General features: G+C 62.3%; 218 protein-coding genes, 7 tRNA genes, 3 rRNA genes, 1 other RNA gene, 1 pseudogene and 1 riboswitch (1 of these 231 only partly in view). Of the genes and pseudogenes, 73 read left to right on the top strand and 157 right to left on the bottom strand.

Annotated features, from left to right (window positions below):
• The 3 genes from dnaJ to grpE all read right to left on the bottom strand — a co-directional run bounded on the left by dnaJ (position 1) and on the right by grpE (position 3,897).
• Positions 1-1,125, bottom strand: coding sequence for a molecular chaperone DnaJ (gene dnaJ, locus ACXHGZ_RS01940; RefSeq protein WP_224457877.1), 1,125 nt, complete (start codon positions 1,123-1,125; stop codon positions 1-3).
• A 190-nt stretch (positions 1,126-1,315) separates the two neighbouring features.
• Positions 1,316-3,241, bottom strand: a complete 1,926-nt coding sequence (gene dnaK, locus ACXHGZ_RS01935; protein ID WP_084855489.1) for a molecular chaperone DnaK — start codon at positions 3,239-3,241, stop codon at positions 1,316-1,318.
• Positions 3,242-3,342: 101 nt separating this feature from the next.
• Entirely contained in the window at positions 3,343-3,897 is a 555-nt protein-coding gene (gene grpE, locus ACXHGZ_RS01930) for a nucleotide exchange factor GrpE (RefSeq protein WP_084855490.1), read from the bottom strand.
• Positions 3,898-4,088: 191 nt separating this feature from the next.
• Here grpE and recN point away from each other — a divergent pair, with 191 nt between their 5' ends.
• Positions 4,089-5,756: a DNA repair protein RecN gene (gene recN, locus ACXHGZ_RS01925; RefSeq protein ID WP_480462117.1), complete on the top strand. Its 1,668-nt coding sequence runs from the start codon at positions 4,089-4,091 to the stop codon at positions 5,754-5,756.
• A gap of 197 nt (positions 5,757-5,953) precedes the next feature.
• On the opposite strand, the gene fur is transcribed toward recN, so the two are convergent.
• Entirely contained in the window at positions 5,954-6,358 is a 405-nt protein-coding gene (gene fur, locus ACXHGZ_RS01920) for a ferric iron uptake transcriptional regulator (RefSeq protein ID WP_084855492.1), read from the bottom strand.
• 97 nt (positions 6,359-6,455) lie between these two features.
• Between fur and ACXHGZ_RS01915 the strand changes: the two genes are divergently transcribed.
• Positions 6,456-6,977 (top strand): outer membrane protein assembly factor BamE, encoded by a 522-nt coding sequence (locus ACXHGZ_RS01915; RefSeq protein WP_084855493.1) that lies wholly within the window; start codon positions 6,456-6,458, stop codon positions 6,975-6,977.
• Between the two features lie 88 nt (positions 6,978-7,065).
• On the opposite strand, the gene ACXHGZ_RS01910 is transcribed toward ACXHGZ_RS01915, so the two are convergent.
• Together ACXHGZ_RS01910 and ACXHGZ_RS01905 are read right to left on the bottom strand one after the other, a co-directional pair.
• Positions 7,066-7,374, bottom strand: coding sequence for an RnfH family protein (locus tag ACXHGZ_RS01910; RefSeq protein WP_368829977.1), 309 nt, complete (start codon positions 7,372-7,374; stop codon positions 7,066-7,068).
• Positions 7,367-7,801: a type II toxin-antitoxin system RatA family toxin gene (locus ACXHGZ_RS01905; protein ID WP_084855495.1), complete on the bottom strand. Its 435-nt coding sequence runs from the start codon at positions 7,799-7,801 to the stop codon at positions 7,367-7,369. The genes ACXHGZ_RS01910 and ACXHGZ_RS01905 overlap by 8 nt, the downstream gene beginning before the upstream one ends.
• A gap of 162 nt (positions 7,802-7,963) precedes the next feature.
• Here ACXHGZ_RS01905 and smpB point away from each other — a divergent pair, with 162 nt between their 5' ends.
• Entirely contained in the window at positions 7,964-8,446 is a 483-nt protein-coding gene (gene smpB, locus ACXHGZ_RS01900) for an SsrA-binding protein SmpB (RefSeq protein WP_084855496.1), read from the top strand.
• A 218-nt stretch (positions 8,447-8,664) separates the two neighbouring features.
• Here the strand turns inward: smpB and ACXHGZ_RS01895 are convergent, their stop codons facing one another.
• Entirely contained in the window at positions 8,665-9,432 is a 768-nt protein-coding gene (locus ACXHGZ_RS01895; protein ID WP_480462115.1) for an FCD domain-containing protein, read from the bottom strand.
• A 253-nt stretch (positions 9,433-9,685) separates the two neighbouring features.
• Here ACXHGZ_RS01895 and ACXHGZ_RS01890 point away from each other — a divergent pair, with 253 nt between their 5' ends.
• The 5 genes from ACXHGZ_RS01890 (at position 9,686) to ssrA (ending at position 16,454) form a co-directional block, all read left to right on the top strand.
• A complete protein-coding gene (locus tag ACXHGZ_RS01890; protein WP_465001706.1) occupies positions 9,686-11,356 on the top strand; it encodes a lactate permease LctP family transporter in 1,671 nt (556 codons plus the stop codon).
• Positions 11,357-11,419: 63 nt separating this feature from the next.
• Complete coding sequence (lldD, locus tag ACXHGZ_RS01885; protein ID WP_084855499.1) at positions 11,420-12,565, top strand: FMN-dependent L-lactate dehydrogenase LldD; 1,146 nt, start codon at positions 11,420-11,422, stop codon at positions 12,563-12,565.
• 74 nt (positions 12,566-12,639) lie between these two features.
• Positions 12,640-15,450 carry an FAD-binding and (Fe-S)-binding domain-containing protein gene (locus ACXHGZ_RS01880; protein ID WP_480462113.1) on the top strand — a complete coding sequence of 937 codons (2,811 nt, stop codon included), beginning with the start codon at positions 12,640-12,642 and terminating at the stop codon, positions 15,448-15,450.
• A gap of 223 nt (positions 15,451-15,673) precedes the next feature.
• The gene (locus tag ACXHGZ_RS01875; protein ID WP_480462111.1) at positions 15,674-15,973 is read left to right on the top strand and encodes a PA2433 domain-containing protein; all 300 of its coding nucleotides are present in this window, start codon (positions 15,674-15,676) and stop codon (positions 15,971-15,973) included.
• Positions 15,974-16,062: 89 nt separating this feature from the next.
• Positions 16,063-16,454: a transfer-messenger RNA gene (gene ssrA, locus ACXHGZ_RS01870) on the top strand.
• Between the two features lie 79 nt (positions 16,455-16,533).
• Here the strand turns inward: ssrA and ACXHGZ_RS01865 are convergent.
• A complete protein-coding gene (locus tag ACXHGZ_RS01865) occupies positions 16,534-16,758 on the bottom strand; it encodes a hypothetical protein (RefSeq protein WP_368830161.1) in 225 nt (74 codons plus the stop codon).
• Between the two features lie 490 nt (positions 16,759-17,248).
• Here ACXHGZ_RS01865 and ACXHGZ_RS01860 point away from each other — a divergent pair.
• Together ACXHGZ_RS01860 and ACXHGZ_RS01855 are read left to right on the top strand one after the other, a co-directional pair.
• Positions 17,249-17,784: pseudogene (locus ACXHGZ_RS01860) on the top strand (IS5 family transposase); the annotation flags it as partial.
• A 410-nt stretch (positions 17,785-18,194) separates the two neighbouring features.
• On the top strand, positions 18,195-19,856 hold the full coding sequence (locus ACXHGZ_RS01855; protein WP_480462109.1) for a DUF6119 family protein: 1,662 nt from the start codon (positions 18,195-18,197) through the stop codon (positions 19,854-19,856).
• A 183-nt stretch (positions 19,857-20,039) separates the two neighbouring features.
• Here the strand turns inward: ACXHGZ_RS01855 and ACXHGZ_RS01850 are convergent, their stop codons facing one another.
• The 14 genes from ACXHGZ_RS01850 to ACXHGZ_RS01785 form a co-directional block, all read right to left on the bottom strand.
• Positions 20,040-21,443: an N-6 DNA methylase gene (locus ACXHGZ_RS01850; protein WP_480462108.1), complete on the bottom strand. Its 1,404-nt coding sequence runs from the start codon at positions 21,441-21,443 to the stop codon at positions 20,040-20,042.
• 5 nt (positions 21,444-21,448) lie between these two features.
• The gene (locus ACXHGZ_RS01845) at positions 21,449-22,036 is read right to left on the bottom strand and encodes a restriction endonuclease subunit S (protein WP_480462107.1); all 588 of its coding nucleotides are present in this window, start codon (positions 22,034-22,036) and stop codon (positions 21,449-21,451) included.
• Entirely contained in the window at positions 22,002-22,214 is a 213-nt protein-coding gene (locus tag ACXHGZ_RS01840; protein WP_480462105.1) for a hypothetical protein, read from the bottom strand. Before ACXHGZ_RS01840 ends, ACXHGZ_RS01845 begins: the two co-directional genes overlap by 35 nt.
• A 282-nt stretch (positions 22,215-22,496) precedes the next feature.
• Positions 22,497-25,682, bottom strand: a complete 3,186-nt coding sequence (locus ACXHGZ_RS01835) for a type I restriction endonuclease subunit R (RefSeq protein ID WP_480462104.1) — start codon at positions 25,680-25,682, stop codon at positions 22,497-22,499.
• 172 nt (positions 25,683-25,854) lie between these two features.
• Positions 25,855-26,805 (bottom strand): GIY-YIG nuclease family protein, encoded by a 951-nt coding sequence (locus tag ACXHGZ_RS01830; RefSeq protein ID WP_480462103.1) that lies wholly within the window; start codon positions 26,803-26,805, stop codon positions 25,855-25,857.
• Positions 26,802-28,100 carry a restriction endonuclease subunit S gene (locus ACXHGZ_RS01825; RefSeq protein WP_480462102.1) on the bottom strand — a complete coding sequence of 433 codons (1,299 nt, stop codon included), beginning with the start codon at positions 28,098-28,100 and terminating at the stop codon, positions 26,802-26,804. The genes ACXHGZ_RS01830 and ACXHGZ_RS01825 overlap by 4 nt, the downstream gene beginning before the upstream one ends.
• A complete protein-coding gene (locus ACXHGZ_RS01820; protein ID WP_480462100.1) occupies positions 28,097-30,016 on the bottom strand; it encodes a type I restriction-modification system subunit M in 1,920 nt (639 codons plus the stop codon). The genes ACXHGZ_RS01825 and ACXHGZ_RS01820 overlap by 4 nt, the downstream gene beginning before the upstream one ends.
• 544 nt (positions 30,017-30,560) lie before the next feature.
• Complete coding sequence (locus ACXHGZ_RS01815) at positions 30,561-31,490, bottom strand: malate dehydrogenase (protein WP_480462099.1); 930 nt, start codon at positions 31,488-31,490, stop codon at positions 30,561-30,563.
• Positions 31,491-31,620: 130 nt separating this feature from the next.
• Positions 31,621-32,064, bottom strand: a complete 444-nt coding sequence (locus ACXHGZ_RS01810; RefSeq protein ID WP_480462098.1) for a GFA family protein — start codon at positions 32,062-32,064, stop codon at positions 31,621-31,623.
• Between the two features lie 269 nt (positions 32,065-32,333).
• Positions 32,334-33,728 carry a GABA permease gene (gene gabP / locus ACXHGZ_RS01805; RefSeq protein WP_224457849.1) on the bottom strand — a complete coding sequence of 465 codons (1,395 nt, stop codon included), beginning with the start codon at positions 33,726-33,728 and terminating at the stop codon, positions 32,334-32,336.
• A 453-nt stretch (positions 33,729-34,181) separates the two neighbouring features.
• Complete coding sequence (locus tag ACXHGZ_RS01800) at positions 34,182-35,192, bottom strand: zinc-dependent alcohol dehydrogenase family protein (protein WP_480462097.1); 1,011 nt, start codon at positions 35,190-35,192, stop codon at positions 34,182-34,184.
• Between the two features lie 61 nt (positions 35,193-35,253).
• Positions 35,254-35,844: an HAD family hydrolase gene (locus tag ACXHGZ_RS01795; RefSeq protein WP_480462095.1), complete on the bottom strand. Its 591-nt coding sequence runs from the start codon at positions 35,842-35,844 to the stop codon at positions 35,254-35,256.
• Positions 35,841-36,710, bottom strand: a complete 870-nt coding sequence (gene tesB / locus ACXHGZ_RS01790; protein WP_224457846.1) for an acyl-CoA thioesterase II — start codon at positions 36,708-36,710, stop codon at positions 35,841-35,843. Before tesB ends, ACXHGZ_RS01795 begins: the two co-directional genes overlap by 4 nt.
• A gap of 92 nt (positions 36,711-36,802) precedes the next feature.
• The gene (locus ACXHGZ_RS01785) at positions 36,803-37,372 is read right to left on the bottom strand and encodes a GNAT family N-acetyltransferase (RefSeq protein ID WP_480462094.1); all 570 of its coding nucleotides are present in this window, start codon (positions 37,370-37,372) and stop codon (positions 36,803-36,805) included.
• Between the two features lie 228 nt (positions 37,373-37,600).
• On the opposite strand from ACXHGZ_RS01785, the gene ACXHGZ_RS01780 reads away from it, so the two are divergent.
• Both ACXHGZ_RS01780 and ACXHGZ_RS01775 read left to right on the top strand, forming a co-directional pair.
• Positions 37,601-38,515 (top strand): histone deacetylase family protein, encoded by a 915-nt coding sequence (locus ACXHGZ_RS01780; RefSeq protein ID WP_480463977.1) that lies wholly within the window; start codon positions 37,601-37,603, stop codon positions 38,513-38,515.
• A 149-nt stretch (positions 38,516-38,664) separates the two neighbouring features.
• On the top strand, positions 38,665-39,906 hold the full coding sequence (locus ACXHGZ_RS01775; protein ID WP_480462092.1) for a TIGR03862 family flavoprotein: 1,242 nt from the start codon (positions 38,665-38,667) through the stop codon (positions 39,904-39,906).
• A 105-nt stretch (positions 39,907-40,011) separates the two neighbouring features.
• On the opposite strand, the gene rhlE1 is transcribed toward ACXHGZ_RS01775, so the two are convergent.
• Together rhlE1 and yedA are read right to left on the bottom strand one after the other, a co-directional pair.
• Complete coding sequence (rhlE1, locus tag ACXHGZ_RS01770; RefSeq protein WP_084855516.1) at positions 40,012-41,343, bottom strand: RNA helicase RhlE1; 1,332 nt, start codon at positions 41,341-41,343, stop codon at positions 40,012-40,014.
• Positions 41,344-41,397: 54 nt separating this feature from the next.
• Positions 41,398-42,318 (bottom strand): drug/metabolite exporter YedA, encoded by a 921-nt coding sequence (gene yedA / locus ACXHGZ_RS01765; RefSeq protein ID WP_084855517.1) that lies wholly within the window; start codon positions 42,316-42,318, stop codon positions 41,398-41,400.
• Positions 42,319-42,472: 154 nt separating this feature from the next.
• Between yedA and ACXHGZ_RS01760 the strand changes: the two genes are divergently transcribed.
• Positions 42,473-42,931, top strand: coding sequence for an Lrp/AsnC family transcriptional regulator (locus ACXHGZ_RS01760; protein WP_480462090.1), 459 nt, complete (start codon positions 42,473-42,475; stop codon positions 42,929-42,931).
• A 37-nt stretch (positions 42,932-42,968) separates the two neighbouring features.
• Here ACXHGZ_RS01760 and ACXHGZ_RS01755 read toward each other — a convergent pair whose 3' ends face one another.
• Both ACXHGZ_RS01755 and ACXHGZ_RS01750 read right to left on the bottom strand, forming a co-directional pair.
• The gene (locus tag ACXHGZ_RS01755; protein WP_084855519.1) at positions 42,969-43,448 is read right to left on the bottom strand and encodes an NYN domain-containing protein; all 480 of its coding nucleotides are present in this window, start codon (positions 43,446-43,448) and stop codon (positions 42,969-42,971) included.
• Between the two features lie 71 nt (positions 43,449-43,519).
• Positions 43,520-44,251 carry a DUF2076 domain-containing protein gene (locus ACXHGZ_RS01750; protein WP_480462088.1) on the bottom strand — a complete coding sequence of 244 codons (732 nt, stop codon included), beginning with the start codon at positions 44,249-44,251 and terminating at the stop codon, positions 43,520-43,522.
• A gap of 154 nt (positions 44,252-44,405) precedes the next feature.
• Here ACXHGZ_RS01750 and ACXHGZ_RS01745 point away from each other — a divergent pair, with 154 nt between their 5' ends.
• The gene (locus ACXHGZ_RS01745) at positions 44,406-45,062 is read left to right on the top strand and encodes a YciC family protein (RefSeq protein ID WP_480462086.1); all 657 of its coding nucleotides are present in this window, start codon (positions 44,406-44,408) and stop codon (positions 45,060-45,062) included.
• A 7-nt stretch (positions 45,063-45,069) separates the two neighbouring features.
• Here ACXHGZ_RS01745 and hrpB read toward each other — a convergent pair whose 3' ends face one another.
• Positions 45,070-47,598 carry an ATP-dependent helicase HrpB gene (hrpB, locus tag ACXHGZ_RS01740; RefSeq protein ID WP_480462085.1) on the bottom strand — a complete coding sequence of 843 codons (2,529 nt, stop codon included), beginning with the start codon at positions 47,596-47,598 and terminating at the stop codon, positions 45,070-45,072.
• Between the two features lie 117 nt (positions 47,599-47,715).
• Here hrpB and pmcY point away from each other — a divergent pair, with 117 nt between their 5' ends.
• Together pmcY and ACXHGZ_RS01730 are read left to right on the top strand one after the other, a co-directional pair.
• Complete coding sequence (pmcY, locus tag ACXHGZ_RS01735; RefSeq protein WP_196145607.1) at positions 47,716-48,135, top strand: periplasmic Zn2+ metallochaperone PmcY; 420 nt, start codon at positions 47,716-47,718, stop codon at positions 48,133-48,135.
• A gap of 22 nt (positions 48,136-48,157) precedes the next feature.
• The gene (locus ACXHGZ_RS01730; protein ID WP_480462082.1) at positions 48,158-49,027 is read left to right on the top strand and encodes a cation diffusion facilitator family transporter; all 870 of its coding nucleotides are present in this window, start codon (positions 48,158-48,160) and stop codon (positions 49,025-49,027) included.
• A gap of 8 nt (positions 49,028-49,035) precedes the next feature.
• Here ACXHGZ_RS01730 and ACXHGZ_RS01725 read toward each other — a convergent pair whose 3' ends face one another.
• Both ACXHGZ_RS01725 and ltrA read right to left on the bottom strand, forming a co-directional pair.
• Positions 49,036-49,839, bottom strand: coding sequence for a DUF6515 family protein (locus ACXHGZ_RS01725; protein ID WP_084855526.1), 804 nt, complete (start codon positions 49,837-49,839; stop codon positions 49,036-49,038).
• Positions 49,840-49,982: 143 nt separating this feature from the next.
• Complete coding sequence (gene ltrA / locus ACXHGZ_RS01720) at positions 49,983-51,404, bottom strand: group II intron reverse transcriptase/maturase (protein ID WP_480460536.1); 1,422 nt, start codon at positions 51,402-51,404, stop codon at positions 49,983-49,985.
• 741 nt (positions 51,405-52,145) lie between these two features.
• On the opposite strand from ltrA, the gene ACXHGZ_RS01715 reads away from it, so the two are divergent.
• Both ACXHGZ_RS01715 and ACXHGZ_RS01710 read left to right on the top strand, forming a co-directional pair.
• The gene (locus ACXHGZ_RS01715) at positions 52,146-52,622 is read left to right on the top strand and encodes an Lrp/AsnC family transcriptional regulator (protein ID WP_011535815.1); all 477 of its coding nucleotides are present in this window, start codon (positions 52,146-52,148) and stop codon (positions 52,620-52,622) included.
• A gap of 45 nt (positions 52,623-52,667) precedes the next feature.
• A complete protein-coding gene (locus tag ACXHGZ_RS01710; RefSeq protein ID WP_013974331.1) occupies positions 52,668-52,871 on the top strand; it encodes a DUF2788 domain-containing protein in 204 nt (67 codons plus the stop codon).
• 108 nt (positions 52,872-52,979) lie between these two features.
• On the opposite strand, the gene ACXHGZ_RS01705 is transcribed toward ACXHGZ_RS01710, so the two are convergent.
• The 4 genes from ACXHGZ_RS01705 to ACXHGZ_RS01690 form a co-directional block, all read right to left on the bottom strand.
• The gene (locus tag ACXHGZ_RS01705) at positions 52,980-53,609 is read right to left on the bottom strand and encodes a pseudouridine synthase (RefSeq protein ID WP_084855527.1); all 630 of its coding nucleotides are present in this window, start codon (positions 53,607-53,609) and stop codon (positions 52,980-52,982) included.
• Positions 53,610-53,615: 6 nt separating this feature from the next.
• Positions 53,616-55,103, bottom strand: a complete 1,488-nt coding sequence (gene amn, locus ACXHGZ_RS01700) for an AMP nucleosidase (RefSeq protein ID WP_172402964.1) — start codon at positions 55,101-55,103, stop codon at positions 53,616-53,618.
• 70 nt (positions 55,104-55,173) lie between these two features.
• Positions 55,174-56,826, bottom strand: coding sequence for an acyl-CoA dehydrogenase family protein (locus ACXHGZ_RS01695; RefSeq protein WP_480462080.1), 1,653 nt, complete (start codon positions 56,824-56,826; stop codon positions 55,174-55,176).
• Positions 56,827-56,930: 104 nt separating this feature from the next.
• The gene (locus tag ACXHGZ_RS01690; RefSeq protein WP_480462079.1) at positions 56,931-58,910 is read right to left on the bottom strand and encodes a sensor histidine kinase; all 1,980 of its coding nucleotides are present in this window, start codon (positions 58,908-58,910) and stop codon (positions 56,931-56,933) included.
• A 265-nt stretch (positions 58,911-59,175) separates the two neighbouring features.
• Here ACXHGZ_RS01690 and ACXHGZ_RS01685 point away from each other — a divergent pair, with 265 nt between their 5' ends.
• The 4 genes from ACXHGZ_RS01685 (at position 59,176) to ACXHGZ_RS01670 (ending at position 62,717) form a co-directional block, all read left to right on the top strand.
• Complete coding sequence (locus ACXHGZ_RS01685) at positions 59,176-59,973, top strand: hydroxymethylpyrimidine/phosphomethylpyrimidine kinase (protein WP_084855531.1); 798 nt, start codon at positions 59,176-59,178, stop codon at positions 59,971-59,973.
• 16 nt (positions 59,974-59,989) lie between these two features.
• Complete coding sequence (gene thiE, locus ACXHGZ_RS01680; RefSeq protein WP_324817534.1) at positions 59,990-60,613, top strand: thiamine phosphate synthase; 624 nt, start codon at positions 59,990-59,992, stop codon at positions 60,611-60,613.
• 15 nt (positions 60,614-60,628) lie between these two features.
• Positions 60,629-61,912: a glutamate-1-semialdehyde 2,1-aminomutase gene (gene hemL / locus ACXHGZ_RS01675; protein WP_368830152.1), complete on the top strand. Its 1,284-nt coding sequence runs from the start codon at positions 60,629-60,631 to the stop codon at positions 61,910-61,912.
• A gap of 253 nt (positions 61,913-62,165) precedes the next feature.
• Positions 62,166-62,717: a tetratricopeptide repeat protein gene (locus tag ACXHGZ_RS01670; RefSeq protein ID WP_084855534.1), complete on the top strand. Its 552-nt coding sequence runs from the start codon at positions 62,166-62,168 to the stop codon at positions 62,715-62,717.
• Positions 62,718-62,725: 8 nt separating this feature from the next.
• On the opposite strand, the gene ACXHGZ_RS01665 is transcribed toward ACXHGZ_RS01670, so the two are convergent.
• Entirely contained in the window at positions 62,726-63,052 is a 327-nt protein-coding gene (locus ACXHGZ_RS01665; protein ID WP_480462077.1) for a DUF1820 family protein, read from the bottom strand.
• 125 nt (positions 63,053-63,177) lie between these two features.
• On the opposite strand from ACXHGZ_RS01665, the gene miaB reads away from it, so the two are divergent.
• The 5 genes from miaB (at position 63,178) to lnt (ending at position 68,545) form a co-directional block, all read left to right on the top strand.
• Positions 63,178-64,506, top strand: coding sequence for a tRNA (N6-isopentenyl adenosine(37)-C2)-methylthiotransferase MiaB (miaB, locus tag ACXHGZ_RS01660; RefSeq protein ID WP_480462075.1), 1,329 nt, complete (start codon positions 63,178-63,180; stop codon positions 64,504-64,506).
• 191 nt (positions 64,507-64,697) lie between these two features.
• Positions 64,698-65,696, top strand: a complete 999-nt coding sequence (locus ACXHGZ_RS01655; protein ID WP_084855536.1) for a PhoH family protein — start codon at positions 64,698-64,700, stop codon at positions 65,694-65,696.
• Positions 65,689-66,174, top strand: coding sequence for an rRNA maturation RNase YbeY (gene ybeY / locus ACXHGZ_RS01650; RefSeq protein WP_480462073.1), 486 nt, complete (start codon positions 65,689-65,691; stop codon positions 66,172-66,174). The genes ACXHGZ_RS01655 and ybeY overlap by 8 nt, the downstream gene beginning before the upstream one ends.
• Before the next feature lie 5 nt (positions 66,175-66,179).
• The gene (locus ACXHGZ_RS01645; RefSeq protein WP_196146216.1) at positions 66,180-67,019 is read left to right on the top strand and encodes a CorC family transporter; all 840 of its coding nucleotides are present in this window, start codon (positions 66,180-66,182) and stop codon (positions 67,017-67,019) included.
• Positions 67,020-67,027: 8 nt separating this feature from the next.
• Positions 67,028-68,545: an apolipoprotein N-acyltransferase gene (lnt, locus tag ACXHGZ_RS01640; RefSeq protein ID WP_480462071.1), complete on the top strand. Its 1,518-nt coding sequence runs from the start codon at positions 67,028-67,030 to the stop codon at positions 68,543-68,545.
• Positions 68,546-68,672: 127 nt separating this feature from the next.
• Here lnt and ACXHGZ_RS01635 read toward each other — a convergent pair whose 3' ends face one another.
• Positions 68,673-69,434, bottom strand: a complete 762-nt coding sequence (locus ACXHGZ_RS01635) for a YdcF family protein (protein ID WP_480462069.1) — start codon at positions 69,432-69,434, stop codon at positions 68,673-68,675.
• 132 nt (positions 69,435-69,566) lie between these two features.
• A complete protein-coding gene (locus ACXHGZ_RS01630) occupies positions 69,567-69,878 on the bottom strand; it encodes a hypothetical protein (RefSeq protein WP_084855541.1) in 312 nt (103 codons plus the stop codon).
• A 230-nt stretch (positions 69,879-70,108) separates the two neighbouring features.
• On the opposite strand from ACXHGZ_RS01630, the gene leuS reads away from it, so the two are divergent.
• The 5 genes from leuS (at position 70,109) to ACXHGZ_RS01605 (ending at position 76,196) form a co-directional block, all read left to right on the top strand.
• Positions 70,109-72,715, top strand: a complete 2,607-nt coding sequence (leuS, locus tag ACXHGZ_RS01625; protein ID WP_480462067.1) for a leucine--tRNA ligase — start codon at positions 70,109-70,111, stop codon at positions 72,713-72,715.
• A 61-nt stretch (positions 72,716-72,776) separates the two neighbouring features.
• A complete protein-coding gene (locus tag ACXHGZ_RS01620) occupies positions 72,777-73,382 on the top strand; it encodes an LPS-assembly lipoprotein LptE (protein WP_084855543.1) in 606 nt (201 codons plus the stop codon).
• Between the two features lie 40 nt (positions 73,383-73,422).
• Entirely contained in the window at positions 73,423-74,460 is a 1,038-nt protein-coding gene (gene holA / locus ACXHGZ_RS01615; RefSeq protein ID WP_480462065.1) for a DNA polymerase III subunit delta, read from the top strand.
• 194 nt (positions 74,461-74,654) lie between these two features.
• Complete coding sequence (arfA, locus tag ACXHGZ_RS01610; RefSeq protein ID WP_084855545.1) at positions 74,655-74,819, top strand: alternative ribosome rescue factor ArfA; 165 nt, start codon at positions 74,655-74,657, stop codon at positions 74,817-74,819.
• A 60-nt stretch (positions 74,820-74,879) separates the two neighbouring features.
• Complete coding sequence (locus tag ACXHGZ_RS01605; protein WP_480462063.1) at positions 74,880-76,196, top strand: lytic murein transglycosylase; 1,317 nt, start codon at positions 74,880-74,882, stop codon at positions 76,194-76,196.
• A gap of 109 nt (positions 76,197-76,305) precedes the next feature.
• Here the strand turns inward: ACXHGZ_RS01605 and ACXHGZ_RS01600 are convergent, their stop codons facing one another.
• From ACXHGZ_RS01600 to ACXHGZ_RS01540, 13 genes are all read right to left on the bottom strand, one after another.
• Positions 76,306-77,244 carry a S66 peptidase family protein gene (locus ACXHGZ_RS01600; RefSeq protein WP_480462062.1) on the bottom strand — a complete coding sequence of 313 codons (939 nt, stop codon included), beginning with the start codon at positions 77,242-77,244 and terminating at the stop codon, positions 76,306-76,308.
• A 135-nt stretch (positions 77,245-77,379) separates the two neighbouring features.
• Positions 77,380-78,387 carry a lipoyl synthase gene (gene lipA, locus ACXHGZ_RS01595; protein ID WP_480462060.1) on the bottom strand — a complete coding sequence of 336 codons (1,008 nt, stop codon included), beginning with the start codon at positions 78,385-78,387 and terminating at the stop codon, positions 77,380-77,382.
• Between the two features lie 2 nt (positions 78,388-78,389).
• Entirely contained in the window at positions 78,390-79,037 is a 648-nt protein-coding gene (gene lipB / locus ACXHGZ_RS01590) for a lipoyl(octanoyl) transferase LipB (RefSeq protein WP_324817267.1), read from the bottom strand.
• Complete coding sequence (locus ACXHGZ_RS01585; RefSeq protein WP_043211184.1) at positions 79,037-79,312, bottom strand: DUF493 domain-containing protein; 276 nt, start codon at positions 79,310-79,312, stop codon at positions 79,037-79,039. Before ACXHGZ_RS01585 ends, lipB begins: the two co-directional genes overlap by 1 nt.
• Before the next feature lie 73 nt (positions 79,313-79,385).
• A complete protein-coding gene (locus tag ACXHGZ_RS01580) occupies positions 79,386-80,546 on the bottom strand; it encodes a D-alanyl-D-alanine carboxypeptidase family protein (RefSeq protein WP_084855550.1) in 1,161 nt (386 codons plus the stop codon).
• Positions 80,547-80,884: 338 nt separating this feature from the next.
• On the bottom strand, positions 80,885-81,889 hold the full coding sequence (locus ACXHGZ_RS01575; RefSeq protein ID WP_465001688.1) for a septal ring lytic transglycosylase RlpA family protein: 1,005 nt from the start codon (positions 81,887-81,889) through the stop codon (positions 80,885-80,887).
• Entirely contained in the window at positions 81,889-82,899 is a 1,011-nt protein-coding gene (gene mltB, locus ACXHGZ_RS01570; RefSeq protein ID WP_480462058.1) for a lytic murein transglycosylase B, read from the bottom strand. Before mltB ends, ACXHGZ_RS01575 begins: the two co-directional genes overlap by 1 nt.
• A 17-nt stretch (positions 82,900-82,916) precedes the next feature.
• A complete protein-coding gene (gene rodA, locus ACXHGZ_RS01565; protein ID WP_172402970.1) occupies positions 82,917-84,020 on the bottom strand; it encodes a rod shape-determining protein RodA in 1,104 nt (367 codons plus the stop codon).
• A 38-nt stretch (positions 84,021-84,058) separates the two neighbouring features.
• A complete protein-coding gene (mrdA, locus tag ACXHGZ_RS01560) occupies positions 84,059-85,948 on the bottom strand; it encodes a penicillin-binding protein 2 (protein ID WP_480462056.1) in 1,890 nt (629 codons plus the stop codon).
• 17 nt (positions 85,949-85,965) lie between these two features.
• Entirely contained in the window at positions 85,966-86,433 is a 468-nt protein-coding gene (rlmH, locus tag ACXHGZ_RS01555; protein WP_084855554.1) for a 23S rRNA (pseudouridine(1915)-N(3))-methyltransferase RlmH, read from the bottom strand.
• A gap of 9 nt (positions 86,434-86,442) precedes the next feature.
• Positions 86,443-86,862, bottom strand: a complete 420-nt coding sequence (gene rsfS / locus ACXHGZ_RS01550) for a ribosome silencing factor (RefSeq protein ID WP_084855555.1) — start codon at positions 86,860-86,862, stop codon at positions 86,443-86,445.
• Between the two features lie 43 nt (positions 86,863-86,905).
• Complete coding sequence (nadD, locus tag ACXHGZ_RS01545; RefSeq protein ID WP_084855556.1) at positions 86,906-87,565, bottom strand: nicotinate-nucleotide adenylyltransferase; 660 nt, start codon at positions 87,563-87,565, stop codon at positions 86,906-86,908.
• A gap of 1 nt (position 87,566) precedes the next feature.
• Complete coding sequence (locus ACXHGZ_RS01540; RefSeq protein ID WP_480462053.1) at positions 87,567-88,838, bottom strand: glutamate-5-semialdehyde dehydrogenase; 1,272 nt, start codon at positions 88,836-88,838, stop codon at positions 87,567-87,569.
• A gap of 265 nt (positions 88,839-89,103) precedes the next feature.
• On the opposite strand from ACXHGZ_RS01540, the gene ACXHGZ_RS01535 reads away from it, so the two are divergent.
• A complete protein-coding gene (locus ACXHGZ_RS01535; protein WP_480462052.1) occupies positions 89,104-89,796 on the top strand; it encodes a DNA-3-methyladenine glycosylase in 693 nt (230 codons plus the stop codon).
• A 3-nt stretch (positions 89,797-89,799) separates the two neighbouring features.
• Positions 89,800-91,116: a bifunctional DedA family/phosphatase PAP2 family protein gene (locus tag ACXHGZ_RS01530; RefSeq protein ID WP_480462050.1), complete on the top strand. Its 1,317-nt coding sequence runs from the start codon at positions 89,800-89,802 to the stop codon at positions 91,114-91,116.
• A 112-nt stretch (positions 91,117-91,228) separates the two neighbouring features.
• On the opposite strand, the gene ACXHGZ_RS01525 is transcribed toward ACXHGZ_RS01530, so the two are convergent.
• From ACXHGZ_RS01525 to ACXHGZ_RS01515, 3 genes are read right to left on the bottom strand one after another with little or no spacing between them, the layout of a single operon-like run.
• A complete protein-coding gene (locus ACXHGZ_RS01525; RefSeq protein WP_480462049.1) occupies positions 91,229-91,819 on the bottom strand; it encodes an LON peptidase substrate-binding domain-containing protein in 591 nt (196 codons plus the stop codon).
• Between the two features lie 9 nt (positions 91,820-91,828).
• Complete coding sequence (locus ACXHGZ_RS01520; protein WP_084855561.1) at positions 91,829-92,545, bottom strand: LrgB family protein; 717 nt, start codon at positions 92,543-92,545, stop codon at positions 91,829-91,831.
• Positions 92,542-92,904, bottom strand: a complete 363-nt coding sequence (locus ACXHGZ_RS01515) for a CidA/LrgA family protein (protein WP_084855562.1) — start codon at positions 92,902-92,904, stop codon at positions 92,542-92,544. The genes ACXHGZ_RS01520 and ACXHGZ_RS01515 overlap by 4 nt, the downstream gene beginning before the upstream one ends.
• Before the next feature lie 168 nt (positions 92,905-93,072).
• Here ACXHGZ_RS01515 and ACXHGZ_RS01510 point away from each other — a divergent pair, with 168 nt between their 5' ends.
• The 3 genes from ACXHGZ_RS01510 (at position 93,073) to ACXHGZ_RS01500 (ending at position 96,009) form a co-directional block, all read left to right on the top strand.
• Positions 93,073-93,528: a MaoC family dehydratase gene (locus ACXHGZ_RS01510; protein WP_480462047.1), complete on the top strand. Its 456-nt coding sequence runs from the start codon at positions 93,073-93,075 to the stop codon at positions 93,526-93,528.
• Between the two features lie 76 nt (positions 93,529-93,604).
• Entirely contained in the window at positions 93,605-95,338 is a 1,734-nt protein-coding gene (locus tag ACXHGZ_RS01505) for a C13 family peptidase (RefSeq protein WP_480462046.1), read from the top strand.
• A gap of 26 nt (positions 95,339-95,364) precedes the next feature.
• A complete protein-coding gene (locus tag ACXHGZ_RS01500) occupies positions 95,365-96,009 on the top strand; it encodes an oxidoreductase (RefSeq protein WP_480462045.1) in 645 nt (214 codons plus the stop codon).
• A gap of 180 nt (positions 96,010-96,189) precedes the next feature.
• Here the strand turns inward: ACXHGZ_RS01500 and ACXHGZ_RS01495 are convergent, their stop codons facing one another.
• The 4 genes from ACXHGZ_RS01495 to ACXHGZ_RS01480 all read right to left on the bottom strand — a co-directional run bounded on the left by ACXHGZ_RS01495 (position 96,190) and on the right by ACXHGZ_RS01480 (position 100,483).
• Positions 96,190-96,477 (bottom strand): YceK/YidQ family lipoprotein, encoded by a 288-nt coding sequence (locus tag ACXHGZ_RS01495; RefSeq protein WP_480462043.1) that lies wholly within the window; start codon positions 96,475-96,477, stop codon positions 96,190-96,192.
• Positions 96,474-97,103 (bottom strand): flavin prenyltransferase UbiX, encoded by a 630-nt coding sequence (gene ubiX / locus ACXHGZ_RS01490; RefSeq protein ID WP_480462041.1) that lies wholly within the window; start codon positions 97,101-97,103, stop codon positions 96,474-96,476. The genes ACXHGZ_RS01495 and ubiX overlap by 4 nt, the downstream gene beginning before the upstream one ends.
• Positions 97,100-98,449, bottom strand: a complete 1,350-nt coding sequence (mpl, locus tag ACXHGZ_RS01485; protein ID WP_480462039.1) for a UDP-N-acetylmuramate:L-alanyl-gamma-D-glutamyl-meso-diaminopimelate ligase — start codon at positions 98,447-98,449, stop codon at positions 97,100-97,102. The genes ubiX and mpl overlap by 4 nt, the downstream gene beginning before the upstream one ends.
• Positions 98,450-98,515: 66 nt before the next feature.
• Positions 98,516-100,483, bottom strand: a complete 1,968-nt coding sequence (locus ACXHGZ_RS01480) for a sigma-54-dependent Fis family transcriptional regulator (RefSeq protein WP_480462038.1) — start codon at positions 100,481-100,483, stop codon at positions 98,516-98,518.
• Positions 100,484-100,749: 266 nt separating this feature from the next.
• Here ACXHGZ_RS01480 and exaC point away from each other — a divergent pair, with 266 nt between their 5' ends.
• From exaC to ACXHGZ_RS01435, 9 genes are all read left to right on the top strand, one after another.
• Positions 100,750-102,270, top strand: coding sequence for an acetaldehyde dehydrogenase ExaC (gene exaC / locus ACXHGZ_RS01475; RefSeq protein ID WP_224457799.1), 1,521 nt, complete (start codon positions 100,750-100,752; stop codon positions 102,268-102,270).
• A 171-nt stretch (positions 102,271-102,441) separates the two neighbouring features.
• Entirely contained in the window at positions 102,442-103,890 is a 1,449-nt protein-coding gene (gene eat, locus ACXHGZ_RS01470) for an ethanolamine permease (protein WP_480462036.1), read from the top strand.
• Positions 103,891-103,938: 48 nt separating this feature from the next.
• Positions 103,939-105,333 (top strand): ethanolamine ammonia-lyase subunit EutB, encoded by a 1,395-nt coding sequence (locus ACXHGZ_RS01465; RefSeq protein WP_324815772.1) that lies wholly within the window; start codon positions 103,939-103,941, stop codon positions 105,331-105,333.
• 8 nt (positions 105,334-105,341) lie between these two features.
• The gene (eutC, locus tag ACXHGZ_RS01460; RefSeq protein WP_480462033.1) at positions 105,342-106,163 is read left to right on the top strand and encodes an ethanolamine ammonia-lyase subunit EutC; all 822 of its coding nucleotides are present in this window, start codon (positions 105,342-105,344) and stop codon (positions 106,161-106,163) included.
• A gap of 106 nt (positions 106,164-106,269) precedes the next feature.
• The gene (locus ACXHGZ_RS01455; protein WP_084857421.1) at positions 106,270-106,728 is read left to right on the top strand and encodes a GNAT family N-acetyltransferase; all 459 of its coding nucleotides are present in this window, start codon (positions 106,270-106,272) and stop codon (positions 106,726-106,728) included.
• Positions 106,729-107,053: 325 nt separating this feature from the next.
• Positions 107,054-107,701: a DedA family protein gene (locus ACXHGZ_RS01450; RefSeq protein WP_084857419.1), complete on the top strand. Its 648-nt coding sequence runs from the start codon at positions 107,054-107,056 to the stop codon at positions 107,699-107,701.
• Positions 107,702-107,706: 5 nt separating this feature from the next.
• The gene (locus ACXHGZ_RS01445) at positions 107,707-108,522 is read left to right on the top strand and encodes a M90 family metallopeptidase (RefSeq protein ID WP_480462031.1); all 816 of its coding nucleotides are present in this window, start codon (positions 107,707-107,709) and stop codon (positions 108,520-108,522) included.
• Positions 108,523-108,614: 92 nt separating this feature from the next.
• Entirely contained in the window at positions 108,615-109,142 is a 528-nt protein-coding gene (gene ppa / locus ACXHGZ_RS01440) for an inorganic diphosphatase (RefSeq protein WP_084857414.1), read from the top strand.
• A gap of 259 nt (positions 109,143-109,401) precedes the next feature.
• Positions 109,402-110,079: an XRE family transcriptional regulator gene (locus tag ACXHGZ_RS01435; protein ID WP_480462029.1), complete on the top strand. Its 678-nt coding sequence runs from the start codon at positions 109,402-109,404 to the stop codon at positions 110,077-110,079.
• 244 nt (positions 110,080-110,323) lie between these two features.
• Here ACXHGZ_RS01435 and ACXHGZ_RS01430 read toward each other — a convergent pair whose 3' ends face one another.
• On the bottom strand, positions 110,324-111,223 hold the full coding sequence (locus ACXHGZ_RS01430; protein ID WP_480462028.1) for a LysR family transcriptional regulator: 900 nt from the start codon (positions 111,221-111,223) through the stop codon (positions 110,324-110,326).
• Between the two features lie 113 nt (positions 111,224-111,336).
• Between ACXHGZ_RS01430 and ACXHGZ_RS01425 the strand changes: the two genes are divergently transcribed.
• Both ACXHGZ_RS01425 and ACXHGZ_RS01420 read left to right on the top strand, forming a co-directional pair.
• A complete protein-coding gene (locus ACXHGZ_RS01425; protein ID WP_480462026.1) occupies positions 111,337-111,762 on the top strand; it encodes a VOC family protein in 426 nt (141 codons plus the stop codon).
• A 12-nt stretch (positions 111,763-111,774) separates the two neighbouring features.
• On the top strand, positions 111,775-112,368 hold the full coding sequence (locus ACXHGZ_RS01420) for a glutathione S-transferase family protein (protein ID WP_480462024.1): 594 nt from the start codon (positions 111,775-111,777) through the stop codon (positions 112,366-112,368).
• 191 nt (positions 112,369-112,559) lie between these two features.
• On the opposite strand, the gene ACXHGZ_RS01415 is transcribed toward ACXHGZ_RS01420, so the two are convergent.
• Entirely contained in the window at positions 112,560-113,765 is a 1,206-nt protein-coding gene (locus ACXHGZ_RS01415) for an RtcB family protein (protein ID WP_480462022.1), read from the bottom strand.
• A 95-nt stretch (positions 113,766-113,860) separates the two neighbouring features.
• Positions 113,861-114,002: riboswitch (FMN riboswitch) on the top strand.
• Positions 114,003-114,081: 79 nt separating this feature from the next.
• Here ACXHGZ_RS01415 and ribB point away from each other — a divergent pair.
• The 5 genes from ribB (at position 114,082) to ACXHGZ_RS01390 (ending at position 120,015) form a co-directional block, all read left to right on the top strand.
• Positions 114,082-114,729 (top strand): 3,4-dihydroxy-2-butanone-4-phosphate synthase, encoded by a 648-nt coding sequence (ribB, locus tag ACXHGZ_RS01410; protein ID WP_480462021.1) that lies wholly within the window; start codon positions 114,082-114,084, stop codon positions 114,727-114,729.
• Between the two features lie 168 nt (positions 114,730-114,897).
• A complete protein-coding gene (locus tag ACXHGZ_RS01405; protein WP_028690287.1) occupies positions 114,898-115,140 on the top strand; it encodes an exodeoxyribonuclease VII small subunit in 243 nt (80 codons plus the stop codon).
• Positions 115,137-116,024: a (2E,6E)-farnesyl diphosphate synthase gene (ispA, locus tag ACXHGZ_RS01400; RefSeq protein ID WP_368829824.1), complete on the top strand. Its 888-nt coding sequence runs from the start codon at positions 115,137-115,139 to the stop codon at positions 116,022-116,024. The genes ACXHGZ_RS01405 and ispA overlap by 4 nt, the downstream gene beginning before the upstream one ends.
• A 130-nt stretch (positions 116,025-116,154) precedes the next feature.
• Positions 116,155-118,050, top strand: coding sequence for a 1-deoxy-D-xylulose-5-phosphate synthase (gene dxs, locus ACXHGZ_RS01395; protein ID WP_480462020.1), 1,896 nt, complete (start codon positions 116,155-116,157; stop codon positions 118,048-118,050).
• 117 nt (positions 118,051-118,167) lie between these two features.
• Positions 118,168-120,015, top strand: coding sequence for a TonB-dependent receptor plug domain-containing protein (locus ACXHGZ_RS01390; protein ID WP_480462019.1), 1,848 nt, complete (start codon positions 118,168-118,170; stop codon positions 120,013-120,015).
• Here the strand turns inward: ACXHGZ_RS01390 and ACXHGZ_RS01385 are convergent.
• The 11 genes from ACXHGZ_RS01385 to nrdR form a co-directional block, all read right to left on the bottom strand.
• Positions 119,993-120,805: a cobalamin-binding protein gene (locus tag ACXHGZ_RS01385; protein ID WP_480462018.1), complete on the bottom strand. Its 813-nt coding sequence runs from the start codon at positions 120,803-120,805 to the stop codon at positions 119,993-119,995. The two genes, ACXHGZ_RS01390 and ACXHGZ_RS01385, sit on opposite strands and share 23 nt — an antisense overlap.
• Entirely contained in the window at positions 120,805-121,224 is a 420-nt protein-coding gene (locus ACXHGZ_RS01380; RefSeq protein WP_480462016.1) for an MFS transporter, read from the bottom strand. Before ACXHGZ_RS01380 ends, ACXHGZ_RS01385 begins: the two co-directional genes overlap by 1 nt.
• Positions 121,221-121,835 (bottom strand): GTP cyclohydrolase II, encoded by a 615-nt coding sequence (gene ribA, locus ACXHGZ_RS01375; RefSeq protein WP_084857392.1) that lies wholly within the window; start codon positions 121,833-121,835, stop codon positions 121,221-121,223. Before ribA ends, ACXHGZ_RS01380 begins: the two co-directional genes overlap by 4 nt.
• Positions 121,836-122,073: 238 nt before the next feature.
• Entirely contained in the window at positions 122,074-122,577 is a 504-nt protein-coding gene (locus ACXHGZ_RS01370) for a phosphatidylglycerophosphatase A family protein (protein ID WP_023382587.1), read from the bottom strand.
• Positions 122,574-123,536 carry a thiamine-phosphate kinase gene (gene thiL, locus ACXHGZ_RS01365; RefSeq protein WP_480462015.1) on the bottom strand — a complete coding sequence of 321 codons (963 nt, stop codon included), beginning with the start codon at positions 123,534-123,536 and terminating at the stop codon, positions 122,574-122,576. The genes ACXHGZ_RS01370 and thiL overlap by 4 nt, the downstream gene beginning before the upstream one ends.
• Positions 123,537-123,554: 18 nt before the next feature.
• Positions 123,555-124,055: a transcription antitermination factor NusB gene (gene nusB, locus ACXHGZ_RS01360; protein ID WP_084857386.1), complete on the bottom strand. Its 501-nt coding sequence runs from the start codon at positions 124,053-124,055 to the stop codon at positions 123,555-123,557.
• Positions 124,052-124,528 carry a 6,7-dimethyl-8-ribityllumazine synthase gene (ribH, locus tag ACXHGZ_RS01355; RefSeq protein WP_043210219.1) on the bottom strand — a complete coding sequence of 159 codons (477 nt, stop codon included), beginning with the start codon at positions 124,526-124,528 and terminating at the stop codon, positions 124,052-124,054. Before ribH ends, nusB begins: the two co-directional genes overlap by 4 nt.
• A 91-nt stretch (positions 124,529-124,619) precedes the next feature.
• Positions 124,620-125,711 (bottom strand): bifunctional 3,4-dihydroxy-2-butanone-4-phosphate synthase/GTP cyclohydrolase II, encoded by a 1,092-nt coding sequence (gene ribBA / locus ACXHGZ_RS01350; protein WP_480462013.1) that lies wholly within the window; start codon positions 125,709-125,711, stop codon positions 124,620-124,622.
• A gap of 18 nt (positions 125,712-125,729) precedes the next feature.
• Positions 125,730-126,395, bottom strand: a complete 666-nt coding sequence (locus tag ACXHGZ_RS01345; protein ID WP_070093931.1) for a riboflavin synthase — start codon at positions 126,393-126,395, stop codon at positions 125,730-125,732.
• Positions 126,396-126,438: 43 nt separating this feature from the next.
• Positions 126,439-127,569 carry a bifunctional diaminohydroxyphosphoribosylaminopyrimidine deaminase/5-amino-6-(5-phosphoribosylamino)uracil reductase RibD gene (gene ribD, locus ACXHGZ_RS01340; protein ID WP_480462012.1) on the bottom strand — a complete coding sequence of 377 codons (1,131 nt, stop codon included), beginning with the start codon at positions 127,567-127,569 and terminating at the stop codon, positions 126,439-126,441.
• 2 nt (positions 127,570-127,571) lie between these two features.
• Entirely contained in the window at positions 127,572-128,036 is a 465-nt protein-coding gene (gene nrdR, locus ACXHGZ_RS01335; RefSeq protein ID WP_043210325.1) for a transcriptional regulator NrdR, read from the bottom strand.
• Positions 128,037-128,141: 105 nt separating this feature from the next.
• On the opposite strand from nrdR, the gene ACXHGZ_RS01330 reads away from it, so the two are divergent.
• Genes ACXHGZ_RS01330 through trxA form a run of 3 tightly spaced genes read left to right on the top strand, consistent with a single transcriptional unit; the run spans position 128,142 to position 130,170 of the window.
• Positions 128,142-128,594 carry a YbaY family lipoprotein gene (locus ACXHGZ_RS01330; protein WP_324813711.1) on the top strand — a complete coding sequence of 151 codons (453 nt, stop codon included), beginning with the start codon at positions 128,142-128,144 and terminating at the stop codon, positions 128,592-128,594.
• Entirely contained in the window at positions 128,595-129,254 is a 660-nt protein-coding gene (locus ACXHGZ_RS01325; RefSeq protein ID WP_480462010.1) for a class I SAM-dependent methyltransferase, read from the top strand.
• 31 nt (positions 129,255-129,285) lie between these two features.
• Positions 129,286-130,170, top strand: a complete 885-nt coding sequence (gene trxA, locus ACXHGZ_RS01320) for a thioredoxin (protein ID WP_480462008.1) — start codon at positions 129,286-129,288, stop codon at positions 130,168-130,170.
• A 210-nt stretch (positions 130,171-130,380) separates the two neighbouring features.
• On the opposite strand, the gene ACXHGZ_RS01315 is transcribed toward trxA, so the two are convergent.
• Complete coding sequence (locus tag ACXHGZ_RS01315; RefSeq protein WP_480462007.1) at positions 130,381-130,725, bottom strand: hypothetical protein; 345 nt, start codon at positions 130,723-130,725, stop codon at positions 130,381-130,383.
• Positions 130,726-130,913: 188 nt separating this feature from the next.
• On the opposite strand from ACXHGZ_RS01315, the gene ACXHGZ_RS01310 reads away from it, so the two are divergent.
• From ACXHGZ_RS01310 to ACXHGZ_RS01290, 5 genes are all read left to right on the top strand, one after another.
• Entirely contained in the window at positions 130,914-131,495 is a 582-nt protein-coding gene (locus ACXHGZ_RS01310; RefSeq protein ID WP_480462005.1) for a DUF2796 domain-containing protein, read from the top strand.
• Positions 131,496-132,206 carry an ABC transporter ATP-binding protein gene (locus ACXHGZ_RS01305; protein ID WP_480462003.1) on the top strand — a complete coding sequence of 237 codons (711 nt, stop codon included), beginning with the start codon at positions 131,496-131,498 and terminating at the stop codon, positions 132,204-132,206. It begins immediately after the preceding gene.
• Positions 132,206-133,471 (top strand): ABC transporter permease, encoded by a 1,266-nt coding sequence (locus ACXHGZ_RS01300; RefSeq protein ID WP_480462002.1) that lies wholly within the window; start codon positions 132,206-132,208, stop codon positions 133,469-133,471. Before ACXHGZ_RS01305 ends, ACXHGZ_RS01300 begins: the two co-directional genes overlap by 1 nt.
• 84 nt (positions 133,472-133,555) lie before the next feature.
• The gene (locus tag ACXHGZ_RS01295) at positions 133,556-134,077 is read left to right on the top strand and encodes a DUF3299 domain-containing protein (protein WP_465001678.1); all 522 of its coding nucleotides are present in this window, start codon (positions 133,556-133,558) and stop codon (positions 134,075-134,077) included.
• Between the two features lie 109 nt (positions 134,078-134,186).
• Positions 134,187-134,870 carry an OmpW/AlkL family protein gene (locus tag ACXHGZ_RS01290; protein ID WP_196145418.1) on the top strand — a complete coding sequence of 228 codons (684 nt, stop codon included), beginning with the start codon at positions 134,187-134,189 and terminating at the stop codon, positions 134,868-134,870.
• 72 nt (positions 134,871-134,942) lie between these two features.
• Here the strand turns inward: ACXHGZ_RS01290 and ACXHGZ_RS01285 are convergent, their stop codons facing one another.
• From ACXHGZ_RS01285 to ACXHGZ_RS01260, 6 genes are all read right to left on the bottom strand, one after another.
• Entirely contained in the window at positions 134,943-135,875 is a 933-nt protein-coding gene (locus tag ACXHGZ_RS01285; protein ID WP_480461999.1) for an NAD-dependent epimerase/dehydratase family protein, read from the bottom strand.
• Positions 135,868-136,752 (bottom strand): sugar nucleotide-binding protein, encoded by an 885-nt coding sequence (locus tag ACXHGZ_RS01280; RefSeq protein ID WP_084857362.1) that lies wholly within the window; start codon positions 136,750-136,752, stop codon positions 135,868-135,870. The genes ACXHGZ_RS01285 and ACXHGZ_RS01280 overlap by 8 nt, the downstream gene beginning before the upstream one ends.
• 93 nt (positions 136,753-136,845) lie before the next feature.
• Positions 136,846-137,313 (bottom strand): HIT family protein, encoded by a 468-nt coding sequence (locus tag ACXHGZ_RS01275; protein WP_480461998.1) that lies wholly within the window; start codon positions 137,311-137,313, stop codon positions 136,846-136,848.
• Positions 137,292-138,263 (bottom strand): ThiF family adenylyltransferase, encoded by a 972-nt coding sequence (locus tag ACXHGZ_RS01270; protein WP_480461996.1) that lies wholly within the window; start codon positions 138,261-138,263, stop codon positions 137,292-137,294. The genes ACXHGZ_RS01275 and ACXHGZ_RS01270 overlap by 22 nt, the downstream gene beginning before the upstream one ends.
• Positions 138,264-138,307: 44 nt before the next feature.
• Entirely contained in the window at positions 138,308-138,502 is a 195-nt protein-coding gene (locus ACXHGZ_RS01265) for a hypothetical protein (RefSeq protein ID WP_480461994.1), read from the bottom strand.
• A 431-nt stretch (positions 138,503-138,933) separates the two neighbouring features.
• Positions 138,934-139,746, bottom strand: coding sequence for a helix-turn-helix domain-containing protein (locus ACXHGZ_RS01260; protein ID WP_480461993.1), 813 nt, complete (start codon positions 139,744-139,746; stop codon positions 138,934-138,936).
• Between the two features lie 179 nt (positions 139,747-139,925).
• On the opposite strand from ACXHGZ_RS01260, the gene ACXHGZ_RS01255 reads away from it, so the two are divergent.
• Both ACXHGZ_RS01255 and ACXHGZ_RS01250 read left to right on the top strand, forming a co-directional pair.
• Entirely contained in the window at positions 139,926-141,368 is a 1,443-nt protein-coding gene (locus ACXHGZ_RS01255; RefSeq protein ID WP_084857358.1) for an alanine/glycine:cation symporter family protein, read from the top strand.
• 69 nt (positions 141,369-141,437) lie between these two features.
• Complete coding sequence (locus ACXHGZ_RS01250) at positions 141,438-142,427, top strand: asparaginase (RefSeq protein ID WP_480461991.1); 990 nt, start codon at positions 141,438-141,440, stop codon at positions 142,425-142,427.
• 93 nt (positions 142,428-142,520) lie between these two features.
• On the opposite strand, the gene ACXHGZ_RS01245 is transcribed toward ACXHGZ_RS01250, so the two are convergent.
• The 11 genes from ACXHGZ_RS01245 to ACXHGZ_RS01195 form a co-directional block, all read right to left on the bottom strand.
• Positions 142,521-143,228, bottom strand: coding sequence for a hypothetical protein (locus tag ACXHGZ_RS01245; RefSeq protein ID WP_480461989.1), 708 nt, complete (start codon positions 143,226-143,228; stop codon positions 142,521-142,523).
• Positions 143,229-143,230: 2 nt separating this feature from the next.
• Positions 143,231-144,250: a hypothetical protein gene (locus ACXHGZ_RS01240; RefSeq protein WP_480461987.1), complete on the bottom strand. Its 1,020-nt coding sequence runs from the start codon at positions 144,248-144,250 to the stop codon at positions 143,231-143,233.
• A 372-nt stretch (positions 144,251-144,622) separates the two neighbouring features.
• Positions 144,623-144,718, bottom strand: a tRNA-Sec gene (locus ACXHGZ_RS01235).
• 6 nt (positions 144,719-144,724) lie between these two features.
• On the bottom strand, positions 144,725-146,647 hold the full coding sequence (gene selB / locus ACXHGZ_RS01230; RefSeq protein ID WP_480461985.1) for a selenocysteine-specific translation elongation factor: 1,923 nt from the start codon (positions 146,645-146,647) through the stop codon (positions 144,725-144,727).
• Positions 146,644-148,071 (bottom strand): L-seryl-tRNA(Sec) selenium transferase, encoded by a 1,428-nt coding sequence (gene selA, locus ACXHGZ_RS01225; protein ID WP_480461984.1) that lies wholly within the window; start codon positions 148,069-148,071, stop codon positions 146,644-146,646. Before selA ends, selB begins: the two co-directional genes overlap by 4 nt.
• Before the next feature lie 159 nt (positions 148,072-148,230).
• On the bottom strand, positions 148,231-149,151 hold the full coding sequence (fdhE, locus tag ACXHGZ_RS01220; protein WP_480461983.1) for a formate dehydrogenase accessory protein FdhE: 921 nt from the start codon (positions 149,149-149,151) through the stop codon (positions 148,231-148,233).
• Positions 149,152-149,155: 4 nt separating this feature from the next.
• Positions 149,156-149,812, bottom strand: coding sequence for a formate dehydrogenase subunit gamma (locus ACXHGZ_RS01215; protein WP_480461982.1), 657 nt, complete (start codon positions 149,810-149,812; stop codon positions 149,156-149,158).
• A complete protein-coding gene (gene fdxH, locus ACXHGZ_RS01210; RefSeq protein ID WP_084857342.1) occupies positions 149,809-150,759 on the bottom strand; it encodes a formate dehydrogenase subunit beta in 951 nt (316 codons plus the stop codon). The genes ACXHGZ_RS01215 and fdxH overlap by 4 nt, the downstream gene beginning before the upstream one ends.
• The gene (gene fdnG, locus ACXHGZ_RS01205) at positions 150,760-153,828 is read right to left on the bottom strand and encodes a formate dehydrogenase-N subunit alpha (protein ID WP_143515215.1); all 3,069 of its coding nucleotides are present in this window, start codon (positions 153,826-153,828) and stop codon (positions 150,760-150,762) included. It abuts the gene before it with no gap.
• A gap of 273 nt (positions 153,829-154,101) precedes the next feature.
• Complete coding sequence (locus tag ACXHGZ_RS01200) at positions 154,102-154,641, bottom strand: single-stranded DNA-binding protein (protein WP_196145403.1); 540 nt, start codon at positions 154,639-154,641, stop codon at positions 154,102-154,104.
• A gap of 9 nt (positions 154,642-154,650) precedes the next feature.
• On the bottom strand, positions 154,651-156,045 hold the full coding sequence (locus ACXHGZ_RS01195) for an MFS transporter (RefSeq protein WP_224457762.1): 1,395 nt from the start codon (positions 156,043-156,045) through the stop codon (positions 154,651-154,653).
• 129 nt (positions 156,046-156,174) lie between these two features.
• Between ACXHGZ_RS01195 and uvrA the strand changes: the two genes are divergently transcribed.
• Complete coding sequence (gene uvrA / locus ACXHGZ_RS01190; RefSeq protein WP_084857332.1) at positions 156,175-159,009, top strand: excinuclease ABC subunit UvrA; 2,835 nt, start codon at positions 156,175-156,177, stop codon at positions 159,007-159,009.
• 122 nt (positions 159,010-159,131) lie between these two features.
• Here uvrA and bfr read toward each other — a convergent pair whose 3' ends face one another.
• The 56 genes from bfr to tyrS form a co-directional block, all read right to left on the bottom strand.
• The gene (gene bfr, locus ACXHGZ_RS01185) at positions 159,132-159,596 is read right to left on the bottom strand and encodes a bacterioferritin (protein WP_084857331.1); all 465 of its coding nucleotides are present in this window, start codon (positions 159,594-159,596) and stop codon (positions 159,132-159,134) included.
• 162 nt (positions 159,597-159,758) lie between these two features.
• Complete coding sequence (locus tag ACXHGZ_RS01180; protein WP_480461980.1) at positions 159,759-161,198, bottom strand: catalase; 1,440 nt, start codon at positions 161,196-161,198, stop codon at positions 159,759-159,761.
• A gap of 171 nt (positions 161,199-161,369) precedes the next feature.
• Positions 161,370-161,756: a 50S ribosomal protein L17 gene (gene rplQ, locus ACXHGZ_RS01175; RefSeq protein WP_043210290.1), complete on the bottom strand. Its 387-nt coding sequence runs from the start codon at positions 161,754-161,756 to the stop codon at positions 161,370-161,372.
• 42 nt (positions 161,757-161,798) lie between these two features.
• A complete protein-coding gene (locus ACXHGZ_RS01170; RefSeq protein WP_003255452.1) occupies positions 161,799-162,800 on the bottom strand; it encodes a DNA-directed RNA polymerase subunit alpha in 1,002 nt (333 codons plus the stop codon).
• A gap of 22 nt (positions 162,801-162,822) precedes the next feature.
• Positions 162,823-163,443, bottom strand: a complete 621-nt coding sequence (gene rpsD / locus ACXHGZ_RS01165; RefSeq protein ID WP_084857327.1) for a 30S ribosomal protein S4 — start codon at positions 163,441-163,443, stop codon at positions 162,823-162,825.
• Between the two features lie 15 nt (positions 163,444-163,458).
• A complete protein-coding gene (rpsK, locus tag ACXHGZ_RS01160) occupies positions 163,459-163,848 on the bottom strand; it encodes a 30S ribosomal protein S11 (RefSeq protein WP_003255454.1) in 390 nt (129 codons plus the stop codon).
• Positions 163,849-163,866: 18 nt separating this feature from the next.
• Complete coding sequence (gene rpsM / locus ACXHGZ_RS01155) at positions 163,867-164,223, bottom strand: 30S ribosomal protein S13 (protein WP_084857325.1); 357 nt, start codon at positions 164,221-164,223, stop codon at positions 163,867-163,869.
• Positions 164,224-164,354: 131 nt separating this feature from the next.
• A complete protein-coding gene (rpmJ, locus tag ACXHGZ_RS01150) occupies positions 164,355-164,471 on the bottom strand; it encodes a 50S ribosomal protein L36 (protein WP_011531897.1) in 117 nt (38 codons plus the stop codon).
• A 29-nt stretch (positions 164,472-164,500) separates the two neighbouring features.
• Positions 164,501-165,832, bottom strand: a complete 1,332-nt coding sequence (gene secY / locus ACXHGZ_RS01145; RefSeq protein ID WP_084857323.1) for a preprotein translocase subunit SecY — start codon at positions 165,830-165,832, stop codon at positions 164,501-164,503.
• Positions 165,833-166,267, bottom strand: a complete 435-nt coding sequence (gene rplO / locus ACXHGZ_RS01140) for a 50S ribosomal protein L15 (protein ID WP_084857322.1) — start codon at positions 166,265-166,267, stop codon at positions 165,833-165,835.
• Between the two features lie 3 nt (positions 166,268-166,270).
• Positions 166,271-166,447 carry a 50S ribosomal protein L30 gene (gene rpmD / locus ACXHGZ_RS01135; RefSeq protein WP_028690238.1) on the bottom strand — a complete coding sequence of 59 codons (177 nt, stop codon included), beginning with the start codon at positions 166,445-166,447 and terminating at the stop codon, positions 166,271-166,273.
• 2 nt (positions 166,448-166,449) lie between these two features.
• Positions 166,450-166,950 carry a 30S ribosomal protein S5 gene (gene rpsE, locus ACXHGZ_RS01130; RefSeq protein WP_023382626.1) on the bottom strand — a complete coding sequence of 167 codons (501 nt, stop codon included), beginning with the start codon at positions 166,948-166,950 and terminating at the stop codon, positions 166,450-166,452.
• A gap of 3 nt (positions 166,951-166,953) precedes the next feature.
• Complete coding sequence (rplR, locus tag ACXHGZ_RS01125; RefSeq protein WP_009397496.1) at positions 166,954-167,304, bottom strand: 50S ribosomal protein L18; 351 nt, start codon at positions 167,302-167,304, stop codon at positions 166,954-166,956.
• 10 nt (positions 167,305-167,314) lie between these two features.
• Positions 167,315-167,848 carry a 50S ribosomal protein L6 gene (rplF, locus tag ACXHGZ_RS01120; protein ID WP_084857320.1) on the bottom strand — a complete coding sequence of 178 codons (534 nt, stop codon included), beginning with the start codon at positions 167,846-167,848 and terminating at the stop codon, positions 167,315-167,317.
• Between the two features lie 12 nt (positions 167,849-167,860).
• Entirely contained in the window at positions 167,861-168,253 is a 393-nt protein-coding gene (gene rpsH / locus ACXHGZ_RS01115) for a 30S ribosomal protein S8 (protein WP_084857318.1), read from the bottom strand.
• A 205-nt stretch (positions 168,254-168,458) separates the two neighbouring features.
• Entirely contained in the window at positions 168,459-168,764 is a 306-nt protein-coding gene (gene rpsN / locus ACXHGZ_RS01110) for a 30S ribosomal protein S14 (RefSeq protein ID WP_013970638.1), read from the bottom strand.
• 13 nt (positions 168,765-168,777) lie between these two features.
• Positions 168,778-169,317, bottom strand: a complete 540-nt coding sequence (rplE, locus tag ACXHGZ_RS01105) for a 50S ribosomal protein L5 (RefSeq protein ID WP_084857317.1) — start codon at positions 169,315-169,317, stop codon at positions 168,778-168,780.
• Between the two features lie 20 nt (positions 169,318-169,337).
• The gene (rplX, locus tag ACXHGZ_RS01100; protein WP_013970637.1) at positions 169,338-169,652 is read right to left on the bottom strand and encodes a 50S ribosomal protein L24; all 315 of its coding nucleotides are present in this window, start codon (positions 169,650-169,652) and stop codon (positions 169,338-169,340) included.
• An 11-nt stretch (positions 169,653-169,663) separates the two neighbouring features.
• Positions 169,664-170,032 (bottom strand): 50S ribosomal protein L14, encoded by a 369-nt coding sequence (gene rplN, locus ACXHGZ_RS01095; RefSeq protein ID WP_008089810.1) that lies wholly within the window; start codon positions 170,030-170,032, stop codon positions 169,664-169,666.
• Between the two features lie 23 nt (positions 170,033-170,055).
• Positions 170,056-170,322, bottom strand: a complete 267-nt coding sequence (gene rpsQ, locus ACXHGZ_RS01090) for a 30S ribosomal protein S17 (RefSeq protein ID WP_084857315.1) — start codon at positions 170,320-170,322, stop codon at positions 170,056-170,058.
• 2 nt (positions 170,323-170,324) lie between these two features.
• Positions 170,325-170,516, bottom strand: a complete 192-nt coding sequence (rpmC, locus tag ACXHGZ_RS01085) for a 50S ribosomal protein L29 (RefSeq protein ID WP_002555481.1) — start codon at positions 170,514-170,516, stop codon at positions 170,325-170,327.
• The gene (gene rplP / locus ACXHGZ_RS01080) at positions 170,516-170,929 is read right to left on the bottom strand and encodes a 50S ribosomal protein L16 (RefSeq protein ID WP_009397508.1); all 414 of its coding nucleotides are present in this window, start codon (positions 170,927-170,929) and stop codon (positions 170,516-170,518) included. The genes rpmC and rplP overlap by 1 nt, the downstream gene beginning before the upstream one ends.
• Before the next feature lie 12 nt (positions 170,930-170,941).
• Complete coding sequence (gene rpsC, locus ACXHGZ_RS01075) at positions 170,942-171,628, bottom strand: 30S ribosomal protein S3 (protein ID WP_003255481.1); 687 nt, start codon at positions 171,626-171,628, stop codon at positions 170,942-170,944.
• A gap of 13 nt (positions 171,629-171,641) precedes the next feature.
• Positions 171,642-171,974 (bottom strand): 50S ribosomal protein L22, encoded by a 333-nt coding sequence (rplV, locus tag ACXHGZ_RS01070; RefSeq protein ID WP_003103908.1) that lies wholly within the window; start codon positions 171,972-171,974, stop codon positions 171,642-171,644.
• Between the two features lie 11 nt (positions 171,975-171,985).
• Positions 171,986-172,261: a 30S ribosomal protein S19 gene (gene rpsS, locus ACXHGZ_RS01065; RefSeq protein WP_010486981.1), complete on the bottom strand. Its 276-nt coding sequence runs from the start codon at positions 172,259-172,261 to the stop codon at positions 171,986-171,988.
• Positions 172,262-172,277: 16 nt separating this feature from the next.
• Positions 172,278-173,102: a 50S ribosomal protein L2 gene (gene rplB, locus ACXHGZ_RS01060; RefSeq protein ID WP_084857313.1), complete on the bottom strand. Its 825-nt coding sequence runs from the start codon at positions 173,100-173,102 to the stop codon at positions 172,278-172,280.
• Between the two features lie 14 nt (positions 173,103-173,116).
• Positions 173,117-173,416, bottom strand: coding sequence for a 50S ribosomal protein L23 (gene rplW / locus ACXHGZ_RS01055; protein ID WP_003255484.1), 300 nt, complete (start codon positions 173,414-173,416; stop codon positions 173,117-173,119).
• Positions 173,413-174,015 carry a 50S ribosomal protein L4 gene (gene rplD, locus ACXHGZ_RS01050; RefSeq protein WP_043210315.1) on the bottom strand — a complete coding sequence of 201 codons (603 nt, stop codon included), beginning with the start codon at positions 174,013-174,015 and terminating at the stop codon, positions 173,413-173,415. Before rplD ends, rplW begins: the two co-directional genes overlap by 4 nt.
• A gap of 12 nt (positions 174,016-174,027) precedes the next feature.
• Entirely contained in the window at positions 174,028-174,663 is a 636-nt protein-coding gene (gene rplC / locus ACXHGZ_RS01045; protein WP_043210317.1) for a 50S ribosomal protein L3, read from the bottom strand.
• An 80-nt stretch (positions 174,664-174,743) separates the two neighbouring features.
• The gene (gene rpsJ / locus ACXHGZ_RS01040) at positions 174,744-175,055 is read right to left on the bottom strand and encodes a 30S ribosomal protein S10 (protein ID WP_003186070.1); all 312 of its coding nucleotides are present in this window, start codon (positions 175,053-175,055) and stop codon (positions 174,744-174,746) included.
• 141 nt (positions 175,056-175,196) lie between these two features.
• Positions 175,197-176,390, bottom strand: coding sequence for an elongation factor Tu (gene tuf / locus ACXHGZ_RS01035; protein WP_023382632.1), 1,194 nt, complete (start codon positions 176,388-176,390; stop codon positions 175,197-175,199).
• Between the two features lie 30 nt (positions 176,391-176,420).
• Entirely contained in the window at positions 176,421-178,565 is a 2,145-nt protein-coding gene (gene fusA, locus ACXHGZ_RS01030; protein WP_480461975.1) for an elongation factor G, read from the bottom strand.
• A gap of 30 nt (positions 178,566-178,595) precedes the next feature.
• Positions 178,596-179,066 carry a 30S ribosomal protein S7 gene (gene rpsG / locus ACXHGZ_RS01025; protein ID WP_003246741.1) on the bottom strand — a complete coding sequence of 157 codons (471 nt, stop codon included), beginning with the start codon at positions 179,064-179,066 and terminating at the stop codon, positions 178,596-178,598.
• Between the two features lie 106 nt (positions 179,067-179,172).
• Complete coding sequence (gene rpsL / locus ACXHGZ_RS01020) at positions 179,173-179,544, bottom strand: 30S ribosomal protein S12 (RefSeq protein ID WP_003257088.1); 372 nt, start codon at positions 179,542-179,544, stop codon at positions 179,173-179,175.
• A gap of 210 nt (positions 179,545-179,754) precedes the next feature.
• Positions 179,755-183,954 (bottom strand): DNA-directed RNA polymerase subunit beta', encoded by a 4,200-nt coding sequence (rpoC, locus tag ACXHGZ_RS01015; protein ID WP_224457757.1) that lies wholly within the window; start codon positions 183,952-183,954, stop codon positions 179,755-179,757.
• Positions 183,955-184,018: 64 nt separating this feature from the next.
• Positions 184,019-188,092 (bottom strand): DNA-directed RNA polymerase subunit beta, encoded by a 4,074-nt coding sequence (gene rpoB, locus ACXHGZ_RS01010; RefSeq protein WP_084859375.1) that lies wholly within the window; start codon positions 188,090-188,092, stop codon positions 184,019-184,021.
• 220 nt (positions 188,093-188,312) lie between these two features.
• Positions 188,313-188,684: a 50S ribosomal protein L7/L12 gene (gene rplL / locus ACXHGZ_RS01005; protein ID WP_043215349.1), complete on the bottom strand. Its 372-nt coding sequence runs from the start codon at positions 188,682-188,684 to the stop codon at positions 188,313-188,315.
• An 80-nt stretch (positions 188,685-188,764) separates the two neighbouring features.
• A complete protein-coding gene (gene rplJ, locus ACXHGZ_RS01000) occupies positions 188,765-189,265 on the bottom strand; it encodes a 50S ribosomal protein L10 (RefSeq protein WP_084859376.1) in 501 nt (166 codons plus the stop codon).
• Positions 189,266-189,465: 200 nt separating this feature from the next.
• Positions 189,466-190,161, bottom strand: a complete 696-nt coding sequence (rplA, locus tag ACXHGZ_RS00995) for a 50S ribosomal protein L1 (RefSeq protein WP_084859378.1) — start codon at positions 190,159-190,161, stop codon at positions 189,466-189,468.
• Positions 190,161-190,592 (bottom strand): 50S ribosomal protein L11, encoded by a 432-nt coding sequence (gene rplK / locus ACXHGZ_RS00990; RefSeq protein ID WP_084859380.1) that lies wholly within the window; start codon positions 190,590-190,592, stop codon positions 190,161-190,163. Before rplK ends, rplA begins: the two co-directional genes overlap by 1 nt.
• Before the next feature lie 119 nt (positions 190,593-190,711).
• On the bottom strand, positions 190,712-191,245 hold the full coding sequence (nusG, locus tag ACXHGZ_RS00985; RefSeq protein ID WP_011531880.1) for a transcription termination/antitermination protein NusG: 534 nt from the start codon (positions 191,243-191,245) through the stop codon (positions 190,712-190,714).
• 9 nt (positions 191,246-191,254) lie between these two features.
• Positions 191,255-191,623, bottom strand: coding sequence for a preprotein translocase subunit SecE (gene secE, locus ACXHGZ_RS00980; RefSeq protein WP_084859382.1), 369 nt, complete (start codon positions 191,621-191,623; stop codon positions 191,255-191,257).
• 43 nt (positions 191,624-191,666) lie between these two features.
• Positions 191,667-191,742, bottom strand: a tRNA-Trp gene (locus ACXHGZ_RS00975).
• Positions 191,743-191,797: 55 nt separating this feature from the next.
• Positions 191,798-192,991: an elongation factor Tu gene (gene tuf / locus ACXHGZ_RS00970; protein ID WP_023382632.1), complete on the bottom strand. Its 1,194-nt coding sequence runs from the start codon at positions 192,989-192,991 to the stop codon at positions 191,798-191,800.
• A gap of 80 nt (positions 192,992-193,071) precedes the next feature.
• Positions 193,072-193,147 (bottom strand) — tRNA-Thr (locus ACXHGZ_RS00965).
• 28 nt (positions 193,148-193,175) lie between these two features.
• Positions 193,176-193,249, bottom strand: a tRNA-Gly gene (locus ACXHGZ_RS00960).
• 23 nt (positions 193,250-193,272) lie between these two features.
• Positions 193,273-193,357: transfer RNA gene (locus ACXHGZ_RS00955), tRNA-Tyr, on the bottom strand.
• A gap of 144 nt (positions 193,358-193,501) precedes the next feature.
• A complete protein-coding gene (locus ACXHGZ_RS00950; protein WP_084859031.1) occupies positions 193,502-193,927 on the bottom strand; it encodes a hypothetical protein in 426 nt (141 codons plus the stop codon).
• Positions 193,928-193,934: 7 nt separating this feature from the next.
• Positions 193,935-194,684 carry a pantothenate kinase gene (locus ACXHGZ_RS00945; RefSeq protein WP_224457752.1) on the bottom strand — a complete coding sequence of 250 codons (750 nt, stop codon included), beginning with the start codon at positions 194,682-194,684 and terminating at the stop codon, positions 193,935-193,937.
• Positions 194,674-195,633, bottom strand: coding sequence for a bifunctional biotin--[acetyl-CoA-carboxylase] ligase/biotin operon repressor BirA (birA, locus tag ACXHGZ_RS00940; RefSeq protein ID WP_480461972.1), 960 nt, complete (start codon positions 195,631-195,633; stop codon positions 194,674-194,676). The genes ACXHGZ_RS00945 and birA overlap by 11 nt, the downstream gene beginning before the upstream one ends.
• Positions 195,634-195,839: 206 nt before the next feature.
• A 5S ribosomal RNA gene (gene rrf / locus ACXHGZ_RS00935) occupies positions 195,840-195,955 on the bottom strand.
• 127 nt (positions 195,956-196,082) lie between these two features.
• Positions 196,083-198,975, bottom strand: a 23S ribosomal RNA gene (locus ACXHGZ_RS00930).
• A 242-nt stretch (positions 198,976-199,217) separates the two neighbouring features.
• Positions 199,218-199,293 (bottom strand) — tRNA-Ala (locus ACXHGZ_RS00925).
• Between the two features lie 21 nt (positions 199,294-199,314).
• Positions 199,315-199,391 (bottom strand) — tRNA-Ile (locus ACXHGZ_RS00920).
• Positions 199,392-199,476: 85 nt separating this feature from the next.
• Positions 199,477-201,013, bottom strand: a 16S ribosomal RNA gene (locus ACXHGZ_RS00915).
• The 16S, 23S and 5S rRNA genes sit together here with 2 tRNA genes alongside, the layout of an rRNA operon.
• Before the next feature lie 564 nt (positions 201,014-201,577).
• Positions 201,578-202,777: a tyrosine--tRNA ligase gene (gene tyrS, locus ACXHGZ_RS00910; RefSeq protein ID WP_480461970.1), complete on the bottom strand. Its 1,200-nt coding sequence runs from the start codon at positions 202,775-202,777 to the stop codon at positions 201,578-201,580.
• Between the two features lie 213 nt (positions 202,778-202,990).
• Between tyrS and ACXHGZ_RS00905 the strand changes: the two genes are divergently transcribed.
• Both ACXHGZ_RS00905 and ACXHGZ_RS00900 read left to right on the top strand, forming a co-directional pair.
• A complete protein-coding gene (locus tag ACXHGZ_RS00905) occupies positions 202,991-204,421 on the top strand; it encodes a peptidoglycan DD-metalloendopeptidase family protein (protein WP_480461969.1) in 1,431 nt (476 codons plus the stop codon).
• 3 nt (positions 204,422-204,424) lie between these two features.
• Positions 204,425-205,516, top strand: a complete 1,092-nt coding sequence (locus tag ACXHGZ_RS00900) for an anhydro-N-acetylmuramic acid kinase (protein ID WP_480461968.1) — start codon at positions 204,425-204,427, stop codon at positions 205,514-205,516.
• Positions 205,517-205,575: 59 nt separating this feature from the next.
• On the opposite strand, the gene erpA is transcribed toward ACXHGZ_RS00900, so the two are convergent.
• Together erpA and argC are read right to left on the bottom strand one after the other, a co-directional pair.
• Complete coding sequence (gene erpA / locus ACXHGZ_RS00895) at positions 205,576-205,926, bottom strand: iron-sulfur cluster insertion protein ErpA (protein ID WP_084856129.1); 351 nt, start codon at positions 205,924-205,926, stop codon at positions 205,576-205,578.
• Between the two features lie 150 nt (positions 205,927-206,076).
• The gene (gene argC, locus ACXHGZ_RS00890; RefSeq protein ID WP_480461966.1) at positions 206,077-207,111 is read right to left on the bottom strand and encodes an N-acetyl-gamma-glutamyl-phosphate reductase; all 1,035 of its coding nucleotides are present in this window, start codon (positions 207,109-207,111) and stop codon (positions 206,077-206,079) included.
• Between the two features lie 140 nt (positions 207,112-207,251).
• Between argC and hemJ the strand changes: the two genes are divergently transcribed.
• The 5 genes from hemJ (at position 207,252) to ACXHGZ_RS00865 (ending at position 210,734) form a co-directional block, all read left to right on the top strand.
• Positions 207,252-207,677, top strand: a complete 426-nt coding sequence (gene hemJ / locus ACXHGZ_RS00885; RefSeq protein WP_480461964.1) for a protoporphyrinogen oxidase HemJ — start codon at positions 207,252-207,254, stop codon at positions 207,675-207,677.
• Between the two features lie 108 nt (positions 207,678-207,785).
• Positions 207,786-208,568 carry an SDR family NAD(P)-dependent oxidoreductase gene (locus tag ACXHGZ_RS00880; protein WP_480461963.1) on the top strand — a complete coding sequence of 261 codons (783 nt, stop codon included), beginning with the start codon at positions 207,786-207,788 and terminating at the stop codon, positions 208,566-208,568.
• Between the two features lie 63 nt (positions 208,569-208,631).
• Positions 208,632-208,970: a histidine triad nucleotide-binding protein gene (locus tag ACXHGZ_RS00875; protein WP_084856137.1), complete on the top strand. Its 339-nt coding sequence runs from the start codon at positions 208,632-208,634 to the stop codon at positions 208,968-208,970.
• Positions 208,971-209,035: 65 nt separating this feature from the next.
• On the top strand, positions 209,036-209,683 hold the full coding sequence (gene coq7, locus ACXHGZ_RS00870) for a 2-polyprenyl-3-methyl-6-methoxy-1,4-benzoquinone monooxygenase (RefSeq protein WP_084856139.1): 648 nt from the start codon (positions 209,036-209,038) through the stop codon (positions 209,681-209,683).
• Between the two features lie 10 nt (positions 209,684-209,693).
• On the top strand, positions 209,694-210,734 hold the full coding sequence (locus ACXHGZ_RS00865) for a DUF2157 domain-containing protein (protein ID WP_480461962.1): 1,041 nt from the start codon (positions 209,694-209,696) through the stop codon (positions 210,732-210,734).
• A gap of 58 nt (positions 210,735-210,792) precedes the next feature.
• On the opposite strand, the gene ACXHGZ_RS00860 is transcribed toward ACXHGZ_RS00865, so the two are convergent.
• Positions 210,793-211,215, bottom strand: coding sequence for an OsmC family protein (locus tag ACXHGZ_RS00860; protein ID WP_028689009.1), 423 nt, complete (start codon positions 211,213-211,215; stop codon positions 210,793-210,795).
• A gap of 189 nt (positions 211,216-211,404) precedes the next feature.
• On the opposite strand from ACXHGZ_RS00860, the gene crp reads away from it, so the two are divergent.
• Positions 211,405-212,049: a cAMP-activated global transcriptional regulator CRP gene (gene crp, locus ACXHGZ_RS00855; protein ID WP_224457741.1), complete on the top strand. Its 645-nt coding sequence runs from the start codon at positions 211,405-211,407 to the stop codon at positions 212,047-212,049.
• On the opposite strand, the gene ACXHGZ_RS00850 is transcribed toward crp, so the two are convergent.
• The 4 genes from ACXHGZ_RS00850 to ACXHGZ_RS00835 all read right to left on the bottom strand — a co-directional run bounded on the left by ACXHGZ_RS00850 (position 212,046) and on the right by ACXHGZ_RS00835 (position 215,489).
• The gene (locus ACXHGZ_RS00850) at positions 212,046-212,750 is read right to left on the bottom strand and encodes a lipoate--protein ligase family protein (RefSeq protein ID WP_480461961.1); all 705 of its coding nucleotides are present in this window, start codon (positions 212,748-212,750) and stop codon (positions 212,046-212,048) included. The two genes, crp and ACXHGZ_RS00850, sit on opposite strands and share 4 nt — an antisense overlap.
• A 253-nt stretch (positions 212,751-213,003) precedes the next feature.
• Positions 213,004-213,840, bottom strand: coding sequence for an indole-3-glycerol phosphate synthase TrpC (gene trpC, locus ACXHGZ_RS00845; protein WP_084856144.1), 837 nt, complete (start codon positions 213,838-213,840; stop codon positions 213,004-213,006).
• Complete coding sequence (gene trpD / locus ACXHGZ_RS00840) at positions 213,837-214,886, bottom strand: anthranilate phosphoribosyltransferase (protein ID WP_084856145.1); 1,050 nt, start codon at positions 214,884-214,886, stop codon at positions 213,837-213,839. Before trpD ends, trpC begins: the two co-directional genes overlap by 4 nt.
• Positions 214,887-214,895: 9 nt before the next feature.
• Positions 214,896-215,489 (bottom strand): aminodeoxychorismate/anthranilate synthase component II, encoded by a 594-nt coding sequence (locus ACXHGZ_RS00835; protein ID WP_480461959.1) that lies wholly within the window; start codon positions 215,487-215,489, stop codon positions 214,896-214,898.
• 376 nt (positions 215,490-215,865) lie between these two features.
• On the opposite strand from ACXHGZ_RS00835, the gene estP reads away from it, so the two are divergent.
• Positions 215,866-217,731, top strand: coding sequence for an esterase EstP (estP, locus tag ACXHGZ_RS00830; RefSeq protein WP_480461958.1), 1,866 nt, complete (start codon positions 215,866-215,868; stop codon positions 217,729-217,731).
• Between the two features lie 117 nt (positions 217,732-217,848).
• On the opposite strand, the gene trpE is transcribed toward estP, so the two are convergent.
• The 7 genes from trpE to ACXHGZ_RS00795 form a co-directional block, all read right to left on the bottom strand.
• A complete protein-coding gene (gene trpE / locus ACXHGZ_RS00825) occupies positions 217,849-219,330 on the bottom strand; it encodes an anthranilate synthase component I (protein WP_480461957.1) in 1,482 nt (493 codons plus the stop codon).
• Between the two features lie 70 nt (positions 219,331-219,400).
• The gene (locus tag ACXHGZ_RS00820; protein WP_084856153.1) at positions 219,401-220,219 is read right to left on the bottom strand and encodes a phosphoglycolate phosphatase; all 819 of its coding nucleotides are present in this window, start codon (positions 220,217-220,219) and stop codon (positions 219,401-219,403) included.
• Complete coding sequence (gene rpe / locus ACXHGZ_RS00815) at positions 220,216-220,890, bottom strand: ribulose-phosphate 3-epimerase (RefSeq protein WP_133327269.1); 675 nt, start codon at positions 220,888-220,890, stop codon at positions 220,216-220,218. The genes ACXHGZ_RS00820 and rpe overlap by 4 nt, the downstream gene beginning before the upstream one ends.
• A 196-nt stretch (positions 220,891-221,086) precedes the next feature.
• Positions 221,087-221,914: an ABC transporter permease gene (locus ACXHGZ_RS00810; protein WP_480461954.1), complete on the bottom strand. Its 828-nt coding sequence runs from the start codon at positions 221,912-221,914 to the stop codon at positions 221,087-221,089.
• 12 nt (positions 221,915-221,926) lie between these two features.
• Complete coding sequence (locus ACXHGZ_RS00805) at positions 221,927-223,174, bottom strand: ABC transporter permease (protein WP_480461952.1); 1,248 nt, start codon at positions 223,172-223,174, stop codon at positions 221,927-221,929.
• 219 nt (positions 223,175-223,393) lie between these two features.
• A complete protein-coding gene (locus ACXHGZ_RS00800; protein WP_480461951.1) occupies positions 223,394-224,428 on the bottom strand; it encodes an ABC transporter substrate-binding protein in 1,035 nt (344 codons plus the stop codon).
• 40 nt (positions 224,429-224,468) lie between these two features.
• Positions 224,469-225,342, bottom strand: partial view of an ABC transporter ATP-binding protein gene (locus ACXHGZ_RS00795; RefSeq protein ID WP_084856160.1) — the 3' portion only. The gene runs 245 nt beyond the window's last position; only the last 874 of its 1,119 coding nucleotides appear in the window; its start codon lies beyond the right edge, outside the window; it ends in the stop codon at positions 224,469-224,471.

Below are 225,342 nucleotides of genomic sequence, written 5' to 3'. Positions count from 1 at the left end.
TCAGAGATCGCCGAAGAAGCGCTTCACACCCTCGAACCAGCCACTGGCCTTGGGCGAATGGGAGCTGTCGCCCTGCAGTGAGTCACGCAGCTCCTCGAGCAGCTCGCGCTGGCGACGGCTCAGGTTGACCGGCGTTTCCACCGCCACACGGCACAGCAGGTCGCCCGCCGCACCACCACGCACCGGGGCCACACCCTTGCCGCGCAGGCGGAACTGCTTGCCGGTCTGGGTACCCTCCGGGATCTTCAGCTTGACCCGACCATCGAGGGTCGGCACTTCCAGCTCACCGCCCAGGGCGGCATCGGTGTAGCTGATCGGCACTTCGCAGTACAGGTGCTTGCCGTCACGCTGGAAGATCGGGTGCTCACGCACATTGATGACCACGTACAGGTCACCGGTCGGACCACCATGGGTACCCGCCTCGCCCTCGCCGGAGAGACGGATGCGATCGCCGGTGTCGACACCGGCCGGCACCTTGACCGACAGGGTCTTGTATTCCTCGACACGGCCTTCGCCATGGCAGGACGAGCATGGGTCGGTGATGATCTTGCCCTGGCCATGGCAGCGCGGGCAGGTCTGCTGCACGGAGAAGAAGCCCTGCTGCATGCGCACCTGGCCGATACCGCCGCAGGTCGGGCAGGTCGCCGGAGCCGAGCCCTTCTTCGCACCGGAGCCATCGCATGGTTTGCAATTGACCAGCGTCGGCACGCGAATGCTGACCGTGGTGCCACGCACCGCCTCCTCGAGGTTCAGCTCCAGGGTGTAACGCAGGTCGCTGCCGCGCTGGGCCCCGCCACGTCCACCACCCCGGCCACCGCCGAAGAAGTCACTGAACACATCACCGAAGATGTCGGAGAAGTTGGCACCACCGAAACCTGCACCACCGCCACCCATGCTCGGATCGACGCCCGCATGGCCATACTGGTCGAACGCTGCACGCTTGCTCGCGTCAGACAGTACCTCGTAGGCCTCGTTGGCCTCCTTGAACTTGTCTTCCGACTCTTTATCGCCCGGGTTGCGGTCCGGGTGGTACTTCATCGCCAGCCGGCGATAGGCTTTTTTGAGGTCTGCTTCGCTGGCGCCGCGCTCGACACCCAGTACCTCATAATAATCACGCTTGGACATAGGTCATTTGCACCTTGTTGGGCGTCTGGCATCTGCGCCACGCCATCAACACCTGCCGCCGCTCGGCGCTGACAGATGCTGTAAAAATTCTCGAATTCCAGATACGCCAACGCGGGAGCAAGCCCCCGCGCGGCGACATCCTACCAGCTCACCGACAAACGACGGTGAGCCGGCCGACAACATGCAGGGATTACTGCTTGTTGTTGTCTTTCACTTCTTCGAACTCGGCATCGACCACGTCGTCGTGCTTGGCTTCCGGCTCGGCCTGCTGGGCGCCGCCCTGAGGCTGCTCGGCCTGCTGCTCGGCGTACATCTTCTGGGCAACCGGCGCGGAGACTTTGGACAGCTCCTCGACCTTGGCGTCGATCGCAGCCTTGTCGTCGCCTTTGACAGCGGCTTCCAGAGCAACGACAGCAGCCTCGATGGCAGCCTTCTCTTCGGCGGTTACCTTGTCACCGGCGTCGGCGACCATCTTGCGGGTCGAGTGAACCAGCGCGTCACCCTGGTTACGGGCAGCGGCCAGCTCTTCGAACTTGCGGTCTTCCTCGGCGTTGGCCTCGGCATCACGCACCATGCGCTCGATTTCTTCGTCCGACAGGCCGGAGTTGGCCTTGATCACGATCGACTGGGTTTTGCCAGTGGCCTTGTCCTTCGCGCCGACGTGCAGGATGCCGTTGGCGTCGATGTCGAAGGTGACTTCGATCTGCGGCACGCCACGCGGAGCCGGCGGAATGTCAGCCAGGTCGAACTTGCCCAGCGACTTGTTCTGTGCAGCCTGCTTGCGCTCACCCTGCAGTACATGGATGGTCACGGCGCTCTGGTTGTCGTCGGCGGTCGAGAACACCTGCGACTTCTTGGTCGGGATGGTGGTGTTCTTCTCGATCAGCGCGGTCATCACGCCACCCATGGTTTCGATACCCAGGGTCAGCGGGCTGACGTCCAGCAGCAGCACGTCCTTCACGTCACCGGCCAGTACCGCACCCTGGATGGCTGCACCCATGGCCACGGCTTCGTCCGGGTTGACGTCCTTGCGCGCTTCCTTGCCGAAGAAGTCGGCAACGGCTTTCTGTACCAGCGGCATACGGGTCTGACCGCCGACCAGGATCACGTCGTCGATCTTGCTGACGTCGATACCGGCGTCCTTCAGGGCGATGCGGCAAGGCTCGATGGTGCGCTTGACCAGGTCTTCGACCAGCGACTCCAGCTTGGCACGGGAGATCTTCACGTTCAGGTGCTTAGGACCGGTCGCGTCTGCAGTGATGTACGGCAGGTTGACGTCGGTCGACTGCGAGGACGACAGCTCGATCTTGGCCTTTTCAGCAGCCTCCTTCAGGCGCTGCAGGGCCAGCGGGTCGTTCTTCAGGTCCATGCCGGACTCTTTCTTGAACTCGTCGACGAGGTAGTCGATCAGGCGCATGTCGAAGTCTTCGCCACCCAGGAAGGTGTCGCCGTTGGTGGCCAATACTTCGAACTGGTGCTCACCGTCGACTTCGGCGATTTCGATGACCGAGACGTCAAAGGTACCACCACCGAGGTCATAGACGATGACGGTGTGGTCGCCCTTGGCCTTGTCCATGCCGTAGGCCAGCGCAGCAGCGGTCGGCTCGTTGATGATGCGCTTGACGTCCAGGCCGGCGATGCGACCTGCGTCCTTGGTGGCCTGGCGCTGGCTGTCGTTGAAGTAGGCCGGAACGGTGATGACCGCTTCGGTGACTGGCTCGCCGAGGTAGTCTTCGGCGGTTTTCTTCATTTTCTTCAGGACTTCGGCGCTGATCTGCGGCGGCGCCATTTCCTTGCCACCGGCTTCGACCCAGGCGTCACCATTGTTAGCCTTGACGATCTTGTACGGCACCAGCTTGATGTCTTTCTGCACGACGTCTTCTTCGAAGCGACGGCCGATCAGGCGCTTCACTGCGAACAGGGTGTTGTGCGGGTTGGTGACGGCCTGGCGCTTGGCCGACTGGCCGACCAGGATCTCGCCATCGTTGGCGTAGGCCACGATCGAAGGGGTGGTACGCGCGCCTTCGGCGTTCTCGATGACCTTGACGTTACCGTTTTCCAGGATGGAGACGCACGAGTTGGTGGTCCCCAGGTCGATACCGATGATTTTGCCCATGTTTACTCTCCCGAAACTTGAATTAGGTAGCAGCGACTACTTTGGCCAACTGCGGTAATACTTGAATGCTTGACACCTAGATGGGGATGCCCGGAAGGATTTCAAGCCTTTTCGTCGATCGATGGCTGGGGCGCCGCCGGTGCCTTGCTGACCACCACCATGGCGGGACGCAGCAGGCGACCATTGAGCAGGTAGCCCTTCTGGAACACCTTGAGCACGCTGTTGGGCTCGACCTCGGCGCTTTCCTGCATGGCCATGGCCTGGTGGTGCTCGGCGTTGAAGGGTTCGCCGTGCGGGTCGACCGCCTCGAGGTTGTAGCGCTTGAGGGTGTCGTGGAACATCTTCAGGGTCAGCTCGATGCCTTCGCGCATCGGCTTGATGGTCTCGTCGTCGGCGCTGGACAGCTCCAGGCCACGCTCCAGGCTGTCGACCACCGGCAGCAGGTCGCCGGCGAACTTCTCAAGGGCGAACTTGTGGGCCTTCTCGACATCCTGTTCGGCGCGACGGCGGATGTTCTGCAGCTCGGCGGCAGTACGCAGGGACTGGTCCTTGGCGGCGGCCAGCTGCTCCTCGAGCACTTGGACGCGGGCACCGAGATCCTCTGCACCAGCCTCTTCGGCGTTAAGGTTCTTCTCATCCAGCTGTTCGTCAGCCATTAGGTTTCTCCTCCGCAATTTCTGGTGGGCGAGCCGAGCTCGTCTTGTCTTGCCGGCTATATGGGGTCGGAAAAACCGGGTTCAAGGGGCAAGCCGCTTTTCATGACTCACCCTGTTCGTCCTGCGGGGATTGGCAGGTCTGAAAAAAGTACTGTATAAATAACCAGACAAAAGCCTTCGGGAGCCGCCCCATGCTGGTGCACCTGTCCATTCACAACTACGCCATCGTCGAACACCTGGATCTCGAGCTTGCCCGCGGCATGAGCGTGATCACTGGCGAGACCGGCGCGGGCAAGTCGATCATGCTCGACGCCCTCGGCCTGGCCCTGGGCGATCGCGCCGACAGCGGCGTGGTGCGCCCGGGTGCGGACAAGGCGGACATCCTCGCCACCTTCGACCTGGACGAAATCCCGGAGGCCCGCAACTGGCTCGCCGAACGCGACTTGGACCACGCCGGCCCGTGCATCCTGCGCAGGGTGATCACCGGCGAGGGCCGCAGCCGTGGCTATATAAATGGCACGCCCTGCCCGCTGGGCGACCTCAAGGCACTCGGTGAACTGCTGATCGACATCCACAGCCAGCACGAGCACCAGTCCCTGCTCAAGACCGACACCCATCGCCGCCTGGTGGACGAATACGCCGGCGCCATCGACCTGGCCCGCCAGGTACAGCTGGCGGCCCAGCGCTGGCGCCAGACCCGCCTGGAGCTGGAGCGCCTGTCCAACTCCGGCGACGAGCAACGCGCCCGCCATCAACTGCTCAGCTACCAGCTGGAGGAGCTGGACAACCTGGGCCTGGGCGAGAACGAACTGGAGCAACTGGAACAGGAACACAAGAGCCTGACCAACGCCGAGGCCTTGTTCGGCATCTGCCGCCAGGTCATCGACCAATGCAGCGAAAGCGATTCGGGCAACGTGCTCAGCGCCCTGACAGCCAGCCTCAACCGCCTGAGCGCCGTGGCCAATGCACCCAAGGCACTCGGTGAAGCGGCCAACCTGATCGCCAGCGCACAGATCCAGGTCGAAGAGGCCGTGGGCGAGCTCAACCGCTTCCTCGACCATTTCGACGCCGACCCCATGCGCCTGCAAGCCCTGGAGGAGCGGCTCGACACCATCTATACCCTGGCACGTAAACACCGCGTGCACCCCACCGAGCTTCCGCACCTGCAGCAGCGCCTGATGGAGGAGCTCGAAGGGCTCAACGCCAGCGATGAGTCGATCGAGCGCCTGGGCGAGGAGCTCGCGGCCTATGCCCAGCACTACCGCGAGAAGGCCACCGAGCTCAGCGGCTTGCGTCAGCAGGCTGCCAAACAGCTTGCGACCGCCGTTGAGCAGGAAATCCAGCGTCTGGGCATGCCTGGCGGGCGTTTCTGCATCGAACTGACCCCCTATGCAGGCGATGAGCTGTCGCCCCACGGCCTGGAAGGGGTCGAGCTGCTGGTCAGTGCCAACCCCGGGCAACCACTCAAGGGCCTGGCCAAGGTAGCGTCGGGTGGCGAACTGTCACGCATCAGCCTGGCGATCCAGGTCATCACCGCGCAGACTTCGCGCATTCCCACCCTGGTGTTCGACGAAGTGGACGTCGGCATCGGCGGCCCTACCGCCGAGATCGTTGGCCAACTGCTGCGCCGCCTGGGCGAGCGTGGCCAGGTACTGACAGTCACCCACCTGCCCCAGGTCGCCGCGCAAGGGCACCATCACCTGTTCGTGCACAAGGTGCGCAACAGCGACACCACCCATACTGCAGTCGCCAGCCTGGGCAAGCGCGAGCGGGTGGAGGAAGTGGCGCGAATGCTGGGGGGCATCGACCTGACCAAGGAATCGTTGGCCCATGCACGCAAGATGGTGGTGAAGTCCTGACATCAATGCTGTAGGGGCGGTCTTGTGCCGCGAAAGGGCCGCAAAGCGGCCCTGCAATCTCTGCTGCGAAGCTGAAATTAGGGAGCGCTACGCACTCCTTTCGCGGCACGAGGCCGCTCCTACAGGGGTGGGCATCACCTGCTGAAAGCACAAAGGCGACCCGAAGGTCGCCTTTGCTTTTGGTAACGAGAAAATCGTTACTTTTTCTTGCGTACGTACAGGACCAGATTGTGATCCACCAGCTCGTAGCCGTGCTGGGCAACGATCTCTTTCTGGCGCCTCTCGATCTCGGCATCCATGAATTCGATGACCTCGCCGGAGTCCACGTTGACCATGTGGTCGTGGTGGCCGCCGTCAGCCAGCTCGAATACTGCATGACCGCCGTCGAAGTTGTGGCGAACCACCAGACCCGCCGCTTCGAACTGGGTCAGTACGCGATACACGGTCGCCAGGCCAACATCCTCGCCAGCCTCCATCAGCGCCTTGTAGACATCCTCGGCGCTCATGTGACGCTGCTCGGTGGAGTCGAGCATCTGTAGGATCTTGACTCGAGGCAGGGTCACCTTGAGACCGGCTTTGCGCAATTCGCTATTTTCAACCATGGTCAGCTTTCTCGCCGATGCTGCTTCGCAGCTTCTCTTAATACGGGTATGATCGGGGTTTACGTTGTCCAGCCAAGATAGTGGAAGTCGCCCACCGATGCAAAACACCAAGCTCTTGCTAACCAGCCTCACCCTCGTGGGACTGCTCGCACTCGCCGGTTGCTCGTTTCCCGGGGTTTACAAAATCGACATCCAGCAGGGCAATGTCGTTACGCAGGACATGATAGACCAATTGCGCCCCGGAATGACCCGCCGGCAAGTAAGGTTTATCATGGGCAACCCACTGATTCAGGACACCTTCAACACCAACCGCTGGGACTACCTCTACAGCCTCCAGCCTGGTGGTGGCCAGCGGCAGCAAGAGCGCATGAGCATCTTCTTCAACGACAGCGACCAACTGGTCAGCCTGTCCGGCGACTTCATGCCAGGCGTGAGCCGCGACCAGGAAATCCTCGGTGGCAGCGGCGACACCACCGTCAGTCCAGCTGCCGAACAGGGCCAGCCGGAAGAAAAACCAGCCAAGCCAGGCTCGCTGGAAGAGTCGATCCAGAAAGAGATCGACACCATCGAGACCACGCCGGTCCCGACGCCAGCACCGCTGGAAACCTCCCCGCAGTAAACGCGGCGGACACGAAAAAGCCCGGGCAGTGCCCGGGCTTTTTGTTACAAGGCTGTCGAGCCCACGCCTACAGAAGCCCGCATGACCCTCAGCCTTGCCGCGCCGCCCGCGCCTTGGCTGCCCGCTGCTTGCGCACTTCCTTGGGGTCGGCCAGCAGTGGCCGGTAGACCTCCAGGCGATCGCCCTCTTCCACCCTGCGCTGCGCAGGGTCCGCTACCACCTTGCCAAAGATCCCTACCGGGCACGCTTCCAGATCCAGGCCAGGCACCTGCTCGGCGAGCCGGGACAGGCGCAGCGCCTCACGCACGCACGTCCCTTCAGGCACTACGCACGCCAACAACCACTGGCGCTCGGCCGTGGCATACACCACCTCTATATTCAGGCCCGCGTCAGCCATTGAGCTGCTTGGCCCGCTGGCAGAAGGCATCGACCAAGGTGTTGGCTGCCTGGTTGAACAGCGGCCCCAGGGTGGCGCGCACCAGTGGCCCGGCGTAGTCGAAGGACAAGTCCAGGCTGATCTTGCAGGCCTTTTCGCCCAACGGTTTGAACACCCACAGCCCATGCAGCTGGGTGAACGGCCCCTCTTCGAGGTTCATCTCGATCGATTGCCCCGGCACCAGCACATTGCGCGTGACGAACTGCTGGCTCATGCCGCCCTTGGCCACCTCCAGCTTCGCCCGCATATGCGTCTCGCTGGCCTCGATCACAGTCGCGGCCGAGCACCACGGCAGGAACTTCGGATAGCTGGCCACATCGTTAACCAGATCGTAGAGCGCCTGGGCAGGGTATGGCAGCAGGGCAGAGCGTTGAATATGGGTAGTCATCCAGGCGTCACTTCCAAGACAGGGCGGCAGCGCTTCTCAGCGCTTCGAAAACAGTGCTGTTCACAGAAACAGGCCCTGCATTGTCCGGGATTCATCCTACAGGCTCAAGCACACCTAAACCCCGTAGCCGACAACGCGGCGACTCCCTATAATGCGGCCCCTATGGCTAAGCAAAAGAAACATCCGACCGGGACCATCGCGCAGAACAAGAAAGCGCGACACGATTACTTCATCGAGCATAAGTTCGAGGCCGGGCTGGTCCTGTCCGGCTGGGAAGTAAAGAGCCTGCGGGCCGGCAAGGCGCACCTGACCGACAGCTACGTGCTGCTCAAGGACGGCGAAGCCTGGCTGTTCGGCAGCCACATCACCCCGCTGACCACCGCCAGCACCCACGTCATCGCCGACCCCACGCGCACCCGCAAGCTGCTGCTGAACAAGCGCGAGCTCGAGCGCCTGGAAGCGTCTGTGGCACAGAAGGGCTACACCTGCGTGGCCCTGTCGCTGTACTGGAGCAAGCACCTGATCAAGTGCGAGATCGCGCTCGGCAAGGGCAAGAAGGAATACGACAAGCGCGACACCATGCGCGAACGCGATTCCAACCGCGAGCTGCAGCGGGCTGTGCGTAACAAGGGCAAGGACGAGTAACGCTCTTCCAGCCTGCGAAGGGCTCATCGCCGGCAAGCCGGCTCCCACCTGTCCTGCGCTATCCTCAAAGATACCGCCATACATGTGGAAGGCTTGCCAGCGATAGAGCCGGGGTAAGCAACTCAAGCAGTTGCTCCCACCTGCCCTGCGCTGTTTTCAGAGATACCGCCATACATGTGGGAGCCGGCTTGCCGGCGATGGGACCTGCAGCAACACAATCAACGCCCGCTGCGCCGCTCCGCCCGCGCCACCCGCTGGGCTTCTTCCTGCGCTTCCTCGAGCACTTCCTGCACATACAGGATATGCCGGCTCGACACCTCCCGCGCATCCTCCGCCCTACCCTCGACAATCGCCTGGTACAGCTCCCGGTGCTGGCTGATCAGCATGTCCCGGGTCTCAGCGCGCTGCTGGTACATGCCGCCGATGTTGGTCACCACGTTGCGCTTGAGCAGGTCGAACAGGCCGCGGATGGTATGCAGCAGCACTGCGTTATGGCTGGCCTCGGCAATCGCCAGGTGGAAACGCGCATCGGCCGCGCCCTCCTCCGCCCGGCTGACCTCACTGGCCCGGGAATAGCAGTCCTGCAACGCATCGAATGCCGCCTTGAGCCGCTCGCGGTCAGGCTCGGTGGCGCGCTGGGCTGCGTAGAAGGCGCATGAAGCCTCAAGGGTGTGACGAAACTCCAGCAGGTCGCGCTGCGCGTCGGGGTTGCGCTCGAACAGCTGCATCAGCGGGTCGCTGAAGGTCGAACCCAGCGTCTCGGCGACGTAGTTGCCACCACCCTGGCGGCTGACCAACAGGCCCTTGGCCACCAACTTCTGGATCGCCTCGCGCAGGGATGGCCGGGATACGCCGAACTGCTCGGCCAGGACACGCTCGGCCGGCAGGCGCTGCCCCGAGGTCAGCGTGCCCTCGAGAATCATCCCTTCCAACCGGTCGACGATATCGTCGGACAGGCGCCGTTGGCGGACCTGATCAAAAACCATCACATGTTCTCCACAAACCCCACGAACACCGGGGCCGCCTATTCTCGCCGATACCGGCCACGACGACACCCATCAGATGACGATTTTCCCTACCCGGCAGATGCCCATTCATCGACATCCGACCAAAGTTTTCCCCGAGACAAATTGACACGGCCTCAACGAGGCTTTTAACCTAGCGACCAGCCATTGTAAATTGGTCTTACCAATTATCCAATGCCAGTGCCTGACCAACAACAATTAGGGGCCACCCCATATGCAAACCTGGCAACAGCTCTATAGTCCGCTTGGTAGTCTTGGCCTGTCCGCGCTGGCGGCAGTCATTCCCATCGTGTTCTTCTTCCTTGCCCTGGCCGTGTTCCGCCTCAAAGGCCACGTCGCCGGCAGCATCACCCTTGCCCTGTCGATCCTGGTGGCGATCTTCGCCTTCCAGATGCCCGTCGACATGGCCCTGGCCGCCGCAGGCTATGGTTTCCTCTACGGCCTATGGCCCATCGCCTGGATCATCGTCGCCGCGGTGTTCCTGTACAAACTCACGGTCAAGAGCGGCCAGTTCGAAGTGATCCGTAGCTCGGTCCTGTCGATCACCGACGATCAGCGCCTGCAAGTGCTGCTGATCGGCTTCTGCTTTGGCGCCTTCCTGGAAGGTGCGGCCGGCTTCGGCGCGCCGGTGGCCATCACCGCCGCGCTGCTGGTGGGCCTTGGCTTCAACCCGCTGTACGCCGCGGGCCTGTGCCTGATCGCCAACACCGCGCCCGTGGCCTTCGGCGCCCTGGGCATCCCGATCATCGTCGCCGGCCAGGTGACCGGCATCGACGCGTTCCACATCGGTGCCATGACCGGTCGCCAGCTGCCCTTGCTGTCGCTGTTCGTGCCGTTCTGGCTGGTGTTCATGATGGATGGCCTGCGCGGCGTGAAGGAAACCTGGCCTGCCGCCTTGGTCGCTGGCCTGAGCTTCGCCGTCACCCAGTACTTCACCTCGAACTTCATCGGCCCGGAACTGCCGGACATCACCTCGGCCCTGGCCAGCCTGATCGCCCTGACCCTGTTCCTGAAAGTCTGGCAGCCCAAGCGCGCCTTCGCCGAAGCCAAGGGCAGCGTCGGCGCGGCCGTGGTCAGCCGCGGTGGCAGCCAGCCTTCCCCGTACAGCCTGGGCGAGATCTTCAAGGCCTGGTCGCCGTTCCTGATCCTCACCGTACTGGTGACCATCTGGACGCTGAAGCCGTTCAAGGCCGCGTTCGCCGCGGGTGGCTCGATGTACGACTTCGTGTTCAACTTCGCCATCCCGCATCTGGACCAACTGGTGATCAAGGGCGCACCGATCGCCGCCACGCCAACCGCCATGCCGGCGATCTTCAAGCTCGACCCGATCTCCGCCACCGGCACTGCGATCTTCCTCTCGGCGCTGCTGTCGATGATGGTGCTGAAGATCAACGTCAAAACCGGTCTGACCACTTTGAAGGAAACCTTCTGGGAGCTGCGCTGGCCGATCCTGTCGATCGGCATGGTCCTGGCCTTCGCCTTCGTCACCAACTATTCGGGCATGTCCTCGACCATGGCCCTGGTGCTGGCCGGTACGGGTGCCGCCTTCCCGTTCTTCTCGCCGTTCCTGGGCTGGCTAGGCGTGTTCCTGACAGGCTCCGATACATCGTCCAACGCCCTGTTCAGCTCGCTGCAGGCCACTACCGCACATCAGATCGGGGTCAACGACACCCTGCTGGTAGCGGCCAACACCAGCGGCGGCGTGACCGGCAAGATGATCTCGCCGCAATCGATCGCCGTGGCCTGCGCCGCTACCGGCCTGGTCGGCAAGGAATCCGACCTGTTCCGCTTCACCGTCAAGCACAGCCTGTTCTTCGCCACCCTCGTCGGCCTGATCACCTTGGTCCAGGCCTACTGGCTCACCGGCATGCTGGTTCATCACTAAAGTGAAAGGGGCCGGGCGCCCTGGCGCGCCCGGCAACCACACCCACCCACGCTGCGAGAATCCATGATCATTTCCGCCTCCACCGACTATCGCGCCGCGGCCCAACGCAAGCTGCCTCCTTTCCTCTTCCATTACGCCGACGGCGGCGCCTACGCCGAGTACACCCTGCGCCACAACGTCGAGGACCTGGCGAGCATCGCCTTGCGTCAGCGGGTGCTGAAGAACATGTCCGAGCTAAGCCTGCAGACGACGCTGTTCGGCGAAACCCTGAGCATGCCCGTGGCCCTGGCCCCGGTGGGCCTGACCGGCATGTACGCACGCCGAGGCGAAGTGCAGGCGGCACGCGCGGCGGCGGCCAAGGGCATTCCCTTCACAATGTCGACCGTCTCGGTCTGCCCCATCGAAGAGGTCGCCCCGGCCATCGACCGGCCGATGTGGTTCCAGCTCTATGTGCTCAAGGACCGCGGCTTCATGCGCAACGCCCTGGAACGTGCCAAGGCCGCTGGCGTGAAGACCCTGGTGTTCACCGTCGACATGCCGGTCCCCGGCGCCCGCTACCGCGACGCCCATTCCGGCATGAGCGGCCCGAACGCACCGCTGCGGCGTATCTGGCAAGCCATGACCCACCCACAATGGGCCCTGGATGTCGGCTTGCTGGGCCGCCCCCATGACCTGGGCAACATCTCCAAGTACCGTGGCAACCCTACCGGCCTGGCCGACTACATCGGCTGGCTGGGCGCCAACTTCGACCCGTCCATTTCCTGGAAGGACCTGGAGTGGATCCGCGAATTCTGGGACGGCCCGATGATCATCAAGGGTATCCTCGACCCCGACGACGCCCGGGACGCGGTGAAATTCGGCGCCGACGGCATCGTGGTGTCCAACCACGGCGGGCGCCAGCTCGACGGTGTGCTGTCCAGCGCCCGCGCCCTGCCGGCGATCGCCGATGCGGTCAAGGGCGACCTGAAGATCCTCGCCGACTCCGGCATCCGCAATGGCCTGGACGTGGTGCGCATGGTCGCCCTGGGCGCCGATACCGTGCTGATCGGCCGCGCCTTCCTCTACGCCCTGGCCACCCACGGCGAAGCCGGGGTGAAGAACCTGCTCGAGCTGTTCGAGAAGGAAATGCGCGTGGCCATGGTGCTGACCGGCGCCAAGTCCATCAGCGAGATCAGCCGCGACTCGCTGGTCCGCGAACTGGGCGCCTGAGCGCCCGTCCGAACACTGCCTGATTGCCCGGGGCACGCCGCGCGCCAGACGCCGCGGCCCCGCGAGGAGACTGCATGAGCTTGCCCGCCGCGTTCCTGCGAGATACCGAGCATTTGATTCCCGCCGAGCGCCGATTCGACGACCCGACCTCGACCCTGGCCTTCGGTACCGATGCCAGCTTCTACCGGTTGGTTCCCAAGCTGGTGGTGCGGGTCGAATCCGAGGACGAAGTGGTGGGCCTGCTGCACCTGGCCCAGCGCGACCGCGTGCCGGTGACCTTCCGCGCCGCCGGCACCAGCCTCTCGGGCCAGGCCATCAGCGACTCGGTGCTGATCGTGCTGGGTGACAACTGGAACGGCCGCCAGATCCGCGGCCAGGGCGAGCAGATCCGCCTGCAGCCCGGCGTCATCGGCGCCCAGGCCAACGCCTGGCTGGCGCCCTTCGGACGCAAGATCGGCCCGGACCCAGCCTCGATCAACGCCTGCAAGATCGGCGGCATCGTCGCCAACAATGCCAGCGGCATGTGCTGCGGCACGGCGCAGAACACCTACCACACCCTGGCCGGCATGCGCCTGGTGCTGGCCGACGGCACCCGCCTGGACACCGAAGACCCGGCCAGCGTCGCCGCCTTCGAGCAGAGCCATGCCACGCTGCTGGACGAGCTGGCCCGCCTGGGCCGGGAAACCCGCGCCAACACGGCCCTGGCCGACAAGATCCGACACAAGTACCGCCTGAAGAACACCACCGGGCTGTCCCTCAACTCGCTCATCGACTACGACCAGCCGCTGGACATCCTCCAGCACCTGTTGGTCGGCTCCGAAGGCACCCTCGGCTTCATCAGTGCGGTCACCTACGACACCGTGCCCGACCACCCGCACAAGGCCAGCGCGCTGCTGGTCTTCCCCAGCGTGGAAAGCTGCTGCCGCGCCGTGACCGTACTCAAGCCGCAGCCGGTGTCCGCCGTGGAACTGCTCGACCGCCGCAGCCTGCGCTCGGTGCAGGACATGCCTGGCATGCCGAGCTGGGTCAAAGGCCTGTCGGCCAATGCCTGCGCCCTGCTGATCGAGTCCCGCGCCGCCAGCCAGGGCCTGCTACACGAGCAGCTCGGTCAGGTGATGGCCGCCATCGCCGAATTCCCGCTGGAACAGCGAGTCGACTTCAGCGAAGACCCGGCGGTGTACAACCAGCTGTGGAAGATCCGCAAGGACACCTTCCCCGCCGTCGGAGCCGTGCGCCAGACCGGCACCACGGTGATCATCGAAGACGTGACCTTCCCCATCGAACAGTTGGCCGAAGGCGTCAACCGCCTGATCCAGCTGTTCGACAAGCATCACTACGACGAAGCGATCATCTTCGGCCATGCCCTGGAGGGCAACCTGCACTTCGTGTTCACCCAAGGCTTCAACAATGCCGAGGAAGTGGCGCGCTACCAGGCTTTCATGGACGACGTAGCGCAACTGGTGGCCGTGGAGTTCGGCGGCTCGCTCAAGGCCGAGCACGGCACCGGGCGCAACATGGCCCCCTTCGTCGAGCTCGAATGGGGCCATGAGGCCTACCAATTGATGTGGACGCTCAAGCGCCTGCTCGACCCCAACGGCATCCTCAACCCTGACGTGGTGCTCAGCGACGACCGAGACATCCACCTCAAGCACCTCAAGCCCCTGCCGGCCGCCGATGACATCGTCGACAAGTGCATCGAATGCGGCTTCTGCGAGCCAGTGTGCCCGTCCAAAGGGCTGACCCTGAGCCCACGCCAACGGATCGTCATGTGGCGCGACATCCAGGCCAAGAAACGCGCCGGCGTCGATACCCGCGAACTGATGCGGACCTACCAGTACCAGGGCATCGACACCTGTGCCGCCACCGGCCTGTGCGCCCAGCGCTGCCCGGTGGGCATCAATACCGGCGAGCTGGTGAAGAAGCTGCGCAGCCAGGCGGCCGAACACGGCAAGACTGCCGACTGGCTGGCGGAGCACTTCCACACTGCCTTGCGCGGCGCACGCCTGACGCTGGCCGCCGCCAACGGCGCGCGCAAACTGCTCGGCGCCCCACGCCTGGAGCGCCTGAGCGCCTCGCTGAGCAAGGCCAGCAACGGCCGCCTGCCGCAATGGACCCCAGCCATGCCGCAGCCGCTGCGCACCTTCGCCCCGGCCCTGCCGATCAATGACGCCCGCCCACGGGTGGTCTACCTGGCTGCCTGCGTGTCCCGGGTCATGGGCCCGGCCGCTGGCGACAAGGAACAAAGCTCACTGCTGGACAAGACCCGCGCCCTGCTGGAAAAAGCCGGCTACCAAGTGATATTCCCGGAAAACGCCGACAGCCTATGCTGCGGCCAGCCGTTCGCCTCCAAGGGCTACCCCGAGCAGGCCGAACACAAGCGCCAGGAACTGATCAACGCCCTGCTGCACGCCAGCCGCGGCGGCCTCGACCCCATCTACTGCGACACCAGCCCCTGCACCCTGCGCCTGGTCCAGGACCTGGGCGACACCCGCCTGGACCTCTACGACCCGGTGCGCTTCATCCGCACCCACCTGGTCGACAAGCTGGAGTTCACGCCGCAGCGCGAGCCAGTGGCCGTACACGTCACCTGCAGCACCCAGCACCTGGGCGAAAGCCAGGCGCTGATCGACCTAGCCCGGCTGTGCAGCCAACAGGTGGTGATCCCGGAAGGCATCCATTGCTGCGGCTTCGCCGGCGACAAAGGCTTCACCACACCCGAGCTCAACGCCCATTCCCTACGCACCCTCGAGGATGCGGTGCAACATTGCAGCGAAGGCATTTCCACCAGCCGCACCTGCGAAATCGGCCTGTCCAGCCACAGTGGCATCGACTATCACGGGCTGGTGTACTTGGTGGATCGCGTTACCCGACCGCGTCCTCTGTAATCCCTCCCGGCGGCCCTGCCCGGACTTTTTCCATACCGGGCCCGGCCCAATCGCCGGCAAACCGGCCCCCACAGCCTCTGAAAACAACGCAGGACAGGTGGGAGCCGGCTCGCCGGCGATTCGAGGGCGCAGCCCTCGCCTGCACCTCGATTGAACCCTCGCCAAATCCTGGGAGTCCACCCTTACAGGCCCACCTACCAGAGGCCATCACGAGGAGACACCCATGAAAGGTACTGCGCTTTCCGCCCTGTTCGCGGCCGCAACCCTGCTGGCCTCGCCGGTGTTCGCCGCCGAGGACCTCTGCGCCATCAACCTGCAGAAGATCGATGACAACATGGCCACCGTCGGCACCACCTCCGAAGGCCTGGACAAAGCCATCACCGAGCAGGTCGACAAAGCCAAGGCAGCCCAAGCCGCCGGCGATACCAAGGAATGCATCGCCGTCACCTCCAAAGTGCTCGAACGCATGGAGAAAACCGAGAAAGGCAGCGGCCCCTCCGGCGGCTCCGGCAGCGGCTCTTGAGGCACGCCGGCCGCAGCAGTCGACGCAGCCCATGCAAAGGCGTATACTGCGCTCACGTGTCGAAGGGCACGTCAGCTAGAGCTGAGTGTGGGGCCGATCAGGATTCGACGCCGGTAGCGAAACTCTAGGTGCATGCCGAGTTGGTAACAGAACTCGTAAATCCACTGTTGCAACTTTCTATAGTTGCCAATGACGAAAACTACGAGGGCTACGCTCTCGCTGCGTAAGCAGCTGAGCCCGCTCTCCTGGTAGCTTCGGCTCCAGCAATCACCAGGGGATGCCTGTAAACCCGAAGTGATTGTCATACAGAACAGGATCGTCGCGTAGCACGTTGTGGGCAAAGCGACTAAAACTTACACAACTCGTCCAAAGCACCCTGCCCGTCGGGCGGCTGCGGATTAACTCAGTAGACACGGCTAAGCATGTAGTACCGACAGCGGAGTACTGGCGGACGGGGGTTCAAATCCCCCCGGCTCCACCAAATCCTAAGAAGAAGACGCCCTAGGGCGTCTTTTTTTATGCCTGGAATTCAGTGTCTTAGCGGCATCGACACCATGCCATCATCTTCCCTCCTCCTCCTTCATCGCCTCCAGCTTGCTGAACTGCTCGCTGGCCAGCCGGCTAATGATCCGGATCGCCTGATGAATACCCGCCGTGTTGCGGAAGCTCAGCTGTGGGTTGTGCTCGCACTCCAGCACTTCGTCATGCTGGACCAACACCTCACCGAGCAACTCGAGCGTCCAGACGTAGCTCTGGATGGAAGACAGGCATTCATGGTCAGACATGGGGCACCTCCCGGTTAGCACGGGTGGCGCGGGATTGGCTGTCGATCGGATAGAAGGTTGGGGCTGGGGTGGCTGCGGTGGTTGGGCGGCGGAGAGCGGATGCGAGGATCCTGCTCAGAATGCGAATAAGCATGCATGAGACTCCAAGTTTGAGATTGGAGCTACCACGATCCTTCCTACGGGATTGGGTGGCAGCTGTGCATGGGGTAGGAATACCGGGAAACTTGGAACCCGGCCAGGCCGAAGCCTGCCCACACACAGCCGCCATGACATCGCAGCGGGCGCAAAAAAGGCGCCAGCCGTTGTGATGGGGCGCCTAGTGCGTGCGCCAAGTTTACCAGCAGGTTCCTACACCTGGTCGCAGATTTTGCTGCGACTTGGGGAATGTAGCCTTAGATGGGATCAATTCGCAACAGCTAAGGTGATGGGAAATTTCCTTATAACTTGGAGGAAAAAACCGCGAACAGTAAATCGCCCAGTCGCGGTAGGGACGGCAGTCAAATCGACCCGGCCCTCATCTGGAGCAGGCAAAAAAAGGGGCGGAAGAACCAACGGACCACACACTCGGAAGAAGCTGGGGTGGGCTGACAACAAAAATTCACATGGTCTGTGGCACCCGAGGTGTGCCATTGCATTTCATCCTCTCCGGTGGCCAAGCCAGCGATATTTCCCACGCTCAACCCTTGCTGGACGGTGTTCACATTTCCACCGAAAGAAGCAGGCCCCGTAAGCGATGCCGCAAGCTGACAGCGGATAAAGGCTATGACGCAGAATCGCTGCGGCAGTACTGCAACCGTATCGCATGCAGCCCGTGACTCCCTACATGAAGCGCAAAACCGAAGCCTGGATTGCCGCGACTGTTCGTCAAACCCAAGTGCGGAGAACGCAACGTTATCGAGCGACTGTCCGGCTGGTTGAAGGAGCATCGCCGCTTGGCGACCCATTACTGCAAGCTTGCGAAAAAGCTATGCCGCCATGGTCATGTTAGCCTGCTGGCGGCGGTGTCTACGCCCGTGCTTTTCGTACAGTGTGTCCCGCATGGTTAATTCGTTTATCTACTTAAATAGCTTAGCCCAATTATTTCGGAGCTTTTAGATTACCGAACTACCCGAGCGGGACACTAGCTTTAACCTCGCTAGTGTCCTGTCTCGCAATACGCTCTCTTTTGGCGAGTGGTTTGGGTGTTCGGCCAAGGCACCGCGACGAGTCATAGCAGGGCTATGGCGAGGAGTGGCAACGCTGGCCGGGCGCCTAAGACGCCGCCAAAAATGAACAGCTTATTCCTGAGACAGGACACTAGGGAGGCCAATCCAATACTGACTGAATGGATATTCGAAAAGGAATTGAACAATCACGACGTAGAATGGACAGCTTGATGGCCTATTGCTACGCTAAATTGATTCTGTGACATTAGCTGACACACAAGGAGTAGTGCTTTGCCTAACGTAGAAAAAGTTAGGACGTTATCAATTCGACTCCTACGCGAGGAGTTGGACATTGCGGAGGCGTTCAAGGAAGACTATTCGCCCGGTACTGGAAGGGTCCAGCTCAGGCGTAGCGACTGGCCGTTAGTGGAAGGTGGCGAGCTGTTTGTTGGCCAACTATTCACGAGCCGTCCAAGCTGGCTCGGGTTCTTGGAAGAGCAAGCAGGGCCTCAGCCTGAGAACCTAATTGCTAGCGGTGCCGGAGGCGTCCTGTTTTTGCCTACAGATGACCGCATTTTCGCCATCTGCTTCGGGCATATTCATTTGGCTCTCAATGACGAAGCATTCGAACGCCAGTTTGGCCTTAAGGTCACGCTTAACTCAGTGCCGCGTGATGGACTGCGGACGCTAGACCTGGCGACACCAGATGCCGTCACATTCCAGAAGCGAGTGCAGGCTAGCAGAGACAGTGATGTGCAGGACTTTGGCGTAGATGTTCTCAGAGACCTCGCGCGTGTAGCGGGCGGTACTCCGAGTGATGCGTCCTTTGCAAGATTTGCAGCCGGCCGTGACACTCTTTCGATTACGTGCAGACTAACGTCAGAAACTCTGGCGGATAAGTGCGAGCAGGTACTGGCTGTCTATCGAAGCGATACGTACAAACAACGATTCCCATGGATCGACAACATGCAAGTTGTGCGGATAAAGGAGACTCTCGCTACCCTCGACGGCCACTTGTTTGAGGCGATCAACTCATTGCGAGCAGGGGATGAGAGTGAGCTCCATATGGCCCCCCCAGAGATTGTTGACTATGAGGAAGGCTGTCTCCTTCATTACAACGGCTTCGGCAGCAGTGGTACAGATTTTCACAGCCTGTCGATCGAAGACTATGTGGCGGAACTAAATCGCTGTGAGTTCGATGGTACGATTGATGACATCCGCGAGCGCCATTACATCAAAGCCAAGGCCCCCGATGCTGAGGTATTCAAGGAGCAGTGGCGGGTATACCACTGCTTTACCTTCGAAACCAACCTCAGAGCGGATGACGAAGATCGCAGCTACGTGCTTTTCGCTGGGCACTGGTACAGCGTAGACCGCAATTTCAAACGACAGGTCGAAGCTCGTTTCCAGGCTATCCCTCGGGTAGATATCATTGGGCCGACCGAGTGTCGGAACGAGCGAGAGCTCATTGCAAATCTCGTTGAGCATCGTGAAGACCTACTATGCCTGGACCAGGTAAAAATCAATCCGCAGGGGGTACGCTATGCCAACATCGAACCGTGCGATTTTCTGTCCAGCGATAAACAGTTTATCCATCTGAAGGACGGCCACTCTTCGGGGCCAATAAGCCACCTTTGGTCACAAGGTGTGGTGAGCGCGGAGGCGCTTGTGAGCGATGCAGATTTTCGCAAGAAGCTGCGCCGCGTAGTGCGAGGGCTTCGTAGCGAGGCAGTACGCCTCTTGCCTGCAATCAATGGTCGTGTCGTCCGAGCCGACTATACCGTCGTCTATGGCGTAATGCGCAAACCCTACAAGAATGGTGAACTCGATCTGCCTTTTTTCAGCAAGGTGAGTCTTCAGGCGGCCGTAGACCGCATTGGTCAGCTCGATATTCCCGTCGCGCTGGAGATCATCGCCAAACCTGCCAACGAGCAAGACGAAGGAGAAGAGTAGGGATAGGGTAAAGCAACAGGTCTGCAGGGCAAGCACACCGCGACAGATCCGCAATTACTCTCTCCAGATTACTACTGAAATCAAAGTTTGAAGTTGCCACTTCAAACCCACGGCAAACGTCGGGTTTGTAAAATATTCCCCGGTTCAACCACCGCGCTGCAAGCAAGAAACCCACGCGTTAAACTAATCAATATTGTCTCGACTCAGCAACAATCTCATCTCCTGCTGTAATACGCTTAGCTCGAACTGCAATTTTTCTTGTCGCTCCAATAGTGTAGCCATAGACTCCACTCCCACTACGGCAGGAGGGGCAACATATCTAGAAACCGTCAAATTCCAGTCGTTCTCCTCCAAATCCTTAACAGGAACACAACAAGCAAGACCATCAACAGATTTTCGCTCTGCATACAAGCTTACAACTCTATCTATCGCGTCTTTCCCCAAACGATTCAGGCGTTGACTTCTCGAAAAGTAACTTGAGCCATCAATAAAAAGCACATCTCTAGAGACCGAAGACTTCCTCATTATCAAGATATTCGCCGGTACGGCAGTACCATAAAATGACATTGGAGGAATTGAAATAATGGCATCCACATTATTCTCTAACAGCATCTTCTTTCTGATTTCCCTCTCTACTCCCCCTCTGAACAATACCCCCATAGGCACAACCATTGCTGCTCGACCATTCTCATTCAAACTGAAAAGGACATTCTGGATAAATGCAAAATCCGCATTAGCTTGAGGAGGCAACCCATAGCGCAGAAAGTCAACGGATCTTTCGCCATCCCAATGACGAAGTGAAAAAGGCGGATTTGCAAGAGCCAAATCAAACTTTCCGTAAACCTTCTCTTCATAATCCATACGGGCTAGCGCATCACAAATTTCTATACTATCCACACTAATTCCGTGGACATAAGCATTTGCCATCGCTATAAAAGCTGTCTCAGCAGACCTTTCCCGACCTAAAACATACAGCCAATTCCTTTCCGATGACTCCTTAACTTTATTGATAGCTCCTATCAAAAACTCTCCGGAACCGCATACCGGGTCATATAGCTTTTCTCCACTTTTAGGATTGAGAAGCTGGACCATCAAACTAACTATTCCATCAGGAGTAAAGAAATATCCTCCCTTATTAGAATTTCGCTCAGCCAACTCTATCAAGAACCACTCAAAAAGTGAGGCCAACCCACCTTCGCAATTACACTCATCAAAAGAAAAACACCTAAACTCATCCCAGAGCCTAACCAACTCACTCCTCTCCGACATATCAGAATTGAAGACAGGCTGTACTTCACTCCAAATACTTAGAATGGAATCTGAGAAAAACGAACTTGAATTTCTTTCAACTACATGCGCGACAACCGATGCCAACGATTCCATATTGCACAACTCATCAAGATCTGAGTCTTTAATCAAGCCCTCTCTCGCCTGAATGCTCCGCTCCTCCTTGAGTAGATCAAGTGTTTTTTTGCAGACCATAAAGAGCAACAAAACCTTTACCGCATCCAGATCCGTTCCTCTCAGGCGCATACGCTCAATACTTTCCAGCACAAACGTTTTCAAACCAGCAAACGAAGTACCCATATATATCAATCTCCACCTAATATTTCGTGCGCAGCACTTGCCACCATATTCTCTCCATTAACAATCAACTCACGCAACGCAGTCCTCTGCGCACACCAATTATGATAAATGTCAACTATTTGCTTTTGTTTTTTCATGTTTGGAACTGGCACCGATATTTCAAGCAAATTCTTAACACTTATATTTGGTATGCTTGCGGAAGTTCGTATGGATTCAAGTAAAACACTCCCCTCAGCTGAATTAAAAAACCAATGGAGGTACTCCAAACTTACCCCTCCATCCTGCCTAGGGCGAATTATCGCGACTTGGTTTGTTGTGGTGACATTACCGCTCTCCCCTCTAAACACCATGGCTTCAGTTCGCGTACCTCTTAGCGGCAACAGCAAATCTCCGGCCAGGAGTTTAACCTTCAATTTAGATGGCTCGATATCAGCATAAGGGAGGGAAGTTATATCATTCAGCTCCCCCTCCCGGACGTCCTTTATCTGAATCAACCTAACGCCGCTTTCGGGGCTGTCTGTCTCCGCTCGCTCCCGAAAAGTCTGGCCTAATGAGACATCAGCGATATGAGAGAGTATTTTTTTCGCCACCATTGATTAATTTCCCATGCTCAAATTTTTTTATATCTACTTGCAGGCTTCTAGTTTCACTGCCATCAGTATTTACCTGCCACGAACGATTGAAGCCGACCTCGATATTGGGGCTGAGAGCAAGGTAGACCACAAGGGAAAGATACGTCGGGGGTGCTAATTTCAATCGTTTTCGTTTCATTCAATCTCCTTGCGTGTCTGCCGATATTCAATTCAATCCGTCGCGAGCGCAGAATGCAATCATACTGCAGCAGGCTTGGAGACCATGCTAAGGGAATGGAAGTGAAACGTCAATGCAGTATTGATGCATTCTGCATTTTTTACGCGAAAAGGTCAGCTTAAAGAGACAAGCCTTCCGAGATGAAATGCACCCTACCTAATCCAGAGGGGCGTCCAGCGATTCGACAGCAAATAGCTTTCAAGGCCGCTTGCCCCCTCAGGGTTGAGGACTAGCCGATCTCTACTAATTCGGCCTCGCTAGGTCAAAGAGCTCTGCCCCAGGATCTTTCTTCAACAGCTCGTATACCACCGTCAGAAACACCTCGCGCGTCGACTCATCGCTGAGCAGCTTGGTCGCCATACTAGTGTGGCTGCTCATGGCGGCAGCGATGGCAGAGATGGCTTTTGAAGGCAGGTCCGCCTTCATGGTCTGTTCCATCGTGTTGTTCTGCACTTGGGCCATTACCACGCTGTCAGCGCGCAGCTTCTCGGAAACGTGCACCGCGAAGGCCACCTGGTCAGTGTCGGTAATGTCCTTGCCGAAGGAGTTGTTGAGCTTCTCAATCAGCTCGGCGAGGTATTTTTTCTCGCGGTCGCGGGCGTCGCGCAGGCCGTTATCGGTCATACCATAGAGGCCAGGTGTTTCACCCAGGACGGCGACGCCACTGAGGTTGCTGCCCTTTTTTATCTTGTAGTGGCTGAGTTTGAGGTCACCCAGATCCACCTGTTCGGCGGTGATGCCTTTGAGCCGCTTACGCAGTAGGCGAGCATAGCTGGCGAAGGCCTCCAGGCTCGGGTCGCCGAAGTCGATCAACTGTGCGATATACTCGTAGCTGCGCACGAACTTGGTCAGGCTCTCGCTGAAGATCATCAGCTCGTCGCGTGCCTTGCAATACTCCGAACGCTGTACATCGGCGTACTCCATGTCCTTGTCGTTGCCCTCGTCATGGGCCTTCTCCCAGGCTTTTTCCCACTGGTCGATAGCATCGTTGAGCGTCTTCAACTTTCCGTTGAAGCGGTCAGTGGCTGACTGTGTAAGCGAGAACAGCTTCTGGTGCGTCACCTTCGAGTCGACGATGACATCACCAAAAGCCTCCACCTCGGCCTGCTCATAGATGAACATGCCATCCAGGCGCTGCTTGATATCGTAGACGATGTTCGGATCCTGGATGTCCGCCACTTGGGCATCACGATAGAAGGTCTTGAACGACGCCAGTATCTCGTCGGCCTTGTTAGCGAAGTCGATGACGAACGTCTTGTCCTTGCCGGGGAAGGTGCGGTTCAGGCGCGAGAGGGTCTGCACGGCCTCCACGCCGGATATTTTCTTGTCCAAGTACATGGCCACCAGCTTCGGCTGGTCGAAGCCAGTCTGGTACTTGTTAGCGACAATCATCACTCGGTAGTCCGGGGTGTCGAACACCTTGCGCATATCGCGGCCATGCAGGCCGGGGTTCAGGTTGGTTTCACTGAACTGGTGATCCTTGGGCAGACTGGGCTCTTCCACATCCGTGTTGGGCACCTCACCTGAGAAGGCCACCATCGCCTGCACATTCTCGTAGCCCTTACGCTTGCAGTAGTCCTCCAGCGCCAGGTGGTACTTCACCGCCGCCGCACGAGAGCTAGTCACCACCATGGCCTTGGCCTGGCCACCGAGCAAGTGCGCGACATTCTTGCGGAAGTGCTCGACGATCAGCTCGACCTTCTGTCCCACATTCACCGGGTTGAGCGACAGCCACTTGGCCAGTTTGCGCCCGGCGCTCTTCTCGTCCACGCGCTTGTCATCGACCATCTCGCTGCCAATTTTGAACGCCACTTCGTAGCTGGTGTAGTTCTTCAGCACATCGAGGATGAAGCCTTCGTCGATCGCCTGCTGCATGGTGTAGAGGTGGAACGGTGCCGGCGGGTTGTCGGTGCTGACGGGCTGCGCCGGATTGCGCGGGCGACCGAACAGGCTCAGCGTCGAATGCTTGGGCGTGGCGGTGAAGGCGAAGTAGCTGGCATTGCCTGGGCGCGAGCGCGAGCTCTGCCACACGGACAACCGCTCCGCCTTGGAGAGTTTCTCCCACTCCGCCTCGCTCTGCCCGGTCAGTGCATAGCGCAGGTCATCCGCCGTGCTGCCCCCAGTGGAGCTGTGCGCCTCGTCGATGATGATGGCGAAACGGCGATTGCGCAGGCTCTGCTCGCCGAGGATGGCCTTCTGCGCATAGGGGAACGTCTGTAGGGTACAGACGATAATCGGCACACCATCGAGCATGGCCTTGGCCAACTGCTGACTCTTGGGCAGGCTCGATTGTTGGCGGTCGATAGCGCAGACCACGCCAGCCTGGTGCTCGATCTGCTGGATGGCATCCTGCAACTGCTGGTCCAGCACCTGGCGGTCGGTCACCACTATCACGCTGTGGAAATACGGCTCACCATCCGGACGGCGCACACGAATCAGCGAATGCGTAGTCCAGGCGATGGTATTGGTCTTGCCCGAGCCGGCGCTGTGCTGGATCAGATACGGTTGCCCTGCCCCTTCTACCCGCACCGCGTCGATCAACCTCGTCACACCTTCCCACTGATGGAAGCGCGGGAAGATCAGGCCCTCTTTGAAGTAGGTTTTGCCGTTGACGTCCTGGGCTTCCTTACGCTCCTGCAGCACGAAGCGGTGGAAGATGTGCAGCCAGTTGTCCTTTTGCAGCACCCGCTCCCAAAAGTAGCTCACCGGATAACTACCGTTGTCACCCGGTGGGTTGCCGGCGGCGCCATCGTTGCCCCGGTTGAATGGCAGGAAGAAGGTCGAGTCGCCGGCCAGCTTGGTGGTCATGCGTATGTCGCTATCGCTCATGGCGAAATGCACCACCGCGCCACGCTTGAAGGTGAGCAGCGGCTCCAGGCCACCGCTCTTGCGCTCAGGGCGACGGTCTATGCAGTACTGCTGCATGGCGGCCTGGACTGACTGGGTGAAGTCGGTCTTCAACTCCACCGTGGCAACCGGAATGCCGTTGACGAAGAAGGCCAGATCGATCTCGTCGGCTTTGTCCAACGAGTAACGCAGCTGCGGAACTACACGCAGACGGTTCGTCGCATAGCGGGCGATCACCGTGTCGTTGCGTTCATCTTCGGGCAGAGCCTGGCTCATAGACAGGGTGCCGCCACCGGCCACAGCAAAGCCGTATCGCAACACATTCACCGTGCCGCCATCGACCTTGTTCTCCAGCTGCTTGACCAGTCGCTCCAGCACCACATCACGCGCGCCAACACCATTGAGGGCAACGATCTTGGCCATGGCCACTGGCTGACTGTCCTCCAGCCAGCCCACCACGTCCTCAGGGATTAGCGCCCGCCCTTTGTCGTAGTCAGCCGACTTACCCACCAGCCAGCCGGCACCTTCAAGCTGCTCGACGATATAGCGTTCCAGTTCGCATTCGTGGTGGATCTGACTCATCGTTTCGTCCTTCAACTTCGCGGCCATCCTTGGGAACAGCCCATCTAATAATGTCTATCGGGCGTATCTACAGATACAGGCGAGGCACATCCACTCACCGTCGTCGTAGGGGCAGCCAGTCAAGTTGTAAGTTGGTGGCGCCACCCAGATCAACCGCTGCGGCTGCTTGATCTTATTCATCGAGCGACTCGTTTTCTGGCTTCACACCAACACCGTTCAGTTGGCTGTCCTGCCAGGCGGCATAAGTTTCGCCACTGTCCTCGACCAGCCAAGCGGTTCGACCGCTAGCTGCACGCCCACACACAACCGCTGCTGCGGCACTCGGGCTACTGAAGGCATAGTCGTCCTTGAACACCAGATACTCACTTCCGTCACTGACCATCACACCATCACTCACCAACTGCTGATACAGATTCCGGTAGTTGTGATCCGCAGTTCCTACCCATTGAGCGCGAGCCCGTGCCCCTTTTAGGACGAAGAACTCACCATCGACCTCTTGAGCCTGCGCGCGCTCTTTGCTCTTTGGAAGCTGTAATGCAAAACGCGGCGACTGGCTAACCGGTTGCTCGACAGGGACCATAACAAGCTTGGAGGGTTTGATCAGCTCGCGCAGGAAGTCGAAGCCCAGCACTGGTAGCACGATGCGGATCTGCTCGAGGAAAAACGCCATGTCAGCTCGGTCCGACTCAGGCAAGTTGGTGTAGCTATGTGCTGTGCCATTACCTACTACACAGCGACCGGCTTGAGTGGCGATCTTGATTAGTTGGCTCTCCAAATACTTGGCATGGGCCTTGGTCAGGTTCTGGTCCTTGCTGGTGATCAGACACACACGTTCCCAGAAGTCCTTGCCACCCTGCTCTTGCGGACGGTTATGTTGCTTTAGGCGCTGGGCCACATCATCAGACTCTCCGATATACACCCGGGTACGCAGGCTGTCGTCCGGGTCGGGGCCGACAAGAAAGTACACTCCGGTACGCGCACATTCGGGGCGCTGCACCAGTTCGGCCAGCTTGGAACGCGGGCCGGTCAGCACATGGCCGGTCCAGTTCATGATTTCGGCGGTGAGCAGGCCGTTGGGTGTGCCGTCCACCAGAAACAGACGCAGGCTGCGGCCCTGGCTCATACGTCCCCCCTCAGGTCGATCTGGCCTGTGACAGCGGCGGTGATTAGGGCATAGCGGCGCTCTTTCAGCAGTTCGATGCTACGCTCGGTTTTTTCACGCAAATGTTCTATGCGCGTCGTAGCTGCCGAAACCCGGCTGATAATTTCGACCTGTTCATTCGCGCCGGGGACTGCGACAAGCAAGTCCAGAATGACCGACTGGGCAATATTGACCATGGATGAGCTAGCACCAGTGGCCTCTATCTCCACAGCTCTGCGCCCATATACAGTTACTAACGCGGCAAGAAAGTCAGGCGTTACACGTTCACCGCATCCAACCCGGTAGAGCTTGTCGCACAGCAATAGGTACGGGTAGTCATGAGGGACCACAGCACAACTGCCTACTAGCTCCCGTGTGTTAGCGCGTGAGATCAAAACATCTCCTGCCTTCAGGCTGAGCTCTGGCCGTGGCTCCATTTCGGTAGGTAGCGCTTTGCTTTCTTCGGGGCGGAATACGCCGCCATTCACACAACCGACCTTCACAACCCCCCATTCACCCTGCTCTGGAATACGAGCTTCGCACTCAGGACTCCACCCTTGGCCAATGCTGCTTATCAGCCGTTTGAGGGGGAGCATTTTCCAATGCTCCGGCACCTCTCCCAGCCACTCAACGCCGGAGTCTTTCATCCTAACGTTGGGGGCGAGGCCCTTGGTTACAGCATGGGAGATTAGTGCCTGGCGCTTTTCACGCAGCAGCTCGATAAAGCGTGCTTTCTTTTCAATCAGCGCGTCGATGCGGGCGGTTTCGCGGTCAAGAATTTCTGCGACTACTGCTTGCTCAGACTCTGTTGGAATTACTACTTGGCAGTTTCCAACATCTTCAAAAGTAATAGTTTGCCGCACACCAGCACCCAAGGTTTTCATGTGCGCCACATCGAACAAATACAAAAGCCACCGAAGAAACCGCTGATTCATCTCCTTTATCGGACACAGAACTATATATGCTGGACTTACTCGGACCTCTATCTTGCACAGAGCAACACGAAGGCTCTTTAAGTCGTAATTGAGATTTATTGGATTTATGAGGAATTCGCCAGGAAGAACCTCTTGATAGGTTTCCAAGGTTTCCTCGTTGAGCATAACTTTCTCAACAACTTCGCCAAAACTAATGGCACCCGCTGGAATTGACCTCCCTTTTACGGGACGCTTTTCTGAAAGGATGTACCGGATTCTGCAGACGCCCCAACCCTCTGGCACCCGCCCTAACCAATCTACCCCAGAGTCTTTATAGGCTGGATAAGGCTTGTAATGGCTCATGCCGTCACCTCGCCCAATAACGCAGCAATCTCGGCCTCCACGGCCTTGAGGTTGGCATCGATCTCAGCCAGTGGGCGCGGCGGCTGATAGACGTAGAAGTAGCGGTTGAAGTTGATCTCGTAGCCGACGATGCCGACCTGACCGTCCTTCGCATCCGTCTTGCCGGTATCGATCCAGGCATCCGGCACATGGGGCAGTACTTCGCGGGCGAAGTAGTCGCAGACACTCTGGTTGAGTGGCACGTTCTCGAACTCGCGCAGGTCGGAATCGGACTGCGGGTTCCCCTTGTCGTCCGGCACTGGCTGGGCATTGGCGTCGCGCTCGCCAAAGCAGGCCAGCGCGGCTTTCTGCGCGCCCTTGCCGAGCTTCTTGATGCCGGCGGCCTTGAGGAAGGCCGGCAGGTTGTCGAACTCGTCCTGTACGCCAGCGAAAGCCTCAATCTGATCGGCGCCCTTGGTGTCCCGGTAGGCGGCGAGTTTTTCCGGGGTGACCGAGAAGCGAAGGCGCAGCGGGCGCTCGACGGTGATGCGGCGGTAGCCGAAGTCGGCGGTGGCGAAAATCTTCGAGCTCGGGCCTTCCTCGAAATCCTCGTGCAGCTTGGCGATCTCGGCGATCTGCTCGTCCGACAGGTACTTGCGCTTGCTGCCCAGGCTCTTACGCATGGGGGCATGCATGGCGCTGGCATCAATCAACTGCACCCTGCCCTTGCGCAGCGCGTCTTTGTGGTTGGACAGCACCCATATATAGGTACCGATGCCGGTGTTGTAGAACAGGTCGTTTGGCAGGGCAATGATTACCTCCAACCAGTCGTTTTCCAGAATCCAGCGGCGAATCTCCGACTCTCCGGAGCCGGCGCCGCCGTTGAACAGTGGCGAGCCAGACAGCACGATGCCGAGGCGGCTGCCGCCCAACTTAAGCGGTTTGCGCTTGGACAGCAGGTGCATGAGGAATAGCAGCGAACCATCGCCCACGCGCGGCAGGCCGGCGCCGAAGCGGCCGGCGAAGCCTTGCTGGCTGTGCTCGGTCTGCACCTGCTTCTGGACGTTCTCCCACTTCACGCCGAACGGCGGGTTGGCCAGGCAGTAGTCGAACTGCTCATGTGGCAGGTGATCGTCGGACAGGGTGTTGCCGAGTTTGATGTTACGGGTGTCGTAGCCCTGGATCAGCTTGTCCGCCACGGAGATGGCGTAGGTTTCCGGGTTCAGCTCCTGAGCGTAGGGCACCAGCCGGGCATTGGGGTTCCACTCGTAGACCTGCTCGATGGCCGAAGACAGAAAACCGCCCGTGCCGGCGGCGCAGTCGTACACGGTACGCACTACACCATCGCCGTTGAGTGCCTGATGATCCGGCGCAAATACCAGGGTGGTGGCCAGGCGCACCACATCGCGCGGGGTAAAGTACTGCCCGGCATCATCGTTGGATGACTCGGCAAACTTGCGGATCAGGTGCTCGAAGATAAGCCCCATTTCGTGGTTGCTGATCTTGTCTGGGTGCAAATCGACTGCTGCAAACTTCTGCGCGACCAGATACAGCAGGTTAGCTTTCTCCAGCTTCTCCAGCCACCTGTCAAAGGCGAAGTGCTCGAACACCTGGCGGGCGTTGGCGGAGAACTTGGCGATGTAGTCTTCCAGGTTGGCGCGGGTGCTGGTGGAGCCCACGCTGTCCAGGGAAAACTGCGAGAAGTTGTAGAAGGTTGCGCCGGCCGTCGTCGGCAAGATCAGGTCCATGTCCACGCCACTGGCCTTCATCGCCTCATACTGGCTGCGTACCTTGCCGCGGGTGGGTTCCAATACACATTCCAGACGACGCAGCACGGTGAACGGAAGGATGATGCGGCCGTACTCGGAGGGCTTGAAGGCTCCCAGAAGCAGATCTGCGATATTCCAGATGAAGGGGGCCAGGGTCTGCTGGTTCACGCGCACGTTCCTTACACAGAAGCAGGGAGGGCGTGCTCGCCGCATCCCTGTGAGGTATATGTGATCAATGCCACACCTTAACCGGTTGGATAGCTTCGAGCCAGTATCGACATACGGCTAAGGTGCTGATTTCATTCATCTCGGCCAGGAAACGCCCACGGCAGGTTTGCTTGTGCTTACAGGCGTACTCCAGATCGGAAAGCTTGTCCGACTCATTGGGTGGTGCCTATTGAGGGTTGATGGAGGGCAACATCTAACCAGTGCGTTATTCCAAACGGTATTCCAAATACATCTTCAAACAAAAAAATAACCTTTGAAATTAATTTATTGGGGAAACGATTCAGATTACCCCGGCCCACCAAATACCTTACAAAGCCCCATTTTTTTTGGGGCTTTGCGCTATCTGGACCTTAGCATTTTTACCGGTATGCCACTGACAAGTGACATTCCTGTAGGTCAAGCAGCACCCCGGCTGTTACATTGACTCACTCCCCGTACCCATTCTGCCCGGATCTTATTCGTCAACGCCCAACCCCTACCCTGCTCACAACGCTTTCATCTCAGCAATATCCCGCGCCACCTGATCTGCAGAGTGGTCAAACATCGCCTGCTCCTGCACATCCAGCGGCAACTCGATCACCCGCGCCAGTCCCTGCTCTGCCAGTACACAAGGCACGCCCATGGCGATGTCGTGACGCCCGTACTCGCCCTGCAAAATGGCCACCGCCGGCAAAATACGGTTTCGTCCATTGGCGATCGCATCGACCATCTGGGCAATGGCCACACCCGGCGCATCGCAGGCGCTGCCCAGTTTCTTCAGGCCGAGGATCTCACCACCACCTTTTCGCGTACGCTCGACAATTTGCTCGATCTGCTCATTGCTCAAGAAGTGCGACAACGGCACCGAGCCGATCTGGCAGTAGCGCATCAGCGGCACCATGCTGTCACCATGCCCGCCCAACACCAGCGCCGTGATGTCCCGGGCAGAAAACCCGGTTTGCTCGGCGATGAAACACTTCATGCGGGCAGTGTCCAACACGCCGGCCTGCCCGAACACCTTGTCGCGACCCAGGCCACTGATACTCCAGGCGCGGTAGGTGAGCACGTCGACTGGGTTGGACACCACCAACACCGTTGCCGTAGGTGCATGCTGTTTGATATCGGCCATGATGCTGTCGAGGATGGGCAAGTTGGTACTCAGAACATCCTGACGCGACTGGCCCGGCTTGCGCGGAACGCCTGCAGTGATGACCACCAGCTCGGAGCCATCCAGCATCTCGGCTTTGGCCCCGCCGTAGACGCGGGTATCAGACCCGGACTCTACAGCAGCCTGCCACACATCCAGCGCCTTACCCTGCGCCAGCTCACCCTGAACGTCCATCAACACCAGCTCACGGCATAACTCATCCCGAGCGATGATTTGCGCTGCCGCCTCACCGACCAGCCCGGCACCCACGATTGTCAGTTTGTCCATCGGACACCTCCTAGCCGCGTGCGCCACCAGGAACACGCCTGCGTATAGAGAAGTATCGTCCGCTGGGGCGAAAACACATCCGAAAACTCGCGCCGTCGCAGGCCTGTTGTGAATGACCTTTTGGGGACAGTCACTCAGGATGGCGCGCGTAACGCAGCCACCCGGCAATGCCTGAGCTGCCCTCTACGCGGTCTTTGGGATGACTCCGGCCCTCATTGACGGGCACTTCCGGGAAGTCGAACGGGCTCATTCCCTCGATACACGCCACGTTGACGCCGTATTGGTCCGGCGCAGAACGGCGTTGGTGGAACGTGTAGATGCCGCACTTTGAGCAGAAGTAATGCTTTGCTTCACGTGTGTTGAACTGATAGAGGGTGAGCGCCTCTTCCCCCTGGGTGACCGTGAGGTCGTTCAGGTTGGCCGATACCGCTACGGCACCACGCATACGGCAGAGCGAGCAGTTACATCTGCGTGCGGTACGCAAACCATCGGTCAGGCGCACAGAAAAGCGGACAGTCCCGCAATGGCAGGCCGCTTGGTAGAGTGGACGGTTATCGTTGCTGTCATCGGTCATAACTGGCCTCCAATCGGTTCCTGGAAGGCAAAGCGTGGTCTTGCCACAGGTGCAATTCCTCAGGGCTGCGTGATCTCCTTCAAAGCATACAATCACCCCTTTCGCAAGGAGCCACTCTGTAGACCGCCGCCGCACCAGTGCCCACTACCAGGTCGTTGCCACAGTTGCGACAGATACCCCCGAGTGCCTCACACCGAAACACCTCGCCCATAACGAAAAAAGGCACCTGTCACCAGATGCCTTTTCCTTTACCCAGAATCGACCGACCGTCAACCCACCGAGCGAGCCATCGCCGCCGCCCGCGCCTGCCCACGGCTGGTGATGATCCCCAGGAAGGAAATCACCAACGCCAAGCCCAGGGTCGAAGTCACCTCCGCGCGATGTTCCTCGGTGAACATCATCACCCCCAAGGCGCCAGCGATGAAGATGATCACCGCCCAGGTCAGGTACGGGAACAACCACATACGGAACTTCAGCTCAGTGCTTTCGCGCTCCAGGCGGCGGCGCATGCGCAGCTGGGAAATGGCGATGGCCATGTACACCAGCAAGGCAATGGCACCGGAGCTTGCCAGCAGGAACTCGAACACGCCCTTGGGTGCGAAGTAGTTGAGGATGGCGATGCCCGCTCCGATCAGGGTGCTGCCGAACACGGCTGCGTAGGGTACGCCGGCTTTGTTGGTGTGGTTCAGGACGGCCGGGGCGTCGCCGCGCTTGGCCAGGGAGTACATCATCCGCGAGGCGATGTAGATCGACGAGTTCATGCAGCTGGTCACGGCCACCAGCACCACCAGGTCGACCATGAACGCGGCGTTGGGGATGTTCATGATTTCCAGGGCGCGCTGGTAGGAGCCGACCACTGCCAGTTGCGGGTCGTTCCACGGCACGATGGAGATGATCACGAAGATCGACAGGATATAGAACGTGCTGATACGCCAGATCACCGAACGGGTGGCCTTGGCGATGTTGCGCGACGGGTCGCTGGACTCGGCTGCAGCGATGGTCACTGCCTCGGTGCCGATGAAGCTGAACATCACCGTGATGAACGCGCCGACCACGGCAGACCAGCCCTTGGGCGTGAAGCCGCCATGCTCGGCCATCAGGGTGCTCAGGCCGCTGACTTCGCGGTTTGGCAGCCAACCCATCAGGGCCGCGAAGCCCAGGCCGATGAAGCCAAGGATCGCCGTGACCTTGAGGATCGCGAACCAGAATTCGAATTCGCCGTACTTGGCCACGCTGAACAGGTTGGTGCCCGCGAGCAGCACGACCGACAGCAAGGCGAAGATCCAGCTGTCCACCTGGGGGAACCAGGCGTTGAGCACATGACCTGCGGCCAACGCTTCGATAGGGATCACCAATACCCAGAACCACCAGTACAACCATCCGATGGTGTAGCCGGCCCAGCGGCCGATGGCTTGTTCAGCGTAGGTGGAGAAGGAGCCGGTGTCTGGATGGGCGACGGCCATCTCACCGAGCATGCGCATGACCAGTACCACCAGGGTGCCGGCCACGAAGTAAGAAAGAATGGTAGCTGGCCCGGCCGCCGCGATGGCGTGCCCGGAACCTACGAAAAGTCCGGCGCCGATGATGCCCGCGATGGACAACATCGTTACATGACGTGGCTTGAAACCTTGTGCAAGGTTGCCATCAGATCCCACGGTGTTCATTGGTCTTGTTCTCTTTTTGCTGACACAAGGAAAGACGGGCAGACGTAGGCGAAAAGCTTCTCCTTTGAAAGAACGGTAACCAGGTACACCACTCACGCTCTGTTGTTGACGTTTTCACGCTCAGGGCGATGCACCGACAAAATGCGGGGTCCACTTTAAGCCGGGGCGGGCGACGGCAAAATACTCGAAAACGTCCCGCAACTGTTCGATCACGACACGGCTTTGCCGGGCGGGTCACATTTATCAAATGGCCACTAGGGGTGCTCTGGGACGGGCGTTCCAGCGGAATGGAACCGAGCGCGCTACGCGCCCTTTTCGCGGCACAAGGCCGCTCCTACAGGACGCGCGCCCCCCTGTAGGAGCGGCCTTGTGCCGCGAAAGGGCTGCGCAGCACCCCCCTATAGGGGCGGCCTTGTGCCGCGAGAGGCTGCACAGCAGCCCCCATTGGCAGCCTCAATAGGTCAGGCAGATCTTGCCGAAATGGCGATTGCTTTCCTGGTAGCGGAAGGCCTCGACGATCTGCTCGAGCTCGAAATGCTTGTCCACCACCGGCCGCAGGCCATTGGCATCGATCGCGCGGATCATCGCCTGTTGCTGGGCGCGGCTGCCTACCAGCACACCCTGCAGGCGAATCTGCCGGACCAGCGCCTGGACCAGCGGCAGTTGCCCGGCAACACCGGTAAGGATGCCGATCAGCGAGACATGCCCGCCGATACGCGCGGCGATCATCGATTGCTCCAGGGTCGCCGGGCCACCCACTTCGATCACGTGGTCCACGCCACGGTTGCCCGTGAGCTCGCGCACTTTTTCGCCCCACGCCGGGGTGCTGCGGTAGTTGATCAAGTGATCGGCGCCCAGCGCCTTGAGGCGCTCGAGCTTGGCATCGCTGGAGGACGTAGCGATAACCGTGGCACCGGCCAGCTTGGCGAACTGCAGGGCGAAGATCGACACCCCGCCGGTACCCTGCACCAGGACCGTATCGCCTGGTTTGAGGTGGTCATCGCTCATCAGCGCGCGCCAGGCGGTCAGGCCGGCGGTGGTCAGGGTCGCCGCCTCGGCATGGCTGTAGCCCTGGGGCGCCAGGGTGAAGGCGGTAGCGCGGGCGGTGACCTGCTCGCGGGCATAGCCGTCGATACCGTCCCCGGGCACGCTGGCGAAACCTTCCACGTTCGCCTGGCCGTCGAGCCAGCCCGGGAAGAAGGTGCTCACCACCGAATCCCCGACCTTGAATTCGCTGACGCCCGGGCCCACGGCAACCACCTCGCCCGCGCCGTCGGCCATGGGGATGCGCCGCTCGCTCGGGCCCCACATGCCACTGACCACCGCGAAGTCATGGTAGTTGAGGGAGCTTGCGTGCAGGCGCACGGTGATCTCGCCAGCCTGGGGCGCAGGCGCCTCGCAGGTGCCGACCTGGACCTTGTCATAACCGCCGCCGGGTTGGACGTAGATCGCTTTGCTGCTCATGGCTGGGTCTCCTTGGTAAGTCGAAAATTGCAGTGCAGCTTAGCCTGTGCCTGCATGCCGGTCAGCTCAACAACCCTCGCAGCGCATGGCAATCTGCGGCATGCCAGTCCACAAGCTCCGGCCAGGGGTTGTCCGGCAGGTTGACCAATACCGTGCGCGCGCCAGCGGCACGCCCGCAATCCAGGTCGAAACGGTAGTCGCCGACCATCACCAGCTCGCTCGGTGACACGCCCCAGGCGCCGGCGATCTTCAGCAGGCCGTCGGGGTTGGGCTTGGGCGCGGCCTCGTCGCGGCCAAGAATATGCTCGACCGGGAAGTAGTCCGCCAAGCCGATGGCCTCCAGCGTCACATGGGCCAGCTCCCGGGCGTTACGGGTGAGGATCCCCAACTGGCAGCCGCGCCCGGCCAATTCACGCACCAACTCGACGGCACCAGCCGCCGGGCGCGAGGCGATCGCCAGGTCCCGCTCGTGCTCCAGCAGCCAGGCGTGCTTGGCGGCCGCCTCCTCCACCGGCAAGGCCGTCAGGTGGGTAAGGATGTCGTGCTCCGGCGGAATGCCCAAGGCCTCGCGGATGGCGGCGAAATCATGCACGGCCACCGTCAGGGTGCCGTCCATGTCGAACACCCAATGACGAACGGCGCCAAGGCTCATGCCCAGTCCTCGCGATGGCGGATCAGGCCTTCCTGGCACGACGATGCCACCAGCTGGCCGGCGCGGTTGAAGATGCTGCCACGGTTGAACCCACGAGCGTTGCCGGCCCAGGGGCTGTCGGTGGCATACAGCAGCCACTCATCGGCGCGCAGGTCGCGGTGGAACCACAACGCGTGGTCGAGGCTGGCGATCTGCATGTCCTTCTGCCACACCGACTTGCCGTGGGGCAGCAGCGAGGTGGTCAACAGGCCGAAGTCCGAGGCGTAGGCCAGCAGGTACTTGTGCAGGGCCGGCATGTCCGGCAGCTTGCCGTCGGCGCGGAACCAGGCGTACTTGATTGGTTCGCCCGGCTTGGGGTTGAACGGGTCGCGCTCGGTGACCGGGCGGATCTCGATCGGCTTGGCGCACAGCACCTTGTCGCGAATGCGCTCGGGCAACTGCTCGGCCATGGCGCTGGCCAGCTCGACCTCGGTGGGCAGATTTTCCGGGCCGACCACGTCAGGCATCTGCACCTGGTGCTCGAAGCCGCCCTCGTCGTACTGGAACGACGCGCTGCAGGTGAAGATGGCATGACCCTTCTGGATCGCCGTCACCCGCCGGGTGCTGAAGCTGCCGCCGTCACGCACGCGGTCCACCGAGTACACCACCGGCATGCTGGCATCGCCTGGGCGCAGGAAGTAGCCGTGCAGCGAGTGCACATGGCGCGCCTCCTCGACCGTCTGGCTCGCGGCCGACAGCGACTGGCCCAGCACCTGGCCGCCGTACAGTTGGCGGAAACCCAGGTCCTGGCTGCGCCCACGGAACAGGTTTTCTTCGATGGATTCAAGGCTCAACAGGTCGACCAGGTCGTCCAATACATGGCTCATGGGGTTCTCCTAGCAAGGCATCACGGCTCTACGGCGCAGTTATGCAGCAAATGATACAGGGTTTGTCATTGACGCCCTGCATAAGCTGCCATTCAGCCACGCAGGGTGTCTTGCCAGCGTGCCCGGTCGATGCGGTACAGCACATGCGGGCGCAAGGGGTGGCCGACGGCCAGGCGGGGGTGTTCGAAACTGCCGGCGGGGTCCTGGACCATGCCGATGGCTTGCATGACCTTCTGCGACGGCAGGTTGCCCTCGGCAGTGAACGACACCACCTCGTCCAGGCGCAATTGGGCGAACGCACAACGCAGGCAGGTCCAGGCCGCCTCGCTGGCGAAGCCAAGCCCCCAATGGCGTCGGGCCAACCGCCAGCCGATCTCCACGGCCGGGGCGAAGGGGGCATCGAAATTGACATTGAGCAGGCCGGTCATGCCGATGAACGCACCACTGTCCTTGCGCTCCAATGCCCACAGCCCGAAGCCGTACTCATTGAAGTGGCCACGGATGCGCCCGATCAGCGCTGCCGTCTCCAGGCGCGTCATCGGCGCGGGAAAATAGCGCATCACCTGGGGGTCGGCGCAGAGCGCGGCGAACTCGCGCAGGTCGTCGTCCTGCCACTGGCGCAGGATCAGGCGCGCGCTCTCCAGTTCGAAGATCGGGGTCATCAGGGCCGCTCCGCATTCACCGTCGTGCAGTCTATAGCGTAGGCGCAGGCCTGGCCTTCACCCAGCCCCCAAGACCGTGAATGTATTTTCCACACCTACTTCTTCACCGGCCACCGGGGTAGCGCATGCAGCCGAGCAATGCCCTGGAAAACCACCTCCACCGTCCTCGGTGGCATCGCCTCGTCACTGCTGGCAAGATCAGCGCCTGCCCCTCGACGCGATACCACCATGCCGTTGCCGCTGATCTACCACGACGACTACAGCCCGGAGTTCCCACCCGAGCACCGTTTCCCCATGGACAAATTCCGCCTGCTGCGCGACCACCTGGTCGACAGCGGCCTGACCCTGGACACCGAGCTTCTGCGTCCGCAGATCTGCCCCAACGACATCCTCGCCCTGGCCCATGACCGCGGCTACATCGAGCGCTACATGCAGGGCGAGTTGTCTCGTGAGGATCAGCGCCGCCTCGGCCTGCCGTGGAGCGAGGCGTTGGCGCGGCGTACCGTACGTGCCGTGGGCGGCTCGTTGCTGACCGCCGAAATGGCCCTGGAAAAGGGCATCGCCTGCCATCTGGCCGGCGGCACCCACCATGCGCACTACGACCACCCGGCTGGGTTCTGCATCTTCAACGACCTGGCGGTGATCAGCCGCTACCTGCTGGAAGCCGGTCGCGTGCACCGGGTGCTGATCTTCGACTGCGATGTCCATCAGGGCGACGGCACCGCACGGATCCTTCACGACACCCCCGACGCCATCACCGTGTCGCTGCATTGCGAACAGAATTTTCCCGCACGCAAGGCCCAGAGCGACTGGGACATCCCCCTGCCCCGGGGCATGGGCGACAACGCCTACCTGAAGGTGGTGGACGACGCCCTGAACTACCTGCTGCCGCTGTACCAACCTGACCTGGTGTTGTACGACGCCGGCGTGGACGTGCACAAGGACGACGCCCTGGGGTACCTGCAGCTGACCGACGCTGGCCTGGCCGCCCGTGACGAGCAGGTCATGCGCCATTGCCTTGGCCGCGACATCCCCGTGGCCGGGGTGATCGGCGGTGGCTACAGCAAGGATCGCCAAGCCTTGGCCAAACGTCATGGCATCCTTCACCACAGCGCGGCGCGGGTGCTCGGTTGTGCACAATGACTGTGGAACCGCCTGTGGATAACCTGAGCGAAAGACGCTGCAGGCCTTTAACTGCCTGATCTGCAAAGCACTGGTCATTTTTTGTGCAGTGTTTCCCCGGGCCCGCCTGGGGTAGAATGCCGGCTCTTTTCCACAGCCTGAAATCGCCCATGCCCAGCCAACGCTCCGCCTCCCCTCCCCTGGTCGCCGTCATTGGCGGCGGCCCCGCCGGCCTGATGGCCGCCGAGGCACTGGCAGGCGCAGGCATGGCCGTGCAGGTGTTCGATGCCATGCCGTCGGTGGGCCGCAAGTTCTTGCTGGCCGGCGTGGGCGGCATGAACATCACCCATTCCGAACCATACCCGGCCTTCGTTTCGCGCTACGCCGAGCGTCGCGACGAAATCGATGCCTTGCTTCGCGACCTGGATGCCGACGCCTTGCGCCAGTGGATCCATGGCCTGGGCATCGAGACCTTCGTCGGCACGTCCGGGCGGGTGTTCCCCCGCGACATGAAAGCCGCGCCGCTGCTGCGCGCCTGGCTCAAGCGCCTGCGCGACAGCGGTGTGGTTATCCACACCCGCCACCGCTGGCTGGGCTGGAACGATGACGGCACCTTGCGGATCGCTTATCCACAGGGCGAGTTGAGCCAGCACGCCGATGCCGTGGTACTGGCGCTCGGGGGCGGCAGCTGGGCACGCCTGGGTTCCGATGGTAGCTGGCAGCCGCTGCTGGCCGAACGGGGTGTGGATATCTCGCCGCTGCGGCCAAGCAACTGCGGCTTCGAAGTGGAAGGATGGAGCGCGCTGCTCAAGGAGAAATTCGCGGGCGCGCCGCTGAAGAACATTGCCCTGAGCGTGCCGGGCAGTACGCCGCGCAAGGGTGAATTCATCCTTACCGCCCAGGGCGTCGAAGGCAGCCTCGTCTATGCATGGTCCGCAGCAGTGCGCGGGGCCATCGATCGCGACGGCCGGGCCACGTTGCTGCTCGACCTGCTGCCGGACCGGCCTGTGGATAAAGTCGCCCAGGCCCTGGCCAAGCCACGCGGGTCCCGTTCCATGGCCAAGCACCTGCAGGGTCAATTGGGGATCGACGGAGTCAAGGCGGCATTGCTGCGTGAGCTGACCGACCAGGCGACCTTCGCCAACCCCACCTCGCTGGCCAAGGCGATCAAGGCCCTGCCGATCGAACTGGTGCGCACGCGGCCCTTGGACGAGGCGATCAGCAGCGCCGGTGGCGTGCGTTTCGAAGGGGTGGATGAAGGGTTGATGCTCAAGCAGGTGCCTGGCGTATTTTGCGCGGGGGAAATGCTGGATTGGGAGGCGCCGACCGGGGGCTACCTGCTGACCGCCTGCTTTGCCAGCGGGTTGCGGGCGGGCAAGGCGGCCGTGGCGTGGCTGGAGCGGCGTCGCTGATAGTGGGGCTGCCTTGCAGCCCATCGCGGGACAAGCCCGCTCCCACAAAGACCGTGTAGGAGCGGGCTTGTCCCGCGATTGGGCCGCACAGCGGCCCCCAAGATCTCAAGGCTTACGCTTACGCGGCCCGCTGTTGAAGCTCGGCACCTTGCGCACCGGCTTGACCGCAGGCTCCGAAAAACTCGCCTCGGCACTGTCCATCCAGCGCCCCAACCCACGCTTGGCGCTGCTCTCCTTCGGTTTCTTGGGTTTCTTCGGCTTCTTCAGCACCTGGCCATTGGCATCGGTCAGCGGCACCCGGTGATCGGGAATGAAGTCCGGCTCTTCATGGCGCGGCAGCGTCTGACGAATCAGCGTCTCGATCGCCGCCAGCAGCTGCACTTCATCCGCACACACCAGCGAGATCGCCTCGCCCTTGTTGCCCGCCCGGCCCGTGCGGCCGATACGGTGCACATAGTCTTCGGCCACGATCGGCAGGTCGAGGTTGACCACCAATGGCAAGTCGTCGATATCCAGGCCCCGAGCGGCGACATCGGTGGCCACCAGCACCTGGATCTCGCGCGCCTTGAAGCTGTCCAGGGCACGCTGGCGGGTAGCCTGCGGGCGATCGCCATGGATACCGTCGGCGTTGACGCCCTCGCCCAGCAGCCGCTCCACCAACTGGTCGACGCCGTTGCGCGTCTTGGCGAACACCAGCACCTGCTTCCAGCGCTGCTTGCGCAGCAAATGGCAGAACAGGTCGGCCTTGCGCTTCTTGTCCACCGGCACCAGCCACTGCTTCACGGTGCTGGCGGTGGTGTTGCGCGGGCTGACTTCGATGCTCAGCGGGTCGTTCAAAGCCAAACCCGCGAGCATGCGGATCTGGTCGGAGAAGGTCGCGGAGAACAGCAGTGTCTGGCGCTTGCGCGGCAAGGCGGCATACACCGCTTGCAGCTCTTCGGCGAAGCCCAGGTCGAGCATGCGGTCGGCCTCGTCGAGCACCAGCACCTGCACCTGGCCGAACTTGACGGCGTTCTGGCGGAACAGATCGAGCAGGCGGCCAGGGGTGGCCACCAGCAGGTCGACGCCTCGACGCAGGCGCATCATCTGCGGGTTGAGGCTGACCCCGCCGTACACCGCATAGGTGCTCACCGGCAGATTTTCGGCGTACTCACGAACATTGGCATGAACCTGCTCGGCCAGTTCGCGGGTCGGCACCAGCACCAGGGCACGAATCGAATTGCTCTGCACCTTTTCCCCTTCCAGGGCCAGGCGCTGCAGGACCGGCAAGGCGAAGCCGGCGGTCTTGCCGGTGCCGGTCTGGGCTGCGGCCATCAGGTCGCGGCCGGCCAGCACGGCGGGGATGGCCTGGGCCTGGACCGGAGTCGGAGTGGTGTAGTCCAGCTGCTGCAGGGTGCGCAACAGCGGTTCGATCAGGCCGAGTTTGGCGAAATTCATGGAGATACCATCAGGGGGTTCAGCGAAGGCGGCAGTTTACCGCAACACCCCGTCCTACTTGCACATTTCGCCTTTCAACGGCGCCGGCTGCTCAGGCGCCTTGCGCCACTGCGGCAGGCCGATCAGTACCACCGCCCCGATGATCACCGCCATCGCCACGCATTCCTCGGCACCGATCCGTTCGCCCGCGAAGACGATACCCAACAACACCGCCACCGCCGGGTTGACATACGCATAGCTGGTGGCCGCCGCCGGGCGCACATGCTTGAGCAGGTACATGTAGGAGCTGAACGCCAGGATCGAACCGAAGAACACCAGGTACGCCAGCGCGCCCCAGCCCGCGGCAGTCGGCATCTGCACCAGGCGCTCGCCGCTGACCGCGCTGCCGATCAACAGCGCGGCCCCACCGACCAGCATTTCGGCAGCGCTGGCCATGGCTCCCTGGGGTAATGGCAGGCTCTTGCTCCATACCGAGCCAAAGGCCCAGGCCGCCGCAGCGAACAGGATCAGGGCCGCCCCCATGGGGCTGGCCTGCAGGTTGGAGCCCAGGTTGAGCAAGCCGATACCCACCAGGCCAAGCGCGATGCCCGCCCACTCCAGGCGCGAGTTGCGATGCCCGAACAGCAAGCCGAACACCAGGGTGAACAGCGGCACCGTCGCCACCGCCAACGCGGCGACACCCGACGCCACCCCGGCATGCTCGGCCAGGGTCACGCCGCCATTGCCGCAACTGAGCAACAGGAAGCCGATCGCCCCCGCCGCACGCCATTGCGGCCAAGTCGGCGCGGGTACGCCCCGCCAGCGCAGGAAGCCATACAGCAGGCTGCCGGCGATGACGAAACGCACCCCGGCCATGAGCATTGGCGGCCAGGACTCGACCCCGATACGGATGAACAGGTAGGTGGAACCCCAGACCAAATAGAGGGCCAGGAAGGCGCCGATGAGCAGCAACGGGGCAGGACGGGACGCAGGCATGGGAAAACACTCGAAATCCGTTTACGGGTGACTTAGTTTAGAAAGGGCCTCGCGCAAACTTAAGTTACAGAACAGCTTTAAATGACCGAAACACTTTGCAATGAACGGTTATGCGCGGATTTGGCCGTGGATTGCAAGGCAGCCAGGAACCACCATGGATAAGTACGACCGCATGCTACTCGCCGCCCTGCTGGAAAACGGCCGGGCCACCTACGCGCAACTGGCTCGCCAAGTGAATCTGTCCGCACCGGCGGTGGCCGAGCGGGTGGCCAAGCTCGAGGCCAGCGGCGTGATCACCGGCTACACCGCCAAGGTGGATCTGGCGAAGATCGGCCTGCCGATCCAGTGTGTGATCGAACTGCGCCTGGCCAGCCACGGCAACCAGCAGGCCTACGACGCGCTGACGCGGATCCCGCAGCTCACCGAATGCCATCGAGTGACGGGCGACCCCTGCGTGATCATGCAGGCGGCCGTGGGGTCGATGAATGAGCTGGAGGCATTGATCAACCAAGTGTCGCAGCTGGGTTTCAGCAAGACCTCGATCATTCTTTCCAGCGCCGTGGAGCGGCGGGTGCCGCTTGGGCAGCTAGAGGGCAACGGGAGGAAGGGCTGAGGCGCACATCTCCCCTGTGGGAGCGCCCACCGGCCTGTCAATGACGCAGTAACAGCTGCCCCTCGATCGGCACGTACCGGCTGGCCGCGCGAATCAACGACAGCGCGGTAAGCCCAGGCACCCCATAGACCACCGTCTCGACGCCATGACGCTGGTTGGCCCGCTCCATCAGTAGATCAAAGTCACCATCGCCAGAGGCCAGCACCACCTGGTCGACCCGGCTGGCGGCATCGATCACATCCAGGGTGATACCCACATCCCAGTCCCCCTTGGCCGAGCCATCGCTGCGCTGGATGAACGGTTTGAGCCGCACCTCGAAGCCCAGGTTACGCAGGATCTGCTGGAACTGTTGTTGCTTGCTGTCACCGCGGTCGATGGCATAGGCCACCGCCTCGACGATCTGCCCCTGGCGACTGACATCGGCCCAGAGCGCGGCGTAGTCGAAGTGGCAGCCATGCACCTGGCGCACGGTGTAGTAGAGGTTCTGCACATCGGCGAACAACGCGATCTTCTTCACCCTGACCTCTCTGCCTGCGTGAACGGGGCCGCACGGCAGCAGCCCCAATGCGCGCCAGTATGCCAGAGGCGTCAGACGAAGGTGTCGTCGTCGGAGAAGAAGCCACCGCCATCGCTGCCGTAGTCGCTGTCCGCAAAGCCCTGGTCGTAGCCGTAGTCGCCGTTGTCGGCCACCTGGGGTTGGCTGCCCTGGTCGGTCCAGCCGCCGTTGTCGCTGGCCGGCGCCGGTTCTTCCTTGATCACCTCGACCACTTCCTCGGGCTGGGAGCCATGGTTGAACAAGCTGCTGATGCCTTGTGCCAGCAGCACGCCACCGGCCACACCGGCAGCGGTCTGCATGGCACCGCCCAAGAAGCTGCTGGCGCCACTGCGCGCCGGCGCGGCATTGAAGGCAGGCTGCTGGCGTTGGCCGAAGCCTGGCGCCGACGGCTCGCGCCAGCCGCCACCGGAGGCCACGGGCGCGGCCGGGCGCTGGGGTTGGGGCGCCGGCGCGGCCTCGCGCGCCCCGCCACCGAACAGCCCCGACAGGAAGCCCCCGCCACCACTACCGCTGCGGCTCGCCTCCGCTTGCGCCCGGGCCTGCTTGAGTTCGGCCTCGAGCTGCTTGTTCTGCTCGTCCAGACGCTTGATCGCGGCCTCCTGGACCAGGATTGCCTGGGCCATGTAATAGGGCGCTGCCGGCTGCTGGCGCAGGTGCTCCTCGATGCGCGACTGCGCCTGGGCATCGCGGGCCTGGCCTGCGTCCTCGGCTTGCTTGATGCGGCCGAACAGGCCATCGATCAGGGTTTGCTCTTCAGTATTCATTGGCTACCTCGTGCACAGGGCGAACATCGGATAGCGTCAAAGATGGGGGTCGTGGGCGATGGAATCAATCAGCCAAAGGGTGAAACTTTTTTCAGCGAGCGACGGACTGGGCTAAAGTTACGCCCTGCTTTTTCTGCCATGCGATATAGACCCGATGAATCCGCTGAGCGTCCTGCGCGACTCCCTGTACTTCTTCCGCCGCCACCTGCTGAACATCATTCAGCTCTGCCTACCCTTGGTCGCGGCCGAGGCCCTGTGCACCCAATTGCTGTACCGCCAGTTGGGCGACGAGGCCTCCACGGCCTACGGCATGTTGGTCAGCCTGCTGTTCTACCCGCTGTACAGCGCCGCCCTCATTCTTTACATGGACACCCGCAGCAACGGCCAGGACATTGCCAAGCGCAACCTGTTCGCCCGTGCCGTGCAGCTGTGGCCGGCCCTGGCCCTGCTGATCCTCATCAGCTCGCTGCTGATCATGGCGGGCCTGGCGCTGTTCATCTTCCCGGGCGTGTGGATCATGATCAACCTGGTGTTCGCCGAGTACCTGCTGGTGCTGCGTGGCCTGCCGGTGGTACAGGCCATGCGCGAGAGCGCCCGGATGACCACCGGGCACTTCATGCGCATCCTGATCTGCATGCTCGCCGTACTGGCTCCGCTGTGGCTGCTCGACGGCCTGCTGCTGATGGCCTTCCCCGAGCCGCAGCCGGGTGTGCAACTGGCGCTGGACAGCCTCAGCGGCTTCCTGCAGCTATTCAGCAGCGTGGTGCTGTACCGCCTGTTCATGCTGCTGGAAGGCGAACCTAACGCCTGAAGGCACTTCATGTACCCCGCGGCTTGGCCCGCGCGGTGGCTTCGGCCACCAGCGGGTCGTCGGGCCAGTAATGTTTCGGGTAGCGCCCTTTGAGATCCTTTTTCACATCCGAATAGGTCGTGCGCCAGAAGTTGGCCAGGTCCTGGGTAACCTGCACCGGTCGCCGTGCCGGTGACAACAGGTGCAATTTCACCTGCTGGCGGCCCTGGGCGATGCATGGGGTATCGGCCAGGCCGAACAGCTCCTGCAGGCGCACGGCGAGGATCGGCGGGGTTTCGCTGTAGTCCAGGCGGATGTTCGAGCCGGAGGGCACGGTCAGGTGCGCCGGCGCCCATTCGTCCAGGCGCTGCGGCAATGGCCAGGGCAGCAGGTTGCGCAGCATCGATGCCAGGTCCAGCTGGGCGAAGTGGCTCAGGCGCGAGACCTTGCCCAGGTAGGGCTGCAACCAGTCTTCCAGGCTGGCGAGCAGTGCTTCGTCGGACAGGTCCGGCCATTGGCTTTCACCGCTCGTCTCCAGGTCCAGTTGCCGCAGCAGCGCCACCCGCGCCTGCCACTGGCGCAGCTCAGGCGTCCAGGTCAGCAGGTTGAGGCCCTTGCGCCGCACCAGCCCGAGCAACGCCTTGGCCCGCGCCTCATCGTCCAGGCCGGGCAACGGCTCACGGCTTAGCACCAACTCGCCGACCTTGGCCTGGCGCTCGGCACGCAAGGCCTGTTCACGCTCGTCCCACTCCAGGACATCGACCCGCTCGACCTGCTCGGCAAGCACATCCTCGAACAACCTCGGGTCGAACTCGGCCGCCAGGTAGATCCGCTCTTCGCGCTGGCCCTGACGGCTGCCCAGGTCGGCGATGACCAGCCAGGGGCATTTCATCAGCGCATCGACCTCGGCGAACAACGCGGCGCGGCCGTTGGCCAGGCGATATTCGGCCCCGCCTTCGCGACGCTGCTGGGCGATGCGGTCCGGGTAGGCCAAGGCCAGCAATGCACCCAACCAGCGTGGGTGGTCCGGGTTGGCAACCGAGGCCCCAGCCTTGCCGCGGAGCAAGCCTCGGTACTGCCTGGCCAACTGTCGCGCACGCTGCACACCGCCCTGCCCGCCCCGGGCCGCCTTGCTTTCGCCGCTGACCAAGGCCAGGCGGCTGTGCAAGTCGGCGCCGCCGCCACGCTGGATATCCCGCTCTCCCAGCAGCGCCGCTACGTCACAGGCCATCTGCGCCAGGCCCAGGTCCTGGCCGCGCAGCAACAAATGGGCGATACGCGGATGGGCCGGCAGCTCGGCCATGGCCAGGCCATGTTCGCTGAGGCTTTCCCGGCTGCCGGGCTTGTAGGCTTTCAGGCGTGCCAACAGGTCCTGGGCCTGAGCCAGGGCGGCAGCGGGTGGCGGGTCGAGCCACTGCAGCTGGTCCGCCGTCACGCCCCAGCGCGCCAGCTGCAGGGCCAGCCCGGCCAGGTCGGCCTGCAGGATCTCGGCGCTGCCGTGGGCCGCCAGCTGGTCGTGCTGAGCCTCGGACCACAGCCGATAGCACACGCCCGGCTCCAGGCGCCCGGCACGGCCGGCGCGCTGAGTGGCGCTGGCGCGGGAGATGCGCTGGGTGTCCAGGCGGGTCATACCGCTGCCCGGGTCGAAACGCGGCACCCGCGCCAGCCCCGCGTCGATCACCACGCGCACGCCATCGATGGTCAGGCTGGTTTCGGCGATGTTGGTGGCCAGCACTACCTTGCGCAGCCCCTGGGGAGCGGGATCGATGGCCGCGCGCTGGGCGTTGAGGTCCAGCTCGCCATGCAACGGGCAAAGCAGGATGTCGGGGCGTTCGCCCAACGCTTCCTGCAACGCCTGGTGTACGCGGCGGATCTCGGCCTGGCCAGGCAGGAACACCAGCAAGCTGCCGGGCTGCTCCGCCAAGGCCTGAAGCACGCAGTCGACCACCCGTGGCTCGACGAACTCGCCCGGCTGGAACGGGCGGCTCCAGCGGATGTCCACCGGATGCATGCGCCCTTCGCTGCTGACGATCGGCGCATCGTCGAGCAAGCGCGAAAGGCGTTCACCCTCCAGGGTCGCGGACATCAGCAGGATCTTCAACGGCGGCTCGTCACGCAGCAGCTCCCGGCCGTTGAGACTCAGGGCCAGGGCAAGGTCGGCGTCGAGACTGCGTTCATGGAACTCGTCGAAGATCACCAGCCCTACGCCCTCCAGCGCAGGGTCGGCCTGCAGGCGGCGGGTGAGGATGCCTTCGGTGACCACTTCGATACGTGTCGTGGGGCCGACCTTGCTGTCCAGGCGAATGCGGTAGCCCACGGTTTCGCCGACCTTCTCCCCCAGCTCACTGGCCAGGCGCTCGGCGGCCGCGCGGGCGGCCAGCCGACGGGGCTCGAGCATCAGGATGGTCTGCCCGGCCAACCACGGCTCGTCGAGCAGGGCCAGGGGTACGCGGGTGGTCTTGCCGGCGCCGGGCGGTGCTTCGAGCACGGCTTCGTCGCGCTCGGCCAGGGCCTGGCGCAAGGCGGGCAATACGGCATCGATTGGTAATGAAATCATGGTGGTCCTCGAACAGAGGTCCGAGTATAACGGCGAACCACGCCTGGCTTATCATGGTCTGAACAACAGGAGCTGGCGTTTGGCCTGCTCCTTCGGGTTACCGTTTCGGAGATTCACATGCGCATCCACTCCCGCATCATTGGTGGCGCCCTCATCGCCACGTTGCTGGCCCAACTCACCGCCTGCGGCACCATTTTCTACCCGGACCGCCGCGGCCAGATCGAAGGCAAGATCGACCCGGTGGTCGCTGCCCTGGACGCCATCGGTATCCTCTTCTACGTCATCCCGGGGCTGATCGCCTTCGGCGTCGACTTCGCCACCGGTGCCATCTATTACCCGGGCGGCACCACCGCACATGTCGACCCGGCCAAGCTCAAGCCCGCCATCAAGGCCGATGGCCAGGTCGACAACGCCAAGCTGCAGGCTATCCTCGAAAGCGAACTGGGCCAGCGCCTGCCACTGAACGACCCACGGCTGATCCAGCACCGTGGCAGCGTCGAACAACTGGCCGCCTACGGCCTGGCCCCAGCCGCCTGATCGAAGGGAACACCTGCCCGGCATGACCTCCAGCGCCGAACACCAACGCCTGCTGCGCCTGGCCACCCGCGCCTCCCTGGCCGTGGCCAGCCTGCTGGTACTGAGCAAGGCCGTGGCCTGGTGGCTGAGCGGCTCGGTCAGCTTACTGGCCGGCCTGACCGACTCGGCGCTCGATGCGGTCGCTTCCTTCCTCAACCTGCTCGCGGTGCATTACGCCTTGCGCCCGGCCGATGACGACCACCGTTTCGGCCATGGTAAGGCCGAAGCACTGGCCGGTATGGCCCAGGCGCTGTTCATCGGCGTCAGCGCGGTGTTGATCGGCGTGCAGGCGGTCGAGCGGCTGAAAACGCCACAGCCCTTGGGCGACACCGCCGCCGGTATCGCCGTGATGGTGTTGTCGCTGGTGCTGACCCTGGCCCTGCTGGCCTTCCAGCGCAAGGTGATCCGCGCCACCGGCTCCACGGCGGTGCGCGCCGACTCGCTGCACTATCGCTCCGACCTGCTGCTCAACGGCAGCATCCTGCTGGCCCTGGTGCTGGCCCGCTTCGGCTGGCCACAGCTCGATGCCTTGTTCGGCCTGGGCATCGCCGTCTACATCTTGTGGAGTGCGGTGCAAATTGCGCGCGAAAGCACGGCGATCCTGATGGACAAGGAACTGCCCGCCGACATCGGCGAGCGCATGCTCGAGCTGGTGTGCGCCATACCTGGGGTAAGGGGCGCACACGACTTGCGTACGCGGGTCTCGGGTAACCGCTGGTTCGTCCAGTTGCACCTGGAGCTGCCAGGCGAGCTGGCTCTGCATGACGCCCACGCGCTGTGCGTGAAGGCCTCCGAGGCGATCCGCCAGCGTTATCCACAGGCGGATGTGATGGTGCACGCCGACCCGGTATAGCTGGCGCGTCAATTCACGCTGTAGCCCCGGTCGCTCAGACACGCCCCCAGGGCCCGGTGGTAGGCATCCGCCACATGCACCGGCGGGGCAGAAGATGCCGATGCCGGGTCGAACCCCGATTGCTGCACGGCCCAGCGATGGCACTGGTAACGGTCTTGGTCCTGTTGCGCGGGTGTCTGCCCGGACAAGGGGTGGGCGACCACATCGTAGCCGGTGCCCAATGCCGGCCCCGGTGGCGGCAGGATGTTGGGTGGGTTGACCACTACGTAGCCCTGGTCGCCGCCCAGGTATTGGTAATAGCTGTCGGCCACCAGGAAGAACAGCGAATCCCCGACCCAGACCTCCCGTGCATAACTGGGCAGGTAACCCACCCGCACACCGTAGGGTGGCGTCACCACGATATAGCCGCCACCGTTGGGCCTGTACCAATACCCGCCGGAATAGAAATAATCCTGCCCCTGGTAGGGCACCTTCCAGTAGCGGTCTGCGAATCGGTCGACCCTGTGCCCCGGCCGATACTGCGGCCCCGGCCCCCAGCCATCACCATGGCCATCAGGGCGTCCGGCCCAGTCGCCGCCTGGGCGCTGCCCGTGCCCGCCCGCGTCCCAGTGCCCACCACGCCGAGGAATATCCTGGTAGTAGCCCTGGCGAGGTGGCTGGGTCTGGCGCACTTCGTCCCGCGAATTCAGTGGCGAAGTGCCCATGGCGCCGCCATTGGGGTCCTGCGGGCCGGGCTCCTGGGCCAACGTGCCCAGGCTGATACCCAACCCCAGCAAACCAATACCGGCCAATTGCCGAATGCGCGACGTCATGATGCCCTCTCGAAAACCGCTGGATCTGCCAGCAGTCTACCGTGCCCGCAGGCTGGCGGATGAAAATCCAGGATCGAGTAGGAGGCGGGCCCTGACCCGCCGTCCTCTCACACCACCGTGCGTACGGTTCCGTACACGGCGGTTCAGGTTATGCGGCTAAGCCTGTTGATCGTATCCAGTATCGAGACCAGTCCGAGTTGATTCCATAGCTTCTTCGGCAGCGCCTGATTCATATGTGGCGCTCCGGAGTTCCACCATGGGCCTCGGCCATTGAAGGCTGATTTGCAGGCCCGTTCCTCGCTTAACCCCAGACGCATCAGGTTGCGCGCCCTCGTAGAGGGCCGCTTCCATTGTCGCCAGATGGCACAGCGAAGTTTGTGCCTGACCCAGCTATCCAACTCTTCAAGCGGCCGCTTGCTCTGGCTGAGCTGGAAGTAACTCGCCCAGCCTCGCAGCACAGGGTTTATCCACTCGATGACGTTTGCCACCTTGCGACCCCGCGCACCGCGTAGCAATTCTCTCAGCCGGTCACGTATGCGGCCTAGGCTCATCATCGCCACACGCAGTCTCGGCTGTATGTGCCGGCTCATTCCATAGCCCAGGTATTCACACTTCCAAGCCCTTGAGACACGGCTCTTCTTTCGATTCACCGTCAGTTTCAGGCGCTGGCTCAAGAAGCGCTCCACACCGTCCATCACTCGCTCGCCAGCACGAGGACTGCGCACATAAATGTTCGCGTCATCGGCATATCGTACGAAGCGATGGCCCCGTCGCTCCAACTCTCGGTCGAGTTCATCGAGCAGGATGTTCGACAGCAGAGGCGAAAGCGGGCCACCTTGCGGCGTCCCTTCCCGCCGTTGGCTAACGACGCCGCCCGACATGACCCCGGCTTCGAGGTAGCGGCGGATGAGCCTGAGCACGCGCTTGTCTTCGATCCGGCGCTCGATACAGGCCATGAGTATGTCGTGGTTGACCCGATCGAAGAACTTCTCCAGATCAAGTTCCACACACCAGCGATGACCTGCCGCCACGTGGGTTCGAGCCATTTCTACAGCCTGATGGGCGCTTCTGCCTGGACGAAAGCCGTAGCTGTAGTCCGAAAACAGCGGATCGAAGATAGGCGTGAGCTGTTGCAGTAGTGCTTGTTGGATCAGGCGATCCACGACGCTGGGAATTCCCAGTTGCCGGGTGCCGCCCTGCGGCTTGGGAATTTCAACCGCTCGCACTGTCTGGGGATGATATTCGCCGGCCAACAACCTGGCCTTGAGGATTGACCAATACTGTCTCACATAGCCCGCCAAGTCAGCGACCTTCATGCCATCGGCACCCGGCGCTCCCTTGTTGCTGACCACGCGTTGATACGCACGCTTGAGGTTCGTCGGTGCAAGCACCCGCTCCATCAGCGTGTCCGGCTCCGCGTTCGTCCACGCCACTGACGCCGTCGATACCTTTGCACTGTCATGCATCATCCTCGACTTCTGGCCAGGACTCGGAATAACAGTTTCCGCTGTGGGAAATTTCTGCATTGCGGCTACCAACGAGACAGTGACGCCTACTGGCGGCATAACCTGTTCGGCCCTTGGTGACGTGGTTAGCCGTCACTTACTACGGCCTCGGCTGACTTCTGCACATTCATCCCGTCGCCTCTCGACGCTCGGTAGCACAAAGGCAAACATGCAGATCTCCCAGGGTAATTCGCGTGACCTTCCTGCTTATGCCTGTCGGATCTACGTCGCAGCGTTCCGTGCAAGTATTGGGCTTTGACGATCATAGCCGTCTTACCCCGCTGCGCCGCCTAATCCGCTTCCTGTACGTCAGGCCAGCATTTTGCCTCGGGCTTCCTTCAGATTCGCAGTCACCCGCGACACCCTTGCCTCTGGCTAACACTTCCCCTTGCCGGGTGTGTAGAGGACTTTCACCTCCAAGTCACCCACTCGACCACCACAGCCAAGCGGGTTGCGCTTGCGCGCAACGCGCCATGCCTGGCGCACCATGAAAAAAGGGAGGCCATCGGCCTCCCTTTGGGAATTGTCGTCCGTGCTCGGCGCTTGTGACACCGGCTCACCTCACGCCGTCTTCTGGACGGTGTGTAGCCCGGGGGCCTGGCGGATCCTGTTGGATGGCTGGCCGCGACGGCCTTCCTGAGGCCGGCGCCGTGGACTGTTGTCCGGGCAGTGATTCTGTTGATAAAGATACGGATTCGGCGCAGCAGAGGATTGCGAAGATTGCTCTGATAAATAGTACTTGCGCAATTTTTAACCCAGGATCGATAATTCGCAGCAATCCAGACAGAAAAGGCCCTATCCATGAGCAAGCTTGACCGCTACGACCTGAGCATCCTCGCCGAATTGCAGCGTGACGCCCGCATTTCCAACCAGGAACTGGCCGAACGCATCGGCCTGTCCCCCTCCCCTTGCTCGCGGCGGGTCAAGCAGTTGGAAGACGACGGCTACATCTCGCGTCAGGTGGCCTTGCTGGACCGCAAGAAGCTCGGCCTGAGCCTGACCGCCTATGTGCTGATCGGCATGGATCGCCATACCCCCGAACGCTTCGAGACCTTCGAGGCGGCCATCCGCAGCCTGCCCCAAGTACTCGAATGCAGCCTGGTCACCGGGATGGACGCTGACTACCAGCTCAAGGTCGTGGTGCCGGACATGGACCACTACCAGAAACTGCTGCTCGGCAGCCTGACCCGCATCGAGGGCGTCACCAGCGTGCGCTCGAGCTTCGTGCTCAACCAAGTGCTGGCCAGTACCGAGCTGCCGCTGACCCACCTTCGCTGATCACTCCGCGTATACTCGAACGCTCAGCCTGCCTGGAGAATATTGATGGATCCCGCCGTATTCGAAGAATGGATGATGATCATCCTCGTCACCGTGTTGATCGGTTTCATGGGCTTCATCGTCTGGGACCTGGCGAAGAAATCCAAGGCAGGCCGCTTCGGCACGCTGATCCTGTTCTTCGTGCTGGGCCTGGGCGTGCTCGCGTTCATCATCAAGAGCGTGGTGGTGGGGTTTCTCGAAGGGGTGTAGCGCCTCAGACCCTATCGCCGGCAAGCCGGCTCCCACAGGTATGACGGTGTCTCTGAAAACGGCACAGAGCAGGTAGGGGCCGGCTTGCCGGCGATGGGGCCCTACCCCTCAAAGCCTGGGTGGCACTTCCCGCCAGCACCCTTGCTCCAGCCCATCCAACGCCCAGTCGCCAATGCGCACCCGCACCAGGCGCAAGGTCGGCAACCCCACTGCTGCCGTCATGCGCCGTACCTGGCGATTGCGCCCCTCGCGTATCACCAGCTCCAGCCAATGGGTCGGCACGCTCTTGCGAAAGCGCACCGGCGGATTGCGCGGCCACAGGGCAGGCTCGTCGAGCAAGCGCGCCTCGGCTGGCAATGTCGGCCCGTCATTGAGCTCCACGCCCTCGCGCAAACGCTGCAACTGCGCCTCGCTTGGCTCACCCTCCACTTGCACCCAATAGGTCTTGGGCAGTTTGTGCTTGGGGTCGGCGATGCGCGCTTGCAACCGGCCATCGTTGGTCAGCAGCAACAACCCTTCGCTGTCGCGGTCCAGACGGCCGGCCGGGTAGATGCCAGGGATATCGATGTAGTCCTTGAGCGTCGCACGCCCCTCGCCATCGCTGAACTGGGTCAGCACGTCGAACGGCTTGTTGAACAGGATCAGGCGGGGCTCGGCCGGCGGCGCCTTGGGCTGGCGACGCGGGCCGGCTGGCCGCGCCGAAGGGCGGCGCGGCTTGGAACGGGGAGGCAGGGGCATGGATCCTCAGCGGAACGGCGGCTCATCGAAGCTGCGTAGTTTACGCGAGTGCAACGAGTTGAGCTCGGTGCGCAGCAGGTCGAGGGCGGCGATGCCGATCTTCAGGTGCTGGCTGACCGCGCGGTTATAGAACGCATTGGCCGAGCCCGGCAGCTTGATCTCGCTGTGCAGCGGTTTGTCCGATACGCACAGCAAGGTGCCGTACGGTACCCGCAGGCGATAGCCCTGGGCGGCGATGGTGCCGCTTTCCATGTCCACCGCCACGGCACGCGACAGGTTGATCAGCGGACGCTCCTGGGCCCAGCGCAGCTCCCAGTTACGGTCGTCGTAGGTCAACACGGTGCCGGTGCGCAGGCGCTTCTTGAGCTGCTCGCCACGCTCGCCGGTCACCTGCGCCGCCGCCTCCTGCAGGGCCAGCTGCACTTCGGCCAGGGCCGGGATCGGGATGTTCGGCGGCACTACCCGGTCGAGGATGCCATCGCGGCGCATGTAGGCATGGGCCAGCACATAGTCGCCGATGGTCTGCGACTGGCGCAGGCCGCCACAGTGGCCGATCATCAGCCAGCAGTGCGGTCGTAGCACGGCCAGGTGGTCGGTGATGTTCTTGGCGTTGGACGGGCCGACACCGATGTTGACCAGGGTGATGCCGTCGCCATCATCGGCGATCAGGTGGTAGGCCGGCATCTGGTAGCGGTGCCAGACCACGCCGGCCACCAAGGCCTGGGCGACACCTTCGTCCATGCCTTTTTCGATGATCACGTTGCCGGGCAGGACCATGCGCACGAAGCGCGGGTCCTGCTGCAACTGCTCCAGGCCGTGGGCGATGAACTGATCGACATAGCGGTGGTAGTTGGTGAGCAGGATCCATGGCTGTACGTGATGCCAGTCGCTACCGGTGTAGTGCACCAGGCGCCGCAGCGAGAAATCCACCCGGGCGGCATCGAACAGGGCCAGGGGCAGCGTTTCGGCGTTGCCCCAGTCGTACAGGCCATCGGCGATGTTGTCGGTGGCCGCCGACAGGTCGGTACTGGGGAACACACGGGCCAGCTCTGCGGCGGTGATACCGCTACCGGCCAGTTCGTCGCCCTGGTCGACCACATAGGGGTACGGGATGTTCTGCTCGCTGACGCCGACCTCCAATGTCACGGTGTAGTCATGCATCAGGGGCCGCAACTGTTCGAGCAGGTAACCGCGAAATGCCGCTGGCTGGGTGATGGTGACGCTGTAGGTGCCGGCCACCTGCACCTTGGCGTACGCGCGGGTGGTCGCGGCGACTTCGCCATGGCTGTAGTAGGTCAGGCGCAGGGCCGGGTAGCGGAACAGCGCGCGCTGGTCGTCATCCGGCTCGGTGCGGTCCTTGAGGTAGCGCTTGAGGGCCTGGCTGAGGGCGCCGGTGGCCTGCTCATGCAAGGCCGCCAGACGATCGACGGCCTGTTCGGGGGTATCAACGACTACAAACGCTTGGCTCACGCTGGGCTTCCTGTCTTCTGGCATGCATGGCGTTTATCTTGCCTGCCTTCCATGGCAATTACATCCCCGGCTGTCTATTACGGCCCTATCGCATTCAGCCTTGCCAGGCGGGCGTCGCCCGGGCCACCAGTGCCGCAACGTCAATGCCCCGGGGCAAGGCGCCGTATACGCGCCCTCCCGCCCCCAGGCGGCTGTCGATGAAGGCATCGCTGACCGTCGCATTCCCAGCCTCCAGCAACAGCTTGGCCTGCAGCGCCACGGCGATGTCCTCGGTCAACTGCCGGGCGCGGTACTGGATGTCGCTGGTGTCGCTGAACGCCCCCTTGAGGTTGCCGATATGCGCCGCCAGGCGCGGGTCGCCGTGGCCGTCGCCGAGCTCGGCGAACAGCGCATCGATTACGCCTGGCTCCTTGGACAGCGCACGCAGCACATCCAGGCATTGCACGTTGCCCGATCCCTCCCAGGTGGAGTTCACCGGCGCCTCGCGGTACAGCCGCGGCAGGATGCTGTCCTCCACATAACCCGCGCCGCCCATGCACTCGGCAGCCTCGTTGATCATGGCCGGCGCACGCTTGCAGATCCAGTACTTGCCCACGGCGGTGACCAGGCGGGCGAAATGCGCCTGCTGCGGGTCGTCCAGTTGGTCCAGGGCCTGGCCCATGCGCAGGCTCAGGGCCAACGCCGCCTCGCTTTCCAGGGCCAGGTCGGCCAGCACGTTCTGCATTAAGGGCTGTTCGCTCAGCACCCGGCCGCCGACCTTGCGATGGGCACAGTGATGCGCCGCCTGGGTCAGCGCCTGGCGCATCAGGGCACTGGAGCCGACCATGCAATCGAAACGGGTCATGGCCACCATCTCGATGATGGTCGGCACGCCCCGCCCTTCCTCGCCGACCATCCATGCCAGGGCGCCACGGAACTCCACTTCGCTGGACGCGTTCGAGCAGTTGCCAAGTTTGTTCTTCAGACGCTGGATATAGAACTGGTTGCGGCTGTCGTCCGGGCGGTGGCGCGGCAGCAGGAAACAACTCAACCCCTTGTCGGTCTGGGCCAGGGTGAGAAACGCGTCGCACATCGGCGCCGAGCAGAACCACTTGTGACCGACCAGCTCGTAGGCCTGGCCAGGCCCGGGGGTACCGACCGGGTAGGCACGGGTGGTATTGGCGCGCACATCGGTGCCTCCCTGTTTCTCGGTCATGGCCATGCCGAGGGTCACGCCAGCCTTGTGCCGGTCACCGATGTTGCGCGGGTCGTATTCACGGGCAAGCACCTTGGGCAACCAGTACTCGGCCAACTCCGGTTGCAGACGCAGGGCTGGCACCGCGGCAAAGGTCATAGTCAACGGGCAGCCGGTGCCAGCCTCCGCCTGGCTGTGCAGGTAGGTCATCGACGCCCGTGCCACATGGGCGCCCGGGCGGGGCTCGGCCCAGGGCAAGGATGGCAGGCCATGCTCGACTGCCGTACGCATCAGCTCGTGATACGCCGGGTGGAATTCCACCAGATCGATGCGATGGCCATAACGGTCATGGCTGCTGAATTCGGGCTTGTGGGCATTGGCCAGGAACCCCGCCGCCATCAGGGGGCCACCGGCCAGGGCACCATAGGCATCGATCCGCGACTCGGCCCAGCCGGCCCCGAAGTACCGGGACCATTCCTGCAGCGGCAGGTCGAGGCGGTACAGGTTGGCGCCATCGAGCGACGGCGGCTGGTTGGTGACTTCGTGGGTTTCAGCGAACTGGTGCAGGTTCATCGGGGGCTCCCTGGATCCGGTCATGCCTGAAAGCCCCAGTGAAGCACTCCTTCCCTGTGAGTCAAAGTGGCAAAAACGCCTGACTCGACGCCCGGAGGGACACCCTAACCCCTTGCCGCCTGGTTGGAAGGCCGTTGCGCCTGGGCCACGGCCAGGTTCAGCGTCAGTTCGAAGCGGCTACCCAGGCCCCGGCTCGACTCGTGCACCAGGCGAGCGCCGATCAGCTCGCCCAGTTGTCGACAGATCGACAAACCGATGCCCAGGCCGCCATAACGACGGGTCATGGAACCATCGACCTGGAAGAAGCGCTGGTAGAGGATGGCTTGGTCCAGGTCATCGAAGCCGATGCCGCTGTCAATCACCGTGAAGCTCAACGCCAGGCTGTCCGGTGCCAGCCAACGGCCTCGCACCTGGATCATCACGCCGCCCTGGTGGGTGAACTTCAGGCCGTTGTCCACCAGGCAGGCAAGGCAACGCTGCAGCTTGGCCGCATCCCCTACCAGGTCGTCGGGCAGGTCGGCCGGGATGTCCAGGCTCAGGTACAGCCCCTTGCCCAATGCTCGCCCGGCAAAACCGGCACGCAACTCCTGAAGCTGCCGGCGCAGGCTGAACGGTGCAGCCTGGGCGCGCAGGCGGCCGGCCTGCAACTCGGTGAGCACGAGGATATCGTCGACCATGGCCATCATGTCCTGCGCGGACCCGGTGGCCGTGCGGTGGTACTGGGCATGCTCGGCGCCCATGGGCAGGGTGTGCATCAGTTCCAACGAGCCGATCACACCGTTCATCGGTGTGCGCAGCTCGTGGGTTACGGTGGCGAGGAATTCATCCTTCAGCTGATTGCTGCGGGCCAGCTGCTGGTTCAGCTGCTCCAGGGCACGCCCCGTTTCGCGCAAGGCCTGGGCCTGCTGTTCACGCAGGCTGTTGATGCGATCGGCCAGGGCCAGCGACAGCAGCGCCACCTCCAGCGCCGAACCCAGTTGGCTGGCATACATGGTCAGGAACATGTTCGGCAGGTAGCCCAGCACCATCAGGGTGTTGACCAACCCACCCACAAGAAAGGCCGTCCAGGCGATGATGAACCAGCGCGCGACCCGCACCCCTCGCCACCAGGCGTACAGCCCGGCGGCAAAGATGCTCACGGTGAACAGCAGCGCCAGCAACGTGGCCATGCGCAGGGCAATGCCGTAAGGGGTGGTCACCGCCAGCGCCATGACCAATGCACCGCCTGCCATCAGCGCCAGCAGCAGCCGGTCCAGGCCACGGCTGAGCCGCCCAAGCTGCAGGAAATGCCGCGCGAACTGGCAACCGAACAACCCAGCGGCCCCGATGAACAAGGGGGTGGCGGCATTGGCCCACCAGGGGCTGTCCGGCCAGAAATAGGCCACACCCGCGCCATTGACCGACACCTGGTACAGCCCGAACGAGGCGATATAGCAGATGTAGTACAGGTAGCTGACGTCACGCACGCCCAGGTAGATGAACAGGTTGTACACCAACATCACCAGCAGCACGCCGTAGATCATGCCCAACACATAAAGGCGCGTAGGCTGGTCTTCCAGGTAGGCCTCGAGTGACCACAACGCGACCGGTGCCTGCACCGAGCCCTGGCTCTGCAGACGCAGGTAGGCCGTGATCGCCCGGCCTGGTCGCAGCGGGAGTTCGAACAGGTAGTTGTTCTGCCGGATCTGCCGGCTGGCATAGGGCCAGGCATCGCCGGTTCGCCGCACCAGACGATAGCCGCCCTGGTCATCGGGCAGGTAGAGGTCCAGGTGGTCCAGCGGAGGGTACGCCAATTCCAGCAGCCATTGGCGGGGCGTGGCGGACTCAGGGCTGGTGTTGCGCAGATCGATCTTCAGCCAGAACACCGAGGTGGAATAACCGGCATTGAGCACCGCCTCATGATGCTGGCGGAAACGGTGGGCGAAGGCCGGCGAGCTGACCTGGACGATGCTGGCGCTGCCATCACGGTCCTCGAAAACCTGCATGGCCTTGCCCAAGGGAAGATGGCGGGTGGAATTGTCGAAATCGACCGCTCCGGCGAACAGGGGCACGCAGCCCAGCAGCATTATCAGCAAATAGCGCATACAGCCCCAGCATGGCGTGTCCGGTCGCGTCGTGGTGGCCTCCCTTCCCTTTGAGACGACGGTTTCCGGCAGCGCCCGTTTATCGAGTTATCCGAGCACTCTAGCATAGCCTTCCGCGCACTCCACCAGCCACTTCACGATATGAAGAAAAGGCTCTATCTCAATACTTTCAGACAATAGCCACGATATTTTCTGACCATTTGATCAACAAAAGCCCCGCGCAGGGCGCTTCGCCCCAACAGGTTTGGTGGTAAGCTCGCCGACCATGAATACCTACAGCTCCCGCCCCGTTGTCCTCTGTCTCTCCGGCCACGACCCCAGTGGCGGTGCCGGCCTGCAGGCAGATATCGAAGCCCTGATCGCCCAGGGCTGTCACGCCGCACCTGCCGTGACCGCCCTGACCGTGCAGGATACCGTCAACGTTTCCGACTTCCGTGTGCTCGACCGCGAGTGGGTCCTGGCCCAGGCCAATGCCGTGCTGGCCGACTCCACGGTGGCAGCGGTCAAGCTCGGCATGCTCGGCTCGATCGAAATGGTCGATACCGTTGCCGAACTGCTCGCCGCCCACCCGCACCTGCCGCTGGTCTGCGACCCGGTCCTGCGGGCCGGCGGCGGTGGTCGACTGGGCAAGGACGAAGTCGGCTACGCGCTGCGTGAGCGCCTGCTGCCGCTGGCCCTGATCGCCACGCCGAACCTGCCTGAAGCCCGCATCCTCGCCGAGCTGCCCGAAGGCACCGCGGACGAATGCGCCGAGAAACTTTTGCCGTTCTGTAGACATCTGCTGATTACCGGTGGTCACGGCGACGAAGCGCAAATCCACAACCGGCTCTATAGCCGCGATGGCCAGCAGCACACCTGGACCTGCGAGCGCCTGCCAGGCAGCTACCATGGCTCGGGCTGCACGCTGGCCAGCGCCCTGGCCGGTCGCCTGGCCCTTGGCGAACAGCTGGAAAGTGCCGTGCGCAGCGCGCTGGACTATACCTGGCGCACCCTGCGCGATGCCGAGCAGCTGGGCAAGGGGCAGTTCGTCCCACGCCGGCTGCCCTTGGATTTCTGCTCCTGATCCACGAGGTCTTGCGATGAAGTTACGCGGTCTGTACGCGATCACCGACAGCCAGCTGCTCGCCGGTCGCTTCCTGTCCCATGTCGAGGCGGCCTTGGACGGCGGCGTGTGCCTGCTGCAGTACCGCGACAAGAGCGATGACGCAGCCCGCCGCCTGCGCGAAGCCGAAGCGTTGGCGAAGCTCTGCGAGCGCTACGGTACCCAGTTGGTCATCAATGACGACGCCGAGCTGGCCGCACGCCTGGGCGTCGGCGTACACCTGGGCCAGACCGATGGCCCCCTGACCCCGGCCCGCGCCCTGCTCGGCCGTGACGCCATCATCGGCTCCACCTGCCACGCCCAGCTCGAACTGGCCGAGCAGGCCGCCGCCGAAGGCGCCAGCTACGTGGCCTTCGGCCGATTCTTCAACTCCGTGACCAAACCCGGTGCACCGGCCGCCGACCTCGCCCTGCTGGGCCAAGCCCGCGCCCGCGTGCAACTGCCGATCGCCGTGATCGGCGGCATCACCCTCGACAACGCCGCCCCGCTGGTCGCCCAAGGCGCCGACCTGCTGGCGGTGATCCATGGCCTGTTCGGTGCCGACAGCGCGCAGGAAGTCACCCGCCGCGCCCGCGCCTTCAACGCCTTGTTCGCTTCCTGATTCGAGAGAAATCCCATGTCCCGTTCCGAATCCCTGTTCGCCCAAGCCCAGAAGCACATCCCCGGCGGCGTGAACTCGCCCGTGCGTGCCTTCCGCAGCGTCGGCGGCACCCCGCTGTTCTTCAAGCATGCCGAAGGCGCCTATGTCATCGATGAAGACGACAAGCGCTACGTCGACTACGTCGGCTCCTGGGGCCCGATGATCCTCGGCCATAGCCACCCGGACGTCCTTGCGTCGGTGCGCAAGCAGCTGGAGCACGGGCTGTCCTACGGCGCCCCGACCGCCATGGAAACCGAGATGGCCGACCTGGTCTGCTCGATCGTGCCGTCCATGGAAATGGTGCGCATGGTCAGCTCCGGTACCGAGGCGACCATGAGCGCCATCCGCCTGGCCCGTGGCTATACCGGCCGCGATGCGATCATCAAGTTCGAAGGCTGCTACCACGGCCACTCCGACAGCCTGCTGGTCAAGGCCGGTTCCGGCCTGCTGACCCAGGGCGTGCCGAGCTCCGCCGGCGTGCCGGCGGACTTCGCCAAGCACACCCTGACCCTGCCGTTCAACGACATCGCGGCGGTGGAGAAAACCCTGTCGGAGGTCGGCCAGACGGTAGCCTGCATCATCGTCGAGCCGGTGGCCGGAAACATGAACTGCGTACCGCCGGCGCCAGGCTTCCTCGAGGGCCTGCGCGAACAATGCGACAAGCACGGCGTGGTGCTGATCTTCGATGAAGTGATGACCGGTTTCCGCGTGTCCCTCGGTGGCGCCCAGGGCCATTACGGCATCAAGCCGGACCTGTCGACCTTCGGCAAGATCGTCGGTGGCGGCATGCCGGTCGGCTGCTTCGGCGGCAAGCGCGAGATCATGGAGTGCATCGCCCCGCTTGGCCCGGTCTACCAGGCCGGTACCCTGTCGGGTAACCCGCTGGCCATGGCCGCGGGCCTGACCACGCTCAAGCTGATCAGCCGCCCGGGCTTCCACGATGAAGTGACCGCCTACACCAGCCGCATGCTCGACGGCCTGCAGCAGCGCGCCGATGCCGCTGGCGTTCCGTTCGTCACCACCCAGGCGGGCGCCATGTTCGGCCTGTATTTCAGCGGCGCCGACGACATCGTCACCTTCGACGACGTGATGGCCAGCGATGTCGAACGCTTCAAGCGCTTCTTCCATCTGATGCTCGAGGGCGGCGTGTACCTGGCGCCGAGCGCGTTCGAGGCCGGCTTCACCTCCATCGCCCATGGCGATGCCGAGCTGAAGATCACCCTGGATGCAGCCGAACGCGCCTTCGCAGCCCTGAAATAAAGATTGCCTGCACGGGCGCATTCGCGGTCAACCACGCTCCCACAAGCCCATCATCAACGCTGTGGGAGCGGGTTCACCCGCGAAGGGGCCGGTTCACACCGGCTTTGTGACGCCTGTCACACCCCCAACCTCTGGATGACCAAGCTTCACCTATACAGAAAATCGAGTAAAACTTTGTAAGGTAGGCGCTGCTTATCCCATAATGTGCCACCAGAGACATTGGCCGCAGCTTTGCAGAGGTAAGTCGATCCCCATGAACCGCACCGGCCGAGCCCTTACCCTGGGCTGCCTGCTGCTTCTTCAGCCCCTGCTGGCCCTGGCGGAGGGCGGCAACTCGTTGCTCATTCCAGCGACGGGACGCTGCACCCTCAATACCCAGCCAGAGGACCTGGAGAATGCCCTGAAGGCGTGCGAGCGGACGGCAGAATCGGGGGATGCCCAGGCACAGTACGAACTGGGCGAGTTCTACTACAGTGGCAACCAAGCCCCCAAGGACCTGAAAAAAGCCGTCAACTGGTTCGAGAAGGCCTCGCTGCAAGGCCAAGCCCAGGCCCAATACCGCCTGGGCGCCATGTTCTTCCATGGCGAGGGGGTCCCGGCCAACAATGTGCAGGCCTATATCCTGCTGAAGATGGCTGCGGTCAATGGCGATGAAGACGCCCTGGACATGGCCGACGAAGTCACCGAGCAGATGCCCCGCGACGAACTCGAACATGCCACCCAGGTGCTTGGCCAGATCTTCCGCAAATACCTGCTGGAACTGCAGAACGCCGAAGGGCGTACGCCGTTCTCCCCCCTGCCCTGACGGGCCGCCTACTTCTCCGGCATCGGCATCGGGAACGGCATCACGTTGCCGCCCCCCTTGGCCTCGCTGATCTTCGCGGTACCCAGGCGCTCCACCTCGTCGATACGCACGATCGAATGCATCGGCACGAAGCTGCGCACCACGCCTTCGAACTGCGTCTTGAGCTTCTCTTCGCTGGGGTCGACCACCACCTGGGAGCGCTCGCCGAAGACGAATTCCTCGATCTCCAGGAACCCCCACAGGTCGCTCTGGTAGATCTGCTTGGCGTACATCTCGAAAACCTGGCCCTGGTTCAGGAAGATCACTTTGTAGATAGCGGGTTCGCGTTTGCTCATGATCGAAAGAAACGGCACAAAGATAGGAAAAGGCCGGCATCATAGCAGACCGCCTGGCCTGTTAAGCACCCGCCCCGGTCTCTATAATGTGCGGCCCTTTCAGCACCCGCAGCAGATGATTCGCCATGGCCAAGAAGCTCTACATTGAAACCCACGGTTGCCAGATGAACGAGTACGACAGCTCGCGCATGGTCGACCTGCTGGGCGAATACCAGGCCCTGGAAGTGACCGAGCACCCCGATGATGCCGACGTCATCCTGCTCAACACCTGCTCGATCCGCGAAAAGGCCCAGGACCAGGTGTACTCCAAGCTCGGCCGCTGGCGCGCCCTGAAAGACCGCAACCCGGACATGGTCATCGCCGTCGGTGGCTGCGTCGCCAGCCAGGAAGGCGAGGCGCTGCGCAAGCGGGCGCCCTATGTCGACGTGGTGTTCGGCCCGCAGACCCTACACCGCCTGCCCGAGATGATCGACGCCGCCCGCAGCACCCGCCTGCCGCAGGTCGACGTGTCGTTCCCGGAGATCGAGAAGTTCGACCACCTCCCCGAGCCCCGCATCGACGGGCCGACCGCGTTCGTCTCGGTCATGGAAGGCTGCAGCAAGTACTGCACTTTCTGCGTGGTGCCCTACACCCGCGGCACCGAAGTCAGCCGGCCGTTCGACGACGTGCTGGCCGAGGTGATCCACCTGGCCGAGAACGGCGTGCGCGAGATCACCTTGCTCGGCCAGAACGTCAACGGCTACCGCGGCCTGACCCATGACGGGCGCCTGGCCGACCTGGCCGAGCTGATCCGCGTCGTGGCAGCGGTGGACGGTATCGAACGGATCCGCTACACCACCTCGCACCCGCTGGAATTCTCCGACAGCCTGATCCAGGCCCATGCCGAGGTCCCGCAACTGGTCAAGCACCTGCACCTGCCGGTACAGGCCGGCTCCGACCGCGTGCTGGCGGCCATGAAGCGCAACCACACGATCCTCGAATACAAGTCCAAGCTGCGCAAGCTCAAGGCCGCGGTACCGGACATTTGCATCAGTTCGGACTTCATCGTCGGCTTCCCCGGCGAGACCGAAAAAGACTTCGAACAGACCATGAAGCTGGTGGCGGAGGTCGGCTTCGACTTCTCTTTCTCGTTCGTCTACAGCGCCCGCCCGGGCACTCCGGCGGCGGAGCTGGTGGACGACACGCCCGAAGACGTGAAGAAGCAGCGCCTGCAACGGCTGCAGCACCGCATCGACCAGCAGGGGTTCGAGATCAGCCGACGCATGGTCGGCAGCGTCCAGCGCATCCTGGTCACCGACTTCTCCAAGCGCGACCCGGGCAAGCTGCAGGGGCGCACCGAGAATAATCGAATCGTCAACTTCCACTGCGACAATCCTGCGCTGATCGGCCAGTTGGTGGATGTACGGATCGAAGAGGCCAAGCCGCATTCGTTGGTCGGCTCATTGGTTCAATGATGATCGGTGGCGGGCCTTTTCGCGGGTGAACCCGCTCCCACCGAATGGCGGTGAACCTCGTGGGAGCGGGTTTACCCGCGAATGCGCCACCACAGATACCTGTCCCTTGATCGTTTCAGTGCTTTCACCACCGCCCTTCAAGGGTTATTCTTGAGTTCACATCCATTGCCGTCGAGCGGCTAAAAACGACCTTGAACGCACCCATACAACCCCATCGCTTCATCCTCGAGCCCTTCGAGGCCCACCGCTTCGCCAACCTGTGCGGCCAGTTCGACGAGCACCTGCGCCTGATCGAACAGCGCCTGGCCATCGAAATCCGCAACCGTGGCAATCAGTTCGAACTGATCGGCGAGCCCAAGACCACCTCGGCTGCCGAACAGCTGCTGCGCCGCCTCTATCGCGAAGCCAAGGCCTCCGAGCTGTCACCGGAAACCGTCCACCTGTACCTGCAGGAGTCGACCGTCGAGACCCTCGACAACCCGGCCGTCAACGAAGTCAGCGTCTCGCTGCGCACGCGCAAGGGCAATATCCGCCCGCGCGGTGTCAACCAGCAGCGCTACGTGAAGGAAATCCTGGCCAACGACATCAACTTCGGCATCGGCCCCGCCGGTACCGGCAAGACGTACCTGGCCGTGGCCTGCGCCGTGGATGCCCTGGAGCGCGAACAGGTGCGCCGCATCCTGCTGGTACGCCCGGCCGTCGAGGCCGGCGAGAAGCTCGGCTTCCTGCCTGGCGACCTGGCGCAGAAGATCGACCCGTACCTGCGCCCGCTGTACGACGCCCTCTACGAGATGCTCGGCTTCGAACATGTGGCCAAGCTGATCGAACGCCAGGTGATCGAGATCGCTCCGCTGGCCTACATGCGTGGCCGCACCCTGAACAACAGCTTCATCATCCTCGACGAAAGCCAGAACACCACCCTCGAGCAGATGAAGATGTTCCTCACCCGCATCGGCTTTGGCTCGACTGCGGTGATCACCGGCGACATCACCCAGGTCGACCTGCCACGTGGCACCAAGTCGGGCCTGGCCCATGTGATCGAGGTGCTCAAGGACGTGCCGGGCATCAGCTTCACCCACTTCCAGCCCAAGGACGTGGTTCGCCACCCCTTGGTGCAACGCATCGTCGAAGCCTATGACCGCTTCGACGCCCGCCAGGCCAAGCCCGAGGCACCCGCCCAAGATGCTTGAACTCGACCTGCAACGGGCCACGGATGCCGCTGCCCCTGATGACGCCGCCTTCCGCCGCTGGTGCGAGCTGGCCCTGCGCCAGCGCAGTGCCGACTCGGAAATGACCATTCGCCTGGTCGATGAGACCGAAGGCCGCGAGCTCAACAACACCTACCGGCACAAGGACTACGCGACCAACGTGCTGTCGTTCCCGGCCGATGTCCCCGACGAGCTGCTCGACATCCCGCTGCTGGGCGACCTGGTCATCTGCGTGCCGGTGGTCGAGCGCGAAGCCGCCGAACAGGGCAAGGCCCTCGAGGCGCACTGGGCGCACCTGGTCATCCATGGCTGCCTGCACCTGCTCGGCTACGACCACATCGACGATGACGAAGCCGAGGAAATGGAAGCCCTGGAACGAACCTTGCTGGCGGAACTGGGTCATCCCGACCCGTACGCCGATGACGAAATCACGCCTCCCGCGACAAAGGATCACGAGTAACCGCCATGAGCGAAGACCGATCGAGCAATGGGCAAAAGTCCTGGCTGGGTAAGCTGACCCAGGCTTTTGCCCATGAGCCGAAAAACCGCCAGGAGCTCCTCGAGCTGCTGCGCGAAGCCCATCAGAACAAGCTGCTCGACAGCGAAGCGCTGACCATCGTCGAAGGCGCCATCCAGGTCGCCGACCTGCAGGTGCGCGACATCATGGTGCCGCGCTCGCAGATGATCAGCATCAAGGCCAGCCAGTCGCCACGCGAATTCCTGCCGGCAGTGATCGACGCCGCGCACTCGCGCTACCCGGTGATCGGCGAGAGCCATGACGATGTGCTCGGGATCCTCCTGGCCAAGGACCTGCTGCCGTTGATCCTCAAGGAGAACGGTGACAGCTTCAACATCAAGGACCTGCTGCGCCCCGCCACCTTCGTGCCGGAGTCCAAGCGCCTGAACGTGCTGCTGCGCGAGTTCCGCGCCAACCACAACCACATGGCCGTGGTCATCGACGAATACGGCGGCGTAGCCGGCCTGGTGACCATCGAGGACGTGCTGGAGCAGATCGTCGGCGACATCGAGGACGAACACGACGTCGAGGAAGACAGCTACATCAAGCCACTGCCCAGCGGTGACTTCCTGATCAAGGCCCTGACGCCGATCGAAAACTTCAACGAGTTCTTCGACTGCGAGTTCTCCGACGACGAATTCGACACCGTCGGCGGCCTGGTGATGAGTGCCTTCGGCCACCTGCCCAAGCGCAACGAGACCACCGAGATCGGCGCCTACAAGTTCCGTATTCTCAATGCCGACAGCCGGCGGATACACTTGCTGCGCCTGACCCCGATCACCCGTTAAGGACAAACATGCGTTGGATCACCCGCCCCGGCTGGCCCGGTAACCTGCTGGCCCTGGCGGCTGGCGCATCGACCCTCCTGGCCCTGGCGCCGTTCGACATCTGGCCGCTGGCGCTGCTGTCCATCGCCCTGCTCTACCTGGGCCTGCGTGAGCTCAGCCCACGCCAGGCCATGTGGCGTGGCTGGTGGTTCGGCTTCGGCCTGTACGGCGCCGGCACCTGGTGGATCTACGTCAGCATGAACACCTACGGCGGCGCCTCGCCGCTGCTGGCGGTGGGGCTGCTGCTGGCGTTCTTCGCTGCCCTGGCCTGGTTCTTCGCCCTGCCCACTTGGCTGTGGGCACGCTGGCTGCGGCGCAACGAGGCGCCGTTGGCCGACGCCCTGTGCTTCGCGGCCCTGTGGCTGCTGCAAGAGGCCTTCCGCGGCTGGTTCCTGACCGGTTTTCCCTGGTTGTACGCTGGCTACAGCCAGCTCGATGGCCCACTCGCAGGCCTGGCGCCGCTTGGGGGCGTATGGCTGGTTTCCTTTGTCCTGGCATTGAGCGCGGCGCTGCTGTGCAACCTGCCCCGCTTGCGCGCACGCCCATCGTTCCTGGCAGCGGGCGTGGTACTGCTGGTGGCGCCCTGGGGCGTCGGCCTGGCCCTCAAAAACCACGCCTGGACCATACCCTCCGGCGACCCACTGAAGGTCGCCGCCTTGCAGGGTAACGTCGAGCAGGACCTGAAATGGGACCCTGCGCACATCGACGCACAACTGACGCTGTACCGCGACATGAGTTTCACCTCCAAGCCCGTGGACCTGCTGGTGTGGCCGGAAACCGCCGTGCCAGTGCTCAAGGATCAGGCCCAGGGCTACATCGATGTGATGGGGCGCTTTGCCGCCGACCGCCATTCGGCGCTGATCACCGGCGTGCCAGTGCGTGAAGTGGTGCATCATCAGCGCCGCTATTACAACGGCATCACCGTGACCGGCGAAGGCGACGGCACCTACCTCAAGCAGAAACTAGTGCCGTTCGGCGAGTACGTACCGCTGCAGGACATGCTCCGTGGGCTGATCGAATTCTTCAACCTGCCCATGTCGGACTTCGCCCGCGGCCCGTCGGACCAGCCGCTGTTGCAGGCCAAGGGCTACCAGGTTGCGCCGTTCATCTGCTACGAGGTGGTATACCCCGAGTTCGCCGCAGGCCTGGCAGCGCGTAGCGATCTGTTGCTGACCATCAGCAACGACACCTGGTTCGGCACCTCGATCGGCCCGCTGCAACACCTGCAGATGGCCCAGATGCGAGCCCTGGAAGCAGGCCGCTGGATGATCCGCGCCACCAACAACGGCGTGACCGCGCTGATCGACCCGTTCGGCAGGATCACCGCGCAGATTCCGCAATTCCAGCAGGCGGTTCTCTATGGGGAAGTGGTGCCGATGCAACAGCTGACCCCCTACCTGCAATGGCGCTCGTGGCCACTGGCTATCATCTGCGCCCTGTTGCTGGGCTGGTCGCTGCTGGCAAGCCGGATCGCCAAGACAGTCTAAGTTTTCCTGCCCCGGCCTCATCGCGGGACAAGCCCGCTCCCACAGGATCTCCACAGCCCTTGAGGTTTGTGCGTACCTGTAGGAGCGGGCTCGTCCCGCGATGAGGCCGGTCCAGCAGCAGAAAGCATCAATAGAACAACCGATACCCCACCAACCCCACCGCCTCGTTAAGCAACTGCCCACTGCGCCAAACCGCCCGGCTATCGGGCAGCAAGCCGGCGAACGGCTGGGCATGGTCGCCACCGAGGAACCCCACCGGCGCCGTCACCACCTCGAACCCCGCCCGCTCAAAGCTCCACCGCGCACGCGGCATGTGCCAGGCCTGGGTCACCAGCACCACCCGGCGGACGCCCTGGGGCTGCAGCAGCCGCGCACTGAACTGGGCATTCTCCCAGGTGGTGCGGCTGGCCTCCTCCTTCCAGCGCACGGCAACGCCGAAGTCCGCCTGCAATCGGTCAGCCATCAATTGCGCCTCGCTCGGCGGCGTCCCGTAGTGCAGCCCGCCACTGATCGCCAGCGGCAACCCCGAGGCCTTGGCCAGCTGCGCGGCATAGCGCATGCGCTCCAGGGCCGTGCCGGTCGGTTGGTCCTGGCCACCCCAGGCCGGGTCGCCACGCTCACGGCCGGCGCCCAGCACGACGATGGCATCGACACGCTCGGCCAGGGCCGGCCATTGCGCCGGCAGCAGCGGCGCTTCGGTTTCCAGTTGCCGGGCAGCCTGCTCCACCACCAGGGGCAGACTCATCAGCCACAGGCCGCCCAGGCCCAGGGCGAAGCAGGCCGCCGCCAGGCGCGGGCGTCGCGTGCGCAGCCACCAGGCGGCCAGCAGCAGCAGGAACAGCACGCCAGGCGGCAGCAACCATTGTTTGATGAAGTAGCGAAGCGGCATGCACAGACCTCCCATGAAGGCGTGCAGCCTAAGAGGATCGACGCCGGGCAACAAGTGTGTGTCCGACGCCGATCATGAGCAGTTGTAAGAAAGAACCGGCGCACGACGGTCTGCGCCTGGAACCCAGAACGGCTAGCGGGGCAGCGTCCGGGATCTTGCCGTGATGGCAGGGCGTTTCTTGTCCTTGAGCCAGACGATCTTCGCCGAAGTCGGCTCCGGTGGCGGGTAGGCCCCGGTACTGGCAAAGCGACCTTCCGGGAGGGTTTCCAGGTAGGCCTTGATCACTTCGAACTCGGCATGGCTCAGGCCACGCAGTTCCAGTTCGGCTGGCATCTCGTCGCGTAATCGTACGGAGGTCCTGGCCACTTCCAGAGCCAGGCCCAGGCGGTCGATCAAGCGTTCGTATAGCTCCGGTTTGATTGCGGGTAGCTGCGACTCTCCCATCCGTTCACCTCATTGAAGATAAGAATATCTCCCCCACAAATGAGCTTAGCGTCACTGCAAAAAGCAGCCGGATGCCGCGACCAACGGCCCGTGCGCCGCATTCAGGGTTTCCCACGATACGCGACGCTCATGTATGCTACGGCGTTCACTCTACCGACACCGGAGTGCCGGACGCAGCGAGGTTCCGCTGCGGAAAACAGGGTCCCTACCTCTCTCAGCACAAAGTAGCCATGCACGAACAATACACGCCCCGTGAAATAGAAGCCGCCGCCCAGACCTTCTGGGACGAGCAACAATCGTTCGCTGTCACCGAACAGCCAGGCAAGGACACCTACTACTGCCTGTCGATGTTCCCGTACCCGAGCGGCAAGCTACACATGGGTCACGTGCGCAACTACACCATCGGCGATGTGATCGCCCGCTACCAGCGCATGCAGGGCAAGAACGTGCTCCAGCCGATGGGTTGGGACGCCTTCGGCATGCCGGCGGAAAACGCCGCGATGAAGAACAACGTCGCCCCGGCCAAGTGGACGTACGAGAACATCGACTACATGAAGTCCCAGCTCAAGAGCCTGGGCCTGGCGATCGACTGGTCCCGTGAAGTCACCACCTGCAAGCCGGACTACTACCGCTGGGAGCAGTGGCTGTTCACCCGCCTGTTCGAGAAGGGTGTCATCTACCGCAAGAACGGCACCGTCAACTGGGACCCGGTCGACCAGACTGTCCTGGCCAACGAACAGGTCATCGACGGCCGTGGCTGGCGTTCGGGCGCGCTGATCGAGAAGCGCGAAATCCCGATGTACTACTTCCGCATCACCGACTACGCCGACGAGCTGCTGGAAAGCCTCGACGAGCTGCCGGGCTGGCCTGAGCAGGTCAAGACCATGCAGCGCAACTGGATCGGCAAGTCGCGCGGCATGGAAGTGCAGTTCCCCTACGACCAGGCGAGCATCGGCCATGAAGGCGCCCTGAAGGTCTTCACCACCCGCCCGGACACCCTGATGGGTGCCACCTACGTCGCGGTCGCCGCCGAGCACCCGCTGGCCACCCAGGCTGCCCAGGGCAACCCGGCGCTGCAGGCGTTCATCGACGAATGCAAGAGCGGCAGCGTCGCCGAGGCCGACATGGCCACCCAGGAGAAGAAGGGCATGCCCACTTCCCTGTTCGTCCAGCACCCACTGACCGGCGAAAAGCTGCCGGTCTGGGTCGCCAACTACGTGTTGATGCACTACGGCGATGGCGCCGTGATGGCAGTCCCGGCCCATGACGAGCGCGACTTCGAGTTCGCCCACAAGTACAACCTGCCGGTCAAGGCAGTGGTACGCACCAGCGCGGGCGACGAGGTCGGCAGCGAATGGCAGGCCGCCTACGGCGAGCATGGCCAACTGATCAACTCCGGCGAATTCGACGGCCTGGACTTCCAGGGCGCGTTCGACGCCATCGAAGCCGCACTGATCCGCAAGGAACTCGGCAAGTCGCGCACCCAGTTCCGCCTGCGCGACTGGGGCATCAGCCGCCAGCGCTACTGGGGCTGCCCGATCCCGATCATCCACTGCCCGTCCTGCGGCGACGTGCCGGTGCCGGAAGACCAACTGCCGGTCAAATTGCCCGAGGATGTGGTGCCGGACGGCGCCGGCTCGCCCCTGGCGCGCATGCCCGAATTCTACGAATGCACCTGCCCGAAATGCGGCGCTGCGGCCAAGCGCGAAACCGACACCATGGACACCTTCGTCGAGTCGTCCTGGTACTTCGCCCGCTATGCTTCGCCAAACTACGAAGGTGGCATGGTCGACCCGAAGGCGGCCAACCACTGGCTGCCTGTGGACCAGTACATCGGCGGTATCGAGCACGCCATCCTGCACCTGCTGTATGCGCGCTTCTTCCACAAGCTGATGCGCGACGAAGGCCTGGTCACCTCCAACGAGCCGTTCAAGAACCTGCTCACCCAGGGCATGGTCGTCGCCGAGACCTACTACCGCACCGCCAGCAACGGTGGCAAGGACTGGTTCAACCCAGCCGACGTCGAGGTCGAGCGTGACGCCAAGGCCAAGATCATCGGCGCCCGCCTGAAAACCGACGGCCTGCCGGTGGAAATCGGTGGCACCGAGAAGATGTCCAAGTCCAAGAACAACGGCGTTGACCCGCAGGCCATGATCGACGCCTACGGCGCCGACACCTGCCGCCTGTTCATGATGTTCGCCTCGCCGCCCGACATGAGCCTGGAATGGTCCGACTCCGGCGTCGAGGGTGCCAGCCGCTTCCTGCGCCGTGTCTGGCGCCTGGCCCAGGCCCATGTTGCCCAGGGCCTGCCGGGCAAGCTGGATGTCGCTTCGCTGGACGACGCGCAGAAGACCATCCGCCGCGCCATCCATGCCGCGATCAAGCAGGCCAGCACCGACGTGGGTCAGTTCCACAAGTTCAACACCGCCATCGCCCAGGTGATGACCGTGATGAACGTGCTGGAAAAAGCCCCGCAAGCCACCGAACAGGACCGTGCCCTGCTGCAGGAAGGCCTGGAGGCCGTCACCCTGCTGCTGGCTCCGATCACCCCGCACATCAGCCATGCGCTGTGGCAGCACCTGGGCCACGACCAGGCGGTGATCGATGCCACCTGGCCGAGCGTCGACGAAAGCGCTCTGGTACAGGACAGCATCACCCTGGTGGTCCAGGTCAACGGCAAGCTGCGCGGCCAGGTTGAAATGCCCGCCGCCGCCAGCCGTGAAGAGATCGAAGCCGCCGCTCGCAGCAACGAAAACGTCCTGCGCTTCATCGATGGCCTGACCATCCGCAAGGTCATCGTCGTGCCGGGCAAGCTGGTCAACATCGTCGCCAACTGATGGCAACGCCCACCCGCACACGGCGCGGGTGGGCGGAACAGGCCCACAAGGGAGCTACAACATGATCAAACGCAATCTGCTGGTAATGGGCCTGGCCGTCGTGCTCAGTGCCTGTGGTTTCCAGCTGCGCGGCACCGGCACCACCGAGCTGACCATCAAGGAAATGGACCTGCGCGCGCGCAACGCCTACGGCGAGACCGTGACCGAGCTGCGCGAGACCCTGGACCGCAACGGCGTCAACGTCCACGCCGGCGCGCCCTATCGCCTGGTGCTGACCGACGAGAAGCAGACCCAGCGCGCGGCCACCTACAGCGGCGGCAACCGCTCGGTCGAGTACGAACTCACCACCGTGCTCAGCTACAGCATGCTGGGGCTGAACGACATTCCGCTGCTCAGCGACAAGGTCGAGGTCCGCAAGATCTACGTACATGACGGTGACAACATCACCGGCTCCGACCAGGAAGCCACCCAGGCCCGCGAAGAAATGCGCCGCGATCTGGTCCAGGCCATGATGGTGCGCCTGCAGATGCTGACCCCGTCCCACCTGGACGAACTGCAACGTGAAGCCGAAGCCCGCGCCAAGGCCGAAGCCGACGCCCTGGAAGCGGCCCGTCGCCAGCAGGACGAAACGCCGCAGCAGTCCCCGATGGAAGTACCGGCCAACTAAGACGAGGCCGAAGGGGCACCTCTGGGTGCCCCCATACCCCATGAAGCTCGCCCCCGCCCAACTCAACAAACACCTGCAAGGTGGCCTGGCCCCGGTCTACGTGGTCAGCGGCGATGACCCGCTGCTGTGCCAGGAAGCGGCCGACGCCATTCGCACCGCCGCACGCCAGCAAGGCTTCGATGAACGCCAGGTGTTCAGTGCCGACGCCAACTTCGACTGGGGCACCCTGCTCCAGGCCGGCGCCAGCCTTTCATTGTTCGCCCAACGTCGCCTGCTGGAACTGCGCCTGCCGTCCGGCAAGCCAGGCGACAAAGGCGCCGCCGCGCTCATGGAATATTGCGCCAACCCCGCCGAGGACACCTTGCTGCTGATCAGCCTGCCCAAGCTCGACGGCAGTGCGCAGAAGACCAAATGGGGCAAGGCCCTGATTGAAGGCCAACACTGCCAGTTCATCCAGATCTGGCCGGTGGACGCCCAGCAACTGCCGCAGTGGATCAACCAGCGCCTGGCCCAGGCTGGGCTGTCCGCCCAGCGCGATGCGGTGGACCTGATCGCCGCACGGGTCGAGGGCAACCTGCTGGCCGCCGCCCAGGAGATCGAGAAGCTCAAGCTGCTGGCCGAAAGCAACCAGATCACGGTCGAAACCGTCCAGGCGGCCGTCGCCGACAGCGCACGCTTCGATGTCTTCGGCCTGGTCGATGCAATCCTCAACGGTGAGGCCAGCCACGCCCTGCGCATGCTCGAAGGCCTGCGTGGCGAGGGGGTCGAGCCACCGGTGATACTCTGGGCCCTGGCCCGGGAGCTGCGCCTGCTGGCAGGGCTCGCCCAGCAGTTCAGCCAGGGCGTGCCGCTGGACAAAGCCTTCAGCCAGGCACGACCGCCGGTGTGGGACAAGCGCCGGCCCTTGGTCAGCAAGGCTCTGCAGCGGCTCTCGGCGCAGCGCTGGGCTCAGTTGCTGCAGGATGCGCAGCGCATCGATGCGCAGATCAAGGGTCAAGCCGAAGGCTCGCCCTGGACCAGCCTGGCGCGCCTGTCGCTGCTGATGGCGGGCCAGCGCCTGGCGCTTCCTCCTGAATAGAGGGGGCCACTTCGCGGCCCTTTCGCGGCACAAGGCCGCTCCTACAAAGGCGCGCATGCCTGTAGGAGCGGCCTTGTGCCGCGAAAGGGGCGCAAAGCGCCCCAAGGCTTGCGACCATAAACACAATCAATTGGCCCTTCTACCACCCCAGCCTTACAGTGCGCCCCGACATCCACCCAACCGGGGTAATCGCCATGAGCAAGAAACCGAAAAAGCACGGCCCGAACAAGGCCAAGTCCATCGTCGCCCAACCACTGTTCCGCTGCCGCCAGGAACGACCGAGCAAGGGCAAAGGCAGCTACCGCCGCGAAGCCTTCCAATCGAGAGATTGGGAGGCTTCTTGCTTTTTGGCCGCATGAAGGCAGGAAGGGCCCAGTCATGATATGGTCGGCACCTGAACCGCAATTCTGGATCTGTGCATGCCCTTTCGTCTGTCCCTGCGCTGGCACCCACGCCAGCTGATCGCAGCCTCCAGCTTCATCCTGCTCGTTGCCTGCGCGGAAAAACCCACCGCCGCCGACGCCCTGCCGCTGGCACCTGCCCAGCCCACTGCAAACGTGACACTGCCAGGCACCACACCGGATACCAGCAACGAAATCCAGCCCCTGCAGACCTTCGCCCAATGGCAGGCAGGCTTCCGTCAGCAGGCCCTGCAGGCCGGTATCAGCCCCAGCACGTTCGACCGCGCCTTCCTCGGCGTCACGCCCGACATGGATGTGATCAAAGCCGACCGCAGCCAACCTGAATTCGCCCGCCCGGTGTGGGAGTACCTCGACGGCGCCCTGTCGCCATTGCGCGTGCGCAACGGCAAGAAGCTGCTGGCACAACACGCCGAGCTGCTGTCGCAGATCGAGCAGCGCTATGGTGTGGATCGCCAGGTCCTGGTGTCGGTCTGGGGCATGGAAAGCAATTTCGGCCAGTTCCAAGGCAGCAAGTCGGTGATTCGTTCCCTGGCCACCCTGGCCTATGAAGGCCGTCGCCCGACCTTCGCCCAGGACCAGCTGATCGCCGCCCTGCAGATCCTGCAGAACGGCGACATCCAGCCTGAGGCCATGCGTGGCTCCTGGGCCGGTGCCATGGGCCAGACCCAGTTCATCCCCACCACCTACAACACCCACGCCGTGGACTTCGACGGCGACGGTCGCCGGGACATCTGGAACAGCACTGCCGATGCCCTGGCCTCCACCGCCCACTACCTGCAGAGCTCGGGCTGGCAGAAGGGCCAACCCTGGGGCTTCGAAGTACAGGTGCCCGCCGGCTTCGACTACTGGTTGGCCGATGGCGCCCAGCGCAAGACCGTCAGCGAATGGCTGCAGCTGGGTGTGACGCTGCCGACCGGTACCCAGTTGCCTGCGGGCAGCAACCAGCTCTCGGCCGCCCTGCTGCTGCCTGCGGGCGCCCGCGGCCCGGCGTTCCTGGTGCTGGACAACTTCCGGGCGATCCTGAAGTACAACAATTCGTCGTCCTACGCCCTGGCGGTCAGCCTGCTGGGGGATCGTTTCTCCGGCTGGGGCTTCATCGCCGGCAGCTGGCCCAAGGACGACCTGCCGCTGAGCCGCAGCGAGCGCATCGAGCTGCAAGACCTGCTCAACGCCCGCGGCCACGAGGCAGGCAATGCCGACGGCATCATCGGCGCCAATACCCGCAAGGCCATACGCAATGCCCAGCAAGGGCTCGGATGGCCGGCCGATGGGTACCCGACGCACAAGCTGCTCGACAGCCTGCGCCGGCAGTGATGCCCCGGGGGCCGCTTCGCGGCCCTTTCGCGGCACGAGGCCGCTCCTACAGGGCCTCTGTTGGGGCGGCCTTGTGCCGCGAAAGGGCTGCGAAGCAGCCCCAACCACCTCAAGCCTTGAACAACCCCTGCTCCAGTACCAGTACCTGCTTCTCACTGTCCAACCGCACCCTGGCCCCCAGCGGCAGGCACAGGTTCGGGTCGCAATGCCCACTGCGCCACCCCGCCAATACCGGTACGCCCAACGGCCCGAAGATATCCTTGAGCAACGGCACCATCGACGGCACGGTGATCCCGGCGAAATCGCCCACCAACACGCCTCGCACCCCGTCCAGCTTGCCTGCCAGGCGCAACTGGGTCAGCAACCGGTCGACCCGGTACAACGGCTCGTTGACGTCTTCGATGAACAGGATGCAGCCCTGGCTGTCGATCTCGGCAGGCGTCCCCAGGGTGGCGCAGAGCAGCGACAGGTTGCCACCCAGCAAGCGCCCGCTCGCCACGCCAGGCTGCACACAGGTCAGCGGATAGGCATCAGGATGGCGTAACACGTCACCTTCGCCCAACTCACCCCTGAGCTGGCCGAGCAATGACGGCACAGTCGGCTCCCGCTTCTCGCCCAACAGGTCGGCATTGAGCATCGCGCCGTGGAAGGTGATGAGCCCGGCGTGGCGGTTGAGCGCAGTGTGCAAGGCGGTGATGTCGCTGTAGCCGATCAACGGTTTGGGATGGCGGCGGATCAGGTCGAAGTCGAGCCGGTCGAGCAGGCGCATGCTGCCGTAACCTCCGCGCATGCACAGGATGGCGTCGATGTCCGGGTCGGCGAACGCTGCATGCAGGTCATCGAGGCGCTGCTGGTCGCTGCCGGCCAGGTAGCCCTGCGCCTGGCTGACCCCGGGATACAGCCGGCATTGCATGCCCCGGCTGGTGAACCAGCGGTGGGCTTTCTCCCCATCCAGCCGGGCCGGGCCGGCCGGGGCGATGATGGCGAAGCAGGCATTGGCCGGTATGGCAGTTGCCAAGTGCATGTCGAGGGATTCGGGGCAATTCATCGAGCAACTCCTAGCAGGTACGAGGCCGGCACGATCACGCATGCCCTGGGCCCAGTGCAGGGGGAACACCTCCCTGCAAACAAAAATGCCGATGGCGCCTTCCGGCGCGCATCGGCATGGGTCACACAGCCAGGCTCAGAGCTTGATCTTGGCTTCGTGGGCTTGCTGGTCGGCGTGGTACGAGGAGCGTACCAGCGGGCCGGAAGCGACGTTCTTGAAGCCCATCTTGTAGCCTTCCTCGGCGAACCAGGCGAAGGTGTCCGGGTGCACGAAACGCTGCACCGGCAGGTGGTTACGCGAAGGCTGCAGGTACTGGCCCAGGGTCAGCATGTCGATGTCGTGCTCGCGCATGCGCTGCATCACCTCGATGACCTCCTCGTCCGTTTCGCCAAGGCCCAGCATCAGGCCGGACTTGGTCGGCACATGCGGCACCATCTGCTTGAACTTCTGCAGCAGGTCCAGCGACCAGTCGTAGTCCGAACCGGGGCGCGCGGCCTTGTACAGGCGCGGTACAGTCTCCAGGTTGTGGTTGAACACATCCGGCGGGGTCTGCGCGGTGATTTCCAGCGCGACGTCCATCCGCCCGCGGTAGTCCGGAACCAGGGTTTCCAGTTGCACGCCAGGCGACAGCGCACGAATCTCGCGGATGCAGTCGGCGAAGTGCTGGGCACCGCCGTCGCGCAGGTCGTCGCGGTCCACCGAAGTGATCACCACATACTTCAGGCGCAGGTCGGCAATCGCGATGGCCAGGTTCTTCGGCTCATCGACGTCCAGCGGCTTGGGCCGGCCATGGCCGACGTCGCAGAACGGGCAGCGACGGGTGCAGATGTCGCCCATGATCATGAAGGTTGCGGTACCGCCGGAGAAGCACTCGCCCAGGTTCGGGCAGGAGGCTTCCTCGCAGACGCTGTGCAGCTTGTGCTTGCGCAGCAATTGCTTGATCCGGTCGACTTCCGGGGAAACCGGGATGCGCACGCGGATCCAGTCGGGTTTCTTCGGCAGCTCTTCGGTGGGGATGATCTTGACCGGGATACGCGCGACCTTGTCGGCGCCGCGCAGCTTGACGCCCGCCTCGACCTTCTTCGGCGCGGGGCGCACGGTAGCTTCCGGGGTTGGCACGGTTTCTTGCACAGTTGTTGTCATATTCAGTCGATTCCGCCCGTGAGGGTCGTCTGCTCAGCATAGTCGAGGTGCTTGACCAGCTGTCCGCGCAGCCTTGTCCTGACCTCGGAGAGTTCGATCGGGCCTGCCAGGTCTCGCAGCTGGGTCATGGCCAGCCCCGCATACCCACAGGGGTTGATTCGGCGGAATGGCGCAAGGTCCATGTCCACGTTCAGAGCAAGGCCGTGGAAGGAACGACCGTTGCGGATTCGAAGGCCGAGGGACGCGATCTTCGCCCCCTCGACATAGACACCCGGCGCATCGGGCTTGGCCATGGCCTGGACACCGTAGCTGGCCAGCAGGTCGATCAACGTCTGTTCGATACGGCTGACCAGCTCGCGCACGCCAAAGCCGAGGCGACGAACGTCCAGCAGCAGGTAGGCCACCAACTGCCCAGGGCCATGGTAGGTCACCTGACCGCCCCGGTCGGTCTGCACCACCGGGATATCGCCCGGCACCAGCAGGTGCTCGGCCTTGCCGGCCTGACCCTGGGTGAAGACCGCTGGATGCTCGACCAGCCAGACTTCGTCCTGGCTGTCCGGGCTACGCTGCTCGGTGAAGCGACGCATGGCTTCCAGCACCGGTTCATAGGGCTGCAGGCCGAGATCGCGAAAACCGAGGCAGGACGGCATCAAAGCACCATTTTCACGATGCCGGTCGCGCGCAGGGCGCTGTTGATATCGTGCAGCTGGTTCTCGCTTTCGGCAACGATGTGCAGCTGTACCGTGGTGTACTTGCCTTCCTTGCTCTGGCGCTCGGCCAGGGTGGACAGGTCGACCTTGGCATATTTGCTCAGGATCTCGATCACGGTGTCCTTGAAACCGACCACGGTATCGCCGATTACCTTGATCGGGTAATCGTCGCAGGGGAATTCGATCTTGTGCGACTTGACGTCAGGTTCGCTCATGGCGGAAACGGCCTCGTAAGCCGTGGCAACAACAATGCCCCCGCAGGATACGCGGGGGCATGCAGGTCACGTATCAGTTGAACAACCCGTAGAAGAACAGACGGATGCTATCCCACATACGGCGGAAGAAACCACCTTCCTCGACGCCGTCGAGGGCGATGAGGTCGGCGCTGTGAACCACTTTCTCGTCCAGTTTGACTTCCACTTTGCCGATCACGTCACCTTTGGCGATCGGTGCGGTGAGCTGCGGGTTCATGGTCATCGAAGCCTGGAGGCGCTTCAATTGGCCTTTAGGCATAGTCAGGGTCAGGTCGTTGGCAAGGCCCGCCTTCACCTGGCTGGTGGCGCCCTTCCAGACCGGAGCCTGGGTCAGCTCGGTGCCCTTCTGGTAGAAGGTTTGGGTTTCGAAGAAGCGGAAACCGTAGGTCAGCAGCTTCTGGGTCTCGGCAGCGCGGGACTGCTCGCTGTTGGTGCCGAACACCACGGCGATCAGGCGCTGGCCGTCACGAACGGCCGACGCCACCATGCAGTAGCCGGCTTCGTCGGTGTGGCCGGTCTTCAGGCCATCGACGGTCTTGTCACGCCACAGCAGCAGGTTGCGGTTAGGCTGCTTGATGTTGTTCCAGAAGAATTCCTTCTGCGAATAGATGGCGTAGTGGGCCGGGTCTTCGTCGATGATCGCGCGTGCCAGCACGGCCATGTCGTGGGCCGAGGAGTAGTGCTCCGGATGCGGCAGGCCGGTTGGGTTCATGAAGTGGCTGTTGGACATGCCCAGGTCAGCGGCAGTCTTGTTCATCATGTCGGCGAAGGCGTCTTCGCTGCCAGCGATGTGTTCGGCCAGGGCCACCGAGGCGTCGTTGCCCGACTGGATGATGATGCCGTGCAGCAGGTCGCTGACGCTGACCTGGGAGCCGACCTTGATGAACATGCGCGAACCACCGGTGCGCCAGGCGTTTTCGCTGACGGTGACCGGGTCGTTCTCGCCGATCTGGCCACGGCGGATGTCCAGGGTGGCGATGTAGGCGGTCATCAGCTTGGTCAGGCTGGCCGGCGGCAGGCGCTCGTCACCGTTGTTCTCGACCAGCACGTTGCCGCTGGACGCATCCATGAGTACATAGGACTTGGCAGCCAGCTGCGGTGGCGATGGCATCATCTGCTCCGCCGCGAAGGCAGCGGGCGTGATCATCAGCAGAACGGGCAGGCAAAGTCGTTTGGCAAGGTTGGTGATGTTCATCCGTCTCTCGAAAATCGCTAATGGTCTGATGTTTCGCGGGCCACATCGTGTGCCCGGCGCCAGTCAGGCTAGTTTTTGAGGCCGTCGGCCGGGCCCGCAAAATGCGGCGTTATGTCGCTGCGGGCAAAAGCCGACATTGTACATGGCCAGAGCCGGCAATTCATGACAAAACCGACAGTTTGGCTGTACGCCTGTTGCCGGTGCACAACCGGTAGGAGCGGCCTTGTGCCGCGAAAGGGCTGCGCAGCGGCCCTGCCATAGTGCGGTGACGCCGAAATCAGGGGCCGCGTTGCGGCCCTTTCGCGGCACAAGGCCGCTCCTACAGAAAAAGTCGTGGATCAGTCGGCCGTGACCAGCTTGGCCTGCCCCAGGTTGGCCAGGCGAATGCTGTCCTGGGCCTGCTGGATCTCGCCCTGGCTGTTGATCGGCCCCAGGCGCACGCGATGCAGGGTCTGCTGGTTACGCACGATGGAGCTGATGAACACCGGCGCACTGACCATGGTGCTGAGCTTGGCGCGCAGCAACTCGGCGGCATCCGGGTTGGCGAAGGCCCCGACCTGCAGGAAGCTGCCGCCGTTGTTGGCCGGTACATTGTTGCCGCCCACCTGCACCGGCACCACCGGCGCCGCATGCTGCTGGGGCGGCGGCGTCCACTGCTCGACCTTGCCGGTGTTGGCCGGAATCGCCTGGGTCTGGGCCACTTGGGGCTGCTTGAGCACCATGGGCGCCGGCTGGCCACGCTCGGCCCACCACTGCTGCGGGTCGATCCCCTCGACGCGCACGCGGGCGGTGCCGATTTCGGCATAGCCGAGCTTCTTCGCCGCCGCGTAGGACAGGTCGATGATACGGTCGGAGTAGAACGGGCCACGGTCGTTGACCCGCAGGATCACGCTGCGACCATTGGCCAGGTTGGTCACCCGCACGTAGGCCGGCAACGGCAGGGTCTTGTGTGCCGCGCTCATGCCATAGAGGTCGTAGAGCTCGCCGTTGGCGGTGTTCTGGCCATGGAACTTGGTGCCATACCACGACGCGGTACCTTCGGCACGGTAGTTGCGCGAGTCCTGCATCGGGTAGTAGGTCTTGCCCAGCACCGTGTAGGGGTTGGCCTTGTAGGCGCCGGTGTGCACGGTCGGCGTGGCGTCGGGGATCTTGTTCACATCCACGTCCCACCAGGGGGCGCCGTCCTTGTGCGCCCGGTTGATGTCCAGCCCGGGCTGGGTACGCACGACATTGCCGCTTTGTTTGGGCGCTGTGGCGCGATTGGAGGAGCAGCTGGCCAGGGCCAGGCCGACCGCGACACAGCCCAGCAGCTTGAGGGAATGGGTGGAGAAAATTACGCGCATTACTTGACGCCCCGTGCTTGAACCAGCTGTTCCGAAAGCTGATGCACCGCCATGGCGTACATCACGCTGCGGTTGTAACGCGTGATCGCGTAGAAGTTTTTCAGGCCCATCCAGTATTCCGGGCCCTGCTCGCCTTCGAGCCGGAAGGCCGTGACCGGCAGATCATCGCGCAGCGCATCATGACTCGACCAGCCCAGGGCTCGCAACTCTCCGACAGTCTTGGCCGGCTCGATACCGGTGGTCAGGCCCTCGTCGGCGCGCTCGCCGACCACCAGCGCGCGGCTGACCACAGGCTCGCCGGCCACCCAGCCGTGGCGCTTGAAATAGTTGGCGACGCTGCCGATGGCATCATCCGGGTTGTTCCAGATATTGATGTGGCCGTCGCCGTCGAAATCCACGGCGTAGCTGCGAAAGCTGCTCGGCATGAACTGCGGCAGGCCCATGGCACCGGCGTACGACCCCTTGAGGGTCAGTGGATCGAGCTGCTCTTCACGGGCCAGCAGGAGGAATTCACGCAATTCCTTGCGGAAGAACTCGGCGCGCGGCGGGTAGTCGAAACCCAGGGTGGACAAGGCGTCGATCACGCGGAAGTTGCCGGTATTGCGACCGAAGAAGGTCTCCACGCCGATGATCGAGACGATGACCTGCGCTGGCACGCCATACTCCTGCTCGGCGCGGGCCAGGGTCGCCTCGTGCTGGCGCCAGAAGTCCACGCCACGGGCGATGCGGGCATCGGTGATGAACATCGGCCGGTAGTCCTTCCAGGGCTTGACCCGCTCGGCCGGACGCGAGATAGCGTCGAGGATCGACTGCTTGCGCTTCACCTCGCCGAACACGCCCATCAGTTGCTCCCGGGCGAAGCCGTAGTCGCGGGTCATCTCGCCGACGAACTCGGCCACCTGGGGCGAGCGCTCGTAATCGCCGGCATTGGCCTGCTGGACTGCGCCGAACAAGCCCATCGCGCCAATCCAGGGCGCACAACGGGCAGCCCAGCCACGCACTGCTTGCATGAAATTCTTCACCTTATTCAAACCTGTGCAATCCATTTGCGGTGCGTATGGATCGACATCAGAACGCCAAACGCTGACAGCAGCGTCACCAACGAAGTTCCGCCATAGCTGATGAAGGGCAGCGGCACGCCCACCACGGGCAGAAGGCCGCTGACCATACCGATATTGACGAATACATATACAAAGAACGTCATGGTCAGGCTGCCTGCCAGCAGCTTGCCGAACAGGGTCTGGGCCTGGGCTGTGATCACCAGGCCGCGCCCGATCAGCAGCAGGTAGATCAGCAGCAGCAGACAGATGCCGACCAGGCCGAATTCCTCGCCGAGCACGGCGATGATGAAGTCGGTATGGCTCTCTGGCAGGAAGTCCAGGTGCGACTGGGTGCCTAGCAGCCAGCCCTTGCCGAACACCCCACCCGAACCGATCGCCGCCTTGGACTGGATGATGTTCCAGCCAGTGCCCAGCGGGTCGCTCTCCGGGTCCAGGAAGGTCAGCACCCGCTGCTTCTGGTAGTCGTGCATCACGAAGAACCACATGGCCACCGCCACCGGCACGGCGGCGGCGATCACGCTAATGATCCAGCGCCAGCGCAGGCCGCCCATGAACAGCACGAACGCGCCCGAAGCCAGGATCAGCAATGCCGTGCCCAGGTCGGGCTGGCGCACGATCAGGATGAACGGCACGCCGATCAGCACCAGGCTGATCGCCACGTGCTTGAGGTCCGGCGGCAAGGTGCGCTTGGACAGGTACCAGGCGATGGTCGCCGGCATGATGATCTTGAGGAATTCCGAGGGTTGGAAGCGAATCACCCCGGGGATGTTGATCCAGCGCGTGGCGCCCATGGCGTTGTGGCCCATGACGTCCACCACCACCAGCAGCAGCACCCCGACCACGTACGCCAGGGGCACCCAGCGCGCCATGAAGCGAGGCTCGAGCTGGGCGATGACGAACATCGACACCAGACCCAGGCCGAACGAGCTGGCCTGCTTCATCAACAGGTCCCAGTTCTTGCCGCTGGCCGAATAGAGGACGAACAGGCTGCCGGCCGCCAGGGTCAGCAGGATGACCAGCAGAGGGCCGTCGATGTGGATGCGCTGCAGGAAGCTCGCGCGTCGCCGCATCACGTCCTCGCTGGAGAGCATGCGATCGAAATTGTTCTTCACGGGGCCGATTCCTGGACGACGGTGGCAGGAGCGAATTCGGGTTTGAGGCGGCCGTTCTCGTCGAGCAGCCAGGCGTCCATCACCTGACGGACCACCGGTGCCGCGACGCCGGAGCCGGACTCGCCGTTCTCGACCATCACCGAGACCACGATCTTCGGGTCTTCGGCCGGGGCGAAGGCAACGAACAAGGCATGGTCGCGGTGACGTTCCTGGAGCTTGTTGCGGTCATATTTCTCGCCTTGCTTGATCGCCACCACCTGGGCGGTACCGCTCTTGCCGGCAATGCGGTACTGGGCACCGAGGGCGGCCTTGCGCGCGGTACCGCGGGCGCCGTGCATCACCTGCTCCATGCCGTGGGTGACCTTGGCCCAGTCGGATTTGTCGCGCAGGACAATGTCCGCCATGGGGTTTTCGTCCACGGGCGGCTTGCCTTCGATGGTCTTGGCCAGGTGCGGGCGGTTCCACTTGCCCTTGTTGGCGATCAGCGCGGTGGCCTGGGCCAGCTGCAGGGGGGTGGCCTGCATGTAGCCCTGGCCGATGCCGAGGATCAGGGTCTCGCCGGGGAACCAGGCCTGGCGGCGGGTGGCGCGCTTCCATTCACGCGACGGCATCAGGCCGGCCGACTCCTCGAACATGTCGAGGGAAACCTTCTGGCCGATGCCGAACTTGTTCATGTAGGCGGACAACCGATCGATGCCCATCTTGTGGGCAAGGTCATAGAAGTAGGTGTCGTTGGACCGCATGATCGCGGTGTCCAGGTCGACCCAGCCGTCGCCGCTGCGGTTCCAGTTGCGGTACTTGTGGTCATAGTTGGGCAACTGGTAGTAGCCCGGGTCGAATACACGGCTGCTGGCAGTCACCACACCACTGTCCAGGCCTGCGATGGCCACTGCTGGCTTGATGGTCGAACCCGGCGGGTACAGGCCGCGCAGCACACGGTTGAACAGCGGCCGGTCGATCGAGTCGCGCAGCTCGGCGTAGGCCTTGAAGCTGATGCCGGTGACGAACAGGTTGGGGTCGAAGCTCGGCTGGCTGACCATGGCCAGCACCTCGCCGGTACGTGGGTCGAGCGCGACCAGCGCACCACGACGACCGCCCAGGGCCTTCTCGGCCGCCTCCTGCAGCTTGATGTCCAGGCTCAGGACGATGTCCTTGCCCGGGATCGGGTCCGTGCGCTTGAGTACCCGCAACACCCGGCCCCGAGCGTTGGTCTCGACTTCCTCGTAACCAACCTGGCCATGCAGTTCGGCTTCGTAGAAGCGCTCGATGCCGGTCTTGCCGATATGGTGGGTGCCGCTGTAGTTGACCGGATCGAGGGTCTTGAGCTCTTTTTCGTTGATCCGCCCGACATACCCCACCGAGTGGGCAAAATGCGCCCCCTGCGGGTAATGGCGCACCAGTTGCGCCGCCACGTCCACGCCAGGCAGGCGGAACTGGTTGACGGCAATACGGGCGATCTGCTCCTCGCTCAGCTCGAACAGGATCGGCACCGGCTCGAACGGCCGGCGCCCCTGCTTCATGCGTTTTTCGAACAAGGCACGGTCGTCCGGGGTCAGCCCCAGCACCTCGACGATGGTGTCGAGCACCTGGCGCCACTCGCCGGCGCGTTCGCGGGTCATGGTCAGGCTGAAACTTGGGCGGTTGTCGGCGACGATCACGCCATTGCGGTCGAAGATCAGCCCGCGGGTCGGCGGGATCGGCTGCACATGTACCCGATTGTTCTCCGACAGCGTGGAGTGATAGTCGTACTGGATGACCTGCAGGTAGTACAGCCGGGCGATCAGCACGCACACCAGCAGCACGACCGCCACTGCGCCGACCACGACGCGGTTGCGCACCAGGCGGGCGTCTTTCTCGTGGTCCTTGAGACGAATCGGCTGCGACATCGGGCGGGCTTACAGGCTCATTTGTGGTAAGGGTGCCCGGACAGCACGGTCCAGGCGCGGTAGATCTGCTCGCCGATCAGTATCCTTACCAACGGGTGCGGCAAGGTCAACGGCGACAGTGACCAGCGCTGTTCACTGCGGGCGCAGACTTCCGGCGCCAGCCCTTCCGGGCCACCTACCATCAGGTTGACCGTCCGCGCATCCAGGCGCCAGCGGTCCAGCTCGGTCGCCAGCTGCTCGGTGCTCCAGGGCTTGCCATGGACCTCGAGGGTGACGATGCGTTCACCCGGCTGCACCTTGGCCAGCATGGCTTCGCCCTCCTGGCGGATCAGGCGGGCGACGTCGGCATTCTTGCCACGGGTGTTCAGCGGGATTTCCACCAGCTCGAGCGACAGCTCCGGGGGCAGGCGCTTGGCATATTCATGCCAACCTTCCTCGACCCAGCGGGGCATGCGCGAGCCGACCGCGATCAGACGCAGGCGCACAGCGTGCCCTCAGCCCCGGTCCTTGAGGTTTTCGGAGTAGCTGTGGGCGTTCTCCGGGCTGTGGTGCTTGCCATCGGCGGAGCGGCTCTGCTCGGCACCCAGCCACAGGCGCTCGAGGTCGTAGAACTGGCGCGCGGCGGCAGTCATCATGTGCACGATGACGTCGTTGAGGTCCAGCAACACCCAATCGCTGTCGCCCTTGCCTTCCTCGCCCAGGGGCTGCACGCCCTGCTGCTTGACGATCTCACGGACCTTCTCGGCCATGGCGTTGATCTGCCGGTTGGAGGTACCGGTGGCAATGATCATGTAGTCGGTCAGGCTGTGCTTTTCACGTACATCGATGACCTGGATGTCCTGGGCCTTGACGTCTTCCAGGGCCGATTTGGCCAGGTTGACCAATTCTTCGCCGTTGATTTTCTGCTTGCTCATAAGAAACTCGTTCAATTCATGAATGAGGCGCCTGCGGGCGCCATCAGTGCGACGCACGGTAAAGGTCGTGCGCCTCGATATAGGCCAGTACTGCGTCCGGCACCAGGAACCGTACCGACTTGCCGCTGGCCAGCAGCTGTCGGATCTGCGTGGCGGACACCGCGAGCGGTGTCTGCCAGACGAACGAAATGTGCCCCGCCGGGCCGGACATGGCGGTGGGATCGCTCTCCGAACGCGCCGCCAGCAGGTTGCGCAGCTCGTCAGTGGGTTCGACATCGGCATCCGGGCGTTGCAGCACCAGGATGTGACAGTGTTGCAGCAGCTCCTCCCAGCGATGCCAGCCGGGCAGGCCGCAGAATGCGTCCCAACCCAGCACCAGGAACAACTGGTCGTCAGCGCCCAGTTCGGCGCGGATCGACTCGAGGGTATCGATGGTATACGACGGCTTGTCACGCGCCAGTTCGCGCGCATCCACGCTCAGGCGTTCGACGCCCTCCACGGCGCTACGCACCATGGCCAGACGGTCTTCAGCCGCCACCTGCGGGGTGTCGCGGTGTGGCGGCCGGGCGTTGGGCAACAGGCGCAGCTCGTCGAGCCCCATGAACTCGGCCACTTCCAGCGCGCTGCGCAGGTGGCCGATGTGCACGGGGTCGAAGGTGCCGCCTAGAATGCCGACGCGCCGGACTGCCTGGGCCTTGCTCAACTCAGCAGGACTCCTGGCCGCGCAGCTGGCCGTCGCCGATCACCACGTACTTCTCGCAGGTCAGGCCTTCCAGACCCACCGGGCCGCGGGCGTGCAGCTTGTCGGTGGAAATACCGATTTCCGCGCCCAGGCCATATTCGAAGCCATCGGCGAAGCAGGTCGGGGTGTTGAGCATGACCGATGCCGAGTCGACCTCGGCCATGAAGCGCCGGGCCCGGCCCTGGTGCTCGGTGATGATCGAGTCGGTGTGGTGCGAGCCGTAGTGGTTGATGTGCTCGATGGCCTGTTCCAGGCCATCGACGACGCGGATCGACAGGATCGCGTCGAGGTATTCGGTGTGCCAGTCGTCCTCACTGGCCGCCTTGGCCTCGATGACCGCCCGGGTGCGCTCGCAACCGCGCAGCTCGACGCCCTTTTCCTGGAAGCGGCGGGCCATTTCCGGCAGGAAGGCTTCGGCGACGCTGGCGTCCACCAGCAGGGTCTCCATGGCGCCACAGATACCGTAGCGGTAGGTCTTGGCGTTGAAGGCAACGCGCCAGGCCTTGTCCAGCTCGGCGTGCTGGTCGACGAATACATGGCAGATACCGTCCAGGTGCTTGATCACCGGGACGCGGGCATCACGGCTGATGCGTTCGATCAGGCCACGGCCACCGCGCGGAACGATGACGTCGACGAATTCCGGCATGCTGATCAGCGCACCCACGGCTGCGCGGTCGGTGGTCTCGACCACCTGCACCACCGCCGCCGGAAGGCCGGCCTCGGCCAGGCCACGCTGGATACAGGCGGCAATGGCGCGATTGGAGTGGATGGCCTCGGAGCCGCCGCGCAGGATGGTGGCGTTGCCGGACTTCAGGCACAGGCTGGCGGCATCGATGGTCACGTTCGGGCGCGACTCGTAGATGATCCCGATCACCCCGAGCGGCACACGCATCTTGCCGACCTGGATGCCCGACGGACGGTAGCTCATGTCGCGGATCGCGCCCACCGGGTCCGGCAGGCCGGCCACCTGGCGCAGGCCGGTGATCATGCCGTCGATGCGCGCCGGGGTCAGGGCCAGACGGTCGAGCAAGGCCGGCTCCAGGCCGTTGGCACGGCCGGCGGCCAGGTCCTGTTCGTTGGCTGCGGTCAGCTCAGCGCGGGCGGCGTCCAGAGCGTCTGCGGCGGCCTGCAGGGCGCGGTTCTTCTGCGCGGTGCTGGCACGGCCGATCACCCGCGAGGCCTCACGGGCGGCGCGACCCAGGCGGGTCATGTAGTCAAGAACGGACTCAGTCATGGGCTCGGTGTCTTGGCGAAGGGGAAATCGGCTGATTATAACTGGCACGCTCCGGTACGCCCAGCGGCGGGTGGCGGATGGTCGAAAATCTCTTGGTTAGCTGGGAGATTGCGGTGTCTGTGGGATCGAGCGCCGCGCGGGCGGCGCTCGATCCCACAGGCGCTAAACCTCCCAAGCCAACCACCTCCAAGCCCCACCCTACGTTCAGCCTCGATTAAGCCATTAATTGCTATCATTCGCGCTTCACAGACCGCGAACCGCCAGCATGCAAGCACCCGCCCCCTGCCCGGCCCGAGCCCTGCCCGACAGTTTCTTCGACCGCGACGCCCAGACCGTAGCCCGCGAACTGCTGGGCAAGGTGATCCGCCATCGCCATGGCGATCTCTGGCTTGCGGCCCGGATCATCGAGACCGAGGCCTACTACCTCACCGACAAAGGCAGCCATGCCTCTCTCGGTTATACGGAAAAACGCAAGGCGCTGTTCCTCGATGGCGGCCACATCTACATGTATTACGCCCGCGGTGGCGACTCGCTGAACTTCAGCGCCCATGGCCCGGGCAATGCCGTGCTGATCAAGTCCGCCTACCCCTGGGTGGATGCCATCTCCGATGCCAACAGCCTGGCACAGATGCAACTGAACAACCCCGATGCCAGCGGCAACCTGCGCCCGGCCGAGCGCCTGTGCGCCGGCCAGACCCTGCTGTGCCGGGCCCTGGGCCTGAAGGTACCGAACTGGGACGCCAAGCGCTTCGACCCCGAGCGCCTGTATGTCGAAGACTGCGCAATTACCGTACCGCGGGTGATCCAGACCACCCGCCTGGGCATCCCCCACGGCCGTGACGAACATTTGCCGTACCGCTTCGTCGATGCCGAATTCGCCCGCTTTTGCACGAGGAACCCGCTGCGCCGGGGCCAAGTCGAAGGGCGTGATTTCTTTATCCTGGAACAAGGAAGCTGACTCATGGGCCAATGGCTCGACAGCCTGACCGGCTGGCTCAGCGCCAACCCGCAGTGGCTTGGCCTGGCAATTTTCCTGGTGGCCTGCGTGGAATGCCTGGCCATCGCCGGCATCGTCGTGCCGGGCACCGTCCTGTTGTTCGCCGTGGCCGTGCTGGCCGGCAGCGGTGCCTTCAGCCTCGGCGAGACCTTGCTGCTGGGCTTTGCCGGAGGCCTGCTGGGCGATGCCATCTCCTACGGCCTGGGCAAGAAGTTCCACCAGAACATCCGGCGCCTGCCCCTGCTGCGCCATCACCCGGAATGGATCGCCAGCGCCGAGGCCTATTTCCACCGCTACGGCATCGCCAGCCTGCTGGTGGGCCGCTTCATCGGCCCGCTGCGGCCGATGCTGCCCATGGTGGCGGGTATGTTCGACATGCCATTGCCGCGCTTCATCGCGGTGAGCCTGGTGGCCGGTGCCGGCTGGTCGGTGGCCTACCTTTTGCCCGGCTGGGCCACGGGCGCAGCCATGCGCCTGCCGCTGCCGGAAGGTTTCTGGCTCGATGCCGGCATCATCGCGGGCACCCTGGCCGTGTTGATCGGCTTGAGCCTGCACAGCAGCATTCGCGACCAACGCCACGGTACCCGCCTGATCGCGAGCCTGAGCTTCCTGGCCCTGGCGGCGGTGTTCATCGGCTGGCCCTACCTGCATGAATTCGACCAGGGCGTGATGACGCTGGTCCAGGAGCATCGCAGCGAAGCCATCGATGGCCTGGTGGTGGTCATCACCCGCTTGGGCGACTTCCGCACCCAACTATGCCTGGGCGCCCTGCTCACGGGCCTTCTGCTGCTGGCCAGGCAATGGCGCCATGCGCTGTTCGCCGGCGGTGCCCTGGTGGGCACGGCGCTCGCCAACGGCACCTTGAAATGGCTGTTCGCCCGCGCCCGCCCCGAGGTGCTGACCGACCCGCTGACCAGCTATAGCATGCCCAGCGGCCACAGCTCGGCATCTTTCGCGTTCTTCTTGGTGCTGGCCGTGCTGGCCGGGCGAGGCCAGCCGCCACGCATGCGCCTGACCTGGGTAATGCTGGGGTGCTTGCCGGCCCTGGCGATCGCGCTGTCGCGGGTGTACCTCGGGGCCCACTGGCCGACGGACATCATGGCCGGCGCCCTGCTGGCCTGCTGCGTGTGTGCCGTCAGCCTGACGCTGGCGCAATATCGCACGCCGCTCGATGCCCTGCCGTTGCGGGTGTGGTGGCTGGTGCTGCCAGCGTGCGTGGCGCTGCTGGCGTTCTTTGCCTTGTATGCTCTGCCCCAGGCGCTGCTGCGCTATCAGTACTGATGAATGCTGCACCGGCCCTATCGCCGGCAAGCCGGCTCCCACGGATACGCAGATGCTTCACGTGTAGGAGCCGGCTTGCCGGCGATAGGGCCGGTGCACAGTACGAGAGACGTCAGGCGAACAACTCGCCCTGGATCCGCTCCAGCAGGTCCTGGATCGCCTCGAGCCGCAGCTGCGGCGAGTCGATTGCCAGCAGGTCGAGCTTGTCCTCTTCCATGAACGGCAAGAGATAGCCCAGCTGGTTGGCCAGGGACTGGCAGCCATCCACCGCGCGTGGCATGTCCAGTGCTGCCACCATGGGGTGCTCGCCAAGGGCCTGGAGCAAGGCCAGCAGGTCATCGTCCCGCTCGGACAGGGCGCTGTCCGCCAGCTCCGGCAGCCACTGCACCTCACCAACCATCAGCTGGTCCTTCTGTACCTCGGTCTGTTCCAGGCGAAAACGCCGCACGCCCTCGACACGGATACCGAGCAGGCCGTTGTCCTGCTGCACGAAGTCACGGATCATCGCCTCGCAGCCGACCGAGGCGACCACCGGCGGCGCCTTGCCGACCTGCTCGCCTTCGAGGATGCACACCACGCCGAACCCGCAGCCCTGCTTCATGCAGCGGCTGATCATGTCCAGGTAGCGCGCCTCGAAGATCTGCAGGTCGAGCAGGCAACCGGGAAACAGCACGGTATCGAGGGGAAACAGCGGTAGCGTCATCGTCCGTCCTCAAGCCACCAGGCTGATCGCCAGCGGCAGGAACACCGCCGTGGCCACCCCCATCAGGCTCATTGCCAGCGCGGCGAAGGCGCCGCATTCGTCACTTTCCTGCAAGGCCACCGAAGTGCCCACCGCATGAGCGGTCACGCCCAGGGACATGCCACGGGCCTCGGGGCTGTGCACACCAAAGCGGGTCAGCAACGCCGGGCCGAAGATCGCGCCGATCACCCCGGTGATCAACACGAACACCGCCGCCAGCGCCGCCACGCCGCCGATCTGCTCGGCCACCAGCATGGCAATGGGCGATGTCACCGACTTCGGCGCCATGGTCATCAGGATCATGTGCTCGGCACCGAACCACCAGCCCAGCAACAAACAGGCCACGGTGGCGAACAGGCCTCCGATTACCAGCGTAGTAAATGTGGGCCAGAACAGCTGGCGGATACGCCGCAGGTTCAGGTACAGCGGCACTGCCAGGGCCACGGTGGCGGGGCCCAGGAGGGTGGCCATGATTTCCGTGCTCCTGCGGTACTCGACATAATCGATGCCGCAGGTCACCAGCACACCGATGACCAGCAACATCGACACCAGCACCGGCTGCAGGAAGATCCAGCGGGTTTTCTCGTAGGCGGCCAGCACCAGTTGGTAGGCACCCAGGGTAATGCCGATGCCGAACAGGGGGTGGTGGATGACGGCGTCGAGCGCGCCTTGCCAGTCGAACATCATGCCTGCTCCTTGCGCTTGCCCTGACGGTGGATGAGCTTTTGCATCAGCACACCGACGAAGACCAGGGTCACCAGGCACGAGATCAGCAGCGCGCCCGCGATAGCCCAGAAATCGGCGGCGATATCCTTGGCGTAGACCATCACCCCCACCGCCGGCGGCACCAGCAACAGCGGCAGGTAGCGCAGCAGGCTGCTGGACGCCTCGTTCAAGGGCTTGCCGACCTCGCCCCGGATCATCAGGGTCACCAGCAGCAAGAGCAGGCCGATGATCGGCCCGGGCAGGATGGGCAGGAACAGGTGATTGATCGCCGTACCCAGCAGCTGAAACAGCACCAGCCAGGTCAAACCACGCAACAGCATAAGGATCTCCTCCGGGCAGTGCGGCCATTATAAGCACGGCTCCGGGGCGTCTATAAGGCGATTTGCGGCGAAAAGATGACAACTTGACTGTATTGCCACAGCGTGCTGATCTTGCACACTCGTACCAGGTCAAGCCTACCGACGCGCAACACTACTTGGAGAGTCACGATGCCCTATGTACCTGTGAGCGCGTTATCGCACTATGTCGGCAAGCCTTTGGGGCGTTCCGAGTGGCTGAAGATCGACCAACTACGCATCAACCAATTCGCCGAGGCCACCGGGGACTTCCAATTCATCCATGTGGACCCCGAGAAGGCCGCAAAGACGCCGTTCGGCAGCACCATTGCCCATGGCTTCCTCACGCTATCGCTGATTCCCAAGCTGATGGAGGACATCCTCGTATTGCCCGAAGGCCTGAAGATGGCGCTCAACTACGGGCTGGACAGCGTGCGCTTCATCCAGCCGGTGAAGGTCGACAGCCGGGTGCGGCTGAGCGTCGAGCTGGCCGCAGCCACCGAGAAGAAGCCGGGGCAATGGCTGCTCAAGGTCACCGCCACCCTGGAGATCGAAGGCGAGGAGAAACCCGCCTACATCGCCGAACCCCTTTCGCTGTGTTTCGTCTGAACCACCGCAGCCTCCCCGGCTGTCTCCGCTTCTGCTTCTGCGGCATACTCGACGCATCGTTTGCCCGGAACCTGCCATGCGTGCCCTGCTGCCCCTGACCCTGACCCTGTTGCTCGCTGCCTGCGGCGAGGGCGAACCCTTGTCACCACCGGACGCCCGCCTGCCTGACGGCGGACGCTACCGGGGCCAGGTGGTAGATGGCCTGCTGCAGGGCGAGGGGCGCATCGACTACCCCAACGGCAGCTGGTATGCCGGCACCTTCCAGAACGGTCAATGGCATGGCCAGGGCGAATGGCATGGCAGCAATGGCGAAGTCTATCGTGGCCAGTTCGCCGAAGGCCTGTTCCACGGTCTGGGCGACCTGACCACCCCAGGCAGCCACTATGCCGGCACCTTCAAGCATGGCCGACGCGACGGCGAAGGGACCCTCAAGCAGAACGACCAGACCTACCGTGGCCAGTTCAAGGACGACCTGTATGAAGGTGCTGGCGAGCTCGAACTGGCCGACGGCAGCCGCTACCAGGGCCTGTTCGCCAAGGGCAAGCCCAACGGCGCCGGTGTGCGCAGCGATGCCAGCGGCAACCAGTTCAGCGGCCGTTTCATCGATGGCCTGCTGCAAGGCAGCGGCACCTACGACAGCGTCGACGGCGAGCAGTACATCGGCGAGTTCAAGGACAATCGCCTGGAGGGTCGCGGCCGCTACGAGAACGCAGAAGGCGATGTGTGGATCGGCGATTTCAAGGATGGCTCCCTGGACGGCCAAGGCGAAATGCTCGGCAGCGACGGCAGCCGCTACCGAGGCAGCTTCCGTGAGTGGCGCTTCCATGGCCAGGGCCGCCTGCAACTGGCCGACGGCAGCCAGTACATCGGCGGCTTCGAGAACGATGCCTACCACGGCGAAGGCCGGCTGATACAGGCCAACGGCAAGGTGAGCAAGGGCTATTGGATCAACGGCGTACGCGTGCGTGATGCCAAGGGCCAGCTACTCCCCGACCCGCTTGACCTGGCCCTGCTCAACCAGGGCCGGCTGCTGGACAAGGCATTGGCCGCAGTGCCGCCCAGCCAGGCGCCCATCGAACTGTACAGCCTGGTGGTGGCAGGTGATGGCCAGCAAAGCGTATTCCTGCGCGAGGCCGATTATGTCAGCAACATGCTCAAGGTCCGCTTCGGCGCCCATGGCCAGGTAGCCCTGGTCAACCACCGTGACCATATGGCCGATCGCCCCATGGCCACCCGCGAGAACCTCACCCGCGCTGCCCGCACCCTGGCCGAGCGCAGCGGCCCCGAGGACCTGGTGTTCATCTACCTCACCAGCCATGGCAGCCAGGACCACCAACTGGTGCTCGACCAGCCGCGCCTGCAACTGGCGGACCTTGCCGCCGACGAACTGGCCAGCGCCCTGGCTCCGCTCAAGGACCGTGACAAGGTCATTGTCATTTCGGCCTGCTATTCCGGTGGCTACATCGTACCGCTCAAGGACGAACGCACCCTGGTCATGACCGCCGCCCGCCCGGACCGGGTGTCCTTCGGCTGCTCGGAAGAAGCCGACTTCACCTACTTCGGCGACGCCCTGTTCGCCGAGGCCCTGAACCAGACCGACGATCTGAAACAAGCGTTCGAACTGGCCCGCGCCAGTGTTGCCGAACGAGAAAGGAGAGAAGGCTTCGAAGCCTCCGAGCCGCAGCTCTGGGCGCCACCGCCGGTGCTCGCACATTGGCAGCGCCTACGCCGGCAGCAGGCCGAGGAAGCCTTGCGCAATGAAGCCCAGCCAGCGGTGGGTCAACAGGAAAAATCGCCTGCCACCCGCTAAGCTGTGTGTAACAAGGGAGAGACATCATGTACTTGACGCCTCAGCATGTATTACTTGCCGGAGCAACAGGCCTGACGGGTGAACACCTGCTCGACCGGCTGCTCAACGAACCCACCATCAGCCGGGTGCTGGCCCCTACCCGTCGGCCACTGGCCGAGCATCCGCACCTGGAAAACCCCGTGGGCGACCCGGCCGTGTTTCTCCCGCAACTGGCCGGCCGTGTGGATATCGCCTTCTGCTGCCTGGGCACCACCCTCAAGCAGGCAGGTTCGGAAACCGCCTTCCGCGCCGTCGACCTGGACATGGTCGTGGCGTTCAGCAAACGCGCCCGGGAAATGGGCGCCCGCCACCTGCTGGTGGTCAGCGCCCTGGGGGCCGATCCCAAGTCGTCGATCTTCTACAACCGGGTCAAGGGCGAAATGGAAGAAGCGCTCAAGGCCCAGGACTGGCCGCAGCTGACCATCGTCCGTCCTTCGCTGCTGCTCGGCGAACGCCTGGAGCCGCGGATAGGTGAGCGTCTGGCCGCCCCGTTCTCACGGCTGATACCTGGCAAGTACCGGGGGATCGAGGCGTGCACCTTGGCCCGGGCGCTGTGGCGCCTGGCGCTGGAAGAAGAGGATGGAGTGCGGATCGTCGAATCCGACGAGTTGCGCAAGCTGGGCAAGAAATAACCCCTGGTCGCTTCCAGCCAAATCGCCGGCAAGCCGGCTCCCACCTGTCCTGTGCTGCTTTCAGAGACACTGCCCTATCTGTGGGAGCCGGCTTGCCAGCGATAGGGCCAGGGCAAGCCACTCAAGACAGTTGCGTCCACACGGATCCAAGTGGGAGCCGGCTTGCCGGCGATCAGCGCATCACAGACCGCCGGTTGCCTGGAAACCAACCCCCAATGCCGTCAACAGCGACAACGGCAGCAACAGGGTATCGAGCAGCGCGCTGCCCGGCAGGTCGAGCCCAGGATACGCCGGCGCCTTGGCCCCGAAACGGTCCTCGGGGCAGCATCCTCCGTTCATCATATACAGGTCCAGCCGCGTTCCGGCGTACACCACCGGTGCGCCCGGTTTGTTGGCGTCCAGCGTCCGCACGGTCGCGCAGCCACCGAGCAGGGCCAGCACCAATAGCCCCGCCAGTGCACGCCTCAATCGTCGACCCCGAAGTGATGTTCACCCCAGCGCGGCAACATGTCCTGCGGGATGTTCATCAGGTTGAGGATACGCGCCACCACGAAATCGACGAGGTCGTCGATGGTCTGCGGCTGGTGATAGAAGCCCGGCGCCGCCGGCAGGATCACAGCGCCCATCTGCGACAGCTTGAGCATGTTCTCCAGGTGAATGGTCGAGAACGGTGCCTCGCGCGGCACCAGGATCAGCTGGCGCCGTTCCTTCAAGGTCACGTCCGCGGCACGTTCGATCAGGTTGTTGCAAGCGCCTGTGGCAATGGCCGACAAGGTGCCGGTGGAACAAGGCACCACCACCATGGCCGCAGGCGCGCCGGAGCCCGAGGCTACCGGCGCCATCCAGTCTTCCTTGCCGTACACACGGATCTGCCCGTCGGCGGCGCCGGTGTACTCGGTCAGGAATGCCTGCATCGCCTGGGGCTTGGCCGGTAGCACCACGTCGGTCTCGGTGGCCATCACCAACTGCGCCGCCTTGGAGATGAGGAAATGCACTTCGCGATCCTCACGCACCAGGCAGTCGAGCAGGCGCAGGCCATACTGCGCCCCCGAAGCACCGGTCATGGCCAGCGTGATGCGCTCCGGCCCGCTCATTTGAGGGCCTCGGCGAGCTTGCCGTGCAGGCCGCCGAAGCCGCCATTGCTCATGATCACCACATGAGTGCCTGGGCGGGCCTGGCCCTTGACCCGCTCGATGATCGCCTCGAGGCTGCCGGCCACCACGGCTGGCACCTTGCATTGCGCCGCCGTGGTCGCCAGGTCCCAGCCCAGGTTGGGCGGTGCGTACCAGATCACCTGGTCGGCATTGTCGACGCTGTCGGGCAGGCCATCGCGGTGGGCGCCAAGCTTCATGGAGTTGGAGCGCGGTTCGATGACGGCAATCACCGGCGCCTCGCCGACACGCTTGCGCAGGCCGTCGAGGGTGGTGGCAATGGCCGTCGGGTGATGGGCGAAGTCGTCATAGATGGTGACGCCCTGAACTTCAGCGACTTTCTCCATGCGCCGCTTGACGCTCTTGAACGCGCTCAAGCCTTCGATGGCCATGGCCGGAGCCACGCCTACATGGCGGGCCGCCGCCAGGGTCGCCAGGGCATTGGCGACGTTGTGCTGGCCGGTCAGTTCCCACTCGACCACCCCCTGCACCGCGCCCTCGAACAGCACTTCGAAGTGCGAACCATCGGCACTGAGCAACCGGGCCTGCCATTGACCACCTTCGCCGGTGGTCTGCACCGGCGTCCAGCAACCCATGCCGATCACGCGCTCCAGGGCTTGCTCGGTGGTGGGGTGGATGACCAGGCCTTCGCTGGGAATGGTTCGCACCAAATGGTGGAACTGCCGCTCGATGGATGCAAGATCCGGGAAGATATCCGCATGATCGAACTCAAGATTGTTGAGGATCGCCGTGCGTGGGTGGTAGTGGACGAACTTGGAGCGTTTGTCGAAGAAGGCGCTGTCGTATTCGTCGGCCTCGACCACGAAGAACGGGGTGCCGCCCAGGCGGGCTGATACGGAGAAATTCTGTGGCACGCCGCCGATCAGGAAGCCCGGGCTCATGCCGGCATGTTCCAGGACCCAGGCCAGCATGCTGCTGGTGGTGGTCTTGCCGTGGGTACCGGCGACGGCCAGTACCCAACGCCCCTGCAGCACATGGTCGGCCAGCCACTGTGGGCCGGAGACGTAGGGCAGGCCCTTGTTCAGCACGTACTCCACCGCGGGGTTGCCCCGGGACATGGCGTTACCGATCACCACCAGGTCGGGTGCCGGCTCCAGCTGGGCCGGATCGTAGCCCTGGGTCAGTTGGATGCCCTGGGCTTCGAGCTGGGTGCTCATCGGGGGGTAGACGTTGGCGTCCGAGCCGGTGACCCGGTGGCCCAGCTCCTTGGCCAGCACCGCCAGCGAACCCATGAAAGTGCCGCAAATACCGAGAATGTGAATGTGCATGGTCGACCTCGCAAAACGTCGAGGCAGGGTAGCCCAGGGCGAGGGAAATCGCACTCGCTGTTTCGCTCAGCCGACCTTCGAAATGCCGTGCTTGCGCAGTTTTCGATACAAGGTATTGCGGCTGATGCCCAGATGCTCGGCGGTATGGGTCATGTGCCAGCGCTTTTCTTCGAGCACTGCCAGCAACGCGGCCCGTTCGGCGCCTTCGAGCGTCGCACGGTCCTTGTAGGAGCGGGCTTGCCCCGCGATGGCGCCAGCAGGGTCGTCCTGGGAGCGGGCTTGTCCCGCGATGGCGCCAGCAGGCCCCGTGGACGTCCTGACGATTGCAGGCAGGTCGGCATAGGCAATGCGGTTATCTTCGCACAGCGCCACCAGCGTCTTGAGCACATTGCGCATCTGCCGCACGTTGCCTGGCCAGGCGAACGCCAACAGTGCCTGGCGCGCCGCAGGCTCGATGTCAACCGGCTGCCCGCCAGCCTCCTGCGCCAGCAGGAAGTCCAGCAACTGCGCCTTGTCGCTGCGCTCGCGCAAGGCCGGCAAGGCCACTTCCAGGCCATTGAGGCGGTAGTACAGGTCTTCGCGGAAGCTGCCCTCTTGTACCCGCTCCAGCAGGTCGCGGTGGGTCGCACTGATGATGCGCACATCCACGGGCTGGGGCTCGCCACCGATCGGCACCACCTGGCGCTCCTCCAGCACCCGCAACAGGCGTGTCTGCAAGGCCAGCGGCATGTCGCCGATCTCATCGAGCAACAAGGTGCCGCCATCGGCCTGCAGCAGTTTGCCACGCATACCTTCCTTGCGCGCCCCGGTGAAGGTGCCGCCGCGATAGCCGAACAGCTCGCTCTCGATCAGGCTCTCGGGGATCGATGCACAGTTGATGGCCACGAACGGTTTGTGCCGGCGCTGGCTGGCCCGGTGCACGGCCTGGGCGAACGCCTCCTTGCCGCACCCTGTCTCGCCCTGCAGCAGCAACGGCACGTCACGTTCGAACACACGCACGGCGCGCTTCAGGTCGAGCGCCAGCGCGGGGTCGACCAGGCAGATGCCCTCAGGCGCCTCGCGCCGGGCCTCGGCCAGGCTGGCCGGCACCGACCAGGCCGAGGTACGCCCCTGCCCGCGCAGGCTGGCGTATACCTGGCGCCCGTCGCGGGTATGCAACGGCCAGGCGGCGCTGCCCTGAGGCGTGGCGCGGCTGAACAGTTCGTCATGACTGCAGGCGAAGAACATCTCCACTGGTTTGCCAAGCATCCCACCGCGAATGGTGCCCAGCAGGTTCAGTGCGCTCTGGTTGACCGCGCAGATCCGCCCATTGCCATCGAACGCCACCAGCCCCTCGCTGAACAGCCCGACCGACTCGGCCTGCAGGTGGAAGCGCAGCAGCCATTGGCCTTCGAAATGACGTAGGAAATAACAGCTCTCGATCATCTTCGCCGAGAGGTTGACCAGTGCCATGGTGTGGAACTGGCTCTGGCGCGAGACGTCCGGACGCGCCGACGACACATCGAGCACCGCCAGCAGCTCGCCGTGCGGGTCGAACACCGGGCTCGCCGAACAGGTCAGGCCGGTATGCCGGCCACGAAAATGCTCGCCCTGATGAATGGTCAGGGCCTGGCGCTCGACCAGGCAAGTGCCGATGCCGTTGGTACCTTCGCTGGCCTCGCTCCAATCCGCGCCCAGCCACAACCCGGCACGCTCGAAGATACGCCGCTCGGTAGGGGCAGTGACGCAATTGAGGATTATTCCGCGCGCATCGGTCAGCAACACCGCATGACCGGCGCCGGAAAGCTGCTGATGCAGGCTGTTCATTTCGGTATCGGCGATCTGCAATACCTGGCGCAGACGCTCACGGCTTTCCAGCAGGCGGCCATGCTCCAGCACGACGGGCGCCTGGGCCAGCGCCGGGTCCAGGTGGTAGTCCTCCAGGCAGCGCAGCCAGGAGCGGGCGATCGACGGGTCGCTGCCCGGCCCGCTGGCCTGGCCACGGGCGACCGTGAGGACCTGGTGGGCGTGGCGGCTGAAGGCGTTGCTCTGCATCGTTCTTGTTCTCCGCAGATAGAGCGTCCCGCCAGCATCCTCCACCCATCGAGGCTTTGCAATGGCACGCTGACCGACGAGTCATGGGCTGCGCCGGGAACGGTACAAACTGTCACGCAACGCGTGCCACAGTTGTCACACAGGCCATCGCGCCGCTCATCATCAACCGGCCAAGGCCTTGATTATCAAGGGCTCGACAGCACTGGCCCAACCTTTGCTCTACGCTTTTGAACTCCGCAACAAACACAATAGCCAGGAGACACACCATGCGTTATGCACATCCGGGTACCGAAGGCGCGAAAATCACCTTCAAGAGCCGCTATGGCAACTACATCGGCGGTGAGTTCGTTCCTCCGGTCAAGGGTGAATACTTCACCAACACCTCGCCGGTGAACGGCCAGCCGATCGCCGAATTCCCCCGCTCCACCGCCGAGGACATCGACAAGGCCCTCGACGCCGCCCACGCCGCCGCCGATGCCTGGGGCCGCACCTCGGTGCAGGACCGCTCGAATGTGCTGCTACGTATCGCCGACCGCATCGAACAGAACCTGGAAATCCTGGCCATCACCGAGACCTGGGACAACGGCAAGCCGATCCGCGAAACCCTCAACGCCGACATCCCCCTGGCCGTGGACCACTTCCGCTACTTCGCCGGTTGCATCCGCGCCCAGGAAGGCGGCGCCGCCGAGATCAACGAAAGCACCGTGGCCTACCACATCCACGAGCCGCTGGGCGTGGTCGGGCAGATCATCCCGTGGAACTTCCCGCTGCTGATGGCCGCCTGGAAGCTGGCCCCGGCCCTGGCTGCCGGCAACTGCGTGGTGCTCAAGCCTGCCGAGCAGACCCCGCTGGGCATCACCGTGCTGCTCGAGCTGATCGGCGACCTGCTGCCTAAGGGCGTGCTCAACGTGGTGCAAGGCTTCGGCCGCGAGGCCGGCGAGGCCCTGGCCACCAGCAAGCGCATCGCCAAGATCGCCTTCACCGGCTCCACGCCGGTGGGCTCGCACATCATGAAATGCGCCGCCGAGAACATCATCCCGTCCACCGTGGAGCTGGGCGGCAAGTCGCCGAACGTGTACTTCGAGGACATCATGCAGGCCGAGCCGGCCTTCATCGACAAGGCCGCCGAAGGCATGGTGCTGGCGTTCTTCAACCAGGGCGAGGTGTGCACCTGCCCATCGCGTGCGCTGGTGCAGGAGTCGATCTACGACGAATTCATGCAGGTGGTGATGAAGAAGGTCCTGCAGATCAAGCGCGGCGACCCGCTGGACACCGACACCATGGTCGGCGCCCAGGCCTCGCAGCAACAGTTCGAGAAGATCCTCTCCTACCTGGAGATCGCCCAGAAGGAAGGCGCCGAGCTGCTGACCGGCGGCAAGGTGGAGAAACTCGAAGGCAGCCTGGCCACCGGCTATTACATCCAGCCGACCCTGCTCAAGGGCAACAACCGCATGCGCGTGTTCCAGGAGGAGATCTTCGGCCCGGTGGTCAGCGTCACCACCTTCAAGGACGAGGCCGAGGCCCTGGCCATCGCCAACGACACCGAGTTCGGCCTCGGCGCAGGCGTCTGGACCCGTGACATCAACCGCGCCTACCGCATGGGCCGCGGCATCAAGGCCGGCCGCGTATGGACCAATTGCTACCACCTGTACCCGGCCCATGCCGCGTTCGGGGGCTACAAGAAATCCGGCGTGGGGCGCGAGACGCACAAGATGATGCTCGACCACTACCAGCAGACCAAGAACCTGCTGGTGAGCTACGACATCAACCCGTTGGGCTTCTTCTAAACGGGCATCGCGGGGCAAGCCCGTTCCTACAGGTGGCAGCACGTTCCCGGTAGGAACGGCCTTGTGCCGCGATGGGCCGCACAGCGGCCCCGCTCCATCTGGCCCACTTCATGCAAAACCGATCACCACAGACCGCCCCGCCGGTCATCAAGAAGAAAAAAGGTGAACACCATGCCAAGCGATCATTCCGGCAGCGCGCCGGCAAGCGCCTCCGTTGACTTCGAAAAAGTCGACGCGGACTATTTCCAACACCGACAACTGAAGAAAGGCGCCGCCGGCTGGGTCCTGCTGGTGGGCCTGGGGGTGGCCTATGTCATCTCCGGTGACTATGCCGGCTGGAACTTCGGCCTGGCCCAGGGCGGCTGGGGCGGTATGTTCCTGGCCACCCTGCTGATGGCCACCATGTACCTGTGCATGTGCTTCTCCCTGGCCGAACTGTCGTCGATGATCCCGACCGCCGGTGGTGGCTACGGCTTCGCCCGCAGCGCCTTCGGGCCCTGGGGTGGGTTTCTCACCGGCACGGCGATCCTCATCGAGTACGCCATCGCGCCCGCGGCCATCGCCACCTTCATCGGCGCCTACTGCCAGTCGTTGTTCGGCATCGGCGGCTGGATGGTCTACCTGGCGTTCTACATCGTGTTCATCGGCATCCACATCTTCGGCGTCGGTGAAGCGCTCAAGCTGATGTTCATCATCACCGCCGTCGCCGCGATCGCCCTGGCGGTGTTCCTGGTGGCGATGGTGCCCCATTTCGATGCAGCCAACCTGTTCGACATCGCCCAGACCGACGCTGCCGGTGCCAGCAGCTTCCTGCCGTTCGGCTATGTCGGTATCTGGGCGGCGATCCCCTACGCCATCTGGTTCTTCCTGGCCGTCGAAGGTGTGCCCCTGGCCGCCGAGGAAACCAAGAACCCGCGTCGCGACCTGCCGCGCGGCCTAATCGGCGCCATGCTGGTGCTGGTGGCCTTCGCCCTGCTGATCCTGGTGGTCGGCCCTGGCGGTGCGGGCTCCGAAGCCCTGAAGGCCTCGGGCAACCCGCTGGTCGAGGCGCTGGCCAAGGCCTACGGCGGCTCCACCTGGATGGGCAGCTTCGTCAACCTGGTGGGCCTGGCGGGCCTGATCGCCAGCTTCTTCTCGATCATCTATGCCTATTCGCGGCAGATCTTCGCGCTGTCCCGTGCCGGCTACCTGCCACGCAAGCTCTCGGAAACCAACAAGAGCAAAGCCCCGGTGCTGGCCCTGGTGATCCCCGGGATCATCGGCTTCGCCCTGTCGCTGACCGGCCAGGGTGACCTGTTGATCCTGGTCGCCGTGTTCGGTGCCACCCTCTCCTATGTGCTGATGATGGCTGCGCACATCACCCTGCGCATCCGTCGCCCCAAGATGGAGCGCCCCTACCGTACGCCGGGCGGTATCTTCACCTCGGGCCTGGCCCTGGTGCTGGCCTGCGTGGCCGTGGTCGCCGGCTTCCTGGTCGACCCACGGGTGGTGATTGGCGCCGCAGTGATCTATGGGGTATTAATTGCCTACTTTGCTTTCTACAGCCGTCATCACCTGGTGGCGGGGACGCCGGAAGAGGAATTCGCCGCGATCCAGAAGGCCGAAGAGGCCCTGCACTGATCGCCGACTTACGCCGCGGGCACGCCCGCGGCGCTCTGGAGATTCTGTATGGCAAGTTTCGTACACACGGTAGGCAACCAGGTCTACCGCTTCGACAGCCTCAAGGACGTCATGGCCAAGGCCAGCCCGGCACGTTCGGGCGACTTCCTGGCCGGTGTCGCGGCCAGCAACGATGGTGAACGGGTCGCCGCGCAGATGGCGCTGGCCGACATTCCGCTCAAGCATTTCCTGAGCGAGGCCCTGATCCCCTACGAAAGCGATGAAGTCACCCGGCTGATCATCGACACCCACGACGCCCAGGCCTTCGCCCCGGTCAGCCACCTCACCGTCGGAGGGCTGCGCGACTGGTTGCTGAGCGAACAGGCCAACGAAGACAGCTTGCGCGCCCTGGCCAAGGGCCTGACACCGGAAATGGCCGCGGCGGTGTCGAAGATCATGCGCGTCCAGGACCTGGTGCTGGCAGCGCAGAAGATCCGCGTGGTCACCCGGTTCCGCGGCACCATGGGCTTGCGCGGGCGCCTGTCGACCCGCCTGCAGCCCAACCATCCCACCGATGAGCCAGCCGGCATCGCCGCCAGCATCCTCGACGGCCTGCTCTACGGCAATGGCGATGCCATGATCGGCATCAACCCGGCCACCGACAGCATCGCCTCGATCTGTGCCCTGCTGGAAATGCTCGACGCCATCATCCAGCGCTACCAGATCCCGACCCAGGCCTGCGTACTCACCCACGTCACCACCTCGATCGAAGCGATCAACCGCGGCGTGCCGCTGGACCTGGTGTTCCAGTCCATCGCCGGCACCGAGGCGGCCAATGCCGGCTTCGGCATCAACCTCAACGTGCTTCAGGAAGGCTACGAGGCCGGCCTCTCGCTCAAGCGCGGCACCGTCGGCCAGAACCTCATGTACTTCGAGACCGGCCAGGGCAGCGCGCTGTCGGCCAACGCCCACCACGGCGTCGACCAACAGACCTGCGAAACCCGCGCCTATGCCGTGGCCCGGCATTTCAACCCGTTCCTGGTCAATACCGTGGTCGGTTTCATCGGCCCCGAGTACCTGTACAACGGCAAGCAGATCATTCGCGCGGGCCTGGAGGATCACTTCTGCGGCAAGCTGCTGGGCGTGCCCATGGGCTGCGACATCTGCTACACCAACCATGCCGAGGCCGACCAGGACGACATGGACACCCTGCTGACCTTGCTGGGCGTGGCCGGGATCAACTTCATCATGGGCATCCCAGGCTCGGACGACATCATGCTCAACTACCAGACCACCTCGTTCCATGACGCGCTCTATGCGCGCCAGACCCTGGGCCTCAAGCCCGGGCCGGAATTCGAGGCCTGGCTCGAGCGCACCGGCATCTTCACCCAGGCCGATGGCCGGGTGCGCTTCGGCGACAACTTGCCGCCAGCCTTCCGCCAGGCCCTGGCGCAGCTTGCATAGGGATGACCATGGACCGACCGACCACCACACCTGAAAACCCCTGGCTGGCCCTGCGCAACCTGACACCGGCGCGCATCGCCCTGGGTCGCACCGGCATCAGCCTGCCGACCGGCGCACAGCTGGACTTCCAGTTCGCCCACGCCCAGGCCCGCGATGCCGTGCACTTGCCATTCGACCATGCCGGCCTGCGCCAGCAACTGGCCGACCGTGGCCGCGAAAGCCTGTTGTTGCACAGCGCGGCCAGCGACCGTGACCAGTACCTGCAACGCCCCGACTTGGGCCGGCGCCTGGACGATGCATCGGCCCAGCGCCTGCGCGAGCATGCCCAGGCCAACCCGGGCGGCGTCGATGTGGCGATCGTGGTCGCCGACGGCCTGTCGGCCTTGGCCGTGCACCGCCACACCCTGCCCTTCCTGGCCCGCTTCGAAGAGCAGGCCGCTGCCGACGGCTGGACCAGCGCACCGGTGGTGTTGGTGGAACAAGGCCGAGTGGCGGTGGGCGACGAGGTGGGCGAACTGCTCGGCGCGCGCATGACAGTGATGTTGATTGGCGAGCGCCCGGGCCTGAGTTCGCCCGACAGCCTGGGCCTGTATTTCACCTACGGCCCCAAGGTCGGCCTGACCGACGCCTACCGCAACTGCATCTCCAACGTGCGCCTGGAGGGCCTGAGCTACGGCATGGCCGCCCACCGCCTGCTGTACCTGATGCGCGAGGCCTGCCGTCGGCAGCTTTCCGGGGTGAACCTCAAGGACGAAGCCGAGGTGCACAGCATCGAGACGGACGGCGCACCCGGCAAAAAAAGCGGCAACTTCCTGCTCGGGGACGGGTAAGAAACCTGTAACACCAGGCGGATTGCGCTTCACGCCGGCTTTGTGCAGCATGCAGTCAAAGCCGTGGCAATCCGCTGTTTCCCCAAATGGACTCTGAGGGCCGCACATGCGCATCATCAAGGCAACCCTGGAACACCTCGATCTGCTGACCCCTTTGTTCGTGAAATACCGCGAGTTCTATGGGCAGCTGCCCTACCCGGACAGCTCGCGCAGCTTCCTGGAAAAGCGCCTCAAGCGCGATGAGTCGGTGATCTACCTGGCCCTGCCGGACGACGATGACGGCCGCATCCTCGGCTTCTGCCAGCTCTACCCGAGCTTCTCCTCGCTGTCGCTCAAGCGCGTGTGGATCCTCAACGACATCTATGTGGCCGAAGACTCCAGGCGCATGTTAGTGGCCGACCACCTGATGCGCGAAGCCAAGAAGATGGCCAAGGACACCAACGCCGTACGCATGCGTGTCTCCACCAGCAGCGACAACGACGTGGCACGCAAGACCTACGAGTCGATCGGTTTTCGCAAGGACACCGAGTTCGAGAACTACATATTGCCGATCACCCAGGACTGACACCCGTGTAGGAGCGGCCTTGCGCCGCGATCGGGCGCGAAGCGGCCGTAGATTCTGCCACCCCGTTGTGCCAGGTAGCCCGCGATTACCAATTTTACGGCCGCTTCGCGCCCGATCGCGGCGCAAGGCCGCTCCTACACGAGCAGGGAGTGCCACGCGGAAACCCGCCGCTACAAACTCTCCGGGCACATTCCTGACATCGCCGTATAATGCCCCCTCCTGTCATGTGTGAAAATTTACCCACCCGCAGGTAACCAAACCTACGCCCTTGGCACAGTCCGTCATCGTGCGCCCGTAGTCGCGGGTCAGAACACAGGTGTTGTACATGGAATTCAACCCGCTGGACCTTATCCTGCATCTCGATGCCTACCTCGATCTGCTGGTCACCAACTACGGCCCCTGGATCTACGCGATCCTCTTCGCGGTGATCTTCTGCGAGACCGGCCTGGTGGTCATGCCCTTCCTGCCCGGCGATTCGCTGTTGTTCATTGCCGGCGCGGTGGCCGCTGGCGGCGGCATGGACCCGGTTCTGCTGGCTGGCCTGTTGATGGCCGCGGCGATCATGGGTGACAGCACCAACTACGTCATCGGCCGCACCACCGGCGAGCGCCTGTTCCGCAACCCGAACTCGAAGATCTTCCGCCGCGACTACCTGCAGCGTACCCACGACTTCTACGAACGCCATGGCGGCAAGACCGTGACCATGGCGCGCTTCCTGCCGATCCTGCGTACCTTCGCGCCGTTCGTCGCCGGCATCGCGCACATGCACTACCCGCGCTTCCTGGCGTTCAGCGTGGCCGGCTCGCTGTTGTGGGTGGGTGGCCTGGTGACCCTGGGCTACTTCTTCGGCAATGTGCCATTCATCAAGCAGCACCTGTCGTTGATGGTGGTCGGGATCATCATCCTGTCGCTGGTGCCGATGATCCTCGGCCTGCTGCGTGGCCGCCTGGGCCGCGCAGCCAAGGCCCACTAAACAGCATGTGGTCGCTGCGCGCCTGGCGACGCCGGCGCACCCTGGCCCGCTACCCGGTTGCCCCACAGCTGTGGCAGGCCGTGCGCGAGCGCCTGCCGCTGCTCGACGGCATCAGTGACGAGGAAGACCGCAGGCTGCGCGAAGCCTGCGTATTGTTCCTGCACGACAAGCACCTGACGGCCCTGCACGGCGTCGAGTTGGACGACGAGCAGCGCCTGTTCCTCGCCGCCCAGGCCCAGCTGCCGCTGCTGCACCTGGGCGATCTGGACTGGTACCAGGGCTTTCATGAGATTATCCTCTACCCCGACGACTTCCTCAGCCCCCAGCGCCATCGCGACGCCAGCGGCGTGGAGCACACCTGGGATGCCGAGCACAGCGGCGAGGCCTGGCAACAGGGCCCGGTGATCCTGGCCTGGCCCGGCGTGCTGGCCAGCGGTGGCTGGGAGGCCTACAACCTGGTGATCCATGAGCTGGCCCACAAGCTCGACATGCTCAACGGCGACGCCAACGGCCTACCGCCGCTACACAAAGGCATGCCTGTGCAAGAGTGGGCCGACGCCATGCAGCAAGCCTTCGATGACATGAACCGGCAACTGGATGCCAATCCCGACGCCGAGACTGCCATCGACCCCTACGCCGCGGAAAACCCGGCGGAATTCTTCGCCGTCACCAGCGAGTACTTCTTCAGCGCCCCCGACCTGCTGCAACAGGCTTATCCCAAGGTCTATCGACAACTGTCGCTGTTCTACCGCCAAGACCCGCTGGCGCGCCTGGAACAGTTGCAGGCCGAGCACCCGCTGTACCGCGAAACCCACGCCTGACGGGCCCGCACATCCGGCCGGGCGTGGCATGCCCGGTAGGAATGTGCCTATAATCGCCGCCACTTTTTGGTCAAACACGGGGGCACTGCCCAATGAGCTACAGCAAGATTCCGGCGGGCAAGGACCTGCCGAACGACATCTACGTCGCCATCGAGATCCCGGCCAACCACGCGCCGATCAAGTACGAGATCGACAAGGACAGCGACGCCCTGTTCGTCGACCGTTTCATGGCCACCCCAATGTTCTACCCAGCCAACTACGGCTACATCCCGAACACCCTGGCCGACGACGGTGACCCACTGGACGTGCTGGTCGTGACCCCTTACCCGGTCGCCCCAGGCTCGGTCATCCGTGCTCGTCCGGTCGGTATCCTGAATATGACCGACGACGGCGGCGGCGACGCCAAGGTTGTCGCTGTGCCTCACGACAAGCTGTCGCAGCTGTATGTCGACGTGAAGGAATACACCGACCTGCCGGCCCTGCTGATCCAGCAGATCGAACACTTCTTCGAGAACTACAAGGATCTGGAGAAGGGCAAGTGGGTCAAGATCGAAGGCTGGGAAGGCGCCGACGCCGCCCGCGCCGCGATCACCAAGTCGGTTGCCGCCTACAAAGGCTGATACCGGACTGAAGAAAGCCCTGCTCCGGCAGGGTTTTTTTTTGGCTGGAATTTGGTCGATGGGCATTGGCGCCCCATCGCAGGCAAGCCGGCTCCTCGGCGCAATCTCGGTGGGAGCCGGCTTGCCGGCGATAGCACGCTCAACCTTACCCACTCTTACAGCCCCCTAAGAAAGATCCTTCTTTACACCCACTTTCCTACAAAACCCATAAACAACGCGTTCATTCCAAGGCATGAACCACCCCGCTAGACTCGGCCACATGACTACCTCTGGTGACCGCCTAAGAGCCCTCCTCCAGGAGTGCCACCTGACCCCCTCGGACTTCGCCGCCCAGCGTGGCGTAACGCCCCAGCATGTGAACAACTGGTTCAGTCGCGGCATCCCTCTGGCCCGCCTGGACGAAATCGCCGCCCTGTTCTGCGTACAGCGGCGCTGGCTGCTAAGCGGCGAAGGGCCGAAACATGCCAACCCTCTTCCGCGCCAGTGCGCTTCACGTGATGACGTGACACGCCCATCCATTCGCGAAGGGCATCTGCTGCGCATTCCCTTCCATGTACTGCAGGACGGACGACTCCAGCCCGACGGGAACCAGTACTTGCCGTTTTCCGAACAGGCACTGCAAGCCCTGGGCGTCAACCTGGAACATGCCGCCTGCGTTTCCATGCCGCCATCGGCTGCTCCTTCGACCATCCCCAGGGATACCATCCTGGTCATCGACCGCAGCCTGACCTGGGTCATCGAAGACGAGACCTACGTGCTGCTCCACAACGGCCGCCTACGGGTCGACCGCCTGACCCAGGATCGTCAGGGCAACCTCTACCTGCACGGCCAAGGGCCTGCCGAGCGCTACACTCCCAAGCAACGCCAAGCCCAGGGTATGCAGATTCTCGGCTGGGTGTTCCATTGGTCGTCCGTCAGCCTGCACCGTCCAGGCTGACATACCCTGTGCCATTTTTTGCTGGGCAACCCGCGCCGGCCCTAGTATGCTACGCGGCACATTTCGCCCCGACCGGCTCAGGCCGCGCTCCAGAGGGCCTGGCGACGCCTCACACAGCCGTCCGCCATCTTTATCAGGCCCCTAGTGGTCATCCCGTTTAAGGCGGTTGCGGCTTACCAAAAATTAGCCAAGACCGTCCCCGAGAAGCCGGCCACAAGCCGGCTTTTTAATGCCCGCTCATTTCTCACTCGGCCGGATCGGGAATCACCGCCCCCAGCCGCGGCGAGGCCCAGTCGATGAATTGCCGTACCCGCGCCGACAACAGCCGCGCGTGCGGGTAGACCATCTGGATCGGCAGGTCGGCCAGTTCGTACGCCTGCAGCACCCGCACCAGCCGACCGTCGGCCAGTTCTCTGGCCACTTGGTAGTGCAGCAGCTGGCCGATACCGACACCTTGCTGGCAGGCGAGGCTGGCCACCTGAATCTGGTTGGTCGTCATGCGCACAGAAACGGACCGAGTCACGACAGCGCCCTGCTCCTGGAATTGCCATTGCCTGCCTTGGGGCGCGAAGCCGATGCAGGCATGTGCCAGCAAATCCGACGGCTGCTCGGGCACGCCGCTACGCTGCAGATACTCGGGGCTTGCACAGCGCACCAGGCGGGTGTGGCCCAGGGGTGTTGCGATCAACGAGGAGTCCGGCAGTTGCCCGATGCGGATGGCCAGTTCCACGCCTTCGTCGAGCAGGTCGACGAGGCGGTCGAGCAAAGTCAGCTCCACCTGGATGGCCGGATGCAGGGCCAGAAATTCGTTGACCAAAGGCGCGACGTAGCGGCGCCCGAACTCCACCGGCGCGGTGATGCGCAGCAGCCCGCCAGGGCTTTTGCGCCGCGCATCGAAGCCGTGCTCGACCTCGTCGAACTCGGCGAGTATGCGCCGGCTCCAGGCCAGGAATTCGGCGCCCTCGTCGGTCAATGCCAGGTGCCGGGTATTGCGATTGAGCAGGCGCGTGCCCAGGTGTTTTTCCAGCGCTGCCAGGGTGCGCACCACCGAGGCGGTGGATTGGCCCGAGGCATTCGCTGCGGCACTGAGGCTGCCGCTGTCGACAATACGCACCAGGGTGGCCATGGCTTTCAATCGGTCCATCGTCGGCTCTCGTCTGTGCAACAAGTGCAATAGTGTTGTCAGCTTACAGGCATTGGTGAAACGCCCGCCAATGGCCACACTGGGCCTCTTTGAAAACGTGTGTGGTTTCCATCATGAGCGCCAACGCCGCAACAAGCCCCTCGCCGATCCTCGCCTATGATCACATCGGCATCCGCGTCAGCGATCGCAGCCGTGCCCTGGCGTTCTACGAGGCGCTGGGTTTCGTCGAAAGCGCGCGGTTCAGCGATTTCGAGGCCAACGAGATGCTCACGCCCAGCGGCGTGCGCATCAACCTGATCTTCAATGGTGCGCGCCAGCCCCACGCCCATAACGTATTGCTGGATGCACCGATCAAGCTGCCCGGCATGACCCACCCGGCCTTCATCGTGGAAGACCTGGAGGCCCTGCAGGGCTGGTTGCACCAACAAGGCATCACCATCACCGAAGGGCCGCACCGCATCGGGCCGCGACGCGTTGCATTGTTCATTCGCGACCCCGACGGCAACGTCCTGGAATTCAACCAGCTATTGGCCCAATAACAAGGAAACGTCATGAAGCTCTATGACCTGGAACTGTCCGGCAACTGCTACAAGGTCCGCCTGTTCGCCCATCTGGCGAACCTGGACCTGGAGATCATTCCCGTGGACTTTCTCGGCGGCGAACACAAGCGCGCCCCGCTGATCGATCTCAACCCCTGGGGCGAGGTGCCGATCCTGGTGGATGGGCAGCGGGTACTGCGCGACTCCCAGGCGATCCTGGTGTACCTGGCCGGCACTTATGGCGGAGCAGCCTGGTGGCCGGTGGAGCCGCACCTGCAGGCCGAAATCATGCAGTGGCTGTCCACCGCGGCCAATGAGATCCAGAACGGCCCCGCTGCCGCTCGCCTTGTGGATAAGTTCGGCTATGCCATCGACAAGGCCGACACCCTGAAGAGAGCGGCGCGCATCCTGCCCTTGCTGGACGCGCACCTGGCCACGTACGACTGGCTGGCCCTGTCGCGCCCGACCATCGCCGATTGCGCGGTGTTCCCCTATGTCGCATTGGCACCTGAAGGGGGTGTCGACCTGTCGCCGTATACCCATATCACCCGCTGGATGGACAGGATCAAGCAATTGCCTGGCTTCGTGCCGATGCCAGGCCTCTGACCACACGCCCCTCTCCCTGGGGGAGAACACCCTGCCCTTTGGACTGCGCTGTCGTGCAGAGAACAAGTGGCTAGTGCTACCCCTGTGGGAGCGGGCTTGCCCCGCGATGGCGTCGGCATTGCCAACGCGGTGGCATGGCAAGGGCTTTGCCCTTGATCGCGGGGCAAGCCCGCAGTGTCGGCCTTGCTTGTTCAGCCCTTGACGCACACCACCTGGCGCAAGGTGTGCACCACTTCCACCAGCTCACGCTGGGCCTGCATCACCGCATCGATGTCCTTGTAGGCCATGGGGATCTCGTCGATCACGTCCTTGTCCTTGCGGCACTCCACATGGGCGGTGGCGCGCCGCTGATCTTCGAGGGTGAAGCGGCTCTTGGCCTTGGTCCGGCTCATCACCCTGCCGGCGCCATGGCTGCACGAACAGAACGATTCTTCGTTCCCCAGCCCACGCACGATGAAGCTCCTGGCACCCATTGAGCCCGGAATGATGCCCAGTTGTCCCTTCTGCGCCGATACCGCGCCCTTGCGGGTCACCAGCACCTCGCGACCGAAGTGCCGCTCGCGCTGTACATAGTTGTGGTGGCAGTTGACCGCTTCGAGGCTGGCGTCGAAAGGCCTGCCCAGCACCTTGCGCACGGCACCGACCACCGCCTGCATCATCAGCTCGCGGTTATGCCGGGCGAAATCCTGGGCCCACTCCACTGCTTCGACGTAGTCGGCGAAGTGCCGGCTGCCTTCCTCGAAGTAGGCCAGGTCCTTGTCCGGCAGGTTGGCCAGGTGCTGGCGCATGTCCGCCTGGGCCAGCTCGATGAACAGGTTGCCGATGGCATTGCCCACCCCGCGCGAGCCGCTGTGCAACATGAACCACACGCGCTCGGCTTCATCCAGGCACACCTCGATGAAGTGGTTGCCGCCGCCCAGGGTGCCCAGGTGATGGCGGTTGTTAGTCTTCTCCAGGCGCGGGTACTTGTCGGTGATCGCCTTGAAGCGCACGGCCAGCCCTCTCCACACCTGCTCTGCCTGGGCCGGCACCTGGCCCCAGGCCCCCTGGTCGTGGCGGCCGAAGGTCTTGCCGTGGGGCACGGCCTGCTCGATGGCGCTGCGCAGGCCATGCAGGTTGTCCGGCAGGTCGCGGGCATGCAGCGAAGTACGCGCGGCGATCATGCCGCAGCCGATGTCCACGCCCACGGCCGCCGGGATGATCGCGCCGACCGTGGGGATCACGCTGCCGATGGTCGACCCCTTGCCCAGGTGGACATCCGGCATCACCGCCAGGTGCTTGAAGATGAATGGCATGCGCGCGGTGTTCAGCAACTGCCGGCGGGCATCGTCTTCCACGGGTACGCCGTCGGTCCACAACTTGACCGGCTTGCCACCGGCAACTTCGAGAATGTCCATGGTGTCGTTATCCGAAAAAGCCTTGGCGACCATCATACCGCCGAAGGTCGTAGGCCGGCCGCTTGCCAGTGGGGTGGCACAGTGCTGTATGCTTGCTTGGTCTTCAGGGCGGGGTGAAAGTCCCCACCGGCGGTAAATCGAAAGATGAGCCCGCGAGCGCCCCGGCCATGCCGGGGGTCAGCAGACCTGGTGAGATTCCAGGGCCGACGGTCATAGTCCGGATGAAAGAAGGCGTCAGGCGGGAGCCATCCGGTGCTCCTGCGCGCGCGTTTTGTTCGCCCCGAGACGTTCATCGATCAATTACGAGGAGCGTTTCATGTCCACCATGCACCACCCCAAATACCCCAACGTCACCGCTGCCATCGCCGCCTTCCAAGCCGGGCGACCCGTGCTGCTGCTCGACGATGACGACCGCGAGGACGAAGCAGACATCATCGCCGCTGCCGAGAATATCTCGCTGCAGACCATGGCCATGATGATCCGCGACTGCAGCGGCATCGTCTGCCTGTGCCTGGACGAGGCCACCGTCGATGACCTGCAGCTGGCGCCCATGGTGCAGAACAACCAGGCCCGCCATGGCACCGGCTTTACCGTCAGCATCGAGGCCGCCGAGGGCGTCACCACCGGCGTATCCGCCCAGGACCGGATCACCACCATCGAAGCGGCCCTTCGCTCGACCGCCGAACAACGTCATATCGTCAGCCCTGGGCACGTGTTCCCGCTGCGTGCGCGTGACGGCGGCGTGCTGGCCCGCCGAGGCCATACCGAAGGGTCGGTCGACCTGGCGCGCCTGGCGGGCCTGCGGCCTGCGGCGGTGCTGTGCGAGTTGATGAACCCGGACGGCAGCATGGCCCGTGGCGAGGAGGTGGCGGTGTATGCGCGGCAATACAACTTGCCGGTGCTGACCATCGAGGAACTGGCGCAGTACCGCCAGGCGATGATGCTGGAAACAGCGGATGCCTGAAGCCTGATCGCCGGCAAGCCGGCTCCCACTGGGTTGATACTGGCTTAATAGTGGGAGCCGGCTTGCCGGCGATTGGCCAGTAACTTGGCTTCCCGGCCTGGGAAGTTTGCTCCCCTTGCCCCGCTCTGCTAGTGTCGCGCCGTTCTGAAAGCCACCGAGACAGTCGCCATGGCCCGCAAAAAAACCTCCATCGATTTCGAGCAATCCCTCGCCGACCTGCAAGCCTTGGTCGAGCGCCTGGAGAACGGCGAATTGTCGCTGGAAGAGTCGCTGGCCGCCTTCGAACAAGGCATTGCCCTGACTCGCGATTGCCAAGGCGCCCTGGCCCAGGCCGAGCAGAAGGTGCAGATCCTGCTCGAGCGCGACGGCGAGCTGGCGGCCCAGCCGTTCGACGCGGAGCCCGAAGCATGATCGGCCAGTACCAGGCAAGCTGCCAGGCACGCGTCGATGCAGCCCTGGAGCCGTTGTTCGTAGCCCCGTCCAAGGAGCTCGAGCGGCTCTATGCGGCCATGCGCTACAGCGTGATGAACGGTGGCAAGCGTGTGCGGCCATTGCTGGCCTATGCCGCCTGCGAAGCCTTCGGCGTCCCGGCCGAACAGGCCAACGGCGCAGCCTGTGCCGTCGAGCTGATCCATGCCTACTCGCTGGTGCATGACGACCTGCCGGCCATGGACGACGACGACCTGCGCCGTGGCCAGCCGACCACCCACAAGGCCTTCGACGAAGCCTGCGCCATCCTCGCAGGCGACGGCCTGCAAAGCCTGGCCTTCAGCGCCCTGCTCGACCCCCTGCTCAGCCCCCAGGCCGATACCGTTCGCCTGCAGATGGTCCAGGCCCTGGCCCAGGCTGCCGGCCCGGCCGGCATGGTCGGCGGCCAGGCCATCGACCTGGGCTCGGTGGGCCTTAAGCTCGACCAGCAGGCCCTGGAATACATGCACCGGCACAAGACCGGCGCCCTGATCGAAGCCAGCGTGCGCCTCGGCGCCCTGGCCAGCGCCCGCGCCAGCCAGGCGCAGCTGGACGCCCTGCAGACCTACGCCCAGGCCATCGGCTTGGCGTTCCAGGTACAGGACGACATCCTCGATGTAGAGAGCGACACCGCCACCCTGGGCAAGCGTCAGGGCGCCGATATCGCCCGCGACAAGCCCACCTACCCGGCCCTGCTGGGCCTGGAGGCGGCCAAGGCCTATGCGCTGGAATTGCGCGACCAGGCCCTGGGTGCACTCGAAGGCTTTGGCGACAGCGCAGAACCCTTGCGGGCGCTGGCTCGCTATATCGTCGAGCGTCGCCATTAAACCCTGACGCCAACCCTGTGGGAGCGGGTTCACCCGCTCCCACAAAGGGCCTGCAACCTGTGTCTGAATGGGCAGCTTTTCCCACAATGGGGTAAACTGCCGCGTCTTCATATCTATAACGACTCGCCTGATGCCCACGACGTTTCAAGAGATCCCCCGCGAACGCCCGGTCACGCCATTGCTGGACCGCGCTGACACGCCTGCCGGCCTGCGCCGGCTGGCTGAAGCCGACCTGGAGACCCTGGCCGACGAGCTGCGCCAGGAGCTGCTCTATACCGTTGGTCAGACCGGTGGGCATTTCGGCGCCGGCCTGGGCGTCATCGAGCTGACGATCGCCCTGCACTACGTCTTCGACACACCGGACGACCGCCTGGTGTGGGACGTCGGCCACCAGGCCTACCCGCACAAGATCCTCACCGGCCGACGCAACCGCATGCTCAGCCTGCGCCAGAAGGACGGCATCGCCGCCTTCCCACGCCGCGTGGAAAGCGAGTACGACACCTTCGGCGTCGGCCATTCCAGCACCTCGATCAGCGCGGCCCTGGGCATGGCCATCGCCGCCCGCCTGCAGAACGACCCGCGCAAGTCCATCGCGGTGATCGGCGACGGTGCCCTGACCGCCGGCATGGCCTTCGAGGCGCTGAACCACGCCCAGGAAGTCGATGCCGACATGCTGGTGATCCTCAACGACAACGACATGTCGATCTCGCGCAATGTCGGTGGCTTGTCCAACTACCTGGCCAAGATCCTTTCCAGCCGCACCTACGCAAGCATGCGCGAAGGCAGCAAGAAGGTCCTGTCGCGCCTGCCAGGTGCCTGGGAAATCGCCCGCCGCACCGAGGAATATGCCAAGGGCATGCTGGTACCGGGCACCCTGTTCGAGGAGCTGGGCTGGAACTACATCGGCCCTATCGACGGCCACGACCTGCCGACCCTGATCGCTACCCTGCGCAACATGCGCGACCTCAAGGGCCCGCAGTTCCTGCACGTGATCACCAAGAAGGGCAAGGGCTTCGCCCCCGCCGAGCTGGACCCGATCGGCTACCACGCCATCACCAAGCTCGAGCCCGTCGACAAGCCCGCCGCGCCGAAGAAGGTCAGTGGGCCGAAGTATTCGGCGGTGTTCGGCCAGTGGCTGTGCGACATGGCCGCCGCCGACAACCGCCTGGTGGGCATCACCCCGGCGATGAAGGAAGGCTCGGACCTGGTGGCCTTCAGCGAACGCTACCCCGAGCGCTACTTCGACGTGGCCATCGCCGAGCAGCACGCGGTCACCCTGGCCGCAGGCATGGCCTGCGAGGGCGCCAAGCCGGTGGTCGCCATCTACTCGACCTTCCTTCAGCGTGCCTACGACCAGCTGATCCACGACGTGGCGGTGCAGAACCTCGATGTGCTGTTCGCCATCGACCGTGCAGGCCTGGTGGGTGAGGACGGCCCGACCCACGCGGGCAGCTTCGACCTGTCTTACCTGCGTTGCATTCCAGGCATGCTGGTGATGACCCCCAGCGACGAGAACGAGCTGCGCAAGATGCTCACCACCGGCCACCTGTACAACGGCCCGGCAGCGGTGCGTTACCCTCGCGGCACTGGCCCCAACGCGCCGATCAGCGGCGACCTTGAGCCACTGGTGATCGGCAAGGGTGTGGTGCGGCGCAAGGGCGAGAAGGTCGCCCTGCTGGTATTCGGCGTACAGCTGCCCGAGGCGATGAAAGTGGCAGAGCAGATCAACGCCACCGTGGTCGACATGCGTTTCGTCAAACCGCTGGACGAGGCCCTGGTGTTGGAATTGGCAGCCAACCATGAGCTGCTGGTGACCCTCGAAGAGAATGCCATCATGGGCGGCGCCGGCGCCGCGGTCAGCGAGTTCCTGGCCCGCGAAGCAGTGCTCAAGCCTGTGCTGCACCTGGGGCTGCCGGACATCTATGTCGAGCACGCCAAGCCTGCGCAAATGCTGGCCGAATGTGGCCTGGATGCAGCCGGGATCGAGGCTTCGGTGAAAGCCCGCATGGGCAAGCTCGGCCTGTAATCCCTCGGGGCCGCTTTGCGGCCCATCGCGGCACAAGGCCGCTCCTACAGGATCGTGCGGTCCCTGTAGGAGCGGCCTTGTGCCGCGATTGAGGGCTCTCGCACCATGGAATCGTCAATGAAACCCCCTGCCCTTGCCCTGCTCTGCCTCCCCCTCCCGCTGCTGGCGGCCGAACCGGACCGCGATGACGCCCTCAAGCTTCCCGACGTACTGATCAGCGCCAGCCGCCAGGTCGAGTCGCGCAGCGTCACCAGCGCCGCGAATACCGTCTTCACCCGCAGCGATATCGACCGCCTGCAGCCTTCCAACGTCACCGACCTGTTGGGCCGTGTACCCGGCGTACAAGTGGCGCCTACAGGCGGGCGCGGCAGCCTGCCGGGGATCTTCATCCGCGGCACCAAGGCTGCACAGACGCTGGTACTGGTCGACGGCGTGCGCATTGCCAACGCCACCTCCGGCGACAGCGGCCTGCAGTTTCTCGATATCGACCAGGTCGAGCGGGTCGAGGTGCTGCGTGGCTCACGCTCGGCCCTCTACGGCAGCGATGCCATCGGCGGGGTCATCCAGATCTTCACCCGCCGAGGCAACGGCCCGGGCCTGCAACCGCGCTTGCGTCTGGCGGCGGGCAGCAACCAGACGTTCCAACGCAGCCTGGGGCTTTCCGGCGGCAACGGCTCGACCCGCTTCAACCTGGGGGCCAGCCTGGACGAAACCGCCGGCATCGACTCGACCGGGCCCTCGTTCGCCAGTGACAGCGACCACGATGCCTACCGCAACAAGTCGTTCAACCTGAGCCTGAGCCATACGTTTGGCGAGCGGTTCGAGGCGGGGGTGAATGTGCTTGATAGCCGTGGGCGCCTTGAGTACGACGAGCCGACTTTCTTCGCCCAGGAACGCTATTCCGACTTCCAGGTCAGTAGCCTGGGCACATACCTCGATGCCCAGCTCACACAGACATGGCACTCGCGTCTGGAGCTGGGCCATAGCGAGAATCGCGATCAGCGCCGCGACAAGCTCGGCGGCGATACTTACGTCTTCAATACCTACCGTGATCAGGTGACCTGGCAGAACGAGTTAACGCTCGATGAACGCAACGAGCTGCTCGTCGGCGGCGACTGGTATGAGGACCGTGTCCATGCCAGTTCTGAACTGACCGAAGATAGCCGCTGGAACCGAGCCGTATTCGCCCAGCACCGGTTCCATGGGGAGCGATTCTCCACCGAGCTGGGCGTAAGACACGACAAGAACCAGCAGTATGGCGATCAAACCACATGGAGCGGCAGCCTGACCTTACCGCTGAATGCGGCCAACGACCTGCTACTGTCCTATAGCGAAGGCTTCCGCGCTCCGAACTTCAACGACCTGTACTTTCCCTACATGGGCAACCCAGACCTGAAGCCGGAGCACTCGAAAAGCTACGAAGTACAGTGGCGCAGCCGCTTGAGTGACAGCAGTCGCCTGGAAGGCTCGCTGTACCGCACAGATTTGCGTGACGCCATCAGCCCCGGCCCCGACTGGATACCGCGCAACGTGGACTCGGCACGTATCAACGGCTTCGAGATGGCGCTCGACCAGGATTGGGGCAACTGGCACAGCCAGCTAGGCGTGGCCGTGATCGATCCGCGCGACCGGAAAACCGGCCATACACTCGTGCGCCGCGCACGGCGCACCCTTAGCCTGGATCTGGATCGTCAGTATGACCGCCTGGGCTTCGGCGCAAGCTGGCAAGCCGTCAGCAGCAGCTACGACGATGAGGACAACTTCAGGAAAATGGGTGGCTACGGGCTGCTTGGCCTGCGAGGAAGTTGGGTGGCGACACCGGAGCTAAAGCTGGAAATGAAGCTGGATAACCTGCTGGACAAAGGCTACAGCCGAGCCCTCTATAGCCACCAGGGCGATTATTATGGCTACCGCGAAGAAGGCCGCACCTGGCTGCTGAGTGTCACCTGGACGCCGGCGCTCTAGCCGCCAGCAGCGCGCACAGGCGCGCCGTGGCCTCGATCATCTGGCCACTGGGGCGCTCCAGCCCCTTGTCGGGCACTACCAGCAAGCGGTCATTGGCCACCGCATCGAGGGTGCGCCAGGCCTTCCAACTGGCCAGCTGGGCCTTGTCGCCCGCGAGGATCACCTGCGGGTCACGTAACAGTACGGATTCCACGCTCACCTGGGGCGCAGGCTGGGTGAGGTCGGCGAAAACATTGCGCGCACCACAAACGCCCAGCGCATCACTGACGATCTGCTGCCCGCCAAGGGTGTACAGCGGCCGGTCCCACACCTGGTAGAACACCCGCAACGGCTGTTGCCGCCGGTACTGCTGGCGCAACCCCCGCAGCCGCTCACGCAACGCGGCCGCGTATTGCCGGCCTCGTTCGGCACGCCCTACCCGCTGGCCGATGGCTTCGATCTGCCCGATCAACTGGTCGATATCCTTGGGCTTGCCGACGAAGGTCGGGATGCCCAGGCGCTTGAGCTGGTCGCGCTGCGCCGGCGCCACGCTGTCGGGCCATAACAGCAGCAGGTCAGGCTCAAGGCTGAGCAGGCGCTCCATGTCGAGCTGGCTGTACCGCCCTACCGAAGGCAGGCCTTGCAGCGACGCCGGCCGCTGACCACCGTCGAGCACACCCACCAGCAGGTCGTCGGCGTGCAGCTCGAGCATGATCTCGGTCATCGAAGGGGCCAGGCTGACCACCCGCGAAACACCCTCGGCCTTGGCGCCGAAGGCCAACAGGGCCAGCAGACAGAAAAGAATGCGCATCAGCCCAGCTGGCGGGGAATGCGGTACAGGTAGAGCAGCACCGCGGTGGAGAGAGCCAGGAGGATTTGCGGCACCGCCTCCAGGCCGACCAGTACCGAAAGTGCCGCGACCCAGGCAGGGAAGCAGGCGAACAACATGGCCATGCGTCGCACTTCGGCCAGCTCGATCCACGCCTGGGGCTCCTCGGGCGAGCCAAGGGCCTTCGACGTGGCGATCAGGGCGCGCTTGTAGGCGCCGAAACGCGGCAGGCTGAGGAACATCGAGGCAGCGCCGGCAATGAACAGCGGCATGGCCAGAACTGGGATAAGGGCATCGCCGCCACCAAAGGCCCAGGCCATCACCGGCAGTGGCACCAGGCCTACCGCCAGGTACTGCCACCACGCCAGCGCCAGGCGCTGCTTCACCTGGCTGCGGGTCACGCCTGCGGCTCGCCCTGGTGCTCGTTGCCCATCATGTGGCCAAGCTTGCCGGCCTTGGTGGCCAGGTAGTGACGGTTGTGCGGGTTGTGCCCGGTGTGCAGCGGCACGCGCTCGGCGACCTTGATGCCCATGTCAGTCAATGCCTTGACCTTGCGCGGGTTGTTGGTCATCAGGCGCAGCGAGCCTACGCCCAGGTGCTCGAGCATGGGTTGGCACATGGCATAGTCGCGCTGGTCGGCGGCAAAGCCCAGGCGCTCGTTGGCCTCGACGGTGTCGGCACCGCCATCCTGCAGCTCGTAGGCGCGGATCTTGTTCAAAAGACCGATGCCCCGGCCTTCCTGACGCAGGTACAGCAGCACGCCACGGCCTTCACGGGCGATGGCCTGCAATGCGGCTTCCAGTTGCGAACCGCAGTCGCAGCGCTGGCTGAACAGCGCATCACCGGTCAGGCATTCGGAATGCAGGCGCCCCAGCACCGGCTCGCCGTCGGCGATATCACCCAGGCTGAGCACTACATGCTCACGACCCGTGGCTTCGTCGAGAAAGCCATGCATGGTGAAGATCGCGAAGGGAGTCGGGAGTTTCGAGGCGGCGACAAAGACGACGGGCACGTTGTGCTCCTAAAAAAATAAGCAGTTCCAATTGCCCGATTGTATCAGCAGGTCGCTGCCCATGCGCAGGCTGAATATCGCCGCTTAAGATCGAAAAGTTTGATGGTTGGGCCTCAAGCGCCCCCGCCTCATCGCGGGGCAAGCCCGCTCCCACAGGGACCGCGCCAGTCCTCAGACGTACGCGCCCACACTGATCTTGTGGGAGCGGGCTTGTCCCGCGATTGGCCCGCCACCTACGTCAGGCAACCACCCACACCAACACCTGCATGCCCAGCCAGGCGAACACACCGGCCAGGATATCGTCGAGCATGATCCCGACGCCGCCATGCACGTGACGGTCGATCCAGCGGATCGGCCAAGGCTTGAGGATGTCGAAGAAGCGGAACATCAGGAACCCTGCCAGCAACCACTGCCACCCCTCCGGCACCAGCCACAGGGTGATCCACATGCCGACCATCTCGTCCCAGACGATGCCTTCGTGGTCATGCACACGCAGGTCATTGGCGACCTTGCCGCACAACCAGAAGCCGAACAACATGGTGATGCCCAGCAGCAGCCAGTAGCCCCAGTCCGGCAGCATCTGCCAAAGCGGGATGAACGGCAGCGCTACCAGCGAGCCCCAGGTGCCAGGCGCCTTGGGCAAGGTACCGGAGCCGAAGCCGAAGGCGATGAAGTGCCAGGGGTTGCGCCAGACCGAAGGCGGAACGAACTCCGCAGGCACCTGGTTGGGGTGGTCGGTCACGGTGTCTCCCTAAAATGTTGATAACCCCGTTGCGCCGGGGTGATGTCCTGGCCCTGCCCGTCGCGCAGCGTGACACCCTGCCCTTCCAGCACGCGGCCGATGACATGGATGACGCCAGGGTCAGGCAGGGATGAAAGTTGCGCTTCTGGCAGGGTGAAGGCCAATACGTAGTCGTCGCCACCGGTGAGCGCGGCATGCAGGGCCGCCTCATGGCCGAGGAAGGCCTGCAGGGCGGATGACATCGGAACCCGCTCGGCATCCACCTCAAGCGCGACGCCGGACGCCTTGGCGATATGCCCGCAGTCGGCCAGCAACCCGTCGGATATGTCCAGTGCCGCCGTAGCCCGGCCACGCAACAGCTGACCCAGGGCAAGCTGGGGCAAGGGCGACCAGTACTGGGCCAACAGCGGTTCGGCAACTTCGGCCGGCGCCGTGCGTTCACCCAGTACCAGTGGCAAGGCCCCGGCCGCGTTACCCAGGCAACCGCCCACACACAGCAAGTCGCCCGGCCAAGCACCGCTGCGGCGCAGGGCCTGCCCTGCAGGCGCCTTGCCGAACACGGTCACGGTGATGGCCAGGGGGCCGCGGGTGGTGTCACCACCGATCAGGCTGACACCGCAACGCAAGGCCATGCGGTTCAGGCCATCGGCATACAGCCGGAGCCAGTCGGCACCGACCTGGGGCAGGGTCAGGGCGAGGGTGAAACCGATAGGATCGGCGCCCATGGCCGCAAGGTCGCTGACCGCCACGGCCAACGATCGCTGGCCGAGCAACAGGGGATCGCAGGCGGCGGGGAAATGCACGCCTTCGACCAGGGTGTCGGTGGACACCGCCAGCTGCTCGCCAGCAGGCAACTGCAACAGGGCGCAGTCGTCACCGATGCCGAGGACCACACCATCACCGCCCTGCGCACAGGCCGCGGCGGCGAAGTAATGACGGATCAGCTCGAACTCACCCATGATCGGTCGGCGCCACGATCAGCGCTTGGCCGCCTTGACTTCCGCGTCGCGCAGAGTCGGCGCGAGCTTGTCCAGCACACCGTTGACGAACTTGTGGCCATCGGTGGCACCGAAGACCTTGGCCAGCTCGACACCTTCGTTGATCACCACGCGGTACGGTACGTCGACACGCTTGATGAACTCCCAGGTGGACAGGCGCAGCACCGCGAGCTCGACCGGGTCGAGCTCATCCAGCGGCAGGTCCAGGCACGGGGCCAGGGCCTTGTCGATTTCGCCTTTGATCGCCGGGACCCCATGCAGGATCTCGCGGAAATAGGCGCCATCGATATCGGAGAAATCGTTGTCGACCCGGAACTGAGCCTCGATCTCGTTCAGCGAATGCTGGGCCATGTGCCACTGGTAGAGGGCCTGGGTCGCGAGCTTGCGGGCTTCACGGCGCTTGGCGCTCTTGGAGGGCTTGCCTGCATCCGCCGCGCGTGGCTCGCGCGGGTTGAAACGATCGCTTTCGTCGCTAATCACTTGGCCTCCAACTGCGCCAGCAGGCTGACCATTTCCAGGGCGGACAGGGCAGCTTCGGCACCTTTGTTGCCGGCCTTGGTGCCGGAACGCTCGATGGCCTGCTCGATGGAGTCGACGGTCAGGACGCCGAAGGCCACCGGAACACCGAACTCCATGGACACCTGGGCCAGGCCCTTGGTGCACTCGCCCGCCACGTATTCGAAGTGCGGGGTACCGCCACGGATCACCGCACCCAGGGCGACGATCGCGTCATATTCACCTTGTTGGGCGACTTTCTGTGCAACCAGCGGGATCTCGAAGGCGCCCGGGGCACGGATGATGGTGATGTCGCTTTCGCTGACGCCATGGCGTACCAGGGCATCAACGGCACCGCTCACCAGGCTTTCGACGACGAAGCTGTTGAAGCGGCCAACCACCAAAGCATAGCGACCTTTGGGGGCGATGAAGGTACCTTCGATGGTCTTCAGGGTCATTCCGGTGTTCTCATCTTAAAGAGCGAGGCCGCGCACACGCGGCCTGCGGGAGGGTTTGGACACGAGCGGCAGGACGACAGTTACGCCTGTGTCACTCGGAGGGCACGTATTCTACAACTTCCAGATCGAATCCGGATATCGCGTTGAACTTCATCGGCGAGCTCATCAGGCGCATCTTGCGCACGCCCAGGTCACGCAGGATCTGCGAGCCGGCACCGACGGTGCTGTAGGTGGTCGGCGCCTTGGGCTGAGCATCGCCGGCGCTTTCGCGGATGTGTGCCAGCAGCACGTCGCCATCGAGCGGGTGCCCCAACAGCAGCACCACGCCGCTGCCGGCCTCGGCCACGGCGCTCATCGCCGCGCGCAGGCTCCAGCGGCCCGGCTGCTTGACCAGCAGCAGGTCGCGCAGCGGGTCCATGTTGTGCACGCGCACCAGGGTCGGCTCCTCGGCGCAGATGGTGCCCAGCGTCAAAGCCATGTGCACATCGCCTTCCACCGCGTCGCGGTAGGTGACCAGGTTGAACTGGCCCAGCTCGCTGTCCAGCGGCTGTTCGGCGATACGCTGCACGGTGCGCTCGTGGATCATCCGGTAGTGGATCAGGTCGGCGATGGTGCCGATCTTCAGGCCGTGCTCGGCGGCGAAGGCCTCCAGCTCCGGACGACGGGCCATGGTGCCGTCGTCGTTCATCACTTCACAGATCACGCCGCTGGGCTCGAAACCGGCCATGCGCGCCAGGTCGCAGGCCGCTTCGGTGTGCCCGGCACGCGCCAGGGTACCGCCGGCCTGGGCCATCAGCGGGAAGATGTGGCCGGGGCTGACGATGTCGTCGGCCTTGGCATCACGGGCGGCAGCCACCTGCACGGTGCGTGCGCGGTCGGCGGCGGAAATGCCGGTGGTGACGCCCTCGGCAGCCTCGATCGACACGGTGAACTTGGTGCCGAAGCCCGAACCGTTGCGTGGCGCCATCAACGGCAGCTTGAGCGTTTCGCAGCGCTCGCGGGTCATCGGCATGCAGATCAGGCCACGGGCGTGCTTGGCCATGAAGTTGATGTGCTCGGCCTGGCAGCACTCGGCGGCCATGATGATGTCGCCTTCGTTCTCACGGTCTTCGTCGTCCATGAGAATGACCATTTTGCCCTGGCGGATGTCTTCCACCAGCTCTTCGATGCTGTTGAGCGCCACTCGGCACCCCCTTCTCAATCAGGATTTCAGGTAGCCGTTGGCGGCCAGGAAGCTTTCGGTGATGCCACTGCCCTTGCTCGACTCGGCAGCCTTGTCGCCCAGCAGCAGACGCTCCAGGTAACGGGCCAGCAGGTCGACCTCAAGGTTGACCCGACGACCTGCGCGGTAGTCGGCCATGATGGTTTCGGACAGGGTGTGCGGGACGATGGTCAGCTCGAACTCGGCGCCATCGACCTCATTGACCGTCAGGCTGGTGCCATCGACGGTGATCGACCCTTTGTGGGCGATGTACTTGGCCAGCTCCTTGGGCGCACGCACGCGGAACTGGATGGCGCGCGCGTTATCGCTGCGCGAAATGATCTCGCCGACGCCGTCGACGTGGCCGCTGACCAGATGGCCGCCCAGGCGGGTGGTAGGGGTCAGGGCCTTTTCCAGGTTGACCCGGCTGCCGCTCTTGAGGTCGACCATGGCGGTGCGCTTGAGGGTCTCGACGCTGACGTCGGCCCAGAAGCCGTCGCCGGGCAGCTCCACGGCAGTCAGGCAGACGCCGTTGACGGCGATGCTGTCGCCCAGCTTGACGTCGCCCAGATCGAGCTTGCCGGTTTCTACGTAGACGCGCACGTCACCGCCCTTGGGGGTCAGGCTGCGGATGGTGCCGATGGATTCGATGATGCCGGTGAACATGGTGTCCTCCTCGGGAACAGGGCTGCGCGTGGCAAGCCGGGCATTATACGCCGGAGGCCGGCAAGGGGATGGCCGTGATCCGCCAGTCATCGCCGACTGCGCGCACCTCGGTGATCTTCAGGCGCGGCGCCTCGCTCATCTGCGCCAGCGGCCAGTCCAGCAGCGGGCGGGCGGTGCTGCCGAGGAATGTGCCGGCGACGAAGAGTTGGAACTCATCGACCAGGCCCAGGCGCGCGAAGGCGCCGACCAGGCCCGCGCCGGCTTCCAGCAGGACCTCGTTGACACCGCGGGCAGCCAGGGCGTGCAGCAGGCCAGGCAGGTCGACACGGCCGGCTTCACCGGGCAGGCACAGCAGCTCATGACCGGCCTGGGCGTAACGCGGGTCGTCTGCGCAGGCGGTCACCACCAGTGCGGGGCCGGCCTGGAAGAACGGCGCATCCAGCGGCAGGCGTAGGCGCCCGTCGACCAGCACGCGCAGGGGCGGCCGGGCCAAGGCCAGGGCCGTGGCTTCGGCGTCCAGCCCCAGCTCGGCGCCGCGCACGGTCATGCGGGCGTTGTCGGCCAGCACGCTTTCGGCGCTGGTCAGCACCACACTGGAACGAGCACGCAGGCGCTGTACCGCAGCGCGGGCGGCAGGGCCGGTGATCCACTGGCTCTCGCCACTGGCCATGGCGGTGCGGCCATCCAGGCTCATGGCGAGCTTGGCACGCACGAACGGCAGGCCATGTTCCATGCGCTTGAGAAAGCCCGGGTTGAGGGCGCGGGCCTCGGCTTCGAGCACGCCGCTGCTGACGTCGATACCGGCCTCGGCCAGGCGTCGCAGGCCCTGGCCGGCTACCTGCGGGTTAGGGTCCTGCGTGGCCGCCACCACCCGGGCCACGCCGGCCTTGACCAACGCCTCGGCACAGGGCGGCGTGCGGCCATGGTGGCTGCACGGCTCGAGCGTCACGTAGGCGCAGGCGCCGCGTGCGCGCTCGCCGGCCTGGCGCAGGGCGTGGACTTCGGCATGGGGCTCGCCGGCACGCACATGCCAGCCTTCGCCCACCACCTCGCCGTCGCGCACGATCACGCAGCCTACGCGCGGGTTGGGGTGGGTGCTGTACAGGCCCTTTCGGGCCAGCTCCAGGGCGCGCGCCATGTAGTGGGCGTCGAGGATGGCAGCGTGGCTCGGCATGGTCATTCCTTGGCAGGTTCCCGGGCCAGGCGGTCGATTTCCTCGCGGAACTCGTCGAGGTCCTGGAAACGCCGGTAGACCGATGCAAAGCGGATATAAGCGACTTCGTCGAGCTTGCGCAGCTCGGCCATCACCAGCTCGCCGACCACCAGCGACTTGACCTCGCGCTCGCCGGTGGCGCGCAGCTTGTGCTTGATGTGCGCCAGCGCCGCTTCCAGGCGCTCGACGCTGACCGGACGCTTTTCCAGCGCCCGCTGCATGCCGGCACGGAGTTTTTCTTCGTCGAAAGGCTGGCGCGTGCCGTCCTGCTTGATCAGCCGTGGCAGGACCAGCTCGGCGGTCTCGAAGGTGGTGAAGCGCTCGCCGCAGGCGACGCATTCACGGCGGCGGCGCACCTGTTCACCCTCGGCGACCAGGCGCGAGTCGATGACCTTGGTGTCGTTGGCACCGCAAAAGGGACAGTGCATGGTGGCAGGCAACAAAAAAAGGGAGGGCCATGGTAGCGCATCCCACTGGCAAGACAAGCCAAAGGGTTTACCATCCATGCAATTCTGCCTGTGAAGGACTACCCCATGCACTACCGAGCGCTCGTCGTGCTGTGCCTCGCCAGCCTGCTCGCCGCCTGCGGCAGCGACCGACCGAAGCCCGAGCAAACCGCTGCAGTACCGCCTGCCAAGGCCGTCAAGAAGCCAAAGGAGCTTGGCCCGCTGCCCGCCTACCAGCGCGAGGTGAGCGGCACCTTGCTGGAAGTACCAGCCGGTGCCGAAGTGGAACTGGCCCTGCTGGTCATCGATGAGCGCGGCCGCCCACAACGTCTGCTGGCCAGCAGCAACCTCACCGGTACCGGCCAGGCCCTGCCCTATCGCCTGCGCTTCAACCCCGAGGCTTTCCCGGCCGGCGCCCGCGTCGAGCTGCGCGGCCGCGCCAGCCGCTCCGGCCAGCTGATCCTGCACCTGCCGCCGCTGCGTATCGCCCAGGCCACCAACCAGGCCACCGGCCCGCTGCGCTTCGAGAAGGCGCCATAGATGCCCCCGCTGCTCCTGCAACAGGCCCTCAGCGGCCTGATCGGCGAAGCGCGCCTGGTCGTCAGTGACCTACCCGAATGCGAACTCAGGCTCTGGCTGATCGATGCGCAGAACATGGACCGCGCATTCAGCCCCGAGGAGACCCGCCGCATCCTCGACGAACCGCCCTACTGGAGTTTCTGCTGGGCCAGCGGCCTGGCGATGGCCCGCTACCTGGCCGAACACCCCGAATGGGTTCGGGGCAAGCGCGTGCTGGACTTCGGCGCAGGCTCCGGCATCGCCGGGATAGCCGCGGCGCGCGCAGGCGCACTGGAAGTGGTGGCCTGTGACCTGGACCCGCTGGCCCTGGATGCCTGCCGGGCCAACGCCGCGCTCAACGGCGTGACGCTTGGCTACAGCAATGACTTCTTCGCCGAAGAGGACCGTTTCGACCTGATCCTGGTTGCCGATGTGCTCTATGACCGCGCCAACCTGCCGTTGCTCGACGCGTTCCTGGGCCGCGGCCGCCAGGCCTTGGTGGCCGACTCGCGGGTACGCGACTTCAATCACCCACGCTACCGCCAGCTCGGCGTGCTCGAGGCCTTGACCCTGCCGGACCTGGCCGAGCCGCACGAATTCCGCCGGGTCAGCCTGTACCACGCCAGCCGCGAGCCTTTATAGTGGTGCCATTCACGGGTTTGCGAGAGTCGCGATGAGCCAAGCTCCTAGTAAAGATTTGCCGTACATCTTCGATGCCACCGATGCCAACTTCCAGCAACTGGTCATCGAAAACTCCTTCCACAAGCCGGTGCTGGTCGACTTCTGGGCCGAATGGTGCGCGCCGTGCAAGGCACTGATGCCGCTGCTGGCCAAGATCGCCGAGGGCTACCAGGGCGAATTGCTGCTGGCCAAGATCAACTGCGACGTTGAACAGCAGATCGTCGCCCAGTTCGGCATCCGCAGCCTGCCCACGGTGGTGCTGTTCAAGGACGGCCAACCGGTCGACGGTTTCGCCGGTGCCCAGCCCGAGTCGGCTATCCGCGCCATGCTCGAGCCCCATGTGCAAATGCCCGCGCCACCTGCCGCCGCACCGCTGGAGCAGGCCAAGGCACTGTTCGCCGAGAGCCGCTTCGCAGAAGCCGAGGCCATGCTCCAGGCGCTGCTCGGCGAAGACAACAGCAATGCCGAGGCGCTGATCTACTACGCACGCTGCCTGGCAGAACGGGGTGAGCTAGGTGAAGCCGAAGTGGTGCTCGACGCGGTCAAGACCGACGAGCACAAGGCTGCCCTGGCAGGCGCCAAGGCCCAGCTGACCTTCCTGCGCCAGGCCGCCAGCCTGCCGGAAGCCGCCGAGCTCAAGAGCCGCCTGGCGCAGCACCCGCAGGACGACGAAGCCACCTACCAGTTGTGCATCCAGCAACTGGCGCGCCAGCAGTACGAGGCGGCGCTGGAAGGTCTGCTCAAGCTGTTCCAGCGTAACCGCGGCTACGAGAGCGGCTTGCCGCAGAAGGCACTGCTGCAAGTGTTCGAATTGCTGGGCAACGAACACCCGCTGGTGAGTGTGTATCGGCGCAAGTTGTCGGCGGCGATGTTCTGAACCTTGCCGGCCCAATCGCTGGCAAGCCAGCTCCCACAGGTACGGCGGTGTCTCTAAAACAGCGCAGGCCAGGTGGGAGCAACTGTCTTGAGTTGCTTGCCCCGACTCTATCGCCGGCAAGCCAGCGCTCACAGGTATGACGGTGTCTTTGAAACAGCGCAGGACAGGTGGGAGCCGGCTTGCCGGCGATTGGGCCGGCTCAGGTAGATATCACCCGACCCAGTGATACACCGGCGCATCCGCCCCGCTTTCCACCTTCACCTCACTGCTATGCCGCAAGCGCACCAGCAACCGCTTGCCCGCCGCCGTGCTCCCGGCCAAACCTTCCAGCCGCCCCAGCAGTTCCGGCCCACTGACCTGCCCGGCCTGGCGCAACAGTTCGCGCGCCGCCAGCCATTGCCCGTCGTCCTCGCGCGGCGCGGCGCCAGCTGTCGCCGCGACTGCCTCAGCTACCGCGGGCACGTCCAATTGACGCCCCAACTGCGCCCACTCCGCAGGTTCCAACTCGATGGTCAGGTCCACCGGCCATTCACCGATCTGTCCGCGAATTCTCACGTTGTCACCCTCAAGTCCGAAATCACTGGCCGCTATGCTCTCATAATCTCCTGTAGGAACGGGCTTGCCCCGCGAGCGGGCCTTCCCGGCCAACACGGCCACATGAAACCTGCACCAGGCCGCTGGCGAGCGCAAGAAAAGTTGTTATAACATTACGAACTTCGTATCCATCCGCCCAGGAGTGTTCCATGCGCCGCCTGTTCCTCGCCCTGCCCTTCGCCCTGCTGCCTTTGGCCATGGCCCAGGCCCAGCCCCATGACGATCACGACCATGACCACGCCCATGGCACCCTCGCCGCCCACGAACACGGCGCGGCCAAGCTCGATGTCGTGCTCGACGGCAACACCCTGGAACTGGCGCTGGACAGCCCTGCGATGAACCTGGTCGGTTTCGAACACGCCCCCGGCAGCGATGCCGACAAGGCCAAGGTCGCCGCCACACGCCAGCAGCTGGAGCAACCCCTGCAATTGTTCGGCCTGGCCCAGGCTGCCGGTTGCAAGGAAGACGCCCAGGAGCTCGACAGCCCGCTGTTCGGCGAGGCCGGGCACGACGATGCGCATAACGATGAACACGACCACGAGCACGGTCACGCCGACATCAACGCCCACTACCAGTTGACCTGCGCCACACCGGCCAAACTCACCCAGGTCGACCTGACGCCGCTGTTCAAAGCCTTCCCGGCTACTCAGAAAATCACCGTGCAGGTCATCGGCCCGAATGGCCAGAAAGGCCTGCAAGCCACGCCTGGCAAGCCATTGGTCGCCTTCTGAATGAGCCTGCCGTTGATCGACTTGCAGGGGCTGGTATTCGCCTGGCCCGGCCAGCCACCATTGCTGGATATCCCCGCGTTTCGCCTGGAGGCTGGCGAAGCATTGTTCCTCAAGGGCCCCAGCGGCAGTGGCAAGACCACTCTGCTGGGCCTGCTGGGCGGGGTGAACAAGCCCGGCCAAGGCAGCATCCGCCTGCTCGGCCAAGACCTCGCCGCTCTAGGGCAAGGCGCCCGGGACCGCTTCCGGGTCGATCACACCGGCTATATCTTCCAGCAATTCAACCTGCTGCCGTTTCTCTCGGTGCGGGAGAACGTCGAGCTACCCTGCCACTTTTCACGTAGCCGCGCCGAACGCGCCCAGCAGCGTCATGGCAGCGTCGATCAGGCGGCCGCCCGACTGCTCGCCCACCTGGGCCTGGATGACCCAGCCCTGCTCGCCCGCCGCGCCGACAGCCTGTCGATCGGCCAGCAGCAACGTGTTGCGGCGGCCCGGGCCTTGATCGGCCAACCAGAGCTGGTGATCGCTGACGAGCCCACCTCCGCGCTCGACGCCGATACCCGCGAAGCGTTCATCGGCCTGCTGTTCGACGAATGCCGGGCAGCCGGCGCCAGCCTGTTGTTCGTCAGCCACGACCAGAGCCTGGCCCCGCTGTTCGACCGTCACCTGTCCCTGGCCGAGCTCAATCGCGCGGCCAAGCCCCGGGAGGCCTGATGTACCTGTTCCGCCTTGCCCTGGCCAGCCTGGCCAACCGTCGCTTCACTGCGTTCCTGACCGCCTTCGCCATCGCCCTGTCCGTGTGCCTGTTGCTGGCCGTGGAACGCGTGCGCACCGAGGCCCGTGCCAGCTTCGCCAGTACCATCAGCGGCACGGACCTGATCGTCGGCGCCCGCTCAGGCTCGGTGAACCTGCTCTTGTATTCGGTGTTTCGCATCGGCAATGCCACCAACAACATCCGCTGGGACAGCTTCGAGCACTATGCCAAGGATCCTCGGGTGAAATGGGCCATCCCGATTTCGCTGGGCGACTCCCATCGTGGCTACCGGGTGATGGGCACCACCGGCGAGTACTTCAGCCACTATCAGTTCGGCCGCCGTCAGCACCTGGCCCTCAGCCAGGGCCGTGCATTCGCCGACGACCCGTTCGAGGTGGTGCTCGGCGCCGAGGTGGCCGACGCGCTGCACTACAAGCTGGGCGACACGTTGGTGCTGGCCCACGGCGTCGCCGCCATCAGCCTGGTCAAGCACGACGACAAACCGTTCACCGTGGTCGGGATCCTCGCCCGCACCGGTACGCCGGTGGACCGCACCCTGCATATCAGCCTGGCGGGCATGGAAGCGATCCACGTCGACTGGCACAACGGTGTGCCGGCCCGTGGCGCCGGGCGTATCAGTGCCGAACAAGCGCGGGCGATGGACCTGCAGCCGGCCGCCATCACCGCCTTCATGCTCGGGTTGAACAGCAAGATCGCCACCTTCAGCCTGCAACGGGAAATCAACGAGTTCCGCAGCGAACCGTTGCTGGCGATCCTGCCCGGCGTCGCCCTGCAGGAGCTCTGGAGCCTGATGGGGACCGCCGAACAAGCGTTGTTCGTGGTGTCGCTGTTCGTGGTCCTGACCGGGCTGATCGGCATGCTCACGGCGATCCTCACCAGCCTCAACGAACGTCGCCGGGAGATGGCTATCCTGCGCTCGGTAGGCGCGCGACCCTGGCATATCGCCGGGTTATTGGTACTGGAGGCGCTGGCGCTGGCCGTGGCCGGTATCGCCGCCGGGCTAGGCTTGCTGTACGCGGGTATCGCCCTGGCCCAGGGTTTCGTCCAGGCCAACTATGGCCTCTACCTGCCATTGGCCTGGCCCAGCGCCCATGAGTGGACGCTGCTGGCCATCATTCTCGGCGCCGCGCTGCTCATGGGCAGCGTGCCGGCCTGGCGTGCCTATCGGCAGTCGCTGGCCGATGGTTTGTCCATTCACCTTTGAGCAACCTGCATGTTCCTATTCATGTCCCCCGTTACCGCCATCGCCGGCAAGCCGGCTCCCACAGGTACAGCGAGGCCAAACAGAATGGGGGCTCTACCGGCCCTGCTGCTCCTGTTGCTGCTGTCGCCGGCCTTGCCCCTGCTGGCCGCCGAACCCCGCACCTTGGACTGGCCCGCCCTGATTCCCGAAGGTGCACCGGTGGTGCCGGTGCAACAGGCACCGCTGCACGACCTCTCGCAACTGGGCAGCGCACTGGCCGAAGCCGCCCCCGCCGCGCGCCAGCAGGCGCCCGACGCACCAGTGGTCAAGGCGCTGGATGGCCAACAGGTCAAGCTGCCCGGCTACATCGTGCCGCTGGAGGTCAGCGAGGAAGGCCGCACCACCGAGTTCCTGCTGGTGCCCTACTACGGCGCCTGCATCCACGTACCGCCACCGCCGTCGAACCAGATCGTGCATATCGTCAGCGAGATGGGCGTGCGCATCGAAGACCTCTACCAGCCCTACTGGATCGAAGGCCGCATGCAGGTCAAAGCCACCCGCAGCGAACTGGCCGAGGCCGGCTACCAGATGGAAGCGGAGAAAATCTACGCTTATGAGCTGCAGTGAGAACTGTTTCCGCTTTGTGAAACGGCTTCGTTGAGCTGAATCAAAAGTTGCGTTCGGCTGGCTCCTTACCATTGGACTACTCGATTACCTACGTCCTTTGGGAGCTTCCATGAACAAGTCCTTGCTCGGCGCCTCGCTTATTGCCTTGGCGCTCGCAGCCCCTGTTGCCCACGCCCACCAGGCCGGTGACATCATCATGCGCGCCGGCGCCATCACCGTTGCGCCGAACGAAGACAGCAGCGACCTGAAGTTCGACGGCACCAAGGTGTCGGGCACCAAGGCGACCCTGGACAGCGACACCCAGCTGGGCCTGACCTTCGCCTACATGCTCACCGACCACATCGGCGTCGAGCTGCTGGCCGCCACGCCGTTCAACCATACCGTGGCCGTCAAGGGCCTGGGCGGCGGCCTGGACGGCAAGCTGGCCGACATCAAGCAACTGCCGCCGACCCTGTCGCTGCAGTACTACCCCATGGCACCTTCGTCGAAGTTCCAGCCCTACGCGGGTGTCGGCATCAACTACACCACCTTCTTCGACGAAGACCTCAGCGGCGCACGCAAGCAGCAGGGCTTCAGCAACCTGAAGCTGCAAGACTCGGTCGGCCTGGCCGCGCAACTGGGCATGGACTACATGCTGACCGACAACCTGCTGGTCAACGCCTCGGTCTGGTACATCGACATCGACACCAAGGCCACCGTCGACGGCCCGACCGCGCTGGGCTACAGCAAGACCAAGGTCGATGTGGACGTGGACCCGTGGGTCTACATGGTGGGCCTGGGCTACAAGTTCTGAGTTATGGCCAACAACTGAGCTGAAAGAAGCGGCGGTCCGGCATCCCGGCCCGCCGCTTCTTTTTCATGGGACTCAGGCCTTGCCCAACAACCTCGCCAGGCCTTCGACCATCGAGGTGGGTTGCGGGAACCGGAAACGCGCCAGCAAGCGCGTGTTGTCCGCCCGGGAGTGGCGGATATCGCCCGAACGCGCCGGGCCATGGCTGATCGGTGGCAGCCCACCCATGACGTTCTCCAGGGCCGTCAGCAGCTGGTTCAGCGAAGTGGCCTGGTTCAAGCCCACATTCACCGCCCCCTCTTCCGCCTGCGCCAGTTCCAGCGCCTGGACCATCACCTGGACCAGATCGCCCACATAGAGGAAATCGCGGGTCTGCTCGCCATCACCAAACACCGTGATCGGCTGGCCTTGGGTGGCACGCTCGCAGAAGATGCTGATCACACCCGAATAGGGCGAGGACGGGTCCTGTCGTGGCCCAAAGATATTGAAGAAGCGGAACACCACCGGCTCCAGCCCATGCTGGCGACGGTAGAAGTCCAGATATTGCTCACTGGCCAACTTATCCACGGCGTAGGGGGTCAGCGGCGCCTTGGGGGTGTCCTCGGCGATCGCCTGGCCTTCGCCATTGTTGCCGTACACCGCCGCGCTGGAGGCGAACAGCACGCGGCGCACGCCATTGAGGCGCATGGCCTCGCACACATTGAGGGTGCCGATAAAGTTGCTCTGATGGGTACGCACCGGGTCTTCGACCGAGGCTTGCACCGACGCGACCGCAGCCAGGTGCACCACGGCCCGGCAACCCTCGACGGCACGGTTGACCAAGGCGGCATCGGCGACGTCGCCTTCGATCAACTCCAGGGCGGGATGCTCGAGCTGCAGGTTGGTGCGCTTGCCGGTAGACAGGTCGTCCAGTACCCGCACGGCATAGCCTTTGGCCAACAACGCATCGCACAGGTGGGAGCCAATGAAGCCGGCACCGCCGGTGATCAGGATGGGAGCATCAGCCATTTCGGTAGAATCGGTCCAGTAGGGGCGGCAAGCCGGCGCGCCAGGCACGGGGCTTGATACCGAAGGTATGAAGAATTTTCTTGCAGGCCAACACGGCGTTCTGCGGCTCCTCGGCGGCATCCGGACGCGCGGCATGGGCCTGGGGCGTGGGTGCCTGCACGGCCAGCTTCTGCCATTGCGCCGCCTCGGTGAGGATTGCCTGGCCCAAGGCCAGCGGCGTGGTCGCTTCGTTGCCGGCGTAGTGGTAGGTGCCCCACAGCGGCGCGTCGCAATCGAGCTGCTTGAGCACCGAGAGGATCACCCGGGCGGCATCGTCCACTGGCGTGGGGTTGCCACGCCGATCGTCCGCCAGCAGCAGCTCCTGGGGTTGTTCGGCGCGGGTGAGGAAGCGCCCGAGCGCGCCGTCGATGCTTTCGTCCAGCACCCAGCCGAAGCGCAGCAGCACATGCTGTGGGCATGCTGCTCGCACACTTTGCTCGATACGCCACAGAGCCTGGCCACGCAGCCCCAGTGGCACCGGCTCGTCCTTCTCGCTGTAGGCCGTGGCCCGCGAACCGTCGAACACGCGATAGCTGGAGGGCTGCACGAGGATGATCTGGTGGTGCTGGCACAACTCGGCCAAGCGCTCCACGGCCCGTTCCTGCAACGCCAGGCGCTGCTCGCTGACCGACTCAGCCTGGAACCAGTCGAAGTAATAAGCCAGGTTGACCACCACGTCGGGGCGATGGTCATCGAGCAACTGCGTGAGGCTGGCCGGCGTCCAGCCGTTCTCCGGCGGGCGTGGCGCCAGGAACCCGATGTCCTCTTCGGCTCCGAGACGAATCAGCGCTTGCCCGAGGGCATTGCCACCACCCAACAGCATCAGGCGCATACGCATAGAGTCAGCAGGTCCGCTCAGATCGATTAAAGAGGCCATTTTGCGGTTTCCGCCAATGGAAGTCCAACTCCCAACCCCAACCGCGACTGCCGATCACTGGCTGGAGCCCAAAGAGTGACGTAGTCGCTGTGCCATATCAGCTAGCTGCAGATCATCCGCTCGTGGTCCATCATGGGAAGAAACATAGCCCAGGTAGCTATCAAAGTACGTTTCGACAACAGATGAGATCCTCCGGAAGGAGCTGTCTTCCCCAGTACCATGCATGGGAAACAGCTTTGCATGAAGATGATCGACACCATAACCCTCGAATACCAGCGCTGTACGTCCCACCCCCTCCAGGCCTTCGACCAATAGTTTCGCGACCTTCTTCGTTGCCGTCAGCAGGCCTGCAATGACAAGGTCGTCCTGCTCGAAGAGGTAGCTTGAATGATGAGCCTTGGGTATCACGACCGTTACACCAAGCGTATTGGGGTAAATGGAAAGAAAGGCCATGTATCTTTCGTCTTGCCATACGATATGACTCTGGACGCGCCCAGCGACTATTTCACAGAACACACACATTTATTCGTTCCTTGGTAAAATCCTGCACCTCGAGAATCCCATCTGGACACAGACGTGGCTCTTTTACCTAATGAGCTTGGCGCCAAGGAAGCGAGCAAATTGCCGCTTAAAACAGCAGCCAAAGAGTAATTCATAGGGCCATAGCTTGGCATAATTGCGCTAGGTAGTGACTGCCAAGTCTCCTCCTCTAACGAACTAACGACCTCTTCCATTTCTTCCCAATCCCCCGGCACGATGTGGAATGAACTGCATAAGTGGTGGTGATACCCCCCAGACACAACCGGAATACCGCACATTTTAGTCAGGCGCCATCCCTCTCGCGCAAGAGTAGAAGGGTTATCCGCAGTGATCGCTGCGGCATCCACGTCTTTAGCTGCAAGCAGGCAAAGCTCATCAATGGTCGGAAAGCTTTTCAAACACTTTACCGACACATCAACGAATCGATGTTCCAACACGCGCCTCAAGACATCCACTTTGTACTTACCCACGTCTTCAAGCGCCCAATACAGCTGACGATTGAGATTACTTTCTTCAATAACATCCCCATCAACAAGTAAAAATCTACGAACGCCTGCCCCTGCTAGCAACATGCATAACGCGCTTCCAATTCCACCACAACCGACAATCATCACTCGGGCTTCACGCAGGTTAGCAAAATCAGCAATCACATCACGGCATTGCTGGGCAAAACATAATAAGTAGCTCGCGGTCCGACTTGTGCGGGGATCCCTCAAGAGACTCATCACAGCAGAGACTTCCTCTGCCTGACCAGTTACTAGTGCTCCTGAATCTACTAAAGCCTTATGCAGACCTACTGGATCATTTGAGGATGTGCAAGCTATCCCTAAAGGACCATCAATCATCAGCTTGTCTTCACAATGAGAAAACAAGGCTGAGGGCGCGACCATTCCTGCAACAATGCCATCCATGTAGTATAGAAGATCGTCCATAATTCCCCCGACATGATGGCGGGAGCAAGCTCCCGCCTGGATAATCAGTTCTTGCAACCGCGCATCACACTACTGGGCAGGCGACAAACAGAAGGGGCATATGCAACAGTAAGAGCATGCGGAACGACATCAGCATCTTTTGTAGTAAGAGGGGGTGCATCTGGCTCTTTTAAATTCGAAGCGCTAACCACCGGAACAGATAAAAGCATAACCGCCGCAACTCCAAGCATTGCATTCATAGCATTCTCCAAAAATATTTAGAACGGAAACCGTTCACCCACATTCTTAACAACTCCCGTGAGATGTTCAACAGAACACGCCAGTAGAAATTTCCTGCATAACTGTAGGAAATATCAACAAAATACAATAAAAAGATAAAAGCCGACCGACTGACACCCCATTACAGATATCTTCTTGCGTCAATCCGCCCCCGAATTTCCACAACCTTCCTACACCGTGCTTTTCAAGGTTTCTTCATGTGCCAAGAAATTGCTCGGCACAGCCCAGCAGTTGGCTCCAATCAAATGTATTCATCCCATCTCCAATTCACCTGTCGCTAGCGCGGAACGCATTGCCGCGCATCTGGGCGATGCCGGAGATTGCAGATCAAGAGATATATGCAGGGTACGTTCTCGACGAGGGGATCGCTCGGGAACACGTCTACAGCGGGTCACTCGATTTCGAACAGTCCGTTCTTGAGCGGCCCGACACTCAGTCGCTCTCGTACGTCGTCGTCGATACGCGGGTCGTCCGGGCGATACAGCTTGACCTGGCGATAGGCGTTGATGCGGTTGACCTCCTCGCCCAGGTACTCCCAGACCACGCGGGTGCAGGCGGGGTTGCGGCGGTCGCCGCTGGAAACGCCGTTCTTCAGGCCGTTGAGGCGGGTAATGCGGCTCTTGAAGCTGGGAATGAGGATGGTCTGGCTCATCTCGTTGAAGGTCAGCGACTCGTAGTCGATGAGAAACATGCGGTCCTGCAGCTGGAACGCCGCGCCCAGGTAGCGGCACCGCACTTCGGCATGCTGGTCGGTGGCACTGGAGCGCTCCTGGCGCTCCAGGCGCTCGAACAGGAAGCTGCCGCGCTCTTCCCACAGGTGCACCAGCGACACGAGGATCGAACCTGGCACCGACATGCAGTTGGAGTATTCGAAGTAGTAGCCGCAATAACGCGACAGGTTGCCCGCCTGGGCATGCAGTGGCTTGAACAGCTCGCTGATCGGGTCGTTCTGTTGGTCGGCCTGGGCCGACAGGTTGCGCACGCCGATCAAGCGGGCGAACTGTTCCGGGGGAAGGCCCAGCTCGTAGTCCTCCACGCCGAAGAAGTCGCCGATGCGCTTGAGGTTGTAGGCCGTCGGACGGCTCTGGCCGCTCAAATACTTGTTGAATTGCGCGCGGTTGATCGACAGTTGCCGGCAAACCTCTGAAATAGAGCGGTAATGGCTGCAGGCCAATTTCAGGTTGATAGCGAAATGATCGCCCATGAGAAGGGTCCAGGTGATGCGAGTGATGCAATTCTAGCATCAAGTCGCATCAAGTGAGAGCAACCCGCGAAATTGTAACCACAGTTGTCATGGCCAACCATGCGCGCCAATGAAAGCGGTGCGTCCCTGCCGCCCGCTGCTCTTTCCACGCGAACAATAAGAATCGAGGTCATTTTCCAATGCTCGAAGCACTCAACGATTTCCTGTCGGGGAAACTTCTCATCGTGCTGATCGTCGGACTCGGCGGTTACTTCACCATCCGCTCTCGGTTCGTCCAGTTCCGTCATTTCGGCCACATGTTCGGTGTGTTCAAGGAATCCCTTCGCGGCCAGGCCGGCCAACTGAGCTCGTTCCAGGCCCTGATGCTGAGCCTGGCCGGCCGTGTCGGTGCCGGTAACATCGCCGGGGTCGGCATCGCCGTGACCCTCGGTGGCCCAGGTGCCGTGTTCTGGATGTGGGTCACCGCACTGGTGGGCATGGCCAGCAGCTTCTTCGAATGCACCCTGGCCCAGGTCTACAAGCGCGCCGACGGCGACGGCCTGTACCGCGGCGGCCCGGCCTACTACATCCTGCACGGCCTGAAGCTGAAAAGCATGGCCATCCTGTTCTCCATCCTGCTGCTGGTCACCTACGGCTTCGCCTTCATCGGCGTGCAGTCGTACACCATGACCCACTCGCTGCAGAATGCCTTCGGCTTCGAACCGGGCACCACCGGTATCGTCCTCGCCGTACTGCTGGCCATCACCTTCATCGGCGGCATCAAGCGCATCGCGGCGGTGTCCGACCTGCTGGTCCCGGTCAAGACCCTGGCCTACATCGGTGTGACCCTGTACGTGATCGGCACCCAGATCGAACACGTGCCAGCCATGCTGGAAACCATCTTCAAGAGCGCCTTCGGCCTCGACCCGGCATTCGGCGGCCTGCTCGGCAGCGCCATCGTCATGGGCGTGAAGCGTGGCGTGTTCGCCAACGAAGCAGGCCTGGGCAGCGCGCCGAACGTCGCCGCCGTGGCCGCCGTGAAGCACCCGGGTGCCCAGGGTGTGGTGCAGGCCTTCAGCGTATTCCTCGACACCTTCGTGATCTGCACCTGTACCGCGCTGCTGATCCTGCTGTCGGGCTTCTACACGCCTGGCTTCGAAGGTGACGGCATCGTCCTGACCCAGAACTCGCTGGCCGCCGTGGTCGGTGACTGGGGCCGCCTGTTCGTCAGCGTCGCGCTGTCGCTGTTCGTCTTCACCTGCATCCTCTACAACTACTACCTGGGCGAGAACAGCCTGCAGTTCCTCAGCCGCAACCGCGTCGTGCTGATGGTCTTCCGTGGCCTGGTGCTGGCGTTGGTGATCTGGGGTTCGGTACAGAACCTGTCCACCGTGTTCGCGTTCGCCGACATCACCATGACCTGCCTGGCGTTCGTCAACCTGATCGCCCTGGCCCTGCTGTTCAAGACCGGCCTGCGGGTGATGCGCGACTACGACGACCAACGCCGTGCAGGCATCGAGCAACCGGTGTTCGATTCCAGCAAGTTCGCCGACCTGGACCTGGACCGCAACGCCTGGCCAGCCAACCCACAGGCTGACACAGCCGCTGACAAAGCCGCCGCCCAGGCCCAGCCGCAGCGCTGATATCCTCTCCTGCCCAGCCGCCCCGTCCGGGGCGGCTCCCTTCTCCGCTCATCGCTACGGAAGCTTTCCATGCGTGCAGTCAAGAATCTTCTCGTCCTCTACACCGGTGGTACCATCGGCATGCTGCAAACCCCTGAAGGCCTGGCCCCGGCCAGCGGCTTCGAGGCGCGGATGCGCGAATACCTGGCCTCGCAGGCCGACGCGCCAGGCCTGGCCTGGTCGCTGCGTGAGCTCGACCCGCTGATCGACAGCGCCAACATGCAGCAGGCCAACTGGCTGGCCATGCGCGACGCCATCGTCGAGGCGGTGGAGCGCGATGGCCATGACGGGGTGCTGGTACTGCACGGCACTGACACCCTGGCTTACAGCGCGGCTGCGTTGTCGTTCCTGCTGCTGGGCCTGCCAGTGCCGGTAGTGCTGACCGGCTCCATGCTGCCGGCCGGCGCACCCGACAGCGATGCCTGGGGCAACCTGCTCGGTGCCCTGCGGCTGCTGGAGCGCGGCCTGGAAAGTGGCGTACAGCTGTATTTCCACGGCCAGCTGCTGCACGGCTGCCGTGCGTCGAAGCTGCGTAGCGAGGCATTCGATGCCTTCGCGGCCCTGCCCCGTCATCGCGAGGGCGAACGGGCTGCGGCAATTCCCCCGGCACTCGATTACCGGCAGCGCCGCGAACCGGTGAAGCTTGCGGTTTTGCCGGTAGTGCCTGGGCTGCAGGCCGGCTTCGTCCAAGCGTTGCTCGCCACCGGCATCCAGGGCCTGGTGCTCGAATGCTATGGCAGCGGCACCGGCCCGTCCGACGACCAGGCCCTGCTCGATGCCTTGCACGATGCCCGCCAGGGCGGTGTGATGATCGTCGCGATCAGCCAGTGCCCGGAGGGCTCGGTGGTGTTCGATACCTATGCCGCAGGGAGCCGGTTGCGTGACACAGGGCTGGTCAGCGGCGGCGGAATGACCCGCGAGGCGGCGCTGGGCAAACTGTTCGCCCTGCTGGGCGCCGGGCTCGATGTCCAGGCGGCAGAGCACTGGTTTGCCTTGGACCTGTGCGGCGAGCGCGCGTAAGAGCGGCCTTGTGCCGCTAAAGGGGCGCATAACAGTCCCGGGATTTCAGTTCCCCACGCTGGACCGCCGGGGACGCTGCGCCGCAGCGTCTCGTCAGCGAAGACGTATCCCAATAGCGTTGTTCAAGGCGATAAACAGGCGTGCGGCCCAAGAGCGGGCGCGTATCGCTTGGATTTCTTCGAGGTTGGAGAAGGTGTAGCGCATGCCCTTGCGGCGTTCTTCTGCGCGCAGATGGGTGAGGCCGGCTATGGTTCGCCAACAGCACACAATTATAATTGCGGGCATCGACATGGCGACGACGAGTGTTACGGTGGGGTACGCATCCATGAGCGGAGAGATAGCGCCGCTACTGAGGGTCAACATCGCGATTAACACCGGAGAAACATACGTACTCTTGCGAGGTGCGACATGAACTCTATCCCCTCGTATTTCGTAAGGTAAAGGAGTTATTTTCCAACGACTCACTAAAGCATAAATAAGCATGGTAGGGCCTAAGAAGGCAATAAGAACCAGAGCGTTTAGCATCTGCCCCCCTACTTCCGCATCGAGATAAAGGGCACACACCCAAAAAACAAGACAAAACAAAAACAGCGACTGGAATAAAAAATATACTCCATAACGACTATAGCTGCAGTTAGTGTACACGCAAACACTACGCTCCCAGAGTAAAAATGAGTAAATCACCGTTACAGGCACTGTCGCCCAAGGGTGTTCAACGCAGGGAATGTAAAGCATTAGAGCCATAGCCAATAGACCATAGCGCGTCCCATTAAAAATGAAATACGGCCCGGGCGACACCATTATTATCTTTTTCCTGTGAGCGCATCACCAATACGCCTGTCCAATCCGCTCTTGATAAATTGGTGTTGCACAAATGTGCTGGTCGCGGCAGAAAGAGCAATAACCACGACCAATGGCAAGCCAGCACCACCTATGAAAACGGTCGCAGCCACGCCTACGGAAAACCCAACCAAATTGCTAATTTGGCTATACGCAGACCGCTCCCAGAACTCACCTAATGAGTGGGAAGCCCTGGCATCGATAAGTGCTTGTGGGCCGAATGACAATAGGCCTCCCACCGCATTGCTTGAAATCACCTTTGCGAATCCCTTCGAACCATAGGTCTGAGGATCAAGCCCTACGCGACTGTTCAGCAACCGTTGAGCCTGGTGAACCGGCATGTGGATATTGTTCCCCACCCGCAACGCACCAAAATTGTAATAGGCCGCCCCCTTCATCACCGGCACCTGGAACTTGAGTGCACCGCCCACGTGCACCAATTTAATCCGGCGCTGAAACGACTTGCGGGCCGAGCGGCTGCCTGCACGCCCGCGCTCCGCGGCCCAGGCCTTGAGGTCTTTCTTCAGAGGTTCGGGCAGGTCCAGCAGGTCGATCAAGCGCTTGGTGTTCGACGCCGCATACACCAGGTGGATGACAGTGCCGAGCGTGCTGGGGAGGCTGGCGGGAGAGAACCAGAGCGGCCCTAGGGTCGGGATCGACTCGGCGCGTTCGCGCAAGGCTTCCAGCTCTTGGACAGTATTCCGGCCGGCGTTTTCCAGCCTGGCGAACAGGCTGAGCAGGAGTGTAAGCGATTCCTGGGCCTCGTCTGCCGACATCTCAGCGTCGGGCATCGCTAGCTCATTGGCCAGGAACATCGCTGCACTGTAGTCGTCGGTGTTATACCAGCCTTCGATGTCGATCAATGACGGGAAGGCTCGAGCGGCGACCAGTTCAGGCCAGGGCAATTCGCCTTTGCCGAGTAGGCCGCGGGGGTTTTCGCCCCAGGGATTGGTGCGTGTGCAAAGCGGGGGTATGTAGTACATGGTCTGCATTCCTTACTGTGCATGAATTATTCATGCCTGCATCCTGCAGTAAGTGGGTAAGTGGCGTGCAGAAGAGTAAAAAAGAGCAAGGAGCTTCAGTCAATAAACGCGAAGGCGTTTTGGCTGGATAATTTTTTATTAGGCATTTCGAAAAGTAGGAAGTTTATTTCGCTAGCTGTAGGAATAGTCTCTTTGCAGGCATTACTGGCCGAACTTTCTTGACATATTTATGGGTATGATAATTGGACATAGTGCTAGGTGGATGAGCGGACGGGATAGGCCTGACGGTATGGCATGGCTGTTTTGGGGCTGCTGCGCACCCTTTTCGCGGCGCAAGGCCGCTCCTACAGAGAATGCACGTGTTGGGGTTAATGGCGGAAGGCAGCGGGAGTCGAACCTGCCCGGGAACGGCTGCCGTCCCCAACCGGGTTTGAAGCCCGGCCGCGCCACCGGGCGCGATTGCCTTCCTTGTAGTCAGTGCCTGGCCGGTTGCTGGGCCAAGGCGCTGTCGGCGCGGATGTAACGCTGGTCGGCGACCCTCCGGGTCAGGCCGAGGCGGTCGAAGTATTCGAGAATCTGTACGCTTCGCTTGCGACCGATGCCCAACATATCGCGAAACGCCGCGACCTGCACTATCGGTGTACTGGCCGAATGCTGCAATAGCATGTCGGCCATGCGCCGAATCGTCACCTCGGGGTAGAACAGATCGCGCACCACCTGGTGCACCAGCCCCAGCCGGGCCAGCTTACGCAGCAGCAGGCGTACTTCGCCCTCGTCGCGTTTTTCCGCCGCGGCCAGGGTACGGACCCAAGGCGGGTCATACAACCCCTCCAACAACGCCGGTTGCAGCCGCGCCCACAAGACAGCGTCGGCTTCGCTCAACTGCACCTTGTGATCCGGCAGGTGCAGCCAGGGCCCGCTGCTGACGATATCGCCCGACGCCAGCAACTCCTCCAGCAAGGTGACAAACACCGGGCGCTCTACGGGCAAGGCGACGAAACGGCGCAGCCGGTCGCGGTCCGGGCCGAGCTGGTCCGGCTCCTGCTCATGGAAGTGCGCAAGCTGTGCAATTACCTGCTGCTTGAGTGCCTGCCAATGATGCCGAGCAAACAACAGCGGGCCCTGTTTCGTGGTGATGGTTTGCACACCCTCGGGCAACTGCCAGCTTTCACGCAACCGATTGAACTGACGTTCCAGGCGCTGCGGGTCCAACCCTCCCGGTGCCGCGTCCAACATGGCAGGCAATGCCTGCTCCAACTCCGAGGTATCGCGCAACACCTGCAACTGGCGCAGGCGCGCTTCGCTACGCCGCTGGCGGCTGGGGGCGAAGGGGTCGAGCACCCGGCCACCACCCAGTGTGCGCTGGGCACGCTGGTCACGCAGCACCAGGCGGTCGCCATGCACCGCCTGCAAGGGTGCGTTGAGCAGCAGTTGGGCGAACGTCCTCTGGCCGGCCTTCAGTGTCTCGCCTTCGAGCAGCGCTACCCGCGCCGTGACATCCTGCGTGCCCAAATGCACATGCACCGCGCTGAAATGCTCGAAGGTGCGTGTTTCGCCCGGCAGCAGCGTGAGTTCAATGTCCACCCGCGTGCTTGGCGCATGCAGCCAGTCCGGCACCAGCCAGTCGCCGCGATGGATCTGCTCCAGGGCCAGGCGCTCGGCATTGATGTTCAAGGCCACTCGCTGGCCGGCGTCGGCCACCAGCGCGGCCTGGTTCTGCGCATGCAGCCCGCGGACCCGTACCGCTTTGCCCGCCTTGCCCAGCAACAGGTTGTCCCCGGCACTGACCCGCCCGGCCAGCGCCGTACCGGTGACCACGATACCCGCACCGGGCACGGCGAACGCCCGGTCCACCGCCAGCCGGAAACCACCCCGGGCGCTGCGCTGGCCCACGCGCGCCTCGGCCGCCAGCAAGGCCTGGCGCAACGCCTCGATGCCTTCGCCAGTGACGCTGGACAACGGAAACTGGGCCGCATCGGCATAGGGGCCGGGCGCCAGCAGGTCGCTCACTTCGGCCTGCACCTGGGCCACGCGCACCGGGTCGGCGCGGTCGCACTTGCTGATCGCGACCAAGGCCTGGGGAATGCCCAGCAGCTCGATGATCGCCAGGTGCTCGCGGGTCTGCGGCATCACGCCGTCGTCGGCGGCCACCACCAGCAGTACCAAGTCGATGCCATGGGCACCGGCCAGCATGTTATGGATGAAGCGCTCGTGGCCCGGCACATCGATGAAACCGGTCAGCGGTCCCCCTTCGGCCAGGGCGGCGTAGCGATAGCCGAGGTCGATGGTCATGCCCCGTGCGCGCTCCTCCTGGCGATGGTCACCCGCCTGGCCGGTCAGGGCCTGGAGCAGCGCGGTCTTGCCATGGTCGATATGGCCGGCGGTGCCGACGATCATTGGACCGGCCCCAACTGCAGCTCAGGGAGCTGCGCCAGCCACTGGGCTTCGTCATCCAGCTGGCGCAGGTCGAGCCACAGGGCATCGTCGTCGATGCGCCCCAGCACCGGCACCGGCAAGGCGCGCAAGGCACGTTCCAGTACGTGCAGGCTACGCCCGCGCAGCTTCTTCGACACCTGTGGACGCAGGCACAACGCCGCACTGGGAAGACGTGCCACCGGCTGGCTGCCGCTGCCGATCATGCCCAGCGCGGGCTCCACGCTGACGACCCATTGCGGCCCCAGGCAGTGGGCCAATACGGGCGCCAGGCGCTCGGCCTGGGCAGCGATCTCGCCTTGCGGGCGCGTCAGCAAGCGCAGGCTGGGCAGGCGCTCGGCCAGGCGATCAGGGTTGCGGTACAGCGCCAGCACCGCCTCCAGGGCAGCCAGGGTGATCTTGTCGACGCGCAGGGCACGCTTGAGCGGGTTCTTCTTGATCTTGGCGATCAGCTCCTTGCGCCCCACGATGATGCCGGCCTGGGGGCCGCCGAGCAGCTTGTCGCCACTGAAGGTGACGATGTCGGCGCCATCGGCCAGGGCCTGGCGTACCGTAGGTTCGGCCGGCAGCCCCCAGCGCGTGAGGTCGAGCAGGCTGCCGCTGCCCAGGTCTTCGAGCAAGGGCAGCCCGTGGGCGCGGGCGATACTGGCCAGCTCGGCCGTGGGCACCTGGGTGGTGAAGCCCTGGATGCTGTAGTTGCTGCAGTGCACGCGCATCAGCAGACCGGTGCGCGGGTTGATCGCCCCTTGGTAGTCACGGGCATGTGTGCGATTGGTGGTGCCCACCTCGTGCAGGCGCACACCGGCGCGGGCCATGATGTCCGGGATACGGAAGGCACCGCCGATCTCGATCAGCTCGCCCCGGGAGATGACGCCCTCCTTGCGTGCGCCCAGGCTGTTGAGCGCCAGCAACACGGCAGCGGCATTGTTGTTGACCACGGTGACCGCCTCAGCGCCGGTAAGCTCGCGGATCAGGCCTTCGATCAAATCGTCACGGTCGCCACGCTTGCCGGTGGCCAGGTCGAACTCCAGGTTGAGCGGGTAGCGGGCGGCGGTCTGCATGGCCTCGACGGCTTCTTCCGGCAGCAGGGCGCGGCCGAGGTTGGTGTGCAGCACGGTGCCGGTGAGATTGAAGACTCGGCGGACCTGGCTGCGCTGCTGGATGGCCAGGCGCTCGCCGGCGCGGCCCAGCAGGACTTCAGCAGCCAGTTCGGCGGCGCTGAGCTGGCCGGTGCGGGCGGGGGCACGCAGGTCGTCGAGCAGTTGCCGTAGGGTGGCCAGTACCGCGTCGCGGCCGTGGCGGTCGATTAGCGGGAGGCAGGCTGGGTGGCGCAGAAGAGTGTCGATGGAGGGCAGGCGTGGGGTGTCGCTGGCTAGGCTGGAGGACATGCGGTACTACCTTGGACTGATCCGTTGTCTGTACTGGCCTCTTCGCGGGTAAACCCGCTCCCACAGGGTCCGAGCAGCTTTTGAGGCTTGCGCAGTATCTGTGGGAGCGGGTTCTCCCGCGAAGAAGGCGACTCGGTCTTACAGTGTAGACACTCTCCCTTACCCAGGTGCGAGCATCAGGTTCGGTGCCAACCGATGGAAGCCCTCTTCATCCAGGCGCATGTCCAATGCCAGGCTGGCCAGGTCGTCGGCCAAGGGCTCGGCGGCGCTGTCGTTCTCCAGGTAGCACTGCTTGAGGTAGCTGTTGCAGCCGGGGCAGCACTCGGCGCGCAGCGGCGCCTTGCCCGGCGCATGGCGGTCATCCTCGAGGTTGGTGTAGCGCAGGTCCTTGCTCGAGTCGCAGTACACGCACTTGACCCGCACCACATGCCACTCGCAGGCACACAGTGAACAGGCCAGGTAACGCAGGCCATTGTGTTTGCCACGGTTACGCACTACCCCGGCCATGGCCGGCGAGCCACAGGCTGGGCACTGCGAAAGGCTGCCGCCAGGTTTGAGTTCAGGCTCCGGCAGGCTCAGCAACCAATGGCTCCACGCTGCCTGCAATGCAGCGCCAATGAAGGGCACCACGGCAGCTGGCACAGCATCATACTGGCCGCCGAGCAAGGCGATGGCCCAACCCTTGCGCTGCGCTTGGTCACTGTTGCCCAAGGTACGCACGGCATCGGCCAGCGCGTTGCTCGGCTCATCCTGGAAGTGCTCGAGCAGTGCGTCCAACCAAGGCAGCCAGGGCCCCTCGCGCACCAGGCTGTCGGCGGCCAGCGGCGGCAGGCCATGGCTCAGGCATAGGCGCCGACGCTCCTCGGCCACCGGCAGGGGGGTTGGCGGCTGCGCCAGCAAGTCCTGCTGGACACGACACAGCCGGGCGGCCAGCCGAAGGTAGTCGCTCAAGGCGTGCCCCTCGGCCAAGTGTTCGAGCCGTTCGGCCCGCAACTGGAACAGCTCGGAGGATGGAAGATGCAGAAACGGCGGCGCAGTCGCCGCCGCCTCGATCTGCCCAGGTTCGAGAATCGTGCTCAAGCGGTCATCCTTCTTTTCTACCCGGGCTTGGCGGGGCCTTGTCGCCCGTCACGTCCCGGTACCACAGTTCATGATGCTTGCGCGCCCAGGCGCGGCTCACCGTGCCATGCAGCATCGCACCCACCGAGCCCTTGATCCAGATACCGGCGTAGATGTGCACGATGATGCTGAGGATCAGCACGAATGCCGCCAGGGCGTGCAGCAAGGTGGCCAGGCGAATGGCGCCGATGTCGAAGTACTGGCTGAACCAGGCTCGCCAGATCACCACGCCACTGACCAGCAACACGAGCATGCACAACAGCAGGGTCCAGAACAGCAGCTTCTGCCCGGCGTTGTACTTGCCGATCGGTGGCACGCCCTCTTCCTTGTTCAACATCACCCGGTCGATACGGCGTAGCCACAGGCGATCGTTGGCCGTGATGTAGTTGGCACGCCAGAAGCGCAGCACCAGGCCGAGGAAGAACACGAACATCGCCACCCCGAGGAACGGATGCAGGATGCGTGTCCACGGCCCGCCGCCGAACAGGTGGCTGAGCCAGAACAGTGCCGGGTGGAACAGCGCCAGCCCCGACAAGCCGGCCATCACGAACAGGATCGCGACGATCCAGTGGTTGCTTCGCTCGTTGGCGTTGTAGCGCACGATAGGTTTGTGGTCGCTCATGGCCGTGGCTCCCCTTGCCCACCGGGCTTGGTCGGGTCATAGACATGGACCGACGGGTCCACTTGGTGCACGCCGTCTTCGCCCGTGGTCGGATGTTCCTGCTCCTCGACCCGCTGTGGGCCGACCCGCACATAGTGGAAGAACCCGGCCAGCACCGCCGCGCCCATGGCCAGCAGCGCCAATGGCTTGCTGATGCCCTTCCACAACCCCACCAGGGGGCTGATTACCGGCTGGTCTGGCAAGCCGGCGTACAACTTGGGCGTATCGGCATGGTGCAACACGTACATCACGTGGGTGCCGCCGACGCCGTCCGGGTCGTACAACCCGGCGTTGTCGTAGCCACGGGACTTGAGGTCGACGATGCGCTCGGCGGCATGCACCTTCATTTCATCCTTGCTACCGAAGACGATCGCCCCGGTCGGGCAAGTCTTCACACAGGCCGGCTCCAGGCCCACGGCCACGCGGTCGGAACACAGGCTGCACTTGTAGGCTTTGTGGTCCTTCTGCGAGATGCGCGGGATGTTGAACGGGCAACCGGTGATGCAATAGCCGCAGCCGATGCAATGGTCCTGGTTGAAGTCGACGATGCCATTGGCGTGCTTGATGATCGCCCCCGGGCTCGGGCACGCCTTCAGGCAACCAGGTTCGGCGCAATGCATGCAGCCATCCTTGCGGATCAGCCACTCCAGGTTGCCATCGTCGCGCTCGTGCTCAGTGAAGCGCATCAGGGTCCAGGTGTCGGCAGTCAGGTCCTGGGGATTGTCGTAGGTGCCATGGTTGTGGCCGACCTCGTCACGCAGTTCGTTCCACTCCGAACACGCCACCTGGCAGGCCTTGCAACCGATGCACTTGGTGGTGTCGATCAGCTTGGCCACTTCTTGCTGTTGGCGTACCGAAGGCGGTACGGTCGTGGTGGCCGAGCGGGCGATGATGTCTTGCTGGGCCATTTAGATTTTCTCCACGTTGACGAGGAACGACTTGGACTCCGGCGTCTGGGTGTTGCCATCGCCCAGGAACGGCACCAGGGTGTTGGTCAGGTAGCCATGCCGGGTGATGCCGGTAAAGCCCCAGTGCAACGGGATACCCACGTGGTGCACGGTCTGGTTGTTGACCTTCAGCGGACGGATCCGCTTGGTCACCACCGCCACCGCCTCGATATGCCCTCGTTTGGAGCTCACCCGCACCCGATCGCCCGCCTTGATGCCCTTCTCATTCGCCAGCACCTCACCGATCTCGACGAACTGCTCGGGTTGGGCAATGGCGTTGAGACGGCAATGCTTGCTCCAGAAGTGGAAGTGCTCGGTCAGCCGGTAGGTGGTTGCCGCATAGGGGAACTCGTCGGCCTTGCCGAGGGTATCCCACACCGAGTCGAAGACCCGCCCGGCCGGGTTGCTGGTGGCCTTCTTGTTCTGCGGGTTCAGCGGGTTGATGCCGATGGGCGTCTCGAACGGCTCGTAGTGTTCGGGGAACGGCCCCTCGGCCATCTTGTCGATGGCGAAGAACCGCGCCACACCTTCGGGGTTCATGATGAACGGGTTCATCCCGGCTTCCGGCGGCGAGTCGACCTTGAAGTCCGGCACGTCGGTACCGGTCCAGGCCTTGCCGTTCCACCACACCAGGCGCTTCTTCTCCGGCTCCCAGGGTTTGCCCTGCGGGTCGCTGGAGGCACGGTTGTAGAGGATGCGCCGGTTGGCAGGCCACGCCCAAGCCCAGTTCTGCACCTGATGCATGCCGTAAGGGTCGCTGTTGTCGCGCCGGGCCATCTGGTTGCCCTGCTCGGTCCAGCAACCCGAGAAGATCCAGCAACCGGACGCGGTGCTGCCATCGTCTTTAAGCTGGCCGAAGCCGGAGAGCTGCTGGCCTGCCTTGAGGGTGGTACCGGCAGCATCGACCTGGTCGGTGATCGCCCAGCCGTTCATTTCCTTGGCCAGCTCCTCCGGGGAAGGCTCTTCAGGAATCTTGTACGGCCAGCTGATATTGAGCATCGGGTCGGGGTAGGCACCGCCCTCGGCCTTGTAGCGATGGCGCAGGCGCAGGAACAGCTCGCTCATGATCTGTACGTCGGTGCGGGTCTCGCCCGGGCCGTCGGCGCCCTTCCAGTGCCATTGCAACCAGCGGCTGCTGTTGACCAGCGAGCCATCCTCTTCGGCGAAGCAGGTGGTGGGCAGGCGGAACACCTCGGTCTGGATATTGGCCGTGTCGACGTCGTTGAACGGGCCGGCGTTGCGCCAGAACTCAGAGGTTTCGGTGGCCAGCGGGTCCATGATCACCAGCCACTTGAGCTTGGCCAGTGCGGCGGTGACACGGTTCTTGTCCGGCAACGCAGCGATGGGGTTGAAGCCCTGGCACATATAGCCGTTGACCTTGCCCTGCCCCATCATCTCGAACATGCGCAGCACGTCGTAGGAGCCGACATCCAGCTTGGGCAGCCACTCATAGCCCCAGTCGTTCTCTGCGGTGGCGTTGGCGCCATACCAGGCCTTCATCAGGCTGACGTGGAATTTGCCGTAGTTCTGCCAGTAGGACAGCTGCCCTGGGCGCAGCGGTTTGGATGCGCGTTTATCGATGTACGTGGCGTAGTCCTGCTCGGCATCGCCGGGCAGGGTCAGGTAGCCAGGCAACGAGTTGGACAGCAGCCCCAGGTCGGTCAGGCCCTGGATGTTGGAGTGGCCGCGCAGCGCGTTGACCCCGCCGCCCGGCATACCGACGTTGCCCAGCAACAGCTGGACCATGGCCGCACTGCGGATGATCTGCGCACCGATCGAGTGCTGCGTCCAGCCGAGCGCATAAAGGATCGTCATGGTCTTGCCCGGTTGCGAGCAGGTGGCGATCTCTTCCCAGATCTTCATCATGGCGTCCTGGGGCATGCCACAGGTCATGCTCGCCACTTCCGGGGTGTAGCGGCTGTAGTGCTGCTTCATCAGCTGGAAGACGCAGCGCGGGTGCTGCAGGGTCGGGTCGACCTTGGCGAAACCGTCTTCGCCGAGCTCATAGCCCCAGCCGGACTTGTCGGCATAGATGCGCTTGTCCGCGTCGTAACCGCTGAACAGCCCATCTTCGAAGCCATAGCCTTCGTTGACGATGAACGACACGTCGGTGTAGTTGCGCACGTACTCGTGCTGGATCTTGTCGTTGCTCAGCAGGTAATTGATCAGCCCGCCCATGAAGGCGATGTCGGTACCGGTACGGATCGGCGCATAGTAGTCCGCCACCGAGGCGGTACGCGTGAACCGCGGGTCGACCACGATCAGCCGCGCCTTGTTGTGCGCCTTGGCCTCGGTCACCCACTTGAAGCCGCACGGATGCGCCTCTGCTGCGTTGCCACCCATCACCAGGACCAGGTTCGCGTTGGCGATATCAGACCAGTGATTGGTCATGGCGCCACGGCCATACGTCGGGGCAAGACTTGCCACCGTCGGGCCGTGTCAGACACGCGCTTGGTTATCGAACCCCAGTACACCCAGCGAACGGACCACCTTGTGCGTCAGATAGCCGGCCTCGCTGGAGGCAGCCGACGCGGCGAGGAAGCCCACGGTAAGCCACCGGTTGACCGTCTGGCCCTGATCGTTCTTCTCGATGAAATTGGCGTCGCGGTCCTTCTTCATCAGGTCGGCGATGCGATCGAGCGCCTCGTCCCAGCTGACCCGGGTCCACTCCTTGCTGCCTGGCTTGCGCACCTCGGGGTACTGCAGGCGGTTGGGGCTGTGGATGAAGTCCAACAGGCCGGCGCCCTTAGGGCATAGGGTGCCACGGTTTACCGGGTGATCCGCATCGCCCTCGATGTGGATGATGTTCTGCTTGACGTTCTTGCCCGCGTCGCCCTGGCTGTACATGATCAGGCCGCAGCCGACCGAGCAGTAGGGGCAGGTGTTGCGGGTCTCTTTGGTGTGCGCCAGCTTGAAGTGGCGCACCTGCTCGGCGAACGCAGGCGTAGGGGCCATGCCCAACGCCGCAAGGCTCGAGCCTCCAAGGCCGACAGCGGCGACCTTGAAGAACTGCCGACGGTTGAGGTCCATCGTGCACTCCTGATCAGGTTCTGGGCGCCTGGAACGTGCCGGCGCCTCTAGGACTCACGGTAGCGACCATCGGGATGGCCACCAACCTGTAACTCTAGTCAAGAATCAGGAATGTGCGATGACATGGGTCAGGTATGAAGCAATCGCGGGGCAAGCCCGCGCCGACAAGGAGTTGCTTGTAGGCGCGGGCTTGCCCCGCGATGGGCTGTGTAACAGCCCCAACCATTACCGCAGATAGCTCAGGACCGGCGTATTTCGAGGCCCTGGCGCTGGTCAGAACGGAATATCGTCATCAAAGCTGTCGAAGTCGGCCGCTGGCTGCGGTGCTGGCTGCTGCGGCGCGGGGCGTTGCGGGGCTTGCTGCGGACGCGGGGCCTGCTGGCGTGGTGCCTGGTTGTATTGCTGCTGGCCGCCCTGGTTGTAGTTGCCGCCACCCTGGTTGTACGGATCACCGCCCTGCTGGTTCTGCGGACGGCCGCCGAGCAACTGCATGGTGCCGTTGATGTCGACGATGATTTCGGTGGTGTAGCGCTTGATGCCGTCTTTTTCCCACTCGCGGGTCTGCAGCTTGCCTTCGATGTAGCACTGCGAACCTTTGCGCAGGTACTCGCCGGCGATCTCGGCGACCTTGCCGAACAAGGCCACGCGGTGCCATTCGGTACGCTCGACCTTCTGGCCGGACTGCTTGTCGGTCCATTGCTCGCTGGTGGCCAGGCTCAGGTTGGTCACGGCGTTACCGTTGGGCAGGTAGCGGACTTCGGGATCCTGACCGCAGGTGCCGACCAGAATGACTTTGTTAACCCCACGGGCCATAACGTTCTCCTAGGCTTCGCACGCCGAAGAGGCTGGGTTCACCAGACGCTCGAGGGTCGCACGGTCCAAAATTTTCGTATCCAGTTTGATATAGATGGCGGCTTCTTCTGCCACCACCACGGCGTCGGTCACACCCGGCACGGCCAACAGTCGCTCGGTCAAGCCGGCTTCCCGGAGGCCTTCCGGCGTCAGCGGCATGCGCAGGCTGGTCACGTACGGCGGCTCGTTCATGCTCAAGGCAGTCACCAGCCACACGGCACACAGCCCTGCGCAACCGAGGAACACCATGCCCAGGCCACCGTGCTGGAACAACCAGCCACCGATGATTCCTCCCAGGGCGGCACCCAGGAACTGGCTGGTGGAATAGACCCCCATGGCCGTCCCCTTGCCGCCTGCGGGCGACACTTTGCTCACCAGAGAAGGCAGCGATGCCTCCAGCAGGTTGAATGCCGTAAAGAATACCACGGTGCCGGTCACCAGTCCGCGCAAGTTGTCAGCCCATTGCCAGAAGAACAGCTCGACCACCATCAGCACGCCGACAGCGCCGATCAGCACGCGCTTCATCTTGCGCTTCTTCTCGCCATAGATGATGAACGGGATCATTGCAAAAAATGAGACGAGCAAGGCGGTCAGGTATACCCACCAGTGCTGTTCCTTCGGCAGGCCGCCGCGCTCGACGAAGGCCAGGGGCAACGCAACGAAGCTGGCCATGAGGATGGCATGCAGGACGAAAATGCCCACGTCCAGGCGCAGAAGGTCCGGATGACGCAGGGTCGGGCCCAGGGCCTGGCGCGCCACACCGGACTCGCGGTGCTGCAGGGCCTTGTGGCCGCTGGGCACGACAAAGGCAATGAGGGCGATGCCGACGAGGGCAAGTCCTGCAGTGGCGAGGAACAATCCTGACAAGCCAAAGGCACGGGTCAACAATGGGCCAATAACCATGGCCACGGCGAACGACAGGCCGATGCTCATGCCGATCATGGCCATGGCCTTGGTGCGGTGCTGCTCGCGGGTCAGGTCGGAAAGCAATGCCATGACGGCCGCCGAAATGGCCCCTGCACCTTGCAGGATGCGCCCGGCGATCACACCCCAGATCGAGTCGGCCTGGGCCGCCAGCAGGCTGCCGAGGGCGAACACCACCAGACCCAGGTAGATCACCGGGCGGCGCCCGATGCGGTCGGAAATCACCCCGAACGGAATCTGCAGCACGGCCTGGGTCAGGCCGTAGGCACCGATGGCCAGGCCGATCAGCGCAGGGGTCGCGCCGGCCAGGTCCATGCCATAGGTCGCCAGCACCGGCAGGACCATGAACATGCCCAGCATACGAAAGGCAAAGACCAGAGCCAGGCCGCTTGCGGCGCGGGTTTCGCTGCCACTCATGCGCTCGTTGTGGGTGTCGTGCATGGAATAACCTCGTGTGAACCGGCGGCGATTCTATCAGTCCGACAGCGTAACAGCATCCACGCGACGCTTTGCCGCGTACTGGCAGCGCGCCTTATACTCCCTTGTTTATGCCCGCCGAGCGAGGCCGCAGTGGACAAGATCCTGATTCGTGGGGCACGCACCCACAACCTGAAGAACATCGACCTGACCCTGCCCCGGGACAAACTGATCGTGATCACCGGCCTGTCCGGTTCCGGCAAGTCGTCCCTGGCGTTCGACACCCTGTATGCCGAGGGGCAGCGTCGCTACGTGGAGTCCTTGTCGGCCTATGCCCGGCAGTTCCTGTCCATGATGGAAAAGCCCGACGTCGACACCATCGAAGGCTTGTCGCCGGCCATCTCCATCGAGCAGAAATCCACCTCGCACAACCCCCGCTCCACCGTCGGCACCATCACCGAAATCTACGACTACCTGCGCCTGCTCTACGCCCGCGTCGGCACGCCACGCTGTCCGGACCACGACATCCCGCTGGAGGCGCAAACGATCAGCCAGATGGTCGACCTGGTGCTTGCCCAGCCCGAAGGCAGCAAGCTGATGCTGCTCGCGCCGGTAGTACGTGAACGCAAGGGCGAGCACCTGGCGGTGTTCGACGAACTGCGCGCCCAAGGCTTCGTACGCGCCCGGGTCAACGGCAAGTTGTACGAGCTCGACGAACTGCCCAAGCTGGACAAGCAGAAGAAGCACAGCATCGATGTGGTGGTGGACCGCTTCAAGGTCCGCGAAGACTTGCAGCAGCGATTGGCCGAGTCCTTCGAGACCGCGCTGAAATTGGCCGATGGCATCGCCTTGGTAGCGCCGATGGACGACGAGGCCGGTGAAGAGATGATCTTCTCCGCCCGTTTCGCCTGCCCGGTGTGCGGCCATGCCATCAGCGAACTCGAGCCTAAGCTGTTCTCCTTCAACAACCCGGCCGGTGCCTGCCCGACCTGCGACGGCCTGGGCGTGAAGCAGTTCTTCGACACCAAGCGCCTGGTCAACAACGAGCTGACCCTGGCCGAGGGCGCCATCCGCGGCTGGGACCGGCGCAATGTCTATTACTTCCAGATGCTCGGCTCCCTGGCCTCGCACTATGGCTTCAGCCTGGAGCTGCCGTTCGGCGAGCTGTCGGCCGAACACCAGAAGGTGATCCTGCATGGCAGCGGCAAACAGAGCGTCGATTTCAAGTACCTCAACGACCGTGGCGACATCGTCAAGCGTTCGCACCCCTTCGAGGGCATCGTGCCCAACCTGGAGCGGCGCTACCGCGAGACCGAGTCCGCCACTGTGCGCGAGGAGCTGGCCAAGTACCTCGGCACCCAGCCCTGCCCGGACTGCCGCGGCACCCGCCTGCGTCGCGAAGCGCGTCACGTCTGGGTAGGCGAGAAAACCCTGCCGGCGGTCACCAACCTGCCGATCGGCGAAGCCAGCGACTATTTCAGCGACCTGACCCTGACCGGCCGACGCGGCGAGATCGCGGCGAAAATCCTCAAGGAGATCTGCGAGCGCCTGCAATTCCTGGTCAATGTCGGCCTGGACTACCTGACGCTGGACCGCAGCGCCGAGACCTTGTCCGGCGGCGAAGCCCAGCGCATCCGCCTGGCCAGCCAGATTGGCGCCGGCCTGGTGGGCGTCATGTACATTCTCGACGAACCGTCCATTGGCCTGCACCAGCGGGACAACGACCGCTTGCTGGCGACCCTGAACCACCTGCGCGACCTGGGCAACACGGTGATCGTGGTGGAACACGACGAGGACGCCATTCGCCTGGCCGACTACGTGGTCGACATTGGCCCGGGGGCAGGTGTGCACGGCGGCCAGATCGTCGCCGAGGGCTCGCCGGAAGAGGTGATGGCCCACCCCGACTCGCTGACCGGCAAGTACCTCTCCGGGCGCAAGAAGATCGTCGTGCCGGCCAAGCGAACCCCACGTAACAAGAAGCTCGCGCTCAAGCTCAAGGGCGCCCGTGGCAACAACCTGCAGAACGTTGACCTGGAAGTGCCGATTGGCCTGCTTACGTGCGTCACGGGTGTTTCCGGCTCGGGCAAATCGACCCTGATCAACAATACCCTGTTCCCCCTGGCCGCCACCGCGCTCAATGGGGCCAGCAGCCTGGAGGCCGCGCCGCACAACAGCCTGGATGGCCTGCAGCACCTGGATAAGGTCGTCGACATCGACCAGAGCCCGATCGGCCGCACACCGCGCTCCAACCCAGCGACCTACACCGGTATCTTCACGCCGATCCGCGAACTGTTCGCCGGCGTGCCGGAGTCGCGCGCACGGGGCTACGGCCCGGGGCGTTTCTCGTTCAACGTCAAGGGTGGGCGCTGCGAAGCGTGCCAGGGCGATGGCCTGATCAAGGTGGAGATGCATTTCCTGCCGGACATCTACGTACCGTGCGATGTGTGCAAGAGCAAGCGCTACAACCGCGAGACCCTGGAGATCAAGTACAAGGGCAAGAACATCCATGAAGTGCTGGAAATGACCATCGAGGATGCCCGGGCATTCTTCGACGCGGTACCAGCCCTGGCGCGCAAGCTGCAGACGCTGATGGACGTGGGCCTGTCCTACATCAAACTGGGGCAGTCGGCCACGACACTGTCAGGCGGCGAGGCGCAACGGGTCAAGTTGTCCCGCGAACTGTCCAAGCGCGATACCGGCAAGACGCTGTATATCCTCGATGAGCCGACTACCGGCCTGCATTTCGCCGATATCCAGCAACTGTTGGATGTATTGCATCGGCTGCGTGACCACGGCAATACCGTGGTGGTGATCGAACACAACCTGGATGTGATCAAGACGGCCGACTGGCTGGTGGACCTGGGGCCGGAAGGTGGCTCCAAAGGCGGCCAGATCATTGCCTGTGGCACCCCGGAGGAGTTGGCTGAAATGAAGCAATCCTATACCGGACATTACCTCAAGCCGCTGTTGGAGCGGGATCGGGCCTGAGGATGGAAGCGCTTTGCGCCCCTTTCGCGGCACAAGGCCGCTCCTACAGGACAGCGTAACTATCCGCTGCCCTGTAGGAGCGGCCTTGTGCCGCGAAAGGGCTGCAGAGCAGCCCCAGCTTTTTACATCTGCGACTGCAGGTAGTTCTCCAGGCCGATCGCCTTGATCAACCCCTGCTGTTTCTCCAGCCAGTAGGTGTGGTCTTCCTCGGTATCGGCCAACTGCGCACGCAGGATGTCGCGGCTGACGTAGTCCTTGTGCAGCTCGCACAACTCGATGCCTTTGCACAATGCCGCACGCACCTTGTACTCGAGCTTGAGGTCGGCCTCGATCATCTCGGGCACGGTGCTGCCCACTTCCAGATCATCGGCGCGCATGTCCGGCGTGCCTTCGAGCATGAGAATGCGGCGCATCAGGGCGTCGGCGTGCTGGGTCTCTTCTTCCATCTCGTGGTTGATACGTTCGTAGAGCTTGGACAGGCCCCAGTCTTCGTACATGCGCGAATGGATGAAGTATTGATCGCGTGCTGCCAGTTCGCCCTTCAGCAACGTGACGAGGTAGTTGATTACGTCCGGGTGACCTTGCATCGCCCTGCTTCTCCCTGTGAATACGTCAATGCCAATAGTGTGAACCAGCTTTGCCTCGCGGTCACGGAGAAAGGCGCAATTAGAAGCAAAAAATCGGTTAAACAGTAGTGATATTCATTGAAAAACCGCCCAAATGAGGGCGGTTCTTCTTATCACTTCGACTTAGGCGAGCTTCACGCCCAGCGCCTTGGCGACACCTTCGCCATAGGCCGGGTCAGCCTTGAAGAAGTACTGCAGCTGGCGTTGCACCACATCCATGCTGACCCCAGCCATCGCGGCGGCGATATTGCTGATGAGCAAGGCCTGCTGCTCGGCATTCATCAGCCGGAACAACGCACCGGCATGGCTGAAGTAGTCATTGTCCTCGCGATGATCGTAGCGATCGGCAGCACCTTGCAGGGCCAGGGCTGGCTCGGCATGGCGCGGCGACTGCTTGGGCGCGTCGCTGTAGCTGTTTGGCTCGTAATTCGGGGCGCTGCCATAAGTGCCGGACGCCATCGCACCATCGCGCTGATAGCTGTGCACCGGGCAGCGTGGGGCATTCACCGGCAACTGCTGGTGATTGGTGCCGACACGGTAGCGGTGGGCGTCAGCGTAGGCGAATACCCGACCTTGCAGCATCCGGTCCGGCGACAGGCCAACACCCGGTACCATGTTGCTCGGGCCGAAGGCCGCCTGCTCGACTTCGGCGAAGTAGTTGAGCGGATTGCGGTTGAGCTCCAACACACCGACCTCGATCAGCGGGTACTCCTTCTGCGACCAGGTCTTGGTCACGTCGAAGGGGTTCTCCGCACGGCCAGCGGCTTCGGCCTCGCTCATCACCTGGATGCACACGGTCCAACGCGGGTAATCGCCACGCTCGATGGCCTCGAACAGATCGCGCTGGGCGTAGTCCGGGTCGGTACCTGCCAGACGGGCCGCTTCGGCGGGTGCGAGGTTCTTGATGCCCTGCTGGGTCTTGAAGTGCCATTTGACCCAGGTGCGCTCGCCCTTGGCGTTGATCAGGCTGTAGGTGTGGCTGCCGAAGCCGTGCATATGCCGATAGCCATCCGGAATACCACGGTCGGAGAACAGAATCGTGACCTGGTGCAGCGCCTCAGGGGAATGGGACCAGAAATCCCACATCATCTGGGCGTTCTTCAGGTTGGACTGCGGGTGGCGTTTCTGGGTATGGATGAAGTCCGGGAACTTGAGCGGATCGCGGATGAAGAACACCGGTGTGTTGTTGCCTACGATGTCCCAGTTGCCTTCCTCGGTGTAGAACTTGACTGCGAAACCGCGCGGGTCACGCTCGGTATCGGCCGAGCCTCGCTCACCACCGACCGTGGAGAAACGCAGGAAGGTCTCGGTTTGCTTGCCGATGGTGTCGAACAGCTTGGCGCTGGTGTACTGGGAGATGTCCTGGGTAACGGTGAAGGTGCCATAGGCGCCCGAACCCTTGGCATGCACCCGGCGCTCAGGAATGTTCTCACGGTTGAAATGGGCGAGCTTCTCGATCAGGTGGAAGTCGTCGAGCAGCAGCGGGCCACGTGGGCCTGCCGAACGGGAGTTCTGGTTGTCGGCTACTGGGGCACCGCTGGCGGTGGTGAGAATCTTGCTCATGGGCTCTCCTTATCAGTCTAGGGCTGCCGCTGTATCGGCGTGCTGACAAGTATGGTCGAGCCTGGTTACAACAACTAATTCATTGAATTAGTAGAATCGATAGAAAATAGCAATTCACACAAGCACAAAAAACCGGGCACGAGGCCCGGTTTCTTGTAGCAGACAGACGTCTTACTCGGCAGCTTCTACAGCACCACCGACCGGACGATCAACCAGCTCGACGTACGCCATAGGCGCGTTGTCGCCAGCGCGGAAACCGCACTTCAGGATACGCAGGTAGCCGCCCTGACGGGTGGCGTAGCGCTTGCCCAGGTCGTTGAACAGCTTGCCTACGGCAGCTTTCGAACGGGTACGGTCGAAAGCCAGGCGACGGTTAGCGACGCTGTCTTCCTTGGCCAGGGTGATCAGCGGCTCGGCAACGCGGCGCAGTTCCTTGGCTTTCGGCAGGGTGGTTTTGATCAGCTCGTGCTCGATCAGCGACACAGCCATGTTCTGGAACATAGCCTTGCGGTGAGAGCTGGTACGGCTCAGGTGACGTCCACTTTTACGATGACGCATGATTCATTCCTTACCAAACACTACGTTCGGTGATTACGACGATCAGGCGGTCGCCTTGTCGTCTTTCTTAAGACTTGCAGGCGGCCAGTTGTCGAGGCGCATGCCGAGAGACAGACCACGGGAGGCCAGGACGTCCTTGATTTCAGTCAGGGACTTCTTGCCCAGGTTCGGAGTCTTCAACAGCTCTACTTCGGTACGCTGAATCAGGTCGCCGATGTAGTAGATGTTCTCCGCCTTGAGGCAGTTGGCCGAACGTACGGTCAGTTCCAGATCGTCAACCGGACGCAGCAGGATCGGATCGATCTCGTCTTCCTGCTCGACTACAACAGGCTCGCTGTCACCTTTGAGGTCGACGAACGCGGCCAGCTGCTGCTGCAGGATGGTCGCGGCACGACGAATGGCCTCTTCAGGGTCCAGGGTACCGTTGGTTTCCAGGTCGATGACCAGCTTGTCCAGGTTGGTACGCTGTTCAACACGGGCGTTCTCGACCACGTAGGCGATACGACGCACCGGGCTGAACGAAGCGTCCAGCTGCAGACGGCCGATGCTGCGGCTTTCGTCTTCGTCGGTTTGACGGGAGTCGGCCGGCTCGTAACCGCGACCACGAGCTACGGTGAGCTTCATGTTCAGGGCGCCGTTGGACGCCAGGTTCGCGATTACGTGATCGGGATTGACGATCTCGACATCGTGATCCAGCTGAATATCGGCAGCGGTAACCACCCCCGAACCCTTTTTCGACAAGGTCAGCGTAACTTCGTCACGACCGTGCAGCTTGATGGCCAGGCCTTTGAGGTTCAACAGGATTTCAATGACGTCTTCCTGTACACCTTCGATCGCGGAGTACTCGTGGAGTACGCCGTCGATCTCGGCCTCGACTACTGCACAGCCAGGCATGGAGGACAACAGGATGCGACGCAGCGCGTTGCCCAGGGTATGGCCGAAGCCACGCTCGAGAGGCTCGAGCGTGATCTTGGCGCGGGTCGGACTGACAACCTGCACATCAATGTGGCGGGGTGTCAGGAACTCATTTACCGAAATCTGCATGGATGCACCTATTTTCTAGCCCTTACTTGGAGTAGAGCTCGACAATCAGGTTTTCGTTGATGTCGGCGGACAGGTCGCTGCGAGCAGGAACGTTCTTGAAAACGCCCGACTTCTTGGCAGCATCCACGTCAACCCACTCAACGCGGCCACGCTGGGCGCACAGTTCAAGGGCTTGAACAATGCGCAGCTGGTTCTGCGACTTCTCGCGAACCGCGACCACGTCACCCGGACGAACTTGGTAGGATGGAATGTTTACGGTCTTGCCGTTGACGCTGATTGCCTTGTGCGAAACCAGCTGGCGCGATTCCGAACGAGTGGAACCGAAGCCCATACGGTAGACGACGTTGTCCAGACGGCACTCGAGCAGTTGCAGCAGGTTTTCACCGGTAGCACCCTTCTTCGAGGCTGCCAGCTGGTAGTAACCGCGGAACTGACGCTCCAGGACACCGTAGATACGACGAACTTTTTGCTTCTCGCGCAGCTGGGTACCGTAGTCGGACTGACGGCCACGGCGCTGGCCGTGGATACCTGGGGCTGCTTCGATGTTGCACTTCGATTCCAGAGCGCGAACGCCGCTCTTCAGGAACAGATCGGTGCCTTCACGACGAGACAGTTTGCATTTTGGACCAATGTAACGTGCCATTTATCTGTCTCCTGATTACACGCGACGCTTCTTCGGCGGACGGCACCCGTTGTGCGGGATTGGCGTCACGTCGGTGATGCTGGCGATCTTGTAGCCGCAGCTGTTCAGTGCACGAACGGCGGACTCACGACCTGGACCTGGACCCTTGACGTTGACGTCGAGGTTCTTCAGGCCATATTCCAGCGCAGCTTGACCAGCACGCTCAGCAGCGATCTGGGCTGCGAACGGGGTGGATTTGCGCGAACCACGGAAACCCGAACCACCGGAGGTCGCCCAGGACAAAGCGTTGCCCTGACGGTCGGTGATGGTCACGATGGTGTTGTTGAAAGACGCATGGATGTGGGCGATGCCATCAACCACTGTCTTTTTGACTTTTTTACGAGGACGAGCAGCAGGTTTTGCCATGTCTATATTCCTGGGCGATTACTTGCGGATCGGCTTACGCGGGCCCTTACGGGTGCGTGCGTTGGTCTTGGTGCGCTGGCCGCGAACCGGCAGACCTTTACGATGACGCAGGCCGCGGTAGCAACCCAGGTCCATCAAGCGTTTGATCTTCATGTTGATGTCACGACGCAGATCACCTTCGGTGGTGATCTTCGCGACTTCGCCACGCAGGGTTTCGATTTGCTCGTCGCTCAGATCCTTGATCTTAGCGGCTGGGTTTACACCAGCGTCTGCACAGATCTTCTGTGCAGTAGTGCGACCGACACCATAGATGTAGGTCAGCGAGATAACAGTGTGCTTGTTATCTGGAATGTTGACGCCTGCAATACGGGCCATTCAGTGGGACTCCAATTGACAGCTACCTACGCCCCGGAAGCCAAGAAATAGGGCGCGAGATAATATCGCTGTAGAAACGAATAATCAACCCAGCAGCACACTAGCTGCTGGGTTTGAAGCGCGGATCACACTCAGCCTTGGCGCTGCTTGTGACGCGGTTCCGCGCTGCAGATCACGCGAACGATACCTTCGCGACGAATGATCTTGCAGTTGCGGCACAGCTTTTTCACCGATGCACGAACTTTCATTACCGACTCCTCGAACCTTAGGGGGTCTATCAGCGCAGCAGACCGCTGCCACCGTAGCCTTTCAGGTTGGCTTTCTTCATCAGGGATTCGTACTGGTGCGAAACGAGGTGCGATTGTACTTGGGACATGAAGTCCATCACAACCACTACCACAATCAGCAACGAGGTCCCGCCAAGGTAGAACGGCACGTTTGCTGCCACCACCAGGAACTGGGGCAGAAGGCAGACGGCCATCATGTAAAGAGCACCGAACATGGTCAGACGGGTCAGAACGCCATCAATATAGCGTGCCGACTGCTCACCAGGACGGATACCCGGAATAAAGGCACCGGACTTCTTCAGGTTTTCCGCTACGTCTTTCGGGTTGAACATCAGCGCTGTATAGAAGAAGCAGAAGAAAATGATCCCTGCACTAAACAGCAAAATGTTCAACGGCTGACCAGGAGCGATCGACTGCGAGATGTCCTGCAGCCAGCCCATACCCTCGGACTGACCGAACCAGGCACCCAGCGAAGCCGGGAACAGCAGAATGCTGCTGGCGAAAATGGCCGGGATAACCCCTGCCATGTTCACCTTGAGCGGCAAGTGGCTGGTCTGCGCGGCAAAGACCTTGCGGCCCTGCTGACGCTTGGCGTAGTGAACGGCGATACGACGCTGACCACGCTCGATGAACACCACGAAGCCGATAATCGCTACTGCAAGCAAACCGATAGCGACCAGGGCGAAAATGTTGATATCGCCTGTACGCGCAGACTCGAAAGACTGCCCGATTGCTCTCGGAAGACCGGCAACGATACCTGCGAAGATCAACATCGAGATACCGTTGCCCACACCGCGCTCGGTGATCTGCTCGCCCAGCCACATCATGAACATCGCGCCGGCCACGAAAGTGGCAACGGCGACAACATGGAAGCCCAGGCCAACAGAAAACGCCACGCCCTGGTTGGCCAGGCCAATGGACATGCCAATGGCTTGAACCAGTGCCAGGATAACGGTGCCGTAGCGGGTGTACTGGCTGATCTTGCGACGGCCAGCTTCACCTTCCTTCTTCAACTGCTCCAGTTGCGGGCTGACCGCGGTCATGAGCTGCATGATGATCGACGCCGAAATGTACGGCATGATCCCCAGTGCAAAAATGCTCATGCGCTCCAGCGCGCCACCGGAAAACATGTTGAACAAGCTAAGAATGGTCCCCTCATTCTGCCGAAACAGATCCGCCAGACGGTCCGGGTTGATGCCAGGCACCGGGATATGCGCGCCGATCCGATAGACGATGATCGCCATGAACAGAAAGCGCAGACGAGCCCAGAGTTCCGACATCCCGCCCTTTCCGAGCGAAGAGAGAGCACCTTGCTTAGCCATTTATTCCTCGAACTTGCCGCCAGCTGCTTCGATAGCCGCACGCGCACCCTTGGTGGCTGCGATACCCTTGATGGTGACTGCGCGAGTGACTTCGCCCGACAGCATGATTTTCACGCGCTGTACGTGCTGGCCGATCACGTTGGCATCCTTCAGGGATTGCACGGAGATCACGTCGCCTTCCACCTTGGCCAGCTCGGACAGACGCACTTCGGCGCGGTCCATGGCTTTCAGGGAAACGAAGCCGAACTTCGGCAGACGACGGTGCAGCGGCTGTTGACCGCCTTCGAAGCCCGGAGCGATCGAACCACCGGAACGGGAGGTCTGACCTTTGTGGCCGCGGCCACCGGTCTTGCCCAAACCGCTACCGATACCACGACCCGGACGATGCTTCTCGCGACGGGAACCCGGCGCTGGACTCAGATCATTGAGTTTCATCGATTAACCCTCGACCTTCAGCATGTAGTAAGCCTTGTTGATCATCCCGCGGTTTTCGGGAGTATCCTGGACTTCTACAGTGTGACCGATGCGACGCAGACCCAGGCCTTTAACGCACAGCTTGTGGTTAGGCAGGCGGCCGGCGGTGCTTTTGATCAGCGTTACTTTTACAGTTGCCATGATCAGATGATCTCCTCAACGCTCTTGCCGCGCTTGGCAGCAATGGACTCAGGAGATTGCATGGCTTTCAGACCCTTGAAGGTGGCGTAAACCACGTTCACTGGGTTGGTCGAACCGTAGCACTTGGCCAGGACGTTCTGTACACCAGCAACTTCCAGGACAGCACGCATTGCGCCGCCGGCGATGATACCGGTACCTTCCGAGGCAGGCTGCATGTAGACCTTCGAGGCGCCGTGGGCAGCCTTGGTGGCGTACTGCAGGGTGGTGCCCTTCAGGTCGACTTGAATCATGTTGCGACGGGCAGCTTCCATGGCTTTCTGGATCGCGGCAGGTACTTCGCGCGATTTGCCACGGCCGAAACCAACACGGCCCTTGCCGTCACCTACCACGGTCAGCGCGGTGAAGGTGAAGATACGGCCGCCTTTAACGGTTTTAGCTACGCGGTTAACTTGAACCAGCTTCTCGATGTAGCCTTCGTCGCGCTTTTGATCGTTATTTGCCATAACTTAGAACTCCAGCCCGCCTTCACGAGCAGCATCAGCCAGCGCCTTGACGCGGCCGTGGTACTTGAAGCCGGAACGGTCAAAGGCAACTTGAGATACACCGGCGGCTTTCGCACGCTCAGCTACCAGCTTGCCAACCTTAGTGGCCGCGTCGATGTTGCCGGTGGCGCCATCACGCAGTTCTTTGTCCAAGGTCGAGGCGCTTGCCAGAACCTTGCTGCCGTCGGCCGAAATGACCTGGGCGTAGATGTGCTGCGAGGAGCGGAACACGCACAGACGCACGACTTCGAGTTCGTGCATTTTCAGGCGTGCTTTGCGAGCGCGACGCAGTCGAGTAACTTTTTTGTCGGTCATTTGCTAGGCCCTACTTCTTCTTGGCTTCTTTACGACGGACTACTTCGTCCGCGTAACGCACACCCTTGCCTTTGTAAGGCTCTGGCGGACGGAAGTCGCGGATTTCAGCGGCCACCTGACCAACCAGCTGCTTGTCGATACCCTTGATCAGGATGTCGGTCTGGCTGGGAGTTTCAGCGGTGATGCCGGCTGGCAGTTCGTAGTCCACTGGGTGCGAGAAGCCCAGAGCCAGGTTCAGGACGCTGCCCTTGGCCTGTGCCTTGTAACCAACACCGACCAGCTGGAGCTTGCGCTCGAAGCCTTGGCTTACGCCCTGGACCATGTTGTTCACCAGGGCACGGGTAGTACCGGCCATGGCGCGAGCTTGCTGGTCACCGTTGCGAGCGGCGAAACGCAGCTCACCAGCTTCCTGGGTGATTTCAACAGACGAGTGAACGTTCAGTTCGAGAGTGCCCTTGGCACCCTTCACCGAAAGCTGCTGGCCGGCGAATTTGACTTCGACGCCGGAAGGCAGCTTAACGGGGTTCTTAGCGACGCGAGACATGCCTATCTCCCCTTAGAACACTGTGCACAGAACTTCGCCGCCAACACCGGCAGCGCGCGCAGCGCGATCAGTCATCACACCTTTGTTGGTGGAGACAATAGACACGCCCAGGCCGCCACGTACTTTCGGCAGGTCTGCGACGGACTTGTACTGGCGCAGGCCTGGACGGCTGGAGCGCTTCAGTTCCTCGATGACCGGACGGCCTTCGAAGTACTTCAGTTCGATCGACAGGGAGGGTTTGGCTTCGCCACTGACCTGATAGCCAGCGATGTAACCTTCGTCCTTCAGAACTTTGGCAACCGCGACCTTCAGAGTGGAGGAAGGCATGCTTACGACGGACTTTTCAGCCATCTGGGCATTACGGATGCGAGTTAGCATGTCCGCTAACGGGTCCTGCATACTCATGGGCTAGATGCTCCTGATACAAGAATTATTAGCCTTGCGGCTATCACAACCACCCGAGCGGGCAGGGTAAAAAACCCGGGCTCAGGTGAGCCGGTCATTCTAGACACAAGACAGAAACGAAACAAGCCCCATAAGGGGCTTGTTTGGTGGCGAGGTCACCGGCGGTCGGAAGTTTGCTCCCCTTCCGCCGGGACTACACCTGCGATTACCAGGAGGCCTTGACCAGACCTGGTACGTCACCGCGCATTGCAGCTTGACGCAGCATGTTACGGCCCAGGCCGAACTTACGGTATACACCGTGAGGACGACCGGTCAGGCGGCAACGGTTACGCAGGCGCGAGGCGCTAGCGTCACGTGGCTGCTTCTGCAGAGCGACTACGGCAGCGAAACGCTCTTCAGGAGAGGCGTTCAGGTTGACGATGGTCGCTTTCAGCTCAGCGCGCTTCTTAGCGTACTTGGCTACCGTGAGCTGACGCTTCAGCTCGCGGTTCTTCATGCTCTTCTTGGCCATTTTCCTACTCCAATCAGTTGCGGAACGGGAATTTGAAAGCACGCAGCAGGGCGCGGCCTTCGTCATCCGTACGAGCAGTGGTGGTCAGGGTGATGTCCAGACCGCGCAGAGCATCGATCTTGTCGTAGTCGATTTCCGGGAAGATGATCTGCTCTTTCACGCCCATGCTGTAGTTGCCACGGCCATCGAAGGACTTGGCATTCAGGCCGCGGAAGTCGCGAACCCGAGGCAGGGAGATCGCCAGCAGGCGGTCCAGGAATTCGTACATACGATCGCGGCGCAGGGTTACCTTGACGCCGATCGGCCAACCTTCACGAACCTTGAAGCCCGCAATCGACTTGCGAGCGAAAGTCACGACCGGCTTTTGACCGGTGATCTTTTCCAGGTCGGCAACGGCGTTCTCGATGACCTTCTTGTCACCGACCGCTTCGCCCAGACCCATGTTCAGGGTGATCTTGGTTACGCGAGGAACTTCCATCACGTTCGCGAGCTTAAGTTCTTCCTTAAGCTTGGGAGCGATTTCGTTCCGGTAAATCTCTTTCAGTCGTGCCATTGTCTTCTACCTAGCAGTGTTCAAGCATCAACCGCTTTCTGGGTCGACTTGAAGACACGAATTTTCTTGCCGTCTTCAACCTTGAAGCCAACGCGGTCAGCCTTGTTGGTTTCACCATTGAAAATGGCAACGTTGGAAGCGTGCAGAGGCGCTTCTTTTTCGACGATACCGCCCTGGACGCCCGCCATCGGGTTAGGCTTGGTATGACGCTTGACCAGGTTGACACCGCCAACAACCAGACGGTTGTCAGCGAGCACCTTCAGCACCTTACCGCGCTTACCTTTGTCCTTGCCGGCGATCACGATGATCTCGTCGTCACGACGAATCTTTTGCATGTCGGATCTCCTTAGAGCACTTCAGGGGCGAGCGAGACGATCTTCATGAACTTCTCGGTACGAAGTTCACGGGTCACTGGCCCGAAGATGCGAGTGCCGATCGGCTCTTGCTTGGTGTTCAGCAGAACAGCAGCGTTGCCGTCGAAACGAATGATGGAACCGTCAGCGCGACGTACACCGTGACGGGTACGGACGACAACAGCAGTCATCACCTGGCCTTTTTTGACCTTACCGCGAGGAATGGCTTCCTTGACGGTAACTTTGATGATGTCACCGATACCGGCGTAACGGCGGTGGGAACCGCCGAGCACCTTGATGCACATGACGCGACGAGCGCCGCTGTTATCGGCCACATCGAGCATGGATTGAGTCTGAATCATAAAATTTCTCCGACCCTTCGCCCTTAGACTTCAACAGCGCGTTCGAGGACTTCAACCAGTGCCCAGGACTTGGTCTTGGCCAGCGGACGGGTTTCGCGAATGGAAACCTTGTCGCCGATCTTGCACTGGTTGGTCTCGTCGTGCGCGTGCAGCTTAGTCGAACGCTTAACGTATTTACCGTAGATCGGGTGCTTGACGCGACGCTCGATCAGAACGGTGATGGTCTTGTCCATTTTGTCGCTGACGACACGGCCAGTCAGCGTACGGACGGTTTTTTCAGCTTCAGCCATGATCACTTACCTGCCTGCTGGTTGAGCACAGTTTTCACGCGAGCGATGTCACGCTTAACTTGCGAGAGCAGGTGCGACTGCCCCAACTGGCCAGTTGCCTTCTGCATACGCAGATTGAACTGGTCGCGCAGCAAGCCGAGCAGTTGCTCGTTCAGCTGCTGTGCCGATTTTTCACGAAGTTCATTCGCTTTCATCACATCACCGTCCGCTTAACAAAGGAGGTGGCGAGTGGCAGCTTTGCAGCAGCCAGGGCGAAGGCCTCGCGCGCCAGCTCTTCAGAAACACCCTCGATCTCGTACAGGACCTTGCCTGGCTGGATCTGGGCAACCCAGTACTCAACGGAACCCTTACCTTTACCCATACGAACCTCGAGAGGCTTCTTGGTAACCGGCTTGTCCGGGAATACACGGATCCAGATCTTGCCGCCACGTTTTACGTGACGGGTCAGGGCACGACGTGCCGACTCGATCTGACGGGCGGTGAGACGACCGCGAGCAACAGCCTTCAGGGCGAATTCGCCGAAGCTGACCTTGCTACCGCGCAGTGCCAGACCACGGTTGTGGCCGGTCATCTGCTTGCGGAATTTTGTACGCTTTGGTTGCAACATTTGGCGTACCCCTTACTTAGCAGCTTTTTTACGAGGCGCTGGTGCTTGCGGCTTCAGCTCTTCCTGGCGACCACCAATCACTTCGCCTTTGAAGATCCAAACCTTCACACCGATCACACCGTAGGTGGTGTGAGCTTCGTAGGTGTTGTAGTCGATATCGGCACGCAGGGTGTGCAGGGGCACACGACCTTCGCGATACCACTCGGTACGTGCGATCTCGGCACCGCCGAGACGACCGCTCACCTGGATCTTGATGCCCTTGGCACCAATACGCATGGCGTTCTGTACGGCGCGCTTCATGGCGCGACGGAACATTACGCGGCGCTCCAGCTGCTGAGCTACGCTCTGGGCAACCAGCATAGCGTCGAGTTCCGGCTTGCGGATCTCTTCGATGTTGATGTGCACAGGCACACCCATCTGCTTGGTCAGGTCCTGACGCAGCTTCTCAACGTCCTCACCTTTCTTACCGATAACGATACCGGGACGAGCGGTGTGGATGGTGATGCGTGCAGTTTGAGCCGGACGATGAATATCGATACGGCTTACGGACGCGCTTTTTAGTTTGTCCTGGAGGTACTCACGCGTTTTCAGATCCTTCAACAGGTAATCTGCGTAAGTAGCGCCGTCTGCATACCAGACGGAGGTGTGCTCCTTGACGATTCCCAGGCGAATGCCAGTGGGATGTACTTTCTGACCCATCTGATCGACTCCGTTACTTGTCCGCAACCTTGACAGTGATATGGCAAGACCGCTTGACGATGCGATCAGCGCGGCCTTTGGCACGCGGCATGATGCGCTTCAGCGAACGCCCTTCGTTGACGAAGACGGTGGAGACCTTCAGGTCATCAACGTCTGCGCCTTCGTTGTGTTCGGCGTTGGCAACGGCCGACTCGAGGACTTTCTTCATGATTTCAGCGGCTTTTTTGCTGCTGAAGGCCAACAGGTTGAGCGCTTCGCCCACCTTCTTCCCGCGGATCTGGTCGGCGACCAAGCGGGCTTTCTGGGCGGAGATTCGAGCGCCCGACAACTTAGCGGCTACTTCCATTTCCTTACCCCTTAACGCTTGGCTTTCTTGTCAGCCACGTGCCCGCGATAGGTGCGGGTACCGGCGAACTCGCCCAGTTTGTGGCCGACCATGTCTTCGTTCACGAGAACGGGGACATGCTGGCGACCGTTGTGTACCGCGATGGTCAGACCGACCATTTGTGGCAGGATCATCGAACGGCGCGACCAGGTTTTAACTGGCTTGCGATCGTTCTTCTCCACCGCCACTTCGATCTTCTTCAGAAGGTGAAGATCGATAAAAGGACCTTTTTTCAGAGAACGTGGCACTGTCGTATCCCTCTAGTTACTTGCGACGACGGACGATCATGTTGTCGGTACGCTTATTACCACGGGTCTTCGCACCCTTGGTCGGGAAGCCCCATGGCGATACCGGATGACGACCACCGGAGGTACGACCTTCACCACCACCATGTGGGTGGTCAACCGGGTTCATGGCAACACCACGAACGGTTGGGCGAACGCCGCGCCAGCGTTTAGCACCTGCTTTACCCAGCGAACGCAGGCTGTGCTCGGAGTTCGAGACTTCGCCCAGGGTCGCACGGCACTCAGCCAGTACTTTACGCATTTCACCAGAGCGCAGACGCAGGGTCACGTAAGCGCCTTCACGAGCGATCAGCTGAGCCGAGGCACCAGCGGAACGAGCGATCTGTGCACCCTTGCCCGGCTTCAGTTCGATGCCGTGAATGGTGCTACCTACTGGGATGTTGCGCAGTTGCAGGGTGTTACCGGCCTTGATTGGGGCCAGGGCACCTGCGATCAGCTGGTCGCCGGCAACAACGCCTTTAGGGGCGATGATGTAGCGACGCTCGCCGTCTGCGTAGCACAGCAGGGCGATGTGAGCAGTACGGTTCGGGTCGTATTCGATACGCTCGACAGTGGCTGGAATGCCATCTTTGTCGTTGCGACGGAAGTCGACCAGACGGTAATGCTGCTTATGACCACCACCAACGTGACGAGTGGTGATGCGGCCATTGTTGTTACGACCACCAGACTTCGATTTCTTCTCGATCAGCGGTGCGTGAGGAGCGCCTTTGTGCAGCTCCTTGTTGACCACCTTGACCACGAAACGGCGGCCAGGGGAAGTCGGTTTGCATTTAACGATTGCCATGATGCACCCCTTCCTTACTCAGCACTGCTGCTGAAATCGAGATCTTGGCCTGGCTGAAGGGAGACGATCGCCTTCTTCCAGTCATTACGCTTGCCCAGACCACGTGCGGTACGCTTGGTTTTACCCAGGACGTTGACGGTCGACACGTTTTCAACTTTTACGTTGAACAGGCCTTCGACAGCTTTCTTGATTTCCAGCTTGGTTGCATCGGTAGCAACCTTGAATACGAACTGGCCTTTCTTCTCAGCCAGAACGGTAGCCTTCTCGGAAACGTGCGGGCCAAGGAGGACTTTAAATACGCGTTCCTGGTTCATCCCAGCAGCTCCTCGAATTTCTTCACGGCCGAGACAGTGATCAACACTTTCTCGTATGCGATCAGACTGACCGGATCGGAACCCTGAACGTCACGTACGTCGACGTGCGGCAGGTTACGAGCAGCCAGGTACAGGTTCTGATCAACGGCGTCGGAAACGATCAGTACGTCGTTCAGACCCATGCCGTTCAGCTTGTTCAGCAGGTCCTTGGTCTTCGGGGCTTCGACTGCGAAGTCCTGAACTACGACCAGGCGCTCGCTACGTACCAGCTCGGAGAGGATGGAGCGCAGAGCTGCGCGGTACATCTTCTTGTTGAGCTTCTGCGAGTGGTCCTGAGGACGAGCTGCGAAGGTGACACCACCGCCGCGCCAGATCGGGCCACGAGTGGTACCGGCACGAGCACGGCCGGTGCCCTTCTGACGCCATGGGCGCTTACCGCCACCAGCCACGTCGGAACGGGTCTTCTGCTGCTTGGTGCCCTGACGGCCGCCGGCCATGTAGGCCACGACTGCTTGGTGTACCAGCGTCTCGTTGAATTCGCCACCGAAAGTCAGTTCGGAAACTTCGATCGCCTGAGCGTCATTTACATTGAGTTGCATGTCAGTTTCCCCTTAACCGCGAGCCTTGACAGCTGGACGCACAACCACGTCGCCGCCAGTAGCGCCTGGAACGGCACCCTTGACCAGCAGCAGGTTGCGTTCTGCGTCTACGCGTACTACTTCCAGGGACTGAACAGTCACGCGCTCGGCGCCCATGTGACCGGACATCTTCTTGCCCTTGAATACACGACCAGGAGTCTGGCACTGGCCGATGGAGCCAGGGACACGGTGCGATACGGAGTTACCGTGGGTGTTGTCCTGACCACGGAAGTTCCAACGCTTGATGGTACCGGCGAAGCCTTTACCTTTGGACTGACCGGTTACGTCTACCAGCTGGCCTGCAGTGAAGAGTTCAGCTTTGATCAGATCGCCAGCCTGGAAATCGCCTTCTTCAAGACGGAACTCCCAAACACCGCGACCAGCGGCAACGTTAGCCTTGGCGAAGTGACCTGCCTGAGCGGCAGTCACGCGCGAAGCACGACGCTCGCCGACAGTGACTTGCACTGCACGGTAGCCATCGGTTTCTTCAGTTTTGAACTGGGTGACGCGATTCGGCTCGATCTCGATGACCGTGACCGGAATGGAGACACCTTCTTCGGTGAAAATGCGGGTCATGCCGCACTTACGACCGACTACACCAATAGTCATGTTGTAAACCTCATGAGTGTACGGGGCTTTCACCCGCTATGGCCGCCCATTTCAGAGCGTTACACGACCAGACCGAAGTCTTAGCCGAGGCTGATCTGTACTTCCACGCCTGCCGCGAGATCAAGCTTCATCAGCGCGTCAACGGTTTTATCCGTCGGCTGGACGATGTCCAGAACACGCTTATGAGTGCGAATCTCGTACTGGTCACGCGCGTCTTTGTTGACGTGCGGGGAAACCAGAACGGTGAAACGCTCTTTGCGGGTTGGCAGTGGAATTGGACCACGCACTTGTGCACCAGTACGTTTCGCGGTTTCCACGATTTCCTGGGTGGATTGGTCGATCAGGCGATGGTCAAAAGCCTTCAACCTGATACGGATTTGCTGATTTTGCATTGGATTTCAGACTCCAGGCTGTTCCCATCGGGCGCACTACGCCCGTTAAAAGGAGGCGTGATTCTATAGACGCCCCCATTTAGTGTCAACCCAATAAAAAAAGCCCCCGCTGAGCGGGGGCTTTTTCAATCGACCGAGTGATTACTCGATGATTTTGGCTACGACGCCGGCGCCGACGGTACGACCGCCTTCACGGATAGCGAAGCGCAGACCGTCTTCCATTGCGATGGTCTTGATCAGGGTGACAGTCATCTGAATGTTGTCACCTGGCATTACCATTTCAACGCCTTCCGGCAGTTCGCAGTTACCGGTCACGTCAGTGGTACGGAAGTAGAACTGAGGACGGTAGCCTTTGAAGAACGGAGTGTGACGACCGCCTTCTTCCTTCGACAGAACGTAGACCTCTGCGGTGAACTTGGTGTGCGGCTTGACCGAACCTGGCTTGACCAGAACCTGGCCACGCTCAACGTCGTCACGCTTGGTACCACGCAGCAGAACGCCGCAGTTCTCGCCAGCACGGCCTTCGTCCAGCAGCTTGCGGAACATCTCAACACCGGTGCAGGTGGTGGTGGAGGTTTCACGCAGACCAACGATTTCCAGCGGATCCTGAACGCGGACGATACCACGCTCGATACGACCGGTAACAACGGTACCACGACCCGAGATCGAGAAGACGTCTTCGATCGGCATCAGGAACGGCTGGTCAACGGCACGAACTGGCTCAGGGATGTAGGCATCCAGAGTTTCTACCAGCTTCTTGACAGCGGTAGTACCCATTTCGTTGTCGTCTTTGCCTTCCAGGGCCATACGAGCCGAACCGATGATGATCGGAGTGTCGTCGCCTGGGAAGTCGTAGGTGGACAGCAGGTCGCGAACTTCCATCTCGACCAGTTCCAGCAGCTCAGCGTCGTCTACCAGGTCAGCCTTGTTCAGGAAGACCACGATGTAAGGAACGCCAACCTGACGGGACAGCAGGATGTGCTCACGGGTTTGTGGCATCGGACCATCGGCAGCCGAGCAAACCAGGATCGCGCCGTCCATCTGGGCAGCACCGGTGATCATGTTCTTCACGTAGTCAGCGTGACCTGGGCAGTCAACGTGAGCGTAGTGACGAATGTTCGAGTTGTACTCGACGTGAGCGGTGTTGATGGTGATACCGCGCGCTTTTTCTTCCGGAGCCGAGTCGATCTTGTCGAACTCAACGACTGCCGAACCGAAAACTTCGGAGCAGACGCGAGTCAGAGCTGCGGTCAGAGTGGTCTTACCGTGGTCAACGTGGCCGATGGTGCCGACGTTAACGTGGGGAAGGGAACGATCAAATTTTTCTTTAGCCACGACAGTGAACCTCTTGCCTAAAGGGCTGGATTAGCCTTGTTTTTTAACGAGTGCTTCGACGATGTTCGACGGAGCTTCGGAGTACTTGGAGAATTCCATGGAGTAGCTTGCGCGACCCTGAGACATGGAACGGACGTCGGTCGCATAACCGAACATTTCTCCCAGCGGGACTTCTGCACGGATAACCTTGCCGGAGACCGAGTCATCCATACCCTGGATCAGACCACGACGACGGTTCAGGTCACCCATCACGTCACCCATGTAATCCTCAGGGGTTACTACCTCAACCTTCATGATCGGTTCAAGCACAACACCGCCGCCCTTCTGAGCCAGCTGCTTGGTCGCCATGGAGGCCGCGATCTTGAACGCCATCTCGTTGGAGTCGACGTCGTGGTACGAACCGTCGAACACGGTAGCCTTCAGGCCGATCAGAGGATAGCCGGCAACAACGCCGTTCTTCATCTGCTCTTCGATACCCTTCTGGATCGCCGGGATGTATTCCTTCGGAACCACACCGCCAACGACTTCGTTGGTGAAGACCAGGCCTTCGGTGATGTTGCCCTTGTCATCCTGGTCCGGCTCGGAGAAGCGGATCCAGCAGTGACCGAACTGACCACGACCACCCGACTGACGAACGAACTTGCCTTCGATCTCGACGTTGGACTTGGTGATCTTCTCGCGGTACGAAACCTGCGGCTTGCCGATGTTGGCCTCAACGTTGAATTCGCGCTTCATGCGGTCAACGATGATGTCCAGGTGCAGCTCACCCATACCGGAGATGATGGTCTGGCCGGTTTCTTCGTCGGTCTTGACGCGGAACGACGGGTCTTCCTGGGCCAGCTTGCCCAGCGCGATACCCATCTTTTCCTGGTCTTGCTTGGTCTTCGGCTCAACAGACAGCGAGATCACCGGCTCTGGGAAGTCCATACGCTCGAGGATGATTGGCTTGTCGGCGTCGCACAGGGTTTCACCCGTGGTCACGTCCTTCATGCCGATCAGGGCCGCGATGTCGCCAGCGCGTACTTCCTTGATCTCTTCACGCTGGTTGGCGTGCATCTGCACCATACGACCAACGCGCTCTTTCTTGCCTTTGACCGAGTTGATGACCGAGTCACCGGAGCTCAGAACGCCCGAGTACACGCGAACGAAGGTCAGGGTACCTACGAACGGGTCGGTAGCGATCTTGAACGCCAGAGCCGAGAACGGCTCGTTGTCGTCGGCATGACGCTCGTCGTGACGAACGGCAGGATCGTCCTTGGCCAGATCCTTGTCATCCGGGTTGATACCCTGGATGGCCGGAATTTCGGTCGGAGCAGGCAGGAAGTCGATGACGGCGTCGAGAACCAGGGGAACACCCTTGTTCTTGAACGAGGAGCCGCAGACAGCAGGAACGATCTCGCTCGCCAGGGTACGGGCGCGCAGACCAGCCTTGATCTCTTCGACGGACAGGTCACCTTCTTCAAGGTACTTGTTCATCAGCTCTTCGTTGGCTTCGGCAGCGGACTCGACCATCTTGGCGCGCCACTCTTCAGCCAACTCCAGCATATCGGCAGGAATTTCTTCCTCGCGATAGGTGGTGCCTTTGTCGTCTTCGTTCCAGTAGATGGCTTTCATCTTGATCAGGTCGACCTGACCCTGGAAGTTGTCCTCGGCGCCGATAGCCAGCTGGATTGGAACCGGGGTGTGACCCAGGCGGTTCTTGATCTGGCCGACAACGCGCAGGAAGTTGGCACCGGCACGGTCCATCTTGTTCACGTAGACAACACGTGGAACGCCGTACTTGTTGGCCTGACGCCATACGGTTTCGGACTGCGGCTCAACGCCGGAGGTACCGCAGAATACGACGACCGCGCCGTCGAGTACACGCAGCGAACGCTCTACTTCAATGGTGAAGTCAACGTGGCCGGGGGTATCGATGACGTTTACGCGGTAGTTGTCGTACTGACCACGGGAGCCTTTCCAGAAGGTGGTAACGGCAGCGGAGGTAATGGTGATACCGCGCTCCTGCTCCTGCACCATCCAGTCAGTGGTCGCGGCGCCATCATGCACCTCGCCCATCTTGTGGCTCAGACCTGTGTAGAACAGGATCCGCTCGGTAGTGGTAGTCTTGCCCGCATCGACGTGCGCGCAGATACCGATGTTACGGTAGCGGTTAATAGCTGTAGTACGAGCCATAAAGCCCTCGCAAAAAAATTGATGCTTGAATTAGAAGCGGTAGTGCGAGAACGCCTTGTTGGCTTCGGCCATACGGTGCACGTCTTCACGCTTCTTGACTGCAGCACCCTTGCCTTCAGCAGCATCCAGCAGTTCACCAGCCAGGCGCAGGGCCATGGACTTCTCGCCGCGCTTGCGGGCGTAGTCTACGAGCCAGCGCATTGCCAGAGCGTTACGACGGGACGGACGAACTTCAACCGGAACCTGGTAAGTGGCACCGCCGACACGGCGGGACTTTACTTCGACCAGCGGAGCGATGGCGTCGAGAGCTTTCTCGAAGATTTCCAGGGGGTCGCTGTTCTTGCGTGCTTTGACAGTATCCAGGGCACCGTAAACGATGCGCTCGGCTACGGCCTTCTTGCCGCTTTCCATCACGTGGTTCATGAACTTGGCGAGGATCTGGGATCCGTACTTCGGATCGTCCAGGATCTCACGTTTTGCTGCTACACGACGTCTTGGCATGATAAGCCCTCAAACGGTCTTCAGGTTAGCCCGGGACGCGGGTCTTCGACCCCTGCCCGACCTTACTCTTATCGACTCAAAAAATTGGATGTCTGCAAACGGCCGATTACTTCGGACGCTTGGTACCGTACTTGGAACGACCCTGGTTACGGCCTTTGACGCCCGAAGTATCCAGAGAACCGCGAACGGTGTGGTAACGAACACCTGGCAAGTCTTTTACACGGCCGCCACGGATCAGGACGACGCTGTGCTCTTGCAGGTTGTGGCCTTCACCACCGATGTACGAGGAAACCTCGAAACCGTTGGTCAGACGCACACGGCATACTTTACGCAGTGCCGAGTTAGGTTTTTTCGGCGTGGTGGTGTACACGCGGGTGCACACGCCACGACGCTGCGGGCAGTTCTGCAGCGCAGGTACGTCGGATTTCTCGACGGTACGCTTACGCGGCTGACGTACCAGCTGGTTGATAGTTGCCATCTACTAGCTCCACTGATTGTCTTGCGACGCTATTGTCTTGCAAGAAAGCCAAAAATTGGCGAGACGGAGCCTCACCAAATTTAAGGGTACAAAAGTCTAAAGAGGATCTTGCACCCAGTCAAGACGAGGCCCCGGCCCTCCTCGCCCGGTCATCGGCAACAATTCATGTCACCGATGCCCTGCAGGATGAACCGGGGCCCTGCCCTGTTCTTAGTTACCGCTGGAGTTCAGCGCTTCGGTCAGTGCGGCTTCCACCTCACTGGCGCTCACACGCAGCGGCTTGTCGGCATCACGGCGACGCTTACGCTCGCTGTGGTAGGCCAGACCGGTACCGGCCGGGATCAGACGACCCACGACCACGTTTTCCTTCAGACCGCGCAGGTAGTCGCGCTTGCCGGTGACGGCCGCCTCGGTCAGCACGCGGGTGGTTTCCTGGAAGGAAGCCGCGGAGATGAACGATTCGGTCGACAGCGAGGCCTTGGTGATACCCAGCAGTACACGCGAGAACTTCGAGACGAACTTGTCCTCGGCGGCGAGACGCTCGTTCTCGACCAGCACCTGGGTCAGTTCCATCTGGTCGCCCTTGATGAAGCTGGAATCGCCGGACTCGGTGATCTCAACCTTACGCAGCATCTGACGCAGGATGGTCTCGATGTGCTTGTCGTTGATCTTCACGCCCTGCAGGCGGTAAACGTCCTGGATCTCGTTGACGATGTACTTGGCCAGCGCGCTCACACCCAGCAGGCGCAGGATGTCGTGCGGATCGCTCGGGCCGTCGGAGATGACTTCGCCGCGGTTTACCTGTTCGCCTTCGAAGACGTTCAGGTGGCGCCACTTCGGAATCAGCTCTTCGTACGGATCGCTGCCATCGGTCGGGGTGATGACCAGGCGACGCTTGCCCTTGGTCTCTTTACCGAAGGCAATGGTGCCGCTGACTTCAGCCAGGATCGACGCTTCCTTCGGACGACGCGCTTCGAACAGGTCGGCAACGCGCGGCAGACCACCGGTGATGTCACGGGTCTTGGACGTTTCCTGCGGAATACGCGCGATAACGTCACCCACACCGATCTGTGCACCGTCAGCCACACCGACGAGGGCGTTGGCCGGCAGGAAGTACTGGGCAGGTACATCGGTACCTGGCAGGTACAGGTCCTTGCCAGCGGCGTCGACCATCTTGATCGCAGGACGGATTTCCTTGCCTGCGGCAGGGCGATCCTTGACGTCCATCACTTCGATGTTGGTCAGGCCGGTCAACTCGTCGGTCTGACGCTTGATGGTGATGCCTTCTTCCATGCCCACGAAGGTCACGGTACCTTTCAGCTCGGTCACGATCGGGTGGGTGTGCGGGTCCCACTTGGCGACGATGGCGCCAGCTTCGACCTTCTCACCTTCCTTGACCGAAATGACCGCACCGTACGGCAGCTTGTAGCGCTCACGCTCACGGCCGAACTCGTCGGCAATGGCCAGCTCGCCAGAACGCGATACGGCAACCAGGTTGCCATCGGCGCGCTCGACCTGCTTGAGGTTGTGCAAACGCACCATGCCGCCGTTCTTCACCTGGACGCTGTCGGCAGCCGAGGTACGGCTTGCAGCACCACCGATGTGGAAGGTACGCATGGTCAGCTGGGTACCCGGCTCACCGATCGACTGGGCAGCGATAACGCCGACAGCCTCACCGATGTTCACCTGGTGACCGCGAGCCAGGTCACGACCGTAGCACTTGGCGCAGATGCCGTAGCGGGTTTCGCAGCTGATCGGCGAACGCACGACCACTTCGTCGATGCTGTTCAGTTCGATGAACTCGACCCACTTCTCGTCGACCAGCGTACCGGCCGGAACGATGACGTCTTCGGTACCCGGCTTGAACACGTCACGGGCGATGACACGACCCAATACGCGCTCACCCAGCGGCTCGACAACGTCGCCGCCTTCGATGTGCGGGGTCATGACCAGACCCTGGTCGGTGCCGCAGTCGATCTCGGTCACCACCAAATCCTGGGCCACGTCGACCAGACGACGGGTCAGGTAACCGGAGTTCGCGGTCTTCAGCGCGGTATCCGCCAGACCTTTACGAGCACCGTGGGTCGAGATGAAGTACTGCAGAACGCTCAGACCTTCACGGAAGTTCGCAGTGATCGGCGTCTCGATGATGGAGCCGTCCGGCTTGGCCATCAGGCCACGCATACCGGCCAGCTGACGGATCTGGGCCGCGGAACCCCGCGCACCGGAGTCAGCCATCATATACATCGAGTTGAAGGATTCCTGCTCGACTTCATTGCCTTCGCGGTCGATGACCTTCTCTTTCGAGAGGTTGGCCATCATCGCCTTGGACACTTCGTCGTTCGCCTTGGACCACAAGTCGATGACCTTGTTGTACTTCTCGCCCTGGGTTACCAGGCCGGAGGCGTACTGGCTCTCGATTTCCTTCACTTCGTCGGTAGCGGTACCGATGATGCGGGCCTTCTCGTCCGGGATAACGAAGTCGTTAACACCGATCGATACGCCGGAAATGGTCGAATAAGCAAAGCCGGTGTACATCAGCTGGTCGGCGAAGATGACGGTTTCCTTCAGACCCACCACGCGATAGCACTGGTTGATCAGTTTGGAGATCGCCTTTTTCTTCATCGACTGGTTGACGACGTCGAACGGCAGGCCGGCAGGCACGACTTGGAACAGCAGCGCACGGCCGACGGTGGTGTCGACGATACGGGTGTTCTTGGTGATGCTGCCGTCGCGCTCCTTCACAGTCTCGTTGATACGGACCTTGATCTTCGCGTGCAGGGCAGCCTCGCCGGCGCGGAATACGCGGTCGACTTCCTGCAGGTCAGCGAACACACGACCTTCGCCCTTGGCGTTGATGGCTTCACGGGTCATGTAGTACAGACCCAGAACCACGTCCTGCGAAGGAACGATGATCGGCTCGCCGTTGGCAGGCGACAGGATGTTGTTGGTCGACATCATCAGCGCGCGCGCTTCGAGCTGGGCTTCCAGCGTCAGCGGCACGTGAACGGCCATCTGGTCACCGTCGAAGTCGGCGTTGTACGCAGCACACACCAATGGGTGCAGCTGGATTGCCTTGCCTTCGATCAACACCGGCTCGAACGCCTGGATACCCAGACGGTGGAGGGTCGGCGCACGGTTGAGCAGTACGGGGTGTTCGCGGATCACCTCGGCCAGGACGTCCCAGACCTCAGGCAGCTCGCGCTCGACCATCTTCTTGGCGGCCTTGATGGTGGTCGCCAGACCACGCATTTCCAGCTTGCCGAAAATGAACGGCTTGAACAGCTCCAGGGCCATCTTCTTCGGCAGACCGCACTGGTGCAGGCGCAGGGTCGGGCCTACGGTAATAACCGAACGACCGGAGTAGTCCACGCGCTTACCGAGCAGGTTCTGACGGAAGCGACCCTGCTTACCTTTGATCATGTCGGCCAGGGACTTCAGCGGACGCTTGTTCGAGCCGGTGATGGCGCGACCGCGACGGCCGTTGTCCAGCAGGGCGTCGACCGCTTCCTGCAGCATGCGCTTTTCGTTGCGCACGATGATGTCCGGCGCCGACAGGTCCAGCAGGCGCTTCAGACGGTTGTTACGGTTGATCACCCGGCGGTACAGGTCGTTCAGGTCGGAAGTCGCGAAGCGACCACCATCCAGCGGAACCAGCGGACGCAGGTCTGGCGGCAGAACCGGCAGAACGGTCAGGACCATCCACTCAGGCAGGTTGCCCGAGCCCTGGAAAGCTTCCATCAGCTTCAGGCGCTTGGACAGCTTCTTGATCTTGGTTTCCGAGTTGGTCTGCGGAATCTCTTCGCGCAGGCGGCCAATCTCGTGCTCCAGGTCGATAGCATGCAGCAGCTCGCGGACAGCCTCGGCACCCATGCGGGCGTCGAAGTCGTCACCGAACTCTTCCAGCGCTTCGAAATATTGCTCGTCGTTCAGCAGCTGGCCCTTTTCCAGGGTAGTCATGCCCGGATCGATAACGACATAGCTCTCGAAGTAGAGCACGCGCTCGATGTCACGCAGGGTCATGTCCATCAGCAGGCCGATACGGGACGGCAGCGACTTCAGGAACCAGATGTGGGCAACCGGCGAGGCCAGCTCGATGTGCGCCATGCGCTCACGACGAACCTTGGCCAGGGCGACTTCAACGCCGCACTTCTCACAGATCACACCGCGGTGCTTGAGGCGCTTGTACTTACCGCACAGGCACTCGTAATCCTTGACTGGGCCAAAGATCTTGGCGCAGAACAGGCCGTCACGCTCAGGTTTGAACGTACGGTAGTTGATGGTTTCCGGCTTCTTAACTTCACCGAACGACCACGAACGGATCATCTCAGGCGACGCCAGACCGATGCGGATAGCGTCGAACTCTTCGACTTGACCCTGGTTTTTCAGCAAATTCAGTAGGTCTTTCAAGGCCTTTCCTCCTGGCGGAGCAGGAAGCGGGCATTACCTGCCCCGCTCCCCTTCGCGTCACGTGTTATTCGGTTTCCAGATCGATATCGATACCGAGCGAACGGATCTCTTTGATCAACACGTTGAAGGACTCGGGCATGCCCGGCTCCATACGGTGATCGCCATCCACGATGTTCTTGTACATCTTGGTACGGCCGTTCACGTCGTCCGACTTCACTGTGAGCATTTCTTGCAGGGTGTATGCCGCGCCGTATGCTTCCAGCGCCCACACTTCCATCTCCCCGAAACGCTGACCACCGAACTGCGCCTTACCACCCAGCGGCTGCTGGGTAACCAGGCTGTACGAACCAGTGGAACGCGCGTGCATCTTGTCGTCCACCAAGTGGTTCAGCTTGAGCATGTACATGTAACCCACGGTTACAGGACGCTCGAACTTGTTGCCGGTACGGCCGTCGAACAGGACCATCTGGCCGCTCTCAGGCATGTCGGCCAGCTTCAGCATGGCCTTGATCTCGCGCTCCTTGGCACCATCGAAGACCGGGGTAGCCATTGGCACGCCTTTCTTCAGGTTGTTGGCCAGGGCGAGGATCTCTTCGTCCGAGAACTCGTCCAGGTTTTCCTGGCGACCGCCGATCTCGTTGTAGACCTCGGTCAGGAAGCTGCGCAGCTCAGCGGCCTTGCGCTGCTCTTCGATCATGCGATCGATCTTCTCGCCCAGGCCCTTGGCCGCGAGGCCGAGGTGGGTTTCAAGGATCTGACCGACGTTCATACGCGAAGGTACGCCCAGCGGGTTCAGAACGACGTCGACCGGAGTACCGTTGGCATCGTGCGGCATGTCTTCAACCGGCATGATCACCGAGACCACACCCTTGTTACCGTGACGACCGGCCATCTTGTCACCCGGCTGGATGCGACGGCGGATAGCCAGGTAGACCTTGACGATCTTCAGTACGCCTGGAGCCAGGTCATCGCCTTGCTGCAGCTTGCGCTTCTTGTCTTCGAACTTGTCGTCCAGCAGGCGACGGCGATCGACGATGTACTGCTGAGCCTTTTCCAACTGCTCGTTCAGTGCATCTTCAGCCATGCGCAGCTTGAACCACTGGCCGTGCTCCAGACCGTTCAGGACTTCGTCAGTGATAACGGTGCCTTTCTTCAGGCCCGCACCACCGTCGACAACCTGGCCGTTCAGGGCTGCACGCAGACGTTCGAAGGTCGCGCCCTCGACGATGCGGAACTCTTCGTTGAGGTCCTTGCGGATCTCGTCCAGCTGCATCTTCTCGATGGCCAGGGCGCGGCTGTCGCGCTCGACGCCGTCACGGGTGAAGACCTGGACGTCGATGACGGTGCCCTTGGTACCGGTCGGCACTCGCAGGGAGGTGTCCTTAACGTCGCTGGCCTTCTCACCGAAGATGGCGCGCAGCAGTTTTTCTTCCGGCGTCAGCTGGGTCTCGCCTTTCGGAGTGACCTTGCCGACCAGGATGTCGCCAGCGCCGACTTCGGCACCTACGTAGACGATACCGGCTTCGTCCAGCTTGTTCAGCGCAGCCTCACCCACGTTCGGGATGTCCGCGGTGATTTCCTCTGGGCCAAGCTTGGTGTCACGCGCCACACAGGTCAGTTCCTGGATGTGGATGGTGGTGAAGCGATCTTCCTGGACCACACGCTCGGACAGGCAGATGGAGTCTTCGAAGTTGAAGCCGTTCCACGCCATGAACGCGATGCGCATGTTCTGACCCAGCGCCAATTCACCCATGTCGGTGGACGGGCCGTCGGCCATGATGTCGCCACGCGCGACCACATCACCCTTGCTCACCAGCGGACGCTGGTTGATGCAGGTGTTCTGGTTCGAACGGGTGTACTTGGTCAGGTTGTAGATATCCACACCTGCTTCGCCGGTCTCGACTTCATCGTCGGCCACGCGAACCACGATACGGCTGGCGTCGACCGAGTCGATCACGCCGCCACGACGGGCCACGACGCAGACGCCGGAGTCACGGGCGACGTTGCGCTCCATGCCGGTACCTACCAGCGGCTTGTCGGCGCGCAGGGTCGGAACGGCCTGACGCTGCATGTTCGAACCCATCAAGGCACGGTTGGCGTCGTCGTGCTCGAGGAACGGGATCAGCGAGGCAGCGACGGAGACAACCTGCTTCGGCGAAACGTCCATCAGGGTGACGTCTTCCGGCGCCTTGACGGTGAATTCGTTCAGGTGACGGACCGCTACCAGCTCATCGACAAGCTGCTTCTTCTCGTTCATCGCGGCCGAGGCCTGGGCGATCACGTGATCGGCTTCTTCGATGGCGGACAGGAAGACGATCTCGTCGGTGACCACACCTTCTTTCACCACGCGGTACGGGCTTTCCAGGAAGCCGTACTGGTTGGTGCGGGCGTAGGCCGCCAGGGAGTTGATCAGACCGATGTTCGGACCTTCAGGGGTTTCGATCGGGCACACGCGGCCATAGTGGGTCGGGTGTACGTCACGAACCTCGAAGCCAGCACGCTCACGGGTCAGACCGCCTGGGCCGAGTGCGGAGACACGACGCTTGTGGGTGATCTCGGAGAGCGGGTTGTTCTGGTCCATGAACTGCGAGAGCTGGCTGGAACCGAAGAACTCCTTCACCGCCGCCGCAACCGGCTTGGCGTTGATCAGGTCCTGCGGCATCAGGCCTTCGCTTTCAGCCATCGAGAGGCGTTCCTTGACCGCACGCTCTACGCGCACCAGGCCAACGCGGAACTGGTTCTCGGCCATCTCGCCGACACAACGGACGCGACGGTTACCCAGGTGGTCGATGTCATCGACGATGCCCTTGCCGTTACGGATGTCGACCAAGGTCTTCAATACGTCGACGATGTCTTCCTTGCTCAGCACGCCCGAACCTTCGATCTCGGTACGACCGATACGACGGTTGAACTTCATGCGGCCCACGGCGGACAGGTCGTAACGCTCGGCGCTGAAGAACAGGTTGTTGAACAGGGTCTCGGCGGCATCCTTGGTTGGCGGCTCGCCTGGGCGCATCATGCGGTAGATTTCGACCAAGGCCTCCAGCTGGTTGCTGGTGGTGTCGATCTTCAGGGTATCGGAGATGAACGGACCGCAGTCGATGTCGTTGGTGTACAGGGTCTCGATGCGCACGACCTGCGCCTTGGCGACCTTGATCAGCAGCTCGGTGGTCAGCTCGGTGTTGCACTCGGCCAGGATCTCACCGGTGGCTGGATGCACGATGGCCTTGGCGGTGGTACGGCCCAGGACGTATTCCATTGGAACGTCCAACTGCTTGACGCCGGCCTTCTCGAGCTGGTTGATGTGGCGCGCGGTAATACGGCGGCCCTGCTCGACGATGACCTTGCCGCTGCCGTCATGGATGTCCATGACCGCGACTTCACCACGCAGACGCTGAGGAACCAGCTCCAGGCTCAGTTTTTCGCCGGAAACGTGGAACACGTTGGTGGTGTAGAAGGTGTTGAGGATTTCCTCGGTGCTGTAGCCCAGGGCACGCAGCAGCACCGAAGCCGGCAGCTTGCGGCGACGGTCGATACGCACGAACACGCAGTCCTTCGGGTCGAACTCGAAGTCCAGCCAGGAACCGCGGTAAGGAATGATGCGGGCGGAGTACAGCAGCTTGCCGGAGCTGTGGGTCTTGCCACGGTCGTGGTCGAAGAACACACCTGGCGAGCGGTGCAGCTGGGAAACGATAACACGCTCGGTACCGTTGATAACGAAGGTACCGTTTTCAGTCATCAGGGGGATTTCACCCATGTAGACTTCTTGCTCTTTGATGTCCTTGATCGCTTTGTTCGACGATTCCTTGTCGAAGATGATCAGGCGCACCTTCACACGCAGCGGGACAGCGAACGTCACGCCACGCAGGACACATTCCTTCACATCGAAGGCCGGCTCGCCCAGGCGATAGCCGACGTACTCCAGGGCAGCATTGCCGGAGTAGCTGATGATCGGGAATACCGATTTGAAGGCCGCGTGCAGGCCGACGTCGCGGAACTGATCCTTGGATGCTCCCGCCTGCAGGAATTCGCGATACGAATCCAGCTGGATGGCCAGGAGGTAAGGCACATCCATGACGTCCGGCAACTTGCTAAAGTCCTTGCGGATACGTTTTTTCTCAGTGTATGAGTAAGCCATCAGCGTTCCCCAGCTTGGTCACCTGCTTGTTTGGCTCCCCCCGAGCGGGAGCAGCCAGAAAATCTGCAAACCCCATGGTTTGCACACCCTCTTGGGTGTTCTTGCAGCACGTTATCGGGGCCGACCTGATCGGCCACCAATAACGGAAAAAGGCCGGTGGCATAAGCCACCAGCCGTCAGCCTTTCGCTCAACGCTTGGGCTGGAGTCGCAAAGTCGAAATTACTTCAGCTCGACTTTAGCGCCTGCTTCTTCCAGCTTCTTCTTGGCGTCTTCAGCAGCTTCTTTCGAAACGCCTTCAGCGATCACAGCAGGAGCGCCGTCAACTTTCTCTTTGGCTTCTTTCAGGCCCAGACCGGTCAGTTCACGAACGGCCTTGATCACGTTGACCTTCTTGTCGCCAGCTTCGGCCAGAACGACGTTGAACTCGGTCTGCTCTTCAGCAGCGGCAGCAGCGCCACCAGCAGGGGCAGCAGCAACGGCGGCAGCAGCGGTAACGCCGAAGGTTTCTTCCATCGCTTTGATCAGTTCAACAATTTCCAGAACGGTTTTCTGGCCGATCGCTTCGATGATTTGCTCGTTAGTCAGAGACATGACTATGAATTCCTGTATTGGGGTGACAGCCTACGCGGCCATCAAATTAAACGTTTGATTTCGAAAGAGACTACGCGGCCTTAGGCTGCAGCGGCTTCTTTCTGGTCGCGCAGAGCAGCCAGGGTACGAGCCAGCTTGCTGGTTGCACCTTGGATCACGCTCATCAGCTGTGCGATAGCCTCGTCGCGAGTTGGCAGAGTTGCCAGCACGTCGATCTGGTTAGCGGCAAGGAACTTGCCGTCAAACGCAGCTGCCTTGATCTCGAACTTGTCCTGACCCTTGGCGAACTCTTTGAACAGACGAGCAGCAGCGCCCGGGTGTTCATTGGAGAAAGCGATCAGGGTCGGGCCTTTGAACGCGTCGTTGAGGACCGAGTACTCGGTGCCTTCAACAGCGCGCTTGAGCAGGGTGTTACGTACGACACGTACGTAAACGCCAGCTTCGCGGGCCTCTTTACGGAGTCCGGTCATTGCGCCTACAGTCACACCACGGGCATCGGCCACGACAGCGGACAGAGCGACTTTGGCAGCCTCGTTGACTTCAGCGACGATGGCCTTCTTGTCTTCGAGTTTAATTGCCACGGGTTTACTCCTGGTTTTTACCGTTTCATCCAACCGAGGCCGGATGTCGTTTTGGTGTCTGATTCGGTAACGAATCGGGAGCACCATCTGCGTAGGCTTGTGGTTTAAGGCTTGCGCCGCCTACGGTCTTGGATAGCCCCCGCCAGGCAGGGACCCCAATTTTCAGCAGCCGGTGCGGACAAGGCCGCACCGGCCGAGCATTACACGTTCAGCGAGCTCTGATCGATGATCAGACCTGGGCCCATGGTGGTGCTCAGGGTTACGCGCTTGACGTAGATACCTTTCGAGGAAGCCGGCTTGATACGCTTCAGATCGGCGATCAGGGCTTCAACGTTTTCCTTCAGCTTGCCAGCTTCGAAGCCGACCTTACCAACGGAGGTGTGGATGATACCGTTCTTGTCGGTACGGTAGCGAACCTGACCAGCCTTGGCGTTCTTGACGGCGCCGGCTACGTCTGGAGTTACAGTACCTACTTTCGGGTTTGGCATCAGGCCACGAGGACCCAGGACCTGGCCCAGTTGACCCACAACGCGCATGGCATCAGGCGATGCGATGACGACGTCATAGTTCAGGTCGCCGCCTTTCATTTCGGCAGCCAGATCGTCCATACCTACGCGATCAGCGCCGGCAGCCAGAGCAGCTTCAGCAGCCGGGCCCTGGGTGAAGACGGCAACGCGAACGGTCTTGCCGGTGCCGTGCGGCAGCACGGTAGCGCTGCGAACGACCTGGTCGGATTTACGCGGGTCAACACCGAGGTTGACGGCGATGTCGTAAGACTCGACAAACTTGGCAGCCGGCAGCGAAGCCAGCAGGTTTGCGGCCTCTTCGAAGTTGTAGGCCTTGCCTGCTTCGATTTTCTCGGCGATAGCCTTTTGGCGCTTAGTCAGCTTAGCCATTACACACCCTCCACGTTCAGGCCCATGCTGCGGGCAGAGCCGGCGATGGTGCGCACAGCTGCATCCAGGTCAGCGGCAGTCAGATCAGCCTGCTTGGTCTTGGCGATCTCTTCCAGCTGAGCACGGGTAACGGTACCGACCTTGACGGTGTTCGGACGAGCCGAACCGCTAGCCAGGCCAGCAGCTTTCTTCAGCAGAACCGAGGCAGGGGTGCTCTTGGTTTCGAAGGTGAAGCTACGGTCACTGTAGACAGTGATGATCACGGGAGTCGGCAGACCTGGCTCTTGACCCTGAGTACGGGCGTTGAAGGCCTTGCAGAATTCCATGATGTTCACGCCGTGCTGACCCAGTGCTGGACCGACGGGTGGGCTTGGGTTGGCCTGGCCGGCCTTAACTTGCAGCTTGATGTAAGCCTGAATCTTCTTAGCCATGAGCTACTCCAAAATCGGGTACGAACGCCAGATGGCTCCCCGTATGACTTGCGTTTTATCCCAGTGACGACAAAACCCCGCAGCACATAGGGCTGCGGGGTATGGGATGCGTCGTTCGCCTAGACCTTCTCGACCTGGCTGAACTCGAGCTCTACCGGAGTAGAGCGACCGAAAATGAGCACTGCAACCTGCAGCCGGCTCTTTTCGTAGTTAACTTCTTCGACACTGCCGTTGAAATCAGCGAAGGGACCGTCAATGACGCGAACCACTTCACCCGGCTCGAACAGCGTCTTGGGCTTCGGCTTGTCACTGCCGTCAGCGACGCGACGCAGGATAGCTTCAGCCTCTTTATCGGTGATCGGCGCAGGCTTGTCTGCGGTACCACCAATGAAACCCATGACACGAGGGGTGTCCTTGACAAGGTGCCAAGTCCCTTCGTTCATTTCCATCTGGACCAATACATAGCCAGGGAAGAACTTGCGCTCGCTCTTGCGCTTCTGGCCGTTACGCATTTCGACGACTTCTTCGGTCGGGACCAGGATCTCGCCGAATTCATCTTCCATGCCAGCCAGCTTGACGCGCTCAATCAGAGAGCGCATGACATGCTTCTCGTAACCCGAGTAAGCATGCACAACGTACCAACGCTTAGCCACGGGACACCCTTAGCCAACAATCAAGGAGACCGCCCAGCCGAGCAGGGAATCAAGACCCCACAGCAGCAGCGCCATAACCAGCACAACAACCACTACGATAAGCGTGGTCTGAGTGGTTTCCTGGCGGGTCGGCCACACGACTTTACGGATCTCGGCACGAGCTTCCTTCGCCAACGCAAAGAACGACTTACCCTTCGCAGTCTGCAAGGCAACGAAGCCTGCAACGGCAGCCAGGGCGAGAAGTGCAAGGACGCGATACAGGATTGGAGCTGCGGAATAATACTGATTACCCACAACACCAACGACCACCAATACTACAACAGCCAGCCACTTGAACAGATCAAAACGCGATTCTTGGGCTTCAGTTTTGGGAGTCATCGAGGAGGATCCTGTGAGAAGAAAGCCATCACACCGAGGTGAATGGCAGGTCAGGAGGGAATCGAACCCCCAACCTACGGTTTTGGAGACCGTCGCTCTGCCAATTGAGCTACTGACCTTTAACGCTGTATCAGGCCGGCCATTATGCCGGCCTGATCATGAGAAATCAACTACTTATTCAATAATTTTTGCTACGACGCCGGCGCCGACGGTACGACCGCCTTCACGGATAGCGAAGCGCAGACCGTCTTCCATTGCGATGGTCTTGATCAGGGTGACAGTCATCTGAATGTTGTCACCTGGCATTACCATTTCAACGCCTTCCGGCAGTTCGCAGTTACCGGTCACGTCAGTGGTACGGAAGTAGAACTGAGGACGGTAGCCTTTGAAGAACGGAGTGTGACGACCGCCTTCTTCCTTCGACAGAACGTAGACTTCTGCGGTGAACTTGGTGTGCGGCTTGACCGAACCTGGCTTGACCAGAACCTGGCCACGCTCAACGTCGTCACGCTTGGTACCACGCAGCAGAACGCCGCAGTTCTCGCCAGCACGGCCTTCGTCCAGCAGCTTGCGGAACATCTCAACACCGGTGCAGGTGGTGGTGGAGGTTTCACGCAGACCAACGATTTCCAGCGGATCCTGAACGCGGACGATACCACGCTCGATACGACCGGTAACAACGGTACCACGACCCGAGATCGAGAAGACGTCTTCGATCGGCATCAGGAACGGCTGGTCAACGGCACGAACTGGCTCAGGGATGTAGGCATCCAGAGTTTCTACCAGCTTCTTGACAGCGGTAGTACCCATTTCGTTGTCGTCTTTGCCTTCCAGGGCCATACGAGCCGAACCGATGATGATCGGAGTGTCGTCGCCTGGGAAGTCGTAGGTGGACAGCAGGTCGCGAACTTCCATCTCGACCAGTTCCAGCAGCTCAGCGTCGTCTACCAGGTCAGCCTTGTTCAGGAAGACCACGATGTAAGGAACGCCAACCTGACGGGACAGCAGGATGTGCTCACGGGTTTGTGGCATCGGACCATCGGCAGCCGAGCAAACCAGGATCGCGCCGTCCATCTGGGCAGCACCGGTGATCATGTTCTTCACGTAGTCAGCGTGACCTGGGCAGTCAACGTGAGCGTAGTGACGAATGTTCGAGTTGTACTCGACGTGAGCGGTGTTGATGGTGATACCGCGCGCTTTTTCTTCCGGAGCCGAGTCGATCTTGTCGAACTCAACGACTGCCGAACCGAAAACTTCGGAGCAGACGCGAGTCAGAGCTGCGGTCAGAGTGGTCTTACCGTGGTCAACGTGGCCGATGGTGCCGACGTTAACGTGGGGAAGGGAACGATCAAACTTTTCCTTAGCCATCGATACAGTCCTCCGCAGAAGAAATAGTCATTGCTACTGATAAAACAAAGGCAGATATTTTCATATCTGCCTTGTTTATATGGAGCTCTTGAGCGGACTTGAACCGCTGACCTCACCCTTACCAAGGGTGTGCTCTACCAACTGAGCTACAAGAGCGAAACGCTTTTTGCAATAACAGCAAACTTGGAGCGGGTAGCGGGAATCGAACCCGCATCATCAGCTTGGAAGGCTGAGGTTCTACCACTAAACTATACCCGCGGAGCTTGCGGCTCTCGCTAAACTGGTGGAGGGGGAAGGATTCGAACCTTCGAAGTCGTAGACGTCAGATTTACAGTCTGATCCCTTTGGCCACTCGGGAACCCCTCCTAAGTGTGGGCGGCATTTTCAACTCTTGCCGTCCTGTTGTCAAGCTTTTTCTCATTAAAATCTTGAGGTTAGCTACTTTGACAACAGCTTCCGGTTCTACCACCTCAGTGGTGTTCCCTGCGAAGCGGGCGCCATTCTATCAAGCTATTCGGCAGTTGCAATACCCTCGCACAAAATAATTTTGTGTTTTAAGTCTTTGAAATCCTTGGAAAGACTGGAAAGGACTGCAGAGTCCAGCAAACGCTCGCTTTCAGCAGCCACCTTCAACCAGCGCCCCTCTGCCCCGGGCAGCTGCCCCGCCACCGGCACTGTAGCGATATCCAGGCTCACCAGGCGCTGACGCAGAGCGCCAAGCTGTTCCTGGGTCGCCAGCCCACCTACCACCAGGCACTCCTCACGGCGCCTGGCCGGCGCAGAGGCTCCGGTCTCACGCAACAGGCGAATCTCCTGCTGGTTACCTTTATAGAGAGAAAGAGGGGCCACTTCCTTGGCCTTCAGCGGCGCTTCCTGCTGATGCCAGACGTAATAGACGACATTGAGCACCACCAACAGCAGAAACAACCAACGCATAGGCACCTCAATCCAATGGACAGGCCATGGCCAGGCCGACGAAGACCAGGTCGGGTATTACCCGAGCCTGCGGGACCGACTCTTGCACCAGGGGCGCATCACCGCCGGTAAGGAATACGGAGAACGCATCCCCCCACAACGCACGCGCCTGCTCGATCTGCGTACGAGCAAAGCCTTGCAACATCAATACGCAACCTCGCTCGACCGCTTCAACAGTAGAATGCCCAGGAGCCAGGCTGCTCAAGGCGCGCTCCGCTGATGCATCGTCGTAACGGATCCTACGGGTATGCGTACGCAGTTGGCTGCGCATCAGCGGCATGCCTGGGCAGATGTACCCACCGAGGTGCTGACCGTCAGCAGCCACGAAGTCCGCCTTGGCCGCCGTTCCCAGATCGATCACAAGGCAGGCGCCTTTCGCCAGGTGGTAAGCACCCAATGCGGCAAGCCAACGATCCATGCCCAGGCGCTGGTAGTCGTCATATCCGTTACGCACGCCTGCCATTTCCTGGGCGGGATGAGCAACCTGCACCCGCACACCGAAACGCTGTTCCAGTAGCGCGCAAAGCACATCGGTTTCATCTTCGCTGCGCACGCTCACCATGCGGCAGCCAGTCAGCCGCTGGCCGGGCAATCCAGCGACCTGAACCAACAATGCCTGGTCTGAGTCGACGATGCCACCGCCGACGATGGTTGCATCGCTGGCGTGGATCACCCGCCACTTGATAAAGCTGTTACCGCAATCGAGCTCAAGAATCATCACGCAACCTCAAACTGAGCTCTCCTGCACTGAAGCTCTTTTCCACGCCATCGACCTCAAGACGCAGGGCGCCCTGCCCGTCAACCCCAAGCACCACACCATCGATACGGTTGTTACCCGCAACAAGCGATACCGTTCGCCCTTGCCAAAGGTTCGCCTGCTCCCACTCTTCCTGGAATGCCGCGAAACCGTAGCGACGATGGCGAGCCAGCTCATGCTGCAGTTGCTGGTTAAGCTGTGCGACGAGACGATTACGATCGACCATTATCCCGGCCTCACGCCTCATTGACGTCCATTGCTGATCAACCTGGTCATTGACCTGCATATTCACATTGATGCCAATACCCAGCACGACGTGGCAGACATCTGCAGGATCTCCCACCAGCTCCAAGAGGATACCCGCGATCTTTTGCTGACCAACCAATAGGTCATTGGGCCACTTCAACCCGACCCCCACCAAGCCAAACCCCTGGAGGGTGCGCATGACAGCTAGGCCAACGACCAAACTCAGGCCTTCGAGCTGACGCATGCCGCCATCCACCCGCAGTACCAGGCTGTAATAGAGATTTTCAGCGAACGGACTTATCCACTGGCGACCTCGCCTACCCCGACCCGCGCTCTGACGCTCGGCCAACACAACGAACGGTGCAGACCGCCCTTCACCGATCAAGCGCAGGGCTTCGGCATTGGTCGAATCGATGGTGTCATGGATCACGAGCGGCCAAGCTTCTCCGTGCGCATAATCGGTGATCGATTGCGAGTCGAGCAGGGTAAGCGGTGCGGCCAATTGATAGCCACGACCGCGCACCTTGTGGATAACAAGGTTTAATTCGCTTTCCAGGTGTTGCAGCTGCTTCCACACGGCGCTGCGACTCACCCCCAGTGCTTCCCCCAGGGCTTGGCCCGAATGGAACCGGCCATCCTTGAGGAGATTCAACAACTTCAGCATGCCAGTCTCGACCAGGAATAAGGCTGGCATGATAGCGACGCGTCAGGGGGCTTGCATAGGAAAAGGCGGCAATCCGGGAGCCATAGGGATGAAGATGATTTTTTCGAGGCGTCTTCTATGAGCGCCCCATCCCGCGCCCACAGTTTTAACGAGCGGAAAGACAAAACCCCTACCTGCTCACGCAGATAGGGGTTTTGCGAAATGAATCTTGACGATGACCTACTCTCACATGGGGAAGCCCCACACTACCATCGGCGATGCATCGTTTCACTGCTGAGTTCGGGATGGGATCAGGTGGTTCCAATGCTCTATGGTCGTCAAGAAATTCTGTTGCCAGAACGTCCAGATGGACATGCCAGCCAATTCGGATATGTGAATTTGTGATGCAAACTTTCGGTTCGTTCGTCTTCACCACCGCAATTCGCAACAGCAAATTGCTTGGGTGTTATATGGTCAAGCCTCACGGGCAATTAGTATCGGTTAGCTCAACGCCTCACAGCGCTTACACACCCGACCTATCAACGTCGTAGTCTTCGACGGCCCTTCAGGGGATTCAAGATCCCAGTGAGATCTCATCTTGAGGCAAGTTTCCCGCTTAGATGCTTTCAGCGGTTATCTCTTCCGAACATAGCTACCCGGCAATGCCACTGGCGTGACAACCGGAACACCAGAGGTTCGTCCACTCCGGTCCTCTCGTACTAGGAGCAGCCCCTCTCAAATCTCAAACGTCCACGGCAGATAGGGACCGAACTGTCTCACGACGTTCTAAACCCAGCTCGCGTACCACTTTAAATGGCGAACAGCCATACCCTTGGGACCGGCTTCAGCCCCAGGATGTGATGAGCCGACATCGAGGTGCCAAACACCGCCGTCGATATGAACTCTTGGGCGGTATCAGCCTGTTATCCCCGGAGTACCTTTTATCCGTTGAGCGATGGCCCTTCCATACAGAACCACCGGATCACTAAGACCTACTTTCGTACCTGCTCGACGTGTGGGTCTCGCAGTCAAGCGCGCTTTTGCCTTTATACTCTGCGACCGATTTCCGACCGGTCTGAGCGCACCTTCGTACTCCTCCGTTACTCTTTGGGAGGAGACCGCCCCAGTCAAACTACCCACCATACACTGTCCTCGATCCGGATCACGGACCTGAGTTAGAACCTCAAGGTTGCCAGGGTGGTATTTCAAGGATGGCTCCATGAGAACTGGCGTCCCCACTTCAAAGCCTCCCACCTATCCTACACAAGCAAGCTCAAAGTCCAGTGCAAAGCTATAGTAAAGGTTCACGGGGTCTTTCCGTCTAGCCGCGGATACACTGCATCTTCACAGCGATTTCAATTTCACTGAGTCTCGGGTGGAGACAGCGCCGCCATCGTTACGCCATTCGTGCAGGTCGGAACTTACCCGACAAGGAATTTCGCTACCTTAGGACCGTTATAGTTACGGCCGCCGTTTACCGGGGCTTCGATCAAGAGCTTCGCTTGCGCTAACCCCATCAATTAACCTTCCGGCACCGGGCAGGCGTCACACCCTATACGTCCACTTTCGTGTTTGCAGAGTGCTGTGTTTTTAATAAACAGTCGCAGCGGCCTGGTATCTTCGACCGGCATGGGCTTACGGAGCAAGTCCTTCACCCTCGCCGGCGCACCTTCTCCCGAAGTTACGGTGCCATTTTGCCTAGTTCCTTCACCCGAGTTCTCTCAAGCGCCTTGGTATTCTCTACCCGACCACCTGTGTCGGTTTGGGGTACGGTTCCCAGTTATCTGAAGCTTAGGAGCTTTTCTTGGAAGCATGGCATCAACCACTTCGTCGCCTAATGGCAACTCGTCATCAGCTCTCGGCCTGGAAATCCCGGATTTGCCTAAGATTTCAGCCTACCACCTTAAACTTGGACAACCAACGCCAAGCTGGCCTAGCCTTCTCCGTCCCTCCATCGCAATAACTGGAAGTACAGGAATATTAACCTGTTTTCCATCGACTACGCTTTTCAGCCTCGCCTTAGGGACCGACTAACCCTGCGTCGATTAACGTTGCGCAGGAAACCTTGGTCTTTCGGCGTGCGAGTTTTTCACTCGCATTGTCGTTACTCATGTCAGCATTCGCACTTCTGATACCTCCAGCAAGCTTCTCAACTCACCTTCACAGGCTTACAGAACGCTCCTCTACCGCATCACCCTAAGGTGATACCCGTAGCTTCGGTGCATGGTTTGAGCCCCGTTACATCTTCCGCGCAGGCCGACTCGACTAGTGAGCTATTACGCTTTCTTTAAAGGATGGCTGCTTCTAAGCCAACCTCCTAGCTGTCTAAGCCTTCCCACATCGTTTCCCACTTAACCATGACTTTGGGACCTTAGCTGACGGTCTGGGTTGTTTCCCTTTTCACGACGGACGTTAGCACCCGCCGTGTGTCTCCCATGCTCGGCACTTCCAGGTATTCGGAGTTTGCATCGGTTTGGTAAGTCGGGATGACCCCCTAGCCGAAACAGTGCTCTACCCCCTGGAGTGATACATGAGGCGCTACCTAAATAGCTTTCGAGGAGAACCAGCTATCTCCGAGCTTGATTAGCCTTTCACTCCGATCCACAGGTCATCCGCTAACTTTTCAACGGTAGTCGGTTCGGTCCTCCAGTCAGTGTTACCTAACCTTCAACCTGCCCATGGATAGATCGCCCGGTTTCGGGTCTATACCCAGCGACTAAACGCCCTATTAAGACTCGCTTTCGCTACGCCTCCCCTATTCGGTTAAGCTCGCCACTGAATATAAGTCGCTGACCCATTATACAAAAGGTACGCAGTCACCTAACAAAGTAGGCTCCCACTGCTTGTACGCATACGGTTTCAGGTTCTATTTCACTCCCCTCTCCGGGGTTCTTTTCGCCTTTCCCTCACGGTACTGGTTCACTATCGGTCAGTCAGTAGTATTTAGCCTTGGAGGATGGTCCCCCCATGTTCAGACAAAGTTTCTCGTGCTCCGTCCTACTCGATTTCACTGGCAAGAGATTTTCGTGTACGGGGCTATCACCCACTATGGCCGCACTTTCCAGAGCGTTCCACTAATCTCAAACCAGCTTAAGGGCTGGTCCCCGTTCGCTCGCCACTACTAAGGGAATCTCGGTTGATTTCTTTTCCTCAGGGTACTTAGATGTTTCAGTTCCCCTGGTTCGCCTCTTGCACCTATGTATTCAGTGCAAGATACCTAGGTTATCCTAGGTGGGTTCCCCCATTCAGAGATCTCTGGATCACAGTCTGTTTGCCGACTCCCCAAAGCTTATCGCAGGCTACCACGTCTTTCATCGCCTCTGACTGCCAAGGCATCCACCGTATGCGCTTCTTCACTTGACCATATAACCCCAAGCAATCTGGTTATACTGTGAAGACGACATTCGCCGAAAATTCGCATGTCGCGCGTTCGCGCAGAACTCACAAATTTTACCTTAGCCTGATGGCCCACCAGTGAAAGTGGTCATCAGTCTATCTATCACATATCCGAATTTTTAAAGAACGATCTGACAAAAGTCAGAAATCAACATTCACAGCGGAATGCTCATTTCTAAGTTCTGCAGGTAACTGCGTAGCAAAGCAAATGGTGGAGCCAAGCGGGATCGAACCGCTGACCTCCTGCGTGCAAGGCAGGCGCTCTCCCAGCTGAGCTATGGCCCCGTCGTCTCTGCACCCAGCGAATGGTAGGTCTGGGCAGATTTGAACTGCCGACCTCACCCTTATCAGGGGTGCGCTCTAACCAACTGAGCTACAGACCTATAACAGGGTCGCGTTACAGCATCGTCTTCTTCAAGGAATCAAGCAATTCGTGTGGGAGCTCATCAGCAGGCTGATGTCTTCGATTAAGGAGGTGATCCAGCCGCAGGTTCCCCTACGGCTACCTTGTTACGACTTCACCCCAGTCATGAATCACACCGTGGTAACCGTCCTCCCGAAGGTTAGACTAGCTACTTCTGGTGCAACCCACTCCCATGGTGTGACGGGCGGTGTGTACAAGGCCCGGGAACGTATTCACCGCGACATTCTGATTCGCGATTACTAGCGATTCCGACTTCACGCAGTCGAGTTGCAGACTGCGATCCGGACTACGATCGGTTTTGTGAGATTAGCTCCACCTCGCGGCTTGGCAACCCTCTGTACCGACCATTGTAGCACGTGTGTAGCCCAGGCCGTAAGGGCCATGATGACTTGACGTCATCCCCACCTTCCTCCGGTTTGTCACCGGCAGTCTCCTTAGAGTGCCCACCATGACGTGCTGGTAACTAAGGACAAGGGTTGCGCTCGTTACGGGACTTAACCCAACATCTCACGACACGAGCTGACGACAGCCATGCAGCACCTGTGTCAGAGTTCCCGAAGGCACCAATCCATCTCTGGAAAGTTCTCTGCATGTCAAGGCCTGGTAAGGTTCTTCGCGTTGCTTCGAATTAAACCACATGCTCCACCGCTTGTGCGGGCCCCCGTCAATTCATTTGAGTTTTAACCTTGCGGCCGTACTCCCCAGGCGGTCAACTTAATGCGTTAGCTGCGCCACTAAAATCTCAAGGATTCCAACGGCTAGTTGACATCGTTTACGGCGTGGACTACCAGGGTATCTAATCCTGTTTGCTCCCCACGCTTTCGCACCTCAGTGTCAGTATCAGTCCAGGTGGTCGCCTTCGCCACTGGTGTTCCTTCCTATATCTACGCATTTCACCGCTACACAGGAAATTCCACCACCCTCTACCATACTCTAGCTCGCCAGTTTTGGATGCAGTTCCCAGGTTGAGCCCGGGGCTTTCACATCCAACTTAACGAACCACCTACGCGCGCTTTACGCCCAGTAATTCCGATTAACGCTTGCACCCTCTGTATTACCGCGGCTGCTGGCACAGAGTTAGCCGGTGCTTATTCTGTCGGTAACGTCAAAACAGCAAGGTATTAACTTACTGCCCTTCCTCCCAACTTAAAGTGCTTTACAATCCGAAGACCTTCTTCACACACGCGGCATGGCTGGATCAGGCTTTCGCCCATTGTCCAATATTCCCCACTGCTGCCTCCCGTAGGAGTCTGGACCGTGTCTCAGTTCCAGTGTGACTGATCATCCTCTCAGACCAGTTACGGATCGTCGCCTTGGTGAGCCATTACCTCACCAACTAGCTAATCCGACCTAGGCTCATCTGATAGCGTGAGGTCCGAAGATCCCCCACTTTCTCCCGTAGGACGTATGCGGTATTAGCGCCCCTTTCGGAACGTTGTCCCCCACTACCAGGCAGATTCCTAGGCATTACTCACCCGTCCGCCGCTGAATCAAGGAGCAAGCTCCCGTCATCCGCTCGACTTGCATGTGTTAGGCCTGCCGCCAGCGTTCAATCTGAGCCATGATCAAACTCTTCAGTTCAATACTGCTTGGGTTTTTAAGAAACCCTAAACTTGGCTCAGCAATCTCAAATGACTATGTGATTTCTCGCATGGCCACTTGTGATGCTGATAATCTTGGCGACTATCAGTCCGTACTCACAAGCACCCACACGAATTGCTTGATTCGATTGTTAAAGAGCGATTTGGTTAAGCGCTTTGCTCAACCGAGGCCGCGCATTCTACGCTTTCCTCAGAGCCTGTCAAGCGTTTATTTTGAAGTTTTTCGTTCAACTTCAACCGCTTAACTCGCTGCGATCTCTCGTAGCGGGAGGCGAATCATACAGCGTTAAAACCTGCTGTCAACTGCCTTTTTTCACCGCTGCCGATCTGTGAGACCGAAGCCTTCCGATACTACCTGAAGCGTTCAACTCATTGAATCTCAAGGAGTTTTGCGTTTCGACTGCGTCGGAAGTGGGGCGCATTATAGGCCCCTGAAACGGCACGTCAACCGTTATTTTCAAAAAACTTTAATATCGCCGAAAAACAAAACGGGGAGACCTACCGATCTCCCCGCTTCCATCGCTTCTCTATATAGAAGCCATCTTCACTCAGCTTTCAAGGTAATGCGCGCAAAGGCCTTCTTGCCCGCCTGGCACACATGGGTAGCGCCGACCGCAAAGACAAAGCCACGATCGACTACGGCACCATCCACCTTTACCCCGCCAGCATTGAGCAGGTCACGCGCTGCCGCCGAGTTCTTCACCAGGCCCGCCTTGTTCAACACGGCAGCGATCGGCATATCCTCCGAGGCAACTACATCAACCTCAGGCAGATCTTCCGGCAGCTCACCATCCTTCATGCGGTTGCCCGCAGCTCGGTGGGCATTGGCCGCAGCTTCTTCACCGTGGAAGCGCGCCACGATCTCCTCAGCCAGCTTGATCTTGATATCACGCGGGTTTGCGCCCGCCTCGACATCAGCACGGAACTGGTTGATCTCGTCCATCGAACGGAAGCTCAACAGTTCGAAGTAACGCCACATCAACGTATCGGGAATGGACACCAGCTTGCTGTACATCACCCCAGGCGCTTCCTGGATGCCCACGTAATTGCCCAGGGACTTGGACATCTTCTTCACGCCGTCGAGCCCTTCGAGCAGCGGCATGGTCACGATGTTCTGCGCTTCCTGACCGTAGGCGCGCTGCAGCTCACGCCCCATCAACAGGTTGAACTTCTGGTCGGTACCACCCAGCTCGACATCAGCCTTGAGCGCCACCGAGTCGTAGCCCTGCACCAGCGGATACAGGAATTCATGGATCGCGATCGGCTGATTGCTGCTATAGCGTTTGTCGAAGTCATCGCGCTCGAGCATGCGCGCCACGGTGTACTGGGAAGCCAGGCGAATGAAGTCAGCCGGGGTCAGCTTATCCATCCAGGTGGAGTTGAACGCGACCTCGGTCTTGGCTGGGTCGAGGATCTTGAACACCTGCTGCTTATAGGTCTCGGCATTGTCCAGGACCTGCTCGCGGGTCAATGGAGGACGCGTGGCGCTCTTGCCGCTCGGGTCGCCGATCATGCCAGTGAAGTCGCCGATCAGGAAGATGACCTGATGCCCCAGATCCTGGAACTGGCGCAGCTTGTTGATCAGCACCGTGTGCCCAAGGTGCAGGTCCGGCGCGGTCGGGTCGAAGCCCGCCTTGATACGCAGGGGCTGGCCGCGCTTGAGCTTCTCCACCAGTTCCGACTCGACCAATACCTCTTCCGCACCGCGCTTGATAAGCGCCAGCTGCTCTTCAACCGACTTCATAGACAGACCCGCAAGGCTCAGATTCAAGGGGAGCCAACCATACAAGATCGGCCGTCAAATACAAGTTTCGCAAAGGAATGTGACCCGAAAGGTGTATCGCGGCGTCTACGCGCCCTTGCGCGAAAATGGATTTGGTTATATTTTATACAGTTATTTCATCTTCATCATGTCATTCATCTTTTCCATTTCACTTTTTTCAAAGTCACCTCACCTATGACCAACGAGACGCCTAAAGCGCCCCCGCTTTATCCGAAAAGCCATTTGTTGGCCGCCAGCGGCATCGCCGCCTTGCTCAGCCTGGCTTTGCTGGTATTCCCCTCCAGCGAAGTCGAGGCCAAGAAGACCACCCTCAGCCTCGAGCTGGAGACCCCGGCAGAACAGCTGAAGGACGAGTCCAAGGCCGCCCCCCTGGTCCAAACCGAAGGCGACAAAGGCTCGCCCTTCGCTCAGATCGAGAACACGGAGCCTGCGACCACGCAAACCGCCGAGCAGGCGCCCGCTGCCGAGGAGAAGGCGGAGGAAAGCGCCGACGCCAAGATTCCCGGCCATCGCGAGGTCACCGTCGCCCGCGGCGATACGCTGTCCACCCTGTTCGCCAAGGTCGGGTTGCCGAGCAATGTGGTCCATGACGTCCTGGCCAGCGGCAAGCAAGCCAAGCAGTTCAGCCGGCTCAAGCATGGCCAGGTGCTGCAGTTCGAGCTCGACAAGGACGGCCAGCTGGCCAGCCTGCACAGCAAGGTCAGCAGCCTCGAGACCATTCGCCTGACCAAGACCGCCAAGGGCTACAGCTTCGATCGCGAAGTCAGCAAGCCAGTGGTGCGTACCGCCTATGCCCATGGCGTGATCAAAAGCTCGCTGTCGGCTTCCGCCAAGCGCGCCGGCCTGTCCCACAGCCTGACCATGGACATGGCGCGGGTGCTGGGCTACGACATCGACTTCGCCCAGGACATCCGCCCAGGCGACGAATTCGACGTGGTCTACGAGCAGAAGGTCATGGATGGCAAGGTGGTCGGCACCGGTAATATCCTTTCCGCCCGCTTCACCAACCGCGGCAAGACCTACACCGCTGTTCGCTACACCAACAAGCAGGGCAACACCAGCTACTACACCGCTGATGGCAACAGCCTGCGCAAGGCGTTCATCCGCACGCCGGTGGACTTCGCCCGCATCAGCTCGCGCTTCTCCGCCGGCCGCAAGCACCCGATCCTGAACAAAATCCGGGCCCATAAAGGCGTCGACTACGCAGCCCCTCGCGGCACCCCGATCAAGGCCGCCGGCGACGGCAAGGTCTTGCTTGCAGGCCGTCGCGGCGGCTACGGCAACACCGTGATCATCGCCCACGGCAACTCGTACAAGACGCTCTACGGCCACATGCAGGGCTTCGCCAAGGGCATCAAGACCGGCAGCTCGGTCAAGCAAGGCCAGATCATCGGCTATATCGGTACCACCGGGCTGTCCACCGGGCCGCACCTGCATTATGAGTTCCAGGTCAACGGCGTGCACGTCGACCCCTTGAGCCGCAAGCTGCCCATGGCCGACCCGATCGCCCGCGCCGAGCGCCAGCGCTTCCTGCAACAGAGCAAGCCCCTGATCGCCCGCATGGACCAGGAAAAGGCCACCATGCTCGCAGCCAACAAGCGCTGACCCATGGCGCTCTATCTGGGTGTGATGTCCGGAACCAGCCTCGACGGCCTGGACATCGCACTGATCGACCAAGGCGAGCAGACCCGTCTGCTCGCCACCCACTACATCCCCATGCCCGCCGACCTTCGCCGGGACCTGCTCGCCCTCTGCGCCAGCGGCCCTGACGAAATCGCCCGTGCCTGCCTCGCGGAAAACCGCTGGGTCACCCTCGCCGCAGATGGCATCCACCAACTCCTGGCAAGCCAGGGCCTGGATGCCGGTGCCATTCGCGCGATCGGCAGCCACGGCCAGACCATCCGCCACGAGCCTGCGCGCGGCTTCACCGTACAGATCGGTAACCCAGCCCTGCTGGCAGAACTCACCGGCGTCTGCGTAGTGGCTGACTTCCGCCGCCGCGATGTGGCAGCAGGCGGCCAGGGCGCGCCATTGGTGCCGGCCTTCCACGAAGCGCTGTTCGGCCAGCTGGGTCAGCAGGTCGCCATCCTCAACGTCGGCGGGTTCAGCAACCTCAGCCTGATCGAACAGGGCAAGCCAGTTCATGGTTTCGACTGTGGCCCGGGCAATGTACTGCTCGATGCCTGGATCGAACGCAAGCGCGGCCAGGCCTACGATGCCGATGGCAACTGGGCGGCCAGCGGCAGCGTATCCAGTGACCTGCTTGCCCGCCTGCTTGCCGACCCGTTCTTCGCCGGAACCGGCCCCAAGAGCACAGGCCGCGAGGTGTTCAACCTCCCCTGGCTGGATGCTCATCTGGCGGCGCTGCCGAACTACCGGGACGAAAACATCCAGGCGACCTTGCTGGAGCTGACTGCCTGCAGCATCGTCGATTCGCTACGCAGCGCCCAGCCCCACACTGAAACCCTGCTGGTATGCGGTGGCGGCGCACGCAACGGCGCACTGATGCGTCGGTTGGCGGCCTTGCTGCCGTCTGCACGAGTCGCCAGCACCGCAGCCTACGGTGTCGATCCGGACTGGGTCGAGGCCATGGCCTTCGCCTGGTTGGCCCATTGCTGCCTCGAAGGCATTCCAACCAACCGTCCGAGCGTCACGGCTGCCAAGGGGCTGCGCGTACTCGGCGCGATCTACCCGGCTTGATGCCCATGCAGTAAGCAAAACGCCGCGCATAAGCGCGGCGTTTTCATTACAGGCCAGGCTCAGATCGAGAACGACGAGCCACAGCCGCAGGTGGTGGTGGCGTTAGGGTTCTTGATCACGAAGCGCGACCCTTCCAGGCCTTCCTGGTAGTCCACCTCGGCGCCCGCCAGGTACTGGAAGCTCATCGGGTCCACGACCAGGGAAACCCCCTCGCGCTCGACCACGGTGTCGTCTTCGGCTACTTCCTCATCGAAGGTGAAGCCGTACTGGAACCCCGAGCAGCCGCCGCCAGTCACGAACACACGCAGCTTCAGGCGATCATTGCCCTCTTCGGTGACCAGGGTCTTCACCTTGTGCGCAGCACCTTGGGTGAATTCCAAAGCCGTGGGGGTGAAGGTTTCGACGCTCATGTTGACTCTCCCGGCGCAATGCCGCCATAAAACTCGATGACGCGCATTATCCGCTTCTCCGAGAAAATCGGTCAAGAATTGTGCGGCTTTGGTCGTGCCCGGCAAAAATGGGGGCGTTATGCCCCCATCATGTGTGGCTCGGGCCGTCGATCAGGGCAGCAGGCCCGCATGCGCCAGGCCCATGCGCTCGTCCAGGCCGAACAGGATGTTCAGGTTCTGCACTGCCTGGCCGGAGGCGCCCTTGACCAGATTGTCGATCACCGACAGCACGACCACCAGGTCGCCACCCTGTGGCCGATGCACCGCAATACGGCAGACGTTGGCGCCTCTCACGCTGCGGGTCTCCGGATGGCTGCCGGCCGGCATTACATCGACGAACGGCTCATCGGCATAACGCTTCTCGAACAGCGCCTGCAGGTCGACGCTGGTATCGGCGACGGTTGCATAAAGGGTGGCATGGATGCCGCGGATCATTGGGGTCAGATGCGGTACGAAGGTCAGGCCGACATCCTTGCCTGCAGCCAGGCGCAAGCCCTGGCTGATCTCCGGCAGGTGACGGTGCCCCTTGACCGCATAGGCCTTCATGCTTTCGCCAGCCTCGCAGAACAACGAGCCCACCGCTGCACCACGCCCTGCGCCGCTGACACCGGACTTGCAGTCGGCGATCAACCGCGATGGGTCGGCCAGGCCGGCTTCCAGCAGCGGCAGGAAGCCCAGCTGGGTAGCGGTCGGGTAGCAACCCGGCACAGCGATCAGGCGCGCCTGGCGGATCTTCTCGCGGTTGACCTCGGGCAAGCCATAGACCGCGTCCTTGAGCAGATCCGGCGCACCATGGGGTTGGCCGTACCACTTGCCCCACTCCACCGCATCCTGAAGACGGAAGTCAGCGGACAGGTCGATGACCTTGGTGCCAGCAGCCAGCAGCTCGCCCGCCAGGGCGTGGGCAACACCATGGGGTGTGGCGAAGAACACCACGTCACAGGCGCCCAGGGTCTTGCTGTCCGGGACGCTGAAAGCCAGCCCGTCGTAATGGCCGCGCAGGTTCGGATACATGTCGGCGACCGCCACACCCGCCTCGGAGCGCGAGGTGATGACCGCGACCTCGGCCTGTGGGTGCTGTGCCAGCAGACGCAACAGTTCGACGCCGGTGTAACCCGTGCCGCCGACGATACCGACCTTGATCATAACGCTTGCCCCTTATCAACGAGCCAACTGGAAAACGCACGATAATAGGGGGCCGGGGGCTCTGTAACAACTCTTCGGATGCCCCGCCGGGCGCTTGGCCTTTACTATCTGACGACCGTGAAACCTGAAGGAACTTCCCAATGCTCTATCTATGGATCAAGGCCCTGCACATCATCAGTGTCGTCTGCTGGTTCGCCGGGCTGTTCTACCTGCCTCGGCTGTTCGTCTACCACGCCCAGAGCCAGGACAGCATCAGCCAGGAACGCTTCATCACCATGGAGCGCAAGCTGTACCGCGGCATCATGAATCCGGCCATGATCGCGACCTATGTCTTCGGTGGCTGGATGCTGTATCTCAACCCCGGCTGGCTGAGCCAAGGCTGGTTGCACGCCAAGCTCACCCTGGTGGCCTTGCTGACCGTCTACCACCACATGTGCGGCGCCCAGCGCAAACGCTTCGCCGCGGGCAGCAATACGCGCAGCCATGTGTACTACCGCTGGTTCAACGAAGTACCGGTACTGTTTCTGCTGGGCATCGTGATCCTGGTGGTGGTCAAGCCCTTCTGAAGCCGTCCGTACTAGGCCTGGCGCCTGGCGAGCCGTGCCAGCAAAAGGCACCACCTTCCCTGGCCAAGCTGTACACTAGGCGCCCTCTTCAGCCCCCAGGAGCCTTGCATGACCCGTTACGCCATGATCACCGGAGCTTCCAGCGGCCTGGGCCTGGCCCTGGCGGAAGCACTGGCACGGCGCGGGCGCAACCTGATCCTGGTGGCTCGCCACCGCGAAACCCTGGAGCCAGTGGCCATCGAGCTGACCCAGCGCTTCGGTGTCGAAGTCCTGTTCCGCGCCTGCGACCTGAGCCAGCCCCTGCGCCTGTCGGGCTTCGTGCTCGAGCTGGAGGAAGGCGAGCGGCGCATCGACCTGCTGGTCAATTGCGCGGCCCAGCGTACCTACGGTCCCTTCCTGGCCCATGAGTGGGCAGATGAACAGGATCTGCTCGAGGTCAATATCCTTGCCCTGAGCCGCTTGTGCCATGCCATCGGCAATCTGATGGCGGTGCAGGGTGGCGGGCAGATCCTCAACGTCGCCTCCCTGGCCAGCGCAGCGCCCGGCCCCTGGATGGCTGCCTATGCAGCCAGCAAAGCATATGTGGTGAGTTTCTCCGAGGCGCTGCGCGAAGAACTCAAGCGAACCGGGATCAAGGTTTCCGTGCTGTGCCCCGGCCCGGTGCGCTCGTCGCGCCGCCACATTCCCCGCCTCGAAGGCAGCACGCGCTGCCTGAGCCCTGAAGAAGTGGCGCTCTACACCGTGCGTGCACTGGACAAGAATCGCGCCGTGATCATCCCGGGCCGGCGCAACCGCTGGCTGGCGGCGCTGCCACGCGTGATGCCACGCTGGCTTGCGCGCAAGCTGGCCGGCCTGGTCAACCGCCGCTATTGCCCGGTCGGCTTCCAATAGCCACTGGGCGAGCGTCGCCTCGCTGGGTACACTCGGCCCGACCCTCACCATGGAGCAAGTGCTGTGGAGACTATCTTCACCAAGATCATCAACCGGGAGATTCCGGCGAAGATCATCTACGAGGACGACCAGGTTCTGGCCTTCCACGATATCGCCCCGCAGGCGCCGGTGCATTTTCTGGTCATCCCGAAAAAGCCCATCCGCACCCTCAACGACCTGACCGAAGAAGACAAAGGCCTGGCCGGCCATATCCTGTTCACCGCGCAGCGCCTGGCCAAGGAGCTCGGCTGCGAGGAAGGCTTCCGCGTGGTCATGAACTGCAACGAGCAAGGCGGCCAGACCGTCTACCACATCCACATGCACGTGCTCGGCCAGCGCCAGATGCACTGGCCGCCGGGCTGATCCAGGGCATCCCCCTGCCCATCGATTGCGGTAAACTGTCGGGCACACTCTAGCGGAGGTGCCCGATGGCTACCGAACGTCACTACTCGCCGCTCGACCGCTTGTTGCTGCAGGCCGATACCGCCATGCGCACCTTGCTGCCCTTCAGCGGCCAACCCGCCCGCCCGTCCCCGGCCATCATCCAGCCGGATGCGGAACTGGACGAAAGCCAGACCCGCCACGTCGCCGGCCTGATGCGCATCAACCATACCGGTGAAGTCTGCGCCCAGGCGCTCTATCAGGGCCAGGCTCTGACCGCCAAGCTGCCACAAGTGCGCAAGGCCATGGAGCATGCCGCCGAAGAAGAAGTCGACCACCTGGCCTGGTGCGAACAGCGCATCCGTCAGCTGGGCAGCCACCCCAGCGTGCTCAACCCGCTGTTCTATGGCATGTCGTTTGGTATCGGCGCCCTCGCCGGCCTGGTCAGCGACAAGGTCAGCCTGGGCTTCGTCGCTGCTACCGAACACCAGGTGTGCAAGCATCTGGATGAGCACTTGGAACAGATCCCCCAGGAAGACGAAAAGTCCCGTGCCATTCTCGAACAGATGCGTGTCGACGAAGAACAGCACGCCGAGTCGGCCCTCGAGGCCGGCGGTTATCGCTTCCCGGCCCCGATCCGCCTGGGCATGAGCCTGATGGCCAAGGTGATGACCAAGAGCACCTATCGCATCTAGGACGCCATCGATGACGGAACGATTCGACGCCAGGGACCTGGCACGCGCCGTGGAAGCGGGCATCCTCAAGCCGGGCCAGGACCAGGCCCTGCTCGGCTTCCTGCGCCAGCAACCGCCAAGCCGCGGCACTTTCCAGCTGGCCCACGTGGCATTCTATTTCGGCGCTTTGCTGATCATGGCCGCCATGGGTTGGCTGCTCACCGAAGCCTGGATGCGTATTGGTGATGTGGCCCTGCTGGCCGTCGCCACTTCGTATATCGCTCTGCTGACCGCGTTCGCGCTGGCCCTGCAGCGCCGTGGGCAGCCCATCGCCGGCGGTGTGGTGGCGGCGGTCGCGGTGAGCATCGTGCCACTGGCCGTGTTCGCCATCGAACGCCTGGCAGGCTGGTGGCCGCTTGACGACAACCTGACGGACTATCACCAGTACTACACCTATGTGCAGGGTGGCTGGGTGCTGATGGAAGCCGCCACGGTGGTCGCCGGCCTGGTGATGCTGCGCCTGGTGCCCTTCCCCTTCATCGTCATGCCCATCGCCGTGGCCTTGTGGTTCATGTCGATGGACCTGAGCGAATGGTTCTATGGCTCGCCGTTCAGTTGGGAGCAGCGGCGTACCGTCTCGCTGTGGTTCGGCCTGGTGTTGCTTCTGATCTTCATCGTGGTGGATGGCCGTACGCGTCGGGACTATGCCGGCTGGGGCTACCTGGCCGGGTTGGCCGCATTCTGGGGCGGGCTGACACTGCTGGACAGTGGCAGCGAGCTGGGCAAGGCGCTCTACTGCCTGATCAACCTTGGCCTGATGGGCCTGGCGGTACTGCTGCGTCGGGCTGTGTTCATGGTCTTTGGTGCCATGGGCGTGGCGGCCTACCTGGGCTACCTCTCCTATGAGGTCTTCGCCGATTCGCTGCTGTTCCCGGTGCTGCTGACGCTGATCGGCCTGGCCATGATCGGCCTGGGGCTGGCCTACCAGAAGCGTCGGGAACAGCTGAGCCAGGCGCTGCGCGCGTGGCTGCCCGGGTGGTTGCGCCAGGCACTGCCGGCGCTGCGTGACTGAAGCCCCTGGCCGGCCAAGGTTTGCGCCGCACCTGTAGGTGCGGCGCTAGCAGGGCGGCTCAACCCAGCTCGACGATTTCATAGCCATGGGTGATTTCCACCCCGGCCCGATCGAGCATGATCGACGCCGAGCAGTACTTCTCCGCCGACAGTTCCACCGCACGCTTGACCTGGGCTTCCTTGAGCCCACGCCCCTTGACCACGAAGTTCAGGTGGATCTTGGTGAACACCTTGGGGTCTTCGCTTGCGCGCTCGGCTTCCAGGAAGGCTTCACAGCTTTCCACGGCCTGGCGGGACTTCTTCAGGATGCTGACCACGTCGAAGCTGCTGCAGCCACCCAGGCCGAGCAACAGCATTTCCATCGGGCGCACGCCCAGGTTGCGCCCGCCCGCCTCAGGAGGTCCGTCCATGACCACGACATGGCCGCTCCCCGACTCGCCGAGGAACATCGCTTCACCGGCCCACTGGATGCGTGCCTTCATGTATCTGGACTCCCTAAATTTCAGAAAAGGCCGTCAGCTTAGTCCTTGTGGCGCTGTCGGAAAAGCTCAAGACGCGTCGCTTTCATGCCGATACAAAGGGCAACGTCTGATAAGCTGACGCCAAATGACTGGCGCGTGAGGCCAGCATCCTATAAAAAGCCCATGCGTCGCATCGAACAGGATTTCGTGATGGTTGCTCCAGCCCTGCCCGCCAAGATCAAGAACATCGACAAACTGCTGGCCCACTGCCAGCGACGCCGCTACAACGCTAAGAGCAACATCATCTGCGCAGGCGATCGGGCAGAGACACTGTCGTTCATCATCAAGGGCTCGGTGACCATCCTGATCGAAGATGACGATGGCCATGAAATGATCATCGCCTACCTCAACAGTGGCGACTTCTTCGGCGAGCTGGGCCTGTTCGAGTCTGCAGGCCAGGCGCAACAACGCAGCGCCTGGGTTCGCGCCAAGACCGAATGTGAAGTGGCCGAGATCAGCTACGACAAGTTCCGCGACCTGGCCCGCCACGACCCGGACATCCTCTACGCCCTCGGCAGCCAGATGGCCCAGCGCCTGCGCAACACCACACGCAAGGTCGGCGACCTGGCCTTCTTCGATGTCACCGGGCGTGTCGCCCGTTGCCTGCTGGACCTGTGCAAGCAACCCGACGCCATGACCCACCCGGACGGCATGCAGATCAAGATCACCCGTCAGGAGATCGGACGTATCGTCGGTTGCTCACGGGAGATGGTCGGCCGCGTCCTCAAGGACCTCGAAGAACGCAGCCTGGTGCAGGTCAAGGGCAAGACCATGGTGGTCCACGGCACCCGCTAGTCGCGCGGGATCGACGCGATCACCTCGGCATAGGCCTGGCTGAGGCGCTCGAACCAGGGCGCCTGCGGCACCACCTCGTGCAGGGCGATATGGCTGTCGGCGCGGCAGCGCTGCTCCAGCCCGCAACATTCATTGAAGCGATTGACCGCCGCGACCATCGACTCACGTTCGTTGTCCAGCAACAACGCACCGTGCACCAACACCACTGCCCGCTTGCCGCCCAGGCCCTGGCGCCAGCGCTGGGCGGTGCCGACCAGCTTGCGGCCATTGAGGTTGACGTTGTACCGCCCATCACAGAACGCACCATCGATCTCCCCGACCGACGCCACGCCGCCCCACTCGCGCAGCACGTCGCACAATGGCAGGCACAAACGCTCATAGGCGTTTTCGATGCGACCATGATCGCCCTCGCTGCGGGGCGCCACATAGACCAGCGCCACATTCACCGTGGCGTGGGACTGTGGCACCGGCTCACCGCCGGTTTCACGCAGCAGCACCGGCCACCCTGCAATCGCCAGCTCCGCACAGGCGGCTTCGAAGTTGTCCAGGCGGCTCATGCGTCGTGGCATCACCAGGGCATGGTCGGTGGGGCGCCAGAACAATACGCCGGAATCGCGTTCGCCGCGGCAGACGGCGGCCAGCAGGTCCTGCTCGGCGTGCAGGCCCTGTTCAACGGTGAGGGCCAGGGGTTGGTCGCTCATTGATCCACCTAATGTTGTTGTCACTGAGCCTTTCGCGGGTAAATCCGCTTCAAAAAAGCCGGCATTACGCTAACGCCAGTCAGTTAAGTCTTATCGGCTGCATTTGGGGCTGCTTCGCAGCCCATCGCCGGCAAGCCGGCTCCCACAGGTTCCGCGGTGTCTACAACAGCAGCGCAGGACAGGTGGGAGCCGGCTTGCCGGCGATGGGGCCTTGACTGACAGGCATTCGGCATTACGCCGGCTTTCGATTCGATCAGTCCAATGCCTGACCTACGGTCTTCACCGCACGCTCAGGGAAGAACAAACGCTGCAACTCCAGCCCCGGCTGCTCGGCACGCATGAACGCCTCACCCACCAGGAACGAGTACACCTCGTTGATCTCCATCAGCTCCACGTCGGCGCGATTGAGGATGCCGCTCTCGGTGATGGCCAGCCGGTCACGGGGGATGCGTGGCAGCAGGTCGAGGGTGGTTTCCAGGCTGACCTCGAAGGTGTGCAGGTTACGGTTGTTCACCCCCACCAGCGGTGTATCGAGGGTGTTCAGGGCGCGCTCCAGCTCGTCACCGTCATGCACTTCCACCAGCACGTCGAGGCCGACGTCCTTGGCGGTGGCCGCCAGCTCAGCCATGCGCACGTCATCCAGCGCGGCGACGATGAGCAACACACAGTCGGCGCCCAGGGCGCGGGCTTCCACGACCTGGTACGGGTCGATCAGGAAATCCTTGCGGATCACCGGTAGCGCGCAGGCGGCGCGGGCCTGTTGCAGGTAGGCATCGCCACCCTGGAAGTAGTCCACATCGGTCAGCACCGACAGGCAGGTCGCCCCACCTTTCTCGTAGCTGACCGCGATGTCGGCGGGCACGAAATGCTCGCGGATCACCCCCTTGCTGGGCGAAGCCTTCTTGATCTCGGCGATCACCGCCGGCTGCTTGCGCTTGGCCTGTTCGATCAACGCCTGGGCAAAGCCACGCGGCGCATCGGCCGCCTTGGCCAGGCGCTCGACCTCGGCCAGGCTGACCCGGGCACTGCGCTCGGCCACTTCCTCGACCTTGCGGGCAAGGATCTTCTCCAGCACCGTCGGCACGCTCATGCTTCGTTCTCCTGCTTGAATACGGCGGTAAAGGCACCCAGCTCCTGCAGCTTCTCCCAGGCAAGGCCAGTGTGCAGCACGTCATGGGCCAGCTCGACGCCCCCCTTGAGGGTCATCGCATGATCGGCGGCATACAGGGCCGCACCGGCGTTGAGCACGATCATTTCGGCAGCCTTCTGGCCGTTCTCGGTCTTGCGCCGGCCAAGCGCATCGCGGATCAGCTCCAGCGAAGCCTGCGGCCCCTCGACGGCCAGGCCATGCAGGCTCTGGCTCTTCATGCCAAGGTCTTCGGGCTCGACCCAGTATTCGGTGATCTGGTCATTCTTCAGTTCGGCCACGAAGGTCGGCGCGGCGAGGCTGAACTCGTCCAGGCCGTCCTTGGAATGCACCACCAGCACATGCTTGCTGCCCAGGCGCTGCAACACTTCGGCCAAGGGACGGCACAAGGCCTGGGTGAACACCCCGACCACCTGGTGCTTCACACCGGCCGGATTCGTAAGCGGGCCAAGCATGTTGAACAGGGTGCGCAACCCCAGGTCACGGCGTGGGCCAGCGGCGTGCTTCATGGCGCTGTGGTGGGTCTGGGCGAACATGAAGCCGATCCCCAGGCTGTCGATACAGCGGGCGACCTGGACCGGAGTCAGGTTCAGGTAGATACCGGCCGCCTCCAGCAGGTCGGCACTGCCGCTCTTGCCGGATACCGCGCGATTGCCGTGCTTGGCCACGGTGCAACCCGCTGCCGCCAGGACGAAGGACGACGCGGTGGAAACGTTGAAGATATTGGCACCGTCGCCGCCGGTACCGACGATGTCGACGACACCGTCCAGGGTCTTGAGCTCGACCTTGTCGGCCAGCTCACGCATCACCGACACGGCGCCGACGATCTCGTCGATGCTCTCGCTCTTCATGCGCATGCCCATCAGGAAGGCACCGATCTGTGCCTCGCTGCACTGGCCGGTCATGATCTGGCGCATGACGTCGCGCATTTCCTCGGTGGTGAGGTCCAGGTGGCCGACGATACGGCCCAGCGCGCTCTTGATATCCATGTTCGATCCTTAGCGGCGGCCGCCGGTCTGCTTGAGGAAGTTGGCGAACAGTTCGTGCCCCTGCTCGGTGAGGATCGATTCGGGGTGGAACTGCACCCCCTCGATGTTCAGCGTCTTGTGGCGCAAGCCCATGATCTCGTCGACCGAGCCGTCGGCATGGGCGGTCCAGGCCGTCATTTCCAGGCAGTCGGGCAGGGTGTCGCGCTTGACCACCAGGGAATGGTAGCGGGTCACGGTGAGCGGGTTGTTGAGCCCAGCGAACACACCCAGGTCGCGATGGTGGACCGGGCTAGTCTTGCCGTGCATCACCTGGCGGGCACGTACCACGTCACCGCCGAAAGCCTGGCCGATGGACTGGTGCCCAAGGCACACGCCGAGGATCGGCAGCTTGCCGGCAAAATGCAGGATGGCCTCGATGGAGACGCCCGCCTCGCTCGGTGTGCAGGGCCCGGGAGAAACCACGATGCGCTCGGGGTTGAGGGCTTCGATCTGGGCGATGGTCATTTCATCGTTGCGAATGACCTTGACCTCGGCACCCAGCTCGCCCAGGTATTGAACGACGTTGTAGGTGAAGGAGTCGTAATTGTCGATCATCAGTAACATCGGGTTGAACCTCTTGAATCTACTGACTTTGAATTCGAACCTTCCAGCGCCGGACGCAAAGGCGGGCTATCGCGCGGGGTGCGCTCGGTGAAACAGCTGGGAGGCAAACGGGGACGGGCCGGGCTGGCCGGCAGGAGATAAAGTCAGGCGCGCCAACGCCAACGGGCGTGGGCCTTGATAACGCGCATCAAGAGTTTGCTGACGATCAACACAGGATTAGGTCTCGCTCATACGTCACGGCACAGTAGCCTACCGGGACGGCGGGTGCAATATGCCCGTAAACACGGCGAAACGAATCCACTCGGGAAGAATGACCACAGGTTTGCTAAGGTCAATCGGCTTGTCCTGATAAAAACAATGAAAAGGATCTTCCTCCATGCAAAAACCACCCTTTCTTCGCTCCTTGTTGGGCTTGCTGGCCCTTTCCTGCAGCTACGCCATGGCGGCACCTTCGCCCTACTCCTCGATGATCGTGTTCGGCGATAGCCTCAGCGATGCCGGGCAGTTCGGCCTGCGCTTCACCAACCGCAACGCCGATGGCAGCTATGCGCCGGTCACGCCGATGATCCTCGGCAGCCGCCTGGGAGTCGCGCCCGAGGAGCTGAATCCCTCCACGTCCATCGGTACCCGGCCCGACGGCAACAACTGGGCCGTCGGCGGCTACACCACGCAGCAGATACTCGACTCGATCACCGACACCTCACGCACCGTCATCCCACCAGGCCGCCCAGGGGCGGGCCTGGTATTGCGCGAACGCGACGGCTACCTGGCCAATGGCAAGTTCGCCGACCCCAACGCCTTGTACTACCTGACCGGCGGCGGCAACGATTTCCTCCAAGGTCTGGTCAACACGCCGGCTGACGCTGCAGCCGCAGGTGGGCGCCTGGCGGCAAGCGCCCAGGCACTGCAACAGGGAGGCGCACGTTACATCATGGTCTGGCTGCTGCCGGACCTGGGCCAGACACCCAACTACAGCGGCACGCCGCTGGAGGGCCCGCTGTCGCAATTGTCCGGTGTATTCAACCAGTCGTTGTTGAGCCAACTCGGGCAGATCGACGCCCAGATCATCCCGCTGAACATCCCGATGCTGCTCCAGGAAGCTCTGGCGAGCCCCGCCGAGTTCGGCCTGGCGACCGACCAGAACCTGGTCGGCACCTGCTACAGCGGCGAAGGCTGCGTGGGCAACCCAGTGTATGGCGCCAACGGCACCGCGCCGGACCCGACCAAGCTGCTGTTCAACGACTCGGTGCACCCAACCATCGCCGGCCAGCAACTGATCGCCGACTATGGCTATTCGATCCTGGCCGCACCCTGGGAACTGACGCTGCTGCCGGAAATGGCCCACGGCAACCTGCGCGCCCACCAGGACGAACTGCGCAACCAATGGCAGGCCCCTTGGCAGGCGGTTGGCCAATGGCAACCGTTCGTCGCCACGGGGGCACAGGATTTGGACTTCGACGGCCAGCGCAGCGGCGCCAGCGGTGATGGCCGTGGCTACAACCTGACTCTGGGCGGCAGCTACCGGCTCGACGACGCCTGGCGCATCGGCCTGGCCGCAGGCGTGAACCGGCAAAAACTCGAAGCCGGCGCGCACGACTCGGACTACAAGCTCGACAGCTACCTCGCCACGGTATTCGCCCAGTATCGCCAGGGCCGTTGGTGGGGAGATGCGGCCTTGACCGCCGGGCACCTGGACTATCACGACCTCAAGCGCACCTTCGCGCTCGGCGCCGGCGAGCGCAGCGAGAAAGGCGACACCGATGGCGAAGCCTGGGCGCTCACCGGTCGGCTGGGCTACAACCTGGCGACCGAGCACAGCGCCTGGCAGCTGTCACCTTTCGTCAGCGCCGATTATGCACGGGTCAAGGTCGATGGTTACGAAGAGAAAAGCGGGCGCTCCACGGCCCTGGCCTTCGATGACCAGGAACGGACTTCGCGGCGCCTGGGGCTTGGCCTGCAAGGCGGGTACCAGTTCACGGCCGGCACCCGGCTGTTCGGCGAAGTCGCTCGCGAGCACGAGTTCGAAGATGATCGCCAAGACCTGACCATGCACTTGACCAGCCTGCCGGCCCACGACTTCACGCTCACAGGCTATACGCCAGACAGCAACCTGACGCGGGCCAGCCTGGGGCTGACCCATGAGCTGGTGGCAGGGGTGCATGTGCGTGGGAACTACAACTGGCGCAAGAGTGATGACGTGACCCAGCAAGGCGTGAGCCTGGCGTTGAGCCTGGATTTCTAGGCCAACCCGGGCCGGCCCAATCGCTGGCAAGCCAGCTCACACAGGTTTTCGCAGTTCTCCAACCTGTGGGAGCCGGCTTGCCGGCGATGGGCTGCTCAGCAGCCGTGGATCAAAGGCTTATTTGGCCGGTGTCTGCTCCGCCAGGGCCACCGCGCGGAACATCGCCCGACGCTTGTTGATGGTTTCTTCCCATTCCAACGCCGGCACCGAATCGGCCACGATACCGCCACCGGCCTGCACATGCAGCTCGCCGTCCTTGATCACCGCAGTACGGATGGCAATGGCGGTATCCATGTTGCCGTTCCAGGCAAAGTAGCCCACCGCCCCCCCGTAGACGCCACGCTTGACCGGCTCCAGCTCGTCGATGATCTCCATGGCACGGATCTTCGGCGCTCCCGACAGGGTGCCAGCTGGCAGGATCGCGCGCAGCGCGTCCATCGCGGTCAGCCCTTCGCGCAGTTGGCCGGTGACGTTGGAGACGATGTGCATGACGTTGGAGTAGCGCTCGATGACCATCTTCTCGGTCAAGCGCACGCTGCCGGTGGACGACACCCGGCCCACATCGTTGCGCCCCAGGTCGATGAGCATCAGGTGCTCGGCGATTTCCTTGTCGTCCGACAGCAGGTCGTCTTCCAGCGCCCGGTCGGCTTCCTCGGTCGCGCCACGCGGGCGAGTACCGGCGATCGGTCGCACGGTGACCAGGTTGTCCTCGACCCGCACCAGCACCTCTGGGGAGCTGCCGACCACATGGAAATCGCCGAAGTTGAAGAAGTACATGTACGGCGTCGGGTTGAAGCAACGCAAGGCACGGTACAGGTCGATCGGCGCGGCCTTGAAGTCGATGGACATGCGCTGGGACGGCACCACCTGCATGCAGTCGCCGGCCAGGATGTATTCCTTGATGCGCCCCACCGCGTTCTCATAGTCCGCGCGGGTATAGCTGGAGCGAAATGCCGGCTCCGCGGCGAGCGGGCCGCTCAGATCCAGGCCACGGCGCGGGGTGATCGGCTCGCGCAGCTTGGCCAGCAGGCCCTGCAAGCGGGCCTGGCCCTGTTCGTAGGCCTGCTCCTGGGCCGGGTCGACCAGCACGATGGCGTGCATCTTGCCGGCCAGGTTGTCGAACACCACCACAGCGTCGGAGACCATCAGCAGGATATCCGGCACACCCAGCGGGTCCGGGTTCGGGCAAGCCCCCAGGCGCTTTTCCACATAGCGCACGCAGTCATAGCCAAAGTAACCGACCAGGCCGCCGTTGAAACGCGGCAGGCCTGGAATGTCGGCCACCTTGTAGCGGTCCTTGAAGGCTTCGACGAAGGCCAGGGGGTCTTCCACCTCGTGGCTTTCCACCTGCTCGCCATCCTGCAGGATGCTCGCCTGGTAGCCATGCACCCGCAGCACGGTGCGCGACGGCAGGCCGATCATCGAATAACGGCCCCACTTCTCGCCGCCCTGCACAGACTCGAGCAGGTAGGAATTGGGCTGGTCGGCCAGCTTCAGGTAGATCGACAGCGGTGTGTCGAAGTCGGCCAGGGTTTCACAGGCCAGGGGAATGCGGTTATAGCCGGCAGCGGCCAGGCGCAGGAATTCTTCGCGGGTCATGGGTAGCCTCGTGGCAAGCAGCAATAGGGTCGGGCAAGCGGACGGGCCGGCAGGCGCCGGCGGGCAGGAGTCAGGCGCGCCAGCGCCAACGGGCCAGGGCCTTGATGACTTTCATCCAGAATTTGCCGGTAACCGCCACGGTGGACTCTCTGTCTTGTGAGGCCTGAAGGTCCGCCAACGTTATCCCAGTGGCCGGGAGTAAGCAACCTGGCAACAGGGCGCGCAGGTCGTCGATGACCAGGCTAGGCGATTCTTCATGGATCGGACGCCCATGGTTGTAGCCGTAGGTCAGCCCCACGCACTTGACCCCGGCCGCCTTGGCCGCCAGTACATCGCTGCGCGAGTCCCCCACGAACAGCGACTGCTCGGGGCGTACGCCGGCCATCTTCATGACGAACAGCAGCGCAGCCGGGTCGGGCTTTTTCTGTGGCAGGGTGTCGCCGCCGATGATCCAGCGGAAATAGCGGCCGATCTTCATCTGGTCCAGCAACGGACCGACGAAGCGCTCGGGCTTGTTGGTGATCAGCGCCATTTCCACACCCTGCTTGCGCAACCAGCGCAAGGTATCGCGCACCCCAGGGTAGACCACCGTCAGGTCGTGGCTTTCGCCATAGGCTTCCATGAACAGCGCCAGGCCCTGTTCGGCCAGCTCGTCGTCGACCGCATCGTGGTCCAGCCCACCGGCCAGAGCACGCCGGACCAGGACCTGGGCACCGTTGCCGACCCAGTGGCGCACGGCCTCCAGGCCCGCGGGCGGGCGCCCCAACTGGAGCAGCATACGATCCACGGCAGCAGCCAAGTCAGGGACCGAATCGATCAGGGTGCCATCCAGATCGAACATCACCAGCCTGGGCAGCGCTCCCGGGAACAGCTGCTCGAAGCCGCTCATGGGCGAGCCTGGGCCAGCTCGGCGCGCATCTTGGCGATGACTTCCTGGTAGTCCGGCGCATTGAAGATCGCCGAACCGGCCACGAAGGTATCGGCACCGGCGGCAGCGATCTCACGAATGTTGTTGACGTTGACGCCGCCATCGATCTCCAGGCGGATATCGCGGCCGCTGGCGTCGATCAAGGCACGGGCTTCGCGCAGCTTGTCGAGGGTGCCGGGGATGAACTTCTGCCCGCCGAACCCTGGGTTGACGCTCATCAGCAGGACCATGTCGACCTTGTCCATCACGTATTTAAGCGCATCCAGGCTGGTAGCCGGGTTGAACACCAGGCCGGCCTTGCAGCCACCGTCGCGGATCAGTTGCAAGGAGCGGTCGATGTGCTGGGAAGCTTCCGGGTGGAAGGTGATGTAGGTGGCGCCAGCCTCGATGAAGTCACCGATGATGCGATCGACCGGGCTGACCATCAGGTGCACGTCGATCGGTGCGGTCACGCCGTACTTGCGCAGGGCGCTGCAGACCATCGGGCCGATGGTCAGGTTGGGTACGTAGTGGTTGTCCATCACATCGAAGTGAACGATGTCGGCCCCGGCGGCCAGTACCTTGTCGACGTCCTCGCCCAGGCGGGCGAAATCGGCGGAGAGGATGGAGGGAGCAATAGCGTAGGGCTGCATGGCGCACCTGTTGGCAGAAATCACGGTGGCGCGCATTGTAACTCAGGGAGGCGGATGAGGGCTGATTGGTATCAATTCGACCGCTCGCCAGCACCGAACCTGTAGGAGCGGGCTTGTCCCGCGATTGCGATGTTGGCTTCACTGCCGCATTCGCGGGGCAAGCCCGCTCCCACAAGTTCGGTGTCGATACCCACGATCAGGTCGGCTGCTGGGTCCGCAGCTTCTCGCTACGCCCGCGCAACCATTCCAGGGTCAGCAGCAGGATCACCGAAAACGCGATCAGCAAGGTCGCCGCCGCGGCGATGGTCGGGCTCAGGTTCTCGCGAATGCCGCTGAACATCTGCCGTGGCAGGGTCGCCTGCTCGGGGCCGGCGAGGAACAGCGTCACCACCACTTCGTCGAACGAAGTGGCGAAGGCGAACAGCGCCCCCGAGATCACCCCCGGGGCGATCAGCGGCAAGGTCACCCGACGGAAGGTCAGCAGCGGCGAAGCGCCCAGGCTGGCTGCCGCCCGCACCAGGTTGTAATTGAAGCCCTGCAAGGTCGCCGACACGGTGATGATGACGAACGGCACGCCCAGCACCGCATGTACCAGGATCAACGAAATGAAGCTGTTGCCCATGCCCAGCGGGGCAAAGAACAGGTAGCTGGCCACGCCGATGATCACCACCGGCACCACCATGGGCGAAATCACCAGGGCCATCACCAGCGACTTGCCGGGGAAGTCACCTCGGGTCAAGCCGATGGCGGCCAGGGTACCGAAGACCATGGCCAGCAAGGTGGCTGCCGGCGCGACGATGATGCTGTTCTTCAACGCCCGCATCCATTCGGCCGAGGCGAAGAAGTCCTGGTACCACTGCAGCGAAAAGCCCTGCAACGGGTACACCAGGAAGCTGCCGCTGTTGAAGGACAGCGGCACGATCACCAGCACCGGGAGTACCAGGAACAACAGGATCAGGCCACAGAGGATGCGCAGGCTGTAGAACCAGACCCGCTCCACGGGCGACATGTAAGGGCTCAGCATGACAAGGGCTCCTCAGCTCAGGCGCAGGCGGCTGGCACCGACCAGCCAGCTATAGATCAGGTACAGCAGCACGGTCGCCAGCAGCAACAGCCCACCCAGCGCGGTGGCCATGCCCCAGTTGATGCTGGTGTTGGTATAGAAGGCGACGAAGTAGCTGACCATCTGGTCGTTCGGGCTGCCCAGCAATGCCGGGGTGATGTAGTAGCCGATGGCCAGGATGAACACCAGCAGGCAGCCGGCACCGACACCGGCGTAGGTCTGCGGGAAGTACACCCGCCAGAAGCTGGCGAACGGGTGACAACCCAGGGAAATCGCTGCACGCATGTAGCTGGGCGAAATCCCCTTCATCACGCTGTACAGCGGCAGGATCATGAAGGGCAGCAGGATATGGACCATCGAGATGTATACGCCGGTCCGGTTGAACACCAGCTCCAGTGGCTCGTCGATGATGCCCATGGCCATCAGTGCGCTGTTGATCAGGCCGCCCGACTGCAACAGCACGATCCACGCCGCCACGCGCACCAGGATCGATGTCCAGAACGGCAACAGCACCAGGATCATCAGCAGGTTGCTCTGCCGAGTCGGCAGGTTGGCCAGCAGGTAGGCCAACGGGTAGGCCAGTACCAGGCAGATCGCTGTGATCACCACGCCCATCCACAGGGTACGGGTGAAGATGTCCAGGTAGATGGACTGGTCAGGGGTCGCCTTGGCCACCTCGCCCAGGTCATCGATGCGGTGATCCAGTGCCGCCAGCAGGTAGAAGGGCGTGACCGTGCTGGTGTTGCGGCGGATCGCCTGCCAGTAGGCTGGGTCGCCCCAGCGCTCGTCGAGCGCCTGCAAGGCATCTTTGTAGGAAGCGGGCTTGGCCTTGAACGGCAATGCCCGGGCAGTCTTGGCCAACAGGCTGCGGTAGCCGGCCAGCTCCATGTTCAGGCGCTTGGAGAGATCGCCCAGGGTCTGTTTCTTGCGCGATTCGGCCAGGTCCTCGCTGAGCACCTTGTACACGTCCTCGCCCGGCAGGCCCTTGCCATCCCACTGGGTGATGGCCTGGACGGTGCGCGGCAGGCCGGTCACCACCTCAGGGTTGCCGACGCTCTTGTACAACAGTGCCGCGATCGGCACCAGGAACACCAGCAGCAGGAACAGCGCCAGCGGCGCGATCAACGCCTGCGCCTTCCAACGGTTGACCCGCTCGGCGTGCTTGAGGCGCTGCTTGAGGCTTTTACCTGCGCCTTCGTTCAGGGGCACTGCAATGGCCATGGCGAACTCCGGGAAAACTAAGAAACGGGGGAGCGCTGCCGCCTGATCGACGGCGACAGCGCACTGCCAGCAGTTGGTATTACGTTGGGGCTGCTCTGTGCAGCCCATCGCCGGCAAGCCGGCTCCCACAGGAACAGTGCAACCCTCAGGTTCGACGCCTTACCCGTGGGAGCCGGCTTGCCGGCGATGGGCCAAGGCGCGGCCCCATCTATCGGACCTCTACCTCTTCGCCGCCCAGGCGTTGAAGCGTTGCTCCAGCTGCTCGCTGTTGTCGGCCCAGAAGGCCACGTCGATCTGCACCTGGTTGGCGATGTTCTCAGGCGTGGTCGGCATATCCTTCTTCACCGCGTCCGACAGCAGGCTGACCGCCTTGGCGTTGGCCGGGCCGTAGGCAATGTTCTCGGAGTAGGTCTTCTGCTGCTCGGGCTGCACGCTGAAGGCGATGAATTTCTTCGCCTCTTCGACATCCTTCGCGCCTTTCGGGATGGCCCAGGCGTCGAAGTCGTAGATACCGCCGTTCCACACCACCTTGAGGTTGCTTTCCTTCTGCACCGCCGCGATCCGGCCGTTGTAGGCCGAACTCATGACCACGTCACCCGAGGCCAGGTATTGGGGCGGCTGGGCACCGGCTTCCCACCACTGGATGCTCGGCTTGATCTGGTCGAGTTTCTTGAAGGCGCGGTCCTGGCCCTCTTTGGTGGCCAGTACCTTGTACACGTCCTTCGGTGCCACACCGTCGGCCATCAGGGCGAATTCAAGGGTGTACTTGGCGCCCTTGCGCAGGCCGCGCTTGCCTGGGAACTGCTTGGTGTCCCAGAAATCGGCCCAGCTGGTCGGGGCGGTCTTGAGCTTGTCGGCGTTGTAGGCCAGCACAGTGGACCAGACAAAGAAGCCTACACCGCAGGGCTGGATGGCGCCCGGCACATAGTCGGCCTCGTTGCCGAACAGCGCCGGGTCGAGTTCTTCGAACATGCCCTCGTCGCAACCGCGGGCCAGTTCCGGCGACTCCACTTCCACCAGGTTCCAGGACACGCTGTTGGTGTCGACCATGGCCTTGACCTTGGCCATTTCTCCGTTGTACTCGCCGGCGACGATCTTGCCCTTGCCCGCCTTCTCCCATGGCTCGTAGAACGCCTTGACCTGGGCGGCCTTGTTGGCACCGCCGAAGGACACCACGGTCAGGTCCGCGGCCAGGGCTTGGCCGGCAACGAACAGGCCGAGGGCCAGGGCGGTCAGTTTCAACTGCTTGTGCATTATTGTTCTCTCCACAGTTCAGGGTTGGTGAAGCAAACCTTCAATGGGCTTCGGCAATCGGATCGAGCGCGCGGGCGTGCTCCACCTCCCAGCCAAGCGGTACCACGTCGCCCACGGCCAGGGCCGGGTCGAGTTCGGCGATCGGCTGCTTCACGAAGAAGTCGCCCTTGCCGCACACCTCCAGGCGTACCCGCACGTGGTCGCCCAGGTAGATGAACTCGGCGACTCGCCCGGAGAAGCGATTGACGCAGCGTTCGCTGTGGCCATTGAGGCGCACGCGCTCGGGGCGGATCGACAAGGTCACCGGCTCACCGGCCTGGCCGACATTCACTGCCAGGGCCTCGACCCGCTCCCCACGGGGCAGCTGGACCTGGCAGCGATCACCGTCGCGCATCAGCAAGGTGCCGTTCAAACGGTTGTTCTCGCCAATGAAGTTGGCGACGAAGGTGTTGCGTGGTTCTTCGTAGAGGGTGCGCGGGTCGGCGATCTGCTGGATCTCGCCCTGGTGGAATACCGCCACCCGGTCGGACATGGTCAGCGCCTCGCCCTGGTCGTGGGTCACGTACACCACGGTCACGCCCAGGCGCTGGTGGATGTGCTTGATCTCCATCTGCATGTGTTCGCGCAGTTGCTTGTCGAGGGCGCCGAGCGGCTCGTCCATCAACACCAGCTGGGGTTCGAACACCAGGGCGCGGGCCAGGGCCACACGCTGCTGCTGGCCACCAGAAAGCTGGCCTGGGTAGCGCTTGGCGAAGGCATCGAGCTGGACCATGGCCAGCACCCGTTTGACCCGCTCGCTGATGTCGGTCTTGCTGAGGTTGCGCACGCTCAGGGGGAAAGCCAGGTTCTCCGCCACGGTCATGTGTGGGAATAGCGCGTAGTTCTGGAACACCATGCCGATGTCGCGCTTGTGC

It is taken from the genome of Pseudomonas shiyinii, assembly GCF_056725765.1.
Note: the sequence above shows the minus strand (reverse complement) of the source record. Positions and strands in the feature narration are given on the sequence as shown.

Coding starts and splice junctions, on each gene's coding strand:
- mltB (WP_480462058.1), bottom strand. CDS start 82,899: ATGCAAGCAGTGCGTGGCTGGGCTGCCCGTTGTGCGCCCTGGATTGGC.
- exaC (WP_224457799.1), top strand. CDS start 100,750: ATGCGTTATGCACATCCGGGTACCGAAGGCGCGAAAATCACCTTCAAG.
- trpD (WP_084856145.1), bottom strand. CDS start 214,886: ATGGATATCAAGAGCGCGCTGGGCCGTATCGTCGGCCACCTGGACCTC.
- ACXHGZ_RS01600 (WP_480462062.1), bottom strand. CDS start 77,244: ATGAATTGCCCCGAATCCCTCGACATGCACTTGGCAACTGCCATACCG.
- selA (WP_480461984.1), bottom strand. CDS start 148,071: ATGTCCTCCAGCCTAGCCAGCGACACCCCACGCCTGCCCTCCATCGAC.
- gabP (WP_224457849.1), bottom strand. CDS start 33,728: ATGAACACCGTGGGATCTGATGGCAACCTTGCACAAGGTTTCAAGCCA.
- ACXHGZ_RS01285 (WP_480461999.1), bottom strand. CDS start 135,875: ATGGCTGATGCTCCCATCCTGATCACCGGCGGTGCCGGCTTCATTGGC.
- ACXHGZ_RS01215 (WP_480461982.1), bottom strand. CDS start 149,812: ATGAGCGACCACAAACCTATCGTGCGCTACAACGCCAACGAGCGAAGC.
- ribD (WP_480462012.1), bottom strand. CDS start 127,569: ATGCCGAGCCACGCTGCCATCCTCGACGCCCACTACATGGCGCGCGCC.
- holA (WP_480462065.1), top strand. CDS start 73,423: ATGAAGCTCGCCCCCGCCCAACTCAACAAACACCTGCAAGGTGGCCTG.
- ACXHGZ_RS01270 (WP_480461996.1), bottom strand. CDS start 138,263: ATGGACGATCTTCTATACTACATGGATGGCATTGTTGCAGGAATGGTC.
- miaB (WP_480462075.1), top strand. CDS start 63,178: ATGGCCAAGAAGCTCTACATTGAAACCCACGGTTGCCAGATGAACGAG.
- erpA (WP_084856129.1), bottom strand. CDS start 205,926: ATGAGCGTCGAAACCTTCACCCCCACGGCTTTGGAATTCACCCAAGGT.
- ACXHGZ_RS01345 (WP_070093931.1), bottom strand. CDS start 126,395: ATGTTCACCGGCATCATCGAATCCATCGGCACCATCCGCAGCCTGACC.
- ACXHGZ_RS01685 (WP_084855531.1), top strand. CDS start 59,176: ATGAATACCTACAGCTCCCGCCCCGTTGTCCTCTGTCTCTCCGGCCAC.
- ybeY (WP_480462073.1), top strand. CDS start 65,689: ATGCTTGAACTCGACCTGCAACGGGCCACGGATGCCGCTGCCCCTGAT.
- rplO (WP_084857322.1), bottom strand. CDS start 166,267: ATGAAACTCAATGATCTGAGTCCAGCGCCGGGTTCCCGTCGCGAGAAG.
- ACXHGZ_RS01480 (WP_480462038.1), bottom strand. CDS start 100,483: ATGCAGAGCAACGCCTTCAGCCGCCACGCCCACCAGGTCCTCACGGTC.
- dxs (WP_480462020.1), top strand. CDS start 116,155: ATGCCCACGACGTTTCAAGAGATCCCCCGCGAACGCCCGGTCACGCCA.
- grpE (WP_084855490.1), bottom strand. CDS start 3,897: ATGGCTGACGAACAGCTGGATGAGAAGAACCTTAACGCCGAAGAGGCT.
- rpsC (WP_003255481.1), bottom strand. CDS start 171,628: ATGGGTCAGAAAGTACATCCCACTGGCATTCGCCTGGGAATCGTCAAG.
- ispA (WP_368829824.1), top strand. CDS start 115,137: ATGATCGGCCAGTACCAGGCAAGCTGCCAGGCACGCGTCGATGCAGCC.
- estP (WP_480461958.1), top strand. CDS start 215,866: ATGCAAAAACCACCCTTTCTTCGCTCCTTGTTGGGCTTGCTGGCCCTT.
- thiL (WP_480462015.1), bottom strand. CDS start 123,536: ATGGGTGAGTTCGAGCTGATCCGTCATTACTTCGCCGCCGCGGCCTGT.
- recN (WP_480462117.1), top strand. CDS start 4,089: ATGCTGGTGCACCTGTCCATTCACAACTACGCCATCGTCGAACACCTG.
- eutC (WP_480462033.1), top strand. CDS start 105,342: ATGGACCGACCGACCACCACACCTGAAAACCCCTGGCTGGCCCTGCGC.
- ACXHGZ_RS01425 (WP_480462026.1), top strand. CDS start 111,337: ATGAGCGCCAACGCCGCAACAAGCCCCTCGCCGATCCTCGCCTATGAT.
- ACXHGZ_RS01725 (WP_084855526.1), bottom strand. CDS start 49,839: ATGACGTCGCGCATTCGGCAATTGGCCGGTATTGGTTTGCTGGGGTTG.
- ACXHGZ_RS01635 (WP_480462069.1), bottom strand. CDS start 69,434: ATGCCGCTTCGCTACTTCATCAAACAATGGTTGCTGCCGCCTGGCGTG.
- ACXHGZ_RS01745 (WP_480462086.1), top strand. CDS start 44,406: ATGAATCCGCTGAGCGTCCTGCGCGACTCCCTGTACTTCTTCCGCCGC.
- ACXHGZ_RS01665 (WP_480462077.1), bottom strand. CDS start 63,052: ATGAGCAAACGCGAACCCGCTATCTACAAAGTGATCTTCCTGAACCAG.
- coq7 (WP_084856139.1), top strand. CDS start 209,036: ATGGCTACCGAACGTCACTACTCGCCGCTCGACCGCTTGTTGCTGCAG.
- trpE (WP_480461957.1), bottom strand. CDS start 219,330: ATGACCCGCGAAGAATTCCTGCGCCTGGCCGCTGCCGGCTATAACCGC.
- rplR (WP_009397496.1), bottom strand. CDS start 167,304: ATGACCGACAAAAAAGTTACTCGACTGCGTCGCGCTCGCAAAGCACGC.
- ACXHGZ_RS01865 (WP_368830161.1), bottom strand. CDS start 16,758: ATGTCTGACCATGAATGCCTGTCTTCCATCCAGAGCTACGTCTGGACG.
- ACXHGZ_RS01250 (WP_480461991.1), top strand. CDS start 141,438: ATGCGTGCAGTCAAGAATCTTCTCGTCCTCTACACCGGTGGTACCATC.
- rplB (WP_084857313.1), bottom strand. CDS start 173,102: ATGGCAATCGTTAAATGCAAACCGACTTCCCCTGGCCGCCGTTTCGTG.
- mrdA (WP_480462056.1), bottom strand. CDS start 85,948: ATGTCGCAGCCGATTCGTCTCAAGGACCACGAGAAAGACGCCCGCCTG.
- rpsK (WP_003255454.1), bottom strand. CDS start 163,848: ATGGCAAAACCTGCTGCTCGTCCTCGTAAAAAAGTCAAAAAGACAGTG.
- ACXHGZ_RS01905 (WP_084855495.1), bottom strand. CDS start 7,801: ATGACTACCCATATTCAACGCTCTGCCCTGCTGCCATACCCTGCCCAG.
- rpsE (WP_023382626.1), bottom strand. CDS start 166,950: ATGGCAAATAACGATCAAAAGCGCGACGAAGGCTACATCGAGAAGCTG.
- ACXHGZ_RS01880 (WP_480462113.1), top strand. CDS start 12,640: ATGAGCTTGCCCGCCGCGTTCCTGCGAGATACCGAGCATTTGATTCCC.
- rodA (WP_172402970.1), bottom strand. CDS start 84,020: ATGCGGCGACGCGCGAGCTTCCTGCAGCGCATCCACATCGACGGCCCT.
- mpl (WP_480462039.1), bottom strand. CDS start 98,449: ATGCACATTCACATTCTCGGTATTTGCGGCACTTTCATGGGTTCGCTG.
- trxA (WP_480462008.1), top strand. CDS start 129,286: ATGAGCCAAGCTCCTAGTAAAGATTTGCCGTACATCTTCGATGCCACC.
- ACXHGZ_RS01795 (WP_480462095.1), bottom strand. CDS start 35,844: ATGAGCCTTGGCGCCGTTCGTCATTGGGTGTTCGACATGGACGGCACC.
- ACXHGZ_RS00905 (WP_480461969.1), top strand. CDS start 202,991: ATGACCAACGAGACGCCTAAAGCGCCCCCGCTTTATCCGAAAAGCCAT.
- ACXHGZ_RS01445 (WP_480462031.1), top strand. CDS start 107,707: ATGTGGTCGCTGCGCGCCTGGCGACGCCGGCGCACCCTGGCCCGCTAC.
- ACXHGZ_RS01835 (WP_480462104.1), bottom strand. CDS start 25,682: ATGAGTCAGATCCACCACGAATGCGAACTGGAACGCTATATCGTCGAG.
- ACXHGZ_RS01465 (WP_324815772.1), top strand. CDS start 103,939: ATGGCAAGTTTCGTACACACGGTAGGCAACCAGGTCTACCGCTTCGAC.
- ACXHGZ_RS01810 (WP_480462098.1), bottom strand. CDS start 32,064: ATGACCGATGACAGCAACGATAACCGTCCACTCTACCAAGCGGCCTGC.
- ACXHGZ_RS01510 (WP_480462047.1), top strand. CDS start 93,073: ATGCCCTATGTACCTGTGAGCGCGTTATCGCACTATGTCGGCAAGCCT.
- ACXHGZ_RS00900 (WP_480461968.1), top strand. CDS start 204,425: ATGGCGCTCTATCTGGGTGTGATGTCCGGAACCAGCCTCGACGGCCTG.
- ACXHGZ_RS01300 (WP_480462002.1), top strand. CDS start 132,206: ATGTACCTGTTCCGCCTTGCCCTGGCCAGCCTGGCCAACCGTCGCTTC.
- ACXHGZ_RS01260 (WP_480461993.1), bottom strand. CDS start 139,746: ATGGGCGATCATTTCGCTATCAACCTGAAATTGGCCTGCAGCCATTAC.
- ACXHGZ_RS00880 (WP_480461963.1), top strand. CDS start 207,786: ATGACCCGTTACGCCATGATCACCGGAGCTTCCAGCGGCCTGGGCCTG.
- ACXHGZ_RS01280 (WP_084857362.1), bottom strand. CDS start 136,752: ATGCGTATGCGCCTGATGCTGTTGGGTGGTGGCAATGCCCTCGGGCAA.
- rplA (WP_084859378.1), bottom strand. CDS start 190,161: ATGGCTAAGCTGACTAAGCGCCAAAAGGCTATCGCCGAGAAAATCGAA.
- secE (WP_084859382.1), bottom strand. CDS start 191,623: ATGACTCCCAAAACTGAAGCCCAAGAATCGCGTTTTGATCTGTTCAAG.
- ACXHGZ_RS01815 (WP_480462099.1), bottom strand. CDS start 31,490: ATGGACAAACTGACAATCGTGGGTGCCGGGCTGGTCGGTGAGGCGGCA.
- fusA (WP_480461975.1), bottom strand. CDS start 178,565: ATGGCTCGTACTACAGCTATTAACCGCTACCGTAACATCGGTATCTGC.
- ppa (WP_084857414.1), top strand. CDS start 108,615: ATGAGCTACAGCAAGATTCCGGCGGGCAAGGACCTGCCGAACGACATC.
- ACXHGZ_RS01750 (WP_480462088.1), bottom strand. CDS start 44,251: ATGAATACTGAAGAGCAAACCCTGATCGATGGCCTGTTCGGCCGCATC.
- rpoB (WP_084859375.1), bottom strand. CDS start 188,092: ATGGCTTACTCATACACTGAGAAAAAACGTATCCGCAAGGACTTTAGC.
- fur (WP_084855492.1), bottom strand. CDS start 6,358: ATGGTTGAAAATAGCGAATTGCGCAAAGCCGGTCTCAAGGTGACCCTG.
- amn (WP_172402964.1), bottom strand. CDS start 55,103: ATGCCAGAAGACAGGAAGCCCAGCGTGAGCCAAGCGTTTGTAGTCGTT.
- tesB (WP_224457846.1), bottom strand. CDS start 36,710: ATGAGCCATGTATTGGACGACCTGGTCGACCTGTTGAGCCTTGAATCC.
- ACXHGZ_RS00860 (WP_028689009.1), bottom strand. CDS start 211,215: ATGAAGGCACGCATCCAGTGGGCCGGTGAAGCGATGTTCCTCGGCGAG.
- lnt (WP_480462071.1), top strand. CDS start 67,028: ATGCGTTGGATCACCCGCCCCGGCTGGCCCGGTAACCTGCTGGCCCTG.
- ACXHGZ_RS01535 (WP_480462052.1), top strand. CDS start 89,104: ATGCAAGCACCCGCCCCCTGCCCGGCCCGAGCCCTGCCCGACAGTTTC.
- rplE (WP_084857317.1), bottom strand. CDS start 169,317: ATGGCACGACTGAAAGAGATTTACCGGAACGAAATCGCTCCCAAGCTT.
- rpsM (WP_084857325.1), bottom strand. CDS start 164,223: ATGGCCCGTATTGCAGGCGTCAACATTCCAGATAACAAGCACACTGTT.
- ACXHGZ_RS01265 (WP_480461994.1), bottom strand. CDS start 138,502: ATGAATGCAATGCTTGGAGTTGCGGCGGTTATGCTTTTATCTGTTCCG.
- ACXHGZ_RS01775 (WP_480462092.1), top strand. CDS start 38,665: ATGCCCAGCCAACGCTCCGCCTCCCCTCCCCTGGTCGCCGTCATTGGC.
- ACXHGZ_RS01620 (WP_084855543.1), top strand. CDS start 72,777: ATGATCAAACGCAATCTGCTGGTAATGGGCCTGGCCGTCGTGCTCAGT.
- rpsH (WP_084857318.1), bottom strand. CDS start 168,253: ATGAGTATGCAGGACCCGTTAGCGGACATGCTAACTCGCATCCGTAAT.
- rhlE1 (WP_084855516.1), bottom strand. CDS start 41,343: ATGAATTTCGCCAAACTCGGCCTGATCGAACCGCTGTTGCGCACCCTG.
- ACXHGZ_RS01690 (WP_480462079.1), bottom strand. CDS start 58,910: ATGCGCTATTTGCTGATAATGCTGCTGGGCTGCGTGCCCCTGTTCGCC.
- ACXHGZ_RS01540 (WP_480462053.1), bottom strand. CDS start 88,838: ATGACTGAGTCCGTTCTTGACTACATGACCCGCCTGGGTCGCGCCGCC.
- lldD (WP_084855499.1), top strand. CDS start 11,420: ATGATCATTTCCGCCTCCACCGACTATCGCGCCGCGGCCCAACGCAAG.
- ACXHGZ_RS01305 (WP_480462003.1), top strand. CDS start 131,496: ATGAGCCTGCCGTTGATCGACTTGCAGGGGCTGGTATTCGCCTGGCCC.
- rplW (WP_003255484.1), bottom strand. CDS start 173,416: ATGAACCAGGAACGCGTATTTAAAGTCCTCCTTGGCCCGCACGTTTCC.
- ribB (WP_480462021.1), top strand. CDS start 114,082: ATGTCCACCATGCACCACCCCAAATACCCCAACGTCACCGCTGCCATC.
- hemL (WP_368830152.1), top strand. CDS start 60,629: ATGTCCCGTTCCGAATCCCTGTTCGCCCAAGCCCAGAAGCACATCCCC.
- ACXHGZ_RS01310 (WP_480462005.1), top strand. CDS start 130,914: ATGCGCCGCCTGTTCCTCGCCCTGCCCTTCGCCCTGCTGCCTTTGGCC.
- ACXHGZ_RS01405 (WP_028690287.1), top strand. CDS start 114,898: ATGGCCCGCAAAAAAACCTCCATCGATTTCGAGCAATCCCTCGCCGAC.
- bfr (WP_084857331.1), bottom strand. CDS start 159,596: ATGCAAGGTCACCCGGACGTAATCAACTACCTCGTCACGTTGCTGAAG.
- ACXHGZ_RS01415 (WP_480462022.1), bottom strand. CDS start 113,765: ATGGACATTCTCGAAGTTGCCGGTGGCAAGCCGGTCAAGTTGTGGACC.
- ACXHGZ_RS01830 (WP_480462103.1), bottom strand. CDS start 26,805: ATGAGCCAGGGCCGCAGCCTGCGTCTGTTTCTGGTGGACGGCACACCC.
- ACXHGZ_RS01290 (WP_196145418.1), top strand. CDS start 134,187: ATGAACAAGTCCTTGCTCGGCGCCTCGCTTATTGCCTTGGCGCTCGCA.
- ACXHGZ_RS01875 (WP_480462111.1), top strand. CDS start 15,674: ATGAAAGGTACTGCGCTTTCCGCCCTGTTCGCGGCCGCAACCCTGCTG.
- selB (WP_480461985.1), bottom strand. CDS start 146,647: ATGATCGTCGGCACCGCCGGCCATATCGACCATGGCAAGACCGCGCTG.
- rpmD (WP_028690238.1), bottom strand. CDS start 166,447: ATGGCAACTGTAAAAGTAACGCTGATCAAAAGCACCGCCGGCCGCCTG.
- ACXHGZ_RS01780 (WP_480463977.1), top strand. CDS start 37,601: ATGCCGTTGCCGCTGATCTACCACGACGACTACAGCCCGGAGTTCCCA.
- ACXHGZ_RS00850 (WP_480461961.1), bottom strand. CDS start 212,750: ATGAGCGACCAACCCCTGGCCCTCACCGTTGAACAGGGCCTGCACGCC.
- hrpB (WP_480462085.1), bottom strand. CDS start 47,598: ATGATTTCATTACCAATCGATGCCGTATTGCCCGCCTTGCGCCAGGCC.
- ACXHGZ_RS01730 (WP_480462082.1), top strand. CDS start 48,158: ATGACCTCCAGCGCCGAACACCAACGCCTGCTGCGCCTGGCCACCCGC.
- ACXHGZ_RS01505 (WP_480462046.1), top strand. CDS start 93,605: ATGCGTGCCCTGCTGCCCCTGACCCTGACCCTGTTGCTCGCTGCCTGC.
- ACXHGZ_RS00820 (WP_084856153.1), bottom strand. CDS start 220,219: ATGAGCGGCTTCGAGCAGCTGTTCCCGGGAGCGCTGCCCAGGCTGGTG.
- ACXHGZ_RS01525 (WP_480462049.1), bottom strand. CDS start 91,819: ATGACGCTACCGCTGTTTCCCCTCGATACCGTGCTGTTTCCCGGTTGC.
- ACXHGZ_RS01910 (WP_368829977.1), bottom strand. CDS start 7,374: ATGGCTGACGCGGGCCTGAATATAGAGGTGGTGTATGCCACGGCCGAG.
- rplD (WP_043210315.1), bottom strand. CDS start 174,015: ATGCAACTCAATGTAAATGACGCTCAGGCGATCGAAGTTTCCGAACTG.
- ACXHGZ_RS01800 (WP_480462097.1), bottom strand. CDS start 35,192: ATGAGCAGCAAAGCGATCTACGTCCAACCCGGCGGCGGTTATGACAAG.
- ACXHGZ_RS00865 (WP_480461962.1), top strand. CDS start 209,694: ATGACGGAACGATTCGACGCCAGGGACCTGGCACGCGCCGTGGAAGCG.
- birA (WP_480461972.1), bottom strand. CDS start 195,633: ATGCTGAAGTTGTTGAATCTCCTCAAGGATGGCCGGTTCCATTCGGGC.
- ACXHGZ_RS01500 (WP_480462045.1), top strand. CDS start 95,365: ATGTACTTGACGCCTCAGCATGTATTACTTGCCGGAGCAACAGGCCTG.
- ubiX (WP_480462041.1), bottom strand. CDS start 97,103: ATGAGCGGGCCGGAGCGCATCACGCTGGCCATGACCGGTGCTTCGGGG.
- rplK (WP_084859380.1), bottom strand. CDS start 190,592: ATGGCTAAGAAGATTCAGGCTTACATCAAGCTGCAAGTTAAGGCCGGC.
- ACXHGZ_RS01330 (WP_324813711.1), top strand. CDS start 128,142: ATGCACTACCGAGCGCTCGTCGTGCTGTGCCTCGCCAGCCTGCTCGCC.
- nrdR (WP_043210325.1), bottom strand. CDS start 128,036: ATGCACTGTCCCTTTTGCGGTGCCAACGACACCAAGGTCATCGACTCG.
- rpmC (WP_002555481.1), bottom strand. CDS start 170,516: ATGAAAGCGAATGAACTTCGTGAAAAATCGGCACAGCAGCTGAACGAG.
- ACXHGZ_RS01705 (WP_084855527.1), bottom strand. CDS start 53,609: ATGCCCCTGCCTCCCCGTTCCAAGCCGCGCCGCCCTTCGGCGCGGCCA.
- ACXHGZ_RS01295 (WP_465001678.1), top strand. CDS start 133,556: ATGGGGGCTCTACCGGCCCTGCTGCTCCTGTTGCTGCTGTCGCCGGCC.
- tuf (WP_023382632.1), bottom strand. CDS start 192,991: ATGGCTAAGGAAAAGTTTGATCGTTCCCTTCCCCACGTTAACGTCGGC.
- ACXHGZ_RS01645 (WP_196146216.1), top strand. CDS start 66,180: ATGAGCGAAGACCGATCGAGCAATGGGCAAAAGTCCTGGCTGGGTAAG.
- rpsG (WP_003246741.1), bottom strand. CDS start 179,066: ATGCCAAGACGTCGTGTAGCAGCAAAACGTGAGATCCTGGACGATCCG.
- dnaK (WP_084855489.1), bottom strand. CDS start 3,241: ATGGGCAAAATCATCGGTATCGACCTGGGGACCACCAACTCGTGCGTC.
- ACXHGZ_RS01575 (WP_465001688.1), bottom strand. CDS start 81,889: ATGCGCGTAATTTTCTCCACCCATTCCCTCAAGCTGCTGGGCTGTGTC.
- rplN (WP_008089810.1), bottom strand. CDS start 170,032: ATGATTCAGACTCAATCCATGCTCGATGTGGCCGATAACAGCGGCGCT.
- rpe (WP_133327269.1), bottom strand. CDS start 220,890: ATGCAGCCCTACGCTATTGCTCCCTCCATCCTCTCCGCCGATTTCGCC.
- ACXHGZ_RS01840 (WP_480462105.1), bottom strand. CDS start 22,214: ATGAAACGAAAACGATTGAAATTAGCACCCCCGACGTATCTTTCCCTT.
- ACXHGZ_RS01850 (WP_480462108.1), bottom strand. CDS start 21,443: ATGGGTACTTCGTTTGCTGGTTTGAAAACGTTTGTGCTGGAAAGTATT.
- ACXHGZ_RS01605 (WP_480462063.1), top strand. CDS start 74,880: ATGCCCTTTCGTCTGTCCCTGCGCTGGCACCCACGCCAGCTGATCGCA.
- ACXHGZ_RS01895 (WP_480462115.1), bottom strand. CDS start 9,432: ATGGTTTTTGATCAGGTCCGCCAACGGCGCCTGTCCGACGATATCGTC.
- ACXHGZ_RS01520 (WP_084855561.1), bottom strand. CDS start 92,545: ATGATGTTCGACTGGCAAGGCGCGCTCGACGCCGTCATCCACCACCCC.
- ACXHGZ_RS01245 (WP_480461989.1), bottom strand. CDS start 143,228: ATGGTGTCGCCCGGGCCGTATTTCATTTTTAATGGGACGCGCTATGGT.
- rpsN (WP_013970638.1), bottom strand. CDS start 168,764: ATGGCCAAGAAGAGCATGAAGAACCGCGAGCTGAAGCGTCAGCTCACG.
- ACXHGZ_RS01195 (WP_224457762.1), bottom strand. CDS start 156,045: ATGCACGACACCCACAACGAGCGCATGAGTGGCAGCGAAACCCGCGCC.
- ACXHGZ_RS01670 (WP_084855534.1), top strand. CDS start 62,166: ATGAACCGCACCGGCCGAGCCCTTACCCTGGGCTGCCTGCTGCTTCTT.
- eat (WP_480462036.1), top strand. CDS start 102,442: ATGCCAAGCGATCATTCCGGCAGCGCGCCGGCAAGCGCCTCCGTTGAC.
- rpsD (WP_084857327.1), bottom strand. CDS start 163,443: ATGGCACGTTACATTGGTCCAAAATGCAAACTGTCTCGTCGTGAAGGC.
- rpsL (WP_003257088.1), bottom strand. CDS start 179,544: ATGGCAACTATCAACCAGCTGGTACGTCAGCCGCGTAAGCGTACCGTC.
- ACXHGZ_RS01435 (WP_480462029.1), top strand. CDS start 109,402: ATGACTACCTCTGGTGACCGCCTAAGAGCCCTCCTCCAGGAGTGCCAC.
- ACXHGZ_RS01180 (WP_480461980.1), bottom strand. CDS start 161,198: ATGAGCAAGATTCTCACCACCGCCAGCGGTGCCCCAGTAGCCGACAAC.
- leuS (WP_480462067.1), top strand. CDS start 70,109: ATGCACGAACAATACACGCCCCGTGAAATAGAAGCCGCCGCCCAGACC.
- ACXHGZ_RS01200 (WP_196145403.1), bottom strand. CDS start 154,641: ATGGCCCGTGGGGTTAACAAAGTCATTCTGGTCGGCACCTGCGGTCAG.
- rplQ (WP_043210290.1), bottom strand. CDS start 161,756: ATGCGTCATCGTAAAAGTGGACGTCACCTGAGCCGTACCAGCTCTCAC.
- smpB (WP_084855496.1), top strand. CDS start 7,964: ATGGCTAAGCAAAAGAAACATCCGACCGGGACCATCGCGCAGAACAAG.
- ACXHGZ_RS00835 (WP_480461959.1), bottom strand. CDS start 215,489: ATGTTACTGATGATCGACAATTACGACTCCTTCACCTACAACGTCGTT.
- rpmJ (WP_011531897.1), bottom strand. CDS start 164,471: ATGAAAGTTCGTGCATCGGTGAAAAAGCTGTGCCGCAACTGCAAGATC.
- ACXHGZ_RS00805 (WP_480461952.1), bottom strand. CDS start 223,174: ATGGCCATTGCAGTGCCCCTGAACGAAGGCGCAGGTAAAAGCCTCAAG.
- ACXHGZ_RS01455 (WP_084857421.1), top strand. CDS start 106,270: ATGCGCATCATCAAGGCAACCCTGGAACACCTCGATCTGCTGACCCCT.
- ACXHGZ_RS01825 (WP_480462102.1), bottom strand. CDS start 28,100: ATGAGCCATTACAAGCCTTATCCAGCCTATAAAGACTCTGGGGTAGAT.
- ACXHGZ_RS01240 (WP_480461987.1), bottom strand. CDS start 144,250: ATGTACTACATACCCCCGCTTTGCACACGCACCAATCCCTGGGGCGAA.
- rpsJ (WP_003186070.1), bottom strand. CDS start 175,055: ATGCAAAATCAGCAAATCCGTATCAGGTTGAAGGCTTTTGACCATCGC.
- tyrS (WP_480461970.1), bottom strand. CDS start 202,777: ATGAAGTCGGTTGAAGAGCAGCTGGCGCTTATCAAGCGCGGTGCGGAA.
- pmcY (WP_196145607.1), top strand. CDS start 47,716: ATGCGCATCCACTCCCGCATCATTGGTGGCGCCCTCATCGCCACGTTG.
- rsfS (WP_084855555.1), bottom strand. CDS start 86,862: ATGAGCAAGCAGAAAATCAACGGCGAAGAATTGGTCAACCTGGCCAAA.
- ltrA (WP_480460536.1), bottom strand. CDS start 51,404: ATGCCGCCAGTAGGCGTCACTGTCTCGTTGGTAGCCGCAATGCAGAAA.
- rplV (WP_003103908.1), bottom strand. CDS start 171,974: ATGGAAGTAGCCGCTAAGTTGTCGGGCGCTCGAATCTCCGCCCAGAAA.
- ACXHGZ_RS01325 (WP_480462010.1), top strand. CDS start 128,595: ATGCCCCCGCTGCTCCTGCAACAGGCCCTCAGCGGCCTGATCGGCGAA.
- ribH (WP_043210219.1), bottom strand. CDS start 124,528: ATGACCCTGAAGACCATCGAAGGTACCTTCATCGCCCCCAAAGGTCGC.
- ACXHGZ_RS01785 (WP_480462094.1), bottom strand. CDS start 37,372: ATGACCCCGATCTTCGAACTGGAGAGCGCGCGCCTGATCCTGCGCCAG.
- ACXHGZ_RS01890 (WP_465001706.1), top strand. CDS start 9,686: ATGCAAACCTGGCAACAGCTCTATAGTCCGCTTGGTAGTCTTGGCCTG.
- ACXHGZ_RS01170 (WP_003255452.1), bottom strand. CDS start 162,800: ATGCAGATTTCGGTAAATGAGTTCCTGACACCCCGCCACATTGATGTG.
- ACXHGZ_RS01915 (WP_084855493.1), top strand. CDS start 6,456: ATGCAAAACACCAAGCTCTTGCTAACCAGCCTCACCCTCGTGGGACTG.
- rplF (WP_084857320.1), bottom strand. CDS start 167,848: ATGTCTCGCGTCGCTAAGAACCCCGTTAAGCTGCCTTCCGGCGTCGAA.
- argC (WP_480461966.1), bottom strand. CDS start 207,111: ATGATCAAGGTCGGTATCGTCGGCGGCACGGGTTACACCGGCGTCGAA.
- rplX (WP_013970637.1), bottom strand. CDS start 169,652: ATGCAAAAGATTCGTCGTGACGACGAGATCATCGTGATCGCCGGCAAG.
- ACXHGZ_RS01275 (WP_480461998.1), bottom strand. CDS start 137,313: ATGTGTGTGTTCTGTGAAATAGTCGCTGGGCGCGTCCAGAGTCATATC.
- ACXHGZ_RS01760 (WP_480462090.1), top strand. CDS start 42,473: ATGGATAAGTACGACCGCATGCTACTCGCCGCCCTGCTGGAAAACGGC.
- ACXHGZ_RS01450 (WP_084857419.1), top strand. CDS start 107,054: ATGGAATTCAACCCGCTGGACCTTATCCTGCATCTCGATGCCTACCTC.
- yedA (WP_084855517.1), bottom strand. CDS start 42,318: ATGCCTGCGTCCCGTCCTGCCCCGTTGCTGCTCATCGGCGCCTTCCTG.
- ACXHGZ_RS00810 (WP_480461954.1), bottom strand. CDS start 221,914: ATGCTGAGCCCTTACATGTCGCCCGTGGAGCGGGTCTGGTTCTACAGC.
- rplL (WP_043215349.1), bottom strand. CDS start 188,684: ATGTCTCTGACTAACGAGCAAATCATCGAAGCGATCGGCCAGAAAACC.
- ACXHGZ_RS01430 (WP_480462028.1), bottom strand. CDS start 111,223: ATGGACCGATTGAAAGCCATGGCCACCCTGGTGCGTATTGTCGACAGC.
- ACXHGZ_RS01845 (WP_480462107.1), bottom strand. CDS start 22,036: ATGGTGGCGAAAAAAATACTCTCTCATATCGCTGATGTCTCATTAGGC.
- ACXHGZ_RS00945 (WP_224457752.1), bottom strand. CDS start 194,684: ATGATTCTTGAGCTCGATTGCGGTAACAGCTTTATCAAGTGGCGGGTG.
- hemJ (WP_480461964.1), top strand. CDS start 207,252: ATGCTCTATCTATGGATCAAGGCCCTGCACATCATCAGTGTCGTCTGC.
- ACXHGZ_RS01255 (WP_084857358.1), top strand. CDS start 139,926: ATGCTCGAAGCACTCAACGATTTCCTGTCGGGGAAACTTCTCATCGTG.
- ACXHGZ_RS01630 (WP_084855541.1), bottom strand. CDS start 69,878: ATGGGAGAGTCGCAGCTACCCGCAATCAAACCGGAGCTATACGAACGC.
- ACXHGZ_RS01710 (WP_013974331.1), top strand. CDS start 52,668: ATGGATCCCGCCGTATTCGAAGAATGGATGATGATCATCCTCGTCACC.
- ACXHGZ_RS01515 (WP_084855562.1), bottom strand. CDS start 92,904: ATGCTGTTGCGTGGTTTGACCTGGCTGGTGCTGTTTCAGCTGCTGGGT.
- fdxH (WP_084857342.1), bottom strand. CDS start 150,759: ATGGCCCAGCAAGACATCATCGCCCGCTCGGCCACCACGACCGTACCG.
- ACXHGZ_RS01390 (WP_480462019.1), top strand. CDS start 118,168: ATGAAACCCCCTGCCCTTGCCCTGCTCTGCCTCCCCCTCCCGCTGCTG.
- ACXHGZ_RS01420 (WP_480462024.1), top strand. CDS start 111,775: ATGAAGCTCTATGACCTGGAACTGTCCGGCAACTGCTACAAGGTCCGC.
- trpC (WP_084856144.1), bottom strand. CDS start 213,840: ATGAGCGTGCCGACGGTGCTGGAGAAGATCCTTGCCCGCAAGGTCGAG.
- ACXHGZ_RS01385 (WP_480462018.1), bottom strand. CDS start 120,805: ATGCGCATTCTTTTCTGTCTGCTGGCCCTGTTGGCCTTCGGCGCCAAG.
- ACXHGZ_RS00950 (WP_084859031.1), bottom strand. CDS start 193,927: ATGCGTTGGTTGTTTCTGCTGTTGGTGGTGCTCAATGTCGTCTATTAC.
- secY (WP_084857323.1), bottom strand. CDS start 165,832: ATGGCTAAGCAAGGTGCTCTCTCTTCGCTCGGAAAGGGCGGGATGTCG.
- ACXHGZ_RS01585 (WP_043211184.1), bottom strand. CDS start 79,312: ATGAGCGAACCTGACGTCAAGTCGCACAAGATCGAATTCCCCTGCGAC.
- crp (WP_224457741.1), top strand. CDS start 211,405: ATGGTTGCTCCAGCCCTGCCCGCCAAGATCAAGAACATCGACAAACTG.
- dnaJ (WP_224457877.1), bottom strand. CDS start 1,125: ATGTCCAAGCGTGATTATTATGAGGTACTGGGTGTCGAGCGCGGCGCC.
- rplC (WP_043210317.1), bottom strand. CDS start 174,663: ATGACTATTGGTGTAGTCGGTCGTAAGTGCGGCATGACCCGCATTTTC.
- ACXHGZ_RS01715 (WP_011535815.1), top strand. CDS start 52,146: ATGAGCAAGCTTGACCGCTACGACCTGAGCATCCTCGCCGAATTGCAG.
- thiE (WP_324817534.1), top strand. CDS start 59,990: ATGAAGTTACGCGGTCTGTACGCGATCACCGACAGCCAGCTGCTCGCC.
- arfA (WP_084855545.1), top strand. CDS start 74,655: ATGAGCAAGAAACCGAAAAAGCACGGCCCGAACAAGGCCAAGTCCATC.
- ACXHGZ_RS01530 (WP_480462050.1), top strand. CDS start 89,800: ATGGGCCAATGGCTCGACAGCCTGACCGGCTGGCTCAGCGCCAACCCG.
- lipA (WP_480462060.1), bottom strand. CDS start 78,387: ATGACAACAACTGTGCAAGAAACCGTGCCAACCCCGGAAGCTACCGTG.
- ACXHGZ_RS01695 (WP_480462080.1), bottom strand. CDS start 56,826: ATGAACCTGCACCAGTTCGCTGAAACCCACGAAGTCACCAACCAGCCG.
- rplP (WP_009397508.1), bottom strand. CDS start 170,929: ATGTTGCAACCAAAGCGTACAAAATTCCGCAAGCAGATGACCGGCCAC.
- rpsQ (WP_084857315.1), bottom strand. CDS start 170,322: ATGGCTGAAGCTGAAAAAACCGTCCGTACGCTGACTGGCCGTGTCGTC.
- ACXHGZ_RS01580 (WP_084855550.1), bottom strand. CDS start 80,546: ATGAACATCACCAACCTTGCCAAACGACTTTGCCTGCCCGTTCTGCTG.
- ACXHGZ_RS00800 (WP_480461951.1), bottom strand. CDS start 224,428: ATGCACAAGCAGTTGAAACTGACCGCCCTGGCCCTCGGCCTGTTCGTT.
- lipB (WP_324817267.1), bottom strand. CDS start 79,037: ATGCCGTCCTGCCTCGGTTTTCGCGATCTCGGCCTGCAGCCCTATGAA.